180 protein-coding genes, 2 tRNA genes and 1 pseudogene (1 of these 183 running past the window's edge) are annotated in these 230686 nt (G+C 48.7%); 93 read left to right on the top strand and 90 right to left on the bottom strand.

Going from position 1 to position 230686, the window contains the following annotated elements; translation table 11 throughout:
- Positions 1-2057, top strand: the 3' portion of a protein-coding gene (locus tag ICL07_RS27320; protein WP_188091248.1) for a penicillin acylase family protein. It extends 370 nt beyond the left edge of the window; the window shows 2057 of its 2427 coding nt (coding positions 371-2427); its start codon lies beyond the left edge, outside the window; it ends in the stop codon at positions 2055-2057.
- A 79-nt stretch (positions 2058-2136) separates the two neighbouring features.
- Positions 2137-2209 (top strand) — tRNA-Lys (locus ICL07_RS27325).
- A 590-nt stretch (positions 2210-2799) separates the two neighbouring features.
- Here the strand turns inward: ICL07_RS27325 and ICL07_RS27330 are convergent.
- The 4 genes and pseudogenes from ICL07_RS27330 to ICL07_RS27345 all read right to left on the bottom strand — a co-directional run bounded on the left by ICL07_RS27330 (position 2800) and on the right by ICL07_RS27345 (position 9458).
- A pseudogene (locus ICL07_RS27330) lies at positions 2800-3849 on the bottom strand (IS481 family transposase).
- Positions 3850-3978: 129 nt separating this feature from the next.
- A complete protein-coding gene (locus tag ICL07_RS27335) occupies positions 3979-5934 on the bottom strand; it encodes a DUF262 domain-containing protein (protein WP_188091249.1) in 1956 nt (651 codons plus the stop codon).
- Between the two features lie 51 nt (positions 5935-5985).
- Positions 5986-6807 carry an RNA polymerase sigma factor gene (locus tag ICL07_RS27340; protein ID WP_188091250.1) on the bottom strand — a complete coding sequence of 274 codons (822 nt, stop codon included), beginning with the start codon at positions 6805-6807 and terminating at the stop codon, positions 5986-5988.
- A 311-nt stretch (positions 6808-7118) separates the two neighbouring features.
- Entirely contained in the window at positions 7119-9458 is a 2340-nt protein-coding gene (locus ICL07_RS27345) for a DUF262 domain-containing protein (RefSeq protein WP_188091251.1), read from the bottom strand.
- A gap of 621 nt (positions 9459-10079) precedes the next feature.
- Here ICL07_RS27345 and ICL07_RS27350 point away from each other — a divergent pair.
- The 4 genes from ICL07_RS27350 to ICL07_RS27365 all read left to right on the top strand — a co-directional run bounded on the left by ICL07_RS27350 (position 10080) and on the right by ICL07_RS27365 (position 12219).
- Positions 10080-10376: a hypothetical protein gene (locus ICL07_RS27350; RefSeq protein ID WP_188091252.1), complete on the top strand. Its 297-nt coding sequence runs from the start codon at positions 10080-10082 to the stop codon at positions 10374-10376.
- A gap of 56 nt (positions 10377-10432) precedes the next feature.
- Positions 10433-10981, top strand: a complete 549-nt coding sequence (locus ICL07_RS27355) for an RNA polymerase sigma factor (protein WP_188091253.1) — start codon at positions 10433-10435, stop codon at positions 10979-10981.
- Positions 10971-11540, top strand: a complete 570-nt coding sequence (locus tag ICL07_RS27360) for a hypothetical protein (RefSeq protein WP_188091254.1) — start codon at positions 10971-10973, stop codon at positions 11538-11540. Before ICL07_RS27355 ends, ICL07_RS27360 begins: the two co-directional genes overlap by 11 nt.
- 199 nt (positions 11541-11739) lie before the next feature.
- Complete coding sequence (locus ICL07_RS27365) at positions 11740-12219, top strand: hypothetical protein (protein WP_188091255.1); 480 nt, start codon at positions 11740-11742, stop codon at positions 12217-12219.
- A 73-nt stretch (positions 12220-12292) separates the two neighbouring features.
- Here the strand turns inward: ICL07_RS27365 and ICL07_RS27370 are convergent, their stop codons facing one another.
- The 4 genes from ICL07_RS27370 to ICL07_RS27385 are packed head-to-tail and all read right to left on the bottom strand — an operon-like array spanning position 12293 to position 15667.
- Positions 12293-13474 (bottom strand): C10 family peptidase, encoded by a 1182-nt coding sequence (locus tag ICL07_RS27370; protein WP_188091256.1) that lies wholly within the window; start codon positions 13472-13474, stop codon positions 12293-12295.
- Complete coding sequence (locus tag ICL07_RS27375; RefSeq protein WP_188091257.1) at positions 13446-14240, bottom strand: protein-glutamine glutaminase family protein; 795 nt, start codon at positions 14238-14240, stop codon at positions 13446-13448. Before ICL07_RS27375 ends, ICL07_RS27370 begins: the two co-directional genes overlap by 29 nt.
- A gap of 25 nt (positions 14241-14265) precedes the next feature.
- On the bottom strand, positions 14266-14946 hold the full coding sequence (locus ICL07_RS27380; protein ID WP_188091258.1) for a C10 family peptidase: 681 nt from the start codon (positions 14944-14946) through the stop codon (positions 14266-14268).
- A 7-nt stretch (positions 14947-14953) separates the two neighbouring features.
- Positions 14954-15667: a Spi family protease inhibitor gene (locus ICL07_RS27385; protein WP_188091259.1), complete on the bottom strand. Its 714-nt coding sequence runs from the start codon at positions 15665-15667 to the stop codon at positions 14954-14956.
- A gap of 535 nt (positions 15668-16202) precedes the next feature.
- On the opposite strand from ICL07_RS27385, the gene ICL07_RS27390 reads away from it, so the two are divergent.
- Together ICL07_RS27390 and ICL07_RS27395 are read left to right on the top strand one after the other, a co-directional pair.
- Positions 16203-16580, top strand: coding sequence for a hypothetical protein (locus ICL07_RS27390; protein ID WP_188091260.1), 378 nt, complete (start codon positions 16203-16205; stop codon positions 16578-16580).
- Positions 16475-16957, top strand: a complete 483-nt coding sequence (locus ICL07_RS27395) for a DNRLRE domain-containing protein (protein WP_188091261.1) — start codon at positions 16475-16477, stop codon at positions 16955-16957. The genes ICL07_RS27390 and ICL07_RS27395 overlap by 106 nt, the downstream gene beginning before the upstream one ends.
- 107 nt (positions 16958-17064) lie before the next feature.
- On the opposite strand, the gene ICL07_RS27400 is transcribed toward ICL07_RS27395, so the two are convergent.
- From ICL07_RS27400 to ICL07_RS27420, 5 genes are all read right to left on the bottom strand, one after another.
- Positions 17065-19092, bottom strand: a complete 2028-nt coding sequence (locus ICL07_RS27400) for a DUF748 domain-containing protein (protein WP_188091262.1) — start codon at positions 19090-19092, stop codon at positions 17065-17067.
- A 188-nt stretch (positions 19093-19280) separates the two neighbouring features.
- Positions 19281-20882: a RagB/SusD family nutrient uptake outer membrane protein gene (locus ICL07_RS27405; RefSeq protein WP_188091263.1), complete on the bottom strand. Its 1602-nt coding sequence runs from the start codon at positions 20880-20882 to the stop codon at positions 19281-19283.
- 40 nt (positions 20883-20922) lie between these two features.
- A complete protein-coding gene (locus ICL07_RS27410) occupies positions 20923-24078 on the bottom strand; it encodes a SusC/RagA family TonB-linked outer membrane protein (RefSeq protein WP_223152123.1) in 3156 nt (1051 codons plus the stop codon).
- A gap of 122 nt (positions 24079-24200) precedes the next feature.
- A complete protein-coding gene (locus ICL07_RS27415; protein ID WP_188091265.1) occupies positions 24201-25376 on the bottom strand; it encodes a FecR family protein in 1176 nt (391 codons plus the stop codon).
- An 82-nt stretch (positions 25377-25458) separates the two neighbouring features.
- Positions 25459-26049 (bottom strand): RNA polymerase sigma factor, encoded by a 591-nt coding sequence (locus ICL07_RS27420; protein WP_188091266.1) that lies wholly within the window; start codon positions 26047-26049, stop codon positions 25459-25461.
- A gap of 197 nt (positions 26050-26246) precedes the next feature.
- Between ICL07_RS27420 and ICL07_RS27425 the strand changes: the two genes are divergently transcribed.
- Positions 26247-28463 carry an outer membrane beta-barrel protein gene (locus tag ICL07_RS27425; protein ID WP_188091267.1) on the top strand — a complete coding sequence of 739 codons (2217 nt, stop codon included), beginning with the start codon at positions 26247-26249 and terminating at the stop codon, positions 28461-28463.
- 116 nt (positions 28464-28579) lie between these two features.
- Here ICL07_RS27425 and ICL07_RS27430 read toward each other — a convergent pair whose 3' ends face one another.
- Entirely contained in the window at positions 28580-29008 is a 429-nt protein-coding gene (locus ICL07_RS27430) for a DUF2147 domain-containing protein (protein ID WP_188091268.1), read from the bottom strand.
- A 164-nt stretch (positions 29009-29172) separates the two neighbouring features.
- Between ICL07_RS27430 and ICL07_RS27435 the strand changes: the two genes are divergently transcribed.
- The gene (locus tag ICL07_RS27435) at positions 29173-29586 is read left to right on the top strand and encodes a DUF3828 domain-containing protein (RefSeq protein WP_188091269.1); all 414 of its coding nucleotides are present in this window, start codon (positions 29173-29175) and stop codon (positions 29584-29586) included.
- Positions 29587-29632: 46 nt separating this feature from the next.
- Here ICL07_RS27435 and ICL07_RS27440 read toward each other — a convergent pair whose 3' ends face one another.
- Both ICL07_RS27440 and ICL07_RS27445 read right to left on the bottom strand, forming a co-directional pair.
- Positions 29633-31135, bottom strand: a complete 1503-nt coding sequence (locus tag ICL07_RS27440; RefSeq protein WP_188091270.1) for an aminotransferase class V-fold PLP-dependent enzyme — start codon at positions 31133-31135, stop codon at positions 29633-29635.
- Positions 31136-31140: 5 nt separating this feature from the next.
- The gene (locus ICL07_RS27445) at positions 31141-31791 is read right to left on the bottom strand and encodes a DUF4395 domain-containing protein (protein WP_188091271.1); all 651 of its coding nucleotides are present in this window, start codon (positions 31789-31791) and stop codon (positions 31141-31143) included.
- A 186-nt stretch (positions 31792-31977) separates the two neighbouring features.
- On the opposite strand from ICL07_RS27445, the gene ICL07_RS27450 reads away from it, so the two are divergent.
- The 6 genes from ICL07_RS27450 to ICL07_RS27475 all read left to right on the top strand — a co-directional run bounded on the left by ICL07_RS27450 (position 31978) and on the right by ICL07_RS27475 (position 41080).
- Positions 31978-33015, top strand: a complete 1038-nt coding sequence (locus ICL07_RS27450) for a sensor histidine kinase (RefSeq protein WP_188091272.1) — start codon at positions 31978-31980, stop codon at positions 33013-33015.
- A complete protein-coding gene (locus ICL07_RS27455) occupies positions 33008-33682 on the top strand; it encodes a LytR/AlgR family response regulator transcription factor (protein ID WP_188091273.1) in 675 nt (224 codons plus the stop codon). The genes ICL07_RS27450 and ICL07_RS27455 overlap by 8 nt, the downstream gene beginning before the upstream one ends.
- 142 nt (positions 33683-33824) lie before the next feature.
- On the top strand, positions 33825-36620 hold the full coding sequence (locus ICL07_RS27460) for a TonB-dependent receptor (protein WP_188091274.1): 2796 nt from the start codon (positions 33825-33827) through the stop codon (positions 36618-36620).
- A 10-nt stretch (positions 36621-36630) separates the two neighbouring features.
- Entirely contained in the window at positions 36631-38043 is a 1413-nt protein-coding gene (locus tag ICL07_RS27465) for a hypothetical protein (RefSeq protein WP_188091275.1), read from the top strand.
- An 18-nt stretch (positions 38044-38061) separates the two neighbouring features.
- Positions 38062-39495, top strand: a complete 1434-nt coding sequence (locus ICL07_RS27470) for a metallophosphoesterase (protein WP_188091276.1) — start codon at positions 38062-38064, stop codon at positions 39493-39495.
- A gap of 100 nt (positions 39496-39595) precedes the next feature.
- Entirely contained in the window at positions 39596-41080 is a 1485-nt protein-coding gene (locus ICL07_RS27475) for a S41 family peptidase (protein ID WP_188091277.1), read from the top strand.
- Positions 41081-41108: 28 nt separating this feature from the next.
- On the opposite strand, the gene ICL07_RS27480 is transcribed toward ICL07_RS27475, so the two are convergent.
- The 7 genes from ICL07_RS27480 to ICL07_RS27510 form a co-directional block, all read right to left on the bottom strand.
- Positions 41109-43577, bottom strand: coding sequence for a TonB-dependent receptor (locus tag ICL07_RS27480; RefSeq protein ID WP_188091278.1), 2469 nt, complete (start codon positions 43575-43577; stop codon positions 41109-41111).
- Between the two features lie 68 nt (positions 43578-43645).
- A complete protein-coding gene (locus tag ICL07_RS27485) occupies positions 43646-44902 on the bottom strand; it encodes a sensor histidine kinase (RefSeq protein WP_188091279.1) in 1257 nt (418 codons plus the stop codon).
- Positions 44899-45591 (bottom strand): response regulator transcription factor, encoded by a 693-nt coding sequence (locus tag ICL07_RS27490; RefSeq protein ID WP_188091280.1) that lies wholly within the window; start codon positions 45589-45591, stop codon positions 44899-44901. The genes ICL07_RS27485 and ICL07_RS27490 overlap by 4 nt, the downstream gene beginning before the upstream one ends.
- A 94-nt stretch (positions 45592-45685) precedes the next feature.
- Positions 45686-46219, bottom strand: a complete 534-nt coding sequence (locus ICL07_RS27495) for a dihydrofolate reductase family protein (protein WP_188091281.1) — start codon at positions 46217-46219, stop codon at positions 45686-45688.
- Between the two features lie 73 nt (positions 46220-46292).
- Positions 46293-47027 (bottom strand): helix-turn-helix domain-containing protein, encoded by a 735-nt coding sequence (locus ICL07_RS27500; protein WP_188091282.1) that lies wholly within the window; start codon positions 47025-47027, stop codon positions 46293-46295.
- A gap of 150 nt (positions 47028-47177) precedes the next feature.
- Positions 47178-47570, bottom strand: a complete 393-nt coding sequence (locus ICL07_RS27505) for a RidA family protein (protein WP_188091283.1) — start codon at positions 47568-47570, stop codon at positions 47178-47180.
- Between the two features lie 114 nt (positions 47571-47684).
- Positions 47685-48254 (bottom strand): Crp/Fnr family transcriptional regulator, encoded by a 570-nt coding sequence (locus ICL07_RS27510; protein WP_188091284.1) that lies wholly within the window; start codon positions 48252-48254, stop codon positions 47685-47687.
- Between the two features lie 151 nt (positions 48255-48405).
- Between ICL07_RS27510 and ICL07_RS32835 the strand changes: the two genes are divergently transcribed.
- Positions 48406-48564: a hypothetical protein gene (locus tag ICL07_RS32835; protein ID WP_425490652.1), complete on the top strand. Its 159-nt coding sequence runs from the start codon at positions 48406-48408 to the stop codon at positions 48562-48564.
- A gap of 53 nt (positions 48565-48617) precedes the next feature.
- Here the strand turns inward: ICL07_RS32835 and ICL07_RS27520 are convergent, their stop codons facing one another.
- From ICL07_RS27520 to ICL07_RS27530, 3 genes are read right to left on the bottom strand one after another with little or no spacing between them, the layout of a single operon-like run.
- The gene (locus tag ICL07_RS27520) at positions 48618-49064 is read right to left on the bottom strand and encodes a GNAT family N-acetyltransferase (RefSeq protein ID WP_188091286.1); all 447 of its coding nucleotides are present in this window, start codon (positions 49062-49064) and stop codon (positions 48618-48620) included.
- 31 nt (positions 49065-49095) lie between these two features.
- Positions 49096-49836 (bottom strand): YggS family pyridoxal phosphate-dependent enzyme, encoded by a 741-nt coding sequence (locus ICL07_RS27525; RefSeq protein WP_188091287.1) that lies wholly within the window; start codon positions 49834-49836, stop codon positions 49096-49098.
- Positions 49833-50555, bottom strand: a complete 723-nt coding sequence (locus ICL07_RS27530; RefSeq protein ID WP_188091288.1) for an AAA family ATPase — start codon at positions 50553-50555, stop codon at positions 49833-49835. Before ICL07_RS27530 ends, ICL07_RS27525 begins: the two co-directional genes overlap by 4 nt.
- Positions 50556-50879: 324 nt before the next feature.
- Here ICL07_RS27530 and ICL07_RS27535 point away from each other — a divergent pair, with 324 nt between their 5' ends.
- Both ICL07_RS27535 and ICL07_RS27540 read left to right on the top strand, forming a co-directional pair.
- The gene (locus ICL07_RS27535) at positions 50880-51395 is read left to right on the top strand and encodes a GNAT family N-acetyltransferase (RefSeq protein ID WP_188091289.1); all 516 of its coding nucleotides are present in this window, start codon (positions 50880-50882) and stop codon (positions 51393-51395) included.
- A gap of 127 nt (positions 51396-51522) precedes the next feature.
- Positions 51523-52026 (top strand): GNAT family N-acetyltransferase, encoded by a 504-nt coding sequence (locus ICL07_RS27540; RefSeq protein WP_188091290.1) that lies wholly within the window; start codon positions 51523-51525, stop codon positions 52024-52026.
- Between the two features lie 190 nt (positions 52027-52216).
- Here ICL07_RS27540 and ICL07_RS27545 read toward each other — a convergent pair whose 3' ends face one another.
- Positions 52217-54625, bottom strand: coding sequence for an SEL1-like repeat protein (locus ICL07_RS27545; RefSeq protein ID WP_188091291.1), 2409 nt, complete (start codon positions 54623-54625; stop codon positions 52217-52219).
- 130 nt (positions 54626-54755) lie between these two features.
- On the opposite strand from ICL07_RS27545, the gene ICL07_RS27550 reads away from it, so the two are divergent.
- The 3 genes from ICL07_RS27550 (at position 54756) to ICL07_RS27560 (ending at position 55975) form a co-directional block, all read left to right on the top strand.
- Positions 54756-55118, top strand: coding sequence for a DUF4180 domain-containing protein (locus ICL07_RS27550; protein ID WP_188091292.1), 363 nt, complete (start codon positions 54756-54758; stop codon positions 55116-55118).
- A gap of 9 nt (positions 55119-55127) precedes the next feature.
- A complete protein-coding gene (locus tag ICL07_RS27555; protein WP_188091293.1) occupies positions 55128-55679 on the top strand; it encodes a hypothetical protein in 552 nt (183 codons plus the stop codon).
- A gap of 155 nt (positions 55680-55834) precedes the next feature.
- A complete protein-coding gene (locus ICL07_RS27560) occupies positions 55835-55975 on the top strand; it encodes a hypothetical protein (RefSeq protein WP_188091647.1) in 141 nt (46 codons plus the stop codon).
- A 113-nt stretch (positions 55976-56088) separates the two neighbouring features.
- Here ICL07_RS27560 and ICL07_RS27565 read toward each other — a convergent pair whose 3' ends face one another.
- From ICL07_RS27565 to ICL07_RS27585, 5 genes are all read right to left on the bottom strand, one after another.
- Complete coding sequence (locus ICL07_RS27565) at positions 56089-56373, bottom strand: thioredoxin family protein (protein WP_188091294.1); 285 nt, start codon at positions 56371-56373, stop codon at positions 56089-56091.
- A 90-nt stretch (positions 56374-56463) separates the two neighbouring features.
- On the bottom strand, positions 56464-57429 hold the full coding sequence (locus ICL07_RS27570) for an AraC family transcriptional regulator (RefSeq protein ID WP_188091295.1): 966 nt from the start codon (positions 57427-57429) through the stop codon (positions 56464-56466).
- A 4-nt stretch (positions 57430-57433) separates the two neighbouring features.
- A complete protein-coding gene (locus tag ICL07_RS27575; RefSeq protein WP_188091296.1) occupies positions 57434-58105 on the bottom strand; it encodes an ArsR/SmtB family transcription factor in 672 nt (223 codons plus the stop codon).
- Positions 58106-58185: 80 nt separating this feature from the next.
- Entirely contained in the window at positions 58186-59400 is a 1215-nt protein-coding gene (locus tag ICL07_RS27580; protein ID WP_188091297.1) for a TCR/Tet family MFS transporter, read from the bottom strand.
- A 229-nt stretch (positions 59401-59629) separates the two neighbouring features.
- On the bottom strand, positions 59630-59980 hold the full coding sequence (locus ICL07_RS27585) for a hypothetical protein (protein WP_188091298.1): 351 nt from the start codon (positions 59978-59980) through the stop codon (positions 59630-59632).
- Between the two features lie 151 nt (positions 59981-60131).
- On the opposite strand from ICL07_RS27585, the gene ICL07_RS27590 reads away from it, so the two are divergent.
- The 14 genes from ICL07_RS27590 (at position 60132) to ICL07_RS27655 (ending at position 80257) form a co-directional block, all read left to right on the top strand.
- Positions 60132-60785, top strand: a complete 654-nt coding sequence (locus tag ICL07_RS27590; RefSeq protein WP_188091299.1) for a sigma-70 family RNA polymerase sigma factor — start codon at positions 60132-60134, stop codon at positions 60783-60785.
- Positions 60786-61130: 345 nt separating this feature from the next.
- Complete coding sequence (locus ICL07_RS27595) at positions 61131-62555, top strand: hypothetical protein (RefSeq protein WP_188091300.1); 1425 nt, start codon at positions 61131-61133, stop codon at positions 62553-62555.
- Positions 62556-62568: 13 nt separating this feature from the next.
- Positions 62569-63012 (top strand): hypothetical protein, encoded by a 444-nt coding sequence (locus tag ICL07_RS27600; RefSeq protein WP_188091301.1) that lies wholly within the window; start codon positions 62569-62571, stop codon positions 63010-63012.
- Between the two features lie 2 nt (positions 63013-63014).
- Entirely contained in the window at positions 63015-64493 is a 1479-nt protein-coding gene (locus ICL07_RS27605) for an FtsZ/tubulin family protein (protein WP_188091302.1), read from the top strand.
- A 19-nt stretch (positions 64494-64512) separates the two neighbouring features.
- The gene (locus ICL07_RS27610; RefSeq protein WP_188091303.1) at positions 64513-68025 is read left to right on the top strand and encodes an acetate and sugar kinases/Hsc70/actin family protein; all 3513 of its coding nucleotides are present in this window, start codon (positions 64513-64515) and stop codon (positions 68023-68025) included.
- Between the two features lies 1 nt (position 68026).
- Complete coding sequence (locus ICL07_RS27615; protein ID WP_188091304.1) at positions 68027-69298, top strand: hypothetical protein; 1272 nt, start codon at positions 68027-68029, stop codon at positions 69296-69298.
- A complete protein-coding gene (locus tag ICL07_RS27620) occupies positions 69291-70853 on the top strand; it encodes a hypothetical protein (RefSeq protein WP_188091305.1) in 1563 nt (520 codons plus the stop codon). Before ICL07_RS27615 ends, ICL07_RS27620 begins: the two co-directional genes overlap by 8 nt.
- Complete coding sequence (locus tag ICL07_RS27625) at positions 70850-71527, top strand: OmpA family protein (RefSeq protein WP_188091306.1); 678 nt, start codon at positions 70850-70852, stop codon at positions 71525-71527. Before ICL07_RS27620 ends, ICL07_RS27625 begins: the two co-directional genes overlap by 4 nt.
- Positions 71524-72066, top strand: coding sequence for a retropepsin-like aspartic protease family protein (locus ICL07_RS27630; RefSeq protein WP_188091307.1), 543 nt, complete (start codon positions 71524-71526; stop codon positions 72064-72066). Before ICL07_RS27625 ends, ICL07_RS27630 begins: the two co-directional genes overlap by 4 nt.
- Before the next feature lie 42 nt (positions 72067-72108).
- On the top strand, positions 72109-72696 hold the full coding sequence (locus tag ICL07_RS27635) for an RNA polymerase sigma factor (protein ID WP_188091308.1): 588 nt from the start codon (positions 72109-72111) through the stop codon (positions 72694-72696).
- 78 nt (positions 72697-72774) lie between these two features.
- Positions 72775-73944 carry a FecR family protein gene (locus tag ICL07_RS27640; protein WP_188091309.1) on the top strand — a complete coding sequence of 390 codons (1170 nt, stop codon included), beginning with the start codon at positions 72775-72777 and terminating at the stop codon, positions 73942-73944.
- A gap of 97 nt (positions 73945-74041) precedes the next feature.
- Positions 74042-77677 carry a SusC/RagA family TonB-linked outer membrane protein gene (locus ICL07_RS27645; RefSeq protein WP_188091310.1) on the top strand — a complete coding sequence of 1212 codons (3636 nt, stop codon included), beginning with the start codon at positions 74042-74044 and terminating at the stop codon, positions 77675-77677.
- Between the two features lie 10 nt (positions 77678-77687).
- Positions 77688-79031 carry a RagB/SusD family nutrient uptake outer membrane protein gene (locus ICL07_RS27650; RefSeq protein ID WP_188091311.1) on the top strand — a complete coding sequence of 448 codons (1344 nt, stop codon included), beginning with the start codon at positions 77688-77690 and terminating at the stop codon, positions 79029-79031.
- Between the two features lie 8 nt (positions 79032-79039).
- Positions 79040-80257, top strand: a complete 1218-nt coding sequence (locus ICL07_RS27655; RefSeq protein ID WP_188091312.1) for a TlpA disulfide reductase family protein — start codon at positions 79040-79042, stop codon at positions 80255-80257.
- A gap of 65 nt (positions 80258-80322) precedes the next feature.
- On the opposite strand, the gene ICL07_RS27660 is transcribed toward ICL07_RS27655, so the two are convergent.
- The 7 genes from ICL07_RS27660 to ICL07_RS27690 all read right to left on the bottom strand — a co-directional run bounded on the left by ICL07_RS27660 (position 80323) and on the right by ICL07_RS27690 (position 86916).
- Positions 80323-80775: an SRPBCC domain-containing protein gene (locus ICL07_RS27660; protein ID WP_188091313.1), complete on the bottom strand. Its 453-nt coding sequence runs from the start codon at positions 80773-80775 to the stop codon at positions 80323-80325.
- A 111-nt stretch (positions 80776-80886) separates the two neighbouring features.
- Positions 80887-81960 (bottom strand): 3-isopropylmalate dehydrogenase, encoded by a 1074-nt coding sequence (leuB, locus tag ICL07_RS27665; RefSeq protein WP_188091314.1) that lies wholly within the window; start codon positions 81958-81960, stop codon positions 80887-80889.
- 10 nt (positions 81961-81970) lie between these two features.
- Positions 81971-83494 carry an alpha-isopropylmalate synthase regulatory domain-containing protein gene (locus ICL07_RS27670; protein WP_223152124.1) on the bottom strand — a complete coding sequence of 508 codons (1524 nt, stop codon included), beginning with the start codon at positions 83492-83494 and terminating at the stop codon, positions 81971-81973.
- An 18-nt stretch (positions 83495-83512) separates the two neighbouring features.
- Positions 83513-84109: a 3-isopropylmalate dehydratase small subunit gene (gene leuD / locus ICL07_RS27675; RefSeq protein ID WP_188091315.1), complete on the bottom strand. Its 597-nt coding sequence runs from the start codon at positions 84107-84109 to the stop codon at positions 83513-83515.
- A 38-nt stretch (positions 84110-84147) separates the two neighbouring features.
- Positions 84148-85551 (bottom strand): 3-isopropylmalate dehydratase large subunit, encoded by a 1404-nt coding sequence (gene leuC / locus ICL07_RS27680; RefSeq protein WP_188091316.1) that lies wholly within the window; start codon positions 85549-85551, stop codon positions 84148-84150.
- A gap of 303 nt (positions 85552-85854) precedes the next feature.
- Complete coding sequence (locus ICL07_RS27685) at positions 85855-86640, bottom strand: DeoR/GlpR family DNA-binding transcription regulator (RefSeq protein WP_246485188.1); 786 nt, start codon at positions 86638-86640, stop codon at positions 85855-85857.
- A 15-nt stretch (positions 86641-86655) separates the two neighbouring features.
- Positions 86656-86916 carry a hypothetical protein gene (locus ICL07_RS27690; RefSeq protein WP_188091317.1) on the bottom strand — a complete coding sequence of 87 codons (261 nt, stop codon included), beginning with the start codon at positions 86914-86916 and terminating at the stop codon, positions 86656-86658.
- 64 nt (positions 86917-86980) lie between these two features.
- Here ICL07_RS27690 and ICL07_RS27695 point away from each other — a divergent pair, with 64 nt between their 5' ends.
- From ICL07_RS27695 to ICL07_RS27725, 7 genes are read left to right on the top strand one after another with little or no spacing between them, the layout of a single operon-like run.
- A complete protein-coding gene (locus ICL07_RS27695) occupies positions 86981-90148 on the top strand; it encodes a SusC/RagA family TonB-linked outer membrane protein (protein WP_188091318.1) in 3168 nt (1055 codons plus the stop codon).
- 23 nt (positions 90149-90171) lie between these two features.
- Positions 90172-91719, top strand: a complete 1548-nt coding sequence (locus ICL07_RS27700) for a SusD/RagB family nutrient-binding outer membrane lipoprotein (protein ID WP_188091319.1) — start codon at positions 90172-90174, stop codon at positions 91717-91719.
- The gene (locus ICL07_RS27705; RefSeq protein ID WP_188091320.1) at positions 91716-93974 is read left to right on the top strand and encodes a glycoside hydrolase family 20 protein; all 2259 of its coding nucleotides are present in this window, start codon (positions 91716-91718) and stop codon (positions 93972-93974) included. Before ICL07_RS27700 ends, ICL07_RS27705 begins: the two co-directional genes overlap by 4 nt.
- Before the next feature lie 45 nt (positions 93975-94019).
- On the top strand, positions 94020-95339 hold the full coding sequence (locus tag ICL07_RS27710) for a gluconate:H+ symporter (protein ID WP_188091321.1): 1320 nt from the start codon (positions 94020-94022) through the stop codon (positions 95337-95339).
- A gap of 21 nt (positions 95340-95360) precedes the next feature.
- The gene (locus tag ICL07_RS27715) at positions 95361-95828 is read left to right on the top strand and encodes a RidA family protein (protein WP_188091322.1); all 468 of its coding nucleotides are present in this window, start codon (positions 95361-95363) and stop codon (positions 95826-95828) included.
- A gap of 53 nt (positions 95829-95881) precedes the next feature.
- Positions 95882-96919, top strand: a complete 1038-nt coding sequence (locus ICL07_RS27720) for a sugar kinase (RefSeq protein ID WP_188091323.1) — start codon at positions 95882-95884, stop codon at positions 96917-96919.
- Positions 96920-96931: 12 nt separating this feature from the next.
- Positions 96932-98002 carry a dipeptidase gene (locus ICL07_RS27725; RefSeq protein ID WP_188091324.1) on the top strand — a complete coding sequence of 357 codons (1071 nt, stop codon included), beginning with the start codon at positions 96932-96934 and terminating at the stop codon, positions 98000-98002.
- A gap of 202 nt (positions 98003-98204) precedes the next feature.
- Here the strand turns inward: ICL07_RS27725 and ICL07_RS27730 are convergent, their stop codons facing one another.
- Genes ICL07_RS27730 through ICL07_RS27740 form a run of 3 tightly spaced genes read right to left on the bottom strand, consistent with a single transcriptional unit; the run spans position 98205 to position 100967 of the window.
- On the bottom strand, positions 98205-99128 hold the full coding sequence (locus ICL07_RS27730; protein ID WP_188091325.1) for a helix-turn-helix domain-containing protein: 924 nt from the start codon (positions 99126-99128) through the stop codon (positions 98205-98207).
- A gap of 15 nt (positions 99129-99143) precedes the next feature.
- Positions 99144-100070, bottom strand: coding sequence for an SDR family oxidoreductase (locus ICL07_RS27735; RefSeq protein WP_188091326.1), 927 nt, complete (start codon positions 100068-100070; stop codon positions 99144-99146).
- A gap of 6 nt (positions 100071-100076) precedes the next feature.
- Positions 100077-100967 (bottom strand): SDR family oxidoreductase, encoded by an 891-nt coding sequence (locus ICL07_RS27740; RefSeq protein WP_188091327.1) that lies wholly within the window; start codon positions 100965-100967, stop codon positions 100077-100079.
- A gap of 257 nt (positions 100968-101224) precedes the next feature.
- On the opposite strand from ICL07_RS27740, the gene ICL07_RS27745 reads away from it, so the two are divergent.
- Positions 101225-102214 (top strand): NAD-dependent epimerase/dehydratase family protein, encoded by a 990-nt coding sequence (locus ICL07_RS27745; RefSeq protein ID WP_188091328.1) that lies wholly within the window; start codon positions 101225-101227, stop codon positions 102212-102214.
- A 142-nt stretch (positions 102215-102356) separates the two neighbouring features.
- Here ICL07_RS27745 and ICL07_RS27750 read toward each other — a convergent pair whose 3' ends face one another.
- The 3 genes from ICL07_RS27750 to ICL07_RS27760 form a co-directional block, all read right to left on the bottom strand.
- Positions 102357-104984, bottom strand: coding sequence for a S9 family peptidase (locus ICL07_RS27750; RefSeq protein WP_188091329.1), 2628 nt, complete (start codon positions 104982-104984; stop codon positions 102357-102359).
- Positions 104985-105273: 289 nt separating this feature from the next.
- Positions 105274-107253 (bottom strand): SusD/RagB family nutrient-binding outer membrane lipoprotein, encoded by a 1980-nt coding sequence (locus ICL07_RS27755; protein ID WP_188091330.1) that lies wholly within the window; start codon positions 107251-107253, stop codon positions 105274-105276.
- Between the two features lie 11 nt (positions 107254-107264).
- Positions 107265-110603: a SusC/RagA family TonB-linked outer membrane protein gene (locus tag ICL07_RS27760; RefSeq protein ID WP_188091331.1), complete on the bottom strand. Its 3339-nt coding sequence runs from the start codon at positions 110601-110603 to the stop codon at positions 107265-107267.
- A gap of 1073 nt (positions 110604-111676) precedes the next feature.
- Between ICL07_RS27760 and ICL07_RS27765 the strand changes: the two genes are divergently transcribed.
- From ICL07_RS27765 to ICL07_RS27820, 12 genes are all read left to right on the top strand, one after another.
- Positions 111677-111856, top strand: coding sequence for a class I lanthipeptide (locus ICL07_RS27765; RefSeq protein WP_188091332.1), 180 nt, complete (start codon positions 111677-111679; stop codon positions 111854-111856).
- 65 nt (positions 111857-111921) lie between these two features.
- On the top strand, positions 111922-112113 hold the full coding sequence (locus ICL07_RS27770) for a class I lanthipeptide (RefSeq protein ID WP_188091333.1): 192 nt from the start codon (positions 111922-111924) through the stop codon (positions 112111-112113).
- Positions 112114-112222: 109 nt separating this feature from the next.
- Positions 112223-112417, top strand: a complete 195-nt coding sequence (locus ICL07_RS27775) for a class I lanthipeptide (RefSeq protein WP_188091334.1) — start codon at positions 112223-112225, stop codon at positions 112415-112417.
- 54 nt (positions 112418-112471) lie between these two features.
- Positions 112472-112651, top strand: a complete 180-nt coding sequence (locus tag ICL07_RS27780; protein WP_188091335.1) for a class I lanthipeptide — start codon at positions 112472-112474, stop codon at positions 112649-112651.
- A 73-nt stretch (positions 112652-112724) separates the two neighbouring features.
- Complete coding sequence (locus ICL07_RS27785; protein ID WP_188091336.1) at positions 112725-112928, top strand: class I lanthipeptide; 204 nt, start codon at positions 112725-112727, stop codon at positions 112926-112928.
- A 134-nt stretch (positions 112929-113062) separates the two neighbouring features.
- The gene (locus ICL07_RS27790; RefSeq protein WP_188091337.1) at positions 113063-114268 is read left to right on the top strand and encodes a lanthionine synthetase LanC family protein; all 1206 of its coding nucleotides are present in this window, start codon (positions 113063-113065) and stop codon (positions 114266-114268) included.
- 33 nt (positions 114269-114301) lie between these two features.
- Positions 114302-117478: a lantibiotic dehydratase gene (locus tag ICL07_RS27795; RefSeq protein WP_188091338.1), complete on the top strand. Its 3177-nt coding sequence runs from the start codon at positions 114302-114304 to the stop codon at positions 117476-117478.
- Positions 117479-119677, top strand: coding sequence for a peptidase domain-containing ABC transporter (locus ICL07_RS27800; protein ID WP_188091339.1), 2199 nt, complete (start codon positions 117479-117481; stop codon positions 119675-119677).
- Positions 119678-119707: 30 nt separating this feature from the next.
- A complete protein-coding gene (locus ICL07_RS27805) occupies positions 119708-120229 on the top strand; it encodes a hypothetical protein (RefSeq protein WP_188091340.1) in 522 nt (173 codons plus the stop codon).
- Between the two features lie 144 nt (positions 120230-120373).
- Positions 120374-121573, top strand: a complete 1200-nt coding sequence (locus tag ICL07_RS27810) for a WG repeat-containing protein (protein WP_188091341.1) — start codon at positions 120374-120376, stop codon at positions 121571-121573.
- 9 nt (positions 121574-121582) lie between these two features.
- Positions 121583-123871, top strand: a complete 2289-nt coding sequence (locus tag ICL07_RS27815) for a WG repeat-containing protein (protein ID WP_188091342.1) — start codon at positions 121583-121585, stop codon at positions 123869-123871.
- Complete coding sequence (locus ICL07_RS27820) at positions 123861-126272, top strand: WG repeat-containing protein (RefSeq protein WP_188091343.1); 2412 nt, start codon at positions 123861-123863, stop codon at positions 126270-126272. The genes ICL07_RS27815 and ICL07_RS27820 overlap by 11 nt, the downstream gene beginning before the upstream one ends.
- A 70-nt stretch (positions 126273-126342) precedes the next feature.
- Here ICL07_RS27820 and ICL07_RS27825 read toward each other — a convergent pair whose 3' ends face one another.
- The 4 genes from ICL07_RS27825 to ICL07_RS27840 all read right to left on the bottom strand — a co-directional run bounded on the left by ICL07_RS27825 (position 126343) and on the right by ICL07_RS27840 (position 133341).
- Positions 126343-127851, bottom strand: a complete 1509-nt coding sequence (locus ICL07_RS27825; RefSeq protein ID WP_188091344.1) for a SusD/RagB family nutrient-binding outer membrane lipoprotein — start codon at positions 127849-127851, stop codon at positions 126343-126345.
- A gap of 21 nt (positions 127852-127872) precedes the next feature.
- On the bottom strand, positions 127873-131451 hold the full coding sequence (locus ICL07_RS27830) for a SusC/RagA family TonB-linked outer membrane protein (RefSeq protein WP_223152125.1): 3579 nt from the start codon (positions 131449-131451) through the stop codon (positions 127873-127875).
- A 102-nt stretch (positions 131452-131553) separates the two neighbouring features.
- Positions 131554-132732, bottom strand: coding sequence for a FecR family protein (locus tag ICL07_RS27835; protein WP_188091345.1), 1179 nt, complete (start codon positions 132730-132732; stop codon positions 131554-131556).
- 78 nt (positions 132733-132810) lie between these two features.
- Positions 132811-133341: an RNA polymerase sigma-70 factor gene (locus tag ICL07_RS27840; protein ID WP_188091346.1), complete on the bottom strand. Its 531-nt coding sequence runs from the start codon at positions 133339-133341 to the stop codon at positions 132811-132813.
- A 162-nt stretch (positions 133342-133503) separates the two neighbouring features.
- Here ICL07_RS27840 and ICL07_RS27845 point away from each other — a divergent pair, with 162 nt between their 5' ends.
- The gene (locus ICL07_RS27845; RefSeq protein ID WP_188091347.1) at positions 133504-134328 is read left to right on the top strand and encodes an alpha/beta hydrolase; all 825 of its coding nucleotides are present in this window, start codon (positions 133504-133506) and stop codon (positions 134326-134328) included.
- On the opposite strand, the gene ICL07_RS27850 is transcribed toward ICL07_RS27845, so the two are convergent.
- Together ICL07_RS27850 and ICL07_RS27855 are read right to left on the bottom strand one after the other, a co-directional pair.
- Complete coding sequence (locus tag ICL07_RS27850) at positions 134318-134983, bottom strand: hypothetical protein (RefSeq protein WP_188091348.1); 666 nt, start codon at positions 134981-134983, stop codon at positions 134318-134320. The genes ICL07_RS27845 and ICL07_RS27850 overlap by 11 nt on opposite strands.
- A gap of 188 nt (positions 134984-135171) precedes the next feature.
- Complete coding sequence (locus tag ICL07_RS27855; protein ID WP_188091349.1) at positions 135172-135387, bottom strand: hypothetical protein; 216 nt, start codon at positions 135385-135387, stop codon at positions 135172-135174.
- A gap of 121 nt (positions 135388-135508) precedes the next feature.
- On the opposite strand from ICL07_RS27855, the gene ICL07_RS27860 reads away from it, so the two are divergent.
- Positions 135509-137389, top strand: a complete 1881-nt coding sequence (locus ICL07_RS27860) for a M1 family metallopeptidase (protein ID WP_188091350.1) — start codon at positions 135509-135511, stop codon at positions 137387-137389.
- Positions 137390-137434: 45 nt separating this feature from the next.
- On the opposite strand, the gene ICL07_RS27865 is transcribed toward ICL07_RS27860, so the two are convergent.
- Positions 137435-138016, bottom strand: coding sequence for a Crp/Fnr family transcriptional regulator (locus ICL07_RS27865; RefSeq protein WP_188091351.1), 582 nt, complete (start codon positions 138014-138016; stop codon positions 137435-137437).
- Positions 138017-138131: 115 nt separating this feature from the next.
- On the opposite strand from ICL07_RS27865, the gene ICL07_RS27870 reads away from it, so the two are divergent.
- Positions 138132-139070 (top strand): M23 family metallopeptidase, encoded by a 939-nt coding sequence (locus tag ICL07_RS27870; RefSeq protein WP_188091352.1) that lies wholly within the window; start codon positions 138132-138134, stop codon positions 139068-139070.
- A 70-nt stretch (positions 139071-139140) separates the two neighbouring features.
- Here the strand turns inward: ICL07_RS27870 and ICL07_RS27875 are convergent, their stop codons facing one another.
- Entirely contained in the window at positions 139141-140421 is a 1281-nt protein-coding gene (locus tag ICL07_RS27875; protein ID WP_188091353.1) for an OmpA family protein, read from the bottom strand.
- 145 nt (positions 140422-140566) lie between these two features.
- Between ICL07_RS27875 and ICL07_RS27880 the strand changes: the two genes are divergently transcribed.
- Positions 140567-141061 (top strand): molybdopterin-dependent oxidoreductase, encoded by a 495-nt coding sequence (locus tag ICL07_RS27880; RefSeq protein WP_188091354.1) that lies wholly within the window; start codon positions 140567-140569, stop codon positions 141059-141061.
- A gap of 1 nt (position 141062) precedes the next feature.
- On the opposite strand, the gene ICL07_RS27885 is transcribed toward ICL07_RS27880, so the two are convergent.
- From ICL07_RS27885 to ICL07_RS27910, 6 genes are all read right to left on the bottom strand, one after another.
- Complete coding sequence (locus tag ICL07_RS27885) at positions 141063-144641, bottom strand: DOMON domain-containing protein (RefSeq protein ID WP_188091355.1); 3579 nt, start codon at positions 144639-144641, stop codon at positions 141063-141065.
- Between the two features lie 14 nt (positions 144642-144655).
- Positions 144656-146827: a T9SS type A sorting domain-containing protein gene (locus ICL07_RS27890; protein ID WP_188091356.1), complete on the bottom strand. Its 2172-nt coding sequence runs from the start codon at positions 146825-146827 to the stop codon at positions 144656-144658.
- A gap of 32 nt (positions 146828-146859) precedes the next feature.
- Positions 146860-148254 (bottom strand): RagB/SusD family nutrient uptake outer membrane protein, encoded by a 1395-nt coding sequence (locus ICL07_RS27895; protein WP_188091357.1) that lies wholly within the window; start codon positions 148252-148254, stop codon positions 146860-146862.
- Between the two features lie 11 nt (positions 148255-148265).
- Positions 148266-151598 carry a TonB-dependent receptor gene (locus tag ICL07_RS27900; RefSeq protein ID WP_188091358.1) on the bottom strand — a complete coding sequence of 1111 codons (3333 nt, stop codon included), beginning with the start codon at positions 151596-151598 and terminating at the stop codon, positions 148266-148268.
- Positions 151599-151847: 249 nt separating this feature from the next.
- Positions 151848-153053, bottom strand: coding sequence for a FecR family protein (locus ICL07_RS27905; protein WP_188091359.1), 1206 nt, complete (start codon positions 153051-153053; stop codon positions 151848-151850).
- Between the two features lie 90 nt (positions 153054-153143).
- A complete protein-coding gene (locus ICL07_RS27910) occupies positions 153144-153779 on the bottom strand; it encodes an RNA polymerase sigma factor (protein WP_188091360.1) in 636 nt (211 codons plus the stop codon).
- Between the two features lie 27 nt (positions 153780-153806).
- On the opposite strand from ICL07_RS27910, the gene ICL07_RS27915 reads away from it, so the two are divergent.
- The 3 genes from ICL07_RS27915 (at position 153807) to ICL07_RS27925 (ending at position 155822) form a co-directional block, all read left to right on the top strand.
- Positions 153807-154697 carry a hypothetical protein gene (locus tag ICL07_RS27915; protein ID WP_188091361.1) on the top strand — a complete coding sequence of 297 codons (891 nt, stop codon included), beginning with the start codon at positions 153807-153809 and terminating at the stop codon, positions 154695-154697.
- Between the two features lie 38 nt (positions 154698-154735).
- Positions 154736-155167 carry a preQ(1) synthase gene (locus ICL07_RS27920; RefSeq protein ID WP_188091362.1) on the top strand — a complete coding sequence of 144 codons (432 nt, stop codon included), beginning with the start codon at positions 154736-154738 and terminating at the stop codon, positions 155165-155167.
- A 184-nt stretch (positions 155168-155351) separates the two neighbouring features.
- On the top strand, positions 155352-155822 hold the full coding sequence (locus ICL07_RS27925; protein ID WP_188091363.1) for a cold-shock protein: 471 nt from the start codon (positions 155352-155354) through the stop codon (positions 155820-155822).
- Between the two features lie 199 nt (positions 155823-156021).
- Here the strand turns inward: ICL07_RS27925 and ICL07_RS27930 are convergent, their stop codons facing one another.
- Positions 156022-156837 (bottom strand): lysophospholipid acyltransferase family protein, encoded by an 816-nt coding sequence (locus tag ICL07_RS27930; protein ID WP_188091364.1) that lies wholly within the window; start codon positions 156835-156837, stop codon positions 156022-156024.
- A gap of 152 nt (positions 156838-156989) precedes the next feature.
- On the opposite strand from ICL07_RS27930, the gene ICL07_RS27935 reads away from it, so the two are divergent.
- Entirely contained in the window at positions 156990-157511 is a 522-nt protein-coding gene (locus ICL07_RS27935) for a helix-turn-helix transcriptional regulator (RefSeq protein WP_188091365.1), read from the top strand.
- On the opposite strand, the gene ICL07_RS27940 is transcribed toward ICL07_RS27935, so the two are convergent.
- The gene (locus tag ICL07_RS27940) at positions 157508-158266 is read right to left on the bottom strand and encodes a hypothetical protein (RefSeq protein WP_188091366.1); all 759 of its coding nucleotides are present in this window, start codon (positions 158264-158266) and stop codon (positions 157508-157510) included. The two genes, ICL07_RS27935 and ICL07_RS27940, sit on opposite strands and share 4 nt — an antisense overlap.
- 108 nt (positions 158267-158374) lie before the next feature.
- Here ICL07_RS27940 and ICL07_RS27945 point away from each other — a divergent pair, with 108 nt between their 5' ends.
- Entirely contained in the window at positions 158375-159262 is an 888-nt protein-coding gene (locus ICL07_RS27945; RefSeq protein WP_188091367.1) for a DUF4349 domain-containing protein, read from the top strand.
- 9 nt (positions 159263-159271) lie between these two features.
- Here the strand turns inward: ICL07_RS27945 and ICL07_RS27950 are convergent, their stop codons facing one another.
- Together ICL07_RS27950 and ICL07_RS27955 are read right to left on the bottom strand one after the other, a co-directional pair.
- Positions 159272-161584 (bottom strand): patatin-like phospholipase family protein, encoded by a 2313-nt coding sequence (locus ICL07_RS27950; RefSeq protein WP_188091368.1) that lies wholly within the window; start codon positions 161582-161584, stop codon positions 159272-159274.
- Positions 161585-161673: 89 nt separating this feature from the next.
- Entirely contained in the window at positions 161674-162129 is a 456-nt protein-coding gene (locus ICL07_RS27955) for a PA2169 family four-helix-bundle protein (protein ID WP_188091369.1), read from the bottom strand.
- Positions 162130-162208: 79 nt separating this feature from the next.
- Here ICL07_RS27955 and ICL07_RS27960 point away from each other — a divergent pair, with 79 nt between their 5' ends.
- Positions 162209-162781 carry a hypothetical protein gene (locus ICL07_RS27960; RefSeq protein ID WP_188091370.1) on the top strand — a complete coding sequence of 191 codons (573 nt, stop codon included), beginning with the start codon at positions 162209-162211 and terminating at the stop codon, positions 162779-162781.
- On the opposite strand, the gene ICL07_RS27965 is transcribed toward ICL07_RS27960, so the two are convergent.
- Positions 162741-163538, bottom strand: a complete 798-nt coding sequence (locus ICL07_RS27965) for an MBL fold metallo-hydrolase (protein ID WP_188091371.1) — start codon at positions 163536-163538, stop codon at positions 162741-162743. The genes ICL07_RS27960 and ICL07_RS27965 overlap by 41 nt on opposite strands.
- Before the next feature lie 179 nt (positions 163539-163717).
- Positions 163718-165100, bottom strand: a complete 1383-nt coding sequence (locus ICL07_RS27970; RefSeq protein WP_188091372.1) for an alkaline phosphatase — start codon at positions 165098-165100, stop codon at positions 163718-163720.
- A gap of 92 nt (positions 165101-165192) precedes the next feature.
- Here ICL07_RS27970 and lgt point away from each other — a divergent pair, with 92 nt between their 5' ends.
- Genes lgt through xseB form a run of 4 tightly spaced genes read left to right on the top strand, consistent with a single transcriptional unit; the run spans position 165193 to position 168626 of the window.
- Positions 165193-166032, top strand: a complete 840-nt coding sequence (gene lgt / locus ICL07_RS27975) for a prolipoprotein diacylglyceryl transferase (protein WP_223152126.1) — start codon at positions 165193-165195, stop codon at positions 166030-166032.
- Complete coding sequence (locus ICL07_RS27980) at positions 166019-166954, top strand: CobW family GTP-binding protein (protein WP_188091373.1); 936 nt, start codon at positions 166019-166021, stop codon at positions 166952-166954. Before lgt ends, ICL07_RS27980 begins: the two co-directional genes overlap by 14 nt.
- Positions 166955-166999: 45 nt before the next feature.
- Positions 167000-168439, top strand: a complete 1440-nt coding sequence (gene xseA, locus ICL07_RS27985) for an exodeoxyribonuclease VII large subunit (RefSeq protein ID WP_188091374.1) — start codon at positions 167000-167002, stop codon at positions 168437-168439.
- A complete protein-coding gene (gene xseB, locus ICL07_RS27990) occupies positions 168414-168626 on the top strand; it encodes an exodeoxyribonuclease VII small subunit (RefSeq protein WP_246485189.1) in 213 nt (70 codons plus the stop codon). The genes xseA and xseB overlap by 26 nt, the downstream gene beginning before the upstream one ends.
- Before the next feature lie 23 nt (positions 168627-168649).
- Here the strand turns inward: xseB and ICL07_RS27995 are convergent, their stop codons facing one another.
- A complete protein-coding gene (locus ICL07_RS27995) occupies positions 168650-169696 on the bottom strand; it encodes an endonuclease/exonuclease/phosphatase family protein (RefSeq protein ID WP_188091375.1) in 1047 nt (348 codons plus the stop codon).
- Between the two features lie 269 nt (positions 169697-169965).
- On the opposite strand from ICL07_RS27995, the gene ICL07_RS28000 reads away from it, so the two are divergent.
- Both ICL07_RS28000 and ICL07_RS28005 read left to right on the top strand, forming a co-directional pair.
- Positions 169966-172497, top strand: coding sequence for a TonB-dependent receptor (locus ICL07_RS28000; protein WP_188091376.1), 2532 nt, complete (start codon positions 169966-169968; stop codon positions 172495-172497).
- A gap of 43 nt (positions 172498-172540) precedes the next feature.
- On the top strand, positions 172541-173983 hold the full coding sequence (locus ICL07_RS28005) for a DUF5689 domain-containing protein (RefSeq protein ID WP_188091377.1): 1443 nt from the start codon (positions 172541-172543) through the stop codon (positions 173981-173983).
- 185 nt (positions 173984-174168) lie between these two features.
- Here the strand turns inward: ICL07_RS28005 and ICL07_RS28010 are convergent, their stop codons facing one another.
- The 4 genes from ICL07_RS28010 to ICL07_RS28025 form a co-directional block, all read right to left on the bottom strand.
- Positions 174169-175125: a DNA/RNA non-specific endonuclease gene (locus ICL07_RS28010; protein WP_188091378.1), complete on the bottom strand. Its 957-nt coding sequence runs from the start codon at positions 175123-175125 to the stop codon at positions 174169-174171.
- 103 nt (positions 175126-175228) lie between these two features.
- The gene (locus ICL07_RS28015; RefSeq protein WP_188091379.1) at positions 175229-176383 is read right to left on the bottom strand and encodes a BamA/TamA family outer membrane protein; all 1155 of its coding nucleotides are present in this window, start codon (positions 176381-176383) and stop codon (positions 175229-175231) included.
- 102 nt (positions 176384-176485) lie between these two features.
- Positions 176486-178732, bottom strand: a complete 2247-nt coding sequence (locus ICL07_RS28020) for a hypothetical protein (RefSeq protein WP_188091380.1) — start codon at positions 178730-178732, stop codon at positions 176486-176488.
- A gap of 83 nt (positions 178733-178815) precedes the next feature.
- Positions 178816-178935, bottom strand: a tRNA-OTHER gene (locus tag ICL07_RS28025).
- A gap of 237 nt (positions 178936-179172) precedes the next feature.
- Between ICL07_RS28025 and ICL07_RS28030 the strand changes: the two genes are divergently transcribed.
- Entirely contained in the window at positions 179173-179730 is a 558-nt protein-coding gene (locus ICL07_RS28030) for an HPP family protein (RefSeq protein WP_188091381.1), read from the top strand.
- On the opposite strand, the gene ICL07_RS28035 is transcribed toward ICL07_RS28030, so the two are convergent.
- From ICL07_RS28035 to ICL07_RS28060, 6 genes are all read right to left on the bottom strand, one after another.
- Entirely contained in the window at positions 179727-181163 is a 1437-nt protein-coding gene (locus ICL07_RS28035; RefSeq protein ID WP_188091382.1) for a c-type cytochrome domain-containing protein, read from the bottom strand. The two genes, ICL07_RS28030 and ICL07_RS28035, sit on opposite strands and share 4 nt — an antisense overlap.
- Positions 181163-182074: a sugar phosphate isomerase/epimerase family protein gene (locus ICL07_RS28040; protein WP_188091383.1), complete on the bottom strand. Its 912-nt coding sequence runs from the start codon at positions 182072-182074 to the stop codon at positions 181163-181165. The genes ICL07_RS28035 and ICL07_RS28040 overlap by 1 nt, the downstream gene beginning before the upstream one ends.
- A 16-nt stretch (positions 182075-182090) precedes the next feature.
- Positions 182091-183575, bottom strand: a complete 1485-nt coding sequence (locus ICL07_RS28045; protein WP_188091384.1) for a DUF1501 domain-containing protein — start codon at positions 183573-183575, stop codon at positions 182091-182093.
- Positions 183576-183693: 118 nt separating this feature from the next.
- Entirely contained in the window at positions 183694-186411 is a 2718-nt protein-coding gene (locus tag ICL07_RS28050) for a DUF1553 domain-containing protein (RefSeq protein ID WP_188091385.1), read from the bottom strand.
- An 82-nt stretch (positions 186412-186493) separates the two neighbouring features.
- Positions 186494-187393 carry an AraC family transcriptional regulator gene (locus ICL07_RS28055; protein ID WP_246485190.1) on the bottom strand — a complete coding sequence of 300 codons (900 nt, stop codon included), beginning with the start codon at positions 187391-187393 and terminating at the stop codon, positions 186494-186496.
- A 55-nt stretch (positions 187394-187448) separates the two neighbouring features.
- Entirely contained in the window at positions 187449-189878 is a 2430-nt protein-coding gene (locus ICL07_RS28060; protein WP_188091386.1) for an ABC transporter permease, read from the bottom strand.
- Positions 189879-190097: 219 nt separating this feature from the next.
- On the opposite strand from ICL07_RS28060, the gene lacZ reads away from it, so the two are divergent.
- Positions 190098-193253, top strand: a complete 3156-nt coding sequence (gene lacZ, locus ICL07_RS28065) for a beta-galactosidase, LacZ type (protein WP_188091387.1) — start codon at positions 190098-190100, stop codon at positions 193251-193253.
- A 64-nt stretch (positions 193254-193317) separates the two neighbouring features.
- Here the strand turns inward: lacZ and ICL07_RS28070 are convergent, their stop codons facing one another.
- Together ICL07_RS28070 and ICL07_RS28075 are read right to left on the bottom strand one after the other, a co-directional pair.
- Positions 193318-194307 (bottom strand): aldo/keto reductase, encoded by a 990-nt coding sequence (locus ICL07_RS28070; RefSeq protein ID WP_188091388.1) that lies wholly within the window; start codon positions 194305-194307, stop codon positions 193318-193320.
- 88 nt (positions 194308-194395) lie between these two features.
- The gene (locus ICL07_RS28075) at positions 194396-195298 is read right to left on the bottom strand and encodes a helix-turn-helix domain-containing protein (RefSeq protein ID WP_188091389.1); all 903 of its coding nucleotides are present in this window, start codon (positions 195296-195298) and stop codon (positions 194396-194398) included.
- A gap of 96 nt (positions 195299-195394) precedes the next feature.
- On the opposite strand from ICL07_RS28075, the gene dinB reads away from it, so the two are divergent.
- Entirely contained in the window at positions 195395-196507 is a 1113-nt protein-coding gene (gene dinB, locus ICL07_RS28080) for a DNA polymerase IV (protein ID WP_188091390.1), read from the top strand.
- Between the two features lie 23 nt (positions 196508-196530).
- Here the strand turns inward: dinB and ICL07_RS28085 are convergent, their stop codons facing one another.
- Positions 196531-196926, bottom strand: a complete 396-nt coding sequence (locus ICL07_RS28085) for a contact-dependent growth inhibition system immunity protein (RefSeq protein ID WP_188091391.1) — start codon at positions 196924-196926, stop codon at positions 196531-196533.
- A 45-nt stretch (positions 196927-196971) separates the two neighbouring features.
- Here ICL07_RS28085 and ICL07_RS28090 point away from each other — a divergent pair, with 45 nt between their 5' ends.
- A complete protein-coding gene (locus ICL07_RS28090; protein WP_188091392.1) occupies positions 196972-197904 on the top strand; it encodes a GlxA family transcriptional regulator in 933 nt (310 codons plus the stop codon).
- Between the two features lie 67 nt (positions 197905-197971).
- Positions 197972-198727, top strand: a complete 756-nt coding sequence (locus ICL07_RS28095; protein WP_188091393.1) for a DJ-1/PfpI family protein — start codon at positions 197972-197974, stop codon at positions 198725-198727.
- A gap of 79 nt (positions 198728-198806) precedes the next feature.
- Here ICL07_RS28095 and ICL07_RS28100 read toward each other — a convergent pair whose 3' ends face one another.
- The 3 genes from ICL07_RS28100 to ICL07_RS28110 form a co-directional block, all read right to left on the bottom strand.
- On the bottom strand, positions 198807-199109 hold the full coding sequence (locus tag ICL07_RS28100; RefSeq protein ID WP_188091394.1) for a hypothetical protein: 303 nt from the start codon (positions 199107-199109) through the stop codon (positions 198807-198809).
- 75 nt (positions 199110-199184) lie between these two features.
- Positions 199185-200021 carry an ankyrin repeat domain-containing protein gene (locus tag ICL07_RS28105; protein ID WP_188091395.1) on the bottom strand — a complete coding sequence of 279 codons (837 nt, stop codon included), beginning with the start codon at positions 200019-200021 and terminating at the stop codon, positions 199185-199187.
- An 89-nt stretch (positions 200022-200110) separates the two neighbouring features.
- Positions 200111-201871: an ABC transporter ATP-binding protein gene (locus ICL07_RS28110; RefSeq protein ID WP_188091396.1), complete on the bottom strand. Its 1761-nt coding sequence runs from the start codon at positions 201869-201871 to the stop codon at positions 200111-200113.
- Between the two features lie 68 nt (positions 201872-201939).
- Here ICL07_RS28110 and ICL07_RS28115 point away from each other — a divergent pair, with 68 nt between their 5' ends.
- The gene (locus ICL07_RS28115) at positions 201940-202455 is read left to right on the top strand and encodes a DUF4251 domain-containing protein (RefSeq protein ID WP_188091397.1); all 516 of its coding nucleotides are present in this window, start codon (positions 201940-201942) and stop codon (positions 202453-202455) included.
- Between the two features lie 60 nt (positions 202456-202515).
- Here ICL07_RS28115 and ICL07_RS28120 read toward each other — a convergent pair whose 3' ends face one another.
- Complete coding sequence (locus tag ICL07_RS28120; protein ID WP_188091398.1) at positions 202516-202986, bottom strand: GNAT family N-acetyltransferase; 471 nt, start codon at positions 202984-202986, stop codon at positions 202516-202518.
- Positions 202987-203071: 85 nt separating this feature from the next.
- Here ICL07_RS28120 and ICL07_RS28125 point away from each other — a divergent pair, with 85 nt between their 5' ends.
- The 9 genes from ICL07_RS28125 to ICL07_RS28165 all read left to right on the top strand — a co-directional run bounded on the left by ICL07_RS28125 (position 203072) and on the right by ICL07_RS28165 (position 211934).
- The gene (locus tag ICL07_RS28125) at positions 203072-203725 is read left to right on the top strand and encodes an HAD family hydrolase (RefSeq protein ID WP_246485191.1); all 654 of its coding nucleotides are present in this window, start codon (positions 203072-203074) and stop codon (positions 203723-203725) included.
- Positions 203726-203996: 271 nt separating this feature from the next.
- Positions 203997-204458: a hypothetical protein gene (locus ICL07_RS28130; protein ID WP_188091399.1), complete on the top strand. Its 462-nt coding sequence runs from the start codon at positions 203997-203999 to the stop codon at positions 204456-204458.
- Positions 204455-204931: a hypothetical protein gene (locus ICL07_RS28135; protein ID WP_188091400.1), complete on the top strand. Its 477-nt coding sequence runs from the start codon at positions 204455-204457 to the stop codon at positions 204929-204931. The genes ICL07_RS28130 and ICL07_RS28135 overlap by 4 nt, the downstream gene beginning before the upstream one ends.
- A gap of 52 nt (positions 204932-204983) precedes the next feature.
- A complete protein-coding gene (locus ICL07_RS28140; protein WP_188091401.1) occupies positions 204984-205931 on the top strand; it encodes an SPFH domain-containing protein in 948 nt (315 codons plus the stop codon).
- 3 nt (positions 205932-205934) lie between these two features.
- Positions 205935-206186 (top strand): hypothetical protein, encoded by a 252-nt coding sequence (locus ICL07_RS28145; RefSeq protein WP_188091402.1) that lies wholly within the window; start codon positions 205935-205937, stop codon positions 206184-206186.
- A gap of 8 nt (positions 206187-206194) precedes the next feature.
- Positions 206195-207109 (top strand): hypothetical protein, encoded by a 915-nt coding sequence (locus tag ICL07_RS28150; RefSeq protein WP_188091403.1) that lies wholly within the window; start codon positions 206195-206197, stop codon positions 207107-207109.
- An 18-nt stretch (positions 207110-207127) separates the two neighbouring features.
- Entirely contained in the window at positions 207128-207706 is a 579-nt protein-coding gene (locus ICL07_RS28155) for a DUF6620 family protein (protein WP_188091404.1), read from the top strand.
- Positions 207707-208121: 415 nt separating this feature from the next.
- The gene (locus ICL07_RS28160; protein WP_223152127.1) at positions 208122-209978 is read left to right on the top strand and encodes a 3-keto-alpha-glucoside-1,2-lyase-like domain-containing protein; all 1857 of its coding nucleotides are present in this window, start codon (positions 208122-208124) and stop codon (positions 209976-209978) included.
- A 21-nt stretch (positions 209979-209999) separates the two neighbouring features.
- Positions 210000-211934, top strand: a complete 1935-nt coding sequence (locus ICL07_RS28165; protein ID WP_223152128.1) for a c-type cytochrome — start codon at positions 210000-210002, stop codon at positions 211932-211934.
- Positions 211935-212066: 132 nt separating this feature from the next.
- Here ICL07_RS28165 and ICL07_RS28170 read toward each other — a convergent pair whose 3' ends face one another.
- The 3 genes from ICL07_RS28170 to ICL07_RS28180 all read right to left on the bottom strand — a co-directional run bounded on the left by ICL07_RS28170 (position 212067) and on the right by ICL07_RS28180 (position 215046).
- A complete protein-coding gene (locus ICL07_RS28170; RefSeq protein WP_188091405.1) occupies positions 212067-213326 on the bottom strand; it encodes an aminopeptidase P family protein in 1260 nt (419 codons plus the stop codon).
- A 73-nt stretch (positions 213327-213399) separates the two neighbouring features.
- Positions 213400-214197 carry a helix-turn-helix domain-containing protein gene (locus ICL07_RS28175; RefSeq protein WP_188091406.1) on the bottom strand — a complete coding sequence of 266 codons (798 nt, stop codon included), beginning with the start codon at positions 214195-214197 and terminating at the stop codon, positions 213400-213402.
- Between the two features lie 372 nt (positions 214198-214569).
- Positions 214570-215046 carry a hypothetical protein gene (locus ICL07_RS28180; protein ID WP_188091407.1) on the bottom strand — a complete coding sequence of 159 codons (477 nt, stop codon included), beginning with the start codon at positions 215044-215046 and terminating at the stop codon, positions 214570-214572.
- Positions 215047-215326: 280 nt separating this feature from the next.
- Between ICL07_RS28180 and ICL07_RS32645 the strand changes: the two genes are divergently transcribed.
- The 4 genes from ICL07_RS32645 (at position 215327) to ICL07_RS28200 (ending at position 220200) form a co-directional block, all read left to right on the top strand.
- Positions 215327-215959 (top strand): TetR/AcrR family transcriptional regulator, encoded by a 633-nt coding sequence (locus ICL07_RS32645; protein WP_188091408.1) that lies wholly within the window; start codon positions 215327-215329, stop codon positions 215957-215959.
- Positions 215949-217307 (top strand): TolC family protein, encoded by a 1359-nt coding sequence (locus ICL07_RS28190; RefSeq protein ID WP_188091409.1) that lies wholly within the window; start codon positions 215949-215951, stop codon positions 217305-217307. The genes ICL07_RS32645 and ICL07_RS28190 overlap by 11 nt, the downstream gene beginning before the upstream one ends.
- A gap of 25 nt (positions 217308-217332) precedes the next feature.
- Complete coding sequence (locus tag ICL07_RS28195) at positions 217333-218460, top strand: HlyD family secretion protein (RefSeq protein WP_343071128.1); 1128 nt, start codon at positions 217333-217335, stop codon at positions 218458-218460.
- 162 nt (positions 218461-218622) lie between these two features.
- Positions 218623-220200 carry a DHA2 family efflux MFS transporter permease subunit gene (locus ICL07_RS28200; protein WP_188091410.1) on the top strand — a complete coding sequence of 526 codons (1578 nt, stop codon included), beginning with the start codon at positions 218623-218625 and terminating at the stop codon, positions 220198-220200.
- A 232-nt stretch (positions 220201-220432) separates the two neighbouring features.
- Here the strand turns inward: ICL07_RS28200 and ICL07_RS28205 are convergent, their stop codons facing one another.
- A complete protein-coding gene (locus ICL07_RS28205) occupies positions 220433-220894 on the bottom strand; it encodes an Mpo1 family 2-hydroxy fatty acid dioxygenase (protein WP_188091411.1) in 462 nt (153 codons plus the stop codon).
- A gap of 32 nt (positions 220895-220926) precedes the next feature.
- Complete coding sequence (locus ICL07_RS28210) at positions 220927-226593, bottom strand: alpha-2-macroglobulin family protein (protein WP_188091412.1); 5667 nt, start codon at positions 226591-226593, stop codon at positions 220927-220929.
- A gap of 92 nt (positions 226594-226685) precedes the next feature.
- Between ICL07_RS28210 and ICL07_RS28215 the strand changes: the two genes are divergently transcribed.
- Positions 226686-227573 carry an NAD(P)-dependent oxidoreductase gene (locus tag ICL07_RS28215; protein ID WP_188091413.1) on the top strand — a complete coding sequence of 296 codons (888 nt, stop codon included), beginning with the start codon at positions 226686-226688 and terminating at the stop codon, positions 227571-227573.
- On the opposite strand, the gene ICL07_RS28220 is transcribed toward ICL07_RS28215, so the two are convergent.
- Positions 227570-227956 carry a winged helix-turn-helix transcriptional regulator gene (locus ICL07_RS28220; RefSeq protein ID WP_188091414.1) on the bottom strand — a complete coding sequence of 129 codons (387 nt, stop codon included), beginning with the start codon at positions 227954-227956 and terminating at the stop codon, positions 227570-227572. The genes ICL07_RS28215 and ICL07_RS28220 overlap by 4 nt on opposite strands.
- A 135-nt stretch (positions 227957-228091) precedes the next feature.
- On the opposite strand from ICL07_RS28220, the gene ICL07_RS28225 reads away from it, so the two are divergent.
- A complete protein-coding gene (locus ICL07_RS28225) occupies positions 228092-228478 on the top strand; it encodes a DoxX family protein (protein ID WP_188091415.1) in 387 nt (128 codons plus the stop codon).
- A 180-nt stretch (positions 228479-228658) separates the two neighbouring features.
- On the opposite strand, the gene ICL07_RS28230 is transcribed toward ICL07_RS28225, so the two are convergent.
- The gene (locus tag ICL07_RS28230) at positions 228659-230593 is read right to left on the bottom strand and encodes an SPFH domain-containing protein (RefSeq protein ID WP_188091416.1); all 1935 of its coding nucleotides are present in this window, start codon (positions 230591-230593) and stop codon (positions 228659-228661) included.
- Between the last annotated feature and the right edge of the window lie 93 nt (positions 230594-230686).

A 230686-nucleotide genomic window follows, 5' to 3' on the forward strand; every position in this document is an offset into this window, starting at 1 on the left:
GGTCCAAACGCCGCGATGGGATGATGTTTGGGGCAGAAAGGTCCGTCGCCAGGATGGAAACCGATCCGGCCACCAGAACCGCTATCCATTCCTATTCCGATGGGGTAAATGCCTTTATCGCGCAGTTGACACCCGCATCGCTGCCGGTAGAATATAAGATCCTCGACTATAAACCCGAGAAATGGGATGTCGTCAAATCGGCTTTGCTGCTCAAGTATATGTCGGCTGACCTGGCCGGTTTCTGTAACGACCTGGAGTTTACCAATGCCCGCCGGTTGTTCTCTATGACTGATTTTAACCTGTTGTATCCTGATTTCCAGGATACCTTATATCCCATAATTCCGAAGGGTACTGCGTTTGCGGCCGCTTCTGCCAAAGCAACCGCGCCACCTGACAGCGTGCTGGCCGTTGACGCTGCTTATATGAAATTCAAAGCAGATAAGCCCGATCCGGCCAACGGCAGTAATAACTGGGCCGTAGCCGGCAGCAAAACACGTTCCGGCGCGCCTATCCTCTGCAGCGACCCTCACCTGGGCCTCAGTCTGCCTTCCCTCTGGTACGAAGTGCAGATACATACCCCGGAAATGAATGTCTACGGCGCCTCATTGCCGGGCGCACCCGGCGTAATCATCGGTTTCAATGACCATATCGCCTGGGGGGTAACCAACGGAGAAGAAGATGTAAAAGACTATTACCGTATGCAGTTCCGCAACGGTAAAAAAGAATACCTGTTCAACGGCAACTACCGTTCCGCCGATTTGCGGGTAGAAGCTATCAAAGTGAGAGGGCAGGCCACTGTGTATGATACTGTGGCCTATACCGTATTCGGGCCGGTAGCCTACGATAATACTTTCCCGGAAAAAACAACGGGACAGTCGTTCCTCGCCATGCGCTGGAAAGCGCTGGACTCTTCCAACGAACTGCGTACCTTCCAACGGCTCAATAAAGCCCGTAACTACGACGATTACCTGGAGGCGCTGCGTACGTTCACCTGTCCGGCCCAGAACTTTGTATTTGCCGATAAAGCCGGTGAAATCGCTATCTGGCATAATGGACAGTACCCGTTGCGTTGGAAAGATCAGGGCAAATGGATTATGCCAGGAACCGACAGCACCTACGCCTGGCAAGGATATATCCCGCATGGTGAACTGCCGCATATCAAAAATCCGGAGCGCGGTTTTGTGAGCTCTGCCAATCAGCGTCCTACAGACAATACCTATCCGTATGCTCTGTACGGCGAGTACGATCTGTTCCGCGGTGAACGTATCAACAACCGCCTTGGCGAGATGAATCAGATTACCCCACAGGATATGATGACGCTGCAGAATGACAATAAAAACCTGTTCGCCGCCGCCGCGCTGCCACTGATACGCCGGCATATGGATACCACTGCCCTCAGCGAAGCACAACGTTCATACTGGCGGCTGCTTTCACAATGGGACTGTGTCGCCTCACCCGACAGCAAGGCTGCTACTATCTTCAACAGCTTATGGGGACATCTCTCCGATACTATTTTCCGTGATGAACTGGAGCCGAAAGATTCCACCCTTCTGGCGATGCCACAGGCTACTACCGCTTTACTGATGCTCTTACGGGACAGCGCCGTTCATTTTGTAGACAATATCAACACACCACAGAAAGAGACATTATCAGGCCTGGTACAAGGAGCCTTTGCTACTACTGTTACGGAAGTAGCAGAGCTGAATAAAGCCGGTAAACTGGAGCTGGGCAAAGCCCGTGGCACCGATATCCGTCACCTTTCCCGCGCTATCCCTGCTTTCAGCGCCATGCATCTTAATACCGGCGGTGGGCAACATATTGTGAATGCTACCAAACAAACACATGGTCCTTCCTGGCGCATGGTAGTACAGCTATCCGATAAAACAGAAGCCTATGGTATTTATCCCGGCGGACAAAGCGGGAACCCGGGTAGTCCGTTCTATGATAATGCTGTCAACGACTGGGTAGCAGGCAAATATTACCTGCTGCATATATTTGATCAGCAGGAAAAAGATGACCCGCTCATCCGCTACAAGGTGGTGTTTACAGGGAAATAGAAAAATTTTTTTACAAAAGAATTTGGAAGAAAATGAATTATTCCTATCTTTGCACTCCGTTAAACAAACGGGGTGTAAAGATTCCGTAGCTCAGTTGGTAGAGCAATACACTTTTAATGTATGGGCCCTGGGTTCGAGTCCCAGCGGGATCACAGACAACTTATAAACCTCGCGCTTTGCGCGGGGTTTTGTTTTTTTAGTTGAGCGTTTAGTTGAGTTCCTTTTGTATACCCCCGATTTCTTTACTGTACTTTATACAGGTTAATCAGCTTTTAATGAGATACATGATTTGTTGTTCGACAATTGTTCTCCGATTAAAAAATACTCTTATTTAAAAGATGTGGTTTGTCAAAGATGCATTACATAAACCTGGTGTTGACAATTAGGTACTATTCCCTTTAGTAAAGCAATCTTTACGTATTCGGGAGTGTCCTTCAACCAGTTGATATGGTGGTTATAATTCAGCATAAGCAGGTGCATAAGACTTAACAGAATCCGTATTTATGATTATTGGAGGAACGTGCCAAGTGCCTAGTGTTTTCCAATCGCGCTCCTGCTCATCGGTTGCGAAATTTTCATATCTAGGTTCACCAATAGTGATACTATTCGTAAAAGAATCGATTGTTGGAACCAGGATAAGATCTTCCGTATTCCAGTTTGCTTTAGTAAACTGTACCATTGTAAAATCTAGCCAAGCATAATTTGTAATAGTTCCGATTTGCTCCGACAGTCGGGAGATATTTTAGGCAGCTGGCGGAAGATTGTCTAGCTGCTTTTCTTTTGCTAAAGGTACTGTTTCTTCAAAAGTTTGCAATGGTGTCCGTCCGAAGCAGTATTTACCAGTATGTGTCCGATTGCGGTTGTAGTGATCTATCCACTCGTCCAGATCGGCTTGGATCTGCTCCAGAGACGCATAGATCTTTTTCCGGAATGCTATCGAATAAAACTCCTCCTGAACAGTACGGTTAAATCTTTCGCAGATCCCGTTGGTCTGAGGGCTTTTCGCCTTGGTCCTGGTATGATCTATGTCTTCCAGCGCCAAATAAAGCTCAAATTCATGATGATCCCTGGCGCCACAATATTCAGTACCACGATCAGTTAAAATTCGCAGCAGGCGAACACCATATTCGTCGTAGAAAGGTATCACCCTGTCGTTTAGCATATCAGCTGCAACAATGGCATGCTTTCGATCATACACCTTCGCAAATGCTACCTTGCTATAGGTGTCTATAAAGGTCTGTTGGTAGATTTTTCCAACCCCTTTGATAGTACCTACGTAATACGTGTCCTGAGCTCCAAGATAACCTGGGTGGTGAGTCTCAATCTCTCCGTGGGCAACTTTCTCTTCTTTTGCCCTTTCCAGTGCTATTACCTGCGCCTCAGTGAGGATCAGGCCTTCGGCCATAGATTTCTCCTCCAATGCCTTAAGCCGCTTTTTAAGCGTTTCCAGACCATGTCTTAACCAAACCCCACGTACACCTGCAGGCGATATGAAAATGCCCTTCTTTTTCAGTTCATTACTTGCTCTTAGCTGACCAAAGGCGGGGTGTTCTATAGCCATTTCTACTGCGGCTTCTTCTATTTAGGTCTCAACCCGATTCTTTAGTATGGGCTTCCTTCTGCTAATCTCCTGGAGAGCCGACTCTCCACCATCTTCATATAATTCTTTAAATCGATAAAAACTATCCCTACTGTAGCCAAATAGCTTGCATGCATGGGATACGTTACCTAATTCTTCGGCCAATTTTAACAGGCCTACCTTGTTTTTGATTAACTTTACTGCTGTATTCATTTCTGGCAGTTTAAAGGGTTAATGAATAAGTGTGGTTACTTAAAATTAACCCAACTGTCAGATTAAATCACAACTTCTTCATATTATGACTATTCCCTCTTTTAAGAAGTGACTTGGTGTTTTCCTAATTCAAAATCCCATGTATATAAACTTTAGCCCTAATATCTCCGCCCTTTTTTCATCGCTTTGCAGATCAATTCTCCATCTTTCTTCCATAAAGGTTAATAATCTCATGCCTCTGTCAAATATTTCCTGTGAGGTCCAATTCGAATAATGAGAAATTTCATTTTCACTATAAGATCCGTATCTATACCCTATTTGTCCTTTTCCCTTTTGGATTTTATCCTTGAAGCAACGATTTTGTAACGAGGAGTTTTTGGCTTTTGATAGAGGTAATAAATTCCCTAATGAATTTCGTAAGCTTTTTCGTTCCTTGGAGTTAAAATTGCTGAAACTTTCAACCCAGCATGGCAATTTTGCTGTTTGTGGATAGATATGTTCGACCGTGACGAATTCTTCAGCTTCCGAGTCAAAGTCGTCCCAATTTATTTTGTTTCGCCTGGTTTTTGATTGTTCTTTTAGAGAGCTTTCGTATTCATATAGAAAGTATCTTATTCCATCCCACTCATAGAACCCATTCTTTTTCATGATATCAATTATCCTATCGACAAAATCTGGGTGCGAAATAATTGTTTGAATACAATCCTCCAGATATTTAATGATTTCAATAAGTTGTTTCTTGCCATGAAAAACATCGAATGCCAAAGATCCAAAGTTGATGTAGTTTCTATAGTGTGGTTGGACCAAAAGACGGTCGATGAAAATAAACCTTTCAAGCAAGGATAAAAACTTAATTTTTGCATCTTTTTTTTGTTTTTTTAGATACAGTGCTGAAATAAGGACTAAAGCGCTGTTATATTTTAGTCGAACTAATTTGTTAATTAATAGTCTTTCTTCTTCCGCTGCATCCAGAAATTGACTTGGGTTATTTATATTATACCAGATTATTACACACTCTTGAAGCGTTTCAACATACTTTCTTGTTTCACGAACAGTCATAATTGGGGCTGAACGTTTCTTTTTTCCATTGATATTTCGCAGCGTAAAAACTTCATCCAGAAGGTAATTCTCAATAGTAGATCTTTTCGTCATGCCATGCATATATCGTATTCTATGATGTCGTAAATATTCTTCATCTCCAAAATATAATATAGTATGTAAATCCAGGAAAATATCATCGCTTAATGGTTTATCCGGATTTTTGCCCAGATAATGATATATACCTTTCCATGCATCATTGATTGTCTTTCTTAATTCTCTTTTTTCATCCTCCTCAATTTCAAACTTAGTTGAAAGGTATATTAGTCTGTTTTTCAATAGTTCTAAATCGGAGAGAGGCTTTCCTCTATTGTTCATAGTTTCGAAAGCGATAAACACATCGATATCTGAGCTAATTGAGTAAATATTAAACAGTAGGTTTTGTGTGACCTTGCGAAAAATTGTTTCTTTTTCTGTTAGGGTCAGTTTGGATAACTTTTCTCTGAAATAGTTTTTAGCATATTGTAAGTTATTTGTATAAATTGTAATTTCCTTTCTGTAATTGCTTGAAGAGTATTCTTTGAAAATTTCTGTTTTCAAAAATTCATATGATGGATTATCTTTCTCGTATCCAAAAATGTAGGATCTAGAATTACCATTATCTCTAGAGTCAAAAATATATCGCTTTCGTATTTCGTTTATTGATGTATAGTTGAGAATATCTTGTTCACCAATACTTTCAGTGATGGCCTGAATTAAAATAATTGTTGTAGTTAGACGTTGTTGCCCATCTACCACATAAAATGGTTCAAAACTTTTTGCTTTAATAATCCATTCGTCCTCCTCCCAATTAGCAATTGTCTCCTTGGGGACAACTTCAAGTGTCAATACACCAACATAGTGGTTTTTACCCGGTTCGAGTTGAATGATATCGTTCCAGTAATCCTTAAGTTGCTTTTCGCCCCATGCATATCCTCGTTGGTAGTCAGGGATTCGATACAATTTTTCGGTGAAAATTTTTGAAATTGATTGCAGTTGATTTTCCATGATTTTGGGTTGTTGAATGACACAAGATATGTCTCAATGATAGTTGTATTCTCAGGAGTGGTACTTTCGTTTTTTAGGGTTGTTCAACCTTTCCAGCCTCCATTTCGCTTCCTGATATTTTTTAAGTGCCATAAACTGTGTCATTTTTAGTTCAATGGATATTTGGGCCAGACTATATTTTTTCTCGTCATGAAGTTTGTATATTTTCGCTTGTATTGGGGTGAGATATGCTTCATAGTTTGGAATGGGAATTATTGGATTTTGATGATAAGCGATTGCAATTGTTTTTAGCCTCTTGGTGATCACTGTCATTTCTTTAATGATTTCGTTTTCTTCTCTTTTTACAGCTTGATAGGTCCTGCCCAAGCGTTTACCAATCTGTTTATGGCTGAAACCTCTATTCAGCAGTTCCAGAACTATTTTTTTAGTGGGGTGGAGATAGGAAATTGCTTTTTCGATCAGCTGTCGGTTCTCCTCGTCGATCCTCGTTTTTTCACGTTCCTCCAATTCTTTTTCAAGATCACTAATGGCAAGGGGAATTCCCTTGTCTTCATAAAGGTCCAGGGAAGTAGTGATTGTTTGGGATTTAAGATATTTCGAACACCTCCATCGAACCTGATTATAGAGGAAGCGCTTAAATTGCTGTAGGTTTTGTATTTCTTCGTGATGCTCCCATATCCATAGAAATGCATCCTGAATAATTGTATCGGTTTCAAACTCGTTTTGTATTCTTTTCTGTGCAAAACGATACAAGGACTTACTTAGCGCTTCCATCAGGTAGGCTAAGCCTCTTGGGGAACGTTTTTGGAATAGCAAAAAGTACGGATGTAATTTGTCTTCAGATGTTGGTAATGGCGGGTTGATATCGGGCATTTTCTCTATAGTTAGTAAAAATTAAAAGACTTGAAAAAAATCGATGCACATTTTTTTTCAAAATGACATTTTGCAAATCAATAAGAAAAAAAAATAGACTTTCTATAGATTTTCTTAAGGATGTTGTATTAACGATTGGTTAACAATAGATTAGTCGAGCGGTAATTTATAGGTATATAGTACAGATAGCCGCTTCGACTGAGCCGGGTAGGCACTAGGTTTTTATGGTTGGGCATAGCTACGATCTAATCTGCCGGTTGAGGTCATCACTTTCAGACCCTCACTGTCAGATTAAATCGTAGCTGTTTTAATTAAGCGGATAAGTGTTGCAAATCCTGAGGAGCACTTGAATGCTCTTGTACCGAGAGCCATGTGTCTTTGATGGCTTTTTCTATTCTTTCTCTCGATTCATAGCTTTTCAGTGCAGAAAAGATTTTGGAAATTCGATACAGTACCGCTGTTTTGGATTCTCTGATATGGTTGAGAGGAATACCTTTTAAAATAGCCCAGAGCAGATAGAAGTTCAGGGCTACTCTTGCGTTGCCATTATTGAAGATTTCATCCAGCCTCCTGTGGCTTACTTGATCTCCTGGTTTGCTATTTGATTTTGCCAATAACAGTCTCGTTTTTTCCAGGAATTCAGCTTCAAAGTCAATGAGTGCCAACAGGAACTCTGCTTTAAATGCCCTGTTTTCCAATGTTCGGGTTATGTTGGCTTTACGTCGGAATTTAATGACAGTGACTGCCGCCCGTTTGTTTATGGATAGTATTTCAGTTATGTTTTTTATACTGGGGGCTCCGGCAGTGATGTAGTGTAGATAGCCAAGGCGGGTCATAAGTTCCTCATTGAGCATCCGCTTATCCTCTTTTCTTAGGTAGAGCCACTTATTTTTGTTACAGAGATCCTTTACCGCATCAATAATGTCACTATCGATATAGGCATTCCAAAATTCAAAGGTGTCTTTATCTATAGGCATCGGTTTATGGTTGATCCGCTTGAATAATTCTTCCGGAAGGAAATGTTTGTTGTTCTCCTCTTTGATTTCTATTATTTCCAGGTCGAAGTGCCTGATGCGCGATTGTTCCTCTTCGGATAGCTGGCTGAATTTTTTACCATGAAGGTGTGTTAATATGCCTTCCCGCAGGTTAAGACTGAAATTGTTTTTTTTGGAAAGCACAACCTTTCCGTTTTCATCTATGTAGTGTTCGCCGAGGAACCCGATGATCGTTAAAAGGCGCTGTTGACCATCTATAACTTCTGCTACGCCATCTTTTCTTAGGTAGATATACAGCGGATGGATCTTGATGCCCAGGAGAATACTTTCTATCAGCGAAGATGCTTTTGCAATACTCATTACTTCGCTACGTTGATAGGACGGTTTGATTTTGAATTTCCCCCGCTTTATTTTGTCCAGAATGTCACCGACAGATGTTGATGTAGGGTCCATTTTGGAAAAATGTTCCTCCTCTTTCCCTGGCGCGAAACGGGTTTCCATATACTCCTGCATCTTTTCTTTATGGGATTCCAGGAAGGAATCATCACTTTTTAAATAGCGGATAAAGGCGATGTCTAGCTGAGAGGTGAAGAAAGTTGAAATACTGTTGTAGCGTTTTATGATATGTTGTGTATTGTTGTTTCGTTCTACGTGATACGTTTGTATCTGTTTTTCGATGTGGTTGGTTAGCCTTTCCTTAAAAGTTGGATTGTTGATCTCTGTGGGTGAGACCTGTTCGTTTTGACATATGGACAATGCCCAATATAGACACTCAAAGATCACACCATTCGATTTGCAGCCCTTTGCGTGTAATTTTTCTTTGATTTCCCAAATGAAATCGCATTTTTTTTTGAAATCATCAAAGATAGCAGCCGGGCTTTCTGCGGACCCTTTGTTGGTCATATTATAGGAAAGATAGTCATAGTATATATTAATAAGATCTTCCCTGTAGCGTAGGAATTGGTTGATAGGAACATTATGCAGCACCAGCATGTGCCTGATATGTTGCATCATGATTTCGTGATTTTTGCTCCTATGCTGAAAGATGTCTGTTACCTGCTTGTAAAGTGACGGCTTTTTTTCAAACTGTTCCTTGAAATATATATTGATTTTGTCCTGTATGTATTGCGCTTTAAACACTTCCTCCTTCTTTAAGGGAGAGATGCCGAGATTATATCGTTTGAAGATTTCCCGTTTCACTATTTCTTCTTCCTGGGAATTAATCAGTGAATCATTAGTGGCTGTTATTTGAATCAGGCGAAGTGAAGTGTCGAGGATACGATCTTTCAGCTTGTCGTCGAGCTGTGAGAATTTTTTTCCGGCGAGATGCCATAATTTATCTAATCCATTGTTTTTCAATTGAAATTCGTCTCTAATGAATCTATATATCGATTCCACGCGCTGCCTGCCGTCTATCACTTCCCAGTCATTTCCTTTAATATAAAGAACAATGGGAGGTATCTCCCCGTGCAGCAGAATCGTTTCGACCAGGTAGGTTGCTTTTACATCTGTCCACACATAGTTACGTTGATAGGGGGGGGTGTAGTTTAGCGTATGCGTTTGTTTGTTGTTGAATTGGAATACGGAACGTATGGACCTGAGTTTATTGTGAATGATAATATTTTTGAAGAGATCAATGATGATTGTTTTTTTCATGGTTTGTATTTTGTTTGTATATGGTTGAATAGACGGTAGTTATGGGCATAATATTCCTGTTCCGAAGGTGAGTCGGTGAAATTTTTTGTGCTTCTTTTTCTTGTAAAATGGGTTTAATGCGCTACGGTAATAATCGTATAGGCCTGCCATTTACATGATTTCCCGATTGTCAACATGATCGGGATATTTATAAATTGATTGTTTTGGATTTTATTTTTGCATGTTGAAGGGTAGATATGAGTTTGAATAAATTAAAGCGCATAGTTACTTAATTCGCAATCTCCAAATGTTAACCAATTCTAAAAATGGCTGTAATCTAGTCTGGGTGCGGGAAGAAAAATTGATGTCTGGATGTTTTTTTGATAGAATTCGTTAAAGTTGTCTAGGTTTTTACTTCAGATTGAGTGATTTTTTTTCAAATACTTGGAGAAAAATCACTCATTTTTCAACCTCCATACCTAATAAGTTTAGCCGCGCACTCGCCGATCTTCTCGATTTTTTCACTGTTTCTAAAAAAAAATACATTCATCCAAACTTTCTGGATAGTTAGTGGCGTATCTAAATAGACAACACATCAAAAAAAATCAGGTAATCCACCTGGTTATTAAAAATTTGACACATATGAATAAATCTATGATGACATTGGTCAGATGGGGACTTGTGATAAGTGTGGTAATACAGTTGAGAGATACTACTGAAACTAAGCAGGAGTCTGTGTCTTCAGGGAGGGGATGTTATCTGATCGATCCTGAAGACGTGGTTTCGAAAAGAGGTGAACATAATGAAAAACTGCCTCCGTTAAGAGGAAGGAATGTGTTTCCAATGGAAGTCCTTCATGTATATGGGGAAGAAAAAGTTGGTAAATATTATCAGATGGAAGATGGTAAGCTGTTGTTCGTTGAGGAAAAAAGGCGGTGAGTGCCTCGTTTGGTGATGCAGATGTAAAAATTATGATTCCTTACTAACTTAGCTATTTGAAACCAGAAAATACATATAACAACAGGATATTTGCATTTTTATCGGAAGAAGAGAAAAGGAGTGAGTTTAAACGTCTTTATGATGAACATCACGGTCGGATCTTTAAGGCCATATTGCGTATGCTCGGAAATGGAGAACTTGTTGAAGACGTTTTGCAGGAAACGTTCGAGAATGTATGGAAGAATATGGATAAGTATGATGCTGATAAAGCGTCAGTATATACCTGGATATGCAATATCGCACGCAGTGAAGTAGGGAATGTGCGTAGAAATAAATTGTATCGCTCCCTTTTGAAAAACGCAGCTTTGGAGGATGCACACACCAATCTGGTGCTGACATTTGATAAGGAATATACCGGAATCAACAGGCTGTTTAATCATTTGAAGCCTGAACATCGTATATTAATGGAAATGGTCTACTATAGAGACTGGAAGCAGGAGGAAATAGCTCAACAGCTCGGCTTACCGCTAGGTACTGTTAAGACAAGAATTACTAAAGCCAGAGAGGCATTGAGAGATATTGCGAAGCGCGAATATGGATATTGAACGATACATATCATCCGGTATTATAGAAAGCTATTTGCTGGGGCTTACTTCGGACGAGGAATCGGCTGAACTGGAACGCATGTGCGTAGAATATCCCGAGTTGGAAATCGAGATACTGCGCTGCGAACAGCGTATGGATAGCATTATGTATGATGAAGCTGTTCTCCCTCCGGAAAGAATAAAGGAAAGAGTGCTCCAAAATATAAGGCGGGAAACGGAAGAAAATACGATATCCAATTATCCAATTATACATATTCAGCCAGATAATGGAGAATACGTCTTTGTAAGGCGTGTATTGGTTTATGTGTTGGTCTTTATATTAGTGGTTTTAAACTTGGTCTTTTTTTTGAATCTGTTTTATTACTACAAATTCGAACACCGGGAGGCATTACCGAAAGTCCATAGGGCTTCTGTAACAACAAAGGTAGTCACTGCAAAAAAAGCACATCCCCCGGTAAAGAGAGGGGGACAGTTACAAGCGGGTGTCTTGCAACCCGAAGGACGACCTCCTGGCTTTGTAGGCCTGAAATTCCGGGGAAACCCTCCATTGTATTATTAAAATGATTAAATTCGAACCAGCAAAGTTTTCTATATTAAATGGAACCCAACAGGCAGTTACTGTGGTAAGCCCCCTCAAAACCCGAGGTAGAGAAGTTTAATAAAGCATGGCAGCGATAGCCGAAAAACTTTCCCTATTAAAACGCAAATTCCTTACGAAAATGAGACGATTAACCTGTTTCTGTACCAAGCGATTTTATTTGTCCTTGATATTGCTGGCTGCTATCAGTTTGGGCCCCGGATGTCATAAATCGAAACAATCAGACCCCTGCGATGGGGTTGTCAGTGAAGGAATGCCTACCCAGGCGGCCCTGATCCTGATGGATGGGCAAACCGGAGAGAATATTCTTTCGGCGAAAAATATTGATGCGACGACGATCTCCATTACTACTGAACCGGCAGATCTCCCGTTGGAAAAAGGTATGATCGTGAAAGAAGCAGCTTCACCATTGAATGGTGCGCTGATGTTTCATATTGCGGATACCAAAAAGGGCGCGTTCAAATACAAAGTCACTATTCCCAATGTGGGCAGTACTACCTTGTCTTACATAAATAAGGAAGAAAAAACAAATAACCCCTGTAATCCTCTTTATATCAATGTGGCAGATCCGGTTATTGAGGACCATCAGTTTACCCTCACGCGGACTGTCTCCCGGCTGGTATTTAAAGTAACAATGTAAAGATGTGTTTCGCACAAGATAAGAAAGCGCGGGACCAAAAGTCCAGGGCTTTCTGTTTTATATCGTATAACGATTAAGGATATACTCTAACGATGTTGGGATAGAGTTTAAAAGCCTGTGAGAAAGTAGCGAATCCGGTTTCAAACCGGTTGTCTCCCATCAGGTAGTAACCATTGTAGGTTTCTCCATGTCCCATATTGGTATGGATGAAGTTAAAATCCGGTGCGAGGGTACCGGCAATACGGGTGACCATCGCCCCATCGATCAGCCACCAGTGGCCCTGGGATTGAGCCGTTTGTCCATACATCATGATGATTTTGAAGTCAGATACGGAACTTCTGATGGAGGCAAAATTATAGGATGTTTCTGTCCCCATTGTGATGCTTTTGCTGCTCAGGAAGTTCCGGATGGTGGTGATGTTGGTAGTGCTTCCGGTACAGGTATAGGTGATGCCGGCTTGTTGGGTTACACCGCGCATCAGTTCCGCCACCATGTTCCGACGCTCAATCGGATCCTGAACGTGGCTGCCGAAATAATCAGTATCCTCCCATATTTCCTTGTTCACCGTTAGGTAATTCCAGTCCATGTTAACACCGTTTATGACCATAGGAGGCTGATAAAAGGCCAGCACCTGGGCAATGGCGATCGCTCCGGCGCTGATGGCGTAACGGTTATCCCACAGCCAATTGTCCGGACAACTCTGTGGCATTAACCGGTTATAGGGTATTTCCAGGCTCCAGGCGGTTGCCATAATCGGCATGTAGGTGGCAATCACCTCATGGTTGGGGCGGGTACTGAGTGGATTTTTTTCCATGGTGTATTTGGTGGTGGGCCTCTTGTCTATCACAATATGTTTTTGCACCTCGGAAAGTTTCACCTCCGCTTGATGGATTGACAAGGAAGTCGCTATTTTGGCTATCGCGCTGGCTTTGAGGGAGTCTGTCGTTTTGTTGGCCTGTTCGTAAAAATCTTCATAAGCCAGCAAGGAGGAATGTAAAAGCATCTTCACATCCTCCGGTGTTCCGGGATCACTTAACGGTTTACCACCGTTAACAAAAGCAACGATCTGCGGGCATCTGGCATAGGCGGAGATAACAGCGGTAGTGGTGTCTCCAGTGCTGTTGACGGAGGTCAGATTATACAGGGGAGTAGTATTGCCGGTCGCGGATTTCGTGCGTACGCTGAAGGGCGCTATGCGATAGTTTTTAATACCGGATGCTGATTTGCTAGCTGGCTTTTTCGAGGTGCTGCTCATAAACTGACTGACCATCGATACCATCAAATACCCGTACTTCGGCTACACCGGCGGCATTTTTAAATCTTACCAGCGGGGCCACATGATAGCTCCATTGCTGACAGCAGAAGCTGTTGACAGTCACGGCTAGCGGTGCGGAGGTGGCATAGATAAACAGTTTTCCACAGCCATATCCGTTCATGGCAATGATTTTGGCAATCTGTTGTGCTCTGGCATAACAGCCGTCAGATTTAAAAGCAAATGTTTGTACAGGATCAGAAGCACAGGCGCTAAAGATCAGATTCATCTTCGCTTCACTGGGCATCAGCGGAATATCCTCTTCTTTCGTTGTTAAAGGTCTCTTGGGCGCATAGTCAAGCATATACTTGTCGATAGTTTGTTTGGAGGCCGCTTCTACGGCAGCGATCTCAATTTTACTTTCCAGGATGCCGTTTTTGTAAACAGAAATCATCACCGGTATTTCATCTTTGGCAGCCGCTTTGATCAGCTCGAGATTTTTCTGGCTGTTCTTTTCTCGCAGGTCCAGCGTGAAAACCATCGGTGTTTGTGCAAAGAAGATATCTGCGCGGTTGTTTTTGAGGTTTACCATGGTAGGAGTGAGGTTCCCGAACACTTTGGAGGAGTCAGTCCTGACAATGGTTTGAAGCGGCGGGTTGGTGTTGTTTTCTTCGGAAGGAGCGCTGTTTTTACCATCTTTCGTACAGGCAACAAAGGTACAACTGAGGCCAATGAGTAAAACAAACAGATAAGAGAACGTCTTTTTCATAATGATTATTTAGAGATGATAGGAATTACTTTTTGCTGATGTTGGAGAAAAAGGTGAGATTAATTTTATACTTCTGTGCACTGTTGGACGCAAAAGTTAAGGAACCAACATTGTCTTTGCCTACGAGGTACCAGCCACTGCCAGACCAAAATGATCCCCAGCCCATATTGCAGTGCAGGTACATATTGTATCGCTGCCAAACATTGTTGCCTACAATGGTTTCACCGGGATTTAAACTGGTCACTGCGTAGCCGTCCACCACCCAGGCATGGCCCACTTTGGGATTGCCATCATTGTTAGGCTCGCGGAAGCCGGTGGCCAGTACCAGTTTTAACTGGTCCAACGAATTTTTTATGTCCGTCATATTGATACCGATGCCGTTGTTGACGTTCAATGTTTGCCTTAAATAGGCAATGCCGCTTGTACTGTTGGTGGAAGAGCCATCACAGCTGGGGGTGGTGGCGCATCCGTTAAAAACATTTTTGATAAAGGAGGTAAGGTGATTACGGGTATTCTGATTGGTAGCTTCATCACCTCCATAGGGAGTGGATAACATGGCATCCCACTGAAAGGGTGTAGCAGCACCATTAATATTCACCTGTAGATTGGGGCGGTAATAGGCCTGTACTTGGGCCGCTGCAATTACAAAACATCCTGCGGGATAAGGAGCGTTGGGAGAGCCATTGGGACAGTTGGATGGAGGCATGAGTAAATTATAAGGCTCGTGCTGGTCCCAGTAGGTATTGGTTAACGGACCCACCTGGGATCACCTCGCTCTTGGTACCGGGTCGTTCGTTTGTAGTGGCAATATGTCTTTTCACAAAATCAAAGACATTGTTACCGGGAATTCTTCCGAATTTTTGTTCCAGTTTGCTGATAGTAGGCGCATATAGGGAGTCTACTATCTTTTCCACTTCTTTTACTTTATCTACCAGTGATAACTGGGAAAGCAGCAGCATAGGGTCTGCTGTACCTTTTGCCTCCTGTGTGTAGGCAATGACGAACGGTACCCGTTCGTCGCCGGAAACAACGGCCAGCCCACGTTGGGCGCCTTTTTTTACGACTACATTAAAAACGGGAACGGTAGTGGCGGCGCTGCCTTTCGTGGCTACCTGGCTGCTACTGCCCTTTTCATTGATATACGATTTGCCGATGACTTCAAAGGTCGATTTTGAAGTGCTTTTGGTGCCCGGTGTCCGGGAGATGGAGTCTTCAAAATGCCGGAGAATGCTCAACGCGTCCTGCGTGCTTAGTTCTTTGGGATGCGCATAAGCGATACTGGCAATTTCGTAATCAGTTAAGGTGATTGTCCCGTCCGGACTTGGCGTGGTCATGTCTTGTTTGCCGCCCTTTTCCTTTTGACAGGAAATGGTTAACAGGGCCGTTACAAACACAACGACATAGGGAAAAGCGTTTATTCTTTTCATAACAGATAACGGGGAATTATTGATGGGTTAAAATGAAAAATAGGGAACAGGTCTGCTGATGGACTATTGTTGGGCTACAGAAATACGGGTTATACTAACGATCTGTGGTTGCTGCTACAATTCAGGTCTATAACATTTTTTTTGAGTTTGCTCATGTGCTTTTGGTCTTCTTCGGACAGCTACAGTCCTCGAACACTGAAATACTGCTTCAAAAATATATTTCGGTGCTGCAGCAAATTTGCGCTGCTGAAAAAAATGACAGGAATCCTATGTTTTTTATCCTGATGAATGATTTTCTTTGGTGACAGCACTTCTTTTTTAATTAATGAAAACTAAATCCCTATCTTTGTGCGGATGGTAAAAAATACCACATTCCCATAACTCAAAATAATCTGTATCAGCATCAACCAAAATAGATAGATAACCCAAATCTTTAAACATAATACCCTCAAGTATGCCATTAGTAATGCTTTTATAAAGCATTTAGATAACCCTGCGTCTATCCTTTTTTATTTATTCACTTAACCTTTTATGTATGAAAATCACTAACGTTTTCCTTACTCTTATTGTAGCATCAGGATTTTTGATGAGCAGCTGCCGTAAAGATCTGGTTGCAGATGCCAACCTGCAGCAGCATGAGCAGCCCATCAACAGCCAGATTAAAGGCGGACAAAAAACGGTTACCTTCACCTTCGGGCCTGGTGGCAGCCTGGAAAGAGGCGGTACCCAGGACGATGTATCTGTCTACAACAAACCGGATTGGGTAGATATCAACTTTAGTAGTTCGATTGACTTCATCGCATTATCATGGACTTACCAGGGCGTACCAGGCACGGCCGTCAGTTCTTTAGATTTAATGGTCTCAGTTCTATTCCGACGGGTACTACCATTATCTCTGCCACCCTTACACTAAATGGTGTAACCAGCAGCGTGGCAGCGCCCCAGGGTAACTCCTATTATCCGGGATCACCCTACAATTCTTCCGGTACTAACCCTGCCTGGGTGAAACGTGTTACCGGCCCATGGTCCGCCAGCACGGTCACCTGGAATACCCAGCCGACTACCACTACTACCAATGCGGTGGCTGTTCCTGCTTCTACTTCACAGTGGAATTACGGTGTAACCCTTAACGTTACAGCATTGGTACAGGACCTTATCAACAGCGGACAGAATAATGGCTTTAGCCTGCAACTGCAAACAGAAGCCTATTACCGCTGCCTGATCTTCGCAGGCCCCCGCCATGCAGATGTTAGCAAGCGTCCGAAACTGGTGGTTACGTATGAGATATAAACAATGATATATCAATACAAAAAAGAAGGTGCGCTTTATAGCACCTTCTTTTTTTGTGTCTTTTTTTATGAAGAAGACACCGGAGGTATCCTGATGAAGGAGAAAAATTACTTCGGCAGCAGGAACCCGAATGTAAAACTGTTATCTATACCGGATAACAATGATTTCAATAGGTAAAAAGAAAAATAACGGGTATGGTCAAACTTATAATCTATTGTACCGGTACGACGTGAAACCGGCAGTGATTTATCCTTGTTCTTCGGGATAATCACATGTTTCAGCATGAAGGAAGGAAACTTTGCTACTTTTTTTTGCTGCCCTTTTAACTTGTCCAGTACCAGCTGGTGATATTCCCCAACAACCTTGCCGCTGGCTTTTTCATCATTCAAACTAAATTGAAAGGATAAATTATTCAGCATACCGGATTCAACATGAAAATGCCCAAGGTTCTCAGCTGCTGAATTGAGAGTGGTAACGTCTAAATTGTCAATCGCGCCACTGACATAATAATCTTTACCGGGATTAAAAGGTAAATAAACGGATGTCCGGATCGTGCCTGATCCCATGAGAGAACCTTCCATTTCCAGGTTCATATGGTCAGGATCGGATGGGGTAGGGTGATTGATAAAGGGAGACACGGAAAGCCGGAATTTTTCAATCTTCAGCAATCCTGTTTGTTGCCCGTCTTTCGGGTATTCTTCATAGGATACTGTCGATTCGGATACTTTGAGATGATGCGCCCGGATATGTACCGGGATCTCCTTCAGTGATACCACAGGCAGTGGTCTATATTGTAGCGTACGCGGCAATCTCCTGTCCCGAAAAATTTCAAATTTGCTTTCCTTTATCCATATTTGTTCTGCTATTACCGCTTGCTGAAATAACTTGCTGACATCGAGTTTGGTGACTGTGATACCGGAAATGACTGCATTCATCACATCTATCTGATGCCCTGCTTTCTGTCCTGTTTCATACTTGTTGTATAGCGGACTGATTTGAACAGAAGTAGCCTGTAATGTTCCCTGATGATCGATATCCAGTTTTTTGATTTGAATGCGCTGGTAAGCGCTGGGATTAATCGCCTGAATGTCATGCAGGGAGCAGGTGAGCGTATTGAATCTGATAGGAGTACTGTCTGTTATTTTTAATTGATGTATGGCTACCTTACCCTGTAGTGTTAATTGATTGCCGGTTGTTTCTTCGTAAGCAATATCAGCCCGGTTGACACTGAACAAATCCGCTTTTATGGATGAAAACACTTTTTTAACATCCATAAGAGAGGTTATTTTGGAAGAGCGGTGGATTTTAACAACAGCGTTTTGCAGCATTATTTTTTCTGCTGCCAGCTTTTTATCAAACAATAAAGGGATATCCGGATGATGAATAGTCATGTTGTCAATACATAGCGGTTGGTCGTTGGTGTTGTGTGGCGGAGCCAGCTGCAGGGAGTCTGTTTGCAGGATGCCCTTGGGGCTGTCCAGAATTAACTGCTTTATCATCAGCGTATAGCCGGCATTGGGTAGTGTATAGTGGATGTCCGATAATTTGCTTTTGATGGCGCCGAAATGAAAATTCTCTGTGGTGAGTGCCTGGGTTACATCATTGATATCGATGTCATCCAAAGCAATGTTTCCTTTCAGCAGTGGTTTATTGTCTTCCGATATACGAAGGTGAAACGCTTCGAATTGACTGACTGATATGCGTTTGAAAGACGCTTGTCTTACCAAATCTGTTAGTATGGTATCTCTTTTATTCAATAAAAAACTGTCCAGATTAACCTCTCCATCACTGAGTATAAAATTTTTGACAGAAAGTGTTTGCCGGAACAGTATCATGATAAAATTGATGCCGTCGAGTGTTACCCGTGTAAAGCGCAGCGTGTGTTGATGTTGGTTGTTGTTCGGTGTGTAGTTGACGGTGAGGTTGTTCAATTTAAGTGATGAAGCGAACAGGTTACTGTGGAGAGATGAAAAGCTGACTTTTACATGAGGGGAAAGATGCTGTAGTTTTTCGCTGATTTTATGCTGAATGATCCCGTTGATGATGATGTTCGCGATAAACAGTGTCAGCAGTAATCCCAGGCTGCTGTAGAGTAGCAACCGCCACTTTCGGTGTATGTTGAAGGTTCTTTGCATCAGTTCGCCGGGATGGTAGCTTGTTTATTAACTTTTACACCGCTGGTCCCGGATTGTTTTATTTTAAAGCAAATTTCCCGCCAGACAGCTTCAACAGGTATAGGGGGATAATTTATCCGGTTTGTTAAAAATATATGGGGGTATGAAGCCAGGCTTCATACCCCCATATATTTTTAGCGCAGACAACACTAATACCCCGGATTCTGCGTCAGTCCCGGTTCTATCTTCAAACTACCAGAATGAAAAGGCCATAAATAATTCCGTGCCTGAAACGAGCGGTCTTCTATTTTGAGGGAAACAAGACTGCCATTTACCAGCCGGGTATGCCCCAGTGCTGGTTTGCCCATCACCTGTTCACCGATCTTCCAGCGCAGGATATCGTCGTATCTGACGCCTTCGCCGGCCAGTTCTGTTCTCCGTTCGTTCCGGATAAGGTCTACCCATTGCTGCTGGTTGTAGGCGGCATATTTGGGCAGGGTAACATCCGCTTCTGTCATATCCAGGCCGGCCCTGGTCCTGACCTGGTTGATACAGCTTTTGGTGAGATTGTCAATTTTGTTTTGCATAATAGTAGCTTCTGCGTAGGTCAGCAGTACTTCCGCATAGCGTAATATAGGGAAGTACATGTTGCCATCATTTTTGAAGGCATCCGTTTCATCTACAAATTTTCTGAACCAATAACCGGAGCGGCTGGCACGTTCTTTTTCATGGAACATGGGGCTGTTCTGATCGTAGATATTGATGGCTTCGTTAACAAAGATATCGCCCTGGCCCATGATGCTGGCTTTATAACGCGGATCACGGTTCAGTTTCGGGTCCAGCTCATAATCCTGTTTGCTATGATAGGGACATTCATCAATTTTGTTGCCTTGTAAGGTCCAGTAGGCATCGACCAGCGATTTTAAGGGTACGGAATACGACTGCCCTTTACCGGTGCGGAAATGCGGTCCCAGGTGTTCAAAGGAATTGGTACCGCTGTTGCCATGGCTTTGCATATCCATTTTGATGATAAACTCCCTGTTGGTCTTATCGGCTTTATAACTGAATAAATCGGCATAAACGGGATACAGGGCGTAGTTGCCGCTATCCATGATCTCTTTGGCGAGCCGCGCTGCCAGCTCATAGCGGCCGTTGTACAGCGCATACCGCATGATCAGGGCTTTGAGCGAATACTTGTTGAACATGTAGCCTTCTGAATTGTATTCCTTTTCCGGGAGCGTATTGGCGGTGGCCTCGGCCATCGGGAAAAGTGTATTCAATATTTCTTCTTTGGATTTAGCGGGTTGTATCACCTTGGAGATATCCACCGGCTCCAGGTAAAAAGGGATATTGCCCCAGCGGGAAACCATCCTGAAATAGTGCCAGCAGCGCAGCCCTTCCAATATTCCTTTGTATTTGGTGCGGATGGCTTCATCTTCCACATAAGGTGTATTGATACTTTTCAGGTAGGTATTCAAACGGCCTATATGTTTCATGTGGATGGTGTAATAATACTCAAAAGCCCTGGTATTGGCGTCGTAGCTGCCATTGGCGATACGTTGATGATTATCGTCTTCTATCCGGCTGTAGGCATTGTCGGATTTACTGTCTTCCATATAAAAAAGCAATCTTCTGTCGCCCTGATTGGTGAATACATCCAGGTAGGTGCTGTATACCACGCGGCGCAGGTCTTCTTCTGTATTGAAGAACTCATCGAATTTGGTGGCGGTAGGATCTGGTTTGTCCAGGAATTTCTGGCACGCCGGCAGCACGATGGCGAATAATATCAATATGATAAGTGTCTTTTTCATCTGATGCATGTTTTGCAGTTGATTGAAATAAGGTGGAGGATTAAAACAGGGTAGCCCTTACCCCCAGGCTGTAAATAGCCATTCGGGGATAGTTGCCGTTGCCGCCGTCGCGCTCGGGTTCCAGTCCTTCCCAGCGGGTGAAAGTGATGGCGTCCTGTGCGTTCACATATACCCGTACGTTCCGGATGGTTTTACCCTGTAACGGGAACGTATATCCCAGCTGCAATACTTTTACACGGAAAAAAGCGGCATTACTCAACCATACATCGCTGAGGTAGGTATTGGTGCTGGAGCCGGTCCATACCCGCGGAAACCGGCTGTTGGGTGTTTCGGGTGTCCAGCGGTTATCTGCATAGTATTGTCGTGGTCTTCCCAGTGAATTACTGCTGCCGTCCACCAGGATAGGATAACCTTCGAGGCCGCCCAGCCGCCCGAGCCTTTTGCCTACACCCTGACCTAAGAAGTTAAAGTCCCAGTTTTTAAACTGTAAACCCACGGTAACGGAGTAGTTCAGGTGAGGGAACGGATCTCCGAGGTTTACCCTGTCGGCGTCGTTAATGATACCGTCGCCGTTCTGGTCTTTGTACCTGATATCGCCGGGGAGGGTATTGGGCAGTTTAGCCGGGGTGGCGTCTACATCCCGTTGATCGCGGAAGAGGCCATCGCTTTTATAGCCATAGTAGTTATCGATGGCGATGCCTTTGTACCAGATTTTATCGTTGTTGTCTTTAAAGATCAGCGTATCGCCGTCGCGGTAGCCTGCTTTCAGCACTTTGTTCCGGTTGTCGAACAACATGGCGCCGATGGTGTAACTGAGGTTGCCGATTTTATCCTGCCACTGTAAGGATATTTCGTACCCGTTGTTTTCTACTTCTCCGATGTTAAAAGCTGCTTCGAGTGAGCTGGAACCGGTGATAGGCGGAACGGGGAACCTGGAGTAAATCAGGTCATAGGAGTTCTTTTTGTAGGCTTCTGCCGTGAGGGTAAGCCTGTTGTTCAGTAAGGTCAGTTCCAGGCCGATATTGCCCTGTTTTTGTTTTTCCCAGGTGAAGTTCATGTTGGGTACCCGCATCAGCCATCCCCATTCGTTTACATTCTCCTGCCACAGGTAGGGATCTACGTTCTCGTTACCGATAAGGCCATAAGAAGCACGTAGCTTCATGTTGTTGATAATGCCGTTGTTGACGAGGCCTTTCATGAACCGTTCATTGGTAACGTTCCAGGCAAGGGCGCCTGCCGGGAAAAAGCCCCACTGTTTGCCGGGGGCAAATTTGCTGCTGCCATCCCTGCGGGCGGTGAATTCCAGTATGTATCTGTTGTCAAACGAATAGTTCAGTTTACCGAAAAAGGAGGCTTTCGCAATTTCCTGGTAATTGGTAAAGTTGAAGGTCATCACTTCCGAACCGGCGGTGAGGTATATTTTATCGGCCTGATGCCGCAGGCTGCCGGTATAGTTCAGTAGTCCGCGGGCGGTCAGCTGACTTTGACTCACATCCTGATCGGCGCCCACCTCGTTTTTCCATATTTTCACCGGTTTACCATTACCGTCATAGAATTTAAAAGTCTCCCGTTGCCGTTTATTGGCGGATTTGCTGATCTGGTAAGATACGTTGCCTTCCAGGCTCAGATGTTTGCTGATGTTGTATTTGGGACGCAGGTTCACGGAACTGAAATCATACAGGTTATTCCGGAATCCGCCCCGGTTGATGGAGGCTATCGGGTTCATATCGTTATACAGGATATAGTGCTCGGGGATGTCTCCCTCGGGATAGTATACCTGCTGGGTGGGATTCATCTTCCAGAGATTTTCATATAAACCGGTTCCGTCGTCATTTTCCTTCAGGCGGTTAATTTGCAGGCGATGGGCGTAAAAATCGGCCAGCAATACAAATTTATCGGCGATGTTGATGTTGGTATTAAACCGTGCGGAGTATTTACCGGAGCCTTCATAGCGGTTCAGCCCATTTTCTTTCAGGTAGCCCATCATCAGGTTGAAAGAACCGATACCACCGCCGCCGGATACGCTCATGGTCAGGTTTTGGGAGTTGGCGGTGCGTTGCATTCCTTTTTTGAGCCAGTCAACAGAGGGTGTTTCACCGGATGTTATTTTGCTGATATCCTCATCGGTATAAAGCGGTGTCTGACCTTGCAGATTCCTGGCTTCGTTGTTTAAACGCATGTAGTCGGCGCCGTTCACAAATTTGGGGAGATCAATGGGTTTTTGCACGGCGGCCCATGAGTTTACATCTACTTTAAATTTCCCCATTTGTCCGCGTTCTGTTTCTATGATGATAACCCCGTTAGCACCCCTGGAACCATACATGGAGGCGGATGCCGCATCTTTTAATACGGTGATGCTTTTTACCTGGTTGGGGTCTATGTCATTTAAACTTTGTTCCATACCATCTACGATCACGAGTGGACCGGCATTCTGCAGGGTGCTGATACCCCGGATGGTGATACCGGGCACGCTGCCGGGTAAATTAGTGGTTTGTTGCACCGTTACGCCGGGAACAGTGCCGGTAAATGCCTCCTGTAGTTTAGCGATGGGCCTGGTTTTGGTGAGTTTGATGTCTACCTGGGAGACCGACGATGCCACGTGCCGGCGCTCTACTTCGGAAAAGCCCATGACCACCACTTCGGAGAGACTTTTGGTACCTGTTTTTAACCGTATTTCCATATTGGTATGCAGGGAAGGACTGACTTCCGTTGGTTCAAATCCGACGGCGCTGATCATGAGGGTGACCGCCTCCCGGGGGATTTTTATTTCAAACCGGCCGTCGTTGCCGGTAGCGGTACCGATGTTTGTCCCTTTGATGAGGACGCTGGCGCCGGGTATGGGTTCGCTTTTTTCGTTGGTAACCCTCCCGGTCACTCTCATAGCGGTATCGGCCGCCTCGCGGGTGCGGCTGTTTAGCAGGATACGGCCGTTGTTAATGGAATAACGTACCGGCTGGTCGCGGAGTGCTATCTCCAGTACCCGTTCCAGGGAAGCGTTTTGCACTTCAATGGTCACCGGTTTGGTGGCAGACATGAGCGTCTCGCTATAGGCCACGGATACGCCGGCCTGGACGGCCATTTCTTTAAGGACCTTTTTGAGGGGCGCATTTTTTTCCGAGAGCGTTATCTGCTGCGATAAGGCTACGGCACTGCATTGCAGGCAGACTGCAAGCAGTAGGACAGAGGTAAGTCTCATAACGTAGAACATTTTGGTTGAACAAAGCGGTTTCATACCGCAACCGGCCTGGTTGCAGCAGTGTTTGGTTTTTTCATTATTATTTTATCATCATACAAAAAAAACGTGCTCCGGCAGGCACTTTACCGGGTCAGCGTTACTTTGATGGTCCGGCCTTCCAGTTTGAATTTCAAACTGTCGGTTTCGAGCATAGGCAGTACTTCCTGTAGTGGTTTACTGCGACTGATATATCCTCCGAAGCGGTAGTCCGCTGGTATGGACTGATAGTCGGCTTCCACATCATACCACCGCGACAGCTGCCTGAGTATGCTGGCGAGACTGGTATTTTCAAAGTTGAAGTGGTCTGTTCTCCAGGCGGTGGCCTCTCTCAGGTCAACCGTCTGTACGGAGAGGGCTCCGGTAGTATTGTCCACTGCAGCGGCTTGTCCGGGACGAAGCTGTTTTTCATTGTCACCGTATTTCACTTTAACGGCGCCCTCCACCAGGGTGGTGCGGGTTGCCGGCTCGTCGCTGTAGGCCATGATGTCGAAGCTGGTACCCAATACCTGTACTTCCATATTGTTCACTTTTACAATAAACGGTTGGCCGGGAATCTGTTTGATATCAAAGTAAGCCTGACCTTGTATTTCCACGGTCCGGTTACCGGCGGGAAAGGCCGTAGGATAGCGCAGGCGGGAGGCCGCATTCAGCCATACCCGGCTCCCGTCCGGCAGTACAACGTTGAACTGTCCGCCACGGGGTACTGCCAGCAGGTTATAACTAACAACGGATGAAGGGCCGGCGGTAAGCGGATACAGCAATTGACCGTTGTATTGCTGCACCTGCACATTGCCCTGTTGAATCACCTGGCGACCGGTACTGTCCAGTGTAATCACGGAGCCATCCGATAAGGTGAGTTGCGCCTGCTGGTTACCGGGCAACCCTACCGGCGTAACGTGTAGCCGTGCCAGTTTGGGAGCCGGCTGTTGGCGGGTAGTGTAAAAGATAGCGGTGGCGGAGAGCAGCACGGCCACTGCGGCGGCGGCGCCCCACCATCTGTAACGGGGGCGCATCGGCACTACCTTGCGCCGGCGGATCTCTTGTAACAACCTCGCTTCTATACGGTCTCCCATGCCTTCGGGCACTGCATGTTTTTCGTTCATCACGCGGTCAAATTCCTGTTTAACCACCCCCAGCAGATGGCGCCGGGAGCCGGATGTATGCAGATAACCGAATAATACCTCCAGTTCCTCCGGGCTGCATTGGCCATCCAGGTACCGCTGTAACAGTTTCTCGTAATCGTTCTCGGGTTGCGACATATTTTTTTGCCCATTGAAAACAAGGGGGTACTATATAATATCCGGAAATGAGCTGGGAGGGTACCCCCTTTGGAAAAATTTTTTAAGAAAAAGTGGAGACCAGCCAGATGGCCATTAAAATATCGCCGTGCCGGTATACGTAATCTTCTATGAAACGCATTCCCAGCACCATGTGTTTTTTTACCGCATTCCTGGAAATCCCCAATATGGCGGCGGCTTCGTCGTAGGTCTTCCCTTCCTGGCGGCAAAGGCGGAATACTTTCAGCCGTTGACTGGTCAGCTTTGACAACGCTTCCTCGAAAAGCCGCTCGTACTCCCTTGTCCGTACCACTTCTTCGGGTTGCTCGGGGTCAATACCGGCCAATTGCTGGTAGAACTGTACCCGCATTTGTCCGTCGGAGGCCAGTTTGGTAATGGTTTTAATGACATGGTTGCGGGCAATACGATACAGATACCCGCTGAAATAAAGTTGTGGATTAATACGGTCCCTGATCTCCCAGATTTTGAGAAATACGTCGTGCACCAGGTCTTCCGCAAGGGAAGGAACCTTGCAGAAACGCAACAGATAAATATATAAGGAAGGATGGTAGTGCCGGTAGATGGCTGAAAAAGCTGATTCATCTCCCTGGGTCATCCGTAGCAGCACTTCCTCTTCCATGGACATACGCTCCATACCTTTTGAAACCAGTTGTAAGAAACAATAAATTAATGGATAATAGGTAGATAAAGATAAAAAACCGCGCAAGGAAATAAAACCGCCGGTACAGGATTAATAAAAGCTTCTTACTGCGCGAAAAATTTTGAAAGTTGACCTATTGTTGTTTATCTTAGAAAATATACCCACGTTTATCACCGATACAAACCCTTACTGTGCTGATAAAAAGATATATCCTGGTGTGTTTGACAAGCTGCTTTTTTATACCCGGTTATAGTGTCGGTCAGCAAAAGGCAAATGGTGGAGTCCACAAAGATACGATCACGGGTATCAAAGACCTGCGTCAGGTGGTGATCAGTTCCTCCAGGCAAGTTACCGAGCAGCGGGTCGACAAAACCATTGTTAATGTAGACGCCCTCATCAGCAATACGGGTACCTCCGCCTTTGATGTATTGAATAACGCACCCGGCGTGGTACTGGACGAAAGCGGTCAGGCGAGCCTGAAAGGTAAAGACGGCGTTCGTGTTTTCATCGACGGCAAACCCTCGTATCTTACCGGAAAAGAACTGACCAGCTATCTGAAGTCACTGCCATCCGGTACTATCGATAAAATAGAACTGATGTCCAATCCGCCTGCCCGTTACAATGCTGAGGGCACAGGGGGGATCATCAACATCAAAACAAAAAAATTATCATCAAAAGGGTTTAATGGAAACATTAACCTTAACTATAGTCAGGGTGTTTACCCTAAAACCAACAATACCGCCAGTTTCAATTACAACAATAATAAGGTGAATGTTTTCGGTCATGCGGGATATAGCCTGCAACAAAACTTTGTTAACTCGGACCGCGACCGCCATTATATTGTTAAAGACGTATACACACTGCGGCAGCATTATTTTGAAAAAAGCGACCGGCAGGGATTCAATTATAAAGCAGGCGCCGATTACCGGATGAGCAACAAAAGCACCATCGGCATCGTATTGTCTGACAACCACATGGCGCCGTATAGGGAAACCGGTCAATATAACAGTCTTTTTATCCGGCAAGGAAAAACAGATTCGACGATTTATATCAGCAGCCGCGTAGCCGAAAATTCCCGGAACTTTACCGGTAACGCCAATTTTCGCCATCAGTTCAATAAAAATGGAAGAGAACTGAATGTAGATGTGGATTACCTGAAATATCGTTATGCAAAACAACAATCGTCCGAAAGCCTGACCTATCAGCCAGACAACACGCGCTCCGACAGCTATCATCTTCTTACTGATAATCCTTTCCATGCAGAGATCTATGGGGGGAAAATGGATTACGTGCATATGGCCGGTAACGGCACAAGCCTGGAAGGCGGCGTCCAGTCCATCTACTCCAAACGTAACAGCGAGGGCATTTACTTCAACGGTGTTTATCACGCAACTACTCCCGTTTTGCAGCTGAACAACCGGTTCCGGTACAACGAAAATATTAATGCGCTGTATGTCAATTTCAGTAGGGATTTCAGGCGGTTTTCGCTGGTAGCGGGCCTTCGGATGGAGAGCACCTATGCCAGGGGGACCATCGTCACAAACGATCTGCAAAGAGATTCCGCCTTCCGGAAACGCTACACCGATCTTTTCCCAAGTATATTGCTCTCTTATAAACTTGATAGCAGCGGCCTGCATGTACTCAGCCTCTCCGGGGGCAGAAGGATTTCCCGGCCAGGTTACCAGGACCTGAACCCGTCCGTATTTTTCTTTGACAAGTACACCTCCTTCCAGGGTAACCCGATACTGACACCGGAATATGCGGGCAATTTTGAACTGAACTATTGTTATGACGGAAGCTATACAGTGGGCGTATATTATAGCCGGGTAAAAGGTACCATTACGCAGCTATATGCACAGGTGGACAGCGCCTTTATTTCTAAGCCCTATAACCTGGAGCTGGTCACCAATGCCGGTATTACCGCTAATATTTCGCATAATATCACCCCGTGGTGGAATACCAGTCTTTATATGGAATTGGTGCATTCGCGTTTCCGCGGCTGGCAGGAAAATAACGTTTACCTCGACAACAGCCGTACGGCTTTCCGTTTCAACGGCAGTACGAAAATACAGTTCGGCAGCGGATGGAGCGGGGAGCTGAGCGGGTTATACCGCGGCCGGATGGTAATAGGGCAGGCCACCCTGGAGCCGGCCTGGAAAATAAATGCTGCATTACAAAAGAAAGTAATGAAAAACAAAGGTACCCTCACCCTCAGTGGACTGGACATCTTTAAAAGCTGGGTAGTAGACCGGAATATCCGCATCCCGGAAGGAAATGTCTTTGTATCAAATATCTTTGACACACATCTTGTTACTATCGGATTTAATTACCGGTTCGGTAAAGCGGTAGCCAACCGTGAACGGAAGGGGAGTATCCAGAACGAACAGCAAAGGGTAGGGGGACAATGATCACGCGGATCAATCCCTTATTATCCTACCTTTGCCGCAATACAAAAGTACAACACATGGAGCTTACAGCGTTTCTTCAAGATAGGGTCAGTTTCACCAGAGCAGCGCTTTTTTTATTACGGTCTGGTAAATACGGCTGTTCTGCCCAGCAGCGGTGTACCAACATATCCCCTGACTTCCAGTTTCTCTCCTTTCAGACTCATGACACTGTTGTAAGTCTTACCACTTTTAGGATCGTACACTTCCCCATCTATCCATTTGCCATTCTCGAATTTGAAACCGGTTAATATCACCTGGTTCATTAAAGGGCGTCCCCTGCGGGCGGCATCTTTGTTTTTACCGTCTTTCCGGGGCGTTTTCCCATCCGCCTCCAGTGGGTCTTTCATCCAAACCAGTTTACCATAGTACTTTCCGGAGGATTCATAAATTTCTATTTTACCATCTTTCTCCGGGTTGAGCCATTGCCCGTTGATACTATTGGCCGATTGGGCAAACCCTGTGAGGCTGGCTATACACAAACCCATTATCCATGTCAGTCGTTTCATAATTTAATCTTTAGTGTAAAGAAAAAACAAGCGAATGGTTTTTTTTTGAAGATAGATTAAAAAATGGGAAGTTGATCTACCTTATTTAGTGCTGGCCTTACCCTTTTTTGTTAGAAATAGATTCCTGCTTTATTTTCGTGCCTGGAACCATTATATTGAAGATCATGAGATTAAATGTAAAAACATCCCTGGTGGCGCTGGCATGCCTGCTGTCGGGCTTTGTGGCGAAAGCACAGGACGAGGGGGCTATTAAAATGCTGAAGCAGTTTTATACCAGCTATATCACGGAAGAAGCAAAAAATGACGTAGATGAGAAGAAGATCAATTTGCTGAAAAAGAAGTATTGTACAACCGCCTTGCTGAATAAGCTAAAACATATGGAACTCGATGCCGATCCGTTTGTGCATGCGCAGGATTATGATGCAACGTGGATCAATACCTTGTCTGTCCGTAAAGATGCAAAGCTGGCGGATGTATACCATGTTTCCTATCTGGATGCCTATGCTAAAGAGAAAAATACTATCAAGGTACAGGTAGTCAAAGAGGGGAATAGCTATAAGATAGCCGCTTTACAATAAAATATCATCCCAGGGCCGCTCATAGCCCTGGGATGGTCTTATTCTATTACCAGCTACAGGGATTAAACCAACGCTGCGCACCTGGAGTTGCTAGTCCCTTATAATGATATTCGTTGGCTTGCGGATCATAATCATAATGAGCGCCCCATGCTTTCGCATGCCGCACCGTCATTTCAATAGCATCCAGGATAAAGTTAATTTCCTTTACAGTCATAGTAGGGTGAATGGATAGCCTTACCCAGCCTGGTTTACAGGATAAATCCCCGGAAAGAATGCCTTGCCGTATGGCGTGGGACCGCTGTTTATCTACTCCCAGCAACAGATGTCCATAGGTACCGGCACAGGAGCAGCCACCCCGCAGTTGTATCCCGAACCGGTCATTGAGCAGGCGAACGACCAGGTTGTAATGCATGCCGGTAACGATAAAGGATACTACGCCTAATCGGTGGGTTGCCTGTGGCGCCAGTACCTGCAAACCATTTATCCGGGATAACCGTGCAAAAACGAGGGATAATAATTCGGCCTCCCGTTGCAGGATATGACTCACCTGCATCTCCTCTTTCAGCCGGATACACATAGCAGCCTTGATTCCTTGCAGAAAGGGCGGCGTGCCTCCATCTTCCCTTTGTTCGATGTCTGTTACATAGATATGCTCACCCCATGGATTGGTGTAATCAACGGTACCCCCTCCGGGCTGATCGGGGATGGTATTGCGATACAATGTTTTGTTGAAAACCAGTACACCGGGAGTACCCGGTCCTCCCAGGAATTTATGCGATGAAAAATAGATGGCATCCAGATAGGTGTCTGTTTCCCCGGGGTGCATGTTAATCGTGCAGTACGGCGCGGCGCAGGCAAAATCAACGAAACAAAGGCCTCCTTGTTGATGAATCATCCCGGCGATCTGGTGATAAGGTGTTTGAATACCCGTAACGTTGGAACAGGCGGTAACGGCGGCTATTTTGTTGGGCCGGTCTTTATACTGTTCCAGTAAAGCGCTGAAATGCTGCAGGTCCACCTGTCCGTTAACATCGGCGTTAATCACTTCCACGGTGGCAATGGTTTCCAGCCAGCTGAGATGATTGCTGTGGTGTTCCATATGGGTGACAAAAACCACGGGGCGCAGTTGTTCATCCCGGAAGGTACTGGCGATGTAATCGGCCGTCCGTTGGGGAACACGCAGCCCCAGTATTCTTTGCAGCTTGTTGACGGCGCTGGTCATGCCGCTGCCACAAAAGAGCAGTACATCGTCCTGGCCGGCGTGTACATGGGCTTTGATGATGTCTTTGGCGGTTTCATAGGCGGTGGACATCAACGTACCGGTGATGGTCGTATGGGTGTGGGTGTTACCCACGAAAGGTAGTACCTGTTGTTGGATACATTGTTCTATCGGGCTATAGGCGCGGCCACTGGCGGTCCAGTCGGCGTAGTGTAAGCGCATTTTCCCAAATGGGGAAACGAATACCTGCTGCTGCCCAATGATATGCTGCCGGTAAGCGGTAAAATAGTCTTCCAGTCTGTTTGCACAGGGTATAGGGGCTGACTGCATGATGATCAGGATTTAGCGGGTTTAAACATGGCGTGCGGCGCTTTGCTGATATACCCATGAAAAAAATGCGCTCCCACAAAAGGCAATGCTATAAATGCTGCCAGCATCACCAGCTGACCTACGGATACTTTTTGTATGGGCGGCCGGTTTTTGGTGTCACATACCTCGCCGGGACAATGCTGCACCTTGTTTTTAAAGAAAAGCGGGTACACCAGGCAGCCCAGGCAGATACCAAAGGCGGCTTCGAAAAACAGGAATATCAGGCAGATAAAACATACAGCGGCTGTAATAGGCCCGTAGGCGTTCACCACTAAAAAGAGATAAAACATGGCGCCGGAGAGGATTATCCCTATACTCCAGGCAAACCGTTTCTGGGGAGCGCCTACGTATTCGGGTACTTGGTTACGTACGATTAAACGTCCCAGGATCAGGGTGGGAGAGAACCGTGGATTGATGAACACACGTATCAGCAGGTCCAGTAAAAAAACGGGGATCACATATTTCAGTAAAATGAAACTGCCGTCAAAAAGAATGAACATCAGGGAGGTATAGGTGGCGAGGAAAAGAATGCCTGCAGCAGCCCTGATCTCTCTTTCATTTAAAACGGGGATATCATAACCTGCTACCTGCTCGCCGAATTGTATAAACTTGTTCATGTTGTTAAGGTTGAAAGTGAATATTTGTTTGCCGGCAGTATAAAAGTAGATTACCGGCGCCGTTGCCGTTATGGCTGGTCAACAAACAACGGTTTCCGGGGTACAGACAGCGATATGGCGTCAAGCAGTGCAACCGATTAGGAGAGAAAAAAATATTTATCGACATTTATCCTATTAAACAGGAGAATGAAAAAGCTGTCTGATATCAAACATTACCAGTTGTACCTATGGCTGATACCAGGTTTCCTGGTATTGAACCTGCTGGAAGACCTGGCACAGCAAAGCGGTAACTTCCCGGCCAGGATGGTCAACGAGGTATGGCTGGTCATCTTTGTGTCGGTGGTCAACTACAGGCTGCTGGAGCATACGGTCCCCAAACTGAGCTGGAAAAAGGCTTTCAGCGGTTTTTTTACTTTGTTGTTATACGGCTTCGCTTATTCCATCGGGTTGTTTTTATGGCGGGCGCTGGGGCTGACCCTGCATATTTTTACCGCTTTGGGAGAACCGGTTCCCCTGGAAGACAGGATAGGAACGCTCCTGGGATATAGTATAAGTGCTATTCTTTTCTTTGCTGTTATCCGTCACCTGTACCTTCATTTTAAACTGAAGCGGGATGCGCAGCAATTGCTGATCGTCAGCCAGCAGGCAGAGTTGAATTACCTGAAGTCACAAACCAATCCCCATTTCCTGTTTAATACGCTCAATAATATTTATTCACTGGCAAGGGATAAGTCAGACCTGGCGCCGGAGTCTATTTTGCGGTTATCCAAAATACTACGGTATATGTTATACGAAACCGGTGAACCCTATACTGCGGTGGAACAGGACCTTAAAATTATGGAGGATTATATCGCCCTGGAAAAGCTGCGTTATGATGATACCCTGCGGGTGAGCTTTAATTACGACCTGGAAGACATGCGGCAGTCTTTGCCCCCGCTGCTGCTGATACCGCTGGTGGAGAATGCTTTTAAACACGGTGCTTCCGAAACCAGGGAAGCGCCGTTTGTGGATATACATCTCTCCATTAAAAACAGACAGCTATATTTTGTGGTGAAAAATTCTACCGGCGACCCGGTAGGTAACGGAAACGTACAAACGCAGATAGGGTTGTCTAATCTGCGGCGGCAGCTGGAGCTGCTGTACAAAGATTATAGTCTCGATGTGCAGCAGGGCAATTTCCAGTTTACTGCCACACTTAAAATTAACCTGGCAAGCCATGTCTAAAATAAAATGTATTCTCATAGAGGATGAACCACTGGCCGCAAAAGTGCTCAGCGACTATATCTCGCAGGTGCCTTTTCTGGAATTGCAGCAAGTATTCAAAGATGCGCTGCTGGCCTCGGAGTTCCTGATGCGCGAACAAACGGATCTTATGTTCCTCGATATTCATCTGCCTAAATTAAAAGGCATGGCTTTCCTGAAAACGCTGATCAATCCGCCGGCAGTAATTGTTACAACGGCCTATCACCAGTATGCGGTAGAAGGATTTAACCTGAATGTAACCGACTATCTGCTCAAGCCATTTGAATTTGAACGTTTTTTGACGGCGGTCAATAAGGTGAAGGCCGCACAGCCAAAGGCTGCGGAGGAAAGGGATTTTATCTTCGTGAGTGTACAGAAACGCAGGGTCCGCATCCCGTTTGCAGAGATATTATACGTTGAAAGTCAACGGGAATATATCCGGATTGTGACCACGAAGCAGGAGTATATCTCCAAAATGAGTACCCATGAAATAGAGGCGCTGTTACCTTCCGCGACTTTCAAACGGGTACACCGCTCTTTTATCGTGGCGGTGAATAAAATTGAATCCTATACGGCGGAAACCATCTCATTACCAGGCACTTCTATTCCAATAGGACGAGGATACAAAGATGTGATAGATGATCTTTAATAAGTAAAACACATAATTCTGGAAACATTCTGGAGAAATTGTTAATGAAGCATGATGATTTGATTATGTTTATGTGAAATCCCTTTACCCTGCTATATTCTACGCTAATTACACGACACATTTGCAGTGCTAAAATTAAATTATGGCCACTGCAAAAAAATTTACCAAACTAATTTTTTCAGCATTTCTTGCATCTGTCACACTGGAAGGCTACTCGCAGGTAATCAAAGGGCGGGTAACGGATGCTTTAACAGGGGAGCCGCTGGTGGGCGCCACCGTGGTACTGAAAGGTACTTCCGGTAAAGCCATCGTAAAGCTGGACGGGTCTTTCCATTTTAAAAACCTCCAGCCGGGCGACTATGAGCTGATAGCCACCTATATTGGTTATTCCGTGGCTAAAGCCGGCCCGGTACGGGTTAAATCGGAGCATGATGCAGCAGTGATCAACATCCTGGCTAAGCCGTTGCACAGCGATCTTTCCGGGATTACGGTAATAGGCAGCAAAGGCGACGAGGCAGGCGCCAGAAGCCAGGAGCAGAAAGCCAATCAGGTGGTGAATATCCTGTCTTCCAAAACATTGCAGCTGTTGCCCGATATCACGGTAGCCAATGCCCTGCAAAGGGTCAGCGGTGTCACCATCGAAAAGGGAAGCTCCGGTGAAGGCCGCTATCCCATTATCCGCGGTATGGACAAACGGTATATCAATACCCTGGTCAATAATATCAAAATACCCAGCCCCGACAATAAAAGCCGCTTTATTCCGCTGGACCTCTTCCCGTCTGAACTACTGGAAAGACTGGAGGTCAGCAAAAGTCTCACTCCTGCTATGGAAGGTGATGCCATTGGCGGTACCATCAACCTGGTAATGAAAGATGCGCCTGCCGCCAAATTGCTGCAGGTGAATGTTTCCGGCGGCTATAATAACATCTTTGGGGAACAACCCTTTCAATCCTTCTCTACCGGCAGCATGAATAAAAGGTCTCCCAACCAGATCAATGGACCTGCCTATGCAGCGAAGGAGGCTGAGTTCCCGCTGGGGCATATGGATTATACCCCAAAATCCGCGCCTGTCAATACTACGGCAGGGATCACGGTCGGCAACCGCTTCGGTAAAAACAAAGCGCTGGGGGTTATCTTATCCGGCAGTTACCAGAATCAGTACCGGGGAACGGCTACTTCCGTATTTACCACCGCTACCACACCTAATGTGGACAATATCCCTTCTTTTGAATTTCTCCGGGAAAGAAAGTATTCTACCCGTACCCAGCGTATAGGGGTGAGCGGTAAGGCAGATTACCGGTTCAATCCCCGCAATAAAATCTCCCTGTTTTCCACGTATGTCAACCTGGATGACCGCCAGGTGAGAACATCCATCGATACCACCAATGCTATCAACCAGACGCTCTCTTATTCATCCAGGACCACCTGGCAATACCAGTCTATTTACAACGCTACCCTGCAAGGCGAACATCAACTGAGTAATACCGGTAAAGTGGATTGGTCGGCCGCCTATTCTATGGCTAAAAATACCATACCCGATCAGACCTCCTTTTCCCATGGCGGTTTGAGCGTAGACAGAACGGGTAATAAAGTGCAACTGGCCGGTGAAGATATCCTCAACTCGATGAACCGCAGCTGGATGAAAAACAGCGACAGGGATCTGTCCTTTTATGCCAACTATACCAAAGAAACAAAATTGTTCAACCGCTTTTTTGAAGCGAAAGGCGGAGCCTTGTACCGGCATAAAAACCGAGATAATTTCTACAATTACTACACCCTGAATCCCCTGCGTATTAATGGCAATAACCAGCTGTTTACCACGGTAGATGCTGCTCAGTTTACTTTCATCGGATCGGATGCGACGGCGCAGCTTAACGGTAACAACTATACGTTCACCGAAGATATTACTGCGGGTTACCTGCAAGGTAAATGGCAACTGACCCACCAGCTCGAAGCATTGGGCGGTCTGAGAGTAGAACATACCCATCAGCAATACAACACCCAATTACCGCCAACGGCAGATTACAAAGACGGGACCATTACCTATACAGATCTCTTACCCAGCCTGCAATTAAAATATCAGCTGTTCCGTAACCAAACCCTGCGCCTGTCTTATTACAAAGCCATCGCCAGGCCACAGTTTTCCGAACTGATACCGGATGGTCCTGACAACTACGAGCTGTTTAAAGAAAGAGGTAACCCTGAAGGGCTGCAGCACTCTACGGCGCATAATTTCGATTTCCGGTACGAACTTTTCCCGGGCAAAGCAGATCAGCTGTTGCTGGGTGTTTTCTATAAAAGAATCGACGATCCTATCGAATTGTCGGTGCGGAAATTTGGTTACAATACCCAGGTGTTTAAACCGGTGAATATCGGTACCGCCGCTACCAATTATGGTTTTGAAGCGGTCTTCATTAAATACGTCGGTTCCTTCGGTATCTCCGCCAACTATACGTATACCCATTCCCGTATCACCAACGATAGTATGCTCTATAAATACCGTGACCCGCAGCTGGGCATCACGGACAAATATATCTCAGAAACCAGGCCTATGCAGGGACAGGCCAATCACATCGGCAACCTCTCGGTACTGTATAAAAACACCAGTACCGGTACCGATGTACAGGTGGCGGTGGTATATACCGGCGAACGGTTGGCCATCCTGAACACCTATGCAGGCCTGCACTACTGGCTGCAACCTACTACCCAGCTGGACTTGTCGTTTGAACAGCGTATTTACCGGAAGCTGACTTTCTACGGAAAACTTAACAACCTGACGAATACGCCTACCATTACGGCCATGCATTTACCTTACAACAACTATCTGCAGAAAACCAGCGTGCCGCTGAGCCAGCAGTCCACGCCCGATGATAAAATCGTGGTGCAGAAAGACTATTTCAAAACCTCTTTCTTATTTGGTTTCAGATACAAACTCTAAAAATAGCTGTATGAAACATCGCATTTTACATATTGTTTCCCTGTTGATTTTGCTGGCATGCGGCGTTGCATGTAATAAGGCGGAAGATCAGAAAGACCTGTACAAAGCGCCTAAAGCCATTGCCTCGCCGGTGAGTGATGCCGCTTGCCTGGGATCAGACCCGTTGAACAATGCCATTAAAGGCACCATGCTGGCGGGTAAAACCTATACCGTATGCGGGGATATTTTTGTGAATGAAAATGATACCCTTATCATTCAGGAGGGGGTAACGATCAAGTTCACCGGCAACTTCGGACTCGGAGTAAGAGGAACACTCATCTCTTTGGGTACACAGGAAAAGCCCAACCTGTTTACTTATCCGGGTGTTCAGAAAACAGATACCTATGGTGCAGATCCTAACCAGGACCCGGCGCTCCGCGGTAAGTGGGTGGGTATCATCGGTGGACCTACCTGTCCGCTGATGGTGATGAAATGGACACGTATTGAATTTGGAGGCGCCGCTATCCCGGCAGCCAGCGGTATCCGGCAGATTTATGCCAACCCTTACCCGCTGTTTTTCCAGAATCCCAACGGTGTTTTTGTAATGGAAGATTCCTGGATATATGGTAGTGTGGATGATCCGCTGCGTATCCTCGGCGGTAAGGTATCTATCATGCGGAATACCTTTGAAAAATGCGGCTATACGGGCGGCGAAGCCATGAACGGGAAAGCGGGTTTAAGAGGTGATTTTGCCTATAACCTGTGCATCGGCATGGCGACCAATGGCCCCAAGCTATCCAATGCCGGCGCTATTGCCGGCGTACCCAACAGCAATATGAGAATGTATAACAATACCATCGTTAACTGCGGTTACAGACGTTCCTCCGCAGGCCGTGGCGGTTCTATCAATTTTGAAGAAGGCGCTGGTGGTATGGCTTACAACAACCTGATTGTAAACTGTAAGTTTGGTTTGCGCGTAGTACAGAACCCCATCGCAGATACTGCCAACCTGGCTTACGGTTACAACTACACGTATACTGATTCCGCTTCGGTGGCTAACAATATTTATCCTTCCATGGCTATCAGTGTGTGCATCAGCAAAGCGCCGGCGACAGATTTTCCGGCCCCGGCTTCTTTTTTGCCGGCCGGATGGACTCCCGGTACCGCCTATACGGCCAATGCCACTATACCGGGGGCCAACAATCCGCAGTTTGTCAATGGCCCTTGCCCCATGCCTGCCGGACTTAACCTGCGCGATATTTCTTTTGTAGGTAAATATGATTTTCACCTGAAAGCCGGCTCTCCGTGTATTGGTAAAGGTTATACCGGCTTCAGACCGAGGGCGGACGTACCGGTGGACCCTATCTATGGCGCTACGGAAATAACGCCGCCGGGAAAAGATATGGGCTGTTACCAATTCAATGGTTATGGCAACAAACACTGATGTTAAATATTGCATAGCATGCTGAAGAAAACTTATTTTTTGTTACTGGGTTTATCCCTATGCTGCCAGGGTCTGAAAGCCCAAACCGGCCAACCTTTTATTACACCGCCGTATTTGCAGATAGGCTATCAGCCTTCGGCCACTTCGCTGGAATTGTTATGGCATAGTACCGACAGCAGTACTAACTGGGAAGTAGAAACGAAAGCTGTCGGTACCAACACCTGGAAAAAGACCAGCCCTCCGGAAGCTACCCGGGTAGCGGTGGCAAACATCGGTACCCACTTCGTTTACAGAACATTAATGACCGGTTTGCTTTCCGGTAGCGACTTCCACTACCGGATACTGAAAAACAAAAAACTGGTCTTCTCCGCCAGGGGAAAAGCCCCCAAAGAAAAGGACCAACCCTACCGCTTTGTGGCCTTTGGCGACATCGGCGCGGGTACTCCCAGCGCTAAGGCGCTGGCACAGCAGGCTTATGGCGTTCATCCCGATCTGGTAGTGGTGCCGGGAGATATTGTATACGAAAGAGGCCTGATCTCCGAATACCGGACTAAATTCTGGCCGGTATACAACGCTGATACAACCAGTGCGGAAGGTGCGCCACTGATGCGCTCCATTCCCTTCGTGGCGGCTATGGGCAACCACGATGGTGATACCCGGGATCTTAACAATCACCCGGACGCGCTGGCCTACTATGCTTTCTGGGACCAACCGCTGAATGGCCTGCCAGCCGCGGAAGGAAGCGCCGTAGTGCCTTTCATGAAGGCTACGCCGGAAAATAAAAAAGCCTTTGAAACCGCTGCGGGAAAGGCTTACCCCGTGATGAGCAATTTCTCTTTCAACTACGGTAATACACATTGGACAGTGATTGATTCGGATACTTATGTGGATTGGACCGATAGCACTTTGTTGAAATGGGTGGCCAATGACCTGGAATCCGCTAAGGACGCCGTCTGGAAAATGGTGGTGTTTCATCATCCCGGATTCAGTTCTGCCCGGGACCATTTCGAACAGCAGCAAATGCGGTTGCTGTCGCCCATATTGGAAGCAGGTCATGTGGATGTGGTGCTGAACGGACACGTACACAACTACCAGCGCAGCTTTCCGATGCGTTTTGCACCGGATAAAAAAGGCACTTTGCTGGTGGGCGGTAAAGACAATAAAACCATCCGCGGCAGGGTGGTAAATGGAAAATGGACGCTGGACAAAACTTTCGATGGACAGTCGCAGACTAAACCCGCCGGTATCATTTACCTGGTTACCGGTGCAGGCGGACAGGAACTGTACAACGTAGATCAACAAACGGATACCGATTCCTGGCAGCCATTTACTCACAAATTCATCTCCGATATTCATTCCTTTACGGTGGCGGATGTAAACGGAAATAAAATCATTTTCCGGCAGCTGTCGGAAGAAGGGAAAGAGTTGGATACCTTCACGATCTCCAAATAAATCACAACGGGCGTCTCTGTCATCAAACAGACGCCCGTTGTTTTAAAAGTTGCAATTCGGATTTTTAAGCATTACATTGTAAGAAGCAAAATACATGTAGATGTTTAAGCGCTCATTAATTGTATGGCTTGCACTAGCCCTGACCGTCTGTCATGGAGGAACCACAGCAGATAAAACCATAGAAAACCGGCAGTTGTTGGAAGTAGCGGGGATGCAGAAAGATCTGACCATTTTATGGGAGGCTTTCCGGGATATTCACCCCGCCTATGGTTTATATACCTCCGGAGACAGCTTACAGGCAGTTTATAAAAAAACACGCGATGCCATTCGGCAGCCATTATCGGAAAATGAATTTATAGCGGCTATTTATCCCTTTGTGAGTGCTTTAAAATGTGGACATACACAGGTGAAGAATTCCGTGCATTATAAACCTGTCGCAGCGGACGGATTACCACAGTTGCCATTTCAGGTACTGGTACAAAACGACAGGGTGTGGGTCACTACACATCAGCTGAAGACTCTGCAAACCGGCGACGAATTGCTGAGTATCAACGGGGTACCGGTGGCGGATATCGTTGGTCATGGTGCCGATCTGTACGCTGCTGACGGCAACAACAGGACCTTTAAGGAACTGTTTTTAAGTGAATATGGTGGTTTTGAAGATGCCTGCAATAAATACTACCGTTGGAAACCACCTTACGAAATTAAGCTGAAAACGTTACAGGGGACCCTAAAATCCATTACAGCAGATACCTTGCCGGATAAAGCGCCGCTGGCTGAGGTAGTACAGGAAGTGGATAATTACAAAGATTGGAGCACCGCTTCCAGTACCGATTACCTACCCCTGCGTTTCCTGAATAATTCAACCACCGCCAGCTTTGAAGTGCACACTTATCAATATGGCGATACTCTCATCTATGAAAAAGCATTCCGTGAAATCCGTGAAAAAGGCATCAAAAATCTCATCATCGATTTAAGACACAATACCGGCGGCGATTTGAGGGTCGCCGCAAAGCTGTTAACCTACCTGGCTGATACACCCTTTCAAATGGTCGGCGACCTGTGGGCAAGAGTCCCCGATCCCGGCGCCACTCGTTTTGAAAAATACTTCGATACCGCCAGGACTACAAGCTTTATCCAAAGTTTTAAACCAACAGGAATCAGGAAGAATGGGCATTACCAAATAGATTTTCAACCTGATTTTGGACCTATGCTTAGCAACACAGGCCTGGATAAAAAAGACCATTATAACGGCAAAATGGTTGTGTTGATCGATGGGGCCACCTTTTCTTCGGGAGCCCATACGGCGGCAGTGATTAAACAATACTGTCCGTCGGCTGTATTTATTGGGCGGGAAACGGCAGGTGGTTCCGAAGGTTGCAGTGGTGGTTCCATTCAACGGCTAACTTTGCCCAACACCGGAATCGTGATAGAGTTCCCTTTGCTGCGCGTGGTGTCTGTATTAAGCCACCCCACCTTTGGACACGGTATCATCCCGGACTACGTGGTGGCCTATACGCCGATGGATATACTCACTAAAAAAGACCTCGATTTACAAAAGGCTTTGGAGATAATAGCCAGATAATACCCCGTTAATACAGCTTTTTTATATATCAATTCTCTACCGGTGGCTTGGTCAACAGATTTTCTGCATCTTTTGACTTAGCCACTTTTATTTTCCCAAACTTATACAGAAAGTTCACTCCGAAAGAACGGTAGGGAATATATAACAGGTTGGTCGCGTTCAGATTTACGGTCTCCTGGACTGTTTTTTGTTTCAGGTTTTGGGAGAAAGGATTGACAGCTACCAGACCAATGCTGCCTTTGTTGTTGAATAACTGTTTCTTCACGGCAAAGGTATAGGTGAGGAAGTCGGCCTGCCGTCCCTGCCAGCGGATACCCGATTTATAGTTGCCAAATACTTCTGCTATCAGGTCTTTCGTGATCTGCCAGCTGGTATTGAGATTCATGCGGTACTCAAACCCGCTGATACGATTGGGAACGGCGTGTATGTTGTCGGTCTCGCGCCGGTATACCTGTACATTTGGCCTGATGGTAATCACCCTCCCCAATGCCAGGCTGCCGGAGATATTGGCGCCGATACGGGTTTCTGACGCGATATTGTCCCGCCGGATCACATTCACGTTGTCGTATACAACATCGCCTATCGTAAATTGCGGGTGGAAAGTGGTGTAAGACTTAATATCCGGACTGTTATGGGTATACAGCAGCACGATGTTGAGGTTGTTATCTCCATTGAAATTCCGGTTATAGCCCAATTTAAAATCATGGCCAATCTCCGGTTTCAAAAAAGGATTACCCATGGTGATGTTATGCGGATCGGCCAGATTGACGAATGGGTTTAAGTCACGATAGTCGGGCCTTTCCAGCCGGTAGGCGTAACTGAAGGACAGGGTTTGTTCTCCCTTAAACGTATGGGCGACCGTGATAGACGGCCCGGCATTGTTGTAATCGGGGATGGTGGTGCTGGGCGCCTTATCGTAAGTGGCACGGTTGGTAGTGTATTCCCAGCGAAAGCCGGCGAGTACGCTTAAATACTGAAACAGGTTCAGGGTACCGGAAACATAACCGGCATATACCTGGCGTTTAAAAACCGAGGAATAAGATTGTTGCGCATCGGGGGTAAAACCGCCTTCAGCCGGATTATAGGAAAGTACCTGCGCGCTGCTGGACAATGTTTCCATCTCTGTTTTTACACCGGCTTCGAGTAAAAAATCCTTTGTAATGGGATGAGCATAGTCGATGGCCCAACTGAAAAGCTGGTCAGTACCGGGATTGTGGCTGCTGGATCCGCCGGATATTGTTTCACTGTCTTTGTTACGCTGGGTCTGGGAATAAGACGCCAGGTTGTTGCCGTGACTACTGTACAATACAATGGATAGCTGTTGTTTGTCACGTTTGAATTTATGCCGGTAGTCCAGCGATAGGTCCAGCGATCCGTTATTGACTTTCGTCAGCGCATTTCTCACACTGGATTCTTCTGAAAGCAGGTGTCCGTTCCCGTCTTTGGTATTGTTATATTGCCGGATGATACCGTCATTACTGTTGCCAAAGTGGTTGTAGCTTAATGAGAAGCCGATATTATCCCGGGTGCTGGCATCCCATTCCACACCGATACCGGTCTGGTAGCTGTTACGGTAAAAGTCATTCACGCCGCTTTGTTGCAGATAATATTTATTGGTGGAAAAAGAGTCCGTGGCAAAACGTTGGTTCTCTGTCTTGGTTTGGGCCGTCAGTTGAGCGCTGCCGTTGAAATAGCCCGTTACAGATAAATTGTTGGCTTTGTAATAGAGGTTAAGCGCTCCATTTTCCAGCCGGGTACCGGCGGTGGCATTGATGGTGCCGCCAAAGCCCTGTGTTTTATTTTTTTTCAGGATGATATTGATGATGCCTCCGGTACCTTTTGCATCGTATTTGGAACCGGGACTGGACATCACCTCTATGCGCTGTATCTGGGATGTGGGAATGGATTGTAAGGCATCGGCCACACTGGCGCCGAACATCGTAGAGGGTTTACCGTTAATCAGGAACTGAACGCTGGGATTGCCCAGCAGCTCTACGTTGCCGGAGGCGTCTACGGTTACCTGGGGAATCTTGCGTAATACATCGGTCACCATGCCGCCCTGGGAGGTGACATCCTGGTCCACATTATATACCAGCCGGTCTATCTTGTTTTCCACCAGTGCCTTTTTACCGGTCACTAAGACGGTGTTCAGTGTTTTACTGGCGGTTTGCAGTAAAATTTCTTTTTCAATAATACCCTTGTCGGTGGTCGTAATGGTAATCTGCGTATGGTAGGGCTCAAAACCGGCATAGCCGACAGTTAACTGGTACCCGGCTGCCGGAAGGGCATGCAGGGTAAAGGTGCCGGCACTATCGGTAAATCCGGTAGCGTAGTTTTTTGCGCTACCTGCAACAGTAAGGATAACGGTGGCCCTGTCCAGCGGGCGGCGACTGTCGGCATCTCTCACGACTATCTTCAGTGAAGCCGCACTTTGTGCATAGCTGCATTCAACGACAAAAAGAAGGATAGCTGCCAGCACTATTTTTGTAAAGGTCATATCATCGGCTTAAATATGTGCCGCAAGTTAACAGGCAATTCTGGGTGCTTTCTGTAGAATAGGGGCGTCTATTGCCAGTGAAAGGAAAAATAATGCAAACCGTTTTTGTATTCGTAGGCAGGGGAGAGATGGGATACAATGCATATCTGTCTTACAATGGAGAGCCCCAGACCGTTATACGCATTGTTGACAGCGCTTTTATAAAACCGGAAAAAAACTTTTTCGCCGTCCAGGGCTTCGTAGGCGCCGGTATTGGCAATATGAACGGATGTATTGTCCAATGAAATATGAATCACGCCGCCTGGCCTGTTATGCCGCGTGGCGTTGCTGAACAGGTTGTTCAGCAGGATATCCAGCAGGTCTGCATTCATCTTCACAAAAGAAGGGTATACCTGAAGGCTATACGAAATATCGCTATCTTTCCAGATCTCCTCAAACTGGCTGACCTTCTGCTGCAGTACGTCATGCAGGGGTATCTCCCGCTGATCGCTGAATTGGTTGTTCTCGATTTTAGTCAGCAGTAACAGGGATTGGCTTAATCCCGATAAACGGGTAACAGCGCTATACGCTTCTGCCAGTACTGCTGTTTGTTCTTCCGTGAAATTGTCCTGCTGGATCAGTACGTCCAGTTTGGACCGGATGATGGCGAGGGGTGTTTGAAACTCATGGGACGCATTTTCCGTAAACTCTTTCAGCAGATGGTATTCCTTGGTGGCATTGCTGGTCACCAGCTGTAGGTGTTCGTTCATAATACTGAACTCCTCGATGTTGCTCTTTTTAAATTCTACGGCATCAGTATTATTCAGCCGGAAATTTTTCAGGCTGTTGAGCGTGCCATAAAAGGGCCGCCATAAGCGGGATACCACGAAACGGTTTACCAGTGCCAGTACCACGATCAGCAACAGGATCATCGTCATGGTAATCAGCATCACGGCTTTGGTGATATGTTTGATTCCTTCCAGTGGCCTGCTGATGATGATATTGTAATATTGCCGGCCGAGGGAGACGGAAAACGTCAGGGTACGGCCAATATGTTTTTTCCCTTTTACGGTGATATCCCCGTTAACGTAAGTCAGATAAGGTTTGTCTACGGGGTGGGAGACAGGCTCTGTTGAAATCAGCAAATTATCATAGGTGGTGGGCGCAGGGAGGGCATGATACGTTTGCACGTAACCGTTAACCCGGTCCATGGCATCTTCCAGGCTTTCGTCCAGCTCGTTGAGCAACACATTTTTAGTCAGTTTGTAACTGGCTATCCCGAAGAGGATAAACAACAGGGTGAGGATGAAAAAGTTGTGCCGGTTATAATGCACGATCAGCTTCATGCTACGTGATTTTCTTCCGCGATGAATTTATATCCCATGCCATAGAGCGCTTTGATATAGTCGGGGCAGCCCTTTTCTATCAGTTTCTTCCGGAGGTTTTTAATATGGGAGTAGATGAAGTCATAGCTATATCCCAGCATGGCGTAGTCTTCCCATAAATGATCGGCAATAGCTTCTTTGGTAACGATCCTGTTTTTGTTGCTGATAAAATACAACAGCAGTTTAAATTCTTTTTTGGTAAGGTGAATCTCTGCGTTACCGGTTTTGACGGTTTTGTCCAGCAGGTGGACTGTCAGCTTATCAAAGATGACAATATTATTACCGTCAAAATTTTTCCTGCGGATAATGGAATTGATGCGGGCGGTGAGTTCCGCCAGGTGAAAGGGTTTGGTCAGGTAGTCGTCGCCGCCCAGCTGCAGGGCGTTGATTTTGTCGTCCAGGGAATTGCGGGCGGAGATAATGATGACGCCGGCATCGACCTTGCGTTTTTTCATATGTTGCAGCAGCTCCAGGCCACTGCCTCCGGGCAGGTTGATGTCCAGCACAATGCAATCATAGGCGCTGCTTTCCAGCATGCTTCTGCCTTCAGAGAAATTATAGGCGGCATCGCATAAATAATTGCTTTGCAGGAGATAACTATGGATGCTTTTAGTCAGGGGCTTTTCGTCCTCAATAATTAGTAATCTCATAGTTTGTAGGCTTACCCTGCAAAATTGGTTATTTAAGCCTTATGTGTATGTTAAGTTAATATGAAATTTGTCCGGCCGGACATCTGTTATCAGGTTATTTTTTTCGTTTGTAGTGTAGTTGTACCAGCCCTGTGTCAAATGTTTTGGCGGTCATAAACTCAAGGACTTGCTCAGGCCTTCCGTCTTTAAATAACCGGGTACCGTTGCCTAATAATATGGGAATAACGGAAATGATAAATTCATCAATCAGGTCGCTTTTGAGCAGTTCGTTGATAACTTCAGCTCCGCCGTCACAGTAGATGTTTTTCCCGTTTCCGTTTTTTAATTGTTGTACTAACGTGGTGATGTCTCCTGTGTGGAAATGTATCCTGCCGGTATCGGGTCTTTCGGTTCTGGTGATCACATACACGTCTCTTTGGCCGTTGTCGTAATGGGAAGGGCCAATTTCTTTCAGCACATAATCATATGTTTTTCTGCCGATGATGATGGTGTCAATGGTGGAAGTAAATTCCGTATAGCCATAGTCTTCCCCTTCCTTTTCTACCAGTTTCAGAAAGCTGAGGTCGTCGTTGGGTTGGGCAATGTAGCCATCTAAACTGGTGGCAATAAATAGTGATAATTTTCGCATTCGTTCGTTGATTTAGTTACTGTTGTAAAATTAATACCCCTTTATCATTTCTTTATTGGAAAAAAGCGACAAATTAAAGCTGTGACGGTGAAATGCCGGTGTGCCGTTTGATTTCGTTGGTGAGATGCGAATGGTCATAAAAGCCGCATTCAAAAGCAATATCGGCCAAGCTTGGCCTGTTACCGGCGTTCCGGATGATGCTGAGCGCTTTCTGAAAACGGATAATGTTTGAATATTCTTTGGGAGAGATGCCGATTTGTGTCTTAAACTGCCGTTCTAACTGACGTGGGCTGGTGAAATGCCGCTTTGAGAGTTCTGAGATATTAAATTGCCCGTTGGAGGCGTGTATATCGTTGATGATGGATTGTAGCTGGATTTTTTTGTCTTTAATACGATCTGAAAAAAAATAGTTCAGATAATGGAAGGGGGTTTCCCGCATTTTGTTGAGATCAAATGAATAGGATCTTTCGAATGCAACGGTATTATCTTTTAGCTCATGTTGAGAAGCATAATGATAGAAGTTTGCAAACGTTGCCGGTTTAAGGCAAACACCCAACAAATGTGTATGGGGTGTTATAAAGCTGTCTTTAAAAGCAGTCATGGCGCCAACGGCATACGTTTTTCCAAACTCCATGGCCACTGCTCCGTTGTCGGTCAGACAGGTATCACCCAAATTGATGACCACACCGGCGCATCCATCCGGGAAATTACGTTCCCATTGATGGTCGTGTTCGGTTCCTTTTAGTTCCCAGTAAGCATGGATAAAAGGCGTTAATGTGGAGGACGGTTTTATTTCGCAGTACTTCATTTGTCCGGCAAATGTACACAATTACTTCCAGTCGGGATTTTCGGCGGCACACCGTATATGGTGGGCCAGGAAGTATATAATTTTTTCATGTAGATATTTTATTATTTAGAAGCCCTCTAAATGATAAAATATCTACATGAAAAAATGGCCTTATCTCACCACAGTAGCTTCCAGTTCTACCTTCAGTGTTTCAAAAAGACCGTTTACTTCCAGCACGGTCAGTGCTGTTTTAACCTCGTGCCGGGCAATCCATTCCTTGTAAAGATCAAAACAGGTGGCGATGAATTCCGCGGAAGAGGTGCTGTAGATGGTTAACCGGGCAATACCGTTGCAGGCATATCCCGCCGTGTTGATTACCTGTTCCAGGTTCTGCAGCGCCAGTTGGAACTGCGTACGCATATCATCCGTACTGGAACGTCCATCGGGATGTACGGCTGCCTGACCTGAGCAGTACAGGATGCCGCCGGGTTGTTTGATCTCTACGGCTTGGGCATAATTACGCTCGTCCTGCCATTGCCAGGGATTAATGATTCGTTTTTCCATGTTGTTGTTGGTTTGTTGCGGACCCTCAAAAGTCCGGCGATAAAAAAAATGTACCCTGCAAAGTTGGACTGGGCGCCTTTCTTTTTATGTGACAAACCGCACATTTTTAAAACGTCAGGAAGAATGCCAAAGTCTGCTCAGGGTTTCTCTGGAAACGCCGAGGTAGGAGGCCAGGAGGGCTTTGGGAACGCGTTGCAGCAAGGTGGGATACCGTTGTAACAGTTGCTTATACCTTTCTTTGGCGTTGGCCGTGAGGAATGATAGGATACGTCGTTGTGAACCAATATGACCGGCGTTGGCTTTTTGCAGAAAAAAATGCTCCATTTTCCGGAGTTGTGAGCATAGCAATTGATATCCTTCCAGGGAAAGGCTATATACCACCGTATCTTCCAGGCATTGCAGCGACATAGTGGCCCGGGTTTGGGTAAAGTAGGCGAGGTAGTCGCTTTCCCACCAGTCTTCCATCGCAAAAGAGACGATATGCTGCTTCCCGGAATCATCATCGTATATGAGCGTTAGAAGGCCCGAAACAACAAAATAGCAATGGCGGACAGGCTCTCCCTGCCGGATCAGAAAATCCTTCTTTTTGACCGTTTTAGGCACGAAATGGGAAAGTACCAGGGCAAACTCTTCGTCGGTCAGCGGAACTATTTTTTCTATGTGTTGCCGTAGCTTTTCCTGCATATATAACGAGATGAAGTTGAATCCCCAAAGTTAAGGGTATCCTGTCCGGCGGAAAAATCCCTTTTTTACGGGATAGCACGGTGTCGGATAATACTGTAGCTTAACAGACACTTCTCTTTTAACCTCTAATTTACAAACGATGAAAAAGAAAATGCATTTGCAGAAACTCGTGTTGAGCAAAAAAGTCGTGGCGCGTTTAAGTGAGTCGCCAACGGGTGCGGTGGCAGGAAGAAAAATTTCGGACCCGCTGACGGAGAATCCCTGTGATCCATTGCCTAGCATGGTGTTTTGCACACGCCGGGCATGTTAAAAAGAATGGGTGCTGTTTTCAAAGAAAACAGCACCCATCAGCCATGCAGGCACTCAGGCTTTCCACCAGTTGTAGTAATTATGTTCGTTGTCCACTTCAAAACCCGTTCTGGGGTATAACTGGTTACCGATGGTGTTCGTTTTTTCGGTTTCCAGCAACAGGCCGCAGGCGCCTGTTTCGTCGCAGAAAGCCTGGCAACGTTCAATGATCTTAACAGACAGGCCGCGTCCTCTGTAATCGGGGTCTACAAACAGGTCGCTCAGCAACCATTGACGCTCGAGCTTTTTGTAATGAAAGAGAGAATAGAGCTGTGCGAATCCCACAGCTTTCCCATCTACTATCGCCAGGAAGGTGTCTGACTCTCCGTTGGTAATCCTTTCGCGCAGAAAATTTTTACCTCTTTCCAGATCGGAAGGCTGACGGTAGAAGATCCGGTAACTGTTGAATAGTGCTGCGAATTCGTCGAGATGTTCAATTCCCGCTTTGACAATTTGTACCATTTTTATGATGATTTAGCGTTTGAGTTAACGGTTATTCCACTTTCACCGATTCATTCCAATAGTAGCTGTCAGGTGTAGGCCGTTGTCCGAATACGGCGGTGCCTACACGAACAATGGTGGCGCCTTCTTCGATAGCGGTTTCAAGATCTCCGCTCATGCCCATCGACAGTTCCAGCATCTCCACGCGGGGAATACGGGCAGTGGCAATCTGTTGCTGCAGGGACTTCAGCAGCCTGAAACATGCACGGACCTTTTCGGTTTCTGCACTGAGCAAACCGATGGTCATCAGGCCTTTTATTTTTAAGGTAGATAGCTGGGATACACCCTCTATCAGACTGATGGCTGCTTCCGGCGGGATACCGAATTTGCTTTCTTCGCCGGAGGTGTTTACCTGTATCAATACATCCAGGGTCTTTTTTTCTGACAGCAGCCGCTGGTGTAACTTCTCCGCCAGGTCCCATCTGTCCAGCGATTGCAGGCAGGTAACATCATACTTCAGCAGGTCCTTGATTTTATTGGTTTGCAGGTGACCGATAAAATGATTTTCATGCGGGATGTTTTTTAACGCTTCATATTTTTCTTTCAGCTCCTGTATTTTGTTCTCCGCAATCAGGGTGTGACCAGCTTCCAGCGCTATCCGGATGCGCTCCGCCGGCACTGTTTTGGTGGCGAGCAGCAATTTCACTGCTGCCGGGTCCCGGTGACTATTGACGCAGGCTTGTTGTATCCTGTTTTCAATTTCCCGGAGATGTTGTAAGATGTCTTCGCTCATACCTCCACTTTTTTTGGTGATGATTCCAGATGGGCTATTAACCTGGCTTTTACCTGGGTATAAACATCGTCTTTCGCTTCCGCGAAGGAAATGCCCATCTTACGTTCTATCTGCCGCATATGTTCCGGGAACCGTTCCAGGAGTTTGTCGTAATACGTGTTCAGCTCGGCAGCAGCAGGCATTTCAAAAGGAATATGCAGCTGGAATCGACGCAGCAGCGCCTGGTCGATAATGTCCACATGGTTGGTGGCGCAGATCAGCAACGATTTTTCCGGGTAATAGTCGATCAGTTGAATGAGCGTATTTACCAGGCGTCTCATTTCCCCTACATCGCGGTCGTCGTTGCCTCTTGCTTTCCCGATCTGATCAAATTCATCGAGGAATAATACCGCCTTTTCACGGGCGGCTTTATCAAATACCGCTTTCATATTTTGCGATGTTTCCCCGATACGGGCGCAAACGATATTGCTGAGGTTTAAGATAAACAGAGGCTTACCCAGGGCATGGGCAATGGCTTTGGCGGTAGTGGTTTTGCCGCAGCCTGAGCTGCCATGCAGCAGTATCTTGTTGTTGACAGGCAGCCCATACTGGTGAAGCTCCTCCACATAATAATGTTCTTTTATCAGCTGTTGAATCGATTGCCGTTTTGCCGTATGCAGAAAAACGTCTTCCAGTTGAGTCGTCTCTTTGTCGGTGATAATCAGATCATATACATTCATGCTGGCTGCGGTTGGTGTTTAAAAGGTAAAAATGACGCCCCAAAGTTACGGTGCTGCACATTACCTTCCTGATTGTGATACAAAAGTACGGTGTGGCTGGATGAGGGGAGTGGTCCAGATTTGACAAAAGGATATAGTCCAGCCGGTTACAGAACTTTCTTTATCTTTGCAGTCATCGCTAATAACAGAAGTATGCCGGATATTGTAAACGCGTAGTTACCGGTTCTCCGCCGGTAATAGATACGCACCTTTTTAAGGAATCAAATTTTTACACACCTGTACTGCATAGTCCCAACTTTGCAGCAGGAAAACTATTATCTGGCAATGAATACAAACACTTATATCATCAGAAAAGAAATACCATCCGATATCCGGCAAATAGACGCAGTAACGAAAGCCGCGTTTTCATCCGCAACCCATGCCAGTGGTACCGAACACTTGATTGTGCGGGCATTGCGGGCATATCAGCAGCTGACCATTTCCCTGGTAGCCGTGGCCGGCGACCAATTGATCGGTCATGTCGCTATTTCCCCGGTAACGGTATCATCCGGAGAAGCGGGCTGGTTCGGACTGGGGCCGGTATCCGTGCTGCCGGCATGGCAGGGCGCCGGTGTAGGTTCGTCGCTGATCAGGGCTGCGATGGCTGCATTACAGGAGTCATCGGCCAACGGCTGCGTAGTACTGGGTGAACCGGCTTATTACGGCCGCTTCGGTTTCCGGGTCAATGAACGGCTACGGTATCCGGAAGCGCCGGCGGAATACTTCCAGGTATTGGCATTCGACAAGCCGGTACCGGAAGGAACGGTGCAATACCACGATGCTTTTTATGTAACGGAATAAAACAAACAAGGGGCCTCGCAAAGGCCCCTTGCTCATAGCGGTTATTGGTATCGGATCATGCAAAAAAAACATATATTCACAGGGTAAACGCTTTACTGCGGCCAATTTTTAGTAATACTTATATACGATGCGCTTCATTTATCAGGACGAAAAAATTATCATAAGGGAATTTAAATCAGAGGAAGGCATTTTGTTCACCGGCTTGTTTAAAGACCCGGAAGTTACCCGATATCTTCCTTACCGCTCTCCGGAGCAATATGAAGAGTTGTTTCAGATTGTGCTGGACACCAACCACCATAATATCTTCAACCGCTGGGGTGTTTGGGATGTGGTCACCAACGACTTCATCGGTTGCTGCCTGGCGCGGCCCTTTGTGGAAGTGCCGGGGCAAGTGGAAATAGGATACACCCTGGCACAGGCTTTCTGGGGAAAAGGAATCGGGACCATTATCAGTAAAGCATTGGTGGACTATTGTTTTCGCCATCATGGCGCTCAGGAAATCGCTGCACTCACTGACCTGGATAATATCGGCTCCCAGAAAGTACTGGAAAAAACGGGCTTTGTCCGGCAGGCGAACCTGGTGCGGGAAGATAGGGAGCTGGCTTATTTTGTGATGGAACGACCGGCATAACCGGTAAGGAAACATGGACATCAGAGATTAACCGGGACTGTTTTTGCTGGCATGGAATTAACAAAATTAACAATGGCAACAGAAGCGCAAAAGCAGGAAGAGAATACAAAGTCTGCATCAACACAAACATGATAAGGGGTATCTGAAGATGAACAGCCAGGGCATTAAGCCCTGGCTGTTTACATTTTATTTACACCGGAATATCCAGCCCTGCCTCGCGCGCCTGTTGCTCATATTGCAGTGCTTTGGTTTCATCTTTCACCTCCTCATTATAACGGTACATGCGACGCAGCTCCAGCACGGCATCCTCCATGCCAAACTCCATGGCTTTCATATAATGGGAGAGTGCTTTCCGTGCATCCGGTTTCACGCCTTCTCCTGTTTCGTATAGCCGTGCCAGATTGAAGGCGCAGAAGGAATCTTTATTTTTAATGCCTTTGCGATAGGCATCTACGGCGTTTTTATAGTCTTCTTTTGCTTCAAAGAGAATACCTGCATAGTTATAGCAGTCAACCCCCAGGTTGCTGGCATACAGGAAATGTTTCAGCGCCAGCTGATGGTCTTTGGGTACTTTGACGCCTTCGTAGTACAACATGGCAAGGTTGTAATGGGCATACGGTACATGTTGCGAAGCGGCCTGCTGGTATAATTCCAGCGCTTTACGTATATCCGGCGACGTACCGGTACCATACTGGTAACAGTTACCCAGTCCATTGGCTGCATGAGGAGAACCGGCTTTCACTCCACGGTCATACCAGTCGAAAGCTGCCATGGCATCAACATATCCCCCGATGGTTTCATAAATATATCCCAGGTCATTCATGGAACCGGCATCACCTTTGGCAGCTGCTTTCTTGTAAAGGCGTATAGCCTGCTCATAATCCTTTGCCTCAAATGCTTCAAACCCTTTCTCATACAACAAATCACCCGGAATGTCTTCTCCCGCCAGCCGGGTGAGTATAGCCAGTGATGTATCGGAATAACGGTAACGGGTGTCCGAACTAATCTCTTTAGCAATATCTGCTGATGTTAGCTGTTTGATGCTGGCATCCTGGCTAATGGCAAAAGCGGTATCACCCTGGATGGCAATCGCGTCCCAACTATTGGTATTATGCCAGGTATATTCCCGCAGGATAGTATCGTACACGGGGGGGATCAGCGGATAATCCCAGATATACATGCCTTCTTTGCCATCCTGGGTAATAATACAGGCATAACTTTCTGTTAGTTCAATACCCACCGGCGAAAGCGGCACCAGCCAGCCTTTGGAGACGGAGAAAATGCCGTTGAGGTTACCCTGCCGCACAATCATGGTGTCAAATAGGATGGATTCCAGCTTGTCATACACCATGGGCAACAGCTCCTTGCCTTCGGCGGTATAAAGGCCGTACTGCAACTTCGGTTTCCAGCGTATAAAGTAAAAGATGGCGTTCCCCTGGTAGGTACCGCCCCATGCCACAGCGTCAACGTCGTCGTTGCCGATACGGGTAAACTCCGGTGTATAGTAGTGGCGCATACCTGTATCCAGGTGCCGGGCATTGAATACGGGGCTATCCGTGAAATATTCCGGGCGCATATCAGCATCAAAGTCAAAGGGCAACAACAGTGTACCGGCTGCATTAATAACGCCGTAACGTCCGTTGCGGCCTGCGATGTATCGTTGAGGCGACTCGGAGAGGATACTGATATCATCATATCCGGCTGCTGGCAGCGGGGCGCCTGCCTGCAATACATAAAACTGATCGTTTACTTTCACCACCGCCCAGCTGTTGAGCGTGCTATAGGCCATGTCGTATATCAAACCAGTTACCGGTTGACCTTCGGTATTTACGTAGCCCGCTTTGCCATCCCGTATCACAACGGTGAATTTTTCGTTGTCGGGGAATTCATATACGTCATCGTATTCTGCGGGAACTATTATTTTACCGGCTATTTTCAGGCCTGTCAGTCCGTTTTCCGTGAACCGTTCCTGTCCGGAGTCCCTGCCGGGTTCATAATAGTCAGAGGTGATGACATCCCAACCGTAACCATAAACCCCGGTGCTGAAATACTGCCGGAAGGAGGTGAAACCGTAGAAGTTATGCTGTACATCCGGACATTCATTGAGCAGTAACGGGTCATTGGCTTCAATCGCCGCTTCAATGGCGGCATTGGTATGTTGGATCTGTTCCAGTAATTCAGCGCCCTGCTCCTCATGCGGAATGTCGTTCATGCTAAACACGTCCGCTGTATAAAGATGGAAGCTATCATACCGCATTTTAGTGGTCAGGAAGTCGTAGATGTTTTCTTTGTTGACCCGGAATGCTGCCGGGTCATCGGTCAGCACTTCCGCATGGGCATCAATGAAATCATAGAGCCGTATCAGTGCCAGAATGCCTTCGGTGGCATTGCCATAAATACCGCCAACCTGGTTATGGGAGGCTGCACCCAGGTAAGGGCGACCGGCAAATAAAGGATGTAAAAAGAAAGGAAATTCGTATTTCCATTCCATCATATGGACGCTGCCTGCCTGCGGGAGTTCAGTATATTCAGGTACACCATCCTCCGTGGGACGGTACGCTTCGTTGGGCAAGTTAAACAGGTAGATACGGTGCGACATGACACAAGTTTTATACTTCCGGGCCGTAGCCCGCTATCGGTTAACAAAGCGCCAAATTGGGGTATTTTCAGACATCTACCAAAAAATCTGCATAAAATATTATATTGCCGGCTGTTTTAAAATTTAAAAAATGACCCTGGCCATTCATGAAACCGGCGCTGTACGCATAGCAGAAGTTGTTGCCGACGATATACTGATCAATACCCCGGAAGAAGCATTACAATTGATAGTGGATGTTTATTATCAAAATTTTGAGAAAATGATTATCCATGAAAAAAATATCATCCCCGCTTTTTTTGACCTGAAAACCGGTATTGCAGGAGAAGTACTGCAGAAGTTTGTCAACTACCGGATGCAGCTGAGCATTGTCGGTACTTTTGAGCACTATACCAGTAAAAGTATCCGTGATTTTATTTATGAAAGCAACAAAGGCCGGCAGATCAGTTTTCTGTCATCGGTAGAAGAGGCGGTGGAGAAACTAAGCGGCATATAACGGAAACGTATGTACGATATTTCGGAACAATACTACAAATTTCTGCTGGAAGTACAGCTTTCAGGGAAGCGGTATTTTACTGCCGTGGGCGCTGATGTTAATCATGGATATCAGGATAAATGGCTGGTGGATGCCGCCAATCGTATGTTATGGTATAACTCCCCTGAAGCGTTGTATGCAGGTATCCTCGGTAATGACTGCGCTTTTGATGAGGTGCGCATGCAAACCTGGGCAACAAAGATGCTGGGACATGACGAACCTTACGCCAGGGTGAACCTGGACCTGCTGGTCCATTTTACGCAATGGCCAGGTGATGTTGGCGTATTGAAAGAACTGTATACAACGGTATGTTTGCTCCAGGATTATGCCATTCAGGTAGATGATCAACCTTTGCTGGATTTATTTGCCGATAGAATAATGCTGCAGTTCAAGGATGATTTGGCGGACCATGCGGTGTGGGGAAAACCTGCGCCGGATAAATTCTCTGTAGATACCAGGGAACTGGTGTTATTGCTAAAAAGTGTATATATGATACTGCTGTCTAAGATAAGATTTCAATAGAATAGATGCTGGCTAATCCCCCAAACAGCTATTAACACTAAATAACATTCCCCTCCTCACTCTGGCACGCTTTTATCATTATTACCTGCAGGAACCCAAACTGCTGCAGGGTTTGAGTACTCCGTCCATTACATCACAACAAAAAGCCAACGATCATGAAAATGTTAAAGTTTCTCGTTATAGCACTGGTGTTGATGGCGGGGTTAAGTAGCTGCCTGGTGGTCCGTGACCGTCCGGGGTACTACTCCCGCCCATATTATCACCATCATCATCACTACGGACATTGGTATAGATAAAAAAAGAGCAGGGAGGCCACGACCAGCCTCCCTGTTTGGTTCCACCTTTTTTTCTTATGTTCTTTAGGACTAAAAATCCGGCGTAAAAAACAAACCAACCATTAACGTTTTTACTACTTACCTGACAGCGCTATTTCCAGCGCTGTTTTTAAATGAGATTCAGGCAGAAGGCCGGTCTGCCGCCATATTTCCTGGTTATCTTTCATCAGTACCAGGGTAGGTACTGCCATAATCCGAAAGCGGCCGCTGAGTTCTTCTTCCTGGTCAATGTCAATCCTGCTTACCTCGAGTTGGTCCTTCATTTTTGTTGCTACCGAATCTACAATCGGCATCAGCATTTTACAGGGACCGCACCATGTGGCAAAAAACTGCAATAATATAGCGGGTTGCTGGCTCATATCTTCTTGTTTTATACCAGCAAAATTAGGGCAGGTACGTTGCGGAGTCGTGATACGTTTCGCCGGATTTTTGGTACAAACAGCAGTTTCTCAGCTGCCGTGATGCCGGTGCCCGTGGCGGTATTGCAGGGGCGTAACGCCGGTATGTTTTTTAAAGAAACGGCCGAAGTAGGACTGGTCCGCAAAGTTGAGCTGTATGGCAATGTCGGCAATGGTGGCACTGCTCTGTATCAGCTGCGCTTTGGCTTCGGTGACCAGCTGACGGTAAATAAAACTGCTGGCCGGATTACCGGTGATTTCTTTGACGGTATCATTCAGGTAATGTGGATTTACAAACAACAATTTCGCGTAGTCAGATACCTGTTTGTAATCCATATAATGTTTGGATACCAGGTTCTTAAAAGATGCTACCAGTTGCTCTTTGCGGGGCAGGTGAGGGTCGTTGTCATTATTTTGCGACAAAAAGATACGCTCGGTTTCTATCAGCAGTACGTTGAGATACAACCGCACTAACAGGTCGTCATTGAATGTTTGCCGGTTGCAATATTCCTGACGCAACTTGTTGAACAGGCCGGCTACCATGTCAGTTTCGGTGGTAGTCAGCCGGATAAAGGGCGATTTGTCATGCTGAAAGAACGGGTACTGATGCAGCTTCACCTGGTTTTTCAAACAGAGCAGAAAATAGTCAGCATCGAAGATGCAATGATACCCTTTTACATCTTTGCTCCAGTGGTGAATGGCATGGAGCTGGTTTTCCGGGATGAAGTACAGTGTCCCGGCCTCAAAGGTATGTGTATGGTAACCGATGGTTTCCTGTACGCTGCCGGCGGTGAGTAGCACCATAGTATAGAACTTCCGGCGGGTGCCGCCGAAGGTATCATGTTTGTGCAGCTGTTTCAGTTGTTCCAGCGTAGCAATCTCCAGGAAGTTGCTGGTTCTTTTGGGCGCGAGGTCGTTGCATGCCTCACAGAAGGAGTGCTCCGGGCTGGACAGGTATTCCTGTTTAAAGTCGTGCGGGTTACTAACTTCCCGGAAAGTATTTTTCAGGTAACTCATCTCTCTATATTGTCATGGCGGTGGGGTATCCTTTCAGAGCCCAGTCCATATATCCGTCATCAAATTTTCTGGCTTTGTAGCCATGCTGTGTAAGTAGGGCGACTGCTTCTTCTACCAGCATACAAAGGGAGCCGCGGCAATAGGCAACGATCTCCTGTTTTTTGGATAGTTCCCGGATACGTTTTTCCAGTTGGTCCAGTGGTATGGAAATAGCATTGTGTATATGCCCGCGATGGTATTCATCTTCCGGCCTTACATCCAGTACAATCGCGTTGCCTGCATGTACTTTTTCCAGCAGTTCTGCGGCGGTAACGGCTGTACCGTTGTGGTAACCCTTACGGTAATCGTCGATAGCTTTTTTTACTTCGGCATTATGCGCCATCCCCAGCTCCCGCAGGGATGTCCAGGTGGCGTATACATTTTCTCCGGTCAACTGGTAATAGATATGGTTGCCTTTGCGGTTGATGGCCACCAGTTGCGCATTTTTAAGCACCTGCAGATGCTGGGAGGTATTGGCGATGGTCATGCCGGTGTAACGGGCAATGGTTTCTACCGTGAAAGGTCCCTGTGCCAGCAAATCGATGATTTCCATGCGATGCGGGTTGCCCAGCGCTTTGGCCGTTTTGGACAATTCCTGGTATATCGTGTCTTTGAATTTTCTCGCAGCTGTTTTCATAGAGTAAAAATACGGAAAAATCGGGCATTCAATAGATTTATTGAATAGATAAGACAGTGCTTGCTTGAAAAACCTGACACTCACTTCGCCGCCTTCCTGAAACCCCTCATCAGCAATACCAGGCTGCAAATGGTCAGCACGCCCGCTATCAGGTAGGGCATCCCCGGAAAATATACCGGTGATGTTCCCGCTGTAGCCCAGGCGAAGCTGCCAGTCAGCACCGGCGGGGCCAGTAAAGTGGTGAGTCCCATGAGACTACCTAAACCTCCCTGTAGCTCACCTTGTTCGTTGTCGGGCATAGCGCCGGCGACAATGCTCTGCATGGCGGTGCCCTGTATACTGCCGGCAATGTAGATCATCAAAGCCGGCAGCAGTACCCACTGCCACCAGGCGAAAGCAAACAGCAGGTATCCGGCGGTCATACACAGGAGACCGATAACGGCTATCTGTTTATCGGGGAGCCGCCGGCTTACGACGCCTACGAGCCAGGTTTGCGACAGCACAGACAACAACCCCACGAAAGCCAGCGAATACCCTATCAGCTGGTTACTCCACCCGAATTTTTCGATGGTGAAGAAGGCCCACACACTCTCCATACTATGTGTGGCGAAGGAAATCAGTAACATGGACAGTATCAGTGATTTCACCAGCGGAAACCGCGCAAGGTGCCGCAATGCGCCCAGTGGGTTGGCCCGTTTCCAGTCAAATGGACGACGATGTTCTACTGGTAAGGACTCCGGGAAAAAGAAATAGCCCAGGATACAGTTGAGAAAACTGAGCGCTGCTGCAGCGATAAACGGGGTATGGGTACCCCATTGTCCCAGCGCGCCGCCAATAGCGGGACCAACAATGAAACCTAATCCGAAGGCGGCGTTGATCAGTCCATAGTGACGGGTCCTGTTTTCATCAGTGCTGATGTCGGCTATACAAGCAGAAGCTACGGCGTAACTGGCGCCGGTAATACCGGCAATAGCGCGGCCAACAAACAACCAGGCTATATTCGGCGCAAAGGCCAGGAAAAGGCAGTCGATGGAGAAGCCCAGCAGGGAAGATAGCAACACGGGCCGTCGTCCATAATGGTCGCTCAAACCACCCAGTACAGGTGCAAAAATAAATTGCATGGAAGCGTAGGCGAAGGCCAGCCAGCCGCCGTAACGGGCTGCTGTGCTTATGTCTGCATGAAGTAATTCCCGCAGCAGCTGCGGCAGTACGGGGAAAATCAAACCAAAACCGGCAGTGTCTATCACTACCACCAGGATAATAAATAATAGCCGGGACGGATATACGGACGACATACGTATATAATAGTATTAAAGTGGGAAAAATTATAAGACATCCCGGCCGGAATGTACTTGCCGGGAAAAGATGCAGGCGGGTGCCGGTGCAGAAAATAGAAATTATTGTCTCATAATAGGAGTAAAGGTAGGGCTAATTCTCCAAAGAACGAATGGTCATCATTGGCTATACGCAAAAAGGCGGTCGCCTGTCTGCCGGGCGACCGCTGGGGAATAACAAGGGAAGATATCAGTTCACCTGGGTATCTCCCGGAAAATAACTGCGGGGTTGTTTATTTTTTTCTTCTCTCCATTTCACGAACATAATGTGTTGAACAAATTCCAGGAACTGGTAATCATCTACCAATGTGCCCAGGGTTAGTCCCTCAGGATAGCCGTTATCGGTAGTGCGGGCTACTTCAAAACAAGTTAGTTTTTCCTGTAACGCTAAGGTAAGGGACCTGACCAAATCGGGGAATACGGCGAAGGCCTCCTGCATAATACGTTGACCCATAGGAGTTTGTTTTAACTCCTGGATACGCTGATGCGTGATAGGGGGCAGTGAAACGCCGGGTTGCTGAAAATTTTGGCCTGTAATCATTGTTTTAGTTTTCGCTTTAGGTCAGTTTGGTTAATAGTCAGGCTTTTATATGCCCGTTAATATTGATTAGAGGACAGATTTTAGAAAAGGTTACAAAATATTCGCATTTTTTGTAACTTATTTTCACTTTAACCATCTAATACTTGATTGAATGAGTATAATTCAACCTATTGACACGCTTACTGACAATGAAATTATCGCCAGGGTACTGGCTGGAGAGAAACGGTTGTACGAACAACTGATGCGTCGCCACAATACCAGCCTGTTCCGGCTTGGGATGTCCTTTTTGAACAACGATATGGACGTGGAAGATGTGATGCAGCTTACCTATATCAATGCCTACCAGCACCTTGACAAATTCCGGATGGAAGCCGCTTTTGGCACCTGGCTCAAACGGATTTTGATCAATGAGTGCCATCAGCACCTGAAAAAAGGGAAAAGGAGCGCCAGCGAAGATATTTCAACTGTGGAGCAACGTCAGGAAATTCCGAATACCAAAGAAACACCTGTGGACACAGTCATTAACAAAGAGTTGGGCAAAGTGCTGGAACAAGCACTGCTGAATATTCCGGAAAAATACCGGGCCGTTTTCGTGCTCCGGGAAATGGAACAACTCAGCGTGGCGGATACCAGTAAAGTACTGGATATCTCCCGGGTGAATGTGAAAGTCCGCCAGATCAGGGCCAAAATGATGCTGCGCGAACATATTACCAACTTCTACAAAAACGATGTGGTGTTCCCATTCCACCTTATCCGCTGCGACAGAATCGTTTTCAGTGTGCTCGACAAACTGGGTATCAAATAATTAACCGTTCGTTATTTATAGTAAGGGTTGGCTCAACGGCCAACCCTTTTGTTTTCAAGATAATTTTGTGGCGGTTCCCCCTCAAAGTCCACCACTCCCAACCACTAGCGCGTTTGAAAGGCCCATAAGGAATTAATTTTCAGGCAACTTCTTATATATTTAAATAATATGATTATATTGCTGGTAGAAAGAGATGCTCAATTTAATCGTATCAGTTCCAGCAGCTTGTGTAGACGGTATATGACGCATGATGATTCCCGGACCAAAATGATTTCCCTATAGATGTGACTTATACATCATATTCCAATCAGCATCCTATCATTTATTTAAATTTAAGTTTACCCAATGTTGAAACTACCTAAAGTCATCAGTGTAGTATGTGGTGTTATTTTCATGCTGGCAGCCTGTAAAAGTAATTCCGGAAACCGGGCCAGACAGCAAGTGCCTATAACCGACAGTATAACGGAAACGCCAGCGGTAACAGAAGGCCCTGTTAAACCGGCTACCTATAAGGTGTTTATCGAAAACTCCGGTAGTATGAACGGCTATGTGAATGTCAATTCGGCTTTTAAAAATGCCGTGATGGGGTATATCACCGACCTCAAAACAAAAGATGTCGCCGGTCAGCTTAACATCTATTATATCAATAAACAGGTCTGCCCGCAAAAAGAAAATGCCCTCCCGGATGAAATAAAGAATTTCTTTCAAAACCTCAACCCGGTCAGCTTTAATAACTCCGGCTGTGGTACCAGCACCTCCTACATCCCTGAAATTATCAGGCATGTGGTAGATAGTATTAAAACAGATGTCAACATACTGATATCAGATTTTATTTTTTCAGATGCGGACGGTACTTCCCCGGCTTACCTGGAAGCGGCCCAGCATACGTTAAAATTATACCTGGCAGAAGCACTTAAATCACAGGATTTTGCGACAGTTATTGTGAAGCTGCATTCCAACTTCGACGGCAAATATTATATCGAGAGCAAACGTCCTGCTGTGGTGGATTTTACCGGTCGCCCTATTTCCCGCCCTTATTACATGGTAATTTTCGGTAAACCGGAACGGCTGCGCCCTATGCTGGATAAAATAGATTTCACACAGTATAACGGCTATGAAAACGCTTGTTACCTGTTCCCTCCGGGTAAACAAAAGATAAATGCCAAGATCGTACTGAACGATAAAATAGGCAACTTTAAAGTCGCCTTCCCCGCTACCAACCTGGTAGTCAATCACGCCTCCACGGGGAAAGACAGAAATGACGACAGCGACAAGTTCCAGTTTTCACTAGCGGCCAATCTCGGCTACCTGAAAACAGACAAACAATATTTACTGGATGTATCGCAGTACCAGGTGCCGGATAACTACCGCCTGGTATCGGTAAAAGAAACCGGGCCGCTGGCAGGGCCAGGCCTTGAAGGCTATACGCACCTGTTCACTTTACAAACTACCGCCCTGCAACCCAATCAGGAGGTATACATCCGCTTGAAACCAAAATTGCCGGATTGGGTGGCCGCTTCTTCCACTAACGATGATTCCCGGCCGGCTGACTCCCTCCAGCAGCGGCAGACTTTCGGCTTCGCCTACCTCATAAAAGGAATGGCCGGCGCTTATACCAACCACTATGCAGATGCCGCACAGTTTGCCTTACAGGTGAAGGTGAGCAAGGACGAAGCCGGGAAATCCAACTCCCGCGGCGGTTTCCCCTGGTGGATCGTAGGCGCTATCGTACTGGTATTAGGTGGAATATTCATCATGAAAAGAAGATAATAAACATACAAGTATGGAATTTGTCATTACACTTTTTGAATCTTTAGGCCTGTACTCCGATGCCAATGGCCTGGGAGAACATCTTCGGGGCCTCGATGTGTCCTGCACCGGTTTTACCGGCGCTTCCATTTATAACCAGGTGTTCATATGGTTGTTTGTGATCAACACTGCTATCGTGGTAAACTATTATTACCTGGCCTTCAACAGACGCCCCTGGAACAAAGCGTGGAAATGGGCGCTGAATATACTCATTGGCGCATTGCTGGTGGCCGGCATCGCCTATACGCTGCCACATAATGACCTGGAAACAAACAATATCTGCCAGCAGCTGGGTGTCACCAATTCAGACTGCATAGGCTTCGCTACTGCGGCGGCCATCTATTCTCTTGTATGGTCTTTTGTCTTATCCATGGTGATTAAATGGAAAAGTGGTGTTAACAAAAAAGTTCCTTTCTGATTATGGCAAAGCTCTTTCTTTTTGCAATCGGCGGTACCGGGTCCAGGGTGGTAAAAGCGTTGACCATGCTGATGGCTTCCGGGGTGGACATCAAAAACACGGATACCATCATCCCCATTATCATTGACCCCGACAGTGCGAATGGCGACCTTACCCGGACGGTAGATATCCTGAAGCTGTATAAAGAAATCCGGGAAAAAGGAAGTTCACCGGATACCGGTTTCTTTCAGGTAAAACTCTCTTCCCTGGATGAACTGGGCGACCAGCGTTTTGTGTCCGATAATTTTAAGTTTGATATCGATGGGGTGAAAGAACAACTGTTCAAAGAGTTTATCGGATATAGTGAGTTGGACCGGAATAACCGTGCCTTCGCTTCCCTGTTGTTCTCTAAAGCCAACCTGGAAGCCGATATGGAAGTAGGTTTCAAAGGAAATCCCAATATCGGCAGCGTGGTGCTCAATAAGTTCAAAGACTCTGAGTTTTTCCGCAAGTTCGCCTCCAACTTTGAACAGGATGACCGCATTTTTATCGTCAGTTCCATATTTGGCGGTACCGGTGCTGCCGGTTTCCCGCTGATACTGAAAAATATCCGGGAAGCCAGAAGTCCGCTGCCACATCACCATTTCCTGCAAAATGCCCGCATCGGCGCCGTAACCGTGTTGCCTTACTTCGGAGTAGATAAAAATGAACAGACCAGTATCGACAGCAATACCTTTATCTCCAAAACAAAAGCGGCATTATCCTATTACGCCAGGAATGTAAGTGGTAATAATACGATCAACGCCTTGTATTATATCGGCGATAAAGTGACCAACGACCATAAAGGCGCTGATGGCGCGCATGAACAGCGTAACAAAGCACATTTTATAGAACTGGCTGCAGCCCTTAGTATCGTGGATTTTATGGAATTGCCGGATGCAGATCTGCAGGTAGACCAGGGCAGGGCAGTAGGACCGCGCTTCTACGAGTTTGGTCTGAAAAAGGAAACTGCTGCTATCGGATTTGATGACCTGGCCACCCGCACCTACGACCTGATTGCCCGGCCGGTAACCCGTTATAGTTTGTTCCGCAATTTTATGGAACATCACTATGAAGCAATTTCCGTGAACCGCAGCGAAGCCTGGGCCTCTAATGGCAACAATAAACTGGCTTCCGGAGAAATGGACAGCCGTTATAAAGCAGCCATTCATCAGTTCAATAAACACTACGCTGAATGGCTGACAGAAATGGCTGGTTCCAATGTGGCTTTCAGGGCCATTAACCCGCAACAATCCGGAAAAGACCTCTATAACCTGGTCAATAGTAAGCCCGCTAAAAAAGGCGTGCTCAAATCATTGTTCCAGGGTACCGGGGTGGACAGCTTTTTGGGTGCATTATCCAAAAAAGAACCTGAGTTCGACCATCTGCAGAACACTAAGAAACTACTGGCTTTGTTCTATCATACCACCGCAGAAGTCACAGAAAAGGAAATCGGTATTTAAAGTTTTTTAACCGTAAGCTATGAGCAAAATATTTCGTTTGCATTCCGGCGCAGGAGAAAATGTGGAACACTGGCAACCGGCGCCGGGGCATTTGTCCGATAATTTTATTAATTCCATTGAAGATCCGGCAGGCTCCAGTGCCCATACACAAATCACCTCCATCCCTTCTCCCTTTGCCCGGATGGACCTGGTGAGAACGGCTTTCCGTTATGTGGCCGGCAGAAAGGAACCGGATGGTGTCACCATCTATCACCGTATGTTGTCCGACTGCCTGGATATCGCTGAGATTTTTTTTAATATAGATGCCCTGCGCGATAAGATAGAAATTCTGGAATGGAACGCCGGTATCACCAGCAATGGCGGGGAACTAAGTGTAGACCCCGATAGTGAGCTGGGCAGACTGCTGCATTCCGTTAATCCCAAACACCGGCTGCTGGGCGAAACCCTGAAGATGTACCTCTTCCAGGACCAGAAGGCATTTAACTTCGCAGGACTGAAACATTGTTATCTGCTCAATTATAAACAGGGGCCGGAAATGATTAACATTATCGGTGGTACATCTCCCGCAACCTTGTTTTTCTCTTCTGCCAATGACCTGAGTTATGTAGATATCCGTTTCGGAAACGACCGTGTATTCGATAGCCAATATTGCCCGCTACATAAGCGCGGTAAAGAATTCGTGACCTTCTTTTTCCAGCTGAGGGCCGCTTTCCCCGGATTTTCGGATAAGTTCCCGGATATCAATAATTATATGGACCAGTGTTTTGAGCTGCTGGATGATACGCTCAAAGACAAGATCCGCGCTTTACAACCCGGTAGCTATGATAGCAGCTATAACCGGATTGCTGTCAATACCGAAGGAAATAACGTAGAGATACTGGGACAGCCGCTGCGGGCCAAAAACTACAGTGCGGGTGCCAACGAGGAAGATAATGACTTCATCATTGCTGCTACCAAACCAGTGTCCGGTTCATTGCCCTGTGTATTGCCGCATGAACCGTTTAATGAACCGCTACAATACGCCGGCGGCGTATGGCAGCACAACTACCACGAGCAGGTGCCCGCCTACGATGCGCGCCCGCTGTCAGAACGTACTTTGCCGAACCAGTCACATGTCAAATACCCATACCTTACTGTTAGCGACTTGTTGGAGCCTTACCTGATAAAGGTGCCTTACCCGCTGGATACGGACCGTTTTTTTGATGGCAATTATGAATGTACGCTTAGTCCCAAAAAGGATTTCGGATTTATCCTGCCGCTCAAAAAACAGTTCTTCGAGTATTTCTCCATCCGCGATTTACAGGGTGTGGTAGGCGATGGCCGTAAGATGATACAGATGACGGATTTGCCGGGTGGTATCAAAGTTACCCTACGTATACCCATCCGCCATAACCGGTATATCCAATTCTCCCGTTTATATGCCAGCAACAGGTTCCAGGATACGGTGCCACCCGTAGAAGGAAAAGATAATAAAGGCATCGTTATCGATCATCAGATTACGATGGCCATTTATCCTTTTATCCGGCTAAACGATGGGGTAGATCCCCACTACCGTGTGATGATGGTAGACCGGGACGTGGCGGCATTGACCAAACATCATCAATATTCCCTGGCATTTTACCATGAAAACAACGCGGCAGCTTCGCTTAAAATAGCGGATGTACGCCGCAGAAGCGATAAACATCAGGAGGCCGGCGTTTCTTCCACCTATTATATCCTGGAAGAAAATTTTGACTTCGCCGAAGTCACCAATTCCCTGGCCAAAGGCCTGGTGATACCGTTGTTCAAACCACAACCGGTAGCCTCCAAAACATTTAAGTTCGCCGTGGACTTCGGCACCACCAATACGCATATCGAGTATAAGTCCGGTACCGGGGAAGCCCGTGCATTCGATATCTCCGAAAAAGATGTACAGGTGGGTACCCTGCATGCCCCTACCAAAGCCACGGAAGAAGCGCTGATGAACCCGGTGTATAGTTTCGGGGCCAACAAACTGGCGCTGATCGTTAATGAGGAATTTCTCCCGTTGGTAGTAGGACAGCACACCCAGTACAAATTCCCGCAACGTACTGCCGTAAACGATAACGGTATTTTTAACCCGGAAGAATCCAATTATGCCCTGGGTGATTTTAATATTCCGTTCTGGTACCTGCGGGAAGATCCTAAAGGCGCCTATACAATTACGCCTAACCTGAAATGGGTTGATTTCAGGCATGATAAACGGTTTGAGAAAAGAGCCAAAGGATTCCTGAAACAACTGCTGCTGATGATGCGTAATAAGGTATTGCTCAATGGCGGAGACCTGGCAGCGACGGATATTGTATGGTTCTACCCGGCTAGTATGCCGCAGTACCGGCGTAACTTCCTGCATGCTGCCTGGCAAAAGTATTATCAGCGCTATTTTGGCAACCAGCCGCGTTTGTACCGTATGTCAGAATCGTTTGCACCTTTCTACTACTATTACCACAAGGAAAATGTACGGCCGCATGACCGGCCGGCGGTAAGCATCGATATCGGTGGTGGTACTACGGATATTGTGGTGTATAAAAGTGAAAAACCCGTATTGCTGACCTCCTTCCGCTATGGGGCTAATGCTCTATTTGGTGATGGATACGGTAATACCAGCCAGTTCAATGGTTTTGTACAGCATTATGAACAACCCATACACGAAGCGCTGTCTGTTACCCAGGCTCAGAAACTGACACAGGTATATCAGAAATTAAAACAAACCAATTCCAGCTCCCTGGAGCTGATCGAATTTTTCTTTTCCCTGGAAGATAACCAGCTGATCCGGGATCACCGGATTTCTCTGTCGTTTTCGCAAATGCTGGAACAACACCAGGAATTTAAACTGGTGTTTATACTGTTCTACGCTTCTATTATCTACCATGTAGCCCGACTGATGAAAGTGAAGGGGCTGGAGATACCGGAATATATCACCTTCAGCGGCAACGGTTCCAAAGTGGTGAAACTGGCTTCCAGCGGGGATAATCTGAGTACCCTGCTCGCCTATACGAAAATGATTTTCGCGGACGTGTACGAAGTGGAAGCTGCGCCGCAAATGGAATACCGCTTCTTTAAAAGCCCTAAAGAGATCACCTGTAAAGGCGGACTGGAATGTAAAGACTACCAACAGTTTGAGCAGCTGGAAAATGAAATCAGGACAGTACTGATCGGGAAAGACCATACCAGTACCGTTCCGGAAACAACGCTGCATTACAGCGGTTTGGAAAACGGAAATGTAGTCAGTGACGTAGCCACGGAAGTCGGTAGTTTTATCAACCGCTTCTTCGACTGGCATGCCCGTTTTAACTACTATAATCATTTCGGTATCAGTCCACGCCGCTTTGAAGAATACAAAGAACTGCTGCATACCAAGATCAGGGTAGACCTGATCAGCGGCATCAAAGAGAAGCTGGAGGAAGTGGATGATAACGTGCATATCAATATTGAAGAAACCCTGTTTTTTTATCCGCTGATCGGCGGTATCAACCGGTTGGCTAATAAAATTCAAACTGATAATAAGAACTAACATGCAAAAAATAATGCACTACTTATGGATCACTGTGGTGATGACGGTTTGGGTGGGAAAGAGTATGGCAGTGGATAGAGACAAGTTGGCTAAGGCCAAGCAGTTCTTGAATGCGAAGGTGACGTATATTGTCATGAAAGCGTTCGTGGATGCTAATAAGAAAAGAGATATTACATTTCAGCAGCGGTTGCAGAAGTTCGATCAGTTAAATGTAAGTGAGGTGTTGAAGGCCCCGGCTTATGCAACCTGGAAAACATTGGCTGATAGTGCATTTCGTGGCGTAAACGAGAAGATCAGCAGTTATATAGATGCTATTGACGAACAGGCGCAGGCAGATAAAGAAGCAGTTATAGCAGCTCCTGCTTTGGGTAACGAAATATTTGCCCACGCAATAGAAAAGTATCCGGAGTATAAAATGCTGTTGGCGGAAAATCAAGGGCCATTGGTAAAACAGATAGAGGTGTATCTGGACGATGCTCCTTCTGCGCCGGCCACAGCTGGGGTGTCAGCACCAACTGTAGCCTCTGTCTCCGTGGCTACTGTTACCAATGAAGCTCCCGGTTTTTTCAGTATGCAACATCTGTCATTTTGGAATCTGCTGGCAATACTATTGGGAATAGGAGCCATTGTTCTGCTGTTGATAAGCCGGGAAAAAATCAGGAAAGAACTGGGACGACATGAATTGTTATTGGACAAAGTCGATACCGGCGAAAAAAAGAGAAAGTTTTCTGAGGCGGTACCCGACAGTCCATCCGACAACCCAGGCGCGTCTGCAAAGAAAAAAAATAACTCCATTTTCGATCATCCATCTCTGGATCAGCAGCTGCAGAACAACGACATCATCAAAAATTTATCCCGCGAGATAAACGACCTGAAACAGGCGTTGGCTGCCGTGGAAAACAAAACGAAAAACAAACCGGCGCCGGAAGTGGTGCTGACCCCTGCTCCGCAGGCGCCCGATAATATCTTCTTTATGGCAGGCCCGGTAGGCAACTACTTCCCGGCCAACGCGAAATCCATGACCAGAGATAATACGGTTTACCGTTTTACCGTAAAAGATAACCGGCAGGAAGCCAACTACGAAATCCATACCACTGGTGCGCCTATCAATGAAATTGTGAGTATGCGGGAGAGTTATATTGTACCGGCTTGTGTAGAAGAAAATATCCCCGGCGCCAGCGTAAGAGGTATCAAAACCACCCGTCCCGGAACCGCCATACTGGAAGGTGACAAGTGGATCATTAAAACCAAAGCCAATATCGCTTATGAGTAATGTGTTTGAAGTATTTGAAGTAGGCGGGATTGCCGTGATCGTTGTTTGTCAGGTACTGATTTTTTTTCGAACGTACCGCCGTATCAATATCTTTAAAAATATCTTCCCGGATGCCCGTCAATTCAACGTTTCGGAATATAAACTATCGCCCCGTTTTCTGGCATTGCCTCCCTGGAAAGTACTGGCCGACCTGGACGCATATGCCTTACAAAGCCGCCCCGCGATTAAGGAAACTGAGCTGATCAGTGCCGATGGCGTATTATTACGCCATGAAGAGTACGAGCATGATGACCGGGTAAGCCTGGACCTGATCCGGGTAACGGAAGGTGGTAACTTTATCACCACAAAAATCATCTATGCCATCAATACTTACCTGATCCGCAACAGGGGAGTAGCTTCTGATTTTCACCTGATCAAGGATGTGGTGGAACGGCATACCGATGCGGTAGAAGGCGATATCAGTCAAACGGTTTCCCTGCCTTTGTACCTGGGACTGATGGGCACCTTTCTCGGCATTTTCCTGGGATTGTTCCAGCTGGCGGGGGTAGATCTGACGAAATCCAATGAAGGTATTGCGTCTTTGCTGGGTGGCGTGAAAATAGCTATGGTCGCTAGTTTGTGCGGACTTTTCCTCACCGTACTGCATACGGGTTATTTCTTCAAAGGTGCTAAATTACTGGTAGAAGATAAGAAGAATGATTTTTATACGTTTATTCAGACGGAGTTGCTGCCCTTGCTCAACCAGAACATTAACTCCACCCTGTTTTCACTTCAGCATAACCTGCATAAATTCAATGAGGAGTTCAAAGGTAATGTGGGCCGGCTTACCAATGTAATGGGTAAAAATCACGATGCTCTTATTGCTCAGGAAAGAATACTATCCACGTTGGAGGAAATTGACATCAACGCCTTTGCGAAAGCTAATGTGGTGGTACTGCGAGAGCTGCAGAAGTCTATAGAGAACTTCCGGGACTTCAATAGTACCTGGGCGCAGGCCAATGAGTTTGTTAATAACGCTAAAGGATATACGGAGAAATTAAACGTAATGATCGCCCGTTCCGATGATTTCCATGAACTGGGTCAGCAGATGATGACGATATTCGCGGAGAATAAAGCTTTGCAGGGATTCCTGCAAAGCCACTATAGTAAACTGGAAGAAAGCAGCCAGTTAATCAACGGCGCGGTAGATCAGGTAGCCAATAATCTGGGTGAAAGCCTGGAACGCATGGAGCTCTTTACACGCACCAAAATGGACCAGCTGAAAGACCTGATGATGAAGGAATACGATATGATGCAACGGGAATTGCCGGACCGTTGGAAAAAACTGGACCACCTCACCCATCTGGAGGCGGTCAATAAAGTATTGAATGAAATTAAATCCGCCAACCAGGAGCAAATGAACCGCCTGAGCACAGAGATGAAGTCCGTCAACACTAAAATGTCGGGTACCCTTACCGTGCTGGAAAAAATCAATGAAAAAAGCAGTCCTTCTATGGTCATGACCATTAAAGATGCTTTCGGTAGAATGTTCAAGGGTAAAAAAAGTGCGTCATGAAACCTGATAAAAACGACTTTTTCTGGCCCAGTTATACCGATCTGATGACCAGCCTTTTCTTTATTATGCTGGTGTTGTATGTACTGACTTATGTAAGATTGGACAGCACCATCAAGGTACAGGAGAAACAATTACAGATTGTGAAAACGGTGCAGGGGAACCTGAAGCCGTTACGGGAAGACACGACCCAGTTCAAATATGAAGATGCCCATAAACGTTATAAACTGGCTTTTGATGTAAAGTTTGTAAAAAACAAATTCGGTATCAATGCGAATGAGTTGGAGGAATATGAGGGCACTATTCAGAAAATTGACGGTGCCGGACAGAAGTTAAAAGCGGTGATCGACAGTCTGCAGGCCGCCAAGCTGGAGGCTATCCAATCGAATAAAGAAGAGCTGAAGAACATGTCCTATATCCTGGTGATTGCCGGATATGCTTCCCGAACCGGGGATGAATACCACAACTATCAGTTGAGTTATGAAAGGGCCTTAAGCCTGTGGCGGCATTGGCGCGACAAAGGAATCAATTTTGAAGCGGAGAAATACAAAGGCCTCATCGACCTGCAGATAGCGGGCAACGGCTGGGGCGGTGTAGGGCGGGAGAAAGACGAAATAGCCAACCAACGTTTTCTGATACAGATATTCCCTAAAATCCCAGACCTGGAAAGACAATGATCACACGTTTTTATACCATCATCATGAGTGGCTGCCTGGTGCTATTATCAGGTTGTACAGGGTGCTCTAAGTCCGGGCGTTTCGGACAGCACCGCGGACAGGTATCTTCCCCCAGAACAACCGTGCCTGCGGAAAATAAGTCGGCCACCGGCGGAAAAACGGTGGTGAGAATGCTGAAAGACGGCGGTATCTATAAAATACCGGTGAAGGTGAATGGGGCGGACATGTCTTTTATTTTCGATACCGGCGCTGGCCTTATCTCCATTTCCAGCGTGGAAGCGTCTTACCTGTACAAGCAGGGTACCCTGACGGCTGATGATATTGAAGGACAAGCCAAATTTATGGATGCCAATGGCGATATTTCTGTTGGTACTATTATCCGTTTAAAGGAAGTGGCCATTGGCGACCGGAAGATTCATAACGTACAGGCATCGGTGGTGCACAATTCCGTAGCGCCCTTACTTTTTGGGCAATCGGCGTTAGAACAGTTTGGGAGTATTTCCATCGACTATAAGAAGGGAACGATCACATTTGAGTGAGGATGGGCCTTTTTATGCCAAATAATGTGTATTTTTCGCCTTATGCAACATGATCGTGAAAAGGAGCGCGCAATGCTGTTACTGGTTTCTGAAGGAGATGAGCAGGCATTTACGGTGTTGGTGAAGGAATATCGCCGCAACGTATATACTGCGGCGTTACGACTGTTGCATCGGCAGGAATTGGCAGAAGAGGTGGTGCAGGACGTATTCCTGAAAGTATGGCTTCACAGAACTTCCCTGCCGGGAGTGGAACATTTCCCTGCCTGGTTGCTGGGCGTAGCCCGTAATACCATCTATACGGCTTTCCGCCGCTCCCTGAAAGATAAGCTGATACCTGTAGGTACCCCGGACGAGGAATTGCCTGCTGCCAATAATACCGAAGATCCTTTACTGAACAAGGAATATACCCAACTGCTGGAGAAAGCGATTGCACGGCTTCCGCTCCGGCAGCAACAAACCTACCGGCTTATCCGTCAGGAAGGCCATAAACGCGCGGAAGCAGCTGCGATACTGGGTGTTTCGCCTGAAACCGTTAAGTTTAACCTGGATGAGGCCAATCGCAAAGTGCGGGCTTTCTGCCTGGCGCAGCTTCCCTTGGGCGCTTTACTACTCCTTTTGAACATCAGATAAAAAAAATCTGATGCCCACCCCCCCAAACGTTTTTTTTAATAAGACTATTATAGTGATGCACGAGCATCTTTTTGTCGGATGATGTCTGAGAGAGTAATCATATTATACCAAAAATGCCTGGATGGCACTGCTGTAGCGGAAGAAAAACAGGAGCTGTCGCTGTTGCTGGAAGATCCGGCGCATGAGGCGCGGGTGAAGGCGCGTATTGAAACGTTGCTGCAGGAAGATCAGGGGCTGACGGATATCCCGGAAACTACGATGAGCTCCATGTTGCAGGCTATCTTCCAGGCGGAGTCAACGCCTGTGCGGCCAAAGACATCATTCTGGATGGTGATCCGGCGCACAGGGTGGGCGGCTGCCGCTGTCCTGGCGGTGGCGGCTACGGTATGGTGGCTGCGTCCTACGCCCAGGACTATACGACAACCGCTGGCTGTGCAGACATCGCCGGCTGCGGGTTTTAATAAGGCTGTGCTGACGCTCGCCAATGGCGAAGTAGTGCTGTTGGACAGTGCCGGTCATCGCCAGGTAAATCAGGGTACTACCCGTGTACAGCAACAGGGTGGTCAGCTATCGTATACTGCCGGCGGCCGTCAGGCTGCTGAAGGCTACAACACCCTGAGTACGCCCCGTGGCGGCCAGTTTAAGGTGATACTGCCGGATGGCACTGCCGTATGGCTGAATGCTGCATCCTCCCTGCGTTACCCGGTGGCTTTTACCGGCGGGCAGCGACAGGTGGAAATGGCCGGGGAAGCCTATTTTGAGGTGGCTCCGGATGCGGCGAAGCCGTTCACCGTGAAACTAAAAGATGGAATGCATATAGCGGTACTGGGTACCAGCTTTAACGTGAATGCCTATGCCGATGAGCCACTGGTGCGCGCTACCTTGCTGGATGGTGCAGTCAACGTATCGAAAAACAGTCGTACTGTTCGCCTGCAACCTGGTCAGCAGGTACAGGCCCCAGCCAGTGGGGACGCGCTCCGGCTGGCCATACTACCCGATGCCAGCCAAACGATTGCCTGGAAAAATGGCGCCTTTGATTTCAACCACGTGCCATTGGCGGACGCCATGCGCCAACTGGCACGCTGGTACGATATTGAAGTGGTCTATGAAGGCCGTGTCCCGGATATTACCTTCTGGGGGAAAATGGGGAGAGACTTACCCCTCAAAGATGTATTGCTGATACTGGAGATGTCACAGGTACATTGCCGCCTGGATAAAGATGGCAAGAGACTGATCATAACACCATAATCACCTGTCAGCCAAAAATAAAATGTTGCCGGAAACCCTCAAGGGTAGGCCGGTAAGGAGAATTTTTTGCGAATCATAACCAACCATTTTCGCTTTCATGGAAGTTAATTACACCAATGCCCACACCGGCAAAACCAGCTACAAAACGTTGTTCATACTCCTGTTGATGACAACGTTACTGCACCTTTCGCAGGTCTTACGAGCGCAGACTGTCACCGTTAAAGGGACCAAACTCTCCCTGGAACGGGTGCTGACAGACGTTGAAAAACAAACGGGTTATACCATCGTTGCCAATTATGAGCTGATTAAGAAGGCCGCACCGGTCAGCATCACGGCCGATAAAATGCCGCTGGAACGTTTCCTTGCTACTGTTCTGAAAGAACAGGGATTGGACTATTTTATCCGTAGCAAAACCATCACTATTACACTCAAGGGTACCGATTACCCGCCGGCATCTGGTCCTGCGGTAGTAACAAGCGTCCCTGACGTAACGGGTGTGATTACCGATAGCACGGGAAAACCATTGCCCGGCGCTACGGTGGCTGTTGTTGGTAAAGCCGGTTTTGCCCCTACCGACAACAATGGCCGCTTTAAAATCCAGGCTGCCGCCGGTGAAACGCTGGCCGCCACTTTCGTAGGCTATCAGCCGGTACAGGTAAAAATTACATCCGCTAATCAACCTATAGAGGTGAGGATGAAACCAGTGGTATCCCAGCTGAACGAATACGTGGTGGAAGTAAATACCGGTTACCAAAAGTTGAAAAAGACCCAGCTTACCGGTGCTTTCGCCACGGTAGACCGTAAATCCTACCTGCAGAGTGTACCCGTAACCGGTAACATTGTGGAGAATATGGAAGGCCGTATATCCGGCCTGGTATTGAATACGAACCAGACCGGCGTAACGGATCCCAATAATGCCAGCCCGTTCACTATCCGTGGCGTTTCTACTTTTCAGGCGGTGAAAAAACCACTGATCGTATTAAACGGGTACCCCACAGAAATTAGTATAGAATCCCTGAACCCTTATGAGATTGAATCTATCACGGTGCTGAAAGACGCCGCTGCTGCTGCGATCTACGGTGTTCGTGCATCCAATGGCGTAGTGGTGATCAATACGCTCAAAGGGGTGGACAGCAAACCGCAATTTCACCTGACAGCGGCGATGAGCGTAAAGCCCCGTCCGGATTATAACAAATTAAACCTGGAGACCGGCAAAGGGTTTGTTGACTTTGAAGTGGCCCGGGCTACCAATACCATGAAGCTCGATGGAGCAATGTCCCGGAAAAAGATCGATGCAGCCAATGGTACCTACACCCCCGTTTACGGTATAGCGGATGACTTGTACAACGGACTGATTACAAAAGAACAAGCGGATAAACTGTTGGAAACCTATGCCAGCTATGATAATACTGCTGATTACAAACGACTGTTCCTGCAAAACCAGTTGCTCCGTACCATCGATTTTAGTGTGAATGGCGGTAACCGTCAGGCTAATTATTTCCTGGGTTTTAACCGGGTCGACAATCAGCGGGGACAACGATATTCCGCTTTCGACAAAACCAGCATCAATTACAGGGGCGCTTTTGAATTTATGAAGATATTCACCCTGGATGTACAGAGTGTTTTCTCTACCATTAACGACAAAAGCGTTCCGATACCCGAATACACCAGCTTTCGACCCTATCAGCATTTCCTGGACGACGCCGGCAATCCGCTATCCGCCATGCTTTCGCCCAGTGATCCCAACATACTCGGGTTTGGCGGACAGTATGGCACTATCAGTGCTAAACGTAATGCCGATAACATCGCTATGGGGTTGTATGATAACTTGTACTATCCCTACCAGGAGATGTTTGAATCCAGCAATCACCTGAAACAAAACATCTATCGCCTGCAGGGCAACCTCCGCGCCCGCGTGATGCCGGGGCTGCAGCTCGAACTGGGAGGCGTATACGAAAGGCAACAGGGCACGCTCACCAACTGGTCCTCTGAAAATGCTTACCAAACCCGCCTTATGCTAAACTATTTTGCTGCCAGAAATCCCAATAGCAGCAAACCTCTGTTCCGCATCCCGCAAGGTGGTATCAACAAGGTGACGGAAAGCCTCATCAATACCTATACCATCAGAGCGCAGGCATCCTATAATAAATTGTTGAATGACCGTCACGACCTCTCATTCCTGCTGGGGGGAGAAGCCAGAAGGCTCACTACTTCCAGCCGCCTGAATACGGCCTTCGGGTATGATGGTAACACCCTTTCTATAAAGCCGGTCGACCTGACCCTGATCGGTAACCGGGCGTTGACAGCGGATTATGGAAATGTACTGGCGCCCACATTTGCTTATCCGTATGACTTCTCACAGTTCAACCAATACTTTAATGAAACCTGGCAGGATGACCGCTTCATTTCCGGTTATGCCAACGGCGCCTATACCTACGATGAACGTTATACCGTTACCGGTAGTTTGAGGATAGACCAATCCAATCTCTTTGGTAATGATCCCCGCTTTCGGTACACGCCTTTATGGTCCGGCGGTGTTTCCTGGAATATGCACCGTGAAAAATTCATAGCGCAGCTGTCCTGGATAGATGAACTGAAATGGCGCGCCTCCGCCGGTTACAACGGTAACATCATCAAACTGAGCGGGCCTTATACCATCCTTGGCGCGTTTATCAATACCATGACCCCTAACACCATGGTAGGGTACAGTATTAAAACCTTGCGTAATAATCAGCTGCGCTGGGAAAAAACACTGAACTATAATATCGGGCTGGACTTTGCTTTATGGCAACGTCGTGTATACGGCAGCGTGGATTACTATATCAAAAAGGGTACTGACATCTTTTCTGCGCTGGCGATCGACGCCACCAAAGGCGCTGCTAACGCGCTGGTCAATAATGCGTCTATCCGTAACAGAGGGTTGGACATCAACCTGAATTCCATCAACATACAAAACAAAAATTTCAGATGGCAAACACAGGTGACCGGCTCTTTTAACAACAGTGAAGTATTAAAAGTTGCCAACCAGTTCGATGGCTCTTACAATTATGCCCGCACCGCTTTACCGGAGAATATGGTAGGATATCCTATCAGCGCGGTGTTTGGACATAATTACCTGGGTTTGAATGAAAAAGGGCAGCCTACCGTGCAGGGAGAAGATGGCAAGCCGGTTGTATTGTCCAACAGCCCCAGAGTGGATATTCCTTTTTCTGCCCTGAAGTATATGGGTGTGAATGATCCGCGCTATGTGCTGGGATTGAACAACCGTTTTGATATAGGACAGGTTAATTTTTCTTTCCTGCTGATGTATTATGGTGGAAACATTGCCCGTATAGCGCCGCCGATTGTGGGAGATGAACGGCCGCAGGCGGGTATTCATAATTACTGGAAGAAGCCGGGAGACGAGCAATATACCATGATTCCGGGCATGTCTCCGCCTTACGGAACGCCTGGTTATTTCACCGTCAGATATGGATACGAATATGCCCAACAGTATTACCGTAAAATGGATTTTATAGTACTGCGCAATATTACGCTGGGATGGGATATAGGAGAGAAGCTTGCCAAACGTATGCGGTTGATCAGCCCTCGCCTGGCCATGCAGGTACAGAATCCGTTCAAATATGTGTTCAGTGGCAATGATGTAGATCCGGAAACGATGAACTATGTGACGGGTAACAGGGGATTACCTATCGTGCCCGCCTATACGTTTTCACTGAATGTAAATTTTTAAAATGTTTACGATGAAAAGAATTTTCCTGCTGATAGTACCCGGGATGATGTTGTCGTCCTGCAATAAGTTCCTCGAAGTAAAACCGAAAGGTGTTATCATTGCCAGCACCATCAACGATTACGAGGCGATCCTCAATGATATGACCATCGTAAATGTATTCAATGGTAAGAGCCCTTTATTGGCTACAGACGACCTGACTGACCAGACACAATCTCCACAGAACCAGATATCGCTTGATGCCAATCTATATTTCTGGAACCCCTATATTAACAGCACACCGGAAAAGCCGGAGATATGGCTGGATGCGTACCAGCGTATCGCCAGTCTGAATGTAATAACAGAAGGTGTGATGCAGGCAGAGAACGGGACAGAACAAAAGAAAAAAGCGTTGTATGCCGAAGCATTGGTATCAAAGGCTTATTGTTATATGCATTTGCTGTCGTTCTTTTCTCCGGCTTATGATCCGAAGACGGCGTCCAAAGTATATGGTGTGCCGTATATGGTATCCACAGATATCAGTGCGCCTACGCCGCCACGACTTACACTCGGGGAATCCTGCCAGCAGCTGGTAAAAGATCTACAGGCGGCGATCCCTGATTTACCGGAAACTAATGTTAACACTACCCGCGTAACCGTTGCCGCCGCTTACGCATTGCTGTCAAGGTTGTACCTGTATATGCAGGATTATCCCCAGGCGCTGAAGTACGCCGATCTGGTGATTGCCGCTAAATCCGTACGGATGCTTGATTACAATAAGTTTTTGGGGAACGCGCTGCCGGCCAGCAATATCAGTCCGGATGAAGTATTTGTTCGTTATACCGCCAATTTGCAATTCAAATATTCGGCTGATCTCCTGCAACAATACGATACCACCGCTGATCTGCGTATCCGGTTTTTTGCGGTGCGGAATGTGGCCGGTAATCCGGCTATGATGAGCTATAATAGCGCCAGGACCTACATTCCCAACCGGGGTATTACCTATGCGGAAGTGCTGCTGACGAAAGCCGAGTGCCTGGCCCGTCAGGGTTCTATTAATGCAGCCTTGGAAATTGTGAATGAAGATATCCGGAAGAACCGTTTCACACCGGCAAAATATCAGCCATTGTCGGCCTCCACTACAGAAGAAGCGATAACGGCGGTACTGGGTGAAAGGCGGCGGGAGCTGGCTTTTAAAGGCATGCGCTGGATGGATATGAAACGGTTGGATCAGGATAAACGTATGCCTGCCGTGAAGCGTATAGCCGCTAACGGTAGCACGCTGGTTACACTGGAGCCAGGCAGTCTCCGTTATACCTACCAGATACCTCTGCAGGTACAACAATTTAACCCTACCATGCCTTTAAACAAACAGTGATTTTTTATATGAAAATCAAAAAAAATATCCTGCTGTTGTCAGGTCTGGTGTTGTCAGTATTCACGTCAGCAGGGCAGCAAACCTATCGTATTAGCGGGCAACTACCCGGCATTCCGGATGGGGCCAAAGTATATCTCGGCGATCTCTTTGATCAGGGCGCGGGCATGCTGGATTCTGCTGTTACCAAAGATGGCGTCTTTACAATGACCGGAAAGGCGCGCTGGGAAACAGCCCGCCTCTGTAATCTGCGCATCGATCCACAACCGGGTGATATAAAGAAAAGCAAGCTGGTGCCACTGTTCATGGGGAATGAAACGGTTCATATTGCGGCCTCGCATATTGATAGCGTACCGGGTTATTATTTCCCGGGCGGCAGCATGAAATATGTGCAGATCACCGGCGCTGCTGAACAGACCTTGTACAAAACGTTTGAAACGGCAAATAAACAGCTGTCGGATCGTATAACCGTGTTGTCTGGTCAATACGAACATACGTATGAAATACCTGCCAGGGGTGGCATATTCAATACGGCAAAGGGAATGGCGCTGGCCCGGGATATAACGGCAGCGCAGCAGGCGCTCGGCGCTCGAAAGAGGGCATTTGTCCGTGAGCATCCGCAAACAGTGGTAGCGGCCTACTTCGTATATGAGTTGCTGTTATCTGCCAACTCAAAATACACCATATCCGAAATTGATGCCATTGCAGGAAGTCTGGATACCGCTGCGCTGGCAACTTCAGCGCTGCTGAAAGCTATCCGGCTGGTGGCGGCCAATGAAAAAATCATAGCGAAAGGCGTACGTTTTACCGATATCCCTTTGATAGACCCACAAGGCCAACCAGTGCAACTGGCCCGGTACGTGAAGCCGGGACAATACAATATGCTGGAGTTCTGGGCCAGTTGGTGTGGCCCTTGCCGCGCGGAAATTCCGCACCTGCGTTATCTCAATAAGGTGATCAGCGAGAAGGATTTTCATATCATCAGCATCTCTATGGATGAAAAGAAAACAGATTGGGACAAGGCAATGGTGGAGGAAAAAATGGTATGGACGCAATTGTGCGATAATAAAGGGTTTAAAGGACCAGTGACTGGTCATTATAAGGTCAGGGCCATACCTTTCTCCATTGTACTCGATAAACAAGGTAAAATAGTAGCCAGCAAGGCGAGAGGGGCTGAGCTGGATGCTGTGTTGAAGGATCTGTTGGGAGAACGTATCAGCGCGTTTTAAACAACAGCAGTGTGATGAATGAAAAAGCCCCGGATATTAGTCCGGGGCTTTTTCTTTTTGTTATATCATGCTTTCGCAAGATCAAAAGCGCCTTTGCGTAAATTGATACCATGTTCCAGGTACGCTTTCAGGCAATCCAGGAAGTTAGTCCAGCCGAAAGTGTTTTGTGAAAACCATTTCAGGCCGGTGGCGTCCAAAGGAAGTTCACCTTCTGTAACGGTAACGACTGTACCGCCACTTTTGGACGGCGCCAGCGTGATGTTCACCTGGGTAGTGTGATTGGCAGCGCCTTCCCATTCAAAGCCGATTTCAGTGTATCGTACTATTTTTTTAACGGGGATATCAAATTTTCCTGTTTCTTCCGCGAACGACCATACCACCGTTTCCCCTTCCTCCATCCGGCCGCTGCCGGACGAAATGAAATAGTGGCTCATTTTCTGCGGATCAACGATGGCTTCAAAAACCTCGGCTGGCGACTTGGCCACTTGCATGGAGGCGGTAATGATCAATGGTCCCATAAGACATGTTTTTTTGATGATAGGGGAAAATACGGATTTCTACCGGGGGTAAAAATACAAAACCCGCCGGAAGGCCGTAGCGGCTTCTGGCGGGTTTTGCGGGTAAAAAATTTATATTCTGTTCAATACTTCTTCTCCGATAGCATCTGTGCCTTTGATCATGTCCGCCGGCGTTTGTGCGTTAGCGATATCACGGGTACGGAAACCGGCTTTCAGCACCTGGTCTACGGCATGGATCACCGCATCTGATTCGGCTTTCATGCCAAACGAGATATCCAGCAGGAGGGCGGCGGAAAGGATAGAAGCCAGCGGGTTGGCGACGCCTTTACCGGTAATGTCGTGAGCGGAACCATGGATAGGTTCGTATACGCCGGTGCCATCACCTATGGAGGCGGAGGCCAGCATACCCATGGAGCCTGCAATCTGGGATGCTTCGTCGGTAAGGATATCGCCGAAGAGATTAGCGGTCACCACTACATCGAAGCGGCGCGGATCTTTGATCAGCAGCATAGCCGTAGCGTCTACGAACTGGTGTTCTACTTCTATGTCCGGATATTCGGGTGCAATTTTCTGGATCACCTCCCGCCATAGCCGGGAAGTCTCGATCACATTGGCTTTGTCAACGGAGCACAGCTTTTTACGGCGGGTACGGGCAGCTTCAAATGCTTTGCGGGCAATACGTTCTACTTCAAAACGGCTGTATTCTGCAATGTCAAAAGCGGTGTCGCCATTGTTTTTGCGGCCTTTGTCGCCGAAGTAGATGTCGCCGGTGAGTTCACGGAAGAATAGGATATCGGCGCCTTTCAGGATTTCGGGTTTAATGCTGGAAGCATCCAGCAGTTCATCGAACAATTTGATAGGACGCAGATTGGCGTAGAGGCCCAGCTCCTTGCGCATTTTCAGCAGTCCCTGTTCGGGTCTTACTTTCGCGGAAGGATCGTTATCATATTTCGGATGACCTACGGCGCCAAACAGAATAGCGTCGGAAGCGCGCATTTTAGTCAGCGTTTCATCCGGCAGCGGATTGCCGGTAGCTTCAATGGCGGCGTGCCCTACCAGGGCTTCGTCATACGTAAAGGTGTGACCAAAGCGGGCAGCGATTTTGTCCAATACTTTTTTCCCTACGGCGGTTACTTCCTGTCCGATCCCGTCGCCGGGAACAATTAAAATATGTTTGGTTGCCATGATGATGAAATCAGATTAAGTTGAGCATTTTTTGAGTGGCCTTGATGGCAGATACGGTCTGATCGCTGTCCAGTCCTCTTGTTTTGAACTCTTTGTTTTTGAAGGTCCAGGTAATAATGGTTTCGCACAGGGCGTCACTTTTACCACCGGGAGGAATGTGTACGGAGTAGTCTGTCAGTGCAGGCAGTTCCTGTTTTTTCTTTCGGTAAACTTTTTTCAGCGCGTTCATAAACGCATCGTACTGACCATCGCCCTGGGAGTGTTCTTCAAACAGTTCACCTTCTACGGATATTCGGAGGGTGACAGACGGGTGCAGGTTTTTGGAGTGGGTGAGTACATAGTTTTCTATTTTCACTTTTTCCTCTATCCGGCTGCTGTCAAGGATATCCGAGATAATGTAGGGGAGGTCGGCCTGGGTAACGACTTCTTTTTTATCGCCCAGTTCGATGATGCGTTGGGTTACCTTTTTCAGGTTAGCGTCTGATAATTGTATGCCCAGCTGCTGCAGATTGTTTTCGATATTGGCTTTGCCGCTGGTTTTACCCAGTGCGTATAGGCGTTGCCGTCCGAAACGCTCCGGCATCAGGTCACTGAAGTAGAGCTTGTTTTTTTTGTCGCCGTCGGCGTGTATACCGGCTGTTTGAGTAAACACATTGTCGCCTACCACGGGTTTGTTGGCCGGAATACGGATACCGGAGAATGTTTCCACCAGTTTACTGGCGCTGTAGAGTGATTTTTCGGACACGGCTGTTTTTACGCCGGGCAGGAAATCGTTGATTACAGCGATAGCGCTGGCCAGCGGCGCGTTACCGGCTCTTTCACCCATACCGTTGATGGTGAGGTGGATGCCGTGGGCGCCGGCTTTCACGCCTTCGAGTACGTTGGCGGTGCCGAGGTCGTAGTCGTTGTGTGCGTGAAAGTCGAAGCGCAGCGTTGGGTAACGTTGCACGATTTCGCTGATATATTCGGTGACTTCGCCGGGAGTGAGTACGCCGAGGGTATCGGGGAGCATCACTCTTTTCACCGGTTGCGACTGCAGGAAGTCGAGGTATTGATACACGTAGTCACGGGAATGGCGCATGCCATTGCTCCAGTCTTCGAGGTATATATTACATTCCAGCCCTTTTTTGCGGGCCAGGGCGATCACCGCGCCCACTTCCGCAAAATGTTCTGCGGGCTTTTTTTTCAGCTGGTGGGTGAGGTGGTTGAGCGAACCTTTTGTGAGCAGGTTCATCACTTTGGCGCCGGCCTGCAACATCCATTGTACAGACACGTCGCCGTCAACGAAGGTGAGTACTTCCACCCGGTTGAGGAAACCATTGGCCTTCGCCCATTTGGTGATGGCTTTCACAGCAGCCAGTTCACCTTCCGACACGCGGGCGGAGGCGATTTCTATCCTGTCTACTTTCACTTCCGTAAGCAGGACCTGGGCGATGGTTAGTTTTTCCGAGGGTGAAAAGGACACGCCGCTGGTTTGTTCACCATCACGGAGGGTGGTGTCCATTATTTCGATGTAGCGCTGCGGTACTGGCATAAGGCGGATTAATGATGGTTAATACATGCTCTTGGCGGCGAAGGCCTGTATATCTGATTTCATGGCCTGGAGGTAATCGATATCATCGTAGCCGTTGGTCATGTTGTGTTTTTTGTAGCTGTTGATATCGAATGTTTCACTTTCGCCGGTGGCGGAGATAGTGATGGTTTGCGCCGGGAGATCGACCACCAGTTCCGCTTTCGGATTGTTTTCGATAGCGGTGAAGATTTTATGCAGGAATTCCGGGCTTACCTGTACCGGCAGGATACCGATGTTGAGTGCATTATTTTTGAAGATATCGGCGAAGAAGCTGGATACCACGCAACGGAAGCCGTAGTCGTAGATAGCCCAGGCAGCGTGTTCGCGGCTGGAACCGCTGCCGAAGTTTTTACCGCCGACCAGTATTTTACCGGAATAGATCGGGTTGTTTAACACGAAGTCATTTTTCGGAGAGCCGTCGGCGTTATAGCGCCAGTCACGGAACAGGTTATCGCCAAATCCTTTGCGTTCGGTCGCTTTCAGGAAGCGGGCAGGGATGATCTGGTCGGTGTCCACATTTTCGATCGGCATCGGCACAGCTGTGCTTTTCAGTACCGTAAATTTATCGTAAGCCATGTTGTTGTTTGTGTAATTAAAAGGATGATAGAAAGAGATCAGATCAGTTCCCGGGGATCGGTTACTACGCCGGTAACAGCAGCAGCAGCGGCTACCAGCGGACTGGCGAGCATGGTGCGGGAACCGGGGCCCTGGCGGCCTTCGAAGTTACGGTTGCTGGTGCTGACAGCGTATTTGCCGGCGGGCACCTTGTCGTCGTTCATGGCCAGGCAGGCGGAGCATCCGGGCTGGCGCAGCTCAAAGCCGGCAGCGGTAAGGATGTCGAGGATGCCTTCTTCGCGGATCTGTTGTTCTACGATGTGTGATCCCGGTACAATCCAGGCGGTCACGTTATCTGCTTTTTTACGTCCTTTTACGATAGAGGCGAAAGCGCGGAAGTCTTCAATGCGGCCGTTGGTACAGCTGCCGATGAATACATAATCTACTTTTTTACCCAGCATTGGTTCCTGTTCCTGGAAGCCCATGTATTGCAGGGATTTTTCGTAGCTGGCAGCGCTGCCGCCGGCTTCTTCTGCTACGGGGATACGTTGGGTGATACCCATGCCCATACCGGGGTTGGTGCCATAGGTGATCATCGGTTCGATGTCGGCAGCATTGAAGGTATATTCCTTATCGAAGGTGGCGCCTTCTTCTGTTTTTAATGTTTTCCAATAGGCGAGCGCGTTATCCCAGTCAGCTCCCTGCGGGGCTTTTTCACGGCCTTTGATATAGGCGAAGGTGGTTTCGTCCGGGGCAATGATACCGCCACGGGCGCCCATTTCGATGCTCATATTGCAGACGGTCATACGGCCTTCCATGCTCATCTTTTCAAATACTTCGCCGGCATATTCCACGAAATAGCCGGTAGCGCCGGCAGCGGTGAGCTGGGAGATGATATAAAGGGTCACGTCTTTAGGTGTAATACCTTTACCGGTAGTACCGGCAACGGTTATACGCATTTTCTTCGGTTTCTGTTGCATGATACACTGGGAGGAGAGTACCATTTCCACTTCGGAGGTGCCGATGCCGAAGGCGATGGCTCCAAAAGCACCGTGGGTGGACGTGTGGGAGTCGCCACATACAATGGTCATACCCGGCAGGGTGATACCGTTTTCCGGTCCTACTACGTGTACGATGCCGTTGCGGGGATTACCCAGGCCCCAGTGGGAAATACCATATTTAGCCGTATTGGATTCCAGGGCTTTCAGCTGATTGGCGGAAAGGGGGTCCTGTACCGGCAGGTGCTGGTTGATAGTAGGCGTATTGTGATCGGCTGTTGCAAAGGTTTTTCCGGGGAACATCACGCTCAATCCCCTGCTTTCCAGTCCCAGAAAGGCTACCGGGCTGGTTACTTCGTGAATGAAGTGACGGTCTATAAATAATACATCAGGACCGTCTTCGATTTTCCTGACCGCATGCGAATCCCATACTTTGTCAAATAAGGTAGCGGGTATTTTGCTCATTTTCATAATTTTAAAGGTAGGTGCTAAATTCTTAAAAAATATCCAGATATTATTATGATTGTCATATTTTTTCTAAAAAGAAGTGTAAAAAGATGATTATTGTTTGATGGGGTAGTGCTTTCGGTTTGTGTTAATTGGTTGATTATCAGTATAATGATCTTCCTGGAATATATGACAAAAGGGGAGAAGGGGAGCAGGAAAAGATAATTGGCTGTCATGGTAATGTCATGCTATAGGGGCTGGCGTAAAGAAAGCCCAGGGCTGAAGCCTGGGCTAAAACGAATTGAAGGGATGGCAGTTTTGTTATAATATCTCCAGGTTCTTCGCCTTATATCCCTGCAACGCCTCACTACCTGCCGGTAGTTCGGTAATCAGGTAATGTATATCCTGCAGATCGGCGATCTTCATTTTCATGGAGCTGTTGAGTTTTTCGGAAATGGCCAGGATAGCCACTTTATCGGCTGCTTTGATCATGGCCTTTTTCACCTGGATGGTTTCCCAGTCCGCATCGGTGAGACCATTAACAGGATCGATCGCATTGGTACCGATAATGCACAGGTCGGCCTTGATATTGGATAAATATTCAAACACTTCCCCGCTGACGGTCATCTGGCTGTAAGCAGATATCTGTCCGCCGATGACAATGGTTTTGATCATGGGCTTATCCAGCAGTTCTACGGCTGACAGTACGTTTACCGTAATAAAGGTGGCCCTGAGGGTGGTGGGTATTTTTTTAATGAACTCACGGATGGTGGTGCCGCCCCCAATGAGCACAATCATATCATCGCGCAGCAGCTGCAGCGTTTTTTCAGCGATGACCAGTTTATTGGTCTGCGCATAGGTTTCCGATTCATGACCATAATGGTAAGCGATGGACATAGCGCCGCCTTTGATCTTCACTACCTCCCCATCTTCCGCCAGTTCGTTCACATCCCGGCGAATAGTGTCTTCAGAAACGTTGATCAGGCTCACCAGTTCACTGTAGGTAATACGGGTATGTATGTTTACCTGCTGAATGATAAGCTGTTTCCTGGACTTTTTAGTGAGGGAAACCGGGGGTATCTGGTCCTGTGTGTTCATACTATCCATAGCATCTGATAAAATTCATTGGTGATGATAGACAAAAAAACGGGCATATGCAAAAAATGCACCGCTTCCTTTATAGCGCCACCATATGGGTTGTATAACAAAAATAGCAGAACCTGCACAATTTTGCACTTTTGGAAGATAAATAATTTTTCTGCGTTTTTTGTTTGATGATAAAATATTGATAATTAATTTGTTATGTTGAAGTGAAACTTTTGTTAACCTTAAATTTTGCATTGTTTGCGCAAATTTATTGCAAATAATTTGCAGTTTTCGCAAAAGTCCCTATTTTTATCCCTGTAATTTCCGCATTATTCGAAGAACTAACTATCAACCAAACCACATGATGAAACATATCATAACCGTGGCCAACTTTCCGAAGATATTCCTGCCACTGCTGGGCCTGTTGTTTTCCGTATGTAGCTACGCCCAGTCTGATCTGGTATCCGGAACTGTTACCAGCGCTGGCGACGGGCAGAAAATCATCGGCGCCTCCGTATCGCTTGTCGGCGCCAAAGGCGTTGGCGCCCTGACCAACGAAAACGGTCAGTTCTCTATTAAAATACCGGCTACCCATACCGGTGAAATCACCCTCGCAGTTACTTTCGTAGGCTTCGACCGTAAAGAGGTGAAAGCCACGAAAGGACAATCCAACATTCAAATCCAGCTGGCCACCAATACCAAAGCCCTGGGTGAACTGGTGGTAACAGCCCTCGGCATTAAAAAAGAGAAAAAAGCCCTGGCCTACGCTGTCACTGAAGTGAAAGGCAGCGAATTTACCCAGGCCCGCGAAATCAACGTGGCGGATGCATTAACCGGTAAAATCGCCGGTGTGAACGCCTCCAGCCTCGCCAGCGGCCCCGGTAGCTCCAGCCGCGTGATCATTCGTGGTAACGGCTCCCTGAACGGCGATAACCAACCACTATACGTGGTAAACGGTATGCCCATCGACAACACCACCCAAAGCACCCTCACCAGCGGCGCTTCCAATGGTCTTAACTTCGACCGCGGCGACGGTATCGCCGGTATCAACCCCGACGACATCGAATCCATCACCGTGCTCAAAGGCGGTCCGGCGGCAGCCCTCTATGGCGCGCGCGCTTCCAACGGCGTTATCCTCATCACTACCAAAAAAGGCGTAGCGCAGAAAGGTATCGGCGTGGATTATAACACCACCTTCACCCTCGAAACACCGTCTATTATCCCCGACTGGCAATATGAATACGGCTCCGGTGAAAAAGGGCAGAAACCTAAAACCAAAGCTGAAGCTATCGCTGCCGGCCGCCTCTCCTGGGGACCGAAATTGGATGGTAGCAACGTAATTCAGTTCGATGGCGTGGAACGTCCTTACTCCGCACAACGAAACAATATCAAAAATTTCTATAACACTGGTAACACTTTTACCAACACCCTGGCATTTTCCGGTGGTAATGAAAACACCAAATACCGTGTATCCTTATCCGATATGAACAACCACGGTCTGGTACCCAACCAGTCGCTCAATAAAAAGATCGGTTCTGTCAGTGTCTTCTCTAATCTCAGTAAACGCCTGTCTATCGAAGCCTATGCCCAATACAATGTGGAAAAGGCTAAAAACAGGAGCAGCGTTTCCGATGCACCCGGCAACATCAACTGGGGTACCTACATGATGGCCAACACTGTGGACATCCGTAGCCTCAATCCCGGTTATGACGCCGCCGACAAGGAAGTTGAGTGGAACCCTTCCGGTTTTGCCTCCAATCCTTATTTTGTAGCTAACCGCTTTCGTAACAACGATGACCGCAAACGTTTTATCGGTAACGCCAGTATTAAATACAATATCCTGGACAACCTGTTCGTTCGCGGTCGTGTAAGCCATGATTATCTGAACATCAACTACACCGGTATTGTACCTACTGGTACACTCTTCGCTCCTAAAGGGCTGTACCAGCAGTACAATACCATCAGTACCGAAACCAACGGCGAACTGACCATCAACTACCAGGGTAAACTGAGCCGCGACCTCGGTATCACTGCCATGGCCGGCGGTAACAGACGCAAAACCCTGTCAGACGGAACAAACCTGAACGGTACCGATTTCTTCGCACCAGGCTTCTATGACCCGTCCAACGTGGTAAGTCTGAATACCACCAACGTTAACCAGCGCCAGGCGACCAACTCGCTGTTCGGCTCTGTGGACCTGTCTTTCAGAGACCTGCTGTTCCTCACCGCTACCGGCCGTAACGACTGGTTCTCTACTTTATCTGTCAACAACAACAATATCTTTTATCCATCCGTAGGCGCCAGCTTCCTGTTGTCAGAAGCGGTTAAAATGCCTTCCTGGATCAACTACGCTAAAGTGCGTACGTCCTGGGCGCAGGTAGGCGGGGCTACGCCACAGCCTTATATCCTGAGACAGACCTACTCTGTACTTTCCGGTGGCGGTCACCTGGGCCAGCCGCTGCAAACACCTACCCAGACTACCTCCCAGGGTAGCGGTTCCGGCCTGCTGCAAGCGCCTAACCCTAACCTGAAACCACTGCTGTCTACCACTTTTGAAGCCGGTATCGAAGCAAGGATGCTCAATAACCGCCTCTCTGCAGACATCACGGTGTATAGCCGCAAAACTACCAACGATATCATGCAGGCGGCTGTATCTCCTGCCTCCGGATATAACTTCGCCATCCTCAACGTAGGGGAAATGAGCAACAAAGGCATCGAAGTATTGCTGAACGGCACACCTGTCAAACAGAAGAATTTCTCCTGGGACATCAGTTACAACATGGCCTACAACAAAAATGAAGTGCTGAAACTGGCCGATGGTATCAGCAGCCTGCAACTGGATATGAGCGTTAACAGTTACGCCTATATTTTTGCAGAAGCAGGTAAAGCCTACAGCACCATCAAAGGTTTTAAAGTGCTGAAAGATCAAAACGGTAATACCATCTACGACAAAGCTACCGGTTATGAAATGCGTAGCGGCCTGACAGACCTCGGCACCGGCGTATCTCCCTTCTCCGCAGGTATCACCAACAATTTTACCTACAAACGTTTTAACCTGAGTTTCCTGATCGACGGTAAATTCGGTGGTCACGTATACTCCGCTACCAACCTGTATGCTACCCGCTTCGGCCTGAATAAAATCACGCTGCCGGGAAGAGATGGCGGTCTCACCGTCAGCGGTGTAGACCAGGAAGGCAAACCGTTCAGCAAAACATTTACGTATGAAACGGGTCTGCAGGCTTATTACGACAACTACAAAAACCTCTCTGAGAAATTTGTATACGATGCGAGCTTTATTAAACTGCGTCAGGTGGTATTAAGCTATAACATTCCTGCAAAAGTGTTTGCTTTCGCCAAACTGCAGGGGGCTACTGTTTCTTTCGTAGCCAGGAACCTGTTTATCCTGTACAAGAATGCGCCAAACATCGATCCGGAGTCTACTTTCAGCAACTCCAATGCGCAAGGCTTTGAAATGTTCGGGGTGCCCCGTACCCGGAGCTATGGCGTAAACCTTCAGGTAAAACTTTAGTTCATTTTTAAAATTGTCAGCTTATGCAACGTATTGCCCGATATAAATTTGTTTTGCTCTTAGGCGCTGTGCTGGGGTTATCCTCCTGCGATAAAGGCTTCGGTGATCTCAACGTAAACCCGAATGCTACAGAGAAACCGAACATCGATCTGCTGTTCACCCAAAGTTTGCTGAAAGGCAACCTGCCGCTGGACCGCGCTTATTTCTTTACTTCTTACCTGCATTCCGGTACCTACATACAACACTACGCTATTGCCAAAGAAATGGCTGGTTCCGGCGCCGGTGATAAATATGCGGTCAACGATTTTTATCAGAGCTTTTATTTCCGTAACATCTATACCAATACCATCACTACACTGGCGGAAATCATTGAAGCCGCAAAAGGGGCGGATGATGTGAATAAGCTGGCGGTAGCCCGTCTCTGGAGAGTGTTGCTCATGCAGCGTATCACCGACCTGTACGGCGATATCCCTTACAGCCAGGCTAATAAAGGCAAGTACGATTTGTTCCAGCCTAAATACGATGCGCAGGAAGATATCTATGCTGCCATGCTGAAAGAAGTAGAAGATGCCATCAAATCTTTTGATGCCGACAAACCTACCTACAGTAATGCTGACCTGATCTATAAAGGCAACATCGACCAGTGGAAAAAATTCGGTTACTCCCTGATGCTGCGCATGGCTATGCGTACTACCCGTGCCAAAGGCACTAAAGTAGTGGCGAAAGACTGGGCGCAGAAAGCTATCGCCGGCGGTGTGATCACTGACGCGGTAGACAATGCGGTAGTGCGATATTCCAACGGTCCGCAGACCTATAACAACAACCCCATTGCGTTTGAATTAGTGAACCAGGAATACGTGCCCAGCTCAAAAGGCGCTAAAAACCAGGAATGGGGTAAATTCAGCAAGACGTTTATCGATTTCCTGAAAAACCACAATGACCCGCGGCTGGGTGTAGTGTCCGTGGTGTGGACCAATGGCAACCCGGACACTACGGCCGCTTTGCAGAAAGGTATGGCCAACGGTACCGATGTAAAACCAGCTAACCCGGAAACATACTCCGAGCCGAACCCTGCTACCATCCTGAACTACGCTTCACCGCTGCTGGTGATGACCAACGCAGAGATGAACCTGTTGCTCAGCGAAGCGGCCCTGCGTGGCTGGAGTTCCGGTGACAAAGCACAGCTGTATGCTAATGGCGTAACCGCTGCTTTGCGCAACTGGAGCCTGTTTGGCGCTGCCGGTACCATCGCGCCGGAACGTATCACGCAGTACGTGGCGGATAACGCGCTTAATACCGGTGGTTCTTTTGATCAACAGATGGAACAGATCCATACACAGTTCTGGGTGGCGCTGCTGCTCGATGAACAGGAAGCATATGCCAACTGGCGCCGCACCGGTTACCCGGTACTGGTGCCGGTGAAATATACCGGCAACGTAACCGGTGGTACTATTCCCCGCAGACTGCCTTACTCCCAGACGGAACAGGGTATCAACGGGGCTAATTACAACGAAGCGGTGCAAAGACAAGGACCGGATTTATTAACAACCAGAATATGGTGGGACAAATGATGATGAAAAGAGTATTCCTGTTTTCTGTACTCATAACGGTTCATACATGCCTCCTCGCTCAAGGGAAAAGGGTTGCCGCTCCGGCAGCCCTGATTCCTTTGCCGGTGGCGGCTTCCTGGACGCCCGACAGCGCTTTTATTACTGTTCACGCGGAAATAAAGGCCATGCCCGGCCTGGAGCGGGATGCTGCACAGCTGAAAATGTATATGCAGACGGTCAACGGCCTTCCGTTGAAAAATCGTGTGGGCGCTGCTGTTAGTATGGCGCTGGATACGGTGCTGGTGAAACAACCGGAAGGTTACCTGTTGCAGGTAACACCCCAGCAGGTGAGACTAATCGCGCACGATGCGGCAGGTATCGGTCATGGTATCGCTACCCTGCGGCAACTGTGGAAACCCGCCCCCGGCGGTGGACTGGCATTGCCGGGAACGATGATCACCGACTATCCCCGTTTTTCTTATCGTGGTATGCACCTCGATGTAGGCCGGCATTTCTTTTCGGTGGAATATGTCAAAAATTTCATCGACCAGCTGACGCTCTATAAGTTCAACAACTTCCACTGGCATCTGACGGATGACCAGGGGTGGCGCATAGAAATAAAAAAATATCCCCGTTTACAGGAAATAGCTGCCTGGCGCGATCAGACCATGATCGGGCATAAGAAGGAATTGCCCCATCGTTTTGATGGGAAAAGATACGGTGGCTACTACACGCAGGAACAGGTGAAAGAAGTGGTAGCTTACGCTGCTGCAAGACATATCAATGTGATCCCGGAGATAGAAATGCCAGGGCATGCACTGGCGGCGCTCAGTGCCTATCCTTCGCTGGGTTGCACAGGTGGCCCTTACAAAACCGCGCAGTTCTGGGGCATATTTGACGATGTGTTCTGCGCCGGTAAAGACAGTACCTTTTTCTTCTTACAAGATGTGTTGGATGAGGTGATCGCACTGTTCCCGTCTTCGTACATCCATGTGGGTGGGGATGAATGCCCTAAGGTAAGATGGAAACAATGTCCTGCCTGCCAGCAGCGGATGAAAGCGGAGCATCTGGAAGATGAACATGCCTTACAGAGTTATTTTATTCGTCGTATCAGCGATTATGTTAATAGCAAAGGCCGCCGTATTATAGGCTGGGACGAGATCCTGGAAGGCGGGCTGGCGCCCGGCGCTACGGTGATGAGCTGGCGCGGCGTAGAAGGCGCGGTAATGGCGGCCAGGCAAAAGCAGCAGGTGATTATGACACCGGAAGAGGAGTTGTATTTTGATCACTATCAGTCACTCTATCCCGAAGAGCAGACCGCTGCCGCCGGCTATACGCCGCTGGAAACAGTGTATGCCTATGAACCGTTGACAGCAGCCGGTGATACGGCGTTGCTGCCCTACATTGCCGGTATACAAGGGGGAATCTGGAGTGAATATCTTTCTTCCGAAACAAAAGCCAATTATGTAATCTATCCCCGCTTGCAGGCAACCGCTGAAAGAGCCTGGTCGCCGGCCACGGTACGGGATTATAACCAGTTTACCCGACGCTTGACAGCGTTGACGGGTGACCGTTATACTACCTGGCGGGAGATCAATTATCACCTGGACAGCCTCTCACGGGGAAGCCTGTACGTTAGTTTACAGGCGCGTCAACCCGGCGCCGTGATCCGTTATACCACCGACGGGAGTGTACCCGTAGCCGGTAGTCCGGCTTATAGGGATCGCCTCCGGATCGATCGCAGCAGTTTGTTGCAGGCCCAATTGTTCGTACAGGGCAAACCGGTAGGGCGTTTGTTCCGTCAGGCATTTGACGTGTATAAGTCCACCGGAGCCCCGGTAACTCTACAACAACCGGCCAATACCAAATATACCGGCGATGCTTCCCTGCTGGTGAACGGTATCGCCGGCACGCACCGTTTCAATGACGGGCAGTGGATGGGCTTTTCGGCCAGGGACCTGCACGCGCTGCTGGATCTGGGGACTGTGCAGGAGGTGAAAATGCTCGGGACCAATGTGCTCAACTATCACTGGCAGAAAATGTGGGCGCCAACGGCGTTGGTATTTGAAGTATCCACCGATGGTATAAAATATGAACGTGTGGCCGGGACCGATAGTTTCCCGGTTAATGGTATTAATTCCGTACGATTGGTTGTAAAACCGGTGCAGGCACGTTATATTAGAGTGACCGCTGTTAACAAAGGCGTGATCCCGGAAGGTGAATACGGCGCCGGAGGCAGGTGTATGCTGCTGGCAGATGAGATTATTGTTAACTGATGCTGTGCGTATATTTTCCACGTTAGCATTACATTTTTATACGGCATGGCATTTTTGATCGTTGTTTTATGTATACTGGTGCTGATAGTACTGGTAACGTTAGCCAAATGCAACGCCTTCCTGGCTTTTGTGATCGTATCTGCACTGGCAGGCTGGTGGCTGGGTATGCCGCCACAGTCCATTACGGCGGCCATGCAGAAAGGCATTGGCGATACCATGGGTGGATTGTTGATCATTATCACTGTAGGCGCTATGCTGGGTAAGTTGGTGGCTGAGAGTGGCGCTGCGCGGCAGATCGCGCAAACGCTGATCGGGTTGTTTGGTACCAGGTACGTACAATGGGCCTTGCTGGTGGCGGGTTTCATTATCGGTATCCCGTTGTACTACGGTGTAGGCTTTGTGTTACTCGTTCCTTTGATATTTTCTGTGGTCTACCAATATAAGCTGCCGGCGGTTTACATCGGGCTACCCACGCTGGCGGCTTTATCTATCACCCACGGTTTTTTACCGCCGCATCCTTCGCCGGTAGCGCTGGTGACGCAGTTTCAGGCCAATATGGGACTAACGCTGGTATACGGTCTCGTGGTGGCTATTCCTGCACTGCTGGTAGCGGGTCCGTTTTTTGCACGGTACCTGAAACGGATACCGGCATCACCTTCTCCGTTATTTCAAACAAAAGATACGGCTGAACAGGCGTTGCCCGGGGCTTTCAACAGTTTCCTGACAGCGTTGTTGCCGGTACTGTTACTCATCATTACCACGGGGTTGTTGCATGGGATGTCTAAGAGCGCTCCTTTGTATGGCCTGATTTCTTTCGTGGGCGATGCACCGATCGTGATGTTATGTTGTTTGCTGGTAGCCACTTTTACGCTGGGTGTGGCGCAGGGGAAACCATTGAAAGACATCATGAATATCTATGCGGAAGCGGTAAAGGACATTGCCATGATTATGCTGATCATTGCCGGTTCAGGCGCTTTGAAAGAAGTGCTGGCGGCCAGCGGGGTGAGTGAACAAATTGCCGTGGCTATGCGTTCCTGGCATATCCCGGTGCTGGTACTGGGATGGCTGATGGCGGCGGTAATACGCGCCTGTATCGGGTCTGCAACGATAGCCGGTATCACGGCAGCAGGTATGATGGCGCCGATGGTGGCAGCAGGACAGGTGAATCCAAATCTGATGGTATTATCGGTCGGCGCCGGCAGCCTGATGTTCTCGCATGTGAATGATGCCGGCTTCTGGATGTTCAAGGAATACTTTAATATCAGTATAAAAAATACGTTCCTCTCCTGGTCTGTGATGGAAACCCTGGTGGGTATCATGGGTCTGATAGGGGTATTGGCACTGAATACAATTCTCACAAACTAAAGCAAACATAAACCAGAAAACATGGAAAACAAAGCAACAGCAAAACTGGCAGCATTGGGCCTGGAATTACCACCGGCGCCAGCACCGGTAGGGGTGTACAAACCTTACCTGATCGATGGTAAATACCTTTACCTCTCCGGTCACGGACCGGTACAATCAGACAAATCCCTGATCATCGGCAGAATAGGCCGTGAACTGGATATGGAACAGGGCAAACTGGCCGCCCGGCAGGTTGGGTTGACGATGCTGTCTACCATCCAGACACATGTGGGTAGTCTTGATAAAGTGAAGCGGGTAATTAAAGTGCTGGGGATGGTAAACTGTACCCCTGAATTTGAAAAACATCCTTATGTCATCAACGGTTGCAGCGAGCTGTTTGCCGCTGTCTGGGGTGAAGAAAACGGTATCGGCGTACGCAGCGCTGTGGGCTTCGGTTCCCTGCCAGATAACATTCCGGTGGAGATAGAAGCCTTGTTTGAATTGTATTAAGATGGCTGTAGCAGATGCCGGGGAAAACAGTATCTTCCCTTAAAATTTGGATCATGCAAAAGCGGGATGGATCAACAGCAGTCAGGTTAGCAGCTTTCGGCGAATTTTTGCTGAGGCTTCATAGCAATAGCGGTAAACGTTTTGTGCAGGCAGATGGTTATATTCCCTATTATGCCGGCGCTGAAGCCAACGTTTGTGTGTTGTTGTCACGCCTGGGGATGTCCACAGAATACATCACCCGGATACCGGACAACGACCTGGCTGCCACAGGACTGCAACAGCTGAAAAGCCAGGGTGTAGGCACCGCAAGGATTGCTTATGGCGGCGACAGGCTGGGGTTGTATTTTACGGAATCCGGTAATGGTATCCGCCCCGGACGGGTGATATATGACCGTGCTGGTTCTTCCTTCGCTACTTTGCAACCGGGTGATATCGCCTGGTCATCTGCCCTGACAGACATCGACGTATTTCACTGGTCCGGCGTGGCAGCGGCTTTATCCGCCAGCAGCGCCGCGGTGTGCGCAGAAGCACTGGAAGCTGCGCGGGCAGCTGGTCTTACCATCTCGTCAGATTTTAACTACCGCGCTACCCTCTGGAAATACGGGCAGCATCCCGCTACGGTGATGCCCGCCCTGCTGCAACACAGCGATATCACTGTCGCCGACCTGGACGCTGTGAATGTGTATTACAATATCGAAACAGATAAACAACTCCCGCTGGAGAAAAGGTTCGAACAATGTTATGAACAGTTGCGCCGGCACATGCCCCGGCTTAAAACGCTGGCCATGAGCTTCCGGCGGGTACAAGGCAATCAGCTGGTATATTTCGGCGCATTGGCGCAGGATAACCGGTATTATTATGCAGAAGGATTTACTGTTCCGCAGGTCACCGACCAAATCGGCACCGGCGACGCTTTCACAGCAGGCGTGCTGTTCGGCGCCATGAACCGGTACCCACCGCAACGGATCATCGATTTTGCCGTTGCCTGTGGTACACTGAAACAAAGTATTCATGGCGACTGGGCGCTGATGAACGAAAAGGAGGTGACGGAACTGATGGCCAACGGCCCTTCAGGAAGGATAGTCCGATAATTTTATGCTTGTATGTTTACGATTGATGCACACCTGGACCTTAGTATGAATGCCCTGGAATGGAACAGGGACCTGCGGCAGCCTGTGATGGCTATCCGCAGCAGAGAGGCCGGGCAACATGATAAGCCCGACAGGGCTAAAGGCGTGGTCGCTTTCCCCGAATTACGGAAGGGAAACATCGGCCTGGTAGTGGCTACACAGATAGGCCGTTATGTAGCGCCAGACAACCCGCTGCCCGGATGGCATTCTCCGGAACAGGCCTGGGCACAAACACAGGGACAGCTGGCCTGGTACAAAGCCATGGAAGATGACGGCGAAATGATCATGATCAAAGATCTGCCGGCACTGGAACAACACCTCGCCCTGTGGAACGATGGCACACCGAATGATAATAAACCAATCGGATATATCCTCAGTCTCGAAGGCGCGGATTCATTGGTAACACTGGACCATCTGCACCGGGCATACGAAAAAGGGTTGCGCGCTGTAGGTCCCGCTCACTACGGGCCCGGACGTTATGCCAATGGTACCGACGCCACCGGCGGCCTGAATCTGCAAGGCCGTGAACTCATCAGGGAAATGGAAAAACTAAACATGATCCTCGATGCAACACACCTCTGCGACGATGCCTTCCGGGATGCCATGGATATTTTTAATGGCTCCGTATGGGCCAGTCATAACAACTGTCGCGCCCTGGTAGACCACAACCGCCAGTTCAGCGACGACATGATTAAAATACTGGTGCAAAAAGGCGCTGTCATTGGCGGCGCACTCGATGCCTGGATGATGGTGCCAGGGTGGGTACGGGGAGTATCCACACCGGAAGCCATGCAATGTAACCTGGATAAGTTAATTGACCATATGGACCATATCTGCCAGATTGCAGGCAACTCCCTGCACGTAGGTATCGGGACAGACCTCGACGGCGCTTTCGGAAAGGAGCAATGCCCTTACGACCTGGAAACCATTGCCGATTTACAACGGCTGCCGGATATGCTCTCCAAAAGAGGTTATGCCGCAGCAGACATAGAAAATATCATGCACGGGAACTGGCTACGGTTCCTGCGGAAAGCATGGAAATAATGCACGCGAAGCCTTTCTCTCTCAAAGGCGCAAAGATTTTTATTATTTATTAACGCGTTGTGCTATGAACGGTTTGCAAATCGAAGCAAAACACACGTTGGCTTTTTAATAGCACAACGCGTTAAGTTATAGTAAAAATATCCGGGGCACAGGTAACAGCAATGCCTTCCAGCTGTTGGTGGTGTCATGCGGTAGTCGTTGCTTAATTGAACAACGAACGGAAAGCCAGAGGGCTTAAGTTAGTTTTGCTTTTGAAAAGTTTGCTAAAAGACTGCAGGTGTTCAAAGCCTAGCTCATAGGCAATCTCGCTTATTGTCAGATCGGTCGTGGAAAGCTTCTCTTTAGCCAGTTCGATCAGCTTGCTGTGCAGATGCTGTTGCGTGTTCTGACCGGTTAGGGATTTGAGTAAACTACTAAGATAACCTGGTGAAATGTGTAAGCTTTCAGCGATCCAGGTGACGCTGGGCAGCCCATTTTGCGCCAACGCGCCGCTGTTAAAATAGTTTGCAAGCAAATCTTCCAGCTTACCAAGTATTTCATGACTCGCCATCTTTCGGGTAATGAACTGCCGCTGGTAAAATCGCTCAGAATAAGTTAAAAATAGTTCCAGCTGGGCAACGATCACGCTTTGACTGAACCGGTCAATATTAGAAAGATATTCTTGCTTGATATCTTGTACGATATCCGTGAGCATAGCCTCTTCTTTGTCCGAAAGATAGAGCGCTTCGTAGACAGAATAACCAAAGAACTCATACCGGCGAATGGTTTTAGCGAGTGGGGTATGCCACAAAAAGTCCGGATGCACCAACAGCATCCATCCTTCCGGGCGATGTGTCGCATTGCCTGCTTCAAATTCGACGCTGAAAACCTGGCCGGGTGCCATAAAGAACAATACTCCATTGTCAAAATCGCTGGCCTGCTGGCCATATTTGAATTTAACGTTGCTCACTCTTTTCATCGAGATAGCATAAAAGTCATAGACAATGCTGAATGGGCTTTCCCCCAGGGGGCTGGTCAGATCGTCCATTTGTACCAGGCTGATCAGCGGGTGTGCGGGGGCGGGTAAGCCTGCCGCCCGGTGATACTCGGTGATCGAATGAAAATGATATAGCTGATGATTTTTCAAGGCAGATAAAATTCGTTATTTCTGATGATAAACGATCGCAAATTCTTTGGCGAAATCGCTGAGCTTCACCTTGCCCATTTTAGGATGCGAACGATGGAAGTGCTCCAGGGTCTTTCCGCTGTGCATGACCGACTGCATTTCAACCAGCGTCTTCGCTAATTTTTCCGGTACTTTCGCCATCTTCAATCCCTGCAACATCTCTTTGTCGGTGAGCAGTACCCACCTGAGCCAGGGCTTGCCTACTGTAGTACCGATGATCCGGGCGGCTTCATTACAGGTCATTTCTTCGCTGCCCACATACCGGATGGTCTTTTTTTTCGGCGACAGTTGCAGTTCTTCGGCTACGGCGTCTGCAATATCCTTCGGCGAGACAAAAACGATGCGGTCATCTCCCCCGTAATTACCCATCAGTAATCCGGTTTTACCTGTTAGCAAGGCCCGGAGCCCATTGTATCGCAAGGTCAGGTATTTGCCTATAATGCCTTTACCTTTTATTAAATCGATCGACTGGTAAAAGTTGGTATAAAAAGATGCCGGCCGCATAATGGTTAATGATGTGTCCAGCCCGTCGAAAAGATGTTCTACGTTTTCTGCCTTTATAAGGTCCGCCGTCCAACCGCTTAAAAAAACCACCCTTTTGACCTGTGTTTCGTTTAGCGACTGCACATAGCTTTGTGCTGCCCGGTGCATGTAAATGCACAGGTCCGGCTCCGCGAAGCTCAGCGGGATCATTGCATAAACCGCATCGGCTCCTCTGAATGTTTCGGTAAGAAATGCAGGATCCGTAATGGAACCGATAGCAGCTGTTGCCCCCAGCTGTGTAATGTCAGCCTGCTTTTTAGGGTCATTACTGACGACGGTCACATGATGTCCCTGGCTGACCAGCAGCGCTGTTAATGGCCGGCTGATGTTGCCTAAGGACCCGGTTACAATAACATTCATCTTTGCTTATTTAATGTAAACGCCTTTTTCGATGTCCTCCAACAGGGAAGCATGGCTTGGCCGCCAGTTTAAGTGTACCTGTGTCCACTGGCTGGATGCGGGACAGTCAATAGCAGCCATTTGCGCAAACCAGCCAAAATGCGCTGCCGCAGCTTCGGGTGCAATGGATATTACCGGCAGGTTCAACTGTTTGCCTATTGCTTCGGCTATCGACTTTACAGTGACGGCTTCTTCAGCTGCAGCATGATACCGGGCCGCAGGAGCCGCATTTTCCAGTGCCAGCCGGAAAAGCAGAGCCGCATCCAGGCGGTGCACTGCATTCCAGCGGTTGAGCCCCTCACCGATATAGCCTGAAACACCTTTTTCCCTGGCGATATTTACGAGTATGGGAATAAACCCGTGCTTGTCGCCGTAGCCATGCACAGATGGTGATAAGCGAACAGATGCCGCACGAACACCCAGAGCGGCGACTGTATCGGCAGTTTGTTCGGAAACGCGCGGCCAGGCGGGGTTAAACGCGGGAATGATATCTTCGGTGGCCGGTTGGCCTGGACTTACCAAAGCAGTGCCCGAAGTGACAATAAACGGGCGATCGGAACCTGCAAGTACATTGCCGATGGTTTCAATAGCTGCTTTGTCTACCCGGCAAACTTCCGGAAAGCGGGTGAAGTCATGAATGAAACCGGCATGAATGACGCCATCTGCCTTTTCAGCGCCGCTGTGCAGGCTGTCGAGATCCTCCAGGTCGCCCCGGTGAACATCAGCCCCTGCATCGGCCAGCTTTTGGGCCGAGGCTTCGGAGCGTGCTAATCCCAGTACCTGGTGACCTGCATTTAATAATTCTTCTACGATGGCGGTACCGACGAAGCCGGTAGCCCCTGTAACGAAAACGCGCATATTGTATTTTTTTGCTGATACAAAAGTCCGCATTAGTCTTCACCCGTATTTATCCAAATCAGCGTTTGGTTTAGCCCAAACAGGGTAAACAGATAAAAGTCGGTCAACTGAAGGGATTTAAATGCAAGCGGGTCAGACGGAATAATTTGAAAGTTTTATCTTCGTAGTGGCTTTCGGTTTCGGCAGACAGGAAAGTATTTCAAATTTCCTCCCTGTCTAAAAGCTGCAGTCCGGTAGCAGCAATTTAAACTCACGGCATGAAAATACTTATCACTGGAACAAGCGGACATTTAGGGGAAGCAATTGCCAGGCTATTAAAGTCAAACAATGAAGATTACATCGGGCTTGACATAAATCCATCAGCATTCACTACGCATGTTGGTTCAATTACTGACAAAGAATTGGTAAGCAGCCTGGTAAAAAAAGTGGACTTTATTATTCACACGGCAACGCTTCATAAACCGCACGTTGGAACACATTCAAATCAGGATTTTGTGGATACCAACATTACAGGAACATTGACTTTGTTAGAAGAAGCCCGGGAGCAAAACATAAAAGGGTTTATTTACACAAGTACAACAAGTACATTTGGCGATATGCTGACACCAAAGCCAGGTGAACCGGCAATTTGGATAACTGAAAAAACGATTGACATTCCAAAGAATATTTACGGCGTTACCAAAAATGCAGCAGAAGACCTCTGTCAATTGTTTTATCGCAATCATAAGTTGCCTTGTTTGGTTTTAAAAACATCACGTTTTTTTCCTGAAGAAGATGATAAAAAAGCAGTACGAGATAAGTATGACGATTTGAACATTAAAGCAATTGAGTATCTATATCGCAGGGTGGACATTGAGGATGTTGTAACGGCTCACTTACTAGCGGTTGATAAAGTACAGGAAATTGGTTTTGGCAAATATATTATTAGTGCAACTTCACCATTTGAGCAACATCATTTAATGGATCTCCACACGAATGCTAATGCTGTAGTTGAGAAGTTATTTCCTGAATTTAAAGATATATTCAAACGTAAGGGCTGGAAAATGCTTCCACAAATTGACCGTGTTTATGTAAACGCAAAAGCAAGACAGGAATTAGGCTGGAAGCCTAAATATGACTTCGGCTACATTTTGAATTGTATTGCGGCAGACAAAGACTTTCGCAGTCAGTTATCGCTTGACATAGGAATAAAGGGTTATCATGAGGAGACCTTTACGGAAGGGCCATATCCTGTGCTCGATATATAGAAACTGCTAACAAATGTTTGCTGCCATAGCGGCTGACTCAAGGCATTCAGGTCCGGGTTTATCTTTTTAATAGCATAACACGTTATTTATTAAGAACGCAAAGGAACGAAGTTGGAATTTCGATCTTCGGTTCTTTGCATTCTTATTTTTTCTTTATACCCTCTGCGTGCAGGATGGTCGCCTGCTTGTCAGTCATCCAGTCCGGCAGCGGCCCCCGCTTGAGATAGTAGTTGAAAAATTCCAGCATGCGCGTGCTGAAATCCAGGGCAGCCTGATCGAAGATACTGTGACCTTGTCCTTCATATTGCAGGAAATACACCACCTTACCCATCCGTCGCAGTCCGGTGAAAAATTCTATCCCCTGCCCAACGGGCACATCACGGTCTTCCATATTATGCATGAGCAATAAAGGCGTTTGTACTTTATCGATGTTAAGTACCGGGGAATTTTCAAGGTAGAGATCGGGCCGCTCCCATAAGGACGCGCCGATACGATCGCGGTATAGTTCGTATTGTCCTTGCCGGGAGTATCCTGAGCCGATAATAGCACCATAGGCGCTGACAAAGTCGGTGAAACCGGCAGCGGAGCAGGCGGCGGCAAAGCGGTTGGTATGGGTAATGATGTAGTTGGTCTGGAAGCCGCCGAAGCTATGCCCCTGCAGACCCATGCGGGTGGAATCCACATAAGGCAACTGTACGAGTTTGTTGGCGGCTCCCATGACGGTACGCAGGGAACTACGCCCCGGATAACCGATGTCAAAATGAATATCAGGGGTAAAAACAAGAAAGCCGTTGCTGACAAAGTAGGGGATATTCATTGGTCCCATACTGGGTTCCGGCCGTATGTACAGATGCAGGCACTCGCTGATCTTCTCATAATAATAAAAAATAACAGGATACTTTTTCCGCGGGTCGAAGTTCTCCGGTTTATACAGGATGCCCTGTGCGGCTTTACCATCTGCTGTTTGAAAGTTGATTAGTTCGGTGGTGAACCAATTGACACGCCGTTCGGGGTGTATGTCGCTGATGGCATCAAACCGGATAAAATCCCTGGTGACATAGATATTGGGCGCGCTGGCGGCATCCATTTTTTGCACCAGGTATACGTCCGCGTCTCTGGCTTTTACCGGAGGCGTGCGCATGAAGTATTTACTTTCTTCCGGTCCGGTAATGGCGGCAGGCTGCATACTAAGCTGGCGCAGGCTTTCCGGCTTGCTTTGGCGGACTTCAAAAAATCCATCTTCTTTGGTATCGCGGTTAAAGGCATTGAGTAAAATAGGTTGGCCTGGCCGGCTGCCAGGCGGAAAAGCGAAGCGGAAAACAATATGATGGTCTTTGCCATAACCGCCGGTAAGGTTAATGGGGGCGGTTTTTCCGGTGAGATCTATTTGAAAAATATCGTACTGATCGTACAGGTAAAGAATTGTTTCATCATCGCTGAATCCGCCGGGAGGAAAGTTGAGATAGGGGGCAAAAGGAATGTCATCGTTGTCGTAAGTAGTCCAGGTGGCAGGGATGCCTGCCGTGATGTTTTTTCGTGTACGCGTAGCCGTTTGATAGCTGAAATAACTTTGTTGCGCTGCATCGTAGTAAATGATCCATTTTCCGTTGGGAGACAATACATAGGAGCCGCTGTTACGATCACCCGGTGCGGTGATGGTTTCTTTGGTACCGGTGGTCAGGTTAACCAGGATGCGGGCAGGCAATGCTTTTTCGTTCCAGTTCCATTCGCCTCTGTGGGCGATTGTTTTATCCAATAGTTGCCAGGTGCCGTCGGGGTTATAGGCGCCGGGGTAGAAGGCAGCCATATAAAACGGTGATTCATCTTTGTCCTGTATTTGCAGCAGGGTATTGTTGCGCAGATACCATATCGCCTGGCAGCGGAGTGGGTCGGGGTTGTTGCTGAGTTTGGGATCGAGGAAGGTGTGGAGCTGTAGCCGGGCGGGGTTGGCTGCTGTGGTGGCCGGCTTTTTTTCTGTTAAGGTACAGAAGATAAAAGTGCCATCGGCGCTGAACCGGTCGAAGTTGCTGAAAGTCATGCCTTCATTGAGTTGCAGGTGTGGGGAAGCTACGATGGCCTGGCTGGTCTGTTCCCGGTGATAGTACCAAAGTGTACGTGTTTGTTCTTTGTTAAGGGTGATGAAAATGCACTGGTTACCTTTGGCGTCGGTTACCAGGTTAAAGGGCTCGTCGCCGGCGTAGATGTTCAATGTTGTTTGTCCGGACAGGTCTATGTTTTTAATGAGATAGGTGTTGCTGTCTGTTTTGCATTTGAGGAAAAGGAAACGTCCGTTGCCGCTGTTAATATAGTCGATTACGTTAGGATAGCTGCGTATGGCACCGGATGACAGGTTACGCAGTTCCAGGGTACTGTCTGTTTTCAGGAAGGCCAGCCATTCGCTGTCGCCCTGCAGGAAGGTGCTGTGTTTTTTAACTTCAGGGATAATTTCTTCCGTTGAAGTACCCAGGGTAAGGAGCCGCAGGCTATTGTTCATGAGTTTGCAGAACGCCAGTTTGCTGTCAGCCGAAAAGGAGATTTGCTGAAACGCGATCAATTCTTTTTTCCAGGGTTGTTCCAATGCCTGTATTACTTGAGTGGCTTGTCCGGGAGGTTGATTGTAGATATAGAAAGTGGCATATTTCCCGTTATTGCTGATTTTCGGGTTGATGGCCATGCTCCATTTATTGAAGTCGGAAGTGTCGAGAGTGCGCTTTTGTGCGTGGACAGTAAGTGGCAACAGGATAAAAAAGAGGGCAAGGTGTTTTTTCATGGCCAGGGTTTGAGGGGGTGTCTGGTAGTTACTATTGCTAATCTTTTTTTATTTGGCGCAGGTAATCTTTATCACAATAATAGAAATTTCATTTGTGTGATAGTGGTTAAAGTAGCAACCAAAACCGCAATGGCTGCGGTTTAATGGCGGTAATGCCCTGGTGCGGGCTAATAAAAACACTCCCAATAAAGTCACACTACAGCGACCTTATTGGGAGTGTTTACAGTGTTATGCCCCCCCGCAGCCTGCCGGGGGGTGTTATACTCTCCTCTTTTTTAGACATTCATCCCTATTCCAATGTATTCTTCCATTTGATTGTACGGCCGGTAAACCATACAGGAAGATCCGGGTTGTTAGAGGGGCTGATAATGGACCAGCCTTCCGGATCGGCAGCTTGAACGCTACTTGGATATGTCATTCTTTCCTTCCACTTGAATATTTCATACATGGAAGCCGGATTGGTGCCCAGGTATTTAATTAACCTTCGGGCAGTGGTGTAAGGCACTTCAAAGTTCAACATATTGTAATGCAGTTGAAGCTGGTTGAAAATTGCCTGAACCTGCTGCGTACTCGACATGGCATCAAATTTCTGCGCTGCATTCTCTGCATAAACGCTTGCATTATATTCCATTGCTGGCTTGGCATTGATTCTTGAATCATCCATAGTTGTTGGCATGGCCGGCAACGTTGTCTTGGAATATTGATTTGAGTTATTCAGTTCATACCAATATTTGCAGGATAAGATAATGGCATTCTTATAGTGATCGCGGGCGGCACCATTCAGTTGACCGAAACCTCTTACTGCTGCTTCTGCCAGTGAAAGCTCGGTTTCAACCGCATGGATGGTTGGATATTTCAGCGCAAAGTTGAATTGCGGGCGAATGTTATACTCCGCAACGAGGTTGTTTGCTGTACCGATGTTCCCATCATGGTCATCACCATTTGCAACGGCGCTGCGAAGTGCATTTAACAGGAATGATTCCCGTTTACTCAGGTCTGCTTTTGACGCTGCATCCAATTGAATTGACTTATTTACGCCATAATAAAAGGTTGTTTTTGAAATATCAGTAAGGATAGGATCGTTGATGTATAAGCCACGCAGAACCTGATTTAAATAACTATTTGGATCCTTATTGCCATCCCATTTTGCATCAACTCCCAGGTATCTTCCACTCCAGTCCGGGGCGAAGATATAAGCGACACGTGGGTCAACAGTACCATTCAATAAACCTGTTGCGGAATTATCACCGCTGAAATAAGATAAAGTTTGTCCGTTTATCACTTTACTGGCGATGGTTGGCTGACAATACATCACGTCCTGCAGGAATTTCTTCCCTGCACGGCAATCATCCCCTCTTTCCCTGAAAGCACGTGTAATACCTAATTCATTACAAATACGATTCAGCGCAATGACTGCTATGTCGGCTATACCAGCCACGTCGTTATAGTCGGTCAATAAAGGCTTGCCCTGTAACTCGGAAAGGACCTGCCGGGTGAGCACAGGGGTAACCTCGCTTACATTCATGGCACAACGCAATCTTAATGAATTAACATACTTACGCCATTTCAGGATACTTCCTCCAAAAAGGATATCCTGTTGGTTGAAGGCGGCCTGTTGGGTAGGAGTCAGCGTTATCGTTGACAATGCGTCGTCGGCAGCTTTAAAATCACTGATTATTTTCGGGTAGATATCCGCTTGGCCCAGGTATTTTGCTTTAATACCATCAAGTCCGCCTGCCGATCCTGTTTCTATGTACGGCACCTTATCGTACATGTCGGTTGCTCTCTGGTAAGCATAACCTTTTAAAACATGCATTAAGGTGATATACAGGCTATCTAAATTGGTTCGCTTAGCTTGTGGTGTGTTATTGTATTCACGTTGCGCCCAGAGTATGGGCGTAATCCATTGCGTATTAACAAAGTTGAAAACAGATTCGTTAAAACCGCCTGTACCCCAGTCATGTTCAACATCTTTGAGCGCGTAAGGAGCTCCTTCAGTAGTGGTGTTATAAACCTGGATGGCATTTGCCATAACCCTCTCTCCACTTCTCACCTGGTGGTAAACCGAACCATAATCGCCACTCAGGAAGAATCCCTGGGTGAGCTGAGAGGTGAAAAATCCGGAGATAACACTTACCCCTGACTTATCAGCCATGTCCTTCGAATATCCATCAGGATTCTGGTATAATTCCTCCAGCTTCTTCTTACATGCTACAGAAGACAGTAACAACGTAAGTACGAAAAATGATTTTAATTTGATGTATTTCATCTTAGTTGTTTTTAGAATTTAGTTTTGATAGAAATACCTATTGAACGTTGAGCGGGTAATGCAGTTGTTCCATAGGAACCTACGCCCCAGCCTGTTCCGTTAGTTGATTCAGGTATTGAATTCGGAGCAGCTTTGTAGAGGTAACCCACATTATTGGCAAAAACTGATATCACCAGGTTACTCATACGCACCTTGTGAGCGATATTTGCGCTCAAAGTATAGTCGATAGCTACGTTGCGCAGTGCTACGTAATCACTTTTAAAGATCCTGTCTTCAGGAAAGAAGCCATTGGAAAAATAAGAATCGTAGTAATAGTTATCAGCAGACACCACTTTTGTGTTTGGCTTACCATCAGTATCAACACCGTCCAATATTACACCGTCATGGAAGGTTGGACCTCCATTGGGGTTTGTACCTGCTACTTTCCTGGAATTTGCGTCTAAATAATAGGCAACTCCGCCATGCGCCTCATCTCTATATTTTAATGTTTCTTTCAATGCACCGGCAGCCATCATATAAGTTTCTGAGCCAGACAGGAAAGTAGCCCCAAACTGATAGTCTATATTTGCAATAAGGCGCACATTTTTGTAGGCAAAAGAAGTGAAAAAGCCTCCCGTTATATCAGGAACTGTTTTGCCAATCAACTTTGCCGTACTCTTATAGTCATAAGCTGATCCGGCAGCATTCACTACTTTTTTTCCGTTGTTTGGATCACCTGGATTATCTGGATTATTGTAGGTGTAGGTCGACTTGGTCAGGTAAAGCTGACCATATTCCTGGCCAACATTAGCCACGGTATTCACTGCGCCAAATGCAGTCCACAATGTGAGCGATTGCAGTTTGCCATCCAGTTTATCAACAAAGGTCTTACCATGTGCAAACATCAGATTCACATCCCACTCAAAGTCTTTCGTTAAAACCGGTTTCGTTTTAATAGCCAGCTCCCATCCTTTGTTCATAACGTTACCTGCGTTCATACGAACATTTTTAACGCCCGTCCCCGGAAGTGCAGCTACAGCCATGATCTGGTCGTAGATATTTGATTTGTAATAAGAGAAGTCAATACCAATTCTTTTGTTTTCGAGCAGGTAAGTTTCAAAACCTACTTCGAATTCACGTTTACGTTCAGGTTTTAAATTGGGCCGACCGTTGGCATCCATTGGAGGAAGATCAGATGGAGGAGTAAGCACATAGGCACCGCCGGTTTGAGAGGTAGAATAGTTCACGTTGCTGAAATAACGGGGACCCGGACGACCCACATCGGCCCATGATGCCCTTACTTTGGCATAATTAAACACCGCCGGCAATTTAAAGCTTTCGCTTAAGATCCAAGCTGCACTTATACCAGGATAGAAATAATAATTATACCCCGGAGGCAAAATAGAGGACCAGTCTTGTCTTCCCTGAGCTTCGATGTACACCTGGTTTCTCCACGCCAGCTGTGCCGATCCAATTAAACTGTATAACAAATCCTGTCCGTTTGTAAACTGGTACTGGGGTTGTACTCCTAATGGCAGGTTATTAAATGAAAAATAATTGGGGATCACGAGCTGTCCATAACCATTCACAGAGGCACCTTTCCCTTCTGTGTAATTCTTTCTGATGACACCGCCCACAAAGCCGGATAAATCGAAATCAGCATTTATTTTGGTATCGAAGTTCAACATACCCTGTCCGTAGGTAGTCTTATAGGAATTCGTTACATCGCTGTACATGAAACCACTATTAGGCCCTAATAACTGGGGATCCAATAATTTACCTTTATACTCATTCCTTTCCGTGCTGTAATCCATGCCACCCATTAATGTGGCACTGAATATTTTGGTGAGTTTTATATCGGCAGATAAAGATTGTATATTATGCAATCTTGTAAAGATAGACTGATTCTCGAGCTGATCCCAGAGAAAACCTACTACTCCCTTCCGCCCATTGGAGATTAAGTTTCTCAGGCTTGGGTTGGCAAAGTAATTATATCCATCAGGTGTCAGCAAATGTGATTTTAACAAACCTACATTGATATCGGCACTAAATGCTCCAATCTCAGCTTGCTGACCTTCTCCGTTCATTGTACTCAGATTGGCAGCATTCTGGTTTTTGGAAATAAAAAAGTTACCGGTATATTTAAGTGTGATGTTATTGTTTAACTTGTAGGATGCGTTAAGGCTAAATGTATTTTTATCAAACCTTGACCCTGGCCTGATAGGAGTCATATTGGTATTGGTGTATGAAAAACGGATCTGTCCCTGATCATTGCCACCACTTAAAGCCACATTGGTAGTGTTTTGATGCCCTGTTTGGTAAAGATCATTATAGATATTTTTAGTTTGTGCTACCCATGGTCTTTCTACACCATCCCACCACAACAGCTTTACGCTTGGGTCGAATTTTGGTCCAAACGCCTGTGCACCAAAGCCATCGCCCAAGGTAGTTGCCAGTGCTCTTTTTCCATTCGCGTCAAGATAATATCCCTGAGCGTCGTTCCTGGAGTTGCTGGGGCTGGAACCTGTTCCATATTCATTTTGCAATTTAGGCAGGAAAGCCGCGCGGTCCCATGAAGTGGTAAAAGATGCCGCCACTCCCAGTCCTCTTCCTTTAACACCACTTTTGGTAGTAATCAACAGCACACCGTTGGCGCCTTCGCTACCATACAACACTGATGCCTTAGCTCCTTTCAAAATTTCCATAGAGGCAATGTCGTCAGGGTTGATATCGTTAATACCTGTTCCGTTATCACGATCCGTAGCGCCATAGCCCATTTGCGTATTCTTGTCGTGGATGGGAACGCCATCTACAACAATCAGCGGACGTGTGGTGGAATTTTCGTCGAAAGATACTGCATTACGAATATTGATTTTCATCCCGGCAGTAGGACCAGCTGCTGTAGCTCCCACCTGCACGCCAGGTGCGGCTCCATAGAGCGCCTGTAAAGGATTGGACGGTGTACCGCTGGCCATAATCCGGTCGGCATCAATTTTAGACACCGCATAGCCTAATGCCTTCGCTTGTTTCTTGATACCCAAAGCCGTAACAACTACTTCTTCTGTCGTTCGGACATTAGCTGCCAGCGTTATCTGCATAGAAGATGTGGCGGCCAATTCCTGGGTTACAAACCCAACATAAGAAACAACCAGTCTTGCATCTGGTTTTACATGGATGGTGAAGACACCTCCCTTGCTGGTCGGTACCCAATTGGATGTACCTTTTTCGCTCACGGTAGCACCTTCAAGACCGGCGCCGTTGGCGTCTTTGATGGTACCTGAAACCGTCATTTTCCCCTGCCCATAGGCAAATATGCTTCCTATGCAAAAGAGCATAAAAAGCAAAAGACATCTTTTGGTTGACTGCATCATTTGTTAATTTTAAAATTGAATAGAACCGATTGGATATAGCATTACGAATGGAAATATTATTATCCATTAGCTTTTAATACAAAACGACTGAAATAGAATTCTGCGCTGATTGATAGCTGGCATTCATATTTTTTCCGGCATGGTTTCAATGCCGTAAACTGCAAAGCCACTGTCCTTTTTTCGCGGTTATAAATGATGGATTCACCTGAACACTATTTTGCGCGTTCAGTACTCATTTGGATTCCTGCTTTTGGGCAAAAGAAACACCTGTTGCGCTAGCTCATTGCGCAAAAACATGGAAAACTTAAACTGGAATAAAAGGGGCCCTGTTCGGGACATTGCTTATCATCGAGGCGATCTTATGATGATAACATTTTGACGCGCATGCTAATAACAAGTTGATTGATAAAAAAAATCTGGCTATTAAGTAGTTGAGTGCTCAAATGGATAAAAGAAGTCTCTTGTAATTTTGATTGATCTTGGTTGAATTTAAAGTTTGGGAATAAAATGTTGTAGGCGGATCTGCTCTGGACAAAATAGGCTAAATGATATAGTTAAACGTTTTAGCTGTTAAATAAAAAAATATCTCACTTTGCTCTAAATACTCTTCTTCTTATATTTTCAAACCTAGATAAACTTTTTCAAGCGGCACAATTTTTTAACATTTTTTTTATAGAAAAGTGAATATAGAATTATAATTTATCAAAATAAAATCATCCGATGGGATGGACCGTTTCCGGAGCCGTAAAGAGGGCGTTGCCATGCGGGGCCTTGAGATTAGCTGCCAGGCGCTGGCTAATGCAGAAATTGCGCTGGGTTGATAAATACAGCCAGGGCTATTTAAAACTTCCCCAAAAGTTTCTTCCTGAAAATTTGTTTTTCTTGATAAATTATTTATCTTCAAAAGATCAAAGTCTCAAAATAGCCGGTTACTACTATGTCTATGTTCAACTTACATACATCTAAATCTGCCAATAGTTCCCATCATTTATAGGTCTTTACGCTGAAAATCCGCCCCATGGCGTTACTGCTTGGTTAAAGACAGGGGAGGTCTTAATGAAAACGATATAGTTATGAAAAAGAAAAAAATTGAGTTGGCGAAAAAACTGACCCTTGCCAAAGCTCCGGTAGCCGCCCTGACCGGTAAACAACAAGGTGAAGTAAAAGGTGGATTTAACTCACAGTATTGCGATACCTATGATCCGCAATGGACTTGTGAATCAAATCCAAGACCAGGAATGGTTTGTATGTAAAGGATGACTGTTAGCCCGGCATCAACAATTGTAGAACCCACTTTTAACCCGTAAACATCCCTGTTATGAGAAAGAAAAAAGTCTCCCTCAAGAACAAACTGATTCTGAACAAATCTGCTGTTTCGTCCCTGACCATGCAACAACAGTCCATGGTAGGCGGTATTCCTGTTACGGTGGCGCCCCGTTGCCCGGTAACGATCGTGGATACCTGCATTACTTACATGCCAGGACAGGACCAGTGCTACATGTGCAACTAATTTTTTTGAATCCGGAAGAAGGTTCCTGCTGTTGGTGATAACGGCCGGGAATGCTATTTCCTTATTCAAAACAAGTCTGTTAATCTTTTACCTCCTGTAATCCATTTTTATGAAAAAGAAGCAAATTGATCTCAGCAAAAAACTGTCACTGAAAAAGGATGCAGTAGCTGCCTTGAATGTGCAACAGCAAAACCAAATCGCAGGTGGAGTTCCGCTCACCTGGTGGAGCGCCTGCTGCGTTAATACCAGGGAAGTTACCTGCCCTGATGGATGTGTGCGCACCAGTCAGCCTGGTACACTTTAAACCTGTTTTATTCCAAACCGGGAGCCTTTCTGCTCCGTTAAAACCTCCACAATCATGAAAAAGAAAACACTCCAACTGAGCAAAAAACTGCTGCTCAAAAAAGACACGCTGGTTACCCTGAACCAACAGGAACAGACTAAACTCGCCGGTGGCGCACCCATCACCTGGTGGAGCGCTTGCTGTGTAGAAACAGATGAGGTTACCTGCCCTGCCGGCTGTGTAAGAACCCACTAAGCCGTAAAAAAGCTGAACATCCACCCCATGGCTATAGACAGGGGAGGGCATCCTCGATTTACCATTATTTTTTATGAAAAAGAAACAAATAGACCTGGGCAAAAAACTGCTGCTCAATAAAGAAACTGTCGCATCATTGAACGTATCCCAGCAGCAACAGCTGGTGGGCGGTATTATTGAAACCCGGAATATCATCTGCACCGAAGATACCCGTGCTATCTCCAGCTGCAGAGCTACCAGCCCGGGAAATACACGCCCCTGTTGCCAGATACCTTGATGGTAAAAGGGTATCGGTCTCCGGAAGACCAGGGAATCCGCACTGCATGAGCACCTCCCTGTCTCCCGTTTTATTCCCGACAGGGAAAGCCCGTCTTTCCCTGTTGTACACCTTATCTAAAATGCTGCCGCCAAATGAATAATATCGCCACTCAGTTAAGATACCTCTACCACGACATCGTTCCCCTGTTACGGGAACGTAAGTACGCCGCCGAATACAATACCAGCCTGTTTAAAGGTCCCTGGGGCGCCCTGTTGTTCATGTTTTATTACGAACAGTATGCCGATGATCAGGCAGATAATGCCACGGCCCTGCTGGAGGAACTATATGCTGCCTATGCCCCTGAGATGGGAGATAACTACGCCTTCTGTAATGGCCATACCGGCCCATTCTGGCTGCTGGACCACCTGAGCCGTCATGAATTCCTGGACCTCGATATACAGGACCTGGCTACCGATTTTGTATCCGCCACCATTATGCAAAGTAGTTTCCACCTCGAACACCAGAACTACGATTTCCTGCATGGTAGCTCCGGTATGTGTAATTTCCTGCTGGGTTTCACCAACCGCCCCGATGTGGTAGCTCACCTGGCACAATTTGTACAGGCACTCTGGGATAAGAGTGTGATGACGGAACAAGGCAGAAGCCTGCCTTTCTTCTACACGCACGACAAACCTGAAGGGATCTTCGTGAACAGCTTCAGCCTCGCGCACGGATCCTGCTCCCTATTGATTATTGTAGCCAAAATTTATCAGGCTGGCATCGCCACTGCATTATGCCGGCAACTGATCATGGAAAGTATTCCTTTTATCCTGCAAAATAAAAATACCTATACTGAAGACTCTCTCACCGCCCTGTATCCGGCTATCCTGGATGGTAAATCTACCGGCAGCCGTCTCTCCTGGTGTTATGGCGATCTGAATGTGGCTATGATGTTATGGCATTGTGGTAAAGTGTTTGAACAGGAAGACTGGAAAAATGAAGCCCTGCATATCATGCGTTACAATATGCGCCGCGATACCGAAGAAACAGCCGGTATCATGGACAACTGTCTTTGCCACGGTTCCGGTGGCATCGCCGCTTTTTACCGTAAGTTCTGGTTCGAAACGAAAGATGAAGCCTTCCTGCAATGTGCCAACCACTGGCAGCAACGGGCTATAGATGCGATCTCTTTCCCTGAAGATCACAGTAAACACGGTATCAAAATGTGGCTCGGCAGCGAGCGGGAATGGGACTATGCCTGGGACCTGCTCGATGGCAGCGCCGGCGTTGGATTGTCTATGCTGTCCCAACTGCATCCCGAACCATTGCCATGGGACGAGTGCTTCCTGCTCTCCTGAAAAATATTTTAATCATCTGCAAAAGGAATTATTATGGCCCTGTCGCACACAGGATTTTTCCTATTAAGAAGCCCGCTATACCCGGTGAACCGGTATCGTGACGTGTTGCAGGATAGCCTGCAGGAGCTGGCCGACAAGAACCCGCTGTTCCTGTACGCCCTCTGTATCGCTTCCGGCGAACTCCTCAAAGAGCTGGAACGTTTCCTCAGTGATCCTGCTTCCTTCAACAAGAAAAAAACGGATAAACTGCGTAAATCGCTGTATAAATACTGGGTACGCGCCTGCTCCCGCAGTACGCCCTATGGCCTCTTCGCCGGCTGTACTACCGGTACTGTCGGTACAGACACACAGCTGCAGCTCAATGATATGAAAGACGCCTATCAGTATGTACGGCTCGATATGGATTACTATACCCGTATCTGTTATCATATCAGTCAGCAGCCAGGTATCAGCACAGCCCTGCGCTATTACCCCAATAACAGTATTTATAAAACCGGTGATAAATACCGCTACGCGGAATATACCATCACCAACAACCGGCGTAAATACCTGCTCACCGCTGTGGAAGATTCGGTATTTATGACCGCTATTATCCGCGAAGCCGCCGCCGGCCTCACCATCGCACAAATCGTGCAGATCATTCATGAGCAAGACCCCTCCGTAACGGAAGAAGAAGCCTCCGGTTTCGTCCGTGAACTAATCGAATCCCAGCTGCTTATCGCAGATACCGAGCCCCGGATTACAGGAAAAGATAACCTGCAATTCCTGACAGACCGCCTTTTATCCATCCCCGATGCCAGTACCTTCCGCGATGCGCTGCTGGCCCTTCAGCAATTGTTTGACAAACAGGACTACGAACGCTCACGCCTGTCGGCCATCCATCAACAGTGCGAAAACGCTTTCCCCGTCAGCATCCCCAAAGACCTGCTGCAGATAGATCTGTTTAAGACTGCACAACGATGCCAGCTTAGTGAAACACTGGTGAATGATATTGTATCACAGATTCACCGGCTGTTGTCGCTCTGCCACGGTTTCGCAAAAGGACAGTCGGAGATGTCTTCCTTTATCACCCGTTTCCAGGAACGGTATGAATCGCAGGAAGTACCGCTTAACCTGGTACTGGACGGCGAAACAGGTATCGGCTACGGCGCGGCTATCGAAAATACTGTACACGCCCCCTTCGTGGAAGATGTGGCCGGTGGCGGCGCAGAAACCCAGATTCAATCTGTGAGCTGGTCGCCCATACAACAACTGGCCCTCGATAAATACGAACAGTTCCTGCAACAAAACCTGCCGGAGGTATCCATTACCGACGAAGACCTGCAGAAACTGGGCGATCCGGAAACCGTGAACATGGCACGCAGCTGTTACCTGTTCGGTAGCCTGCACGCCGCTTCTGCTGAAGCCGCCGATAAAGGCGATTACCGGTTCGCCATGAGCTCTATGGGCGGCCCTTCTGCAGCTAACCTGCTGGGCCGTTTTTGTAACGGCGACGCAGCACTGACGGAGAAAGTGAAAGCGGTGCTGGACGAAGAAGCCGCTGCTTTCCCGGATGTTATCCTGGCAGAAGTGGTGCACTTCCCGGAAGCCCGCGCGGCCAACGTGCTGATACGTCCTACACTGCGCCCTTATGAAATTCCGTATGTAGGCGTAGCCGGAACAACGGAGGAATACCAGATACCGATAGCCGATATCAGTGTATCTGTTCGTAACAATGAAGTGGTGCTGAGAAGCCGGCGGCTCAACAAACGGGTGATCCCCCGCTTAAGCTCCGCGCATAACTACGGTTTTAACAGTCTGCCTGTCTATAAGTTCCTGTGCGACCTGCAACACCAGTCCATTACCGGATTTATGGCTTGGGACTGGGGTGTATTTGCTTCCCGCAAACGCCTGCCCCGCGTGGTGTATAAAAACATCATCCTCGCCAGGGCTTCCTGGACGCTGACGGCCAAAGATGTGGAACACCTGGGCGATGACGCCGAAGCGAATCAACGTTTCCTGGATCAGTACCGCGAACAACAACAGATGCCGGCGAAGGTAATGCTCTCCGAGGCCGACAATGAGCTGCTGCTGGACCTGACCGCACCGGCTGCCGTTAGCCTGCTGATAGAACATGTAAAGAAAACGACTTCTTTAAAACTGAAAGAATGCCTGCTGCCGGAAGATGCCGGCATCGTAAGAGATACCAACAACCAGGTATATACGAACGAAGTACTAGTGCCTTTGCGTTGTGTGCCCGTGCCTGAAAAAGCGGCTGCCGGAAAACCCGCTGTTGAAAAAGCAGTAGTGCAAAATCCACGTCCTGCTGCGCCTGTAGCCACTGCGGCCGCTTTGCCATTGCGTAGCTTCGCGCCCGGCAGTGAATGGCTATACGTAAAAGTATATTGCGGCTTCCGCATAGCGGAAGAACTGCTGGCTACCTGGTTTGCGGAGCACTTGCCCCAATGGCAGGAAGATGGCCTGTTTGAAGAATTCTTTTTCCTCCGCTACGGTGATCCGTTGCCGCATATCCGTTTACGTTTCCGTAACAGCCGCCAGCCCGGTAATAACAACGAGATCCTGCACCGTATCCAGGCAGGATTGCAACCGCTGGTCAACAATGGCCAGGTGTCCAAAATACAATGCGATACCTATATCCGTGAGCTGGAACGTTACGGCGCTTTCACCATGCCCCTTAGCGAGCAGCTGTTCAGTGCCGACAGTATGGCGGTACTGGGTATTGTGAGCATGCTGGAAGGAGCGGAAGGGGAGAGTTACCGCTGGCGCATGGCCCTGCGGGGAACGGATATGCTGCTGGAAGATTTTGGGCTGACGCCGACAGAGCGTAAACAACTGCTGGCCGCTTTGCGGGAAGGGTTTACCAACGAATTCGGCGGCGCCAAAGTACAACACAAGGCGCTCAACGATAAATACCGGAAACATCAGCAGGAGATCGCCTCTTTCCTGCGCGCTGAAAACGATGTGAATAACGAGATTGCAGAAGCGGTGGAACTGTTCCGTCAACGATCTGCCATCACCGCGCCGCTGGCGCAGCAGATCCGGGAGCATTACCAAAACGATCAGCGTTATTTCGATATCCTGGCAAGCCATATCCACATGTTCCTGAACAGGATATTCGTGGCCAAACAACGCAAACATGAAATGGTGATCTATCACTTCCTGGAGAAATATTATTTGTCGCAACTGGCGATGGAAGCAACACTGAAATAAATGGCTTTTACTACTTACAGACAACTGGACGCGATGGACTGCGGGCCTACCTGCCTGCGGATGGTGGCCAAACACTATGGCCGCGAATATCCGCTCGACTACCTGCGCGAACTGGCCAATATCACCCGGGAAGGCGTAAGCATGCTCGGTATCAGTGAAGCTGCGGAGAAAATAGGTTTCCGCACCAATGCCGTCAAAATCACTTTCGAGCAACTGGATGAAAACGTAGACCTGCCCTGTATACTACACTGGAACCAGCAACACTTTGTGGTGCTGCCGCCGCAGGACTATAACCGCCACAACGAGAAAAACAAAATACTGGTGGCCGATCCGGGACATGGCCTGGTAAAAGTGGATAAAGAAACCTTTCTCCGGTGCTGGCAGGGAAAACAAAATCATGGTGTAGTACTGATGCTGGAACCGGGAGAACAGTTCCACCGGCAACAGGCGCCGGAACGCGCCGCTACCGGTTTCCGTTTCCTGTTCAGTTACCTGCGTCCCTACCGCAAATATGTGGTGCAGCTTTTCCTGGGACTGATACTGGCCAGCATCCTGTCGCTCATCACGCCTTTTCTTACACAGAGCCTGGTGGATTATGGTATCAACCGGCACAATGTCCATTTTGTATACCTGGTGCTGATATCCCAGCTGGTACTGTTCGCCGGCGCTACGGCCATTGAAATGATCCGGAGCTGGATACTGTTGCACATGAACAGCCGTATCAATATCAACATCATCTCCGATTTCCTCATCAAACTGATGAAATTACCGATCCGTTTTTTCGATAGTAAAATGATCGGCGATATCCATCAGCGGATCGGCGATCATACCCGTATCCAGAATTTTCTGACCGGTACTACCTTATCCACCCTCTTCTCTTTTGTGAACCTGCTGGTATTTACCGTAGTGCTCGCGGTTTACAGTCTGAAGATATTACTGGTGTTTGTGCTGTTCAGCACGGCGGCTATTGCCTGGATCTTCTTTTTCCTGCGCCGGCGTAAGGCGCTTGACTACCGCCGCTTTCAGCGTATGAGCGACAATGAGAATGTTCTCTTTGAGCTGATCACGGGCATGCAGGAAATTAAACTGAATAACTGCGAAACCGCCCGGCGCTGGGAATGGGAACATGTGCAGGCCGGCTTATACAGGATCAATGTAAAAAGCCTGGCACTGGGACAGTATCAGCAAATCGGATCGGTATTTTTTAATCAGCTTAAAAATATCCTCATCTCTTTTATCAGCGCCCGGGAGGTAATGAATGGAAATCTCACCCTGGGGATGATGTTGTCTGTCAGTTATATCATCGGGCAGATGAACAGTCCGCTGGACCAGCTGCTGACTTTTATTCAGTCGGCCCAGGATGCTAAAATGAGCCTGGACAGGCTGGGAGAGATACACAACCGTCCTGAAGAAGAAAAACGGGAACTGGTGATACCTCCTTCCTCCTCAGCTGATGGTAACGGCGATATTGTGCTGGACAACGTATCGTTTCAGTACGGAGGCGCCAGGTCGCCTTATGTACTACAGGATATCAACCTCGTGGTGCCGGAAGGCAAAGTAACCGCCATTGTAGGTACCAGCGGTAGCGGTAAAACCACGCTCATGAAATTGTTGCTGCAGTTCTATGAACCTACCACCGGAGAGATAAGGGTAGGTGATCAGGCGCTGGGGCGGCTGTCACCACGATGGTGGCGCCGCCAATGTGGCAACGTTATGCAGGATGGCTTTATCTTTTCCGGCAGCATTGCCAAAAATATCGCTATCAGCGATGAAACCATCAACAACGAAAAGCTGGTGCATGCCGCTGAAATGGCTAATATCCGCGGATTTATTGAAGACCTGCCGCTGGGGTATCAGACCAAAATAGGCAATGCCGGCAGTGGTATCAGCGCGGGACAGAAACAACGTATACAGATTGCCCGCGCCATCTACAAAAACCCGCATTACCTTTTCTTCGACGAGGCCACCAGTGCGCTGGATGCCAACAACGAACGGGTGATCATGGACAACCTGGAACAGTTCTTCCAGGGTAAAACGGTGGTGGTGATCGCACACCGCCTCAGCACCGTTAAACATGCGGATCAGATCATTGTGCTGGACAAAGGCCGTATTGTGGAAACGGGCAACCATGCTTCACTGACGGCCCGGAAAGGCAATTATTTTGAACTGGTAAAAAATCAACTGGAACTGGGAGGATAACATATGCCGGAAAATAAACCTGTAAAACGAATGAATGGACGCCCGCTGCATGCTTCGCTCACAGAAGTACGGAGCGAGGAGGTGCAGGAGATCATGGGCAAGATGCCCCCCTGGATGGTGCGCAGTGGTATTACCATGATAGCGGTGATAATGGTGGTTGGCCTGGCAGGGGCCTGGTTTTTCCGTTATCCCGATGTGCTGCCGATGCCTGTCAGGATAACAATGCAGGCGCAGTCCCCGGAGGTACGCGGCCGGATCCCGGCAGCGGAAGCGTGGCGGGTAAAGGCCGGTCAGCCGGTGATGCTGCAACTTACGGCCTATCCGCCGGATACCTACGGATTGCTGCGGGGTACTGTTACCACCAGCGCCGTCGCCGAAACAGACAGCAGTTTTGGGGTAACAGTACAACTTACCCAGGGAATGTTGTCCACCACCGGTAAACAAATACCCCGGCAACCGGTACTGACAGGAACAGCTGAAATTATGACAGACGATAAAAGTCTCCTGCAACGGATACTGGGCAGGGCGCTGGCGCCCTTGTCAGGAGAATAGCTGCTATGGCTGTTTTATTGCTTGTTGTAGATCTTTTGTAGATCATTTTTTTGAAATGATGTAGATGTCATGTAACCCCTGAAATTTGGGGAGATCACCTAAAGTTTATCATCTTTGTGGCGGTTTAAACCAGACCATGATCGGATGAAAAACACAATTGTCCTGTTTGTATGTTGCCTGATGACTGCAGCAGCTACCGCCCAACAAGGAGAGGTGGCCTTTGTTCCTGAAAAAAATATTCGTATGATCGGCCTCTTTAAAGAGGGGCTGGCCTGGGCGTCGACTGTCAACGGCGACTACGGTTATATCGATACCACCGGTAAAATGGTGATCCCGCCACAGTTCCGGGAGGTTGGTGTTTTCAGCGAGGGACTGGCCCTGGTCGGTAAGCCCGTAGCCGGAAATATCCGCTATGGATATGTGAACCGTCAGGGCCGGCTGACGATCCCTTGTCAGTATGAAGATGCCCACAACTTCTCGGACGGCCGTGCGGCGGTCAAACATAAAGGTTCCTGGCAATATATCGACCGTCAGGGGAAAACAGCCCTGGGCAGCGCGTTTGTACGGATAGATACCATCAATAGCATTAACGGCAGCGGTGTTCACAGCAGCATAAAAGCCAAGCCGCTCGATTTTCATAACGGCCGCCTGCTGGTGCGGAAGGGTAACCTATATGGCTATACGGACACCTCGGGGCATTGGATCATCCCGCCCGTCTATCCCTGGGCCAATGAATTCTCCGATGGCGTGGCGGTGGTAGCTGGTAAGGAGAAAATCCGGGATGCTATCGCCGGCAATGACGAACTGGCCCAAATGTACAACAAGCTCCCTGCCGGCAGACCGGAATACATTTTTAATGTGATCGATACTACAGGTAAACTCCTGTTTGCCGCAGACGTGGAAGGCCTCGACGATTTTACCGACGGGGTGGCGCAGTTCCGCCAGGATGATCAATGGGGGCTGATGGATAAAAAAGGGCAGGTGGTGATGAAGCCCCGGTTTGCTGACCGGCCTTACCCCGTGTCCAGCGGCGTGTTTTTCGCCCAGATAAACGGCAAGGAAGAAGGTAACCGCGACGGCTACCTCGAAATCTTTAATACCGCCGGCCAGCCCGTCGGAAAGGTTCCCTTATGTCTTCCCAACGGCCACTGTATGTATAATTCACACCTGGCCTTTTTCAATGGTCTGCTGGCTGTGGAGATAGCCAACAAATGGGGTTTTGTAGATACCACCGGAAAATTGGTGATCGACCCGGTATATAATGAAATATCTGATTTTAGCACCCATGCTGCAGTACGGACAGCGGATGGCATCCTGAAGGTACTGCGGAACCCCGTTAAATAATATATCGATATGAAGCGTAGCTTATTGGTCACCCCAAGCCTGCTGTTACTGACAGCAGCGGCCTTCGCCCAAACGCCGGTTACGGCCGGCTACCTTGACCGCTTTGAAGGCGATTATGCCAGGGTGCTGGTCAACGGACAGCAACAATTACTGCATCGCAGCGGTAAGCTGCTGATAGACAAAATTGAGGCCATCGGAGACTTCCGGATCACGGCAGCCGTGAAAAACGGCGCCTATGGCGCGGTTAATAATAAAGGTGCCGTGATTGCGCCATTTAAATATGATGCAGTCCGTATCCTGGCAGACCAAAACAAAGAACACCCTGAAGACAACTACTGCCTGGTATTGGTAAAACTGCAAGGTAAATTCGGGGCAGTAGACAGTCTGGGTAATGTATTATGTCAGCCGGAATACAGCGCTATTGATATTATCTCGCCTCGTGTCTTCGCCATAAAGAAAAATGGTTTATACGGCTGGTGCGATATGAAAACCGGTAAAGTAATACAGGAACCTGTGTACGAAGAAGTATCCGCCAGCTATGTGCGGGAAAAAGCACTTGAAATCAGGTCCAAAGGTAAAGCAGGCATAGCCCTGGAAGATGGCACCGTGTTAGTTCCGCCACAGTACGAACGCTTTATAGGATGGAATTTCGATGGAGAACTATTCTCGTATTACACCGCCAACGGCAAGTGCGGCCTGATGAGCAAACAGGGAAAAGTACTGTCGCCCGCTATTTACGATGATATAAAACAAGGTCCCTCGGAAGACCTGGTGGCAGTCACCGTTCAGGGAAAGACCGGCCTGTTACAGGCGGCAGACGGTAAACTGAAAGTACCATTGCAATACACCAAAGCAGCATGTTTGGGACCACTCTTCCAGGTATGGAAAGGGAATCTCACCGGTATCCTGGATAGCTCCGGCAAAGAAGTGATCCCGGTGGTGAATACGGAAATTAAGTTATATGATGCGGCGGGGCATAGCATATATGGCGCACTGCCTAACCCCGTCCGTTACACGCCGCCTTACTATTGTGTGGTGAAAAAGGGAAATACTGCCGCTTTGTTTAGCGAATCCGGTAAACAAATCATGCCTTTTGACTATACAGAGATTGGCGTCTTACCTGATCGGGATAAGGTATTTGTGATACCCATGAAAGGCCGTCAATGTGGCCTGGCCGATTTCTCCGGTAAGCTGCGGGTGCCGGTACAATTCGACGGCGTGGCCATCCAGTACGCGATGCAGGGCTATGACGATGATGCTGCCGGCGATGAAAAGGATCATTTCATCGGTGTGATGAAGGGTGGCAGGATCGGGTTGTTTAATATGACTACCGGGCAATTAGTGATCCCGGCAAAATACACCGATATCAGGTGGCAGAACCCTTATATGCTCTGCCTGAAACAAAACGACAGCACCTGCCTGGCAGATAAAACAGGTAAAATCATCCGTGCCCTGGAACAATACGGCAGTTTCGATGCCGTGAGCGCCAACCTGATCGTGGAACGGAATTATAAGATGGAACCGGCTACGACCTTGCTCATCAACAAACAGGGAAAAGTATTGTATCAGAATAAAAACTGGAATTTTTCCGCTTCTTCCTACAACCGTCTGCTGGTGCCGGAACTCAGTAAAACAAGACCGTTGCAGTTTAACAGCGGGTTATTAAAGGTGCGAGGGGATGGCCGGGAAAACCAGTTTGTGGATACCACCGGCGCCCTGGTGGTATTTGACGAATACAAATACGTAGGCGATTTCTGGAATGGACTGGCTCTCGCCGCTAAAGAGGAGCGACAATTCGGTATCATCAACCGGGATAAAAAAGTAGTATATCCGTTGGTGTTAGACGATATGTCACCCCTGGGCGATGATCTGCTGCTGGCCAAACAAGGTGATAAAAGAGGATTGTTACGTAAAGATGGAACCGTATTCCTGCCATTGGAATATGAAAACATTACCCAGCTGTATGATACTACTTTTTATGTTGTTACCCGCCAGGGTAAACAAGGGGTGTTGAATGCGGAAGGGAAGGAGTTAATACCGGCAGCATACGATGAAATCCGTTACTACAAGACTCTTCAGCTGTTTGAAGTGGCGAAGGATGGTAAAAAAGGATGGCTGGCGATAGATGGCAAGGCCATCATTGCACCGGTATACGACGACATGGAACAAAACCAGGACTGGGATTCCAACTCCCTGTTCCCGCTGCTGGTAAAACAGGGTGAATGGTATTTTTACCTGGATGAACAGGGAAAGGAATTACCCTATCGCTCTAAAAAGAGAAAAGGTTATGATGAGTAAAAAAACAATGACAGGTTTGTTGGGTTTGCTATTGGCTGGTCATACATTGCTGGCGCAGCAAGGCTCCGTGTTTACAAATGGTTTTGCACGTATAGCTACCAAAGAGAAAAGCTGGTACATCAATACGGCCGGCGAAAAAGTATTCGACAAAATTGAATCCTCCTTTCCCCCCGTAGACAGCATCTCGAACGAGCATATCTTTTCCAGCAATACCCATAGCATGATGATCGTACGTAACAACGGAAAGTACGGTCTTGTGGATGACCGGGGGAAATGGGTACTGAAACCGGAATACGATAAACTGGAGTTGCAGAACAACATCTACCTCAACCTGTATAAGCAGGGGAAGATGACCTACGCGGATACCTGGGGCAAACTACTGCTGCCGCTGCAGTTTGAAAAAGTGGGTATCCTCGACGATCATCGTTTTGATGTAAAACAACAAGGTAAATGGGGTATTTACGATGCCACACAAGGTAAACTGGTGATACCCGCCATCTACGATGAGTTCGACTACTGTGGTGGTTGTGGTCTTAAAAGCGATTATGTCTACGCCAAAAAAGGCGGTAAATGGGGCATCGTCAGCAGTTCAGGCGAGGTGCTGATACCTTTTGCATTTGAACACAAACATTCCATGATGCGCAGCGATGAATGGGTATGCAGTTTTACGCAACAGGGAAAAGAAGTGGTGGTGAACATTCCCCTGAAAAAAGTGTATGCAGCACCCACTTACAGCCAAATGGAAGTCATTGGCGAGGGTGTGCTGAAAGCGAAGAAGAACGGCCGTTTCGGCCTCATTAATGTCAAAGGGGAACAGGTGCTGGATTTCATCTATGATAATATTGAAGATCCCTACGGCAGCTATGCCAGCGGCCCTTATCTCACGGTAACCAAAGGCGGTAAAACCGGCATTGTTACTGCTTCCGGCAAAGTAGTGGTGGCACCGTCGCTGGATGAAGACGTGATTTGCTCAGATGACTATATCATTGCAGCACATGATGGTATGTACAATATATACGACAGCACCGGCAAACCACTGCTGCAACAAAATTACAATGGCATTGAACTGATGTCATCATCCGGTAATATACCCCTGTTTGCCCTGAAACGACAGGCGTTGTATGGTTTTGTGAATCTGTCGAATGGTAAGGTGGTTACGCCGGCTTTTCATGAAGTGGGCATGGTGACTTACGGTAAAGACAAAGGACTGGTACAGGTGAGTTATCAGGGCCAGTCAGGCCTGTATAAACCGGACGGTACGTTGTTGCTCCCTCCCAAATACCGCGGGTATCAGCTGCTGTCGGATACACTGCTGACATTTAATACGGCCACCGGTACAGGGCTTTTTAATACCCGTGCCCAACAGGAAATTATCCCTGCGAAATTTAAATACATAGACCCGCTGGCGCCGGACAGCACGCTGCTGAGCGTTACCGCCGTTACCGCTGCCGGGGAGGATGTTTTCGGGCTTTATAGTTTGACTGGCAAGGAACTGATCCCACCCGTATATACGTCCCTGTTACCCATGAACAAGGATCAGTACCTGGTGATGAAAGACAACGGAAACGCCGTCTATTCACTGTCAACCGGGAAAATGACGCCCCTGCCCTATAGCAGCGTAGCGCCGGCGCATGTACCGGATCTGCTGATTGTATCGGATGGCAAAAACTCTTTTCTGTGGAACGTGGCGAAAGGAAAGGTAGTATCAAAGCCGTATCCCATGGTAAAACGTTACGAGGGGGATACAACCTTGTCGCCTTCCATTCCGGAATTTGCCTTTGGGGTAGCCCCGGTACAGCAGAATGGTAAAATGGGTGCCATTAATAGTCGTGGTGAGGAAGTGTTGCCGTTTATTTACGATGGTGCTTCCATGCTGAAACAAGGGGTGATACTGCTGATCCGTAAAAGCGGGGAGAACTGGAAATACGGCTATGCCGATACTACCGGGAAATTACTGGTGCCACTGGATTATGATTATAACGCAGACGGCTATCCGTACGATTATGACGATAGTGAATACCTGTCGCTTTTTAAACTGTCAGATGGACTCTCCCGTACTCATTCACTTTCCTATAAAAAAGGTTTGGCTGACAGATCCGGAAAAGTAGTAATACCACCGCTCTATAATGAAGTATTTATCGGGAATAAGAACTCCGGCTTTGTCACCAAAACGGAACAAACAGTGACCGTGCTGGATGCCAGCGGAAAAGCCATTACCGCTGAAAAATTTACGGCGGTTATGCTGGACCGGTTGGCAAGTCCTTACAGTGAAGGGATTACGCTGACGTATCCTTTGTTGTGCCGCAAAGGGGAAGGGTATGTATACCTGTTGGCAGATGGAAAAACGTTGCCGTTGCGGATAACGGATGTGACTAGTTTCAACAATGAGGCAACCTGGTAGGAGATAAAATAATAAAACAAAAAACCGCTGTGCAGATTTTGCACAGCGGTTTTTTGTTTTTGTAAGATGATTATTTTTTATCCCACCATACTTTAGAAAGATACGCATCTCCTTTGGACAAGCCTTTTACGGCCTGTTGGTAGTTATCCGTATTCAGCAATGCTTCCAGGGAAGAATAAACTGCTCTGCGCGGAATAGTGCCATTGGTAGAGCCCTGGTTGGGACCCGGTGTCAGCACCGGGTAACCGGTACGGCGCCATTCTGCAAACGCTTCATAGTCGCGGCCAAACAGCTGTATCCATTTCTGGGTCATGATTTTTTCCAGCTGTTGTTCGCTGGTGAGGCCTGCCAGGGAGAACTCCGCATCGATGTATGCCTGCGGGATGGTGGTGATGTTATAAGGCTGCATGGCCATCGCTGCTTTGATGCCATCCTGGTAAAATTTCTCTGCATCCGCGGGAACAGCGCCCCAGCCCATCAATGCGGCTTCCGCTTTAAAGAAACATACGTCTGCATAAGTGAATACGTAGCAGGGGATAGGCGATGCCAGTGTTTTGTTAAAATAGGTGGTAGTGGAGGCGGTGGAGTAGTCATCCTTGATGATGCCCGCCAGCAGCGCATCGGTGAGCGCTACGCCGATACCACGGTAAACAGGGGTGCCGGTGTTTTTTGAATTGACAGTCGGTGCCGCAATGAAAGTCAGCCGCGGATCTTTTTTATTGGTGAGTGTACCGACAAAAGCGCTGGCCAGGTAACGCAGGTCAGGACTGCCGCTGATGAACTGCGCCAGGATAGGATGTGCGTTGGTGGTTTGTGCGTCGTTGAACGTAGGGACGGCAGCGTTATCCTTATTATCTGCAAACAGTGGTCCGCTCATAGCTTCCCGCACGGTTTTTTCTGCCAGTTGCGGGGAGGCGTATTTAATGCGCATGCCCAGCCGCAGTTTCAGGGAATTGCCGAATTTTTTCCAGTTGTCGACGTTGCCTTTGTAATAGAAGTCGGCGTTGCCATAGGAAACGTCGCTGCCGTTCAGTTTGGCGATGGCGGCATCCAGATCGGTGATCAGCTGTTTGTAGATGGATTCCTGGCTGTCATACGCCGGTTTGTTATTCACGTTGCCGGCATCTTCGGTGGTCCGGGAAAACGGCACGTCTCCAAACAGGTCGGTGAGCCGTTGCCATACATATATCTCCATGATACGGGCGATGGCCAGTTTGGTACGGCCGGTAGGATCATCTTCTTTGCCTTTCAGCGCCTGGTTACGGATCTGGCCGAGGTTGCGCAGCAGGGTGTAGTGGGCTGCCCACATGTTATTGTCCGGCTGCTGGATGTAGCGGGAAGTAGGCGCCACGAGGCCGCCGGCCCAGTATTGTACCCATGATCCCACCTGTATATTGGCGGTTTCGGTGCCTTCGGCGAAGGCGGCATCTTTTTGTGCTTTGGACAGCAGGATAGCCGCATCGATATTGGTCACGGAGGTAGGCGGCGTATTCAGGTCCGTGAAATTTTTGGTGCAGCTGCTGAAGGAAAGGCTTCCCAGCAACAGGGCGGCATATATGGAACGGGTATGTTTTTTCATCTCTTCTTCTTTTTTAATGCATTATAAATCCAGGCTCAGGTTAATGCCAAAGTTCCGCATCATGGGCAGCGCGGTAGATTCCAGGCCCAGAGAGGAGTTGTTGACGTTGAAACCGGAAGCTTCGGGAGAGAATCCATCTGTTTTACGCTGGAAATAGAACAGGTTACGGCCATAAATACCGACGCCTGCGCGTTTGATGATTTTGCCGCTGAACAATTTCGCCGGCAGCTGGTAGCTGAGACTGATTTCCCGCATGGCGATATAGCTGGCGTCGTTCATCATTTCTTCGGATACTACGTTTTCTTTATCGTTGGCTACTACGTTCCAGTAGTCCTGTGCCTTTACGGTCATGGTATTGGCTTTACCGGTGCTTACCCAGTTGCCGTTGTTATCTTTGGCGGCAATCATGCCACTGGCAACATAGCTGCCATCACGACCGGCCAGCGTTCTTTTGGTAGTGCCGTAGATCAGTTCTTCGCGGTTGCTTTGGGAATATACCATGCCACCCTGACGGATGTCTACCAGGGCGCCCAGTGTAAATCCTTTGTAACGGAAGGTATTGGAAAAACCGCCGGTCCAGTCGGGCAGTGCGTTACCCAGTTCGGTCAGCTGGCGGCCTTGTGTACGCAGTGGTAAGCCGGTAGCGGGATCAATGAGGCGATTGCCATGTTCATCTTTCAGCCAGGCGAAACCGGTACCGATCATGGTGCCGAAAGGTTTGCCGGGAGCGGCGATCACGTTGATGCCACGGTCGCTGCCCAGCACAAATGTTTCTACGCCGGCGGCGAGGGATACCACTTCATTGCGGTTGCGGGAGAAGTTAAAGGCGCTTTCCCAGGTGAAGCCGTTGGCCAGTTTCAGCGGGGTACCGCTGATGGACACTTCTATACCCCGGTTACGGATTTCGCCGGCATTGATACGGCGTGCTTCAAACTTGCTGGACGGTGGTAGCGGTACGTCGAGGATCTGATTTTTCGTAGCGGCGTTATAGTAAGTAAAGCTGATGCCTAAACGATTATTCAGCAAACGCAGATCGGTACCGAATTCCAGGGAGGTGGTGAGCTCGTTTCTCAGGTTCGGGTCAGGGATCACGGAGGTGAAGTAACCGAGTGGCTGCCCGCCGTGGGTGAACTGATCGAGGCTATAGGTACCGGTCAACTGATAAGGGTTGCCGGAGCTGCCTGCCTGCGCGAGGGAGCCACGCAGTTTCCAATAGGTGAGTATATTGCTTTTGATGTTGAGCGCGTCTGTCATGATCACGCTGGTACTCACGGATGGATAGAAGAAGGAATTGTTCTGCGGCGACAGGGTAGAAGACCAGTCGTTACGGGCAGAGAAATCCAGGAACCACCAATCACGGAATGACAGTTGACCGAAACCATATACAGAGTTGATTTCAGACTGTTGTAAATCGAACAGGTAGGAATTGGTAAGGGTATTGTTGATCACATGCAGATCGGGCACAATAAATTCTTTACCCGTGTTGCCGGTCATGCGGTAGAATTTTTTCTGGTGGCTGCTACCGGCATTCAGGCCCAGTGTAAAGTCTTTGTTGAGCGGCAGGTTGGCATTGAGCAACACATCGTAGTTGTCTTCCCTGACCCGCAATACTCTTTCTTCGATATCGCCGTTTCTGTTCTGGCTTTGGTACGTGCCTTTAGCGCGGTAGCGCAGGCGTTGTTCGGTGTAGAAATCGGTGCCGCCGCGTGCAGTGAGCTTCAGCCATTTGGTGAAGTCGTAGGAGAGGCGGAGCATACCCAGTATACGATCACGCTGATCGGCGTTGTAGGTTTTGTTGATGGTCCAGTATGGGTTGGCAGTGGAACTGTTGGTGGCGTAGGTTTTTTCCAGGCCGGGCGTTACGCCGCTGTAGCCGAATTGTTTGGCGACGTCGCTGGCGGTCCATTCGTAATCAGCGAGGATATACATCGGCATGCTGCGGGGCTGGCTGATGAACAGGTAGGCCGGGTTGTCGGAAGCGTCGGACAGGGTAGGCCTGTTTTTACCTTTCTGGTTGATGTAGTTCACTTTGGCGTCCAGCTGCAGTTTAGGCGTGATGGAGGCTAAAGCGCGCAGGGTAAAGGTGTTACGGTCCAGTGTATTGTTGGGCACATAGCCGTTAACGTGGGTATTGGAATAGGAAAAGCGGTAGGTCACTTTATCATTGCCGCCTTCGGCGCTGATATTGTTGACGAATTGTTTTTCCTGGTTGAAGAAATGCTGGTAGGTATTGGGTTGTGGGGTAAGGTTCAGGATATTGCCCCACTGATCTTCATATTGCTGGCCTTCCATTTTAGGGCCCCAGCTGCTGCGTGCGATACGGTCGCGGCCGGCGCTCATTTTAGGCATGCCTTGCAGGCTCTGTGCTTTGGCTTGTGCCATGGTGTAAACTTTACCATCCTTTGCGCGGAAGTGGGTGAAATCGCCATCGAGGCCTTGCCCGTATTCATCCTGGAAATCCGGTGTTACCAGTGCGTTACCCAGGGAGTAATCGCTGCTGAATTTCACGCCGATGCCTTTACGGGAGCTGCCGGATTTAGTGGTGATAAGTACCACGCCGTTGCTGCCTCGTTGACCGTACAACGCGGCGGCGTTGGGACCTTTCAGGATAGAGATACTTTCAATATCATCCTGGTTGATGTTGGAAATACCATCACCATAATCCACCCCACCAGTACTGCCGGCTGCGCCGATGTTCTGGTTGTCCAGTGGCACACCGTCTACTACATACAGTGGTTGGCTGTTACCCTGCAGGGAGTTATTACCACGGATCACGATTTTGGAAGAGCCACCGGCGCCGGAAGCGGGGCGGGTAACCTGTACACCGGCTACTTTTCCGGAGAGGGCGTTAGCGACGTTGACTTCCTTGCCTTCGGAGAGGTCGGCGCCTTTCAGTTCGGCTACGGTATACCCCAGCGATTTACTTTCCCGTTTGATACCTAACGCGGTTACCACCACTTCTGACAATCCTTTGGAACCTTCGCTCATTTTTACATTGAGCGTGGTATTGCCGTTGAGTTCCTGGCGTTGTTTGCTGTAGCCGATGAAGGAAAACAGCAGTGCTTTCGCGCCGGAAGGCAGTTGTATGCTGTATTTACCGTTGCCGTCAGTCACGGCGCCTTTGGAGGAGCCTTCTACGGTGACGGTTACACCGGGCAGCGGCACATCTTTTTCATCGGTTACTTTACCGGTGATGACGGTATCTGCTGCGAGGTGCGTGGCTGGCTGCTTTACCGGTGCTTCTTTCAGTGAAATAGTGCGGTCAATGATTTTGTAGGCCAGCGGTTGCCCTGCCAGGCACTGGTCCATCACTACGGTGATGTCGGCATCTTTTACCTGTACGGTTACTTTACCGGCTTTTTTCAGCAGGTCGTTGTTGTACAGAAAATAGTAGCCGGTCTGTTGCCGGATAGCGGCAAACACCTGCTCCAGCGGCGCCTGTTGCATGGATAGGGTGATCTTTTGCGCGTAGCCGGTGGCAGATACGCTCAATGCAGCCATCAACAGCAGCATGGCGGTGAGTTTGGCGGCCGCGCTGATTTTTACAGGCAAAGGGAATAGCATACCCCGCCGGCAAGCGGAAATAAATCTTTTCATCATCTGTTTGAATTTTAGATTAATAGCGGTTATGTCCCGTTAATTTTGGCATTCCTGGTTGTTCTTCATTACAGGTATTTGTTAATTCGCGTGTACTCGTTTACGTTATAGGCTCACACTGACTTTCCTGCCCCTGATATCAAAATGGGCGCCGCTTACATAGTTCAGCATCTCCAGTACTTGTGACAATCTTGCCTGCCGGCTGATGTTTCCGCTGATTTTCCTGGCCGGCAACGGTCCCTGGAATTCCAGCTCCAGGTCATACCAGCGGGCTACTTGTTCCATAATGTCGCGGAAATCGTCGTCTTTAAAATAGAAAATACCCTCTTTCCAGGCAATTGCTTTTTCGGTATCGGCATAGGTGATGGACACCTTTTCTGACTGTACATTGGCCTGCTGCCCGGGAACCAGTTGCAAGGCGCGTTTGCCGGGTAGCTGAACTTTTACCGCGCCGCTTACCAGGGTTGTTTTTACCGCATAGTCATAGGCCCCGATGTTGAACCGGGTACCCAGTACCTGTACTTCTACACCATTGACCGTTACCTTAAACGGCTGCTTACTGTTGGCCGCTACTTCAAAATAACCTTCACCGGTGAGGGTGACGGTCCGCTCCTTACCATTGAAATGTACCGGGAAAGTAAGGGAGGACGCGGCATTAAGCCATACCTTGGTGCCGTCTTCCAGGGTGAGCTGGTATTGACCGGCCCTGTTGGTGGTCAGCGTATTATATAAACTGGCGTTGTTATCGCCGCTGTCGTGATAAACGAGGCCGCCATCATCCCGCCGGATGGTGGTACCATCGGCTTCGGTAATGGTTTTATCTGCCTGGCCGCCGAGGGCGACGGTTTTGCCATTGCCCAGCTGTAACACTGCCTGGTTGCTGCCGGGCAGTACATCGTTTTTAAAAGTGTGTGACTGGTCTGCTACAATACGGGTATCCGGTGTAGTGGCGGACCGGGGATACAGCAATACCACGCCGGCGACGACGGCAGCTGCTGCGGCTGTCCAGGCTGCGAAGCGCACCCACGCCGGTTTACGGGTAGTGGGAGTAGCGGTGGTGCGGGCAAGGACGGCTGCCCAATCGGCATCCACATCAATATCTTCCTGGAAAGCAATACCAGCGGCCAGCTGCGCAGGCTCCTGCAAGGAGTCGTACAGTGCCTGATGACGGGCATCTGCTGCCAGCCATTGCTGCAGCCGCTGTTGCTCTGCGGCGGTAGCTTCTCCGCGCAGGCACCGCAGCATCAGTGCGGCATGGTCAAATGTGTCGTGGTGTGCGTCCATGTTGTCGGTTCCGTAATAAAGAAACGCAAGGCGGCAAATGGGGTGAAAGAAAAAGAGAATTTTTTTTGAGCAGGGGAATCAAAGGAGAAAGAGACCGTAGATTTCTGGGTTCAGCCGTTGCCGTAGCAGGTGAAGCCCTCTTTTTTTCTGGGTTTTAACAGTGTTGATACTGATGTTGAGCTGATGGGCGATCTCCTGGTTTTTTAAACCATCTATATAACCCAGGCGGATAATCTCCTGGCAGGCTTCAGGAAGCGTCTGTAATACACGATTAATTTCTCCCATTACTTCAGACCGGATCATGGTGAGCACCACCGTGGTATCGTCTGGCGGGGGCGTAGCCTGGGAGGCGGCAAATTTCTCCACTACTTTTTCATGGCGCAACAGGTTCAGGCAGGCATTGCGCACGGTCGTATACAGGAAGTTTTTGATGGCCACCGGATGCGGCGTCACCTGGGCACGTTGTCCCAGGTAGCTCACAAAGGCTTCCTGCGCAATGTCGCGTGCCTGGTCTTTGTCTCCCGTAAACTGGAAGGCAAAATAACATAGCCGCGGATAATAGGCTTTAAAAAGACTGGCTGGTTCCAGTGTATCTGATTGCATAGACATATTCGCTCCCTTTCTGACCTGGTTACTAATATAGTGCGAATTTCGGGTAGTACCGGCGTCGGCACAGGAATATATAACGGTTTGGTAACTTACACAAAAAATCAAAAAAAAGATAGCCGGATAGCCATTATATTGCCGCCGCATATTAAAATGCCCTGCTTTATGAAGAAAATAATAGCCTGTTGCCTGCTCTGGGGAAGTGTTCTGACAGCAAAGGCGCAGCAAACCCCGTTTGTACTGGGTGTAACGGACCAGGTGGTATCCCGGCAACTGAACGAAACCAGGACCCTCAATATTTACCTGCCGGAAGGGTATCAGAAAGATACCGCTACTTACCCGGTTATTTACCTGCTGGACGGATCGGCGAATGAAGATTTTGTGCATGTCACCGGACTGGTGCAGTTTCTCACCATGATCCGTTTTATGCCGCCGACGATTATAGTGGGCATCGCTAATGTGGACCGTAAGCGTGACTTTACTTTTCCCACGTCGATTGCGGAAGATAAAAAAGCGTATCCTACCACCGGAGGCTCCGCGAAATTCATTGATTTCCTGGAGAAAGACCTGCAGCCTTACATACAGCAGCATTACCGGGTAAAGCCTCACCGCACCCTGGTAGGGCAGTCGCTCGGCGGCCTGATAGGCACGGAAGTGCTGTTGCACCGGCCTGAACTCTTTGAACAATACGTGATCATCAGCCCCAGCTTATGGTGGGACAATGAGTCATTGCTGACAGCCGCACCGGCGTTACTGCGTAAAAATCTGCGGAAACCGGTGAATGTATACTTGTCTGTTGGAGAGGAAGGTGACGTGATGAAAAAGGATGCCGCCCGTTTGGCAGCATTACTGGAAGCGGCGAAACCGCAGCCTGTGACGCTGTACTACGTGCCTTTCCCCGCGGAAAACCATCTGACGATATTACATCGCAGCCTCTATGCCGGTCTTGATAGCCTGTTCCATAAAATGGTACCCGTTGTCAAGCCTTAATATAATCCCTTAACACTACGGGCACATTACTGTTGTCTACATACAGCACCGGAAAAATACCATTACGGTGTTGTATGTAATTACAGGCTACCTTATCCAGCGCACTGAAATCGAAAGGCTTCAGGTACACCTGATGCCCGCCGGTAAACGAGGCTGGAAGTGCGCAGGGCTGCATGTTTGATCCAATCTGTGAAGCGCGCAGCAGGCGCACCACTGTCCGGTCGTCGGGGTTGCTGGTATCCGAAGGAATATTCACTACCCGGTCGGAGACGAGTTGCAGCAGCGCAATATCCCAGCGGGTATCGCTGGTGCTGAAGATGCTGTAATACAGCTGCTGCTGTTCATGTACTTTGATGATTTTTGCGAGGCAGACAGGTTTTCGGGAGATGTTTTCCAGTACCTGTTTTTTTCCCCTGCCGGAGATGATGATAAAAAGCAGGACGCCGGCGATCGTCACCAGCACTGCTCCCAATCCGTAGCCACTTTGCAATAAACGGGCTTTGTTCAGGAAAAAAAGCGTAAGACCTCCCGCTGCAATCAGCAGGGTCGGCAATAGTAACAATTTGTTACCGGACGCAAAATGAGCATAATTTTTTTTCCAGTCGGTTTTCCTTTCAAGATGTTCCAGTTTGGTGACATCATAATGTGCCATCATGGGTGATAGACGTTTTTCAAATAAGGTGAATAGTAATAAAGTAAGGTTTCCTGTCTATAAATCCACTTAAAATTTGGGTTAATCAGCCGGTCTTTGTCGAGTGATGGGCAAAGATAAAGAAAGTCCCGCAGTTGAACATCAATTACGGGACACTAGATAAAAAAATACTGGAAATTAGGGAGATGCTGTCAACCGCCTAAAACGACTTCAATGGCGGCGCCCAGTTCGGCTGTTTCAGGCGTTTCATTGTCTGTATCTTTCTCAAACCAGTAATCAGCGCCATCGCTGTCCTGTTTCCGTACCAGTTGTACGGTCTTATTGGGCAAGGCTACCAGGAAACTGTCCGCCGACTCCTGCGAGACGGCAATCAACTGTCCGTGGTAATCGATGTGAAAGGTGCTCATGGTAGACGTTTTACCCAACAGGTCACAAACATGGTGCCTGTATCTGCTGCGAGCGAACTGATCAACGGTGCTTTTTTTGGAACAACTTTTCCTATTTTTAAACCCGCAACAATAACGGCTTATGAAAAAATGTATTAACCTGCTGCTATTACTGGTAACAGCTGCGGTGACTGTGCAGGCACAGCAGCTGTATGAACCCCGTAATATCCGGAATGCTTTTGAAAACGGGACCCGCTCCCGTACCGGGGACCCGGGTCCTCGCTATTGGCAGAACAAAGGACGGTATGATATCCATGTCACCGTTAATCCGCCCTCTCCTGTAGTATATGGCCGGGAAAATATTACCTATATCAACAACAGTCCGAATGTGCTCAAAAACCTGGTGCTCGATCTGATCTGCAATGATCACAAACCGCAATCACCCCGCTCCGGCTATGTCAGCAAAGATTATCTGGCCAGTGGCGTAGTCATCGACACCCTTATTATCAACGGGCAAACAGTACCTTATAACAACGACAGAGGTACGGTAGGTGCTGTTAAGCTGCCATCACCGCTGGCTTCAAAAGACAGCCTGCAAATGCAGATCAGCTGGCACTATGAACTGTCTGTGGAGAGCGGAAGGGAAGGCATCATCGACAGTACTACCTATTTTATGGCTTACTACTACCCGCGTGTAGCCGTATACGATGACTACAACGGGTGGAACATGCTGGAACATACCGGCCGCGTGGAATTCTACAACGATTTTAACGACTACAGGGTGGCGGTGAAGGTCCCCAAAAACTTTGTGGTATGGGGTACGGGTAACCTGCTCAATGCCGGCGAGGTACTACAGCCGGAATACGCTGCCCGCCTGAAAAAGTCCTACAGCAGCGATTCCTGTATGCATATCGCTACCAAAGCTGAGATGCTGGCGGGAAAGGTAACCCAACAACAGGAATGGAATACCTGGAAATTCAGCTACGATCATATCCCCGATGTGGCGCTGGGCCTCAGCAACCACTACGTATGGGATGCAGGCAGCGCAGTGGTGGACAGCACTACCCGTCGCCGTGCCAGTATGCAGGCGGCCTACAATGATACCGCCTACGATTTCCGTCATTCGGTTCGTTTCGGGCAAACAGCGCTGTCGCTCTTTTCGCACCAGTGGCCGGGTGTTGCGTATCCTTATCCGGTGATGACCGCCTTCCAGGGTTATGCCGATATGGAATACCCGATGATGGTCAACGACGGCTCTGTAGGCCAGGAGCTTGACTTTGCCCAGCTACTGCAGGACCACGAAATGGCCCATACCTATTTCCCTTTCTACATGGGTATCAATGAAAGCCGCTACGCTTTTATGGATGAAGGATGGGCTACCACCTTTGAATACCTGGCAGGAATCGTGGAAAAAGGAAAGGAAAAGGCCGATGATTTTTATCGCCAATTCCGGGTGGCGCATTATATCGGCAACCCGTCCACGGAAGAAGACCAGCCTATCATTACCATGTCCAACCAGGTAAGTGGTGATGGTTACTCCGTTAACTCCTATGGTAAGGCTTCCCTGTCTTACCTGGCGCTGAAAGATCTCCTGGGAGATAAGCTATTCCGTAAATGCCTGCACGCCTATATGGACAAATGGCATGGCAAACACCCGATTCCGTGGGATTATTTTAACAGCTTCAGCACCGCTGCCGGGCAGGATTTGAACTGGTTCTGGCAGAACTGGTACTTCAGCAATCACTACATCGATCTGAAGCTGTCTGGCGTAACGCAGAAAGGTAAGACGGTGGCACTTTCTATTGCGAACGAAGGCGGTTTTGCCATTCCGTTTGATGTGGTGATTACCTATGTGGATGGCTCAAAAGCCACTGTGCATCAGACACCGGCGGTATGGAAGAAAAATCAGCGTCAGCTGCAGTTGACATTGCCGGCCAATAAAGTGGTCGCGGGTGTTACCCTGGAGGGCAATCTTTTTATGGATGCCACACCGGGTAATAACAGTTGGGCCAGCAAACATTGACGGTCTCCTTTAACCAATATAAAAAAGCGGTGGCGCCTGCAGGCACTACCGCTTTTTTATGTTTTGCCGGCGAAGGCTACTTAAATATTCAGGCGTCATGCCCAGATACGAAGCAATATCCTTTAGCGGTACGAACTGTACAATGTCAGGATGGATTTTCATAAAATTGATATATCGCGCTTTGGCGGGCAACGTAAGGGTATCAATTATTTTCTTATGATGAGCACATAGTGCGTCCTGGTACATCTTTCTGAAAAATCGTTCCAGAGAAGGAGATTTATCCAATATACAATCAAAGGAAGGTTTGCTTAGCTGCAATACTTCGGTGTTTGTAATAGCCTTAATAATGACGGTAGAAGGCGCCTGGTTGAGATAGGAATTGAGATCAGCCACCCATTTCTCTGCCGGCACCAGCAAAATACAGTGTTCGTTCCCCGTAGGGCTCACATGATAGGTTTTCATAAACCCCTTTAATACAAAATTCTGATGACGGCAGATTTCCTCATTCTTCAACAGTAATTCGCCTTTTTCCATTTTTCTGTAGGTAAATGCTTCTTCTATTAAAGCAATGTCGGACGCAGTAATGGGAACGTACTGCTTTATGTATTTGATGAGTGTTTCATGCATTCCGGGAAATTTGAGCAAGTCCCATAATAAACAAGGTTCAACTAAATATTAATATTTATTAAGACTTTATTTATCCAAATATAGGATTATTGTGTAGCGTTCAAACGACATAAAAATGAAGAAAGTCATTATCGCACTCAAAATTATCGGTGCCATAGGTATAACAGGCTTTTGGGGAAACAAGCGTTTTTTTTGTCTCTTTCTTTTCTACCTGGTAGCCGTTATCCTGGAAAAAATCATAAAATACAGGAGCAAAAGGGGAGAACCGGAGAAGCCGGTCAACTCACCGGTTCTTACGCACTACTATGTAAGTATGTACTTAAGTTTGCTCAATCCCTTAAATATTATATTGTTGCTAAAGCAGCTGCTGGGGCAGCTGTATATCCTGGTGTTTTATGGCTACCGGTTACCGTCTCCATCGTCTTTCCGGAACAAGGTACAGTATAGGCTGCCCTTTAAAGGCGCCTGGGCGGTAGGCAGGGGAGGTGTTACTGCGGATACCTCCCATTCATGGGATATATATACGCAACGTTATGCCTACGACTTTTTTATGATGGATGATGCGCATAAACCCTGTAAAGATACCGGCAAACAACTGGACGATTACTACTGTTTTAACCAGGACGTTATCGCTCCTGCTGATGGTACAATCATATCGGTTAAAAACAACATCGCGGATTATAGCGGTGTGGGGGATCTTTCGGTGGACTGGAAGTCACCTGATTTCAGGGGAAACTTCGTCATCATCAAACACGCAGACCAGGAATACAGTTTTATTGCGCATTTTAGATGTGGCAGTATCAGCGTGAAAAAAGGAGATATCGTGAAACAGGGCCAGTTTATTGGAAAGTGCGGCAACAGCGGACATTCCACCATGCCGCACATTCATTTTCACCTGCAAAACAGCCGGCGGTTCTGGATCGCGCTCGGTTTACCGGTAGTATTCAATGATATTGTGATAAACGGTGTACAAAACACGGACGCCTATATTACCGGTAGTCAACTGGTAAGCAATAACGCCTATTGTATACAATCATCGGACATGCCGGTATAACGGAGTATTGTTCCTGAAATACCTTTGGGCGCCCGCAAAAAAACTGCTGATAGTGCAGGATTCCGGTTATTTATAATTTGATAAATTCTACTCTGCGGTTATTAGCCTTGCCCACTTCGGTGTTGTTATTATCGATCGGCTGTGTTTTGCCTTTGCCGTCTGTTTCCAACCGGGTTACATCGATACCGAAGTCTTTGTTTAATGCCGCTTTTACCGCGTCTGCGCGACGTTTGGACAGGTCGAGGTTTAGTTTGTCGTTGCCATCTGCATCAGTATGACCTACAATTTTAACCCGTACGGCTGCATTCTCTGTCAGCACGTTGGCAATGTCTTTTAACGCACCATAAGATTCCGCTTTGATCCGGTCGCTGTTGGTATCGAAGAGAATGCCATGGGAGACGAATTTGCCTTCGGTGATCAGTTTGTTGCGGGTATCGGGAGCGCCTACTGCCAGGGTGATATTACTGATGTAGAAGGTGCCATCCTGTTTGTCGTAGTCCGGTGCATAGGCGGCAAATGCCAGTGTGTTGAGCACAGCGCTGGCATCCAGTGCGCGTGGGAGGTCTACGATTTTGGTGCTGTCAAGATATACGCGTACCCGTTGTTTCTGCCGCCAGATAGATACCCGTACATAGTTTTTCTTTGGTACGTTGAATACAGGCAAACCATTGATCGTATTGCTGCCGATCACATTGGAGGAATAACGGAGGTAACCGTCGCCGGAATGTTTGGGTGCAAGCGATACTTTAAAGGAGGGAGACATAATGTGGTTGTCGGTACCGAGGTCAAATTTTTCGTCGGCACTCGCCGCTTTCAGCAGACTCACGGTCAGGTTGCCGATACCGGCAATACCGTTGCTGGCCATTACATCTACCTGTAGGGTGAAGTTGTCGGGGAAGTTGCTGGTCAGGTATTCCGGGTAAAAAACACCGTCCTGTTTGATGGCCAGCCATTTACCCGGACGGTTGCTTACTGTCACCACTTCCGCACCGGAACGGGTATTCCACTGGGCCGGAAATTCACCTACAGCATCCTGGGCAAAATTCTCCTGCATGATAATTTTTTCACCGGGTACAAAGTCAAACCGGGAATAGGACCTGATATCAGTATTGGCAACAGCGCCCTCATTGCCATTGTTCGTATTGCCCGAAGAAGTGGTGGACGTCGTCGTATTGCCGGAACCGTTAGTGTTTTCTTCACTCTTCTTTTTAGGAGCCGTGGCATTGTCAATCGTCTGGTCTATCTTTTCGTTGACTTTCTGCTGAACTTTATTTTTGATACGGTCAAAAAGCTGGGCTTGCGTAGTGCCCGCCCATGCACTGATACCGAGTAGCAGGAATACCTTTTTCATAATTAACAACAAAGATGGTTCTGAAATAATGGATAAAATGCCCTGCAAGGTAATTATGTTTGGCGGTTCCTGCCGACAGAAAGATGTTATTTTTTTTGAAAGCAGGGTTATATTTAGGAATAGGAAATGCTTTTAATCATTGTTTATGTTGATAATAAGACACTTTTTGATAGTCCTGCTGTTAGCGACCGGACTGAATGCCGTAGGCCAACAAAAGCCGGCCGTGAAGGTTTCCGGGGAAGTTACCCACCCACTAACCCTTTATCCGGAAAACCTGCGCCAGATGAAACGTACTACGGTCGCACTGAAAGACCATGAAGGTAACGAACGCGCCTATACGGGCGTACCGGTACAGGAAATCCTGGAACAGGCGGGTGTCACCACGGGAAAAACATTAAAGGGGAAAAATCTCCGTAAATACCTGCTGGTACGCTGCGCAGATGGGTATGAAGTACTGTTCTCACTTGCTGAACTGGACAGTGCTTTCACCGATAAGGTAGTTATCCTGGCAGATGAATCCGGCGGACAACCGCTGCCCGCCGGAAAAGGGCCTTTCAGACTGGTGGTACCCGGAGAGAAAAAGCCTGCCCGCAGCAGTTTCCAGGTAACGGATATGATCGTAGGTTTCGCGAGGGACTAAACTACTTTTCTACACCAAACTCTACTTCATTGGACCAGTGCACTTTCCAGTCGGGATGAAAGGCACGGGCATTTTGTTTGGACACGCTTCGTTCTTTGGCCAGTTCCATACAGCTGCCAGGGGCGCCGTTATCATTCACCCGGAAGGAAAGTTTTATCCGCTCACCATTGTCAACAGCTGCTTTTACATCGGGTATCTCTTCCCAGGGGATAGCGCATTCGGTGATGACGGTATTGCCTTCCCGGCGAATCACCAGTTTACCTTTGGTAACGGGTCCCTCCTTATCGGATTTCGGCTGCCTCGGGAAAAAGTGTTTCCGGTTAAGCCCCGGTACCAGTAACCGCCATATTTCGGTACCACCGCCATATTGCGCGGCTACGGGGTTAAAGGCATATTCATAGTCGGTACATTTATAGCCGGTATAGCGGGGCATGGTACCCGGGGGATTGGCCAGCATACCGTCTTTACCTTCGGGGATCACGTTAAAGGCCAGTAATACGTTGTCATACGAATACCCTAATCCTGAGTTATCCGGTGTGACCGGATTTTTCTGATAGGTATAATGCCGTACACCGGCCGGCCATATCAGGGGTTCTTTCATCTCTTTGTGGGCGGGTGCCAGGGTAACGCCTGCGGGCAGGGCGGGGCCGGCGCCCACAATATAATGTCCTGACGCGCCATAGACGTTTTTCCAGTTGCCTCGGGTATCAAAATCTTCTTTTACAAAAATGCTGTCGGATGTTGGCTTGTCAAACATCAGCGCGGCCAGTTTGGGTGTATACCACCAGGCGTTGGCATGCAGAATGACACGTATATCGCCTTCCAGGCGCAGCACTTCCCAGGCGCCGCCCCAGAGGTTGGTGAGGGTACGGCGGAACAGGTATTGCCGGGTTTTGTTGTCATACACTTCCAGGCGCAGGGAAGATACTTTCAGCGAGGGCAGATACAAAGCTACCTGCGTTGGCTGCGGCAGATGCAGGTCCACTCCGAAGGAATTGGTATTGTCGCCGCTTTCCCAATAGTGCAGGATACGGCCGTTGCCTTCCGGTAATTGCAGTGCAGCGGCGTCTGTGGCGGGGGCGCTGTTTTCCTTGATCACAAGCGACTGCTGCATGTCCAGGATATAAGCGGTATCGGGATAAAAGAACTCGTCATCGGGGCGCTGCGCAAAACGATAGGTTCCCGGATGAGGCGTGCTGTCGGCCACCTTGGCGGCGAAGTAGAAATAACGATCGTCATGGGCAAAGTACCCGTTGGCATACCCGTTGGCGTTAGTATCGAAGTTTTTGAACGGGTACCAGGCTGCTTCGGTAACACTCACCTCGGCGGCGCCTTTGCTGCTGACGGTTTGCGGCAGGGCATCCTTCCAGTCATCCAGCCGGCCATCTACGTTGATGCGTAGCCGGGAGATAACGTTCACGTGCATATCTTCATAATGAGTAGCCATCCCGTCCGTGCCGGCATTAAAATGCACCGCAAGCGGATAGGTATTGTTGGCGGCGGCTATACCGCCGGTGATCTTCACCGGAATGGTACGGGTTTCATGCGGTGCAAGGGAAACGGTATCGGGGGCGGATACACGCAGTCCCTGTAAGGTAACGGCCAGCTTTCCTTTGACCGGGCGGTTCAAAATATTGGTCAGCTGTAAACGCATCACGGACGATGAGGAAATGCGGGAGGTCATGTCTTTGGCGATGATCTCCACAGGCGCGTAACCTTCTATACGGGCGGCTTTTACCGCAGCCAGCAGTTTGTTGAAGGAGCCTTTGGAACCGTCGGTACGCAGGTAATAACCCTGACTGTTGAGTGGTATCTCCAGCTGATCGTTAGCCGGGGCAATAGGGTTACCATAAAAATCATACAACCGGAGATAGGCCGCCGCAGGCAGTATCATGCGGCCGCCGCTAAGCGGACGGTATTTCAGCAATTCCTGTTGCAGACTGTCGGCCTGCGGACTACCGGCGGCAATGGCGGCCCTGATCTTTTCTTTATCAGTCACTTCATTAAGTCCTCTTACGCCGCGAAACAACACCCTCTCCGGACCAAAAGCTTCCCCGATATCACCGCTGATGACAACTGTACCGTCATCCGGACGCTGTGGTGCATCAAACACCATCACCCAGGGCAGTCCGTTGGTAAACAGCAGCTGCCGGAAATCACGTTCGCCTACCAGGTGCTGTACTGCGCCCAGGGCGGCGGCCTGAGACCAGGTGTCGGGAATACGGGTAATGGTTTTGGTTCCTTCGGGCGTCCGTACGGACTGGGTGAAATGTTCGCTGCCCCGGCCGCCGCTATACATGTAACCGGCGTATATGCCCATGGAACGGTCGTAACCGGAGGAGCGGTTGGTGGCAACGGTAAGGCCTATACGATCATCCGTATTGCCCACCCAGCTTTCTGTATCCCAGATCTTCACACGGCCCCTGGACGATTGGCGGTTAACCCACTCCGGATAAATGGCCGGCGATTCCATACCCTGGTAGTGGATAGAGCAGAAATCGAAAACAGGCAGGAAAGTCATTTTGCCGTCGGCAAAAAGTTTATCCCAGGCGTTGGAATTAGAGTCGCCGCCGCCTACCAATACGTCAGCCCCTTTTTTACGCGCATCCAGTACGGCCTTGGCCATTACGCTGTATATCTCCCGGTAGCGCAAAATGTCTGACTGCCAGCCGGAGATAGAGGCGCCCTCCCAGGGCTCGTTCCATAACGATACGGCTGTCACCGGTCCTTTAGGCCAGCCGTATTGGGTACACAGGCGGTTGACGAACAATTGGAAATCGGCATCGGACGAAGGGGCCCATACAAAATCCTGTTTGGTCTTTTTCATCACGTGATTGGAGTCCAGGAAGGAGCGCGGCATGCCCAGCGGCAAAGGTGCTGTGCCGGCGCCAAACATCAGCAGGATGGTAATATTTTTGGATTGGTACTCTTTAATTTTGGCATCCAGTTCGCGCATTTTCTGCGTATAGTCCGGTGCGTTAGTAGGCGTGTAATCTACGCCCATACGGATAGCCTGCACGCCTACACGCTGCAGGAAACCGGCGCCCATATCATCGAGCGATTGTTTGGGATACTGCAGCCGTTGCGGGTTGGCGGCGAAAGTGCGTACCAGGCTGGTGATCATTCTCCGGCCATATTTACCCAGGTCCATCACCAGGGCATACCCGCCAAAACGGGCGGGTATGCTGGGTAAATGTTCAAGATTGAGATAACCGCCGGCGGGAATATTAACCGTCACCGGCGTGCTGGTTACCGGGCCATGGGAGATCATTTCGGGCAGCCAGATGTCGCCAGGCATGCCACGGGTGCCATAAGGGATCATTTCAATATGGCCGGTGGTTACCATCGGCTCGTTCAGCCGGTTCACTACCTGTAACGTATAGGAAGGTTGTTCACCCGGCCACAATACGTTACTGGGACAGGAAGCCCGTATCACGCTCACATCATAGTCATAATGACGCTGGTTGGTTTTTACCCCCAGTACATCTTCATAGTGTACCCAGTCGGCCGGCGCTTTCATTTGTGCCATACCGTTATACCCGCTGCCGATCAACAGCCCGAGTATCCATAAATATTTCATTCCTTTTTACTTTTTTATAGCTTGATGAATTTCTGTTGGCCGAGTACCTTACGACTGGCAGCATCCATGATGCGCAATACATAGGAACCTGGCATTAAACCAGCCACATCGGCCTGCATTTGGCCCTGGCCGTTGGCTTGCATGGTTTTGACGGTTTTTCCGGAAAAATCAAAAATGTCGAGTGTATAACCTTTGGCAGCTGTTTGTTTCAGGTCTATGTACAGTGTTTTGTCCACCGGATTGGGAAATATCCTGAAACCGGCATTGGCATTCCTCGAAACGAGTGTAGCCGTAGCTGTTGTAACACTATCGGACGTAGCCGGCGCGGTGGCGGGCGTCCAGCGGTACAGCACTACCTTGTTGGCATTGTAGTCGTCTTTGGTGATCAGGTATTCTCCGGTACTGCGGTGATATGCTTTGATACCATATTGGGAATCCACATCGTTGCCTACGTATACAGCCGGATTGCTGGTGTTCATGGTAAGTACCAGTGCGCCGGTACTCAGGTCGAACACATCGATATCGGGAATGGCGTAGTAACCCACAAAAAGATAGTTACCGGCAGCCGACATGGATTTGGCCTGTGCACGGCTCAGCGTAATCACCAGGTTAGGAGTGCGGTTTCCCGCTTTCCAGCCACGGTATACTTCTATCCGGTTGCCAATCAGCGTCCAGTCTGTATTGCCACCGGCCAGCACCATCATATCGCTGGCGGGAACATATTCGATCCTGTTCAGCCGCGCAATAGACGCGGGTGTTGGCGTAGATACCACCGGACCATATATAGGTTTGCCGTTGGCTGCAAAGCCCGTCAGCGGATAATGCTGGATAGCATCTGTCTTATCCTGCGAAATCCAGATATCCCCGATGGAATCCAGGCAGAAACCATTGCGTACTTTGCTGATGGTGTCATTTGGGATAGCGATGTAACCATCGGTCGCTTCATTGAAATAATAGGTATAAAATATATCGGCATTCTGGTTGCAGGCGATGAGGATCTTGTGCCCGCCCACGTTTGCCAGGTGTCCGAAATGTTCGCCACGCGCATGGTCCGTCATCTGTATACGGGCATCCAGCGGGTAGCGGTACGGGTCTACGGTGTTGGCTACATAAGTGCCGCCATCGGTACCGGTGTAGGAATAGATGATGTTACCGCTGTAAAAATAAGTCCCGTCGCTGCCGGCATCGGCGGAGGCGTTGCCTTCGAAGTTGAGCGCCTGGAGCGTCCACAGGAGATTACCGGCATTGTTGTAGCAATGAATGTCTGTAGCGCCGTTTCGGCCCAGGTCCCAGGTGCCTCCCCAGGGATTGTTGAGTACGTACAGGTTACCGGCGGCATCGCGGCTGATACCTGCTACACGGGTAAACCGTTTATCGCCCGTGGCGCCCCTGATACCGCTGCTCTGGTTCAGGTAACCTCCCTGCACGCCAAATGTGCCGGACAGTACAGGCGTTCCCGTTAGGTTGCCGTAGATTTTGATCTGCATATCCGGTCCCTGGTCGCCGATCAACAGCTGGCCCCGGATACTATCGGCATATAATGCGGACGGCCTTGCGCTGGCGCCCAGTGAGATGGTAGTTCCCGCTACGCCGGTAGTATCGAAACTCAGCACTTTGCCCTGGTAACGCTGCGCTACCCATAGCCGGCCGCTGCTGTCTATGGCTACTGCGCCCGGACCGGCCACCGGCCACTGCCGCAACTGTACGCCGCCGGTAGTGAAAACAACAATACGGTTTCCACTGGAATCGGCTACGTATACACGTCCTGCTGATACGGCAATGCCGCCAATAACGTCGCCGGTGGTGCCGGCGCTGGCAGCAAACAACAGGTCGCGCACTTTGGTGGCGCGGTTGTAACGGCCTACTTTGCCACCATTAGGCGTTTGCTGGGCGGTGAAAATATAAGTGGCATCACCTCCTATAGCACTGCCCTGCGATTCTTTGTTACCGCCCATAGAGCCCAGTGTGGCGCCGTTCTGGTAAATGCCGATGTTGCGGCCTTTTTCGTCCCACATGGCAGCGGTATATACCACACCCTGCGGCGATACCCACATGGAACGGGCGCAGTTGCCGACATGGTTGTTCACATCGGAAAAATTGTTGCCCATCCAGGTGGTGGTATACTGGCCGTAGCTGCTGGCAAAAGCCAGCAGCAAGCCTGATAATACGGTAGATGTTTTTTTCATATAGATGGAGTTTGAGGGTGAAAAGCATATGCTTAGTAGCCGTGGTTCTGCTGCAAACGCGGGTTACGTCCCAGCTCCCGCAGCGGGATAGGCCACAGCGTCTGATCGGTGCTGATGCCCAGTACGGCGGTAGCGCGACCGGTACGTGCCAAATCATAGAAACGATGGCCTTCAAAAGCCAGTTCCTTCAACCGCTCGGTTTCTATGGCAACGGTGAGGTCGGCAGCCGTTTCGCCGGCCTGTGGAAAATCGTAGGCGGAAGGAGCAGTGGTAGGTTGACCATAGGCACGGCGACGGATGATATTCAACATTTCAACGGCATCAGCATAATTACCCAGCTTATCCAGCGCTTCGGCTCTCACTAAGATGATATCTGCCAATCGCAAAGCAATGATATTTGGCTCGGTACCATTGGTAAGCCGGATGAATTTGCAGACATAATTCACCGGGGTAGTGCCGGCGGAAGTGCCGACGGTAGCGCTTTTACGGATATCGCCGGTGGGGTAGAGGCTCATCATCTTACTGGTAGGCGTTACCTGGTAGCCGCCGGTCTGCTGACCGGCAGGGATACCGTTAACGGGCATATAAAAACTATACAAACCATTCGCCTGCGCCGAAGAGCTGACATATTGTATTTCAAAAATAGACTCAGTGCTGTTTTTACCGCTGACGGTAAACATATTATTATACGCTATAGCGCCATTCACCAACGCATACACGGTGCTGTTCATCACATCCTGCGCTTTAACAGCGGCGGAGTCATACTTTTTGATGCTGAGGTAAGCCTTAGCCAGCAAAGCTTTGGCGGTACCCTGCGTGGCGCGCCCACGGGTATCTGCCCCGGTAGGGTAACTGGTAGGTAACGAAGATTCCGCGATGCTCAGATCGGCGATGATCTGCTGAAAAACTACGTCCACGGGTGAACGCTCAATCGTGAAATCCGCGTTGAAGGAGTTGTACGGCTGCGTTACCAGCGGCACGGGACCGTAAGCCTTGATCAGGTTGAAATAAAAATAGGCCCGCAGGAAACGCGCTTCTCCCAGCAATTCCTGTTTACGGTTGCCGGTAAAAAGACTGTCTCTCATACCCGGCACATTTTTCAGCAGATCATTGGCCCTGCCAATGCCGGTATAGTTGTTCTGCCAGTAGGAAGCAACGATGGGATTGTCCACCGGGATACCATGCTGGCTAAACGGTGCATAGTTGATCAGCAACGCAGTGGCGGCGTCGGAGGCGGCGTCAAAGGCGAGCGGGAACTGCTGCGCAAGGCTCTGCACTGCCGGATAAATGCCCACGGCGGCGCTTTCTGCATCGGCGGCGGTAAGCCAGAAGTTGTCTTCTGCAATGGTGTATTCCGGCGTCTGGTCCAATACTTTGGTGCAGGAAGCAAAGGCTATAGCGAGTAAAAAGATGCCTGTTTTTTTCATGTCTGGTCGCTTTAGAAGTTCAGGTTTAATCCGGCCATAAAGGTGCGTGGCTGTGGTTGTACGGCCCAGTCGATGCCCAGCTGGGAGTTCTTAACGGACTGGTTCTGTGATTCGGGATCATACCCGGAATAGTTGGTGATCAGGAAGAGGTTTTGTGCGCTGACATACACCCTGGCACTGCTGATACGCACGCGTTTCAACATGGCGGTGGGAAACGTGTAACCTACTGTCACATTTTTTAAGCGCAGGAAGGAACCGTCTTCCACGAAACGCTGGGATACTTCGCCGTTGGTGAGACTATTAGGCACCACGGGATCGTTGAAGATGGCCTTGGGTACGTCGGTCTGCGTGTTGGTGGGTGTCCAGCGGTTCAGCGTTCTGGCGTCCCCGTTATTGTAGCTGCTCATACGTTCCAGCATACTGCGGGTTTGGTTGTAGACCTTGTTGCCATACGACCAGTAAAAGAAAAAGCTGAGGTCTACTCCTTTATAGCTGAAACTGTTGGTGAGGCCACCGGTAAAGTCGGGCAACGCATTTCCCAGGATTACGCGGTCGGCTGCGGTGATCTTACCATCTTTATTAATATCGTCATAGATCATATTGCCGGTGGCAGGATCTACGCCTTTATTGCGGTAGCCGAAAAAGGAACCAACGGGCTCGCCTACACGGAAAATACTGGTCGGCTGACTGGTATAAAAAGAACCGGGTAAACTCTCTGTAAAGTCCGAGCTGGACGGGTCGCCGGCCACAGTCTCCGGCAGACCGGTGATTTTATTGCGGTTAAAGTAGAGGTTGAAGTTGGTGTTCCAGGTAAACTTACCCCGGATGTTTTCTGTGTTGATACCTATTTCCAGGCCTTTGTTCATGAGTTGTCCGATGTTGGCGCCGTTGGTACGGTTAAATCCGGAGGTATAGGGTAGTTCGAGTTTAAATATCAGCCGGTTGGTCATTTTGCGATAGGCTTCCACGGTAACATTGATGCGGCTATCCAGGAAACTCATGTCCAGCGCCAGGTTGGTGGAAGTGGTGGCTTCCCAGCTAAGGTCGCGGTTGGAGAGGGAGGTAGGGGCAATCCCGGCGGCGGCGCCGTAGTTATAGCCTGTGGAGTAGGTGGCCAGTGAGGGAAAGTCGCTGCCGAGACCTTCGTTGTTACCGGTAACACCGATGCTGCCACGCAGTTTCAGGTCGGAGAAGAAATGCTGGTCCTTCATAAAACCTTCATTGATGATGCGCCAGCCTGCGGAAATAGAGGGAAAGAAGCCGTATTTTTTATTGGCGCCGAAGCGGGAGGAACCATCGGTACGCAGTACGCCTTCCAGTAAATAACGATCGTCAAAGTTGTAGCTCGCTCTGCCGAAATAACTCACCAGTCCCCATTGGGAGCGATAGTCCAGTGGTGAAGACAGGTTGGTGAAGCCGGTCACTGCCTGGATGATATCGGTAGAATTGGTATTACCGGAAACGCTGATGCGACGTACATTGGCTTCCTGCGCACTTTGTCCCAGTAAAACAACGAGTTTATGTTTACTGTTCCGGAGTGCGGGCGTATAGGAAAGTGTGTTTTCATTCACCCACAGGAACTGGGAGAACACAGATACAAAGCCGGTGGCAGGCGATTGGTTGTTGACAATCTTCGACTGGTAACGGTCGTCGGTAACGTGTTGGTTGTCGAAACCAAAGCTGGTCCTGAATTTCAGGCCGGGGATGATCGTGTATTCGCCGTAGAGGTTACCGATATAACTGTCCACGATGGACTGGAACCGCAGTGAGTGTGCAATCATCACAGGATTGGTCCAGTGGCGGTTGGGATCAGTATAAAAGGTGCCGTTGGGATTGTAGATCGGGTCGTTGGGATTTTCTATCAAAGCCAGCGCCAGTACGGATTGGCCGGAGAAACTGTTATCCATGCGGTTGTTGATGGAGTGTACCCCGGTGAGGTTGACGCCGATTTTCATTTTATCGGTAGCCATGAAGTCGAAGTTCGCGCGGCCGTTGAACCGTTTGAAATGCTGTACGCCTACCACGGTGCCGGTTTGATCGAGATAGCCGACAGACACGTAATGGGAGGTGCGGGGCGTACCGCCGGAAATGGACAGGTTGTAGTTGGATACCGGCGCGGAGCGGAAAATAGCATCCTGCCAGTTGGTGTTCCTGCCTGTTTTTACGATAGCCGGGTCCAGCGGCATGCCGGCATTGGTACGGGATTCATTGAAGAGGTCCACGAACTGGTCGCCGTTTAGCAGCGGTAACCTTTTAGGAATATCAGAAACCCCGGTGTACATGCTGAAGTTAAAGCGGGACTTCCCTTCGGCGCCTCTTTTAGTGGTGATGAGGATCACGCCGTTGGCGCCCCTGGAGCCATAAATGGCAGTTGCCGCGGCGTCTTTTAATATTTCCACCGATTGTATATCATTCGGGTTAATATTATTCGTAGCGGTGATCCGTTGCCCGTCGCCGGAAACGCCGTATTGTGCAGCGGGCAGGTTGCTCATCGGCACGCCGTCTATCACGTACAGGGGGCGGTTTTCTCCAAAGAGGGAACCGTTGCCACGGATACGGATATACGTTTCATCACCGGGAGCGCCGGAGTTTTGTACCACCTGTACGCCGGGCGCTTTTCCCTGCAGGGCCGCATCCAGATTGGTGACCGCAACGCCGGTCAGCTCGCTGCCTTTGATGGAAGAAACGGACGATGTCAGGTTTTTTTTCTGCTGGGTGCCGTATCCCACTACTACCAGGTCATTCAGGGAATTACTTTTTTGTTGCAGTACAATGTACAGCGATGATTGCCCGTTGACACTCACCTCTTTGGTTTCAAAGCCAACAGAGGAGCACAACAGGATGCTGTTATGTGCCGGTACCAACACCGTGTAGTTTCCCAGCGCATCGGTTGTGACGCCGGTAGTGGTGCCCTTTACCCGGACACTGACACCTGGCAGGGGTAGTCCTTTATCGTCCGTTATTGTTCCGGATACAGGCAGGCGGGCAGCCTGCACCTGGTTGTCAGGCGTAGGATTGTTTTCTTTGCGTGTCACTACCACAATCCTGTCTGTAATCTGATAGGTCAGGGAAAGCCCGTCGAGGAAAGATTTCAGCACCTGTTCCAGCTGGGCGTCTTTACATTCCAGCGATACGCTTTTATAGGATGCGGCAGATTCACCGCGCCAGATAAAGGAATAGCCCGTCTGCTGTTTCAACGTGGAAAACACTTTTTCCAGTGGTACATTTTTCAGCGATACCGTTACTTTTTGTGCGTAGCTGGCGGTACCTGCCAGTAGTAGTGCAATGGTCAGTATTACCCACAACGGCCTGGCCGTGGGAATGCGCGTGGCAAGGAATTTCATATTTTTTTACTCGTGGATTTTAAACATGAAGCAATCATAAAACGTGGACGACGATGCACACAATATTATCCCGCACCGGGGGCCCCCGGTAATTTCCGTTCCCATTGCTAAAAGCCCTGGGCTAAAAATGTTTCAGCGGATAAGTAATGGTGTTTGTTCTGGCTTTACTTTTTTTATTTGATTTTGGTTTAACCCGGTACTTCAGCCCCGGGGAAGCTTTTATCATAGATTTTTTTCGGTATACGCTGCTCAGCTTTGCGGGCCCGGCGTCACAAACACCACATTGCCCTGTATCCGGAACTGCACTACTTTGGTCAACTCCAGGGCTTTCAACAGCTGCGTGATTTCCTTATTCCTGGATATAATTCCCGAGAGTGACACTTTGCTCATGTCTCCTTCATATTTGACATCTATATTGTACCATCGCGCCACTTCCCGCATAATGGTTTGGATGTTGGTATCCTGGAAGTAAAATTCGCCGTTTTTCCAACTGAGGATTTCTTCCAGGTTAGGTTTGCTGACGTGGAAGCTGCCGCCGGGAGAGATAGTGGCTTGTTCGCCCGGGCGCAACAGCTGTTTCTCTGCACCGCTGCTCACGTTCACGGCGCCTTGTACCAGGGTGGTGCGGAGACCGTTTTCCTCCGGATAGGCCTTCACGTTAAAGGCGGTGCCCAGTACTTGTATGTCAACATGGTTGACTGTGACTGTAAATGGTTTGCGCTCATCTTTGGCGATATCAAAATAGGCTTCTCCGGTTACTTCCACCTGCCGGCTGTCGCCCGCAAAGGCGGTAGGGTAGCGGATGGAGGAAGCGGCATTGAGCCAAACGGAGGAGCCATCGGGCAGGGTTAGCCGGAACATGCAGCCATGCGGTGTTTGCATGGTGTTATATAATACAGTGGCATTGTTACCGGCTTCCGGTTGATAGGCTACCTGGCCGTTGCTGAGTTTTACGATGCGGGCATTGCCTTGCCGGGCAATGGTACCATTAGCCACGCTGTCGAGTGATACACGGGAGCCATCGCCCAGGATCAGCACCGGTTGTACGGTACCGGGAGGGACAGGGGCGACCGGTTTGCCGGCGGCGAGTATCCTTTCGTGGCGGTGCCGGGCGGCAAATTTCCAGGTGCCGGCTACCAGGAAACCGAAGATAGCGGCTGCTGCGACGTATTTAAACCAGGGCCGGAAAACAGGTGGTTTGCGCATCGGCGGCAGCATCGACAACTGGGCATCCTGTTGACGGGCTTTCTGCAGTATCTCGCCGGCCATTTCCGCAGGGTCGTAGTCGGCGGATTCTGCATAGGCCGGATTGCTGAAGGCTTCTTCCAGCAAACGGGAAAGGACGGCCTTATTCTCCCGTTCCATCGCCATTTGGCGGAAACGGTGTATCTCGGACGCATTGAGCGTACCATTCATATAACCTTTGAACAGTGCTTCAAATGATGTATCAGACATGCGGCTGCTGGTTTAAGGTCATCTGTTTTCCCTTTGTATGATGAAGGACGGAAAACAGGCGTAGGGTAAGACAGTGAAATCAAAAAAAATCTAAAAAAAATTTACCAGGAGGAGCAGTAACGTAAACACCCCCTCCGGATGGCGGTCCAGGTACTCGCGTATACTGCGCAGGGCCCGCACGATATAGGTTTGGGAGCTGACCACAGAGATATTCAGCTGCTGCGCGATCTGCGGATGCGTAAGGCCCTGGAACCGGTGAAGGATAAATACTTCCTTTACTTTGGCGGGCAGGTGTTCGATGGCTTTGCTGAGGAGGCTTTCCAGTTCCCGGTATTCCAGCCGGGACTGGGCGTCGGGCAGCGGGTCGGCTTGCAGGTGGCCGGTCAGTGCGTCCAGGTTGGTGATGCGTAATACTTTTCTGGAGAGGAAGTCCATGATCAGGTTACGGGCACATACATAAATAAAAGGGCCGGCATTGTCTACCTCGGAAAGTTTCCCGCGGTTGTTCCATAGTTTAAGAAAGATATCCTGGGAGAGGTCTTTGGCTTGTTCCGGTGAGCGGGTCAGCCGCAAAGCGGTACCATACACCTGCGGCCAGTACTGTTGTACCAGCTGCCGGAAGCTGCGTTCATCGCCGCTGGCAACGGCGAGCAACCATTGTTTTTCATTACCGTGGTCCAAAAGTGTCTTGTTGATATAACAGAGCGTAGTATGAAAATAATACAACGCCCCGGATTTACAAAACGATGTTGTATGCGTTTGTTTTTCTTTTTTTGGGGAGATATGTATCTTGCCCGTATGTTAACACTCGATGCCAAAGCCTGGCAACACTTAAGCGGACCATTTGGAATAGACGGCAGTCTGCCGGAAGCCATTGCCGGATTACAGTCCGACTACTCCAAAGAGCTGCTGGATGAAATTATCTGGGAAAAAATTTACCATCAGGATACCCTCTACGAAAATACATTCGCCACCATCCCTTATCTGCTGGAACTGGCGGCTAACAACACCGATCCGGAAACACAGATAGACATCCTCTGTAGCCTGGCTATACTCCTGGCTGCAGACGGTAACCCGCCCGCAAAGGATACCATCCCGGCTGAATTCCGGGACAATAGCGGGCTTTCACCGGAGGAGATAAAGGCTGTCTTCAATGATTACCTGCTGGCGCTGGAACGGCTGCCGGCCCTCTGCGAAACCCTGCTGCCGGAAGCCCGGGAGCTGCCGGAGGAGACGGACAAAAGCTATTTCCTGGCGGCGCTGGCAGTAGCCCACGGCCAGCGCGACTTCGCCCGGGTCTTTATCCAATATTACGAAGGGGAGGAGTATATGGCTTATTGTCCTGCCTGCGAAGCCGGTAGCCATGTATGGCCTAAGGGCGACGAGCTGCGGATCTATGCAGAAGACCCGGTGTTTCATAAAGAACAGGAAGGAGACGCTGTTACTCCGCATCCGGAGCTAATACCGGCTTGGGATGGAAGCACCATTACGGCTGCCAACCGTTACGCATGGGGCTACGATTTCCTGACACAACTCGATATGCCCGCCTTGCGGGCACGTTGGCCTTATCTGTTCGGCACTGCCCGCTGTCCTGGCTGCGGCGCGGAAATGGACCTGTTCAGAAGCATCCTGGCAGGCGTATAACATCTACCCAAAAATGTAATACCATTTAATCCGTTCATATGAGTAAAAAGCTGTACCAGCAAATAGATAAGACTATTTTGAAAGGGTTGCCAAACCCCTCTAAGGAGAAATACGAAATGAAAATAAAAGTGCCGGAATTTACTTTCCTGGGGGTGCATGAGCAACCGGATTTCGCCAAGTTATACATCACTTTTTATCCTAAAGGCAGGATCATCGAACTGAAATCGCTCAAACAGTATGTTTATCATCTGCGGGATATCATTGTCTCTTATGAACGACTCATCAATATTATGTATGATCATATGATAGAAACTTATCAGCCCGATAGGCTCAGGCTTACCCTGGTGTGTAATCCACGCGGTGGTATCAGCTCCAAGCTGGTAATTGATTCAGACTGGAAAGACCGGGGCGGGGAGGAGAAATTTAAAGATTATCCCGAGCGCGACGATGAATGGGGTATTTTGATGTAATATGATTTAGTGTAATATGATAAGGCGCGGAGGTGTACTCCGCACCTTATCAGCGCTGATCTCCACGATCAGCGGAATCATTTACAATCATGTCCATCATCGTTTTTTTTTGTATCTTCGATGTAGGTAAATGTAACCTATAAAAAAACCAAAAGGGAAACCATTTACCGGCAAACAAAAAATTATGAACAAATCAGAAAATTCCGGTAAAAAGGAAAATCTCAGTAAAAAAGAAATCGAAAAAAGAAAACTGCAAAAGCAGAGAGAAAAACAGGAAAAAAAAGAAGAAAGACAGGCGAACAGTAAAAAAGGAAAGAGCCTGGAAGATATGATGGCTTACATTGATGAAAATGGTAACATCACTTCCACTCCTCCGGACCCCAGCAAAAAGAAAGAAATTAACCTGGAAGACATTCAAATCGGCGTAGCCCGCCAATCGGATGAAGAGCCTGAGAGCCTGATCCGTACCGGCGTGGTCACCTTCTTCAACGAATCCAAAGGTTATGGTTTTATCAAAGACCAGAAAACACAGGAAAGCATCTTCGTGCATGTGAACGGACTGCTGGATCGCGTGAGGGAAAATGCCAGAGTCACTTTTGAAGTGGAAATGGGTCATAAAGGACCTAATGCCGTACGGGTGAAACTGGTGAAATAAGTCTGCCCATCGCTTCGTTTAATCATATTCCACAGCTGCTGGCTGCCAGCGGAGGTCATCACCTCCGCCGGTAGTCGGCAGTTTTTTTATGGAAGCTCCTCCCGGTGCTGTAGCATCAGCAGGTACAACAGAGAAACGAGCACCAGCAGAAAGACAAGGCTGGCGGCAGTCAGGCATGCAATAACAAGGATCCATGTGTTCATGAGCGTAGGTTTTTTTTCCAGCGCCGGTGCGTCCACAGCCAATAAGCGGGACACTGGCAAATGTCTTTTTCCAGACGGGTGTTGAAAATCCGGGTGATCTCAAAAGGTGCTGCTGTGGCCGCTTTATCGGTTATCAGGGAAAACGACATCTCCCACTGGCCACCTTTTTTGTGGATGACGGCATACACCACCACTGCATCTACCGCTTTGGCCAGCCGTTCAGTACCGGTAATCACCGGCGTAGGCTGATGCAGAAAATCAACTACATGTTTGCGCTGCGGCGGCGACTGGTCAGCTATAAAGATGTAAACCCCCGGTGGCGGTTTGCGCTGTAATAAATGACGTGGCGCGTCTTCCATCGCCAGCAACCGTAAACCAAAACGGGAACGTATCTTCTGCATCAGGCGGTCAAAGAAACGGTTGCGCAGAGGCTTGAAAACAGCATATACCGGATAATGCCATAATGCCGGCAACAACGACATACATTCCCAGTTACCATAATGCCCCAGCATCATGATCACCGGCCTGCCCTGTGCCAGGTACTGCTCTATCAAAGCGGCATTGTGCAGCACCAGCCTGCGGGAAGCCTGCTTCCTGGGCATGGTCATCAATAACGGTATCTCTACAAACAACCGGCTGAAATGCCGGTAAAAATCAGTGGCTATCCGCTTGATCTCCCCATATGACTTCTCCGGAAAAGAGCGCGACAAATTCTGTATCACCTCCGTATAACGGTAACGCATCACCTTGTACAACAGGAAAAAAATAATCCAGGCCAAACCTCCGGGATAAGTGTTGTGTCTTGTTCTCATTGGTTAAAAAAAAGTTAAAGCATAACAGGGCGGCAGGGTAACGCCTCCCTGAAGTGTCGGTACCATAACCGTTGCACAGGACAAAGAGACAGCATTTACAAATGAACATGTTGCGGTGAACGGATAAACATTTACGTTAAACGGATTTTTTTATGAATAGCATATTGGGAAATAATACCGGCATACAGCTGACACAGCATCCTGTTAATATATATGAAGAAGTAAAGGTGGACGACATACCGGATCAGGGCCGCATCAAAGATCTTTACCGGCAGAAAAAAGCACTGGAACTGCTCATCATGCACTATGAACGACAGCAATCAATACAGTCATCCGCCGGAAAAAATATAAAGCTATCTGAAACGGATATACGAAAAATACATGCAGCAAAGGAATTTTTGCTGGCGGATATTCAGCATCCGCCTTGTTTGTCACAACTGGTGCGGCAAACCGGGCTCAATGAGTTTAAATTAAAGGCAGGATTCAGGAAAGTATTTAACAACAGCGTATTTGGTTATCTGCGGGATTACCGGTTATTGCTGGCATGGCAGCTATTGAAGAAAAAAGAATTGTCTGTAACGGCGGTCGCGTATGAAACAGGATACACTACCGTGCAGCATTTTAGTAAGGAATTCAGTAAACGTTTTGGGGTCAGTCCTTCGCGGGTCGATTAGGGTTTATATTGCACCTGGTATTTGCCGTTTTGCTGCTCCCAGCGGAAATAGCGATTGAATAAGGCTTTGCGGTCGGCAGGGGTGAGCCGGTCATTGAGTTTTTCGCGGAACAGCTGTTGCAGCGCCGTTGGCAGCGGCTCACTGGTAACGCTGTTATCTGTAAGGTTAATCGTGTAAATACGGCAGGTGTCCTTATCAAAGAAACCACCGATGGCGGCAACGGCTTGCTGGTTGGGCGCGAGGTCGTATGCCACGGAAGTAACCGGCATACGGTAAGCACGCTGTTTGTCTGTTGATAAATCGAAGATGATGTTTTGAAAATAACCTTCCTCCGGAGAGAACGTTTTTTCATACACCAGGTATCGGCCCTGTATCAACGGATAAACAATCTGGGCACTGTTATTATACAGAAACCAGTAATGTGGTTTTCCCTGTTGTTCATCTACCAGGTAAACAGGCGCGTTGAAATTTTGTGCAATATGCACCAATAGCTTGCCCGGCAGACTATCCAGCGGTTGTACATTTATATAGTACCCCGATTCATTGATACGGTTGGTCACATCTGCCGGCGAAATATTCCGGCCTTTGTAACGGATGCGGTAATTGAAGGATTCTCTTTTACTGCCCGTATCCCAGTTGTTGTATCGTTGTTTGCTCGTTACTACCGTAAAAGGACCATATTCTTTTTGTTCACCACAAGCACTCAGCATCCATATACCAAAACCGGTTGTAATAAGGCGGAGGTTTGTTTTCATCTCCGGAAGATAACTTTATTTCTCTTTGTTTGAACGCCCCTTATTTTTTTAACATTTTTTAAAGGTTACCTTTTGCGGTTTATGGGTATAAACGGAAAATTATCCTTTATGCGTATACCCATCCGTTATGTAGTTATTCCCACGCTGGCCCTTGCTGCCTGTGGTAAACCAGGCTATCGTGAAGATGCCGCTTCCACTGCCCCCCAAAACGCTGATCAGTATGTTGCATCCGCCGATTCCACAGACTTTCCCGCTGATATTACTTCCTTAACTTCCGCTTCCCGTAAACGCGTACGTACGGCAGATGTACGTTGCCGGGTGACGGACGTGTTCCGCGCTTCTACCCGCATGGAACAGGTCGTGTCGTCCGTACAGGGTATTGTGGTAGAAAGCACCATGAAAAATCAATATGCCGGGCAATACGATCTTCCTTATACTGCCGACTCACTGAAAAGAATGCAGTTATATACGCCTACTGCCAATCTCACGCTACGCGTGCCGGTAGCCAGTTTGGATTCCGTAGTGACCACCCTTACTTCCATGGCCGCTTTTATTGATACCCGCGCGATGAGGGATCAGGATTACACCCTGGCTTACCTGGCCAATGCACTAAAGAATAAAAGGGTAGGACAACATACTGCTAAGATCGTTGCCGGTAAAAAAAATACCACACTGGATGTAGCGCAATACCAGGACCAACAGGAAGAAACAAAAGTAGACAGAAGTATTTCCAACCTGAAAATGCTCGATGATGTAACCTACGCTACCTTCACGGTGGAACTGTTCCAATCACAGGCCGCCAGCATGGAAACGATTATTAATCCGCGTTATGTAGCCCGCGCCGGATTTGGCACAGAACTACGTACAGCCATAGTGGATGGCGCGAATTTATTGCGCGATCTGCTGCTGTTTTTCGTACAGATATGGCCCCTGCTTATCATGGCAGTATTGGGCTGGTGGGGTTACAAACGTTACCGCAGGATGTCTGTAAAATAATACTCGTCCTTATTTCAATGTGGCGATAAACCCGCTTAGCGCAGGGTTATTAGCCAGCCGTATATCAATTCTCCGGATCGTTGTATCCGACATAAACCAATTCATCGTGTAAGAAGGTTCTCCCTGGGGGAACCTTTTTCTTAATGGGTCCTGTTGCCATTCGAGACTGTCTTTATACAGCGGTATCTGTATGTACGAAGCTTTTTTGTAGTAGTAGTCATTGATATCGCTGACATAGTGTGAAAGCCGTATATCGTTGACCGTAGTCTGCATACCATAAGCGCCGGCGATGGTCAGTATCGGGGCAAAGAGATCATTTTTAATCGGTGCTACTGAATGGAAATGTTCTTTACCCGGAATAACGGGACTATTGGTAATGTGCAGCACTTTAAAGTGCAGACGGCTGATTTGTTGATATAACAGGCTACTGTCCCCATGCAGGTGCCGGTCGTCTTCTCCTATGTTGATAATGCCACGGATGATTTCCTGGATAACGCCGGCGCCGGAATTATCGAAGTAACCGCCGTCTACGAAGTATTGGTCCTGTATGCGGCCGGCCGGGCTCAGGTAAGGAAACCGGGCTCCCAGTATAGCACCGGAGGTGATGGTAATATCCGAATCGTGACGTAATAAACTGAGTACATCTACCCGGTTGTTAAAAATACCCGCATCGAGTTGCAGGTTAGTGACTACACCGGGATTGCCATCCTGCATGCGCGTGGTATTGATGCACAATACCGGCAGGAAGACGGTATCTGCCCGCATGGCAGGGAACGACGATAACGCTGCATCAAACGGTACACGGTAGAGGGAGTCGCCGGCTACGCCGGTACTGCGTTCAAAAGACTCTTCCAGCGCCGCGGCCCGGTCGCCCGCCCGGGAAGTACGGATCATATACCGGAAAAAATCAGGCCCCAGCATCCGGGCAAAAGTATAGCTGAAATAGTCCTGTTTCAGGTAAGTCATAGCCGATTTGGCATACAGCGGCTGCTGATGCATCCGGTCCCGCAGCATGGAAAAGAAGGTGGCTACGCCCACACCGCCGCCGGAAGTACCGGAAAGGCAAAACAGGTGGCGGGAAAATCTGTCCTCCGGATGTTGACGGATACTGGCGTCTTCTATTTCCCCGAGTACCGCAGCGGTCCAGTAGGCAGAGCGGGAGGCGCCTCCATTAGCCATCACAAAATATACATCGTAACTACTATCGGCCATCACTGGGCGGGTTTGCAGCCAGGACCGCAGGTAAGTGTCCAGCGAAGGCCTGTTATTGTATTGGTTGCCGTTGGGAGCATTCGTCAGTTTTACATAGTGGGTTTCTTTTAACCCAAAGATCAGTGCAGCAATGATAAAAAGCACATGTAAACTGATGCGGTAGCGCACAGACAATGCGGTGATAATGTTGCCAAATAACAACAACATGCCGAATGCAAGCAACATAAAGGGGAATGGCCCCAGCCGCCTTGCGAAGTTCAGGCTGTAAATAGCTGCCACATAGGTAACCAGCGCTGCCCCGCCGATGAAAATAAACCAGCGGAAGAAACTTTTTTCAGTACGCGGAATAAAAAAGTAACGCATCAGGGTGTCCAGCGGCGTATGGGTGAGCAACATGCTTTTCCGTGCGGAGATGTCCAGCTCTACCCGCCGCAGGTGCGTGTATAGCAGGAAAAGGGCGTGCAGCAGCACCAGCAGCGTCAGTAACAGCAGTATGCTGATACGCGGAATAAAACTGGTGGCAATAGTGGCTGCCAGCCATGATAAAAGCAATACCATAAACACTTTCCGGAAAGCAGGCTGCAGGGAAAGCTGACTCAGTGGTTTGTTGAGAAAATACAGCAGGGTGAGCGCCGCTGCGAAAATAATCCAGCAGCCGGTGCTGCTCAACGGATGGACCAATACCGGTGATTGTAGCATGGCCAGTTCCAGCAGCAGGAAACAGCAGTGACCCAGTACCCGCGGAGATTCGTCAAGAAAAAACTGGCTCAGGGGAAATCGTTGATTTTGCTCACTGTAGGCTTTGTTAGCGGCGGCGTCGGTAATCCTGGCTTCGTCCCGCAGGTCGGCTATCAGGCGGGTACGTTTGATGTAGGCGATGATACGGGAGGAATACCAGCTCACGTACACCCAAAATCCGATGGCGAGGAAAAACAGTATCCGTTCGCGGTAGGTATTTTCGGTGTAGGCTACCACCACGTCTTTGCCCTGGTCCAGCGACCAGCAGATAAAAACGATCAGCAGCAGGAAGATAATGCCGGGGAAAAATAACCAGATGGCTTTGAGCAGGTGCGCAGCCAACCGTAGCAGGTTTTTCGGTAGTGATAACATAAGGCTTCATTTGGGATATGCTACCACTAAGATAAAAAATCCCGCTGCTAAAGTATTGGCGTCAAAAGAGTTATTATAGCAGGTTACGTTTAGGCCTGCACGTCACGCATCTTTTTTATTTTGTCGTGCTCTGTTTTCAGGATAGACCGTTGTGCCGTCAGCAGTTCGCGTAGATATGCCGGCAGGTGTTCTTCCTGTAAAGCCTGTGAATAGGCGCGCATGGCGGCGTCTTCTTCGGTTTCACAGTCGGACAGGATGGCGTGGCGGTCGTGACCGGTAAACACACTCTTTAGCTCCATCCAGGCGCGGTAGAGTTTTCCGCCGGTGGTAGTGCCTGTTTCCATTTCACCTCCTAATCCCTGTACTTCTTTCCCCAGCGCATTCCGCATGGTGCGGCTTTCATCGATCATATGCGTGAAAAGGGCTTTCAGATCGGTATCATGGCCCTTATTGTCCTTCAACGCTTTTTCGTAACCGGAGATACGGTCGTTGTTAATGCCGATGAGATCGTTGAGTGTCTCTACGGTGGCTGTTGTTGTGTTCATAGCTGCAAGGTTTATAACGGACAGTCGCCATAAGTATGCCAGCAGATTTGTGTATCTTTAACGCTATTCTATAAAATTCATGAAAAACTGTTTACGTCTGTTGTTGTTATGCAGCTGTCTGCTGCTTGTTTACCCCACCTATGCAGGAGGATTGTCGGCCTGGGAAAAATCTACCCCGGGAGGTAATAAAATGGAATGGGATGGAACAGCCCCCGCCCGCGCCTTGTTCTGGGGAGTGCAATGTGATTCCCTGAAAGACCCTGTACCGCTGGCTACCTGGTATTTTTACAAGGATTGTATTATCGGGGGAGATGATTCCACTTTTTATGTGATCAATGAGCCGGATTGTTCCGTGCATCGTTTTACGGAAAAATCGGCGTTTGAAGCCTATCTGACCGCTCAAAATTTAGTTCCCCGCGTGTGGAAGCGAACTTATAATGCATATGATATCTGGGATTATTCAGATCGTTTGCTCTTTATGTCTTTTTTCCTGATCCCTGTCCTGGGGATAGTACTGATATGTTACATCGTTGTACTGGTAGGGTTACTGCGTGGCAAAAAACGCGCGGTCTGGAAATATGTATTCCTGGCGGCGCCGCCACTGGTGTATATTATAGCGGCGATATTGCAGGCGAGTCCGCAAAGCTGGTAGCCTCTACCTGGAAGATGGCCGTCTCCATATGCCGGGATGCCACAATAATCCGGGTACCGTTGGCATGCTGATCAAACATTTCCTGTACGAGGGTAGGGTTGTTATTGTCCTGCGACAAGTGGGAGAGTAACAGGTGTGTCATAAAAGCCGGGCGATGCTGCGTAAAAATCTCCAGTGCCTGGCGGTTGGACAAGTGCCCTTTCCCGCCCCGGATACGGTTTTTCAGGTAGTATGGATACCGGCCCTGTTCCAGCATTTGTTCGTCGTAATTGGCTTCCAGGAAAGCGGCATGGCATTGTTTGAAGTGATGCAGCAGGTGGTCGCAGGGTGCGCCGATATCGGTAAATACGCCTATGGTCACCTGGTTGCCGGATACAATGAAGCTGTGAGGCTCCACAGCGTCGTGATGCTTGGGAAAAGCGGTGACGGTAAGTCCGCCGATTTGCACCGGGGTATACGCGGTGAAAGGCATGACCCTTTGCAGGGCAAGGTTACCGCCTGCCATCGTGCTTTGGGTGATATATACGGGCAACTGATGCTTTTTAGCCAGCACGGTTACACCTCTGATATGATCCGTATGTTCGTGGGAGATAAAAATGGCTTTCACTTTAGTCATCGACAGTCCCAGGCGGGTCATCCGCTTCTCTGTTTCCCGGCAGGAAATGCCGGCATCAATCAATACTGCTTCCTGCCCGTTACCAATATAGTAGCAGTTTCCGTTGCTCCCCGAGTTCAATGACGTGATAAAAAGTGACATGCCGCCAAAGATAGAAATATTTGGGTATTTGGTTATTTAGTTATTTGGGTATTTGATTTACGGATTTTGGAATTTACGGATTTCGGGATTTAATGAATCGAAGATCATGTTATATGATGTCGATATTTGTTGCATTTAAATATTTAAATCAGGAGTCCGTAAATTCCAAAATCCGTAAATCAAATACCTGCATGCTTCAATATAAACGGATGTAAGTCTGTATTTTTTACAAAGGGCGGCAATAACTCGCTGCCCGGTCCTGTCATGGCCAGTTCCACATAATCAGCCGTATGGTCCATGCCGCCCCAGTTAATGGAGGTGTAGGCGCTTTGTATCATGGCGAGTTCCTTGAAGGGCAACTTACGGGGATTGTATAGCCCGTCCCCATCCAGTTGTGAATAATGGGCCAGCAGGGAGCCGGCTTCTGCCGGCGTGATTACCAGGCCCTGTGCATGTTCTATGCGTTCTATCAGGGCGGCCGGCGTGGTGCTGCGTTGGATACCGTTGAGTATCCAGTCGTTGGTATGCCGCATGGTATGCAGCTTATCAAAGTTGCTGTTGGCTTTATCACTGTAATACAAACCCGGATTGGCATTGCCATGGTCGGTAGTGATGATCACGAGCGTGTTTTTGTCGGTAGCTGCAAAATCCAGCGCCACTTTAACCGCGTCGTCGAAGGCCAGCTGATCGTACAGCAGGGCGGCGGCATCATTGGCGTGGGCGGCCCAGTCTACTTTTCCGCCTTCCACCTGTAACATAAATCCTTTCGGATGTTTGGATAAGCGCCGGATGGCTTGTGTCGTCATTTCAGCGAGGGTAGGTATCTGCTGTTGCAGGGTGGTATCCTGTTCCCGGTCCAGTGCGTAGGGGAGACCGTTTTCGCAGAATACGCCCAGCACTGGTGAGCTGTTGGCAGCAGGTAGTTGCAGTAATGCATCGCGGTTGTCTATAACCGTATAGCCGTTGTTTTGGTACTGTTGCAGCAGGTCCTGTTTGTCCTTGCGGTGACTGGCCAGGAAGTATTCGCGGCCGCCACCCAGCATCACATCAAATTGCAGGGGGAGGTATTGCAGGGCGATTTCGCCCATATCGCCCCGGTGACTGTTATTGATACAAAAGCCTGCCGGCGTGGCATGGGTGATGGGTACCGTAGTAACGCAACCGGTAGCCCTGCCGGCTTTTTTGAATTTTTGCAGGATAGGCGTGTAATGCGTGCCATCAGCGCCTACGTTGAGGCTACCATTGGGTACCCGTACACCGCCGCCCCAGGCGGAACTGCCGGCGGCGGAATCCGTGACCAGCGAGGTAGCGGAGGCAGTGCTCATCAGCGCCCGGGTGGCCTTACCGCTTTCATACAGTTGCAGCCAGTGGCTTTGTTTACCTTCCTTACGTTGCCGCAGCAGGCTCGCCATCGTCAGGGTACCGTTGCTCATGCCGTCGCTCACCATAAAAATGATGTTCCTGGCAGATGCTGTTGTTTGTCCGATCGCACGGAGCGGTGCGGTGAATGCCGCGCCCAAAGCCCCCAGGGCGGTGTTGCGGAAAAAGTCTCTTCTTTTCATATACAGGTTTGTGGTGCACAAAAATAACCGCTGCAAAATAAATGCATCGATGTTGCAAATTATTTTTGTGTGAACTTAGTATATTTGCAACAATGTTGCAAGTTGAGAATCCGATGTTATACATCACCTGGGGTCCATCGCCGGAAATATTCCGCATCGGTGGTTTTGCATTGCGCTACTACAGCGTAGCGTTTATGGTGGCCTTTATAGCCAGTTATTTTATCATGCGGTACATATTTGACCGGGAAGGGAAAGACAAAGCATTACTGGACCGGCTGCTGGTATACGTGGTAGTGGGCACCATCGTCGGTGCAAGATTGGGACATTGCCTGTTTTATGAGTGGAGCTATTTCCGGCATCACCTGTCGGAGATAGTATTGCCTTTCCGTTGGGAGAACGGGCATTTTTCGTGGACGGGTTACCAGGGACTCGCCAGTCACGGCGGGGCTATCGGTATACTCACGGCAGTGGCCTTGTTTGCCCGCCGCTACCAGGTACCCCTGTTATGGCTGCTGGACAGGTTGGCGATAGTGGTGCCGCTGGCAGGCGCCTGGGTAAGGATCGGCAACTTTTTTAATTCGGAGATCGTTGGCCGGCCTTCACAGCTGCCGTGGGCAGTAGTGTTTACAAAACATGATAATCTTCCCCGTCATCCGGCGCAGCTCTATGAAACGATCTGCTACCTCCTTATCTTCGGCATTATCATCTTCCTATATAAAAAAAACAAAGGAATGGAACACCCGGGTTATCTTTTCGGCCTTTTCCTGGTATTGGTATTCAGTGCACGTTTTATCATTGAATTCGTGAAAGAAAACCAGGAGGTGTTTGAAAACGGGTACCTGCTCAATATGGGTCAACTGTTGAGTCTTCCGCTGATAGCTGCCGGTATCTGGTTCCTGAAATTTTATCGTGATAAACATGCAAAAAAATAAACCCATTCCCGTATACCTGCTCACCGGTTTCCTGGGGGCAGGCAAAACCACGCTGCTCAATAGTTTGCTGCAACAAAGCCAGGCGTATCGCAACATCGTTATAGAAAATGAATTCGGCAAAGTGAATATCGACGCTTCGCTGGTGACGGCGCAGATAGAGAACGTATATGAACTGACCAATGGCTGCATCTGTTGCTCGCTGGACAATGAACTGCTGGAAGTATTGGGCAACATACTACGGCTGAAAGAGCTGCCAGACCAGCTTTTCATTGAAACCACCGGCATTGCGGATGCGGGTAACATCATCGGTATGTTCAGTATTCCGGATGTGAAAGCACGTTATCAGCTGGTTTCCACCATCTGTGTGGTAGATGCGGAAAACGTGGAAACCCGCCTGGAACAGGTGACGGAAGTCGGTAAGCAGGTTTCCTGTGCCGATGTAATTATCCTTAACAAAACAACGGACCTGCCGGTACCCGAACAGGTGCGATTGCAACAATTGCTGGAAAATATTAATCCATTCGCCTATATCACCGCTACGGCAGATGGACAGGTACCCATAGGCGACGTGCGACCATCCGAACGCCGTATGCCCGCTGTGGCGGCAGATCCTGCAGTAAAAACACCGCATAAAATCAATACCGTATTGTTTGAATCACCCCGGCCGTTTGACCTGCAAATGCTGGTGTTTGTGCTGGAAATGCATTTTAACGTATATACGGACCAGTTATACCGCATCAAAGGGTATGTAGCGGTAAAGGATGATCCGGAGAAATACCTGGTACAATCTACGGGTAACTACCTCAGCATCGTGCCTGCGGGTAACTGGGAGGATACACCGCCGGTATCTACGCTGGTATTTATCGGGAAAGAGCTGAAAAGCGCGACCATTCAGCGCATCCTGCAACCGGCGCTACGGTAAAGATACGCGGTATGCCAGCGCTTTTCCTTATCTTTACAGTCATCCATGACGGCATCCGAAACCATAAAACTTTCTGCGCTCACCGGCAAGATCCAGCAGGCTATCTCCAACGTATTCGGAGAACAAAGCTATTGGGTAGTGGCTGATGTGACCAATCACGCTTTCTATGCCCAGAAAGGGTATCACTATTTTGATCTGGTGGAGAAAGACACCCACTCCAACGCTATCGTGGCAAAAGTCGCTGCCGTAGCCTGGGGCAACGGCGGTATCCGTATCCGCGAATTTGAATATGTGACCGGCCAGCAGTTTAAAAATGATATTCATGTACTGGTGAAAGTGAGCGTCAACTACCACCAGGTGCACGGCCTGCAAATTACCCTGCTGGATATCGATACCAACTTCACCATCGGCGTACTGGAACAACAGAAACAACAGACCTTACAACGGCTGCTGGTTGAGTGTTCCGACTATATCCGCAAAGTGGGCGACCGGTACATTACCCGCAACAACCAGTTGGCCTTCCGCGCCGTCATTCAAAAACTGGCGATCATTACCTCCGGGAACTCGGCGGGTTTCCAGGATTTCCGGCATACGCTGGAAACTAACCGTTTCGGCTATACGTTCCAGGTAGATACCTATTTTACCGTGGTACAGGGCGAATCCAAAGCGGAACTGGTACAACAGCGGCTGATAGATGTGTACAACAGCGGCATACCCTACGATGCGGTGGTAATTATCCGCGGTGGCGGCGCGCAAACGGATTTCCTCCTGTTTGATACCTTTCTGCTGGGAAGAGCGGTAGCCAAATTTCCCATTCCTGTTATCACCGGTATCGGTCACCAGAAAAATGAAACCATCACCGACATGATGGCACATAGTCCCGTGAAAACGCCTACCAAGGCGGCGGAGCTGATTATTGCCCATAACAAGGCCTTTGAAGATGCCGTATCGGGACTGCAACAAAACATCCTCATCAAAGCACAGCAGTTATTTTCCGGTCATTATCAGGCATTGTCGCAACTGAATTCGGTGGTGATCAATGAAACCCGCACCATCCTGCACCGGCAGGGGGAAATGCTGCGCGATTATCACAATGTGGTGTCGCATGGTTCCCGGTCGGTATTACAGCATCACCAACGGGAACTGCTCACGCTCACCGGCGCCATACTGGCCCGGCCCAGGGTGGTGATAGCCGGTAAACAGAACGATTTACAGAATATCACGGCCAATATCCGCTCCTTTAACCGGCTGTTTATGCAGAACCGGCGCGGACAACTGGCACACTACGACACTTTATTTAAACTCATGAGCCCTGTCAACATACTGAAACGCGGCTTTGCCATTGTATACGCAGGCGATAAAATTATTAACAGCGCCCTTCCCGTGGAAACCGGTAGCCCTATTACCATACGGCTGCATGACGCTTCCCTGGAAGCCACCGTTACCGCTAAAACACCACATGATGAATCAGGAACTGACATATGAAGCAGCCTACACCGAACTGCAACAGATCGCGGAAGAAATAGAGAACGAAACCGTTTCGGTGGATGTCCTGGCTGAGAAGGTAAAAAGAGCTTCCATACTGATTGAATTCTGCCAGCAGAAATTGCGGGCTACAGAAGCGGAGGTCAACAATATCATTAAACAAATGGAGAACAAGCCGGGCACCTGACCCGGCCTGCTGTAGCAATGTCGTTATTCAATCGCTTTAATCAGCGAAATATAAGTCGGGAAGTGGTCGGAGAACCCGCCCGCATAGTTGTCAAAATCGTAGGTCCGTTTAGGATACCCCTTATAACGGCCGGTCGTCTGGATCATATCTTCTCTTTTGAAGATATTGGCTTTATAAAAACGGAACTGTCCTTCTTTTTTAGATAACAGGTTTTGGGAGATGATGATCTGATCGAACAAAGCCCAGGCATCCTGGTAGGCGAGGGTGCCAATACCTTTGTTATAGTAGGACACCCAGGGATTAAACAGTTCACCCTTCTTCAGTTTTTCGGGGTTGCCACCCGCTTTCAGCACTTTCGTGACGCTTTCGTTGGTCGGATTATCGTTCAGATCGCCCATCACCACAACATTGGCGGCAGGGTCCTGCTCATACAGCGAATCAATCAGATGACGGCATACATTGGCCGCAATCGCCCGCAGGTGAGCCGACGCCGCTTCCCCGCCCAGCCGGGATGGCCAGTGGTTCACCAGTACATGCAGCGTTTGCCCGTCGAGGTTACCTTTCACCCACAATACATCCCTGGTTTTATGCCGGCTGCCCGAAGCATCGGCAGGCAGCTCCACGGGTAAAGCCGCGCTGTGTTCTACGGTGAAATGCCGTGGATTATATAGCAGGCCTACATCTACACCGCGTGCATCAGGTGAGTTGTAGTGTATAATATCATAACCTCTTTCTTTCAATAACGGGTGCTGTGTCAGATCTTCGAGTACACCCCTGGTTTCAATCTCCGCTACACCCAGGATGGTAAGGCCTTCCGGGGATATATCGGTGCCTATTTCCTTAATGACGCCGGCGAGATTTTTTACTTTATCAAGATAAACTTCACCGGTATAACGTTTCTGGCCCTGCGGGAGAAATTCATAATCATTGACCCCGGCCTGATGGGTGGTGTCGTAAAAATTTTCCAGGTTGTAAAAGCCGATGTTGATTACTTTATACTGCTTGCTTTGCGCATAGGTACAGGTGGCGGCGAAGCAGAGGGATAACCATAATAGTCCTCTTCTGATCATGTCTACGGTGTTATTGGCGGGCAAATATAGGTTTTTCACGCAAAGGGGCAAAGAGAGCAAAAAGACGCAGTATGTTTTTATCTTGTGTTAATGAATCAATAACATTTCTTTATTGCTTTGCTTTCTTTGCCCCTTTGCGTGAAATGCCTATATTTGCCGCGCAATTTAAAACGCGAACTAAAATAGAATTATCCCTGTATAACACGATGCTGTTTGTAACCTGCAGTGATAATACCGAATGACCAACAAATCTGACCAAACTTCAATGCATGAATAGATCTGCCAGGTTTTTTTCCAAAAGACTGTTTGCCGGAATCAGCCTGCTGCTTGCTGCTCCCGGTGCTTTTTCCCAGGTGAAAAAAGACAGTATCGCAGCACAAGAGCTGAAGGAAGATATCAGGAGCAACATCCCCGTGATTGTATTGGACGAAAATGATGCGGACAACACTGCCGGTTCATCCGGACAGAGCATCTCTTCTATCCTCTACGGCGGCCGTGATCCTTATTATTCCGGTGTCTTTAACTTCAACGCCGCCCGCTTTAAACTGCGCGGATACGACGCTTCGTATTTTGATACCTATATCAACGGAGCGCCGGTGAAAAACCTCACCAACGGCTATACGGCCTGGAGCTTGTGGGGTGGCCTCAACGACGTGATGCGCAGCCGCATCACCAGCAACGGTCTTCGCCCGATAGACTTCGCCTATGGCGATATTGGCGGTGCTAACTACATCGACACCCGCGCATCCAAACAAAGCAAAGAACTGAGCGTAGGCTATGCACAATCCAACCGTAACTACAACAACCGCGTGATGGCCAGCTGGTCAACCGGCCTGATGTCCAACGGATGGGCGTTTTCCGTAGCCGGGTCTTTCCGCTATGCAGGCGAAGGATATGTAGATGGTACCTTCTATAACGGTGCTTCCTACTTTGCCTCTATCGACAAAAAAATCAACAAACATCACCTGCTGTCCTTCACTACCTTCGGTACACCCACGGTTTATGGCGGACAATCAGCTGCCACACAGGAGATGTATGACCTGGCAGGGACCAACTTCTATAATCCTTCCTGGGGTTATCAGCAGGGCAAAAAAAGGAGTGCTAACTACACCAGCAACTTCCAGCCTTACTTTATCCTCAACCACGAATGGACTATCAATAACAAAAGCAGCCTGAAAACAACAGGCTCCTATTCCTTCGGTGACCGTACCCGTACTGCGCTGGACTGGTACAACGCTCCAGACCCGCGCCCGGACTACTACCGTAACCTCCCCAGCTACGCAACGGACGACGCTACCCGTCAACAGCTCACCGACATCTTTACACACGACGTCAACGCGCGTCAGATCAACTGGGACAACCTGTACGATGTAAACCGCCACAGCTTCGGAAAAGACGGCCAGCTGCGTTCCCGTTATATCCTGGAAGACAGGATCACGGCCACGCAGAAAGGAAACTTCAACTCCGTTTACAACACCTTCCTGGATAAGAATATCGAGTTTACTGCCGGTATCTCCTACAATGTGCAGAAAGACCACAACTTCAAAAAAGTGAACGATCTGCTGGGAGGCGATTACTACGTAAACCTGAACCAGTTTGCGGAACGGGATTTCCCGGGCAACGGTACCGTTAACCAGAACGACCTGGATAACCCCAACCGTATCCTGCAAAAAGGCGACAAATTCGGTTACGACTATACGCTGAGCATCAATGAAGCCAAAGCGTTTATGCAGACCGTTTTCAAATTTGATCACATCGACTTTTTCCTGGCCGGCGCCTATTCTTCCACTTCTATGTGGAGAACCGGTAACGTAAGAAATGGCCTGTATCCGGAAAATTCCCTGGGCAAATCCACCGTATACACCTTTATCAACTATGCTGCTAAAGGTGGTATTACCTACAAAATCGATGGCCGTAACTACCTGTTCGCCAACGCTTCGTATTCCACCCGCGCACCTTTCGTAGAGAGCGTATTCACTTCTCCCCGTATCCGCAACACTGCCCAGAATGATGTGCGTTCTGAACAGGTGATTGACGTGGAAGCCGGTTATGTACTGAACTGGGAGAAACTGAAATTCCGCCTCAATGGTTACTATACCAACTTCAAAGATGGTATGGACGTACTGAGCTATTATGATGACAGCTATCAGAACTTCGTGAACTACGCCCTTACCAATATCGGTAAAGAACACTATGGCGTGGAAATCGGTCTGGAAGCCCCTATCTATAAAGGACTGAGCGTAAAAGCCGCCGCCAACATCGGCCGTTATTACTACAACACCCGTCAGAATGCTGTAGTAACCGTTGATAACAGCGCTGCCGTACTGGCCAACGAAACCGTGTACGCCAAAAACTTCCGTATCGGTCAAACCCCGCAGGAGGCCTACACCGTGGGATTGAACTACCAGGCTAAAAAATACTGGTTCCTGAATGTGAACGTCAACTACTTCGATCAGATGTGGGTGGCGATGAACCCTATCAGACGTACAGAACGTGCTACCGATGGCGTAGAACCAGGCTCCGATCTGTGGAAAAGCATCCTGGCGCAGGAGCAGCTTCCGGGTCAAACTACGGTAGACATTTTCGGTGGTAAAACATTCCGCGTGAAAACCGGTAAAATCAGGTCTACCCTGGTGTTTACAGCTGGTGTCAACAACCTGTTGAACAACAAAAAAATGATTACCGGTGGTTTTGAGCAGCTGCGTTTCGACTATGCTGATAAAAACGTGAACAAATTCCCTGCGAAATATTACTACGCTTACGGCCTGAATTACTTTGTGAGCCTGGCCCTGCGCATGTAATGCCGAAAAGAAAAAGTTATTAAAATCATTAAACAGATATCAAATGAACAAACTGTATAAACAATTCGTACAATTTTCCGGGGCATTGTTGATGCTGGCCCTGGTTGTTGCCGGTTGTAAAAAGACTTTCGACGAACCGCCTTATAAAAACGGAGATCCTGATCTGGCTGTTACCGCTACCATCGCTGAATTACAGGCACTGTACAAAGGTGATCCGGTGCTGATTACCAATGATATGGTATTGGCTGGTGTGGTGATTGGTGATGACAGATCCGGTAACCTGTTTAAACAGATCGTGATCCAGGATAAGACCGCCGGTATCAACATCCAGCTGGATGCATCCAATATCAATGCTAAATATCCGATCGGCCGTAAAGTATTCATCAAAGCCAAAGGTCTTACCCTGGGTGCCTACGGAGGACTGCTGGAACTGGGTTACGGTGTAAACGACTCCAAACAACCGGTACGTGTACCACAGGCCCTGATCGATTCTTTCCTGGTTGGCGGCAGCGCCAACAACGTGGTAACACCCGTAGAACTGGCCCTGGACCAGCTGAACGGCAAATACCAGAACATGCTGGTGAAAATCAAAAAAGCACAGGTGGTGATTGCTGATACCAGCAAAACTTTTGGAGATCCTACCAAAGGCCAGGCTTATGTAAGTATCGGTATCCAGGATACCACCATAGGTGGTCTGGTGATCCGTACCAGCAGCTATGCGAACTTCGCGGGAACCAAAGTACCGAAAGGCAATGGTGAGCTCACCGGTATTTACACCATCTTCAACAGCGATAACCAACTGGTGATCCGCGATGTGAACGATGTGGCTAAAATGACGGGCGACCGTAATGCGGTAGTAGCGCCTCCGTCTACCAACATCGAACTGAAAACATCTCCGTTGCTGTTCAACTTCGACGGTATCGACACCTTGCTGCCAATGGGTGTAACGGTGCGCTCCGGCGCTACCGCCAGCTCCCTGGGTAATGATACCTCTTACAAGAAAACACGGGTAAAATGGGCAGATGTAGGTCTCGGTTTTAAAAACTTTGCTTCCGGTACCGACTTTACCATGGACGAGAATACCCAGAATAACGCCACTAACCGCGCTATCGGTGTACGTCAGACAGGTAGCATGGAGTCCGGCGTGTCTTTTGTGTTTGAAATCAAAAACACCACCGGTAAGAAAAACCTGAAGATGAACTTCAAGTTACAATCCCTGGATATTACCAGCACCCGTACCACTACCTGGGCTGTGGAATACGCCACCGGTGACAATCCAACCAGCTTCAAACCAGGTACTGCAACCGGTATCATGACTACCGGTAACAAAACTGCGGTGAGCAACAATATCAGCGTTGACTTCGGCAACGGACTGGATAACATCAGCGATAAGGTTTATATCCGTATCATTTCGCTGGGCGCCACTACCGGCACCGGTAACAGACCGTCTTCTGCCATCGATGATGTGCAGTTTACATGGAACTAATTGCAGGTAATTACATACATGAAAAAACCGTCTCTTCATGCAGGAGACGGTTTTTTTATGCCCCGATGGTTTATTAGGAATGGAGACGTTGAGTTAAATATTTTAGCGTTGGCAGGCCTCGAAGCAAAAAAAGAGGCTGCCCGGGATGATGGGCAACCTCTTTTTAGAAAGTATGGCGCACTAAATTAGTGATACAGTTTTTTCTTGAGCTGTGTTCTGATACCTTCCGGAATATTTTTGAACAGGTTCAGGGGAACACCGGCAGCATTGGCTTTAGTTTCCAATGTTTCTACGGTACAGAGATAATCTTTCCAGGCGGTTGTTTTACCGGTGCCGCTATACAGATCGTTGTCATTCGGCATATCTACTGCGATCACAGTAGCATTGGCATCTACGCGGGCAAGGTCGTTTACGCCTTTAGGGATAATAACTACTACTTTCCATACTTGTTTTGGCACCGTAATGTTCTTCTGGTCCAGCGTTTCGATGAATTCAGTTTGTCCTTTACCCCGGCCGCCTTTGCCATAGGCGCCCATTACGATGAAGGCTTCGTTGCCATTTTTCACTTGCTGGCGGATAAAATCTTCCATATTGGCCCAGGGTACCTGGTTCAGCGCCGCTGCCTGGGGAATCATGTTGGTCATCAGGAAAGTGCTGCTATTGGCTTCTTTAGTGGCAGTACGGTCACCGGAGGGGCAGTTGTGTCCTCTGTCGAAGCCGCTCACGCTGCCGTTATAGCTGCTGGCGCTCACCTGGTACCAGCCTTGTGGCAGGCTGGGATCGGGTCTGAAATCGTTGCTACGGTCCACAGTACCCGGACAGTCTTCTGTTTGCAGGTGCCAGCTTACCCATACCGGGATACCGGCATTTTTGCTGTAGGCTTCCATAAAGTAGGTCTGGTTCATCAGGAAGTTCTCAATGAATACCAGGTTGGATTGTGCTTCGGTAGGATTGCCAAGCAGCAGATGGCCGTTATCGCCGGGAACAGTGCCTGGGTCTGGGTTAGTAGTGGGTGGCGTTACAGTAATGGTGTCTGGTTTGCCGGGTGTGCCGGGACCGGATTTCCGGATATCATCCTTGGCACAGGCAACGATCAGAAGCAGGGCGGTATAGGTCGCCAGCAGTCTAAAGTTAAATTTCATCTATCCCTCGTTGTGAATATTAAAAATGCAAAGGAAAGATTTTAATGTTAAAAGAAGGTGAAATAATTGGAATAATAAAAACGTGTATACGTATCTGATAGCATCAGAAAACTTCGTTGATACCAAAGTAAAACCCTGACTGGTCCTGGCCGCGGCCATAATCCAGCCGGATATTAACGCGGTTCTTGAATTCCCATCGATAACCGATACCATAGCTGATAAGCGTTTGCCGGAAGGCCAGCTCATTGAACTGGTGAAATACATTGCCGCCGCCAACCCATACCACGGCGCCGCTGCGCCGGTAAACACGCTGCCGTATTTCTACCTGCCCCGAGAGATAATTGCGGTCACGGTAACGGCCTTCGTAATATCCCCGCATACGATTGGAGCCGCCGGCTTGTGCCAGCAGATTCCAGGGGACATCGCCGCTGTGTTCTTCGGCATAAAAATCCATCGCCAGGATACCGCCCTGCCATACACGCTTGTACCAGTCGAGCTGCAGTTCCAGTTTGGAAAAAACGGCGTTATTGCCCAGGAAAGAAGGGTAGAAGCGGTAACCGATCCGTGCATACAATCCACGCGCCGGATTGGGAATAAAGTCGCGGGTATCATACACCACAAACGGACCGATACCCATCCCAAATACATTGTCCGGTTGCATCAGCGGTTTCCCGCCAGTAGTGTCAATATCCCTGGCCTGTGCATTTTGTACATGGGTGCTCACGCCAGCATAGAAACGGTTGCTCAGGTTAACGGCAAAATCGGCCTGCAGTTTTTCTGTGAGCAACAGATAGTCGGTATAGTTATCCTTGTCGGCCCCCGACAGATAACCAATGCCCCAGTATTTATCAGGGCGCGAGCTGAAAGACGCTTTGAGCGATAAACGAAAACGATCTTTCGGAAAAATAGTGGTGCTATTGAGACCAATGCCATAAAACCCGGTGAGGGCCACGGAGCCGAAGATAGCCACGTTAGATACCGGCAACAGGCTGTCCGAACGATCGGTGCGATATTGTGCGGCCAGCATAACAGCAATACCCGCGCTGGTTTCGGGTGTATATACGGGGCCGCCGATGAAACTGAGATCTACTTTTTTGTGTTTCTTTTCATCGTTGGTATGTGCCAGATAATGGAGAATACGCTGGTACAGCCCTTTCGGGGCTGTGGTGTCGATACTGTTATCGGCCGGCGGAACCTGACGGGCCACCACTTTAATACCACAACAGAGCAATATGGGGAGTAACAGTTTTTTTATCATGAGAATGTCTTCCCAAAATAACGATATTTTTTGTAAACGATTGTGGGTCAATCCACCCCAAAAAATAAAACCCGGTAACCAACGGTTACCGGGCGGGGGGTATCAATCAATAAATAATTGTGTCACGGCGGCGGTATCTCTCGCCCATTGGGCGGTATACACTTCGTCTGCTTCGGCGGTATCCACCAGTTGCAGCTGCTGGGCTTCGGCTTTTATCTGCAACAGTTGCCCTATGCTCAGTTTATGGTCCAGCTTTTTCAACAGCCCGGCAACGTTGTTGTTGTTTAACTGCTGAATGGTCTGTCCTTCATAAGGCAATTCCAACCAGATAATGTTACGGGCGGCTACGTCCAGTACACCGAAAACCAGGCCTTTGGCCAGGCCCCGGGTGATACGTACCTGGTGTTGCACACAGGACGGGTCATATGCGACGCCGGTTTTTTCTGAGATGTCCATTTTATAACGGCTATCCATCCAACCCACGACCATTTCCGGTACCAGGCTTCCGAAGGAGAAAGCGTTACAGGTGAAGGTTACATACCGGGCGCCGGCATGCGCGAGCGCATCTACGTCCAGCTCAATGTATTCTGCTGTTCCCACGTTGTTAGGAATGCTTCGGATATCCCCGCTATGCAGGCATCCGGTAGTCTGCAACCGGCTGAAGGAACAGTAGTCGGTACGACCGGTATAGCTGATATGACAGCTCAGGTCCATATCCAGGTGCTGGGCCGGTAACCCTTTACCCCATTGCATAAACAGGCGTATGTTATTCCCCTGCAGCTCAAAACGGGTCCCCATCAGGGCTGCAGGCAGGTCCTGTATCTGCTCGCTTCGGTCGCCGATGGACAGCGGTATCTGATACAATGCCGGATCGATGTACATGGTTTGCAAATCGGTGGCCGTTGCAGCAAAACGTTTACGGGTAGCTTCCAGACACAAATCGGTAACGGCCTGCTGCATCATTTCCAGTTCCTGGTCTTTGTACAACCACAACAGTTTGTTGGCAGACAGCTGTTTGGCAGTACCTCCCAGCGGTCTCACCGTCCGTACGGCATCATGGTCAAAATAATAACCGGCATACATCTGCAAAGTGAACAGGAGCCGTGCAGGCACTTTATCCGCTACTTTGGCAAAGGCTTCCAGGGTTACTTCCGGACCAAACCACAGCATGTTGGCAAACAGGGAACGGGCAAATAATCCCGGACGCTGCTGCAACAGGTAAAAGGTGCTCGCAGCATCATGACGGAGTCTGAACTGGTCCAGACGGCCCTGCCATACGTTATAATCTTCCCGGTAAAATTTATCCAGGATGGTCTGCAACTGCTCAAATCCTGCGCGCTTGCTATACTCCGGCAAACGCAGGGCGCGGATGAACCGTACCCACATCTGTCTTTTAGGATGCATATCGGCGCAGATATGCGCGGCGTCCATAGACAGCCCGTTGATCCATTGTGCAACGGTCAACGCGTCTTTACGGCCGTATTTCAGCTTCAGGGCCGCTGCCTGGGAGGTTTTAGGGATCTGTTTATGGGCCTTTTTATAGTGCGTCACCATACGCAGATCAGTACAGTTACGCAGCTGCCGTTTGATAATAGTTTTAGGTGCTACCAGCTGCAGGAAACCGGTATGTTTATACCACAGGTAGCGGAGTATATCCGTTGCCGTGGTAAATAAAGCCTGCGCTTTTTCCGGTTGTCCCTGTTTTACCAAAGCGTCGATCACAGCGATAGTAGTTTCCCGCATCGCAATTTTTACGTCTGGTAAAGGCAGCTCGGCCAGCAAACACTGTAAGCTATCCTGTTGGGTTGCATCCAGCGCAGTTTTGGAACCCAGCAGGTTTTCCAGATATTGTACAGCGTTATCCATGGTCCACAGTTCCAATACACGCAGTTTTTTATTCTGCCCGTATTTCTCTATGGCAGCGGTTTCCAGCGGCATACCACAGAAAGGGCAGCCGTTGTAACGTTCCAGTGGAAAAGTATGCGGAGGTATCAGGTGGCCGCAGGCCATTCTGGTACCGCCGGTAAGACCCAGTAAATTGGTGAAATAAGTAACGAGATGGTCGGTAACCGTTTCTCCGGTTGGTACCCGCCAGTTTTTTACCAGCGGCGCCCAGTTCAGCTTTACGCCCATTACTTCGCGGAGCTGGTCCAGTATCTGCGCCTGGTAGGTAGCATCGGTACCTTGAAGGGCGCGTAACAACGGTTCTGCTACCCCAAAGCCCAGTTTAGCCATATTGGCTACCAGTACGGCCGTATCGGCATTCATGTTGGCAGTGGCCTTATCCGCCGCGGCGGAAGGAATGTAAATGGCCTGCTGACGTAAGGCTACCTGTAAAATGTTGTTCATCCTGATAAAATTTAAAAATCAGATAATGTTGCCGTTGTTTCTTGAATAGAGAAGTAGTAGTAAACGACAATTGACCTGGATTGAAAAACAGGCTGGGTTCGAACCAGCATTCCCGGCTCCCTTGAGGTGAGTAAGCCCCGGTTGACCATCAAGGTAATTCCGAAGCTCCTATGCCGGTGTCTTGCCATTTAGACGACTGTTTCTGTTGAAACGATAATGGTGAAAGTAAATCCCAAATGATGTGAAGTAACTTTTACTTGACCGTTTCGACAGTACAAAGATGCAAGACCATGTGCGCAGTCTTTTTGCGCAGATAAAATTTTTTTTCAAAAAGCATATTATCTTTGCTCCCTCAATCAATTGTTTGTCCCCTGGCAACGCCTTACAACATGTCGACAGTAAAAGAAAGAAAAGCCGCACACCATCAGAAAATCAGGTTCATGAAGTTACACCGTGGCATACGGGTAGCACGGTATGTGATGTACCGGGAAACGCTTATCGACAAACAGAACATCTACTGGTCCTTTATCGGCGCCTTCGCCGGCATCGCCAGTATTGGCCTGTTGAGTCATTTTTACCTGCCTGTAAAGGATAACCTGTTCCTGATCGGTTCTTTCGGTGCTTCAGCAGTATTAATATACGGACATACCCAAAGCCCGCTGGCGCAGCCGCGCAACCTGATAGGCGGACATTTACTCAGTGCAGTCGTAGGGGTGACTGTCCGCTACCTGGTACCTTCTCCGGAGCTGGAATGGCTGGCCTGTGCGCTGGCTGTGGCGGCGTCGCTGGTGGTGATGCAGGTAACAAAAACGGTACATCCGCCGGGAGGCGCTACGGCACTGCTGGCGATTGCCGGTTCACCGGCCATCCGGAAACTGGGGTACTGGTATGTATTATCACCGGTGGCCTCCGGTGTGGCCATACTGTTGCTGATAGCGGTGATCGTCAACAATATGACCGACATCCGGCAGTACCCGGATAAAGGTAAGTGGTTTTAAACCACTTTCTTCTTATAAATGATAGTATCGGAGGCGAGTTTTTCCAACTGATAACCGCCGGTATCAATGGCCAGTTTGGGCAGTTGTTGTTGCAGTTGCCGCAGCGTAGGAGCGTCGGTGTTAGCCTGGTACAGATACAGCTGCCGTAGTTTTTTGTTTTTCCCCAGACCGGCCAGGAAGGCGCTGCTACAGGCGGTGCCGCTCATGTTCAGGTAACGTAGCTCCTGGCAGGCTGCCAGTGATGTGCCTGCGGCGCCTTTAATACCGGTGTGTTTCAGCTCCAGCCTGGTAAGGGCGCTCAGTTGAGCGATACCAGGAAGGGCGGCATCGGTAATACGGGTACCGGAGAGATCGAGCCATATCAGTTGAGCCCGGAGCGGGTGCAAGAGCGCCATATCAGCATCGCTGAAGCCGGGCGCATTCACGCAACTAACAGATACATATGGACTGCTGGCCGCTACCGGCAATACTTTCACACCTTTTGTTGCCAGTGCTGCTATGGCTTTTTTATCGGGAGATGAGGAAGTAGCTTCCGGTACAAATTCGTTGTGATCCAGTGCTTTGCCCGGTGTCATGGCCTCCAGCACCAGCTGGATGCGGGTATTGGGTTTCAGCTCTTTCACGGTTTTGCCGGTGGGCGCTCCCTGCGCTATCCACCAGTAAAGGAGTTCCACTTCCCGGGGAGACAGCTGTGGCTTGCCTTTGGGCGGCATGCGGTGTTCGTCATTGTCGGGTAATACCAGTCTTTTAAATAACTCGCTTTCTTCCGGCAGACTATCTTTCATCACCGGCCCATGTTCGCCGCCTTTACGGATCAGGGCTACGCTTTCCAGGCGCAGACCGCCTTTCAGTTTCTGTGCATTATGACAACCGTAACAGCGGCTGGAAAGTACCGGCGCTATCAGGTCTTCGTATAACCGTGCATCCGCGATATTCGTATAGGCTGGTGCGTTATCAGCCGCTTTTTGTTGACCGGCGAATGCCTGCAATGCCGGAGGCATGGCTTGTGTCAGGTAGTCGTCGCCATGCGTGAGGGAGCCTCCGTAATGCCCAGCAGCGGATACCAGCAAGAGCAGCACCACAAAAAGCGGCAGCTGCAACCGGGGCAGTTTGTTAAGAACCGTCAGCAGGTATAACAGGGTGCTACTAACGGCTACGCCTATACCGAGCCACAGGTGCGTGTTGAGCAGCTGCTCGTCGTATCCGCCATCGAGCGATAGGAGGTAGCCGGCGGCGCAGCTGGCGATGGCAGAAAGGGCGGCGGCCAGCAACAGCAACGGCAGCGCTGCCCGAAGGCCGCTCCGCTTGCTGCTGCGCGACAGCAGCGCCAGCACAAAGGCAATGATCAGGATGCCTATCGGCAGGTGTACAATTAAAGGATGTATCCTGCCAATAAACAGGTTCCAGTTTCCGGAGGCGGCTAATATCTTCATTATTTCCCGTAGCGCTGTTTGAGTTGATGCATCATATATACGTTGATATCCCACTGATTACCCAATGGTTGCCGGGTATAGGGCAGGGTGGGCATATAGTCGGCAGGACCGAATTCAGTGAGCATAGTGAGTGGTTTGCCGGCAGCCTGGTGACGGCGAACTACCTGGTCCCACCAGCTGAAATGCGCTTTAACGGCATTGGCCCATTCCGGCGCCCGGGGATCATTCACCTGCGGCCCCTCCGGATGTCCTATACGGGCATGGATATGACCTACCCGCTCCAGGGCTTTGTTTACCGTTTCGGCCTGGTCTTCCAACAGGGATTCATGTACGTTGCACCAGTGGGAGATATCCAGTGTGAGGCGCAGCTCGGGCTTCTTTTCGATGAACTGCCGGGCGATGTGGGCCGCAAACAACATCCGGGAACGGTGTGTTTCATGGTAAATAGGAACGCCGTTCCGTTGGGTAATACGGGTGCTGATATCAATCAGCGCAGCATTTTGATCGAAAGTAAAATAGTCTTTGCCAGACTGTGTATTGATGTATAATGGCCGCGGACCGGTAGTGGTGGCGGCGTTAAGCATGTTTTCAAACTGCGTGGCGTGTTTCGTATAGTCGCTGTCGTGTCCTCCGGCGAGATAACCCACTTGTAATTTGTGTTGGTCGAGGGCGGCAAACAGCGCCTGCTGTGCGGCTTTGTCCTGCGGCCACCACAACTCTATGCCATCGTAGCCCGCCTGTTTGGCTTCGCGGCAAAAATCACCGATACTACCGGGATAACCCCAGTTGGTAGCCATTACGGTAAGCCGGTAACCATCGGCGGGACGGGCGGCAAAGGAAGGAAGAGTGGCAAGGGCCAGTACCCCGCTCGCCAGGGCGGACTGTCGTAGGAAGTTTCTTCTGCTGTACATAGTGGATGTTAAAAAATTAAGCCAGGATCGGCGTGATCACATGTCCGCCTACGTCTGTCAGCCGGAAGGGCCGGCCCTGGAACTGGTATATCAGTTTCTCATGGTCAAATCCCAGCTGCTGTAAGATAGTGGCGTGTATATCGTTGATCGCTACTTTACCTTTAACGGCAGCGTAACCTATTTCGTCTGTTTCTCCCCAGGAGAAACCTTTTTTGATGCCGGCGCCGGCCATCCACATGGTAAAAGCTTCTACGTGATGGTCGCGGCCCAGGTAAGGCATGTCTTTGCCATCCCGGTTTTCCTGCATGGGCGTGCGGCCAAATTCACCGCCCCAGATCACCAGCGTTTCGTCCAGCAGTCCCCGTTGTTTCAGGTCCTTCAGCAGCGCGGCTACCGGACGGTCTATCTCGCGGCATTTATTGCGGAAGCCATAGTCGATCGCCAGGTTTTCGTCGGTACCGTGACTATCCCAGCCCCAGTCGTACAACTGCACAAAACGTACGCCTTTCTCTACCAGTTTACGCGCCAGCAAACAGTTGTTGGCAAAAGATTCTTTACCAGGCTGGGTGCCGTATAACTCATGAATATACGCGGGTTCTTTGCTGATGTCCATCACATCGGGCACAGAGATCTGCATTTTGTAAGCCAGCTCGTATTGGGCAATACGGGCCACTGTTTCCGGATCGCCGAAATTTTCATATTCCTGCCGGTTGATATCATTGATGGCTTCGATGGATTGTTTGCGCAGGTCGCGGTTCATACCGTCAGGATCGGTAAGAAACAGCACCGGATCACCTTTGGTACGGCATTGTACGCCCTGGTATACGGAAGGCAGAAAACCGCTGCCCCACACGCTTTTACCGGCATCGGGTGTTTTGCCGCCGGAAGTCAGTACCACAAACCCGGGCAGGTTGCTGTTTTCCGTACCCAGACCGTAAGTCACCCAGGAACCGATGCTGGGTCTGCCGAGACGGGCATTGCCGGTCTGCATCAGCAGCTGCGCCGGACCGTGATTGAACTGGTCTGTCTGCACCGCTTTGAGGAAACTCACTTCATCGGCCATAGTAGCGAAATGGGGCAGATGATCGGATACCCATGCCCGTGATTCGCCATGTTGTGAGAAGATGGCTTGCGGCCCCAGCATTTTGGGAACGCCGCGGATGAAAGCAAATTTTTTCCCTTCCAGCAAGGAAGGCGGACAAAGCTGGTTATGCAGTTTCTGCAACTCCGGTTTATAATCAAATAACTCCAGCTGCGATGGGGCGCCGGCCATATGAAGGTATATCACGCTTTTAGCCCGGCCAGGGAAATGAGGCGCCCGCGGCGCCATCGGATCGGCGCTGAAATCAACCGGTTTAACGGAACTGCCGCAACCTGTCAGCAATGAGCCCAGCGCAGCGGCGCCCAAACCCGTTACACAGTCCAGCAGAAAATGCCGGCGCGTGATATAGCGCAATGTTTCTTCATTGGCTTCCCTGAGTAGTTTATCGTGCTTCGCCATTTTGTTATTTTGCTATTTTGTTATTTGTTTATTGTGAAACTAACCGAACAACTCTTTCCATTTTCAATCGGCTCTTTCATCATTGGAAAAATGAATAAATAACCAAATTTCCAAATAACTAAATGGTCAGAAATTCATCCAGGTTCATAATCGCATTCGCCACCACCGTAAGCGCCGCCAGCTCAGCCATCTGTGGCGGTGTTTCTTTGCATTGCAACAACTTCTTCGCGTCGTCGGGCGATTTTTTATACTGCTGTAACGCTTGACCGTATAGCCGTTGCAGTATGGCCAGTTTGTTATCCGGTAAAGACTTGCTCATGGCAGCATGATAACCCCAACGGATACACGCTGCGGCATCGTTGCGGCCGTTGCGTTGCATGTTTTGCGCCAGTGCCCTGGCTGTTTCTACATAAACCGGATCATTGAGCGTTACCAGCGCCTGTAAGGGCGTATTGGTGCGGATGCGCCGCTGCAGGCACACTTCACGGCTGGAGCCGTCGAAGGTGATCATGGAAGGGTAGGGGCTGGTACGTTTCTGGAACACGTAAATGGCCCGGCGGTATTGGTTGCCGTCCTGCGCTGTTTTCCAGTATTCGCCGCTCCATACGCTTTGCCAGATACCTTCCGGCTGGTAGGGCATCACTGCACGGCCATGCATGTTGCGGTTCAGTAATCCGCTGACGGCCAGTGCCTGGTCCCTTATTTCTTCGGACGTTAGCCTGAAATGCGGTCCCCTGGCCAGCAACCGGTTAGCAGGGTCTTTTTCCTGTAAGGCCGGTGTGGTGGTAGCATCCTGTTGATAGGTGGAGGATAATACGATCTCCCGTAACAATTTCTTCGTGCTCCAGCGATATTCATGCATATACTGATAAGCAAGCCAGTCCAGCAAGGCGGGGTGAGAAGGCAGGAAACCCTGGGTGCCAAAATCTTCTACTGTTTCTACGATGCCAATGCCGAAAATCTGCTCCCAGAGGCGGTTTACCATCACCCTGGCGGTGAGCGGATTGGCGGGATCAGTAATCCATTCGGCCAGTCCCAGCCGGTTGCGCGGCGCTTTGGCAGGAAAAGGGTTCAGGGAATGAGGCACGTCAGGGGTGACAGCCTTGCCAGGTACCATCCAGTTGCCACGTTCAAAAATATGGGTGGCCCGCTGCATCACCGGCGGGTTTTCTATCATCACCGGCACATCTTCCGGGTGGGTGTTGACCAGCGCCAGCAGTTGGGCGTTGACAGCATCATATCCCGGCTGGCCTTTACCCGGCAGATCATCGCGGAAGGCGAACCATTCTACCATACATACCGGATCATCCGGCTTCAGGGAGGTATTGCGGAACTTCAGGTACAGATCGTGTTTGCCGGTACTGGCGGGCAACGGAATAGCTATCACCGTGCGGTCGCTGGCAGGCGCCAGCGCCTGTGTAAAATATAACGGGCCGTTAAGGCTGTCCAACCGGCATTCCAGTGCGCCGCCTTTGTTGCCGGTCCAATAGTTCATCAATAGCTGTGTTTTGCCGCCGATAGCCTGTGCGGGCAGGCGGCAGCTGCCGTTATGCCGCACACCCAGGTATTTGGTATCGTACAGGGCGCCGTTGATGTAGTTGTCACAATCATGGGCATGTACTTTAGGTTCCAGCACTTTCATGAACTGTTGTACGTCAGCTACCTGCGCGGTATTGCCATGTTGTTGTACCCATTCGCTGATACGGCTCACTTCTGCCAGGCCGATGCTGTCGTATAGCCGTAGCTTGGGGTGTTCCATATGGGTATCTTCATCGCGGGTATTATTCATGAAAGCGAGCAGCTTGTAATAATCTTCAAACCGGAATGGATCGTAAGGGTGGCTATGGCATTGTACGCAGCCGATGGTAATGCCCTGCCATACTTCCATGGTGGTGCTGACGCGGTCCATCACGGCTGCGGTGCGGAATTCTTCGTCCTGCGTACCCCCTTCATCGTTAGACATGGTATTGCGGTTAAAACCGGTAGCGATCAGCTGGGCGTTGGTAGGATGCGGCAACAGGTCGCCGGCCAGTTGTACGATGGTGAAACTGTCGTAAGGCATGTCCTGGTTAAAGGCATCGATCACCCAGTCGCGGTACCGCCAGATATTTCTGCTGGCATCTCTTTCGTAACCTTTGGTATCGGAATACCGGGCCAGGTCCAGCCACATAGCGGCCCAGCGTTCGCCATAGTGGGGCGATTGCAGAAGGGAGTCTACCAGGCGCCGGTAAGCAGCGGGACTATGATCTGCCGTAAAGGCCGTCACCATGGCGGGTGTAGGCGGTAACCCGGTGAGGTCCAGGCTTACCCGGCGCAGCAATGTCATCGGATCGGCGGGTTTGGAAGGTTTCAGTCCTTCCTGCTGTAGTTTCTCTATAATAAAACGATCGATATCATTGCCGTTTTCTACCTTGATATCCGGTACCGGTACGGCTTTGGGCGCTACATAAGCCCAGTGTTCCCCCCATTCGGCGCCTTCTTTCACCCAACGGGTGAGGATATCTACTTCAGCAGCGGTAAGGGGCTCACCTTTCTGCGGCATCCTTTCCTTGGGATCTTTACAGGTAAGACGGCGGATAAATTCGCTTCGCTCCGGATGACCAGGTAAAATCGCGGGTTTGCCGGACTTGGTATTGCCCAGGGCTTCTTCGCGGAACAGTACGCTGAAGCCGCCGCTTTGTTTAACGCCACCATGACAGCTGATACAGTGTTTATTGAGGATGGGCTTGACTTCCGCGCTGAAGTCAGTGCGCTTGCGCGAATGGCAGGCGGTTACCGCTATGCCGATAACAACGGACACCAATAGGGCTGCCCGGTACGTGGATGTAGAGCGCATGTGTTTTTCATTGAACCACTGTAAAAATAATCGTCCGCCTTCACTAAGTGGATAGAGGATATAAGGAAAATGATGGATTATTTTATGATTCCTGTCTTTTTGCCCGGTATTGCGCAGGCGATTGTCCCATTACTTTGGAAAACAGCCGGGAGAAATAATAAGGGTCTTCCATGCCCAGCAATGAAGCGATTTCCTTGATGCGCAGATGGGTGAACTGCAGATATTGACAGGCTTTCTGCACTTTCAGGTGATTAAAGTACTCGATAGGGGAATATCCCGTATTGCTTTTAAACAAGGCGGAGAAATGGGAGATTGATAAATTAATGGACCGGGCCATCTGTTCCAGCGTCAGCATACGGTCCAGGTGTTGGTACATATAATCGATCGCATGATCGATGGTATCCTGTTCGGGTTTTGTCTTCCCCGGGTGATAAGAACCAGGGTAAATACAGGAGGCCAGGAAAGCCCAGAAACTCATATTGGCATACAAGAGGTTTTCCGTACGGTAACCTCGTTCCAATTGCTGATAGATGTTTTCAAATAATGCCAGCCTTTCATGGGCGAGTGGCAAAAAGGTCTGGTAACTGTTCAGCTGCTGTTGTACCGCGGTCACAATAGCATCGGCGGTATAGCCTGCAAAATGGGCCCAGTAGATGGTCCAGGGATCGGTATCATGCGCCTGGTACGCATGCGGTTCATCACGCGGAATAATAAAACAATCACCCGCCTCGATGGGATATTCCTTTTTATGCAGCCAGATAGTGCCGCGGCCTTCCAGGCAATAAATGAGGATATGCTCCGGCGTGCCATGAGGCCGTTTCAGATAGTGAAACTGCGCTTTGGGATAATAACCGATATCGGTGATATGCATGGTTTGCATCACCGGATCGGCGGTACATTTCTCCTGCAAAATATTGCGGGGTATCACAATCGCGCGCTGTCCCTTGAAGCCTTGCCCTTTCCTGACTTCGTTTCTCATCATGAACGTGGATTTCTTTTCAATAAAAGTAAGAAAATCCATCAGCCCGGAGAAGCTGTTATTCGGCGTGAAGGTTTTTAAGCGGGTTGGTTAAAGCGGCTTTAACCGACTGAAAGCTGACCGTACAGAGGGCAATGAGCAGGGTAGTGGCGCCGGCGGCGGCAAACATCCACCAGCTGAGGTGGATACGGAAAGCAAAACTTTCCAGCCATTTGTTCATCGCCCAGCCGGCAAAGGGGGCGGCCATCACAAAAGCAATGCATACCAGGCGGATAAAATCGCGGTTCAGCATTTGGGTAATGCCACTAACGCTGGCGCCCAGTACTTTGCGGATACTGATTTCGCGGGCCCGTTGCGCAGCCATAAAAGTAGCCAGGCCGAAAATGCCCAGGCAGGCGATGGTAATGGCGAGGATGGAAAATATCATGGCTATCTGTTGCACCCGTAACTCTGCCCGGTACATGTTGTTGAAAGACTGGTCCAGGAAACCATAATCGAAGGGCATGCCCGGCGCCATCGTTTGCCATAGCGCCGCTGCTTTGTTGATGACCTGCTCGCTGGAAGCGCCGTTTATTTTCAGCAGTAGCTCGTTGGACTGCCAGTTGGAAAGCTTAAAACACAATGGCCCGATGGCCTGGTGCATGGATTCAAAGTTAAAATCCTTTACCATGCCGATGATGGTATAGGTGTGGATGCCGTCGTCTTCGGTGGAATACACTTTTCTGCCTATAGGCTCTTTGTATCCCAGTATTTTGGCGGCGGTTTCATTAATGATCACTGACTGGGAGTCGGCCGGGGAACCTGTTCTGAAATTCCTGCCTGCAGCCAGTTCGATGCCCAGTGTGGCCAGGTAATCATCGTCGATGCCCCATTTTTGGATGTTGAAGCTGTTGCCGGCGGCTGAGGTATTTTCCCCGTTGATGTTGAGGTTATTACGCCAGGAACCGGCGATGGGTAAATAGGAGCTGGCAGTGGCACTTTTTACATCAGCGGAAACAAGCATCTCTTTTTTGAAAGCGCCGATCTGGTTACCCAGCACATAGGCGTTGTGAATGGTCAGCACCTGTTCCTTGCTAAATCCCGGATTCCGGTTTTGGATGAAACGGAGCTGCTGGTATACTACCAGTGTGCCGATGATCAGGAAAACAGCTGTGGCAAACTGAAACACCACCAGCGCACTCCTCAATCCCGCACTTTTAGCGCCCATCCGCAGTTTACCCTTTAATACTTCCACCGGTTTAAAACCGGAAAGGAAAAACGCGGGATAACTGCCAGCCAGTAAACCTACCACAAAAGGCAGCAGCAACAGCCTGGGAAGCAGCTGCCATGAAAACAACCGGGAAAAATCAATGGTCTTATCGGTTATCTGGTTAAACAAGGGTAGTGCAAGATAGGTAAGCCCGATCGCCATTATCAGTGACAGGATGGCCATGAATGTGGACTCCGTCAGGAACTGACCCATCAGTTCTTTTCGTGCGGTGCCCAGCACTTTACGGATACCTACTTCTTTGCTTCGCCCTGCTGAATGGGCGGTGGTGAGGTTCATGAAGTTAATACAGGCAATCAGCAGGATAAACAAAGCCACGGCGGAAAAAATATAGACATACTGTATACTGCCGGCGGGACTGATTTCGTCCGGCAGATTGCTGTGCAGATGAATGTCTGTCAGCGGCATCAGCGATAGCGTTGCTACATTCCCCGCTTTTTCAAAATCAGTGATATTGTGTATTCCAAAAGCGTGTAATTCCGGGATCAGGTAATTCACAATATACTGGCGCAGGTTCCGCTGAAAAACCTGCGGATCGGCCCCGGGCCGCAACAGGAAATATGTATAGAAGTTATAATTACCGGCACTGCCCCAGTTATAATTGAGGCTCTTCATGGAAAACAACAGGTCAAAACGCAGGTGGGAATTGGCGGGCATGTCTTTGATCACCGCAGTTACTTTGTAAGGCACTATTTTTTCTGCTTCTTTGATATCCAGCGCTCTGCCAGCTACATCGGTGCTGCCGAAATACTTACGGGCTGCGGAGGCAGATATCACCACTGTTTGCGGGGCGTTCAGTGCGGTATGTGTATCTCCTGCAATGGCAGGAAAGCTAAATACATCAAAGAAGGTGGAATCGGCGTAGGCGGTATTGTCTTCCGTGATATAATCGTTGCCCTTTCTGATCAGCTTCCTGTTTTGCTGAATACAGATACGGGCATAGGTTTCTACTGCCGGATAATCTTTCTTCATCGCCGGTCCCAGTAAATCCGGGGTAGCCACCATACTCGATTCCTGGCCTCCCCAGCGTATATGACTCTGTACACGGAAGATGCGGTCTGCTTTTTCATGAAAACGGTCAAAGCTCCATTCATCTGCTATGTACAGTGTGATCAACAAAAAACAACCCAGCCCGATGGCAAGCCCCATCAGGTTGATCAGGGAAAAGGTTTTGTTTCGCAGGAGATTTCTCCAACCAATGATGATGTATGTTTTTAACATAGTGTTGTTTGCTGCTAGGTACCTGACCGCCGGCCAATAGGATGCCGGAGATGTGATTGCTTTTAAATTAGGTAGATCTATATATTATAATAAAACTATGTGTTCGTTTTTAATCGTTGATTGTTCGTTTCCGGTCATCCATCTTTGTTGGTATTCTCTATAATTACATGTATTTTGTACACTTCTTACCAGGTAGTACAGCACAACGAAAACAGAACAATGAAAAAAACACTACTTACCCTGGCGTTTATCGCTGCCACTGCGGCAGGGTGGGCGCAACAGCTTCCGTCCGAATTACAGACACCGGAAGTGGTGTCCGTTAACCGTATGCCCATGCGGGCATCGGCCTTTGCCTTTGAAAATAAAACGCTGGCAGACCAGCGTGATAAAACGAAATCCGGTAATTTCCTGTCACTCAACGGTACCTGGAAATTCAACTGGGTACAAGACCCCCGCAAACGGCCGCAGGACTTCTACCAACCAGACTACAACGACAGTGGCTGGGATAATTTTAAAGTGCCCGCCAACTGGGAAGTAAACGGTTATGGCCTGCCTATCTACGTTAACCACCCCTATGAGTTTACCGGCCGTGCTAAAATGGGCGCTGCCCTGAAACCACCTTACGATATTCCGGAAGATAATAACCCTGTGGGTTCTTACCGTAAAAAATTTGAGCTGCCGAAAGACTGGGACGGTAAACAGGTCTTCATCCACCTGGGAGCCGTTAAATCAGCTTTCTTTATCTGGATCAACGGAGAGAAAGTAGGTTATAGTGAAGATAGTAAACTGGCGGCGGAATTCGATATTACCCGCTTTGTGAAGCCGGGTCAGAACGTAGTGGCATTACAGGTATACCGCTGGAGCGATGGCTCTTACCTCGAATGTCAGGATATGTGGCGTATCTCCGGTATCGAACGCGATGTGTACCTGTACGCTACACCCAAACTGGACATGCGCGACTTCAAAATTGCCGCATCGCTGGATAAATCCTACACTAACGGTATCCTGGACATCAACCTGGAAGTAACCAACTACCGTATCGATAAAAAGACCAACCACAGTAAACCGGATACCTTTACCGTAGCAATGGAACTGGTAGACGCTGCCGGCAAAACAGTGCTGAAAGAAGAAAACAGCGGTCAGCGGCCGGTGTTGGGCAACTACAAAACCAATGTGCAGTTTCACCGGGAAGTACCCGGCGTACAAAGCTGGTCTGCTGAGATACCTTATCTCTACACCCTCTACCTGACGCTGAAAAACAAAACCGGCGAAGTACTGGAAGTAGTGCCGCAACGTATCGGCTTCCGCAGCATTGAACTGAAAGACCGTAACTTCCTCGTCAACGGTAAACGCGTGTTCCTCAAAGGGGTGAACCGCCACGAACACAACGCTACCCAGGGCCATACCCTCACCCATGAAGATATGCGCAAGGATATGGAGATGATGAAACAGCTCAACGTAAACGCGGTACGTCATTCACACTACCCGCCGGACCCTTACTGGATGGAGCTTTGCGATGAGTATGGTTTGTATGTGATCGATGAAGCCAATATCGAATCTCACGGCCGATACTACGATCTCGCCTATACGCTGGCTAATGATAAACAATGGCGCATGCCGCACCTGGAAAGGATACTGCGCATGTACGAACGCGATAAAAACCACCCCAGTGTAATTACCTGGTCACTGGGTAACGAAGCGGGCAACGGTACCAACTTCTACGAGGCCTACGACTGGCTGAAAATACACGATACCCGCCCCGTACAGTATGAGCGCGCTGAATGGGATTACAATACAGACATCATTGTACCGCAATATCCCGATCCGGACTGGCTGGTGAAATATTCCAAACGCAATCCCGACCGGCCTATGATCATGAGTGAGTATGCGCATATCATGGGCAACAGTCTCGGTAACTTCCAGGAATACTGGACGGCGATTGAAAACCATCCTTTCCTGCAGGGAGGCTTTATCTGGGAGTGGATTGACCAGGGCATCGATACCGTGAAAAACGGCAAACGTATCCTGGCCTATGGCGGCGACTTTCCGCTGAGCGGCCCGGTGAACGAGACTTTCAGCGATAACAACTTCTGCGTAAAAGGTGTGGTAACCGCGCATCGTGGTCTCACCCCTATGGCTGTAGAAGTGAAAAAAGTATATCAGCATATTAAGAGCAGCTACAACGGCAATAATGCAGTCGTGGTACGTAACGGTTATTTCTTCCGCGACTTGTCCAACTATCAACTTAGCTGGGAACTGCTGGAAGAGGGTAAGGTGGTGGAAAAAGGTATCATCAGAGACCTGAATATTGCGCCACAACAAACGGCTACCATCAACCTGCCGGTGAAAAATGGCGTTCGTACCGGGAAAGAATATTTCCTGAATGTACGTTACCAGTTGAAAAAGGCAGAACCTTTCCTGCCGGCCGGTTTTGAAATAGCCGACGAACAATTTGCCTGGGGTAAAGGGCAAGCCATCGTACCCGCCACTATCAAAGGCGGACAGCTCTCCCTCCAACAGGATGCTGGTCACGCGGTGATCAAAGGCAGTGGTTTTGCGGTGAGCTTCAACCTGCAACAAGGCATGCTGGAACAATACGAACTGAAAGGAGAACGACTGCTGAAAGGCGGTCTGCAGCCCGCTTTCTGGCGCGCGCCTACCGATAACGACATCGGAGCCAACTTTAATCATTCCCTGCGTAAATGGCGCAACGCCTATGCCAGCGGTAAACTGCTGGAAGCTACCGTCAATAAAACAGCGGATGGATATGAAGTGGTGCTGAAAAAAGAACTGGTGGATGGAGAAGCCATCATTACACAAACCATCGCGGTATATGGTGATGGCAGTCTGAAAGTAACCAACGCTTTCACCGCCGTAAAAGGGAAAAATCCGCTGATGCTGCGTATGGGTAATGATATACAACTGCAACAGCAACTTAGTCAAATCGATTTTTACGGCCGCGGTCCCTGGGAAAACTACCGGGACAGGAAAACAGCTTCCTTCATTGGTCTGTATCATCAAACCGTGGATCAGCAATACTTCCCGTATGCAAGACCACAGGAAAGCGGTAACAAATCAGATGTTCGTTGGGTAACGATGACCAATAAAAAAGGTAAAGGTCTCCGCTTTGAATACGCCGACAGTCTGTTGAATTTCTCCGCACTGCCTTATAGCCTGGATGACCTGGACCCAGAAGCCGATAAAAAACAATATCACTCCGGTGAACTGGTAGCCCGGCCGGAAATATACATGCACATTGACTTACAACAAACCGGTGTGCAGGGTATCGACAGCTGGGGCGCCTGGCCGCTGGAGCAGTATCGGATACCGTTCCGCAACCAGGAATATAGTTTCTGGGTGAAACCGGTTATTTGATATCTGATAATATTAATAAAAAGGCCAACCGAAAAGGTTGGCCTTTTTATTAACATCCTGAATTTCACTCCGCGCTCAGCGTCCTTAATTTCGCAATATCCTCATCCGCCCTGTTACCATAAATCTGCACCACTGACAGCGCATTTTCAATTTCTGTAAACTCCTCATCCGTCAGCGTTACCGCTGCCGCGCCAGCATTTTCGTGTATTCTTTCCCGTTTGCGTGATCCCGGTATAGGCACGATGAAATCTTTTTTATGCAGCATCCAGGCTAGTGAGATCTGTGCCGGTGTGGCGTCTTTCGTTTGTGCAAACCGATGCAGGGTGTCCAGTAGTGGCTGGTTGGCTTTGATATTTTCTTTATCAAAACGGGTGATCACCCTGCGGGCGTCGATACCTTTAAACTCCGTGTCGGCGCTGATTTTACCGGAGAGGAAACCATTAGCCAAAGGGGAGAAGGGTACAAAGCCGATCTGCAGTTCTTCACAAACCGGGATCACGTCGGTTTCGAACCTTCGTTCCATGATGGAGTATTCGCTTTGAATAGCGGTGAGTGGTGTAACGGCATGTGCGCGGCGGATCTCGTCGGCGGTGGACTGTGACTGGCCCCAGCCCAGTATTTTACCTTCCCGGATCAGTTCGCCCATGGCCCAGGCGATGTCCTCAACAGGGATGTCTTTGTTGACCCTATGCTGGTAATATAATTCTACGCGATCGGTGCGTAATCTGTTTAAGGAGTTTTCCAGTTTCTGCCGGAGATGGTGCAACAGGTTTTGGGGGGAATAATCGCCTATGTCATTTTTTTCTATCATAAATTTTGTGGCGATGACGACCTTGTTCCGTACAGATTGCAACGCTTCTCCGACAAGTGCTTCGTTGGCGCCCATGGCATATCTTTCGGCGGTATCAAAAAACGTATATCCCTGATCGTAGGCATACTGCAGCAGTTGGATAGCCTCCTGTTTGTCCGGCGTTGTGCCATATCCCATGCTGAGCCCCATACATCCGTAACCAATGGCGGATACCTCCAGGGTGTTTAATTTTCTTGTTTTCATGCTTATCCGGTTTTATTAAATGAGATAAGCAAAGGTCATCTACAGGAGGAGGGAGGAAAAGCAAGATGCAAACAATCTATTTCGAAATTCAAACATTCCTGAATTTGGCAGGGGAGGTGCCGGTGTGTTTTTTGAAGAAGGCGTTAAAGTGGGCGGGTTCCAAAAAGCCTAGTGCGTAAGCGATTTCGGCGACGGTCCAGTGACTTTGTTTGAGCAGGGTACGGGCTTCCAGCAGGCAGCGCTCCGCAATAATCTGCGAGGTGGTTTGACCGGTAGCGGCTTTTAAAGCCCGGTTCAGATGATTGACATGGATGTTCATGTGCCGGGCGAAGTCTGCCGCAGAGCGGAGGGTGACTTGCTGGGCCACGTCGTCAATGCTGTAGTGACGCTCCAGCAGCGTGGTAAAAAGGGTGGTAATCCGTTCCGCTGCGTTGCGTTTGGGGGGTACCTGCACGGCGGCGGTAAGTTGTGTTTTTAACGCAAAATGAATCAGTTCCAGGACGAGGTTACGCAGTACATCATATTTATAAACGTAGGAAGAGGCTTTTTCTTCCAGCATACGCCGGAAAATGTGGGTCACCTGGGTTACCTGTTCGCTGGTGAGCTCAAAGGCATGTGTACCGCCTGGTTGATATACCGGGTATTCCTGAAGCTGACCGTAGCGATGGAAAAAATGTTGGTTGAAGACAAGGCAGAAACTGTTGTTAACGGCTGAAAGGTCTGCGCTGTAGGGTATTTGCGGGTTAAGGAAGATGAGCGCCTGTTGTTGTACCTGTACCGTTTTGTCGGCAAAGTGCAATTCACTTTTACCGTGGGAGAGGATGATTTTATAGAAATCACGGCGTCTGTAGGCGGCAGGATCGGGCAGGTGCCGGTCAATGGTATAATCTGTTTTGAAAATGTTAAAATGCCCGGCGCCGGGGCGCAGGCTTTCAGGCGTCCGGCCGATTCTTTCCCGGTAAAAATGCTCCAGTGTTTCTATTATAGCCATGGTATGAAATTACGACTTTCAAACCATTTGGCAGGTTTGGTAAACCGTTTCAGCAGTCACTTTTGTATTATCTTTACAATGCCGGCAGGGGGACCCATGGAACAGACTGAAAACAACATACCGCGTAAAATTATTCACATCGATATGGACGCCTTTTATGCGTCGGTAGAGCAGCGTGACAATCCGCAATACCGTGGCAAAGCCATTGCGGTGGGCGGATCGCCGGAGGGTAGAGGCGTGGTGGCGACGGCCAGTTATGAAGCGCGGAAATACGGCATCCGTTCGGCCATGTCTTCCAGGCGGGCCTTGCAGTTATACCCCGATATTATTTTTGTGCGGCCCCGTTTTGATGCCTACAAAGAAGTTTCCCGAAAGATCCGCGAGATTTTTGCACGCTATACCGATCTGATTGAACCGCTGTCCCTCGATGAAGCCTATCTGGATGTAACGGAAGATAAGTTGCATATTGGTTCCGCTATTGAGATTGCCAAACAAATCAAGCTCGCCATCCGGGAGGAGTTGCAGTTGACTGCTTCGGCGGGTGTTTCCATCAACAAGTTTGTGGCGAAGATTGCTTCCGACCTGAATAAGCCGGATGGCTTTACGTTTATCGGGCCTTCCGCCATTGAAGCGTTTATGGAGCAGCTGCCGGTAGAAAAGTTTCATGGCGTAGGCAAGGTAACAGCCGATAAAATGAAGCGGATGGGGCTTTTTACGGGTGGTGATCTGAAGAAGTTATCCGAGCAGGAGCTGAAACAATATTTCGGTAAGGTGGGTGCTTTTTATTACCAGATTGTGCGGGGAATAGACAACCGGGCGGTGCAGCCACACCGCGAAACCAAATCTTTGGGCGCAGAAGATACCTTTCCCTACGACCTGACGGTAGTGGAAGAGATGCATGCGGAGCTGGAAAAAATTGCACGCACTGTGTATGACAGGCTGGAGCGCTACAGTCTGAAAGGGCGTACCATCACGCTAAAAATCAAGTACAGTGATTTTAAGCAGATCACCCGTAACCAGTCTTTTCCTTATCCCGTAGGAGACCTGGACACAATACTGCATACGGCCAAACAATTGTTGGCAGCTACAGGGCCGGAAGATAAGCAGATACGTTTGTTGGGTATAACGTTGTCTAATTTCGGAGAAGCGGGTCCTGTTTCGGATAAGCCTGTTAATCCACAGTTATCACTTTTCGATTTTGAGGGATGATCTTGTCCTGTTGAACTTTCGGCTTATGATTGCCAATAGCCGGGTAAGTCAATCTCTGACGCTACTTCTACTGCACGTGACTGAATCATTTTTTTCATGTCTGCGTGTAATTCCTGGTGTTCTTCCCAAAAAGGTGCAGGGACATCCAGCACATTCTTTAACAGATCGCCCGGGTACAGGTCTGCTTCAACGAACAAGTCATCTTTCAGTTTTTCAATGGCCAGGGGTACCAGATAGTTTGGGTTAAAGGATTGCCCTATCAATACCCTAAGATCGCTGGCTGTTAACTTGATGACGGGTACTTTGCTGAGAGCGATGCACCTTTTCGTTAATACGGAATCATTATCTGTAGCGGGTTCCCAACGTTTGTTTTCTAATTGCTCCAGAGATTTGTATCTCCAGACGTCTTTCCTGTTCATATTACCTTTCGTAACTTTTTGTCAATAATATACTAATTTCGGCAGATGATACCCAATCGCGTTATATTTTTTCTTTTTGATGGGGTACACCTGTTGGATCTGGCAGGTGCAGTGACAGTATTCGTAGAAGCCGTTTGCTGCGGCCAATCCTATGAACTGCGTTATGTTTCGCCGTATCCGCATCCCGGTAGTTCGTCCGGGCTCGGATTTGCATCGGTAGATCCGGTTTCTTCCCTAACCGTAACAAAAGAAGATATCCTGATCATTGCCGGGATGGATCTAACGCGCTGGAACCGGGCGGATGATGCCTTATGGATTCCCTGGTTACAGGCTGCTGCTGCCAGCGGCGCCACGATTTGCTCTGTTTGTACTGCGGCCTTCGCATTAGCCGCTGCCGGGTTGCTCGACGGTCAACAGTGCACGACGCACTGGGCGCAAACCACTTCTCTGCAACAGCAATTTCCGCGCCTGAAAGTGGTGGAAAACCGATTGTTTGTAAAAAGCGGCCGGATCTATACCAGCGCCGGTATCGCTACCGGTATCGACATGGCCCTGTCTCTCATAGAGGAACGGCATGGTATCGCGTTCGCCAGCCTCCTGGCCAAGGTACTGGTAGTACCCATGCGCCGCGATGGTTCCTCCCCGCAAGATAGCATCTTTCTGCAAAACAGACAGCATATAAATCACCAGGTTCATGCCGTACAGGATTATATCGCGGCTCACCTGCATCAAAAACTCACTATCGGTGAACTGGCAGACCAGGTATTTATCAGTCCGCGTAACCTCACCCGTCTCTTTAAATCCGCTACCGGCGCCACTATTGGCGATTATATCCAGAAGCTGCGCAAGGAAAAGGCCCTGCTGCTGCTCAAATCCGGCCATAAAGCTGCCTGGGTAGCCAAAGAATGTGGTTTTAAAAGTCACCATCAACTTCGCCGCCTCATCCACCCCAAACAAGCGAAGCCGGAAATGGCCTGATTTGTCCCCCGCTTGTCCCGATCTGCTATGCTCCAGCCCCTAGCTTTGCGGTATAAACTTTTAATGTATGAAACAGCTGCTGCTGATGCTCTTGCTGGCACCCTGCCTGCTTTTTGCCCAGGGCCAGGCCAACTATGTATGTCCGCCCTGCGGTCCCTGTGATACCCTCGTTTTCCATCAACCCGGCAAATGCCCGCATTGTGGTATGAAGCTGATAAAAAAAGACAAGCTCGAAAAGCGTATGAAAATCTGTTTCCTCCTGTATGAAGGCATTGAAATCCTCGATTTCGCCGGTCCCCTGGAAGTATTCACGGATGCCGGTTTTGACGTGTTTACGGTCGCTAAGTCCAACAAACCCCTGGTGGCCCAGGGCGTGCTGAAAGTGGTTCCCGACTATAGCCTCGCCGACGCGCCACCCGCCGATATCCTCGCGGTTTTTGGCGGTAACGCCGGCCCTACGGCACAAGATCCGGAAGTGATGGCCTGGATCAAATCCCGCGACAAAAACACAGAACGCTATTTCTCCGTTTGTACCGGCGCTTTTATCCTCGGTAATGCCGGACTGCTGGAAAATCAGACGGTCACCACCTACCACGACCAGATAGAAACGCTGCGCAAACACCTGCCTAACGCTAAAGTGCTGGAGAATGTCCGCTACGTGGATAATGGCCGTATCATCACTACTGCAGGTATTTCCGCAGGGATAGACGGCGCACTGCACCTGGTAGCCAAACTGAAAGGAGAGGAGGAAGCCCTCCGCGTGGCCCGCGTGATGGAATATGATAAGTATGTACCCAATCAGGGACTGGTGATCAAAAAATAATTTACGGATTTATGGATTTACGAATTTAAAAGATGCCTGGTTGCATTTTTTAAATTCGTAAATCCATAAATCGTAAATATTACCGGTATTTTGGTAACACCATTGTCTTCACAATGGTATGCGCTATCAGCGACAACACCAGTGCCAATACAATCAACAAAGATGACTTCATCGGTGTATCAAATACATCGATTACGCCGGACACAGATTTGCCTGCAAACAACAAGGTGATAACACAGGCCAGCACGCCGGTGATCCACAAGGTGATGTGTGACCACAGGTATTTGGTTTTCTGAAAACCGTTTTTGCCGAAAGAAGTGAAAAGCAGTCCTACATGTGCTACAAAAAAAGCAGCTGCCAGGATAGTCAACGAAGTAAGCATTTGTTGGTCTTTTAGGATTTTGGGAAAATGGTCAATCCCAACAATATACAATTTTATTGGAATATACCAAATTCTCTAGCCGGCTTCCCCATACTTCATTTTTATTTGTGAAATGTGCTCGGCAATCATATGCAGCCGGTAATAGTATTTCTCAAAAATATCATCGTACATCCGGTGGCGGTTTACCAGGAATGTATTGAGGGATTCATAGATAAATTCTTCAAACGTACTCTGTTCACTTACCCTGATCACCACTTCTGCGACCGGTTCCAGGCTGGTGGCAAACTTTGTTTTTACCTGTATGTCTGCCATCCCGGTGATCATAATCTTATACAGGTTGGGCGCACGGGCAAAAGGGGCGTAATGAATGGCGGTAAGCCCGTTTTCGTCATATACGTATTTGCATACTTCCTCCGCGAGCAAAAACTCAATCACTTCCCGGTTGTTGTTGTGCCGCGTAGCCAGCAATAACGGCGTATCCTGACTGTCCAGCACAAAATCGAAATGGATATTGTGCCGGATCAGGATCAGTAACATATCAGTGATGGCTGTCAGCCGGTGATGCTGGAAAATATAGGCAATGGCATACAGGTAATCCGGACTGTCTACCTGCAGGGTGGCGCCCTTTTTCAGCGCATACTCCACCGCCTGGGGCTTGTTAGCTCCTACGGCACAGAAGATGATGGGGATCATATCTTCCTTTTTATAGCGGATATCGGCGCCGCCTTCTTCTATTAATAGTTCAGCAGCTTCAAAAAAAATTTCCTGGTACTCCAGTAACTCGCATAACAGCTCCGATAACTCCCGCCGGTTGAAGGACCGCAAATGCCGTCGCAATAAGGTGATCACTTCGTCCGGGTTCTCGCTCGTTCTCAGTTTGCGCTTTAAATCGTACAGCGAAATTTCCTCCATATGTTTTCATAGGGTGATAAATAGGCTGGGAGAGAACCTCCATAGGATGAAAAAGCGGCTGCAATGATAATAAATATTAGTTAAAAAATTCATTTGTTTTCCTGATGTTTCCACAACTCCTGGAAAACAGGGCTGTTATCCCGCAATTGGCGGAAGTTACCGGAAGCTACCACGCGTCCCTGTTGCAGCACATAAATATGATCGAACTGCGGTAACAGATGCAGACGGTGCATGGCTGATACAATCGCCTTGTCGGAGAATGTCCCGAACATCTTGGTATAAATCATGGCCTCGGTCTTCGGGTCTACACTGCTGGTGGGCTCGTCCAACAGGATCACATCACTATCGCGGGCGGCCAGGATACCTCTCGCCAGCGCGAGCCGTTGCTTTTGTCCGCCGGAAAGATTCACCCCTTTCTCCCGGATATCGGAAGCCAGTCCGTCTGGTAACAGGTTTACCACTTCGGTGAAATGAGCGGCTTCGCATACTTCCATCACTTCTTCTTTGGAGAAGGGAAGCCCCAGGGTAACGTTGTACTCAATGGTGTTTTCGAAGATCTCCGGTTCCTGCGGAAACAACGTCACACTCTCATGAATGGTGGCTAACGGGAACGCCTCTCCGTTGACTGTCACCCGGCTGCCTTCTTCCGGTTCGTATAGCCCTCTCAGTATGGACAGTAAGGTACTTTTACCGCTGCCGCTTTCCCCGATCAGCGCTATCCTTTTACCCCGGCCTATCTGTACGGCCAACTGGTGGAGGCTTTGCGGCGCATGCTTTTCGTTATAGGTGGGCAAATGGGAGAAATTAAGCTGACTGATACCGATCGTCTGCCAGTTAGCCGGCAGACTGGGAGCGGCATCCGCGCGGTGATGTTCCTGGTAGGCATCACTGATGTTACGGGCGGTTTCTACGGAAGTATTGTACTGGGTAATATCAGTGTACTGCCAGGCTACGTCCTGGAACACGCTGGTGAACTGGTTTACATACCCCAGCAGGGTTACCAGTCCGGCTACATAAAACACTTCACCCGGCACCCAATGCTGGAACACATAGCCAATAGCCATCACACAGTAGATCAGGGAGATCATCATTTCTGCTACAAACCATTTGGTTTCGTTGATGATCACATTTTTCCGGTAGGAAGGCCATATTTTGGCGATTTTGCCAAGCAGGCCCGCTTCCATGCTCTTTTCCAGCCGCAGGGTAATCACCGTCATGATGTTGGAAAGACTGTCGAACAAAGTGGCGGACACCACATGTTCTCCTTCATTCATTTCCTCCAGCGTACGGATATACGGCTTGTCGAACAGGATCAGGAAAAATACGCACCCCACGCCCATCACGATGCCGATGGCGCCAAACAAGGGAGAAAAATACAGCATGGCCACCAGGGAAATAACGAGTTTTGACAAGGCATGGAGGTACATAAAGCCGTGGGAGAAGAAGTCCTTCAACGCGTCATAGCCTTTGCGGATACGGTTGATCACGCTGCCGCTGTGATTGTCCTGGTGCCATTTTACCGGCAAGTGCAATGCCTGATGGTAACGTTCCTGCAGGAAATTACGGCTCAACCGGAATGCCAGTGCCTTTTCCATAACCCGGGCAGGGCCGTGGAACGCCCACTCCAGCAAATGAATGCCCAGGTAGGCGCCTGCAAACATCATCACATGACGGGGCAGGTTCGTAGTGTCCTGTTGTACCTTCCCGATAAACCATCCAAATAACAAAGGGTTCAGGGAATAACAAATATTAGCCAGTATAAACAGCGTATAGGCGAGCACGTATTTTTTACGCTCTTTCCGCGCATATTTCCAGGCGGTTTTTAACAATGAAATGTAAGGGTTGGGCATGGTTTCCTATTTATAATTGTTGATCTGGTACGATATTCGTACATTATAGTATGTAAAATCGTTATGCTATGAAACATTCATTTGCAGGCAAAACACTGTTCTTTCTCTCTCTTTCCCTTTTCCTCTTCACCGGCGCATATGCCCAACAGACAAAGGTCCAGGAAAAAGCCGCGAAGGAGGCCGCCAAAACAGCCGCTGTAAAAGCAATGGTAGACAGTAAAACCTTCGTGTTTATCGCTCAAAGCGCATTGCCTATGAGTGGCCGCGTACGACAGATTACACCGGATTTTAACCTGGTCGTGACGCCTGATTCCGTGGTAAGTTATCTGCCTTATTTTGGCCGCGCTTACTCCGCCCCCTACGGGTCAACAAAATCTCCACTTGACTTTAAGACGAAAGATTTTCAGTATACCTCTAGTCCCCGCAAAAAAGATGGTTGGGACATCAACATCAAACCAAAGGATCAGGATATACAAAATATGGCTGTTACAATTACCAGCAGTGGCTATGCTACCGTACAGGTGACCAGCAACAACCGTCAGCCAATCACTTTCAACGGGTATATTCAGGAAGTGAAAAAATAATTTAGTTATTTGATTATTTAGTTATTGAAAGAATCTGAGATGCCTTCAATAACTAAATAATCAAATGGATAAATGTTTTATCATTTCATAATTATCCAGTACCACCCCATCAATATCCACGGTTTGTGCCCTTACCACCGTAAACCCTTTCTTCTCAAAAAATGGCCTGGCTGTAATACTGACGTAAGCCGTCAGCACAGGCAGTTGCAGTTCCTGCGCTTTACGGATAATCTGCTCCACCAGTAAGGAGGCCACCCCCTGCCGCTGAAAATCTTTATGCACAAACATCATGTCAAATTCCCCGTCATCTTCCAGGGATGCAAAACCAGTAATCACGTTCTCCGCTGTTTCCGCCACATAAAAGTGCTGGGTATTGATCCGTTTTTCCAATGAATCCAACCGGTTGCCACGCGCCGCCCAGGCTGCTACCTGTTCGGGATTATAATCTTTGCTGTTGACACTCAGGATAGTTCCCTGGTAGAGGTCCCGCAACGCAGGCATATCGCTCAGTTGGGCTTTCCGTATATTCATTTTTTATTTTTTTATTTTTTCATTTTGATAATGAATAGCTTCTGAAGGACCTGTTTCAGCGGAACATAAATATCAAAATAGAAAAATGACTAAATTCATTACCAATTTAACTGATTCCATGGAGAACCAAACACCCATTACTACATTATTCCTGGATATTGGCGGCGTACTGCTGACCAACGGGTGGGACCGTAAAGCCCGCAAACTGGCGATAGAAACGTTTCAGCTGGATGCGGTGGAGACGGAAGAACGGCACCACCTGACTTTTGACACCTATGAGGTAGGTAAACTCACGCTGGATGAATATCTCAACCGGGTCGTTTTTTATGAAGACCGCTCGTTTACCCGGCAAGCCTTCCGCGATTTTATGTTTGCCCGGTCGGCTCCCTATCCGGATATGATCGATATGGTAAAGGCCCTGAAAGAGAAGTACAAACTGAAAATCGCTATCGTCAATAATGAAGGCCGGGAGCTGAACACCCACCGTATCCATTATTTTGGTATCTCTACTTTTGTAGATTTTTTTGTGTCTTCCTGTTTTGTGCACTACCGTAAACCGGATGCGGATATTTACCGGATTGCGCTGGACATAGCCCAGGTGGCAGCAGCAGAAGTGGTGTACCTGGAAGACCGCTCCATGTTTGTAGACGTGGCCAATGGACTCGGTATCAACGGCATTTGCCACCAGGCGTATGATACCACCCTGGCGGCCCTGGAGAAATTCGGCCTGCGGCTATAAACAGTTCATGGTGCGCTTGGCTTCGGGGAAGGCGTGTGAAGACCTTAGACAAAAGACCCGCCAAAGGAAACGGCCTGAGCTCAGCATAATACTGGACTCAGGCCGTTTATATTTTATGTATTATTGATTGATTTTTATTGTGTTGATTTGTGTGTAGTCGTTTTGTAGTCGCTGTTTTTTTTACCGGTAGCTACTTTGTAGGGGTTCATTGTTTTGAGAACACATCTAAACCATGGATTTTTACCGCTGGTAAACAAACCATTAAATCATCATGACAAACTATCAATTTTATCAGCAGGTAGGCACTAACATCTTTAAAAGGAAAGACCAGAAAAAGCAATACATCGTCATGGCATTGATCCTCTTTGGAGTGGCAGCATGGTTTTCTCTCAGATATCCTGGCGTTAGTGGATTTTTAACGGCCGGTATTGCTACCATGTTTGGCCTTGGCTTTGTTAACCGCATGTTCAATTTTGTATTGATAGATACCGGCAATCAGACCCTTACCCAAAAAGCCAGTCTGCTGGCTCCCGGTCAGACCGTTGCGCTGTCGGATATTCACAGCCTTTCCATCAATAACAGGATTTATGGGCTGATATTGATCTCTTCTGCCTGGGCGTTGGTAAATAAAGAGGGGAAACAGACGGATCTATTATTAGGACAAAGTCTGATGAATAGCAAGCATACGGAAGCATTTTTATTGGAAACAGAAAAAGTATTGGGAAGACGATGAAGGAAGAAATGTGTTATTGGCTGGGGACGGAGCTGATTGTAACGCCCAACCGGTGTTATACTAAAGTGGTTGTCCGCATTGTGGTAACGGGTTTGGTGTTCCTTTGCCTGAGCGTATACCTGGCTATGCGGTTGGGAGATTTCTGGCAATTACCCCTGGCTATCGCTATTAGTTTGATATTGCCGGGTTTACTGTACCAATTTTTCAACGCAGCAAGGCGGATACACATTCCGGCTGGTAGGGGAGTCGTCGCTATGAGTTTTGCCGGCTATTTTAAACGTTCGCTGATAGATAAAAATGACGTAGATATAGTGGAAAATGCGCTGAACGGGAAAGCATATATGGCTATTGCCAATAAAAATAACCCTTACGGACAATCGTACCAGATAAGCCCGTATCTGACAAATGCACGCCTGCGTGCATTATTTAATGAAAATATATTGCCGGTAATCAGGCAACAATTATTAACTTGAGGAACAGTTTTAACCCGACACCTGCGTTAAACCACCTAATATATTCGAGCATATGAACCTGCCTTTTATTGAAATCATTGAGGCTACCACGCCGGACCCCAATCTGCTGATGTGGAAATACAAGGACGAAGACAAAGAAATCAAGAATGGCGCGAAGTTAACCGTGAGAGAGTCCCAGGCAGTGGTATTTCTCAACGAAGGTACGCTGGCCGATGTTTTTGCGCCAGGTCTGCATACCCTGAGTACGGAAAATATTCCTCTGCTGAGTAAACTGAAAGGCTGGAAATATGGCTTCAACAGCCCGTTTAAGGCCGATGTTTATTTTGTCAATACCCGCCAGTTTGTCAATAATAAATGGGGTACGCCGGCGCCGGTGATGATGCGCGACCCTGAATTCGGCCAGGTGAGGATACGGGCCTTCGGCACGTTTGATATCCAGATACGGGACTTCGCCACCTTCTTCAGGCAATATGCCGGTTCTTACCAAACCTTCAGCATTTTTGAGTTACAGCATGAGTTAAGGGATTTCATCGCCCCTAAATTCGGGGAAGTACTGGCCCGGGAAAATATGTCTGTTAAAGACGTGGCGGGGAACCTTACCGAACTGGGTAAGAAAGTAGCCCCTTCCCTGAAGCCTTATTTCGCACAGTTTGGTATCGAACTGATGACGTTTACCATCAGCAGCGTTACCCTGCCGGAGGAAGTATCTGCCCATTACGACAAGATCACCAACATGAATATGGTGAGCGACATGGAGAAATACAAGGAGTTTAACACGGCCAACGCTGTGGGGCAACCCGGAACAGTTGCCAATCAGGCTACGGTCAACGGGATGATGGCTGGCATGATGATGAACCAGCTACAGCAACAGGCCCAGGCTCCAAATGCCACAGACGATATCACCGCTAAGCTCCAAAAGCTGAAGACCCTTTTTGAGAATAGTCTGATTGACGAAGCGGAGTATAAAGCCAAAAAAGCGGAACTGATCGACAAACTGTAAGCCATGGAAGAAAATAAAAAGCCCCTTTCCCTGTTGGAGAAAATGAAGCAGAAAGCCCGTGAGCAGAAAATGTATGGCGGTGAACAGGAAGATAAATCCGCCGGTATGAAGGCGAGAGACTGTCCTAATTGCGGCGCCGGCCGCATGCAGCAGGATGGCCTCACTCATTGCGCCTATTGCGGGTTTGAATTTCTTTCGGTCACCCTCACAGACGGCATCAACATAAAAAAAGAAGATAACTCGCCACAACATTAAGACAAGCTATGAACTATAACCCCGCTGCCATGCGTAGCGAAATGCAGGATACACAACAACGCTTTGTTACCTTCGTCGATAAACTGGAAATCAAGCTGAAAGAGTTTGCAGAGGCTTCCCTTCCTGAACTAACGGAAATGAATGATAACGATGAGGATGCGTACAAACAAACCTATCACCGGATGAAATCGGCCGTACTGGGCCAGGTGGACAGTATCCGCAAAAAGGCTTACGATGTGCTGGAAGAGAAGGTGATGCTTTACCAGGTTCCCTGGGAAGATGCGGCGCTCAGGCAACAGTTTATGGATATGCGCAACACCTGCCAGGAGCGTTACACGCAGCTGGAAGACCTGATACAGTATTACCGGGAAAAAATTGAAGAGACCTTTTCAGAAGACCTGGAAGCCAAATACCAGTATATCCTGGACGAATATGAGCGTATTAAGGATAAATTCCTTTGTACACAATGCGGTGGCGGTTTAACCATCGACAAAATCTATTTTACCACTACTTACATTGCCTGTCCTTTTTGCCAGACGCAAAATACCTTCGAGCCCAGCTCACAGGCAAAATCCCTGGAACATCTCGGCCGTTCACTGGCCGAAAAAAGAACCGCGCATTTATTGAAGGCCAGTCATCACAATGGCCAGCTGGAAGAGGATGCGTTCCGGAAAAAACACCGGTTGGAAATGGATATGGCGTTCGAACAAAACAGCCGGGAAAAAACAAGACTGGCAGCTGAACTGGCAAACGCGGTACAGCACTGGGAAAATACCCGGAATGAAACCATACGGCTGTATAAAAATTATCTGCGGGCCATGTTTGACGAGTGGAACAACATCAACCCCGGACTAACGGCAGAGCATGAACGTTTTCATGAGCGGATGCTCCAGGACTATCTCGATTCAAAAAAGAACAATTAAACAACTAAATAAAACAACATGAGTAATCCATTATTAGACCCGATTCACGGTGTTTCCCTGTATGACTATGCCACGATATCCGCCAAAATGGCTTCGGGCATTTCCCAGGAAGACCTGCTCAAGGCGCTGGGTATAGAAAACGCGGTGTATGAAGAAGCCGCAGCGTTGTGGGTAACCCGTATGCAGGAGGACCAAACCTTCGAGGTAATCACGGTGTTTGGGCAGTATTTTGGCGAGGCGGATAATCATCCCAAATTAAGCGGCTTAAAACCGCAAACCAGCGCGGAAGGCAGCCAAAACCTGGAGAAGCTGAAAACAGACCGTCATTTTTATGAAGAGCTCAGCGGCGCCAGAATTGCAGCCTACGAATACGGTTACGATGGCGCTCAATGGATACTGGATAATTACGGTATTACCCTGGGCGATTTCCAGGCAGTTGCCGTACACTGGTCCAATGTTAACCAGGCTGAAATGGGAGCCGACAATTATGAAAAAGTACAGTATTGGGTGAATTACCAGCAGCAGAAGCAGGCGGAATACGCCCAGAAATTTGCCGCAGAACAAGGCGGAAATATTGGTGATGATGTGGAGTTTTAAAACTCCACATTATCCTGCGTGATTTTTTTGTTATATCCCTGCTCTCCTCTTGATAAAATCCGCCCTTTTACCATTCCTCATTTACACTCTCCGCTTATCGCCAAATATCGCCTTCCATTTGCCGTTGGTGTAAAATTTTATCTGCTATAACGATTTTGCAGTTGGAGTTTTCCATTTTGTTACTAATTTGTGGGCTGGATATTAGAAGGATGCTATTAACGCCATTGCTGTTTTTAGACAGAAAATGGTTTGCGCGCGTGTTTGTATATATTTTTTCCACGTTAGGTATATACACTTTGGGTCTGTCTGTAGTAATAACCCTTCCTATCTCACATAACATCACAACACACGGCTATTATTTTCATTGGATGCATATTGCTACACAAGATTAGCAATGCGAAAAACAAACACATCTATGCTCAAATGGTATGAGTTCCGTCCGAAGTTAAAACAAATGGGCATCAGTCCCGGTAAAGCTTTGGTCTTCATGATGGGCGTTGGCTGCAGTCAGCAGCTGATGGCTCAGCAAACAACTCCACTGACTGACCTCTCAGGATTCAAACAACCGGCTGCCAACTGGCGTATAGCCGGCGACGTTAATGCCGACCTGCAAAAGGAAAATACCCTGACTGCCACGAGTGGTACCGGCGTATTGGTTAACCTGCCGGAGAAGGGAAAACATGGCCAGGACCTGTACAGCGACTGGCAACATGGTGACCTGGACCTGGAACTGGATTACCTGGTATCCGCCAAATCCAATTCCGGTATCTATCTGCAAGGCAGGTACGAAATTCAGCTGCTCGACAGCTGGGGCGTATCATCACCCCGCGCTTCCGACAACGGTGGTATCTATGAACGCTGGGACAATAATCGTCCCCAGGGGCAGCAAGGCTACGATGGCCACGCTCCCCGCCAAAACGCCAGCCTTGCGCCCGGCCTTTGGCAACATATGAAGATCGCCTTCCAGGCGCCCCGCTTCGATGCGGCCGGCAATAAAATTGCCAATGCGGTGATCCTCAAAATAGAACTCAACGGCGTTACCATCCAGGAAAATGTTGTCCTGTCCGGCCCCACCCGTGGCGGTATGGAAAACAATGAAGTGGCCGAAGGCCCGCTGCGTATCCAGGGCGACCATGGCACCGTGGCTTTCCGTAATATCAAAATACAGTCCTATAACGCGCCTAAACCGGAACTGAAAAACATTCAGTACGCCATTTATAAAGGTAGCTTTAAGGAAATGCCGGACTTTAAAATCATCAGGCCGCAGTCCATGGGAGACGCTACCCAGCTGACTTCCAACCTGCCAGGCTTGCCGGAAAACCAGTTCCTGGTGCGCTACACCGGTAACCTGGAAATAAAAACTGCCGGTACCTATACTTTTAACCTGCATACTTCCGGTGGCGGCGGTCAACTTAAAATCAATGACCAGCTTATCAAAGGAAACCGCAACGATGCCAAAGGCAACGTAAAACTGGCTCCCGGCACCTATCCGGTAGAAGCGTTGTATACTAAAACAACGGATTGGGCTAAACCCTCCCTTACACTTAGTATTCGTTCAGCCGCTATCCGTGAGTTCGTGATCAGCGATGCCAACGTACCGGCCGATGATCCTACCGATCCTATCCTGGTAACTGCTACGGAAAACACGATCCTGCGCAGTTTTATGGACCTGAAAGGCGGTTCCCGCGTGGTACACGCCGTTTCTGTAGGCAGCCCTTCCAAAGTGCATTACACTTACGACATGGACAACGCCGTACCCGTACAGGTATGGCGCGGCGAGTTCCTGAACACCACCCCGATGTGGCATGACCGCGGCGATGGCTCTTCCCGCCCCCTGGGTATGGTACGCATCCTGGACAATAAACCAGCTATGGCGCTGGCCCGCCTCAGCTCCGCGGATGCTGCCTGGCCGGCAGATACTACCGGTACCGGTTATCGTCCTAAAGGATACGACCTCGATCCGGAAGGCCTGCCTGCTTTCCGCTCCGATATCTATGGCGCCGCTGTCAGCGATACGTTCCGGGTATTGCCCGGTAACACAGGCCTGCACCGCAGTTTACAGGTAACCGGCGCACCGGCCGATCTGTATGCGCGTATAGCCGTTGCCGATAACATCTCCCAATTACCGGATGGCACCTATATGATAGGTGATAAAGCCTGGTACGTGAAGATGGATAATAACGGCGTGAAACCCGTTATCCGCGGTCAACAGGGAAAAATGGAACTGATTGTACCGGTAAAAACAGCCATCGGCTATGCCATTATCTTCTAAGCAGAAACTTGCACGAGTATTATGAAACTGAACTATAAAAGATTAACTGCCGGGATAGCAGCCGGTATGTTGATGATGACAACTGCTATTCACCCGGTACAGGCACAGGAGTCGCCCAAAGAGGAGGACTTCTTTCGTATTGCCCGTATCAGCTCCCCGGAAGGTACCCTGCTGGAAGTAGGGGGCCTGTGTACGTTGCCTAATGGCGACCTGGGCATCGCTACCCGCCGTGGCGATATCTACATCGTGGAAAATCCCACCAGCCGCCAGCCCTATTTCAGGAAAGTGGCTTCCGGTCTGCATGAAGTATTGGGCCTCGCCTGGAAAGATGGCTCCCTCTACTGCGCACAACGCGGTGAGCTGACTAAACTCACCGATACCAATATGGACGGCAAAATTGACCGGTTCGAAACCGTATATGCCTGGCCGTTATCCGGTCACTATCATGAATATAGCTTTGGTCCCGTACTGGCGCCGGACGGCTCTTTCTTCGTATCCGGCAACGTAGCTTTCGGTAATGAAGAATGGTGGCGTGGTGAAAGCCGCGTTCCCTGGCGTGGCTGGATGATGCATATCAGCGCCGATGGTCAAATGGAACCCTGGGCTACCGGTTTCCGTTCTCCCTGCGGTCTCGGTATCATCGATGGGGAATTGTTCTATACGGAGAACCAGGGCGACTGGATGGGTTCCGGCGCACTGGTACATGTGAAAAAAGGCAGTTTCGTCGGTCACCCGGCTGGCCTGCGTTGGACCAACCTGCCCAACTCTCCCGTGAAACTCACCACGGAAGAACTGTACAGCAAGGTAGATCCCCGCTATCGTAAAGATGCCAACGGTCGCGCTATTAAACCGGAAAACGTGGAGAACGAAAAATTCGTGACCCTGTTCGATATGAAAAAGTATTTCCCGGAAGTACAGCTGCCGGCTGTTTGGCTGCCACACGGCGTACTGGGTATTTCCAACTCACAGGTGGTAACCATCCCGGATGGGGCCTTTGGTCCTTTCGCTAAACAGGTATTGGTTGGCGATCAGGGACAAAGTAAAATCATGCGGGTGTTCCTGGAAAAAGTAAACGGTGAATACCAGGGCGCTGCCTGGGATTTCAGAAGCGGCTTCCAGTCGGGTGTACTGCGCCTGGCCTGGGCGAAAGACGGTTCGCTCTTCGTGGGTGAAACCAACCGTGGCTGGGGTTCTGCCGGCGACGCCAACCAGGGCCTGCAACGCCTGGTATGGAACAACCGCGTGCCTTTTGAAATGAGAACGGTGAGCGCAAGACCCGATGGTTTCGACATTACTTTCACCCAACCGGTAGATAAAAAATATGCGGAAGATCTGGCTTCTTACCAGGTAGAAAGCTTTACGTATAAATATCACCCGGTATATGGCAGCCCTACCGTGAATACAGAGAAACTGACCATTAAAGGCGTAAAAGTAGCGGCTGACGGCATGAGCGCCCGTATTATCGTGAATGGACTGCGCCGTTATTATATTCATAAGCTATCGCTGACGGGTATACGTTCACAGGAAGGTTCCTATTCACTGGTGCATCCCGATGCGTATTATACGCTGAACAATATTCCGGAAGGCACGTCCCTGGCCATGTCTGAGGTAAGCACAAAGAACAGCGCCAAAATGCCGGCGCTGGAGTCTAAAGTATCCGGCAAACCGGGTCCTGCCGCTAAAGCAGAACCGGCCAAAGCGCCTACGCTGGCCCAGATTCAGCCGCTGCTGAACAAATATACCTGCTCTTCCTGCCACAATGCAGATAAAAAGCAGGTAGGTCCGGGCTTTAAGGAAGTGGCTAAAAGGAATTATTCCGTCGCCCAGATCCTGGCATTGATCAAAAATCCAAAACCGGAGAACTGGCCTGGTTATGCTACGCCTATGCCTCCGATGCCACAGGTGCCGCAGGCTGATGCCACGAAGATTGCACAGTGGATCAACTCCCTGAAATAACTTTGATTTAGGGATTTTTTGATTTACGGATTTAGGAATTTTGGGGATCAGGTATTTGTTAAATTGTTGATGGAGGAAGAATCCAACAAATACTAATCCCCAAAATTCCTAAATCCGTAAATCAAAAAATTCCTAAATATTCATCAGTTCTTCAATCTCCGCTGCCTCTCTTGGTATGGTGGCCATCAGATCTTCACAACCATTTTCTGTCACCAGCAGGTTGTTTTCTATTCTTACCCCAATTCCTTCTGCTTCATTATAAATACCCGGTTCGTTGGTGATGACCGCACCAACAGGCATGGGTTCATCGTAATACCCCGTGTCGTGTACATCCAGTCCCAGGAAGTGGGATACGTTATGGTAACAATGTTTGGTCAGATAATGCTGCGCACCGTGTTTGGCAATATCCGCCGTGGTGCAAAGTCCCAGTCCCACCAGCTCTTCGAGCAGGAGGCTGTTGGAGATTTTCCAGAGGTCTTTAATGAGGATGCCCGCTCTGACATGTTGCATGACCTGTTTATGTACCCGTAAAACAGCGTCGTAATGTTCTTTTTGCCGGGGTGTAAAACGGCCGTTCAGCGGGATAGTGCGGGTCAGATCGGCGTTATAGCGTTTCCAGCTGGCAGCGGCGTCAATGAGTACCAGGTCGCCGTCTTTACCGGTAGATTCGTTGGCGCGGTAGTGCAGGATACAGGTATCGGCCCCGAAAGCCACGATGGGCTCATAGTCGGCCCATCCGGTATTGTTTTGCATGTATTCGTGTATCATTTCGGAGGCTACCTGCAAACCGGTTTGGCCCGGACGGATGGTCCGTAGTATCCGCCGGAAACCTTTCTCCGTAATGGCTACCGCCTGGCGGATGAGGGCTGCTTCTTCCGCTGTTTTAGCGTTGCGTTGCCTTGCCAGGATAGGGTAGAGGCGTTCATAATGATGTAGTGGATAAAGTTGTTTGCAGCTGAGCAGGAGCCGGTCTTCCCGTGTCTGCGTTTCGTTTTCTGAGCGGGCATGTTCGTTGGTATGCAGGTATATGCTGCTGCATAACGGCAGTACTTTTTTCAAGACGCTCCAGAACTCGTCGGTATAATATACGGTGCGGATACCGGAGATCTGTGCGGCGGTATCTTTACCGGCTCTTTTGCCCAGCCATTTCACGAAGGTCTGATCTACCCGTTTGATGAACAGTATTTCGCGCAGCGCAGGGTCCGGGTGACCGGGGAAAAGCGCCAGCATGGCATCTTCTTCCTGAAGGCCGGTCAGATAATACAGGTTCACGTTCGGGTGATAGGGCATGGTGCCGTCGGCATTGGTAGGCATGATATCGTTGGCGGTAAGGAGAGCGGCAGCTCCGGCAGGCAGTTGCCGGGAGAGCCGTTGACGGTGATCGGAAAACATATGTGGCGTTGTTTGGTGAAGCCACAAACTTAGCGGGAGGGTAGGGAATAAGTGGTGTAAAAAAGCGACAGTTTCAGGCGGACCATTTATGCCATTCCTTGCGGAAATGGGAGAAATCGTGGTAGCCCAGTTCTTCCCAGTCAGCCTTGTAGCCGTGTTGTATATATTGTGCCGCTGCATGCCGGAAGCGCAGGATAGCCAGGCATTTTTTAGGGCTGATGTTGAGCGAGTCGTTAAAATATCTTTCCAGTGTACGGGGAGAAACATACAGCAGGCCGGCCAGTTTTTTCAGCCGGAAACCGGATTGTTGTAAAGCCGGACTATTAAGGGATTGCAGTACATAATCAAAACGGTGGTTGCCGGTGGCGGCGCCTACATAGCCGCGCAGGAATTTTTCCAGCAGGGTTTTGATGGCGGGCATATCCGGAGCGTCGTATACAGCCGCTTCCAGGGCGGGTAGCTGTGTCAGTACGTCGTGGGCGGAAAGTGTTTGCCGTTGCATGTCGGCGCCTTTCACTCCGAAGAGGTAATTGAGACTGGCCGGTTTGAATTTGATGCCTGCCAGGAAGTTGTTGGCGTAATGCCGGTAGGTGACAGGGGTGGTTTGGTATCCTATCAATTCGCTTTGGATGCTGGAGTGCAGCAGTTGCCCTGCCGCATTACAAATGTCGAAGGGAGCGCCCATGTTCAGTACCAGCGACGAGTTCATATTGGCCAGCAGCAGTTCCCGGAATTCTTCATCATCCGGTAAAGGGCGGCGAAGGTCCAGTAGCCAGTAGAAGACTACATGCGGCTCCAGGTCCGGTGATGGACTGATATACCGATACTGGCCGGTGAAATATTGCTGGTCTATGAATTCGATTGCCTGCATGATAAAGGCTAAATTACGAATATCGGAGATCTTCAGTCCTTTGCTCTCTTATAAAAATCTTTGCTCCTCTGCTCTCTTATAATGCTTTACGAGAAACCTTCTCAACCCTTTGAACATTTTAATCACATGTTCTGTTAATTAATTTACCTGTGAAAATCCGGACCAGGGCATGCAATATCACCGCAGTAACGCCCTGTCTTTCCCCGGCTTTCATAAAAAAGATATACGACCGGTTCACGTAGCGCCGGCTGGCAGTGCTGTGCTGTAAAAATCATTTTTAAAGTTAACGGTTGATAAACAGGTACAACATCTTGCATTTGTTAAGATGTGCTGGGGCGGGCTTATTGATTGAAACGCCCGCCCTTTTTTCTTTTATGCACTTTTGTGCTGATAGTATTTTCCCGCCATGAGTCCCATCGGTAACCCAATTGCTACCATCAGGATACACATGCCCACCAGTACATTGACCAGGTGGAAAGGTCCTTTCGGAATGTTGGTCAGCGGCAGTATCAGGAGGTTCATCACCAGCCATACAAAGATGCCATATACCAGTCCGGATACGGCTGGTATTCTCCGCATTTCCGGTATACGGGGATAGAGGCCGAAAAACAGCAGGGTGAATCCCAGGGCGATGATATAGTGAAACAGCACGCCCCACCACATCATGGCCGGGTTGCCGCTGAATGCCGCCGTGCCGAAAACGCCACTGGCAACAAACAGGAGTACGTTCACAAAACTTTTGCCGGTCATCAATACAAATTGTAAACAGGCAGAGAACAGATCGAGGGTGCCTGCCATCATCCAGGTGAGGAGGATGATGCCGGCAGGAAATGCACGTGTGGTAGCCATAGTATGATTTGAAAGAATGATCTCCTTTAAATTATAAAATTTCTATATAAAAAACCAGCAGAATTTTAGAGAAGTTATTTGTGTCACCTATACAATATTCTCCTGTTTTTTTACCCTATTGATCATCGACCTTAAAATTCCCTTAAAAATATTTTATATTTCATTTATTATCAGCATAATAAAAGTTATAAAAATAAAAATTTAAATGAACGTTTAAGTAAACGTTTGTTTAAATTAAACGTTTGTTTAACTTTGCTTCGTCAAATTAACAAAAGGGAACATGGAAGACTATAACGATAAACAACTTTCTATCATTTCGGTGGCGGAACGGTTGTTTGCAGAAAAGGGGTTTCATGGCACTTCCGTCAGGGATATTGCACAAGAGGCAGATGTGAATATAGCCATGATATCCTACTACTTCGGGTCTAAGGATAAATTGCTGGAAGCCGTTTTCAGGCATCGCATGAATGCATCCCGCATTTTTATCAATGAGTTGGTGGAAAACAACACCATGGCCCCATTAGAAAAAATATACTCCCTGATCGACAGGTTTATCAATAAAATGCTGAATGAGCAAAACTTTCAGTGCATTATGAGCCGGGAACAGCTCAATAAGGAACAAAGCCCTGTAAGAGACCTTATTTGGCAACTGAAAAGTGAAATGCTGGGATTGATGCGGCCTATTGTCACCAACGCCCAGGACGCCGGCATCTTTATGATGGATGTGGACGTGGAAATGCTGATGACGACTTTGTTTGGCACCATTCACCAGATTATACCTGCCCAACACCTGCTGCGGACCAATACGGACTACGCACACTTAAACGACCAGGAATTCAAAGAATACTTAAGGCTCAGACTGAGCAACCATTTGAAAAAATTGTTTAAAGCAATCCTAACACATGAATTCTAGAAGCATATACAAACGTTTATATGCGCTTGCATCAGGAATCGTGCTGACGCTGGTTTTTCAGGCAGCCTCCGCACAGGAAAGTGTAAAACCGCTTTCGTTAAATGAAGCCATATCGTTGAGTCTACAAAACAGCAAACAATTAAAGGCCAGTCAAGCCCGCATCGAAGCAGCCAACGCGAACGTAAAAACAGCCAACGAACGCCAGCTGCCCGACGTGACCGTATCCGGCTCCTACCTGCGACTGACACAGCCCAACATTGATCTTAAACTCGGAAAAAGCGGCGGTGGCGGCAGCGGCGCCCCTGCTGAATCCCCTAAAGTAAACCAGGCGGCTTATGGTATGGCCAATGTGTCTATCCCCGTATTTGCCGGTATGATGATCCAGAGCGGTAAGGAAGCTGCCCGCTACCTCGCTCAGGCAGCTAAACTGGACGCTGACAAAGACCGCGACGATGTGATTGAAAACACCATCGGCGCCTACAGCAACCTCTATAAAGCCACCCAGGCGGTGAAACTGATGGAGGAGAACCTCAAACAGTCCACCCAGCGCGTGAAAGATTTCTCCAACCTGGAAAAAAACGGCCTGCTCGCCCGCAACGACCTCCTGAAAGCAGAACTGCAACAGTCTAATTATGAACTGTCCCTCATGGACGCTCAAAACAGCCTGAAAGTAGCCAACCTGAACATGAACATCATGCTCGGCTTACCGGATGCTACACAACTTCAGCTGGACACGACTGTTTTTAAGGTAGATGATAAGGTAGATGGAAGAGGCGTAGGAGAGTTTGAGCAACTGGCTTATCAGAACCGTAAAGATGCCGCCTCCCTCGGCGCGAAAGAGAAAGCGGCTTATGCTAATGTAAAAGGCGTGAAAGGTGAATATTATCCTTCCCTCGCTGTTACCGGCGGTTATGTAGCGGCTTACATTCCTAACGTAGTCACCATTACCAATGCGGTTACCGCCGGTGTAGGGGTAAAATACAGCCTCTCTTCCCTCTGGAAAACCGGTAGCAAGGTAGCCAATGCGAAAGCACAGCTGGCAGAGTTGCAGGCCAATGAGGCGAGACTGACAGATGCCATTCACCTCGATGTGGTACAGTCTTACGAAAACTACCTGCTGAGCCGCAAAAAGATGGATACTTATATCAAGGCAATAGAACAGTCAGAAGAGAATTACCGGATCACTAAAAACAAGCATGATAACAACCTGGCTACCACCACAGACCTGCTGGATGCAGACGTGGCCAACCTTCAGGCTCATCTGAACTATACGTTCGCAAGAGCAGATGCACTGGTGGCCTACAACAAATTGTTACAGGCATCGGGAATACTCGACAACAATAAATAACAACAAAACCATAAACTACAAAGCTGTGGAAACGCAAACAAAACCTACTAATAATATATCTACCATGCAGGAAACACCAGCGCCTAAAAAGCGCAGCAAAGGGTTTGTGATCGTACTGGCCGCTCTGGTATTGGGTGGCGGCGCGTTCGGTATCTCTAAATACATCCATAGTCTGCACCACGAAGAAACAGACAACGCGCAGATCGATGCTAATGTAAGCCCCGTTATTCCAAGAGTATCCGGATTTGTGAAAGAAGTAAGAGTAAAAGATAACCAGCACGTAAAGAAAGGGGATACCCTCGTTATCCTGGACGACCGCGACCTGGCTATAAAAGTACAACAGGCGGAAAATGCCCTCAACACTGCACAGGCTAACCTGGGCGCTGCTCAGGCAACCACCTCCGCTGCGGAAACAGGTATCAGCACTGCCCAGGCACAGGTAGGTACTATCGACGCCCAGATCGAAGCCGCTAAGGTAAATATCTGGAGAGCTAACCAGGACTACGAACGTTACGCTAACCTGATCAAGGACCACTCCATCACCCAGCAACAATACGAACAGGCCCTGGCTGCCAAACAAACAGCCGAACGCCAGCTCGACGTACTGGTAAAACAAAAAGCAGCAGCCGTTCGCCAGACTACCGTAGTGAGCTCCCAGAGCAGCGCTACCGGTAAACAAATCAACCTGGCCAACGCCGCTATCAAACAGCGTGAAACCGATGTGGACGATGCCAAACTGAACCAGTCCTACACCGTGATCATCGCTCCGGAAGATGGCGTACTGTCAAAAATATATGTACAGCCCGGTCAATACATCACTGCCGGTCAGTCGCTCTTCAGCGTGGTAATGGACACCGCTCCGTGGGTAGTGGCCAACTTCAAGGAAACACAGCTGGAGAAAATGAAACTCGGCCAGAAAGTGACCGTACATATCGACGCCTTCCCCGGCACTCCGCTGGAAGCTAAGGTAACTTCCTTCGCACCGGCTACCGGCGCTAAATTTGCCCTGCTGCCTGCGGATAACGCTTCCGGTAACTTCGTAAAAGTAGTGCAACGCCTCCCCGTGAAAATAGAATTCGATGATCCGGCTAATGAACTGATCAAAAAGTTACGCCCGGGTATGAACGTACTGGTAGACGTGCACCTCAACTAATTCATACATGAATGCATCCTGACCAGGGGTTAATAGTTGATCCGGCTTACATGATTCATATTGGCGGAAACCATTAGCTCAAACAAAGAAGTCCAGACAGGAAACCACCGGTTTAATTATTAATTCCTGGTCACCCTGCATTCATTCAAAATAAATCGCTGCATGCAACAAGAATCATTGGTAGAATACGGCTCACGCAGGGTGATCATCACGATCACCGCTATCTTCTGCGCGCTGCTGGAAATCGTGGATACCACTATCGTGAATGTGGCATTGAACGACATGCGCGGTAATATGGGGGCCACACTCAGTGAAATCGGCTGGGTGATCACCGCCTACGCCATCGGTAACGTTATCATTGTACCGATGACCAGCTGGTTGTCCCAACAGTTCGGCCGCCGTAACTACTTCGCCGCCTCTATCATCATATTCACCATTTCCTCCTTCCTCTGTGGTAACGCCACGGCCATGTGGGAACTGATCCTGTTCCGCTTTATACAAGGTATCGGAGGTGGTGCGCTGCTGGTAACATCACAAACCATTATTACAGAAAGTTACCCTCCTGAAAAAAGAGGTGTCGCCCAGGCGATCTATGGTCTCGGTGTGATCATCGGCCCTACGCTGGGTCCTCCTTTAGGTGGTTATATTACCGATAACTATTCCTGGCCTTACATCTTCTACATCAACATCCCTATCGGCGTGATCGCTACCCTGCTCACCCTGCAGTTTGTACGCAGCCCGAAATATGCGGAGAAGAAGGCTATCAACGAGATCGACTTTCTGGGTATTATATTACTCGCCATCACGGTAGGTTGTTTACAGTTCGTACTGGAACGCGGTCAGGAAGACGACTGGTTCAACGATCCTACCATCACGCTCCTGTCTGTGATGAGCGCACTGGGACTGTTCTTCTTTATCTGGCGTGAGCTGACCTATAAGAACCCGATTGTGGAACTGAGGGTATTGAAGAACGGTAACCTGCGGGTGGGAACCATCCTCTCGTTTATATTGGGCTTCGGCCTCTATGGCTCTACCTTTATTATTCCGCTGTACACACAAAGTACACTGGGATGGACAGCCACCCAATCCGGTATGCTGATGATACCGGCCGCCCTGACCACCGCTTTCATGATGCCTATCATCGGTAAGCTGCTGGAAAAAGGCGTGCCCCAGCAATACCTGGTAGCATTGGGTATGTTATTGTTCTTCGTTTACAGTTTGTGGGGATACATGATTATCACCCCGGCTGATACCGGCTCTGATGCATTCTTCTGGATGCTGATTGTGCGCGGCGTAGGTATGGGTCTGCTCTTTATCCCGATCACCACACTGGCGCTGTCGTCCCTGAAAGGACAGCAGATCGGCCAGGGCGCGGCCTTCACCGGTATGATGCGCCAGCTGGGCGGTTCCTTCGGGGTGGCATTGATCACCACCTTCATGGCCCGTCAGAACATGGTACACCGGAGCGATCTCGTATCCAAACTGGATACTAATAACCCGGATGTAATGAACCGCGTCAATGGCCTGGCACACGGCTTCGCCGCCAAAGGTATAGACGCCGGCTCCGCGGTGAAAACCGGATACAAGGTATTGGACTACAGCGTTACCAAACAGGCTGCTGTTATGTCTTACATGGACGTGTTCCTGTACCTGGGACTCATGTTCCTTATCTGTATCCCGTTTGTACTGATGGTGAGAGCTAAGAAAGCTGCAAAACTCGATCCGTCGGCAATGCACTAACGGTCTTGTTTTTCGACATAAAATATTGTTGCAATAACAGTGTAACAGTTGTAGGTTTAGGTAAATAAGCCCCGATTCATCGGGGCTTTATTTTTTTATACAACGTTTACAGCCATATTTATTCCGGCAACGCGCCTTTGCAGAAAGCCATCCGCCGTCAACGGGCAACTGTATAACATCTTGGCGCAGGGCTTCAGCGCTGTGTACCAGCGCATTCTCCCCACCCACGTCGTTATAATTTAATCCCCGCCTTGCGGTAAAGAAAACTCAGTATCCACGCCGGACCGATCAGCAAAAATTGCAGGTCCTTAAAAAAGCTGGGTTTAGCGCCCTCTATTTTATGGCCAATGAACTGTCCTATCCAGGCCAGCACGAAGATGATGAGTGCTACCAGCCATATGGAAGAACCGGTGGCGGCTATCAGCCGCCATAACCACAGACAGATGACGCCAATGACCATCATCCCCACTGCCAGTGAAACAGATAGCCGGGCATAATAAATAATCAGTAATACCAGCGCTATCTGCGCTACGGTCAGTACCATCCCGGTACCGGGAATGGGAATACGGATAGCGTATAAGAAGCCTACAATACTGAAGAAAATAGCCGGTACACAAATCCAGTGAATGAGTTTGTTGGTCTCGTTGCGATGACTGGTGCCGTAGTCATCCAGCCATTGTTGAATCGTTTTCATGGTGGAGGCAGTTTACTCATTACTAATATAATTTATTTGCCGGTGATTATCACCTGTTTCATGCGGGTGCGTCCAAATAATACCGGGAAGTACATCATGGATGCTTTGGCCGGATTCAAATGATAGACACCGCTGTAACGGGGCATCAGTGATACAGTAAAGCTGTGTTTGCCTTTTGTAAGATGATGGCTGAAGATGCTCACCTGTTGTTTGAAGTGTTCCCGGTGTACTTCTCCATGTTCATATGACTGCGGTTTGGCATTATAGGAACAACCCGCGGGAATTGGTATCTCTATCATCACATAGTCGGCATCCGCTACAACGTTAACATCTATACGTAAATCAACAGGCGTGCCGGCAATCAGCCTTGGTTGTGGTTGACCGTTCAACACTAAGCTGCTGGTAACGGTGAATTTTCCCGATACCGCTTCCGGGATGGGATTCCAGTGGTCCCGGGAGGCAGTGAAATAAACCGTGCTGTTGCCCTGTTTATGGATCTGCAGTGGTTGTGCCGCCCGGATGACGGTATCATAGGGAAACTGGCGGACAACGCGGCCATTGAGTGTAAGCGTAGTGGCCGGTGCGCCGGTATTTTGCAGCAAATCGGGCAAAATGGTTTCAAGGATGGTGGCGGACTCGTAAGTGTTGCGCCAGTAACCTGGCCGCCGCTGTTCCATGAGCCAGTCACGGATACCGGCCAGGGTGGCCTCCTGGCCTTGTTGCTGACGGAGCAGTTTATACACCAGCAGGGTTTGCTGTATGTCGTTGGTGGGGAAATACCCGCTGTCGTCTCCCCAATAGGGATTGCCCATCAGGCTATATTGACGGCGCTGCAATAACGCGGCCGTGCTAACGTTGTCGCCTGCACGTTGCAGAATATATAATTTCAGGGTTTGCTCGTAACTGTTGGCGGCAGGGAGCGTATCCAGGCAGCGCCGGTAATCCATTTTGGCGCCCAGCTGTTGCAGGATATCTACGATGGCGATTTTGTCCTGTTTCCGTGCGGTGGATGCCAGCAGGAAGCGCTGGTAATCTATCAGCGCCTGTTTGTTCAGGGAGGTGCTGTAGCCCGCTTTTTCCGCCATCAGCAGGGCGCGGGTCACATGCTGACTGATCCAGTATACCGGCTCCTGTTTATTCCACCATCCCCAGCCGCCCAGGTATTGGTTGCCGGTCAGTTTACGCAGGAGCTGCTGCAACTGTTTTTCGCCGTGGAAAGTACGTTGTTCGTATATACATAGCTGTTTGTCCAGCAGTAGCGCTACTACTTTGCTGGCCATCTGTTCGTTACAGTTGTAGGTATATCTTTTTAACCGGTCAATTTCATCTGCCATTACCGGCAGCAGGCTACCGGCAATGTATACTTTAGTATCGCCTGTATCGGCTGTGGGCAGTGTAAAGGAGGTATCAGCGCGGAGCGCGAGGAAAGTGCCGTTGCTCTCCATCACTCCCTGCGGGAAGATGGGGATAACGCGGCGTTCTCCATCCATAAAGTTGTCGCGCTGAATGGTGTATTTCAGCGACAGGCTGTCGCCTTGTTGCGGAGCCACTATCATAACCGTGTCGAGGTGGCTGTTCTGCACACGGGCGGTACCTTGCAGCAACAGTTTATCACCGGCGAAGAAACGTCTTTCCAGTGTAACGGTATCTGTCGTATAGTTCAGTATTTTACCCAATGCCTGCAGGGTATCACCAGCTACTACAAAGTTGGGCAGCGCCAGGTTGGCGGCCAGTGGTTGATATGCCTTGATATAGGCGGTAGCGGTACCCGACTGTTTGCTGTCGGTCATGGCAATGGCAAATGCTTTCCAGTTGGTGATATCATCCGGGAAGGTGACGTTAAAGGAGGCTTCACCTTTTTCGTCGGTACGTAGCCGTGGTTGCCAGAAGGCGTCGTCGCGGAAGTGCTGCCGCAGGCCCTTGCCGGTAGAAATACTGTTGCCGGTAGCGCTTTGAATGAGAATAACGCCATTGGCGGCGCGGGCGCCGTAGAGGCTCTTGGCAACCTCGTCTTTCAGTGTAGTGACCGTGCCGATAGTAGCAGGATCTATCGATTCAAGGGTACCTTCATATATCACCCCGTCTTTAATGATCAGCGGGGAAGAGGTGGTAGCGTTGTTCATGCCTCTTATCATTACACCGGATACGGAACCCGTTAAATTTCGTTTGGTGGTTTGCATCCCCATCGCGGTAACAACCACCTCTTCCAATGCTTGTTTTGCCGGTATGAGCTTTACCAGGAAGATCTGCTCGTCGCTAAGGCTGATCTCCTGTCTTATATAACCGATGGCGCTAACGACCAATATGCCGTATTGGGTGACATTCAGCCGGAAGCTGCCGTCAGCACCGGTAACGGTGCCAACATCGGTGTGTTTTAGCATAACGGTGGCGCCGGGAACAGGATTGCCCTGCTCATCCCTGATGGTTCCGGTAATGCTCTTTTGGAGGAATGACTGGTCCATGTATTGCTGATAGAATGTTTTACTGAACATACCTCCATCAACATGACTTACATTATTGGCAACATATTGCCATATTTCCTCTGCCAGTTCCTGGCTGACAGTATCGGGGGGCAACAGCCGCAGCGGCCCATTCAACTGCCGTATCGTAGTGCCGCCCGGATAGATATAAATACTATCAATCAGTTGGTAATAGTTCCGGCTGCGTAAAACGAGCAAGCGGTACCAGCCACTATCGAGCCGCTTAAAATTAAAATCGTAAGCCGGGTTTACCCGGTAAAAGGAGGGGTCCTGGTAACGATACAGGAAAAGCTGCTTAATCGTTTCCTTTTTGAAACTGGTATCGGGCTTGAATTGCAAGCTATTCGTACCAGGAGGGGATGCACTTTCTTTACTTCCCATCAGGTATTGTTGCCGTGTTTTTTCTTTATGCTCCTGCCATAAGCTGTCCAGTATTTGTGGTGTAAACAGGGTGGCATATAACGGTAGTTCATAGGGGCTATTGACATGGATCTGGTTGAACTTCTCCGGTGCTATGGACTGCTGCAGGGTAGGGCTGCCTTCGCCGTTGGCGAGAAATATTATTCTCTCCGGGGCGGGAGTAAAGGTGGCGTTGAACAGGTCTTTGAAAGTAAAAGTAGCAGGGCCGGGCTCGAGTGGCCATGCGCTCACCTTCGTCTTCCATTGTATGTTGGCTGACAATAAACGGGTGTTTTGCTGAATATAGGAAAAGTTACGGCCGGCAAGATCGATGTAGAATCTTCCCAGGTAAGGCCGCAGCGCTTCCTTCTCTGCCCGTGAAAAAATCCGGGACACCGTTTTTACCTGCACATGCGGCTGCGGATCAGCAATGTTGATATTCAGGAATGTTTTACGCCCGGCAGCCACCAGTACGCTGTCCATAGTGATCAGTTTCACGGCGGTGCGTATACGTAACTGATGGTAACCGGGTGTAACCGGGAAACTGTAAGCCGGTTTATAGTCCACATCCTGGAGGTAAGCTGGTTTTCCATCTATCCACAGGTAAACGATCTGCTGCGGAAGCCCGTTGATGGTGATAAACGGCGCAAGCTGCGTCAGCTGGCCGGTTACCGGCTCTGTCAGGATAGAAAACCCTTTCGGCTGCAGGAACTGGTAATAAACGCTGGTATCCAACGACAACAACTTTTCCCACTGTGCCCGGTCATAAAGCGTGCTGCCATTCGCAATGCCCCGTTTAGCATCTTCATAGCGGGTAAATCGCATTTTAACCCGATGGTTCTTTCCTCCGTAAGGAACAAAAGGAAGGTTAAAATCCCTGAATTTGGATGTGGCTGCATAGGAAGTGACATCTGCGTCCTTCACCGGCTTACCGTCGGCATCTTTAACACGAACGGATATATTGGATGTTTGTCCGGGAAAGACCGTCACCGGCGCCTGTATAGCTACCTGTAAAAGTTTCTCTGCATACCCGGCGGTTAGGGAGTAGGGCACTACCTGATCATTCCTGATATATTGTATGGAAATCGTATAGTCGCGCAGGGTAGTGGCACGGGTTTTCCACTCAAAGTTATCCCGGTGGTATCCCTGCCGTACTATCTTCCTGCCGCCGTATATGGCATACCAGAAAGGAGTATGACAGGCATTGGCAATCTGTATGAAAACACTGTCCCGTGTGCGGATAGCCGTACCCGTGATGATATCCGTGGAGGAAGGCGTATGTGTGCCGGAGGTTTTATCGGTAGTGACCACATAAGTCTTCGCAAATGGATGCAGTGCTATTTTAGCAGGTAAGCTGACAGGTATCTGCTGTAATGTATCCTCATTTGCATTGAGTAGTGCCAGCCTGCCTTTAGCAGGAAAGGGTTTGCCACCGATCAGATGATTGATCTCCATGCTGTCGCCCTGTTGGGCGAAACGGATTTCTTCCTGTGGATAGGTAAAATGTTGCAACAATGTCTCGGTCCGGCTTTCATTGCTGGCGCTGAGAAACCGGCAGTGGATTTTGTAGTCGATACTGGCCGCGGGGAAAATGCTGTCCGGTAACAGTACTTTGGTTTCACCTGCAGGTTCCAGCGGCACTTCCTGTTGCCAGAGCGTATCCGGAATGAATACCGTCTGTTTGAAAGTTGCCACCGTCTCACTTTTTTCTATCCGGATTTGTACACGGCCATCGGGTACGGGCAACTGGTTTTCATCGGTGGCTTTGAAATATATAGCCACCGGTGTGCCACGGGTGTGACGGGTATAATCTGTACGGGCCTTGAAAGTCACGGTGTTCAGTTCATATTCTTCGTATTGGAACGTATTGCGTACCATCACCTTCCGTTTTCTGCCGATGTAGTCGTCGTCATCATCTTCGCCGGCTATAGTGGGACGGGCTTCCAGTGTTAGATCGTACCTGTCGTCCAGTGTAAGGTCCAGGCTGTCGCTCAGCACAAACGTGTATTCAAAGGCGCCGGGCCGGTAGGGTGTAAGCATGGCGATAATGGTGTCTGTTTCCCGTGAATGGTCGCTGATGCGCAGCCATACGGGTTTATTGACCAGTTGTCCCTTACTGGTCCGGATAAAAGCCTTTAACCGCACTGTGTCCAGTGGTTTGAATTTGGGTTTGTTCGTCACTACGAAGCCGGTATAGTGGCGTTCTGATGCAGTGTATTGCGGGGAGTAATATCGCGTGCGCTGCCTCCAGCGGGCAAACAGGCGGCGAAAGAAAGACGTCCGGTAGCGATAGTTGTTTGATTTGTTCAGGTCCACCAGGGTTAGCAGGTTGTCGTGCGTTATTTCGAGTATGCGTTTACGTTTGGGATACCCAAGCGGGTATGTTTGGGTAGCGGCATCAAAGGCTACCGGACGGTTACCCAAACGTACGGCCGCATCCGTTATTATACGGCCTTGACGGTCATACAGCATCATGGCCTGGTTACTGCTGGTGTTCAGGAGTTTGTAATGGATATTTTCTACCACATGGTATTCGTATTTAACCCGTGACTGTACGGCATATACTTCGAGGTAATGTCCGGGCGGAAGCGTGTCAGGAAAGGGTTTTCCGGCAGCGAAAGAGCCGACAGGCGTGTGTAGCAGTTGCCGGCTGTACTGGCTGTCCCACAGCTTGTTTTTGAGATACAGGGTCCGGGCTTCCTCATTAGTCAGCCGGTAAATATGATGCAGTGGACTTTGTTGCGGGCTGCTGGTTAATTGACACAGTCCTTTGCTGAGGACGCTAAAGCTGCATAACAGTAACAGTAATATACGTTTCAAGGTAAGGGCATTTAGTTAGATGGATGTTGATTTATCCCGGGTTCGTATTAAGTTACCAAATATTGATAACTTCCGGTTTAAAATATTTCGTCATGGAAACCATTGGATTTATCGGTACTGGTCACCTGGGACTCCCTATTGTCACCAATCTGTTAAAAGCAGGCTATCCTGTAAAAGTATATAACCGTACCCGTGAGAAGGCCGCGCCGCTGGAAGCGCTGGGAGCGGAGCTGGTAGACAGTCCGGCTGCAACAGCGGTGCGGGGAGGTATCGTGCTGACGCTCGTATCGGACGATAAGGCGGTGGAAAGTATTGCTGACAATGACTTTATACAGGCGCTGGGGCATGGTGGCATTCATGTATCGCTGAGTACTATTTCACCGGATACGTCGCGTGCGCTGGCGGCGCATCATCAGAAGCAGGGGGTGACCTATGTAGCCGCGCCGGTATTTGCCCGGCCGGAAGCGGCAGCGGCGAAGGCTGGTAATGCCGTGGTATCGGGACCCGGCGCTGCCAAAGAAAGAGTGAAGCCGTTGCTGGAAGCGGGCTTCGCCAAAAATGTATTTGACCTGGGGGAAGATCCGGGGAGTGCTAACGTATTGAAGCTGATCGGCAATTTTATGATCGCCGGAGCGATAGAGATGATGGCGGAGGCTTTTACACTGGCAGAGAAAAACGGAGTAGATCCGAAAGTAGCATACGAAATGCTGACCACCACCCTATTTGCAGCGCCGATATTCCGCAGTTACGGCGCTATGGTGCTGGAACGGAATTTTGCGGATAGCCCGGCTTTCGGTGCCGCTTTAGGCTTGAAGGACATGAACCTGGTATTACAAACAGCCACTCGTTCCCATACGCCGATGCCACTGGCGCAGCTGGTGCAATCCCGCCTCATGACCGTTGTAGCGCGCAACGAAAAGGATACGGATTGGGTAGCATTAGCTACCGGTGCCCGGGAAGACGCCGGGTTGAAAGGTTAGTTGGTGCTGATGGTGGGCAGGTCTTCCTGCTGACGGGTGTTTTGTTTGTGCATTTTACCCCAGCTGGATATATGTTCCAATAAACTTTCGAGCGACCGTCCCAGCGGCGTTAATTCATACTCCACGCGGGGCGGTACTTCCGGGTAAATGATGCGTTTTATCAGCTGGTCGTTTTCCAGTTCCCTTAATTGTAAAACCAGTACCCTTTCGGATACGCCGGATATAGATTTTTTCAGTTCGTGATAACGCATTTTACCATCGAGCAGGCGCCAGAGGATGGTGGGTTTCCAGCGTCCTCCAATCACGGACAGCGCGTGGGATGTCTGGCATAAGCCGTTGAGTATCCGCTCATTAATCGCATTGGTGGAGTTTTCTTTCCGCATAGATGCCGTTTTGTTTCCACTATAAAGATACGATTTCAGGGAACGCTATCCCGGACGAAAGTGCTTTCCTTCCGGTAACCCGCTATGAAACATTATTGAATAGCTATACGTTTGTATATCATAAAACTGTTCACTATGAAAATTGTTCCACTGTTGGGGCGTATCCTCTTCGCCTTCATTTTCCTTATGTCAGGTATCAATCACGTAGGTGGCGCAGGCGCCGATTATGCTACGGCAGCCGGTGTGCCGGCGGCCAACATTATGGTAAGGCTGGCTGGTTTACTGGCGCTGGTAGGCGGCCTGAGTGTATTGCTGGGCTTTAAGGCCAAACTGGGCGCCTGGCTGGTAGTCATCTTCCTGGTCCCCGTTACGTTGGCCATGCATAAGTTCTGGGGTATTGCTGATCCAATGACAGCACAGATGCAGATGGGTATGTTTATGAAAAATGTAGCGCTGATAGGTGGCGCGTTATTGATTGCCTATTTTGGTGCAGGACCGTTGAGTATAGATAATAAAGGTTGATAAAAAATGGGGCCAGCCGCAAGTATTGGCCTTTTTTGTTTTAGAACGGCGGTATCCGCGGATGATCACCCTCACCTGGGGTACTGCCGCTCAAAAAACTAAAGGGCCAACCTTCTTGGTCGGCCCCCTTTTCAAATCAGGGTAACATGAATGGCGAAAGTGGATATAGGGATGATAGGTTTATTTAACCTCCGTGTCGCCGGACGGTGTAACTGCCGGTGAGGTTTGTTTGTTGCCGATTTCTTCCAGCAGCTTCAGTCCCAATAACCCGCTGATGGGGCCGTTGGCGCCTTCGCCGCCACCGATCAGTACATCCGGCATAATGCGGATATGCTGGTTGCCGATAGCTTCCATTACTTTCAGGCGGGTGAAGTTTTCGCCGCCCATGGCTTCTACCGCCAGTTTATAGGATTCGGCGCTGGACTGGCCGATGGCCAGTATTTTTTCTGCTTCCGCTTTACCGGTGAGCGATATTTTTTCTGCTTCTGCTTTGGCAGTCCATTCGGTACGGTCAGCGTCTGCTCTGGCGAGCAGTCTTACTTTTTCCGCTTCACCGCTGGCCAGTAATTTCATCCGGTCACTTTCCGCATTGGCTTGCAGGCGTACACTATTGGCGTCGCCGGTAGCTTTTTTCACGGAAGCGTCGGCGATTCTTTCTGCGATGAGTACGCCCTGGTCGGCTTTCACGATTTCTTTCTGCATTTCAGCTACCGCCGTTTCTTTTTCCAGGGACTGCCGTGTTTCCTGTGCCTGGCGCTGTGTTTCGTAGGTCACTTTTTGTTCTTCCGCAATTTTACGGTCGGTCAGTGTCTTCATCAGGCTTTCCGGTGGCACGATATCACCGATCAGGGTATCTACGCCGAAAACGTTGTATTGATCGAGCACCATGCCGATATGTTCTTTCGCCGAGTTCTGTCTTTCTTTACGGCTGGTGAGGAAGCTGATCACATCCGAGCCCTGGGCCGAGTTGCGGAAATAGTTGCCGATAGTAGGCTCCAGTACCTGCGTAACCAGGTTGCTCATATTACCGAAACGGGCAATTACTTTCGGCGCTTCGGTAGTGGGTATATGGATGATCTGTGACACATCGAGGTTGAAAGTAAAACCGTCTTTACTTCTCACGGTGATTGTAGAGAGGTTTTTATCGAGCTGGTGTGCCTCACTTCTGGCGGAAGCCCAGTTGAGTACCAGGTTGGTAGTAGGTACCAGTTCTACTTTCATGATGTAGGGGTTGATCGGATATTTACCCGGACCTAACGGTTCCGCCCATACGCCTTTGGAACCTTTCGCTACAATATTGCCATGTTTGAATTCAACGCCGCTGATATCTATCCCATCGTTACCAACAAAGGAGATGACCACGCCAACGTGACCGATGGCTATTTCCGTCATGCGAACGATTTCCATTTTGGCAAACCAGGGGTTGATAAAGTAGGAGCCGGCGAGGATCACCTGTTCCTGTAACCCTTTGTAGCCGCCTTTTTCCAGGAAAGCATCCACATCCTGGAAGTTGTTGTGCTCGGGGATGGTTTTACCGGCGATAGCCCCTGTTTCGAGCGCTTGTCCTTCCAGCGTGGTAATAATGCCTACGGCATTTTCCGGGATAGATATCATATCGGTGATTTCCACTTCAAAGAGGAAGGTATTGATACGATAGGAGCCGGGTGTGATGATAGCTGTCTGCCGGCCTTTGCAGCCGCCGTTATCGAGAAAAGTCACCGCATCCTGGAAGGTATCGCAGGCTACCTTACGGGCCAGAATGGAGCCGGTAGGTAGTTCAGCGCCGTCTTTCGAGAGTACCAGCCCGATTTTACCGGTAGGGATAATGGTAAAGGGCTGAAAGGTAATGGTGTATTGCCATATCCATTTCCAGAAATAGACGCCCGGAGCCAGTGTTTGCGCCTGGAAACCAGCTTCGCCGTGCGTAGCCAGGATACGGCCTTCGGGCAATTCCTGTTTACCAAAGAGTACAAATTTTTTCGTTACCAGGCCAATGCGGTCTTCTGGTACAATAACAACGCCGAAGAATATACGAAGAATAACTTTGTACATGATCAGGCACAGAACAGGCAAGCCAATGAGCAATGCCCATTTTAATACGGGGGTGTTTTCCATTTGTTGTGGGTATTAGATGTTTAGGTATGTATATGCGATTTACAGGCAGGACGCGGCAATATTGTCACGAAACAGGAGATACTGTTGTGCAGC

The organism is Chitinophaga qingshengii, assembly GCF_014529935.1.
Classification (GTDB): Bacteria; Bacteroidota; Bacteroidia; order Chitinophagales; family Chitinophagaceae; genus Chitinophaga; species Chitinophaga qingshengii.

Bases quoted from the DNA above. Each gene is read 5' to 3' on its own strand.
- ICL07_RS27475 (WP_188091277.1), top strand. From the start codon at position 39,596: ATGTTTAAGCGCTCATTAATTGTATGGCTTGCACTAGCCCTGACCGTC.
- ICL07_RS28015 (WP_188091379.1), bottom strand. From the start codon at position 176,383: ATGATAAAAAAACTGTTACTCCCCATATTGCTCTGTTGTGGTATTAAA.
- ICL07_RS27710 (WP_188091321.1), top strand. From the start codon at position 94,020: ATGGCATTTTTGATCGTTGTTTTATGTATACTGGTGCTGATAGTACTG.
- ICL07_RS27875 (WP_188091353.1), bottom strand. From the start codon at position 140,421: ATGAAAAAGGTATTCCTGCTACTCGGTATCAGTGCATGGGCGGGCACT.
- ICL07_RS27980 (WP_188091373.1), top strand. From the start codon at position 166,019: ATGCAAAAAAATAAACCCATTCCCGTATACCTGCTCACCGGTTTCCTG.
- ICL07_RS28005 (WP_188091377.1), top strand. From the start codon at position 172,541: ATGAACAAACTGTATAAACAATTCGTACAATTTTCCGGGGCATTGTTG.
- ICL07_RS27590 (WP_188091299.1), top strand. From the start codon at position 60,132: ATGAGTATAATTCAACCTATTGACACGCTTACTGACAATGAAATTATC.
- ICL07_RS27950 (WP_188091368.1), bottom strand. From the start codon at position 161,584: ATGTTATCACTACCGAAAAACCTGCTACGGTTGGCTGCGCACCTGCTC.
- ICL07_RS27580 (WP_188091297.1), bottom strand. From the start codon at position 59,400: ATGTCGTCCGTATATCCGTCCCGGCTATTATTTATTATCCTGGTGGTA.
- ICL07_RS28220 (WP_188091414.1), bottom strand. From the start codon at position 227,956: ATGCGGAAAGAAAACTCCACCAATGCGATTAATGAGCGGATACTCAAC.
- ICL07_RS27385 (WP_188091259.1), bottom strand. From the start codon at position 15,667: ATGAAAAGAATAAACGCTTTTCCCTATGTCGTTGTGTTTGTAACGGCC.
- ICL07_RS28145 (WP_188091402.1), top strand. From the start codon at position 205,935: ATGGAAGAAAATAAAAAGCCCCTTTCCCTGTTGGAGAAAATGAAGCAG.
- ICL07_RS27430 (WP_188091268.1), bottom strand. From the start codon at position 29,008: ATGAAACGACTGACATGGATAATGGGTTTGTGTATAGCCAGCCTCACA.
- ICL07_RS27540 (WP_188091290.1), top strand. From the start codon at position 51,523: ATGCGCTTCATTTATCAGGACGAAAAAATTATCATAAGGGAATTTAAA.
- ICL07_RS27700 (WP_188091319.1), top strand. From the start codon at position 90,172: ATGCAACGTATTGCCCGATATAAATTTGTTTTGCTCTTAGGCGCTGTG.
- ICL07_RS28095 (WP_188091393.1), top strand. From the start codon at position 197,972: ATGAAACAGCTGCTGCTGATGCTCTTGCTGGCACCCTGCCTGCTTTTT.
- ICL07_RS28150 (WP_188091403.1), top strand. From the start codon at position 206,195: ATGAACTATAACCCCGCTGCCATGCGTAGCGAAATGCAGGATACACAA.
- ICL07_RS27960 (WP_188091370.1), top strand. From the start codon at position 162,209: ATGAAAAACTGTTTACGTCTGTTGTTGTTATGCAGCTGTCTGCTGCTT.
- ICL07_RS27560 (WP_188091647.1), top strand. From the start codon at position 55,835: ATGAAAATGTTAAAGTTTCTCGTTATAGCACTGGTGTTGATGGCGGGG.
- ICL07_RS27920 (WP_188091362.1), top strand. From the start codon at position 154,736: ATGAGTAAAAAGCTGTACCAGCAAATAGATAAGACTATTTTGAAAGGG.
- ICL07_RS27725 (WP_188091324.1), top strand. From the start codon at position 96,932: ATGTTTACGATTGATGCACACCTGGACCTTAGTATGAATGCCCTGGAA.
- ICL07_RS27785 (WP_188091336.1), top strand. From the start codon at position 112,725: ATGAAAAAGAAACAAATAGACCTGGGCAAAAAACTGCTGCTCAATAAA.
- ICL07_RS27915 (WP_188091361.1), top strand. From the start codon at position 153,807: ATGCGTTTGTTTTTCTTTTTTTGGGGAGATATGTATCTTGCCCGTATG.
- ICL07_RS27370 (WP_188091256.1), bottom strand. From the start codon at position 13,474: ATGAGCAGCACCTCGAAAAAGCCAGCTAGCAAATCAGCATCCGGTATT.
- ICL07_RS27340 (WP_188091250.1), bottom strand. From the start codon at position 6,807: ATGCCCGATATCAACCCGCCATTACCAACATCTGAAGACAAATTACAT.
- ICL07_RS28130 (WP_188091399.1), top strand. From the start codon at position 203,997: ATGACAAACTATCAATTTTATCAGCAGGTAGGCACTAACATCTTTAAA.
- ICL07_RS27465 (WP_188091275.1), top strand. From the start codon at position 36,631: ATGAAACATCGCATTTTACATATTGTTTCCCTGTTGATTTTGCTGGCA.
- ICL07_RS27965 (WP_188091371.1), bottom strand. From the start codon at position 163,538: ATGTCACTTTTTATCACGTCATTGAACTCGGGGAGCAACGGAAACTGC.
- ICL07_RS27740 (WP_188091327.1), bottom strand. From the start codon at position 100,967: ATGCGCGTTTTCGTTACAGGGGCTACCGGCTTCGTCGGTACCGCCATC.
- leuC (WP_188091316.1), bottom strand. From the start codon at position 85,551: ATGAGCAAAATACCCGCTACCTTATTTGACAAAGTATGGGATTCGCAT.
- ICL07_RS27655 (WP_188091312.1), top strand. From the start codon at position 79,040: ATGAAAATCAAAAAAAATATCCTGCTGTTGTCAGGTCTGGTGTTGTCA.
- ICL07_RS27650 (WP_188091311.1), top strand. From the start codon at position 77,688: ATGAAAAGAATTTTCCTGCTGATAGTACCCGGGATGATGTTGTCGTCC.
- ICL07_RS27375 (WP_188091257.1), bottom strand. From the start codon at position 14,240: ATGAAAAAGACGTTCTCTTATCTGTTTGTTTTACTCATTGGCCTCAGT.
- ICL07_RS27795 (WP_188091338.1), top strand. From the start codon at position 114,302: ATGGCCCTGTCGCACACAGGATTTTTCCTATTAAGAAGCCCGCTATAC.
- lgt (WP_223152126.1), top strand. From the start codon at position 165,193: ATGTTGCAAGTTGAGAATCCGATGTTATACATCACCTGGGGTCCATCG.
- ICL07_RS27865 (WP_188091351.1), bottom strand. From the start codon at position 138,016: ATGCATGAAACACTCATCAAATACATAAAGCAGTACGTTCCCATTACT.
- ICL07_RS27905 (WP_188091359.1), bottom strand. From the start codon at position 153,053: ATGTCTGATACATCATTTGAAGCACTGTTCAAAGGTTATATGAATGGT.
- ICL07_RS27630 (WP_188091307.1), top strand. From the start codon at position 71,524: ATGATCACACGTTTTTATACCATCATCATGAGTGGCTGCCTGGTGCTA.
- ICL07_RS27705 (WP_188091320.1), top strand. From the start codon at position 91,716: ATGATGATGAAAAGAGTATTCCTGTTTTCTGTACTCATAACGGTTCAT.
- ICL07_RS28050 (WP_188091385.1), bottom strand. From the start codon at position 186,411: ATGCGCTCTACATCCACGTACCGGGCAGCCCTATTGGTGTCCGTTGTT.
- leuD (WP_188091315.1), bottom strand. From the start codon at position 84,109: ATGGCTTACGATAAATTTACGGTACTGAAAAGCACAGCTGTGCCGATG.
- ICL07_RS27825 (WP_188091344.1), bottom strand. From the start codon at position 127,851: ATGAAAAAACATACCCGTTCCATATATGCCGCCCTGTTGCTGGGAAGC.
- ICL07_RS28205 (WP_188091411.1), bottom strand. From the start codon at position 220,894: ATGAAAACGATTCAACAATGGCTGGATGACTACGGCACCAGTCATCGC.
- ICL07_RS28140 (WP_188091401.1), top strand. From the start codon at position 204,984: ATGAACCTGCCTTTTATTGAAATCATTGAGGCTACCACGCCGGACCCC.
- ICL07_RS27810 (WP_188091341.1), top strand. From the start codon at position 120,374: ATGAAAAACACAATTGTCCTGTTTGTATGTTGCCTGATGACTGCAGCA.
- ICL07_RS27530 (WP_188091288.1), bottom strand. From the start codon at position 50,555: ATGAATGTATATGATCTGATTATCACCGACAAAGAGACGACTCAACTG.
- ICL07_RS28000 (WP_188091376.1), top strand. From the start codon at position 169,966: ATGAATAGATCTGCCAGGTTTTTTTCCAAAAGACTGTTTGCCGGAATC.
- ICL07_RS27550 (WP_188091292.1), top strand. From the start codon at position 54,756: ATGACCCTGGCCATTCATGAAACCGGCGCTGTACGCATAGCAGAAGTT.
- ICL07_RS27815 (WP_188091342.1), top strand. From the start codon at position 121,583: ATGAAGCGTAGCTTATTGGTCACCCCAAGCCTGCTGTTACTGACAGCA.
- ICL07_RS32645 (WP_188091408.1), top strand. From the start codon at position 215,327: ATGGAAGACTATAACGATAAACAACTTTCTATCATTTCGGTGGCGGAA.
- ICL07_RS28045 (WP_188091384.1), bottom strand. From the start codon at position 183,575: ATGGCGAAGCACGATAAACTACTCAGGGAAGCCAATGAAGAAACATTG.
- ICL07_RS27520 (WP_188091286.1), bottom strand. From the start codon at position 49,064: ATGGTACAAATTGTCAAAGCGGGAATTGAACATCTCGACGAATTCGCA.
- ICL07_RS27670 (WP_223152124.1), bottom strand. From the start codon at position 83,494: ATGCCAGTACCGCAGCGCTACATCGAAATAATGGACACCACCCTCCGT.
- ICL07_RS28115 (WP_188091397.1), top strand. From the start codon at position 201,940: ATGAAACATTCATTTGCAGGCAAAACACTGTTCTTTCTCTCTCTTTCC.
- ICL07_RS28125 (WP_246485191.1), top strand. From the start codon at position 203,072: ATGACTAAATTCATTACCAATTTAACTGATTCCATGGAGAACCAAACA.
- ICL07_RS28200 (WP_188091410.1), top strand. From the start codon at position 218,623: ATGCAACAAGAATCATTGGTAGAATACGGCTCACGCAGGGTGATCATC.
- ICL07_RS28135 (WP_188091400.1), top strand. From the start codon at position 204,455: ATGAAGGAAGAAATGTGTTATTGGCTGGGGACGGAGCTGATTGTAACG.
- ICL07_RS27640 (WP_188091309.1), top strand. From the start codon at position 72,775: ATGATGTCTGAGAGAGTAATCATATTATACCAAAAATGCCTGGATGGC.
- ICL07_RS27450 (WP_188091272.1), top strand. From the start codon at position 31,978: ATGAAAAAGCTGTCTGATATCAAACATTACCAGTTGTACCTATGGCTG.
- ICL07_RS27575 (WP_188091296.1), bottom strand. From the start codon at position 58,105: ATGAAAACAGCTGCGAGAAAATTCAAAGACACGATATACCAGGAATTG.
- ICL07_RS28225 (WP_188091415.1), top strand. From the start codon at position 228,092: ATGAAAATTGTTCCACTGTTGGGGCGTATCCTCTTCGCCTTCATTTTC.
- ICL07_RS27380 (WP_188091258.1), bottom strand. From the start codon at position 14,946: ATGCCTCCATCCAACTGTCCCAATGGCTCTCCCAACGCTCCTTATCCC.
- dinB (WP_188091390.1), top strand. From the start codon at position 195,395: ATGGAACAGACTGAAAACAACATACCGCGTAAAATTATTCACATCGAT.
- ICL07_RS27535 (WP_188091289.1), top strand. From the start codon at position 50,880: ATGAATACAAACACTTATATCATCAGAAAAGAAATACCATCCGATATC.
- ICL07_RS27800 (WP_188091339.1), top strand. From the start codon at position 117,479: ATGGCTTTTACTACTTACAGACAACTGGACGCGATGGACTGCGGGCCT.
- ICL07_RS27600 (WP_188091301.1), top strand. From the start codon at position 62,569: ATGGAATTTGTCATTACACTTTTTGAATCTTTAGGCCTGTACTCCGAT.
- ICL07_RS27945 (WP_188091367.1), top strand. From the start codon at position 158,375: ATGCGTATACCCATCCGTTATGTAGTTATTCCCACGCTGGCCCTTGCT.
- ICL07_RS28020 (WP_188091380.1), bottom strand. From the start codon at position 178,732: ATGAACAACATTTTACAGGTAGCCTTACGTCAGCAGGCCATTTACATT.
- xseA (WP_188091374.1), top strand. From the start codon at position 167,000: ATGACGGCATCCGAAACCATAAAACTTTCTGCGCTCACCGGCAAGATC.
- ICL07_RS27335 (WP_188091249.1), bottom strand. From the start codon at position 5,934: ATGGAAAATCAACTGCAATCAATTTCAAAAATTTTCACCGAAAAATTG.
- ICL07_RS27660 (WP_188091313.1), bottom strand. From the start codon at position 80,775: ATGGGACCATTGATCATTACCGCCTCCATGCAAGTGGCCAAGTCGCCA.
- ICL07_RS27765 (WP_188091332.1), top strand. From the start codon at position 111,677: ATGAAAAAGAAAAAAATTGAGTTGGCGAAAAAACTGACCCTTGCCAAA.
- ICL07_RS28165 (WP_223152128.1), top strand. From the start codon at position 210,000: ATGAAACTGAACTATAAAAGATTAACTGCCGGGATAGCAGCCGGTATG.
- xseB (WP_246485189.1), top strand. From the start codon at position 168,414: ATGATGAATCAGGAACTGACATATGAAGCAGCCTACACCGAACTGCAA.
- ICL07_RS27645 (WP_188091310.1), top strand. From the start codon at position 74,042: ATGGAAGTTAATTACACCAATGCCCACACCGGCAAAACCAGCTACAAA.
- ICL07_RS27840 (WP_188091346.1), bottom strand. From the start codon at position 133,341: ATGTCTATGCAATCAGATACACTGGAACCAGCCAGTCTTTTTAAAGCC.
- lacZ (WP_188091387.1), top strand. From the start codon at position 190,098: ATGAAAAAAACACTACTTACCCTGGCGTTTATCGCTGCCACTGCGGCA.
- ICL07_RS28035 (WP_188091382.1), bottom strand. From the start codon at position 181,163: ATGAAGATATTAGCCGCCTCCGGAAACTGGAACCTGTTTATTGGCAGG.
- ICL07_RS28215 (WP_188091413.1), top strand. From the start codon at position 226,686: ATGGAAACCATTGGATTTATCGGTACTGGTCACCTGGGACTCCCTATT.
- ICL07_RS27435 (WP_188091269.1), top strand. From the start codon at position 29,173: ATGAGATTAAATGTAAAAACATCCCTGGTGGCGCTGGCATGCCTGCTG.
- ICL07_RS27895 (WP_188091357.1), bottom strand. From the start codon at position 148,254: ATGAAAAAAACAGGCATCTTTTTACTCGCTATAGCCTTTGCTTCCTGC.
- ICL07_RS28190 (WP_188091409.1), top strand. From the start codon at position 215,949: ATGAATTCTAGAAGCATATACAAACGTTTATATGCGCTTGCATCAGGA.
- ICL07_RS27615 (WP_188091304.1), top strand. From the start codon at position 68,027: ATGCAAAAAATAATGCACTACTTATGGATCACTGTGGTGATGACGGTT.
- ICL07_RS28120 (WP_188091398.1), bottom strand. From the start codon at position 202,986: ATGAATATACGGAAAGCCCAACTGAGCGATATGCCTGCGTTGCGGGAC.
- ICL07_RS27750 (WP_188091329.1), bottom strand. From the start codon at position 104,984: ATGAAAAAACACCTTGCCCTCTTTTTTATCCTGTTGCCACTTACTGTC.
- ICL07_RS27880 (WP_188091354.1), top strand. From the start codon at position 140,567: ATGTTGATAATAAGACACTTTTTGATAGTCCTGCTGTTAGCGACCGGA.
- ICL07_RS27415 (WP_188091265.1), bottom strand. From the start codon at position 25,376: ATGTCGCAACCCGAGAACGATTACGAGAAACTGTTACAGCGGTACCTG.
- ICL07_RS27525 (WP_188091287.1), bottom strand. From the start codon at position 49,836: ATGAGCGAAGACATCTTACAACATCTCCGGGAAATTGAAAACAGGATA.
- ICL07_RS28060 (WP_188091386.1), bottom strand. From the start codon at position 189,878: ATGTTAAAAACATACATCATCATTGGTTGGAGAAATCTCCTGCGAAAC.
- leuB (WP_188091314.1), bottom strand. From the start codon at position 81,960: ATGGCAACCAAACATATTTTAATTGTTCCCGGCGACGGGATCGGACAG.
- ICL07_RS27350 (WP_188091252.1), top strand. From the start codon at position 10,080: ATGAATAAATCTATGATGACATTGGTCAGATGGGGACTTGTGATAAGT.
- ICL07_RS27470 (WP_188091276.1), top strand. From the start codon at position 38,062: ATGCTGAAGAAAACTTATTTTTTGTTACTGGGTTTATCCCTATGCTGC.
- ICL07_RS27780 (WP_188091335.1), top strand. From the start codon at position 112,472: ATGAAAAAGAAAACACTCCAACTGAGCAAAAAACTGCTGCTCAAAAAA.
- ICL07_RS27890 (WP_188091356.1), bottom strand. From the start codon at position 146,827: ATGAAAAAAACATCTACCGTATTATCAGGCTTGCTGCTGGCTTTTGCC.
- ICL07_RS27480 (WP_188091278.1), bottom strand. From the start codon at position 43,577: ATGACCTTTACAAAAATAGTGCTGGCAGCTATCCTTCTTTTTGTCGTT.
- ICL07_RS27610 (WP_188091303.1), top strand. From the start codon at position 64,513: ATGAGCAAAATATTTCGTTTGCATTCCGGCGCAGGAGAAAATGTGGAA.
- ICL07_RS27860 (WP_188091350.1), top strand. From the start codon at position 135,509: ATGAAAAAATGTATTAACCTGCTGCTATTACTGGTAACAGCTGCGGTG.
- ICL07_RS28170 (WP_188091405.1), bottom strand. From the start codon at position 213,326: ATGTTTTCCGATCACCGTCAACGGCTCTCCCGGCAACTGCCTGCCGGA.
- ICL07_RS28105 (WP_188091395.1), bottom strand. From the start codon at position 200,021: ATGGAGGAAATTTCGCTGTACGATTTAAAGCGCAAACTGAGAACGAGC.
- ICL07_RS28230 (WP_188091416.1), bottom strand. From the start codon at position 230,593: ATGGAAAACACCCCCGTATTAAAATGGGCATTGCTCATTGGCTTGCCT.
- ICL07_RS27855 (WP_188091349.1), bottom strand. From the start codon at position 135,387: ATGAGCACCTTTCACATCGATTACCACGGACAGTTGATTGCCGTCTCG.
- ICL07_RS27585 (WP_188091298.1), bottom strand. From the start codon at position 59,980: ATGATTACAGGCCAAAATTTTCAGCAACCCGGCGTTTCACTGCCCCCT.
- ICL07_RS27805 (WP_188091340.1), top strand. From the start codon at position 119,708: ATGAATGGACGCCCGCTGCATGCTTCGCTCACAGAAGTACGGAGCGAG.
- ICL07_RS27925 (WP_188091363.1), top strand. From the start codon at position 155,352: ATGAACAAATCAGAAAATTCCGGTAAAAAGGAAAATCTCAGTAAAAAA.
- ICL07_RS27440 (WP_188091270.1), bottom strand. From the start codon at position 31,135: ATGCAGTCAGCCCCTATACCCTGTGCAAACAGACTGGAAGACTATTTT.
- ICL07_RS27885 (WP_188091355.1), bottom strand. From the start codon at position 144,641: ATGAAATATTTATGGATACTCGGGCTGTTGATCGGCAGCGGGTATAAC.
- ICL07_RS27955 (WP_188091369.1), bottom strand. From the start codon at position 162,129: ATGAACACAACAACAGCCACCGTAGAGACACTCAACGATCTCATCGGC.
- ICL07_RS28070 (WP_188091388.1), bottom strand. From the start codon at position 194,307: ATGAAAACAAGAAAATTAAACACCCTGGAGGTATCCGCCATTGGTTAC.
- ICL07_RS27345 (WP_188091251.1), bottom strand. From the start codon at position 9,458: ATGAAAAAAACAATCATCATTGATCTCTTCAAAAATATTATCATTCAC.
- ICL07_RS27760 (WP_188091331.1), bottom strand. From the start codon at position 110,603: ATGATGCAGTCAACCAAAAGATGTCTTTTGCTTTTTATGCTCTTTTGC.
- ICL07_RS27930 (WP_188091364.1), bottom strand. From the start codon at position 156,837: ATGAGAACAAGACACAACACTTATCCCGGAGGTTTGGCCTGGATTATT.
- ICL07_RS27745 (WP_188091328.1), top strand. From the start codon at position 101,225: ATGAAAATACTTATCACTGGAACAAGCGGACATTTAGGGGAAGCAATT.
- ICL07_RS27545 (WP_188091291.1), bottom strand. From the start codon at position 54,625: ATGTCGCACCGTATCTACCTGTTTAACTTGCCCAACGAAGCGTACCGT.
- ICL07_RS27635 (WP_188091308.1), top strand. From the start codon at position 72,109: ATGCAACATGATCGTGAAAAGGAGCGCGCAATGCTGTTACTGGTTTCT.
- ICL07_RS28180 (WP_188091407.1), bottom strand. From the start codon at position 215,046: ATGGCTACCACACGTGCATTTCCTGCCGGCATCATCCTCCTCACCTGG.
- ICL07_RS27395 (WP_188091261.1), top strand. From the start codon at position 16,475: ATGGACTTACCAGGGCGTACCAGGCACGGCCGTCAGTTCTTTAGATTT.
- ICL07_RS27835 (WP_188091345.1), bottom strand. From the start codon at position 132,732: ATGGACGCACACCACGACACATTTGACCATGCCGCACTGATGCTGCGG.
- ICL07_RS27790 (WP_188091337.1), top strand. From the start codon at position 113,063: ATGAATAATATCGCCACTCAGTTAAGATACCTCTACCACGACATCGTT.
- ICL07_RS27445 (WP_188091271.1), bottom strand. From the start codon at position 31,791: ATGAACAAGTTTATACAATTCGGCGAGCAGGTAGCAGGTTATGATATC.
- ICL07_RS28075 (WP_188091389.1), bottom strand. From the start codon at position 195,298: ATGGCTATAATAGAAACACTGGAGCATTTTTACCGGGAAAGAATCGGC.
- ICL07_RS27755 (WP_188091330.1), bottom strand. From the start codon at position 107,253: ATGAAATACATCAAATTAAAATCATTTTTCGTACTTACGTTGTTACTG.
- ICL07_RS27995 (WP_188091375.1), bottom strand. From the start codon at position 169,696: ATGATCAGAAGAGGACTATTATGGTTATCCCTCTGCTTCGCCGCCACC.
- ICL07_RS27735 (WP_188091326.1), bottom strand. From the start codon at position 100,070: ATGAATGTTATTGTAACCGGGTCCTTAGGCAACATCAGCCGGCCATTA.
- ICL07_RS27400 (WP_188091262.1), bottom strand. From the start codon at position 19,092: ATGCAAAGAACCTTCAACATACACCGAAAGTGGCGGTTGCTACTCTAC.
- ICL07_RS27695 (WP_188091318.1), top strand. From the start codon at position 86,981: ATGATGAAACATATCATAACCGTGGCCAACTTTCCGAAGATATTCCTG.
- ICL07_RS27625 (WP_188091306.1), top strand. From the start codon at position 70,850: ATGAAACCTGATAAAAACGACTTTTTCTGGCCCAGTTATACCGATCTG.
- ICL07_RS27775 (WP_188091334.1), top strand. From the start codon at position 112,223: ATGAAAAAGAAGCAAATTGATCTCAGCAAAAAACTGTCACTGAAAAAG.
- ICL07_RS27405 (WP_188091263.1), bottom strand. From the start codon at position 20,882: ATGAAAAAGACACTTATCATATTGATATTATTCGCCATCGTGCTGCCG.
- ICL07_RS27555 (WP_188091293.1), top strand. From the start codon at position 55,128: ATGTACGATATTTCGGAACAATACTACAAATTTCTGCTGGAAGTACAG.
- ICL07_RS28010 (WP_188091378.1), bottom strand. From the start codon at position 175,125: ATGAAATTTAACTTTAGACTGCTGGCGACCTATACCGCCCTGCTTCTG.
- ICL07_RS27495 (WP_188091281.1), bottom strand. From the start codon at position 46,219: ATGCGAAAATTATCACTATTTATTGCCACCAGTTTAGATGGCTACATT.
- ICL07_RS27510 (WP_188091284.1), bottom strand. From the start codon at position 48,254: ATGCAGGAAAAGCTACGGCAACACATAGAAAAAATAGTTCCGCTGACC.
- ICL07_RS28160 (WP_223152127.1), top strand. From the start codon at position 208,122: ATGCTCAAATGGTATGAGTTCCGTCCGAAGTTAAAACAAATGGGCATC.
- ICL07_RS28110 (WP_188091396.1), bottom strand. From the start codon at position 201,871: ATGCCCAACCCTTACATTTCATTGTTAAAAACCGCCTGGAAATATGCG.
- ICL07_RS28155 (WP_188091404.1), top strand. From the start codon at position 207,128: ATGAGTAATCCATTATTAGACCCGATTCACGGTGTTTCCCTGTATGAC.
- ICL07_RS28085 (WP_188091391.1), bottom strand. From the start codon at position 196,926: ATGAACAGGAAAGACGTCTGGAGATACAAATCTCTGGAGCAATTAGAA.
- ICL07_RS27605 (WP_188091302.1), top strand. From the start codon at position 63,015: ATGGCAAAGCTCTTTCTTTTTGCAATCGGCGGTACCGGGTCCAGGGTG.
- ICL07_RS27685 (WP_246485188.1), bottom strand. From the start codon at position 86,640: ATGGATAGTATGAACACACAGGACCAGATACCCCCGGTTTCCCTCACT.
- ICL07_RS32835 (WP_425490652.1), top strand. From the start codon at position 48,406: ATGCATTTGCAGAAACTCGTGTTGAGCAAAAAAGTCGTGGCGCGTTTA.
- ICL07_RS27455 (WP_188091273.1), top strand. From the start codon at position 33,008: ATGTCTAAAATAAAATGTATTCTCATAGAGGATGAACCACTGGCCGCA.
- ICL07_RS27620 (WP_188091305.1), top strand. From the start codon at position 69,291: ATGAGTAATGTGTTTGAAGTATTTGAAGTAGGCGGGATTGCCGTGATC.
- ICL07_RS27845 (WP_188091347.1), top strand. From the start codon at position 133,504: ATGAAGAAAATAATAGCCTGTTGCCTGCTCTGGGGAAGTGTTCTGACA.
- ICL07_RS27505 (WP_188091283.1), bottom strand. From the start codon at position 47,570: ATGGAAAAACGAATCATTAATCCCTGGCAATGGCAGGACGAGCGTAAT.
- ICL07_RS27390 (WP_188091260.1), top strand. From the start codon at position 16,203: ATGAAAATCACTAACGTTTTCCTTACTCTTATTGTAGCATCAGGATTT.
- ICL07_RS27420 (WP_188091266.1), bottom strand. From the start codon at position 26,049: ATGGAGCGTATGTCCATGGAAGAGGAAGTGCTGCTACGGATGACCCAG.
- ICL07_RS27565 (WP_188091294.1), bottom strand. From the start codon at position 56,373: ATGAGCCAGCAACCCGCTATATTATTGCAGTTTTTTGCCACATGGTGC.
- ICL07_RS27850 (WP_188091348.1), bottom strand. From the start codon at position 134,983: ATGATGGCACATTATGATGTCACCAAACTGGAACATCTTGAAAGGAAA.
- ICL07_RS28175 (WP_188091406.1), bottom strand. From the start codon at position 214,197: ATGCAGGCAATCGAATTCATAGACCAGCAATATTTCACCGGCCAGTAT.
- ICL07_RS27830 (WP_223152125.1), bottom strand. From the start codon at position 131,451: ATGATGAAAAGATTTATTTCCGCTTGCCGGCGGGGTATGCTATTCCCT.
- ICL07_RS28055 (WP_246485190.1), bottom strand. From the start codon at position 187,393: ATGATGAGAAACGAAGTCAGGAAAGGGCAAGGCTTCAAGGGACAGCGC.
- ICL07_RS28040 (WP_188091383.1), bottom strand. From the start codon at position 182,074: ATGTACAGCAGAAGAAACTTCCTACGACAGTCCGCCCTGGCGAGCGGG.
- ICL07_RS27570 (WP_188091295.1), bottom strand. From the start codon at position 57,429: ATGAGTTACCTGAAAAATACTTTCCGGGAAGTTAGTAACCCGCACGAC.
- ICL07_RS27940 (WP_188091366.1), bottom strand. From the start codon at position 158,266: ATGAAAACAAACCTCCGCCTTATTACAACCGGTTTTGGTATATGGATG.
- ICL07_RS27900 (WP_188091358.1), bottom strand. From the start codon at position 151,598: ATGAAATTCCTTGCCACGCGCATTCCCACGGCCAGGCCGTTGTGGGTA.
- ICL07_RS27485 (WP_188091279.1), bottom strand. From the start codon at position 44,902: ATGAAGCTGATCGTGCATTATAACCGGCACAACTTTTTCATCCTCACC.
- ICL07_RS27720 (WP_188091323.1), top strand. From the start codon at position 95,882: ATGCAAAAGCGGGATGGATCAACAGCAGTCAGGTTAGCAGCTTTCGGC.
- ICL07_RS27410 (WP_223152123.1), bottom strand. From the start codon at position 24,078: ATGAGACTTACCTCTGTCCTACTGCTTGCAGTCTGCCTGCAATGCAGT.
- ICL07_RS27490 (WP_188091280.1), bottom strand. From the start codon at position 45,591: ATGAGATTACTAATTATTGAGGACGAAAAGCCCCTGACTAAAAGCATC.
- ICL07_RS27595 (WP_188091300.1), top strand. From the start codon at position 61,131: ATGTTGAAACTACCTAAAGTCATCAGTGTAGTATGTGGTGTTATTTTC.
- ICL07_RS27460 (WP_188091274.1), top strand. From the start codon at position 33,825: ATGGCCACTGCAAAAAAATTTACCAAACTAATTTTTTCAGCATTTCTT.
- ICL07_RS27715 (WP_188091322.1), top strand. From the start codon at position 95,361: ATGGAAAACAAAGCAACAGCAAAACTGGCAGCATTGGGCCTGGAATTA.
- ICL07_RS27500 (WP_188091282.1), bottom strand. From the start codon at position 47,027: ATGAAGTACTGCGAAATAAAACCGTCCTCCACATTAACGCCTTTTATC.
- ICL07_RS28090 (WP_188091392.1), top strand. From the start codon at position 196,972: ATGATACCCAATCGCGTTATATTTTTTCTTTTTGATGGGGTACACCTG.
- ICL07_RS27935 (WP_188091365.1), top strand. From the start codon at position 156,990: ATGAATAGCATATTGGGAAATAATACCGGCATACAGCTGACACAGCAT.
- ICL07_RS27970 (WP_188091372.1), bottom strand. From the start codon at position 165,100: ATGAAAAGAAGAGACTTTTTCCGCAACACCGCCCTGGGGGCTTTGGGC.
- ICL07_RS27770 (WP_188091333.1), top strand. From the start codon at position 111,922: ATGAGAAAGAAAAAAGTCTCCCTCAAGAACAAACTGATTCTGAACAAA.
- ICL07_RS27820 (WP_188091343.1), top strand. From the start codon at position 123,861: ATGATGAGTAAAAAAACAATGACAGGTTTGTTGGGTTTGCTATTGGCT.
- ICL07_RS28030 (WP_188091381.1), top strand. From the start codon at position 179,173: ATGAAGTTACACCGTGGCATACGGGTAGCACGGTATGTGATGTACCGG.
- ICL07_RS28100 (WP_188091394.1), bottom strand. From the start codon at position 199,109: ATGCTTACTTCGTTGACTATCCTGGCAGCTGCTTTTTTTGTAGCACAT.
- ICL07_RS27360 (WP_188091254.1), top strand. From the start codon at position 10,971: ATGGATATTGAACGATACATATCATCCGGTATTATAGAAAGCTATTTG.
- ICL07_RS27870 (WP_188091352.1), top strand. From the start codon at position 138,132: ATGAAGAAAGTCATTATCGCACTCAAAATTATCGGTGCCATAGGTATA.